This window comes from Sneathiella litorea, assembly GCF_009882915.1.
Lineage (GTDB): Bacteria > Pseudomonadota > Alphaproteobacteria > Sneathiellales > Sneathiellaceae > Sneathiella > Sneathiella litorea.
This window is the reverse complement of the sequence record NZ_WTUW01000001.1, coordinates 201-230,886: the sequence shown is the minus strand read 5'-3', so window position 1 is coordinate 230,886 and position 230,686 is coordinate 201. Positions and strand designations below refer to the sequence as shown.

The 230,686-nt window shown below is 50.5% G+C and carries 218 protein-coding genes, 2 tRNA genes and 3 riboswitches (1 of these 223 running past the window's edge); of the genes, 115 read left to right on the top strand and 105 right to left on the bottom strand.

Going from position 1 to position 230,686, the window contains the following annotated elements:
* A protein-coding gene (locus tag GQE98_RS01100) for a hypothetical protein (protein ID WP_161313710.1) crosses the window boundary here: on the top strand, positions 1–206 show its 3' end. 514 nt of this gene lie to the left of the window's left edge; the window shows 206 of its 720 coding nt (coding positions 515–720); the start codon falls outside the window, past its left edge; it ends in the stop codon at positions 204–206.
* Between the two features lie 15 nt (positions 207–221).
* Here GQE98_RS01100 and thrB read toward each other — a convergent pair whose 3' ends face one another.
* Positions 222–1,187, bottom strand: a complete 966-nt coding sequence (thrB, locus tag GQE98_RS01095; protein WP_161313709.1) for a homoserine kinase — start codon at positions 1,185–1,187, stop codon at positions 222–224.
* 3 nt (positions 1,188–1,190) lie between these two features.
* A complete protein-coding gene (gene ispH / locus GQE98_RS01090) occupies positions 1,191–2,150 on the bottom strand; it encodes a 4-hydroxy-3-methylbut-2-enyl diphosphate reductase (protein ID WP_161313708.1) in 960 nt (319 codons plus the stop codon).
* 141 nt (positions 2,151–2,291) lie between these two features.
* Here ispH and GQE98_RS18355 point away from each other — a divergent pair, with 141 nt between their 5' ends.
* The 6 genes from GQE98_RS18355 (at position 2,292) to gcvPB (ending at position 7,868) form a co-directional block, all read left to right on the top strand.
* A complete protein-coding gene (locus GQE98_RS18355; RefSeq protein WP_161313707.1) occupies positions 2,292–2,531 on the top strand; it encodes a CDGSH iron-sulfur domain-containing protein in 240 nt (79 codons plus the stop codon).
* A gap of 21 nt (positions 2,532–2,552) precedes the next feature.
* Positions 2,553–3,116, top strand: coding sequence for a hypothetical protein (locus GQE98_RS01080; protein WP_161313706.1), 564 nt, complete (start codon positions 2,553–2,555; stop codon positions 3,114–3,116).
* 68 nt (positions 3,117–3,184) lie between these two features.
* A riboswitch (glycine riboswitch) is annotated at positions 3,185–3,275 on the top strand.
* A 3-nt stretch (positions 3,276–3,278) separates the two neighbouring features.
* Positions 3,279–3,372: riboswitch (glycine riboswitch) on the top strand.
* Between the two features lie 62 nt (positions 3,373–3,434).
* Positions 3,435–4,544: a glycine cleavage system aminomethyltransferase GcvT gene (gene gcvT / locus GQE98_RS01075; protein ID WP_161313705.1), complete on the top strand. Its 1,110-nt coding sequence runs from the start codon at positions 3,435–3,437 to the stop codon at positions 4,542–4,544.
* A gap of 20 nt (positions 4,545–4,564) precedes the next feature.
* Entirely contained in the window at positions 4,565–4,942 is a 378-nt protein-coding gene (gene gcvH / locus GQE98_RS01070) for a glycine cleavage system protein GcvH (protein WP_161313704.1), read from the top strand.
* Positions 4,939–6,288 (top strand): aminomethyl-transferring glycine dehydrogenase subunit GcvPA, encoded by a 1,350-nt coding sequence (gcvPA, locus tag GQE98_RS01065; protein WP_161313703.1) that lies wholly within the window; start codon positions 4,939–4,941, stop codon positions 6,286–6,288. The genes gcvH and gcvPA overlap by 4 nt, the downstream gene beginning before the upstream one ends.
* Complete coding sequence (gcvPB, locus tag GQE98_RS01060) at positions 6,282–7,868, top strand: aminomethyl-transferring glycine dehydrogenase subunit GcvPB (protein WP_161313702.1); 1,587 nt, start codon at positions 6,282–6,284, stop codon at positions 7,866–7,868. The genes gcvPA and gcvPB overlap by 7 nt, the downstream gene beginning before the upstream one ends.
* 142 nt (positions 7,869–8,010) lie before the next feature.
* On the opposite strand, the gene GQE98_RS01055 is transcribed toward gcvPB, so the two are convergent.
* From GQE98_RS01055 to GQE98_RS01020, 8 genes are all read right to left on the bottom strand, one after another.
* Positions 8,011–8,496 (bottom strand): F0F1 ATP synthase subunit B family protein, encoded by a 486-nt coding sequence (locus GQE98_RS01055; protein ID WP_161313701.1) that lies wholly within the window; start codon positions 8,494–8,496, stop codon positions 8,011–8,013.
* Positions 8,496–8,987 carry a F0F1 ATP synthase subunit B family protein gene (locus GQE98_RS01050; RefSeq protein ID WP_161313700.1) on the bottom strand — a complete coding sequence of 164 codons (492 nt, stop codon included), beginning with the start codon at positions 8,985–8,987 and terminating at the stop codon, positions 8,496–8,498. The genes GQE98_RS01055 and GQE98_RS01050 overlap by 1 nt, the downstream gene beginning before the upstream one ends.
* 56 nt (positions 8,988–9,043) lie before the next feature.
* On the bottom strand, positions 9,044–9,268 hold the full coding sequence (locus tag GQE98_RS01045; protein ID WP_161313699.1) for a F0F1 ATP synthase subunit C: 225 nt from the start codon (positions 9,266–9,268) through the stop codon (positions 9,044–9,046).
* Between the two features lie 52 nt (positions 9,269–9,320).
* Positions 9,321–10,058 carry a F0F1 ATP synthase subunit A gene (locus GQE98_RS01040; RefSeq protein ID WP_161313698.1) on the bottom strand — a complete coding sequence of 246 codons (738 nt, stop codon included), beginning with the start codon at positions 10,056–10,058 and terminating at the stop codon, positions 9,321–9,323.
* Positions 10,059–10,121: 63 nt separating this feature from the next.
* The gene (locus tag GQE98_RS01035) at positions 10,122–10,439 is read right to left on the bottom strand and encodes an AtpZ/AtpI family protein (RefSeq protein WP_161313697.1); all 318 of its coding nucleotides are present in this window, start codon (positions 10,437–10,439) and stop codon (positions 10,122–10,124) included.
* A 161-nt stretch (positions 10,440–10,600) separates the two neighbouring features.
* On the bottom strand, positions 10,601–14,059 hold the full coding sequence (smc, locus tag GQE98_RS01030; protein ID WP_161313696.1) for a chromosome segregation protein SMC: 3,459 nt from the start codon (positions 14,057–14,059) through the stop codon (positions 10,601–10,603).
* A 22-nt stretch (positions 14,060–14,081) separates the two neighbouring features.
* The gene (locus GQE98_RS01025; protein ID WP_161313695.1) at positions 14,082–14,711 is read right to left on the bottom strand and encodes a DsbA family protein; all 630 of its coding nucleotides are present in this window, start codon (positions 14,709–14,711) and stop codon (positions 14,082–14,084) included.
* Positions 14,712–14,823: 112 nt separating this feature from the next.
* Positions 14,824–15,342, bottom strand: a complete 519-nt coding sequence (locus GQE98_RS01020; RefSeq protein ID WP_161313694.1) for a DciA family protein — start codon at positions 15,340–15,342, stop codon at positions 14,824–14,826.
* 82 nt (positions 15,343–15,424) lie between these two features.
* On the opposite strand from GQE98_RS01020, the gene mutY reads away from it, so the two are divergent.
* On the top strand, positions 15,425–16,510 hold the full coding sequence (gene mutY / locus GQE98_RS01015) for an A/G-specific adenine glycosylase (RefSeq protein ID WP_161313693.1): 1,086 nt from the start codon (positions 15,425–15,427) through the stop codon (positions 16,508–16,510).
* A gap of 12 nt (positions 16,511–16,522) precedes the next feature.
* On the opposite strand, the gene GQE98_RS01010 is transcribed toward mutY, so the two are convergent.
* The 4 genes from GQE98_RS01010 to GQE98_RS00995 all read right to left on the bottom strand — a co-directional run bounded on the left by GQE98_RS01010 (position 16,523) and on the right by GQE98_RS00995 (position 19,904).
* Entirely contained in the window at positions 16,523–16,939 is a 417-nt protein-coding gene (locus GQE98_RS01010) for an EF-hand domain-containing protein (protein ID WP_161314752.1), read from the bottom strand.
* 34 nt (positions 16,940–16,973) lie between these two features.
* Complete coding sequence (locus GQE98_RS01005; protein ID WP_161313692.1) at positions 16,974–18,059, bottom strand: site-specific DNA-methyltransferase; 1,086 nt, start codon at positions 18,057–18,059, stop codon at positions 16,974–16,976.
* Between the two features lie 106 nt (positions 18,060–18,165).
* Positions 18,166–18,783, bottom strand: coding sequence for a ribonuclease HII (locus GQE98_RS01000; RefSeq protein WP_161313691.1), 618 nt, complete (start codon positions 18,781–18,783; stop codon positions 18,166–18,168).
* A 26-nt stretch (positions 18,784–18,809) separates the two neighbouring features.
* A complete protein-coding gene (locus GQE98_RS00995; protein ID WP_161313690.1) occupies positions 18,810–19,904 on the bottom strand; it encodes a PA0069 family radical SAM protein in 1,095 nt (364 codons plus the stop codon).
* A gap of 118 nt (positions 19,905–20,022) precedes the next feature.
* Between GQE98_RS00995 and GQE98_RS00990 the strand changes: the two genes are divergently transcribed.
* Positions 20,023–20,688: a hypothetical protein gene (locus GQE98_RS00990; RefSeq protein WP_161313689.1), complete on the top strand. Its 666-nt coding sequence runs from the start codon at positions 20,023–20,025 to the stop codon at positions 20,686–20,688.
* Positions 20,689–20,788: 100 nt separating this feature from the next.
* Here GQE98_RS00990 and moaB read toward each other — a convergent pair whose 3' ends face one another.
* The 3 genes from moaB to GQE98_RS00975 form a co-directional block, all read right to left on the bottom strand.
* Positions 20,789–21,337: a molybdenum cofactor biosynthesis protein B gene (gene moaB / locus GQE98_RS00985; protein ID WP_161313688.1), complete on the bottom strand. Its 549-nt coding sequence runs from the start codon at positions 21,335–21,337 to the stop codon at positions 20,789–20,791.
* Entirely contained in the window at positions 21,324–23,069 is a 1,746-nt protein-coding gene (locus GQE98_RS00980) for a lytic transglycosylase domain-containing protein (RefSeq protein WP_161313687.1), read from the bottom strand. Before GQE98_RS00980 ends, moaB begins: the two co-directional genes overlap by 14 nt.
* Positions 23,070–23,161: 92 nt before the next feature.
* Entirely contained in the window at positions 23,162–23,971 is an 810-nt protein-coding gene (locus GQE98_RS00975) for a uracil-DNA glycosylase (RefSeq protein ID WP_161313686.1), read from the bottom strand.
* Positions 23,972–24,294: 323 nt separating this feature from the next.
* Between GQE98_RS00975 and GQE98_RS00970 the strand changes: the two genes are divergently transcribed.
* The 5 genes from GQE98_RS00970 (at position 24,295) to GQE98_RS00950 (ending at position 30,435) form a co-directional block, all read left to right on the top strand.
* Positions 24,295–25,944 (top strand): electron transfer flavoprotein-ubiquinone oxidoreductase, encoded by a 1,650-nt coding sequence (locus GQE98_RS00970; protein WP_161313685.1) that lies wholly within the window; start codon positions 24,295–24,297, stop codon positions 25,942–25,944.
* A 139-nt stretch (positions 25,945–26,083) separates the two neighbouring features.
* The gene (locus tag GQE98_RS18350; RefSeq protein ID WP_161313684.1) at positions 26,084–27,826 is read left to right on the top strand and encodes a tetratricopeptide repeat protein; all 1,743 of its coding nucleotides are present in this window, start codon (positions 26,084–26,086) and stop codon (positions 27,824–27,826) included.
* Positions 27,827–27,839: 13 nt separating this feature from the next.
* Positions 27,840–28,694, top strand: a complete 855-nt coding sequence (locus GQE98_RS00960) for a 4-(cytidine 5'-diphospho)-2-C-methyl-D-erythritol kinase (RefSeq protein ID WP_161313683.1) — start codon at positions 27,840–27,842, stop codon at positions 28,692–28,694.
* 83 nt (positions 28,695–28,777) lie between these two features.
* Positions 28,778–28,852, top strand: a tRNA-Gln gene (locus tag GQE98_RS00955).
* Positions 28,853–29,388: 536 nt separating this feature from the next.
* Positions 29,389–30,435 (top strand): TRAP transporter substrate-binding protein, encoded by a 1,047-nt coding sequence (locus GQE98_RS00950; RefSeq protein WP_161313682.1) that lies wholly within the window; start codon positions 29,389–29,391, stop codon positions 30,433–30,435.
* Between the two features lie 74 nt (positions 30,436–30,509).
* On the opposite strand, the gene GQE98_RS00945 is transcribed toward GQE98_RS00950, so the two are convergent.
* A complete protein-coding gene (locus GQE98_RS00945; protein ID WP_161313681.1) occupies positions 30,510–31,304 on the bottom strand; it encodes an IclR family transcriptional regulator in 795 nt (264 codons plus the stop codon).
* Positions 31,305–31,477: 173 nt separating this feature from the next.
* Between GQE98_RS00945 and GQE98_RS00940 the strand changes: the two genes are divergently transcribed.
* The 5 genes from GQE98_RS00940 (at position 31,478) to GQE98_RS00920 (ending at position 36,330) form a co-directional block, all read left to right on the top strand.
* Entirely contained in the window at positions 31,478–32,386 is a 909-nt protein-coding gene (locus GQE98_RS00940; RefSeq protein ID WP_161313680.1) for a CoA transferase subunit A, read from the top strand.
* Positions 32,376–33,182 carry a CoA-transferase subunit beta gene (locus GQE98_RS00935; RefSeq protein ID WP_161313679.1) on the top strand — a complete coding sequence of 269 codons (807 nt, stop codon included), beginning with the start codon at positions 32,376–32,378 and terminating at the stop codon, positions 33,180–33,182. Before GQE98_RS00940 ends, GQE98_RS00935 begins: the two co-directional genes overlap by 11 nt.
* Positions 33,182–34,393, top strand: a complete 1,212-nt coding sequence (locus GQE98_RS00930) for a CaiB/BaiF CoA transferase family protein (protein WP_161313678.1) — start codon at positions 33,182–33,184, stop codon at positions 34,391–34,393. Before GQE98_RS00935 ends, GQE98_RS00930 begins: the two co-directional genes overlap by 1 nt.
* Before the next feature lie 126 nt (positions 34,394–34,519).
* The gene (locus GQE98_RS00925) at positions 34,520–35,056 is read left to right on the top strand and encodes a TRAP transporter small permease (protein ID WP_161313677.1); all 537 of its coding nucleotides are present in this window, start codon (positions 34,520–34,522) and stop codon (positions 35,054–35,056) included.
* The gene (locus tag GQE98_RS00920; protein WP_161313676.1) at positions 35,053–36,330 is read left to right on the top strand and encodes a TRAP transporter large permease; all 1,278 of its coding nucleotides are present in this window, start codon (positions 35,053–35,055) and stop codon (positions 36,328–36,330) included. The genes GQE98_RS00925 and GQE98_RS00920 overlap by 4 nt, the downstream gene beginning before the upstream one ends.
* A gap of 338 nt (positions 36,331–36,668) precedes the next feature.
* Here the strand turns inward: GQE98_RS00920 and GQE98_RS00915 are convergent, their stop codons facing one another.
* Positions 36,669–37,304: a FecR family protein gene (locus GQE98_RS00915; RefSeq protein ID WP_161313675.1), complete on the bottom strand. Its 636-nt coding sequence runs from the start codon at positions 37,302–37,304 to the stop codon at positions 36,669–36,671.
* 162 nt (positions 37,305–37,466) lie between these two features.
* Positions 37,467–38,525, bottom strand: coding sequence for a carbohydrate kinase family protein (locus GQE98_RS00910; protein WP_161313674.1), 1,059 nt, complete (start codon positions 38,523–38,525; stop codon positions 37,467–37,469).
* Positions 38,526–39,042: 517 nt separating this feature from the next.
* Here GQE98_RS00910 and GQE98_RS00905 point away from each other — a divergent pair.
* The 3 genes from GQE98_RS00905 to GQE98_RS00895 all read left to right on the top strand — a co-directional run bounded on the left by GQE98_RS00905 (position 39,043) and on the right by GQE98_RS00895 (position 43,785).
* On the top strand, positions 39,043–40,929 hold the full coding sequence (locus GQE98_RS00905; protein ID WP_161313673.1) for an acyl-CoA synthetase: 1,887 nt from the start codon (positions 39,043–39,045) through the stop codon (positions 40,927–40,929).
* Positions 40,930–40,986: 57 nt separating this feature from the next.
* Positions 40,987–42,657, top strand: a complete 1,671-nt coding sequence (locus tag GQE98_RS00900; protein WP_161313672.1) for an acyl-CoA dehydrogenase family protein — start codon at positions 40,987–40,989, stop codon at positions 42,655–42,657.
* 150 nt (positions 42,658–42,807) lie between these two features.
* A complete protein-coding gene (locus tag GQE98_RS00895) occupies positions 42,808–43,785 on the top strand; it encodes an NAD(P)H-dependent flavin oxidoreductase (RefSeq protein WP_161313671.1) in 978 nt (325 codons plus the stop codon).
* Between the two features lie 44 nt (positions 43,786–43,829).
* Here GQE98_RS00895 and GQE98_RS00890 read toward each other — a convergent pair whose 3' ends face one another.
* Positions 43,830–44,612, bottom strand: coding sequence for an enoyl-CoA hydratase/isomerase family protein (locus tag GQE98_RS00890; RefSeq protein WP_161313670.1), 783 nt, complete (start codon positions 44,610–44,612; stop codon positions 43,830–43,832).
* A gap of 88 nt (positions 44,613–44,700) precedes the next feature.
* Here GQE98_RS00890 and GQE98_RS00885 point away from each other — a divergent pair, with 88 nt between their 5' ends.
* From GQE98_RS00885 to GQE98_RS00875, 3 genes are read left to right on the top strand one after another with little or no spacing between them, the layout of a single operon-like run.
* Complete coding sequence (locus tag GQE98_RS00885) at positions 44,701–45,210, top strand: nuclear transport factor 2 family protein (protein ID WP_161313669.1); 510 nt, start codon at positions 44,701–44,703, stop codon at positions 45,208–45,210.
* A 3-nt stretch (positions 45,211–45,213) separates the two neighbouring features.
* Positions 45,214–46,446 (top strand): MFS transporter, encoded by a 1,233-nt coding sequence (locus tag GQE98_RS00880; protein ID WP_161313668.1) that lies wholly within the window; start codon positions 45,214–45,216, stop codon positions 46,444–46,446.
* A 48-nt stretch (positions 46,447–46,494) separates the two neighbouring features.
* Entirely contained in the window at positions 46,495–46,956 is a 462-nt protein-coding gene (locus GQE98_RS00875; protein ID WP_161313667.1) for an FAS1-like dehydratase domain-containing protein, read from the top strand.
* Positions 46,957–47,037: 81 nt separating this feature from the next.
* Here GQE98_RS00875 and GQE98_RS00870 read toward each other — a convergent pair whose 3' ends face one another.
* Entirely contained in the window at positions 47,038–47,817 is a 780-nt protein-coding gene (locus tag GQE98_RS00870) for an SDR family NAD(P)-dependent oxidoreductase (protein ID WP_161313666.1), read from the bottom strand.
* Positions 47,818–47,847: 30 nt separating this feature from the next.
* Positions 47,848–48,582 (bottom strand): SDR family oxidoreductase, encoded by a 735-nt coding sequence (locus GQE98_RS00865; RefSeq protein WP_161313665.1) that lies wholly within the window; start codon positions 48,580–48,582, stop codon positions 47,848–47,850.
* A gap of 103 nt (positions 48,583–48,685) precedes the next feature.
* Here GQE98_RS00865 and GQE98_RS00860 point away from each other — a divergent pair, with 103 nt between their 5' ends.
* Complete coding sequence (locus GQE98_RS00860; protein ID WP_161313664.1) at positions 48,686–49,600, top strand: HAD-IIA family hydrolase; 915 nt, start codon at positions 48,686–48,688, stop codon at positions 49,598–49,600.
* A gap of 10 nt (positions 49,601–49,610) precedes the next feature.
* On the opposite strand, the gene GQE98_RS00855 is transcribed toward GQE98_RS00860, so the two are convergent.
* The 4 genes from GQE98_RS00855 to GQE98_RS00840 form a co-directional block, all read right to left on the bottom strand.
* Positions 49,611–50,198, bottom strand: a complete 588-nt coding sequence (locus GQE98_RS00855; RefSeq protein WP_246157137.1) for an HdeD family acid-resistance protein — start codon at positions 50,196–50,198, stop codon at positions 49,611–49,613.
* A 91-nt stretch (positions 50,199–50,289) separates the two neighbouring features.
* A complete protein-coding gene (locus tag GQE98_RS00850) occupies positions 50,290–52,608 on the bottom strand; it encodes a heavy metal translocating P-type ATPase (RefSeq protein ID WP_161313662.1) in 2,319 nt (772 codons plus the stop codon).
* 10 nt (positions 52,609–52,618) lie between these two features.
* Entirely contained in the window at positions 52,619–55,741 is a 3,123-nt protein-coding gene (locus tag GQE98_RS00845; protein WP_161313661.1) for an efflux RND transporter permease subunit, read from the bottom strand.
* Positions 55,741–56,871, bottom strand: coding sequence for an efflux RND transporter periplasmic adaptor subunit (locus GQE98_RS00840; protein WP_161313660.1), 1,131 nt, complete (start codon positions 56,869–56,871; stop codon positions 55,741–55,743). The genes GQE98_RS00845 and GQE98_RS00840 overlap by 1 nt, the downstream gene beginning before the upstream one ends.
* 522 nt (positions 56,872–57,393) lie before the next feature.
* Here GQE98_RS00840 and GQE98_RS00835 point away from each other — a divergent pair.
* Genes GQE98_RS00835 through GQE98_RS00820 form a run of 4 tightly spaced genes read left to right on the top strand, consistent with a single transcriptional unit; the run spans position 57,394 to position 61,247 of the window.
* The gene (locus tag GQE98_RS00835; protein ID WP_161314751.1) at positions 57,394–58,368 is read left to right on the top strand and encodes an ABC transporter permease subunit; all 975 of its coding nucleotides are present in this window, start codon (positions 57,394–57,396) and stop codon (positions 58,366–58,368) included.
* A 1-nt stretch (position 58,369) separates the two neighbouring features.
* Complete coding sequence (locus GQE98_RS00830) at positions 58,370–59,251, top strand: ABC transporter permease subunit (RefSeq protein ID WP_161313659.1); 882 nt, start codon at positions 58,370–58,372, stop codon at positions 59,249–59,251.
* Positions 59,251–60,243, top strand: a complete 993-nt coding sequence (locus GQE98_RS00825) for an ABC transporter ATP-binding protein (protein WP_161313658.1) — start codon at positions 59,251–59,253, stop codon at positions 60,241–60,243. The genes GQE98_RS00830 and GQE98_RS00825 overlap by 1 nt, the downstream gene beginning before the upstream one ends.
* A complete protein-coding gene (locus GQE98_RS00820; protein WP_161313657.1) occupies positions 60,240–61,247 on the top strand; it encodes an ABC transporter ATP-binding protein in 1,008 nt (335 codons plus the stop codon). Before GQE98_RS00825 ends, GQE98_RS00820 begins: the two co-directional genes overlap by 4 nt.
* Here the strand turns inward: GQE98_RS00820 and pgi are convergent.
* The 7 genes from pgi to GQE98_RS00785 all read right to left on the bottom strand — a co-directional run bounded on the left by pgi (position 61,212) and on the right by GQE98_RS00785 (position 71,966).
* Positions 61,212–62,837: a glucose-6-phosphate isomerase gene (pgi, locus tag GQE98_RS00815; RefSeq protein WP_161313656.1), complete on the bottom strand. Its 1,626-nt coding sequence runs from the start codon at positions 62,835–62,837 to the stop codon at positions 61,212–61,214. The genes GQE98_RS00820 and pgi overlap by 36 nt on opposite strands.
* 129 nt (positions 62,838–62,966) lie before the next feature.
* A complete protein-coding gene (gene dctP, locus GQE98_RS00810; RefSeq protein ID WP_161313655.1) occupies positions 62,967–63,956 on the bottom strand; it encodes a TRAP transporter substrate-binding protein DctP in 990 nt (329 codons plus the stop codon).
* Between the two features lie 114 nt (positions 63,957–64,070).
* Complete coding sequence (locus tag GQE98_RS00805; RefSeq protein WP_202526010.1) at positions 64,071–67,694, bottom strand: efflux RND transporter permease subunit; 3,624 nt, start codon at positions 67,692–67,694, stop codon at positions 64,071–64,073.
* Between the two features lie 34 nt (positions 67,695–67,728).
* Positions 67,729–68,859 carry an efflux RND transporter periplasmic adaptor subunit gene (locus tag GQE98_RS00800; RefSeq protein ID WP_161313654.1) on the bottom strand — a complete coding sequence of 377 codons (1,131 nt, stop codon included), beginning with the start codon at positions 68,857–68,859 and terminating at the stop codon, positions 67,729–67,731.
* Positions 68,860–70,197 carry a TolC family protein gene (locus tag GQE98_RS00795; RefSeq protein ID WP_161313653.1) on the bottom strand — a complete coding sequence of 446 codons (1,338 nt, stop codon included), beginning with the start codon at positions 70,195–70,197 and terminating at the stop codon, positions 68,860–68,862.
* 119 nt (positions 70,198–70,316) lie between these two features.
* Positions 70,317–70,688 carry a cupin domain-containing protein gene (locus GQE98_RS00790; RefSeq protein WP_161313652.1) on the bottom strand — a complete coding sequence of 124 codons (372 nt, stop codon included), beginning with the start codon at positions 70,686–70,688 and terminating at the stop codon, positions 70,317–70,319.
* Positions 70,689–70,718: 30 nt separating this feature from the next.
* Positions 70,719–71,966 carry an MFS transporter gene (locus GQE98_RS00785; protein ID WP_161313651.1) on the bottom strand — a complete coding sequence of 416 codons (1,248 nt, stop codon included), beginning with the start codon at positions 71,964–71,966 and terminating at the stop codon, positions 70,719–70,721.
* A 168-nt stretch (positions 71,967–72,134) separates the two neighbouring features.
* On the opposite strand from GQE98_RS00785, the gene GQE98_RS00780 reads away from it, so the two are divergent.
* From GQE98_RS00780 to putA, 7 genes are all read left to right on the top strand, one after another.
* The gene (locus GQE98_RS00780; protein WP_161313650.1) at positions 72,135–73,451 is read left to right on the top strand and encodes a mechanosensitive ion channel family protein; all 1,317 of its coding nucleotides are present in this window, start codon (positions 72,135–72,137) and stop codon (positions 73,449–73,451) included.
* A complete protein-coding gene (locus GQE98_RS00775) occupies positions 73,448–73,837 on the top strand; it encodes a nuclear transport factor 2 family protein (RefSeq protein WP_161313649.1) in 390 nt (129 codons plus the stop codon). The genes GQE98_RS00780 and GQE98_RS00775 overlap by 4 nt, the downstream gene beginning before the upstream one ends.
* 38 nt (positions 73,838–73,875) lie before the next feature.
* Positions 73,876–75,651 (top strand): SLC13 family permease, encoded by a 1,776-nt coding sequence (locus tag GQE98_RS00770; RefSeq protein WP_161313648.1) that lies wholly within the window; start codon positions 73,876–73,878, stop codon positions 75,649–75,651.
* Positions 75,652–75,709: 58 nt separating this feature from the next.
* Positions 75,710–76,492, top strand: a complete 783-nt coding sequence (locus GQE98_RS00765; protein WP_161313647.1) for a 3-hydroxybutyrate dehydrogenase — start codon at positions 75,710–75,712, stop codon at positions 76,490–76,492.
* Between the two features lie 16 nt (positions 76,493–76,508).
* Complete coding sequence (locus GQE98_RS00760; protein ID WP_161313646.1) at positions 76,509–77,381, top strand: pirin family protein; 873 nt, start codon at positions 76,509–76,511, stop codon at positions 77,379–77,381.
* Positions 77,382–77,523: 142 nt separating this feature from the next.
* The gene (locus tag GQE98_RS00755) at positions 77,524–79,071 is read left to right on the top strand and encodes an acyl-CoA carboxylase subunit beta (RefSeq protein ID WP_161313645.1); all 1,548 of its coding nucleotides are present in this window, start codon (positions 77,524–77,526) and stop codon (positions 79,069–79,071) included.
* A gap of 182 nt (positions 79,072–79,253) precedes the next feature.
* On the top strand, positions 79,254–82,955 hold the full coding sequence (gene putA / locus GQE98_RS00750) for a bifunctional proline dehydrogenase/L-glutamate gamma-semialdehyde dehydrogenase PutA (RefSeq protein WP_161313644.1): 3,702 nt from the start codon (positions 79,254–79,256) through the stop codon (positions 82,953–82,955).
* Here putA and GQE98_RS00745 read toward each other — a convergent pair.
* The 4 genes from GQE98_RS00745 to GQE98_RS00730 form a co-directional block, all read right to left on the bottom strand.
* Positions 82,952–84,166, bottom strand: coding sequence for a glycerophosphodiester phosphodiesterase family protein (locus tag GQE98_RS00745; protein WP_425501091.1), 1,215 nt, complete (start codon positions 84,164–84,166; stop codon positions 82,952–82,954). The genes putA and GQE98_RS00745 overlap by 4 nt on opposite strands.
* Before the next feature lie 123 nt (positions 84,167–84,289).
* Positions 84,290–85,141, bottom strand: a complete 852-nt coding sequence (locus GQE98_RS00740) for a DMT family transporter (protein WP_161313642.1) — start codon at positions 85,139–85,141, stop codon at positions 84,290–84,292.
* 64 nt (positions 85,142–85,205) lie between these two features.
* Positions 85,206–85,907: an urease accessory protein gene (locus tag GQE98_RS00735; protein ID WP_161313641.1), complete on the bottom strand. Its 702-nt coding sequence runs from the start codon at positions 85,905–85,907 to the stop codon at positions 85,206–85,208.
* Between the two features lie 181 nt (positions 85,908–86,088).
* Complete coding sequence (locus GQE98_RS00730) at positions 86,089–87,093, bottom strand: metal-dependent hydrolase (protein ID WP_161313640.1); 1,005 nt, start codon at positions 87,091–87,093, stop codon at positions 86,089–86,091.
* Between the two features lie 210 nt (positions 87,094–87,303).
* Between GQE98_RS00730 and GQE98_RS00725 the strand changes: the two genes are divergently transcribed.
* A complete protein-coding gene (locus GQE98_RS00725) occupies positions 87,304–88,188 on the top strand; it encodes a DMT family transporter (RefSeq protein WP_161313639.1) in 885 nt (294 codons plus the stop codon).
* On the opposite strand, the gene GQE98_RS00720 is transcribed toward GQE98_RS00725, so the two are convergent.
* Positions 88,185–88,667 (bottom strand): MarR family winged helix-turn-helix transcriptional regulator, encoded by a 483-nt coding sequence (locus GQE98_RS00720; protein WP_161313638.1) that lies wholly within the window; start codon positions 88,665–88,667, stop codon positions 88,185–88,187. The two genes, GQE98_RS00725 and GQE98_RS00720, sit on opposite strands and share 4 nt — an antisense overlap.
* A 286-nt stretch (positions 88,668–88,953) precedes the next feature.
* Here GQE98_RS00720 and GQE98_RS00715 point away from each other — a divergent pair, with 286 nt between their 5' ends.
* On the top strand, positions 88,954–90,129 hold the full coding sequence (locus GQE98_RS00715; protein WP_161313637.1) for an MFS transporter: 1,176 nt from the start codon (positions 88,954–88,956) through the stop codon (positions 90,127–90,129).
* Positions 90,130–90,131: 2 nt separating this feature from the next.
* Here GQE98_RS00715 and GQE98_RS00710 read toward each other — a convergent pair whose 3' ends face one another.
* Genes GQE98_RS00710 through GQE98_RS00700 form a run of 3 tightly spaced genes read right to left on the bottom strand, consistent with a single transcriptional unit; the run spans position 90,132 to position 93,874 of the window.
* Positions 90,132–91,529 carry a di-heme oxidoreductase family protein gene (locus GQE98_RS00710; protein WP_161313636.1) on the bottom strand — a complete coding sequence of 466 codons (1,398 nt, stop codon included), beginning with the start codon at positions 91,527–91,529 and terminating at the stop codon, positions 90,132–90,134.
* Between the two features lie 18 nt (positions 91,530–91,547).
* Positions 91,548–92,777: an imelysin family protein gene (locus GQE98_RS00705; RefSeq protein WP_161313635.1), complete on the bottom strand. Its 1,230-nt coding sequence runs from the start codon at positions 92,775–92,777 to the stop codon at positions 91,548–91,550.
* 14 nt (positions 92,778–92,791) lie between these two features.
* On the bottom strand, positions 92,792–93,874 hold the full coding sequence (locus GQE98_RS00700) for a hypothetical protein (protein WP_161313634.1): 1,083 nt from the start codon (positions 93,872–93,874) through the stop codon (positions 92,792–92,794).
* 253 nt (positions 93,875–94,127) lie between these two features.
* Between GQE98_RS00700 and GQE98_RS00695 the strand changes: the two genes are divergently transcribed.
* A complete protein-coding gene (locus GQE98_RS00695; RefSeq protein ID WP_202526009.1) occupies positions 94,128–95,933 on the top strand; it encodes an ABC transporter ATP-binding protein in 1,806 nt (601 codons plus the stop codon).
* A 13-nt stretch (positions 95,934–95,946) separates the two neighbouring features.
* On the opposite strand, the gene GQE98_RS00690 is transcribed toward GQE98_RS00695, so the two are convergent.
* Positions 95,947–96,897, bottom strand: a complete 951-nt coding sequence (locus tag GQE98_RS00690; RefSeq protein ID WP_161313633.1) for a glycosyltransferase family 9 protein — start codon at positions 96,895–96,897, stop codon at positions 95,947–95,949.
* A 283-nt stretch (positions 96,898–97,180) separates the two neighbouring features.
* On the opposite strand from GQE98_RS00690, the gene GQE98_RS00685 reads away from it, so the two are divergent.
* Both GQE98_RS00685 and GQE98_RS00680 read left to right on the top strand, forming a co-directional pair.
* Positions 97,181–97,579, top strand: coding sequence for a putative pterin-binding protein (locus GQE98_RS00685; RefSeq protein WP_161313632.1), 399 nt, complete (start codon positions 97,181–97,183; stop codon positions 97,577–97,579).
* Positions 97,580–97,647: 68 nt separating this feature from the next.
* A complete protein-coding gene (locus GQE98_RS00680; protein WP_161313631.1) occupies positions 97,648–98,247 on the top strand; it encodes a histidine phosphatase family protein in 600 nt (199 codons plus the stop codon).
* Positions 98,248–98,249: 2 nt separating this feature from the next.
* Here GQE98_RS00680 and cobT read toward each other — a convergent pair whose 3' ends face one another.
* Positions 98,250–99,269 carry a nicotinate-nucleotide--dimethylbenzimidazole phosphoribosyltransferase gene (gene cobT / locus GQE98_RS00675; protein WP_161313630.1) on the bottom strand — a complete coding sequence of 340 codons (1,020 nt, stop codon included), beginning with the start codon at positions 99,267–99,269 and terminating at the stop codon, positions 98,250–98,252.
* A 209-nt stretch (positions 99,270–99,478) separates the two neighbouring features.
* Here cobT and GQE98_RS00670 point away from each other — a divergent pair, with 209 nt between their 5' ends.
* The 3 genes from GQE98_RS00670 to GQE98_RS00660 all read left to right on the top strand — a co-directional run bounded on the left by GQE98_RS00670 (position 99,479) and on the right by GQE98_RS00660 (position 102,088).
* Complete coding sequence (locus tag GQE98_RS00670) at positions 99,479–100,012, top strand: redoxin domain-containing protein (RefSeq protein WP_161313629.1); 534 nt, start codon at positions 99,479–99,481, stop codon at positions 100,010–100,012.
* Between the two features lie 245 nt (positions 100,013–100,257).
* Entirely contained in the window at positions 100,258–100,776 is a 519-nt protein-coding gene (locus GQE98_RS18070; protein WP_161313628.1) for a cold-shock protein, read from the top strand.
* A gap of 121 nt (positions 100,777–100,897) precedes the next feature.
* A complete protein-coding gene (locus GQE98_RS00660; protein ID WP_161313627.1) occupies positions 100,898–102,088 on the top strand; it encodes a CaiB/BaiF CoA transferase family protein in 1,191 nt (396 codons plus the stop codon).
* Here GQE98_RS00660 and GQE98_RS00655 read toward each other — a convergent pair.
* Complete coding sequence (locus tag GQE98_RS00655; RefSeq protein ID WP_161313626.1) at positions 102,085–102,804, bottom strand: glutamine amidotransferase; 720 nt, start codon at positions 102,802–102,804, stop codon at positions 102,085–102,087. The genes GQE98_RS00660 and GQE98_RS00655 overlap by 4 nt on opposite strands.
* A gap of 131 nt (positions 102,805–102,935) precedes the next feature.
* Between GQE98_RS00655 and GQE98_RS00650 the strand changes: the two genes are divergently transcribed.
* Both GQE98_RS00650 and GQE98_RS00645 read left to right on the top strand, forming a co-directional pair.
* Positions 102,936–104,192 (top strand): PQQ-dependent sugar dehydrogenase, encoded by a 1,257-nt coding sequence (locus GQE98_RS00650; RefSeq protein WP_161313625.1) that lies wholly within the window; start codon positions 102,936–102,938, stop codon positions 104,190–104,192.
* Positions 104,193–104,325: 133 nt separating this feature from the next.
* Complete coding sequence (locus tag GQE98_RS00645) at positions 104,326–104,649, top strand: GcrA family cell cycle regulator (protein ID WP_161313624.1); 324 nt, start codon at positions 104,326–104,328, stop codon at positions 104,647–104,649.
* A 6-nt stretch (positions 104,650–104,655) separates the two neighbouring features.
* Here GQE98_RS00645 and GQE98_RS00640 read toward each other — a convergent pair whose 3' ends face one another.
* Positions 104,656–105,006, bottom strand: a complete 351-nt coding sequence (locus GQE98_RS00640; protein WP_161313623.1) for a DOPA 4,5-dioxygenase family protein — start codon at positions 105,004–105,006, stop codon at positions 104,656–104,658.
* Between the two features lie 127 nt (positions 105,007–105,133).
* Between GQE98_RS00640 and GQE98_RS00635 the strand changes: the two genes are divergently transcribed.
* The 6 genes from GQE98_RS00635 to GQE98_RS00610 all read left to right on the top strand — a co-directional run bounded on the left by GQE98_RS00635 (position 105,134) and on the right by GQE98_RS00610 (position 108,371).
* Positions 105,134–105,994 (top strand): enoyl-CoA hydratase-related protein, encoded by an 861-nt coding sequence (locus GQE98_RS00635; protein ID WP_161313622.1) that lies wholly within the window; start codon positions 105,134–105,136, stop codon positions 105,992–105,994.
* Between the two features lie 50 nt (positions 105,995–106,044).
* Positions 106,045–106,428 carry a hypothetical protein gene (locus GQE98_RS00630; RefSeq protein ID WP_161313621.1) on the top strand — a complete coding sequence of 128 codons (384 nt, stop codon included), beginning with the start codon at positions 106,045–106,047 and terminating at the stop codon, positions 106,426–106,428.
* A gap of 101 nt (positions 106,429–106,529) precedes the next feature.
* A complete protein-coding gene (locus GQE98_RS00625) occupies positions 106,530–106,817 on the top strand; it encodes a YggT family protein (protein ID WP_161313620.1) in 288 nt (95 codons plus the stop codon).
* Complete coding sequence (locus GQE98_RS00620) at positions 106,814–107,131, top strand: DUF167 family protein (RefSeq protein WP_161313619.1); 318 nt, start codon at positions 106,814–106,816, stop codon at positions 107,129–107,131. Before GQE98_RS00625 ends, GQE98_RS00620 begins: the two co-directional genes overlap by 4 nt.
* Positions 107,132–107,162: 31 nt before the next feature.
* Positions 107,163–108,047: a bifunctional methylenetetrahydrofolate dehydrogenase/methenyltetrahydrofolate cyclohydrolase FolD gene (gene folD / locus GQE98_RS00615; RefSeq protein ID WP_161313618.1), complete on the top strand. Its 885-nt coding sequence runs from the start codon at positions 107,163–107,165 to the stop codon at positions 108,045–108,047.
* A gap of 9 nt (positions 108,048–108,056) precedes the next feature.
* Positions 108,057–108,371, top strand: coding sequence for a hypothetical protein (locus tag GQE98_RS00610; RefSeq protein ID WP_161313617.1), 315 nt, complete (start codon positions 108,057–108,059; stop codon positions 108,369–108,371).
* On the opposite strand, the gene GQE98_RS00605 is transcribed toward GQE98_RS00610, so the two are convergent.
* From GQE98_RS00605 to GQE98_RS00595, 3 genes are all read right to left on the bottom strand, one after another.
* Positions 108,372–109,226: a DMT family transporter gene (locus GQE98_RS00605; protein WP_161313616.1), complete on the bottom strand. Its 855-nt coding sequence runs from the start codon at positions 109,224–109,226 to the stop codon at positions 108,372–108,374.
* 53 nt (positions 109,227–109,279) lie between these two features.
* A complete protein-coding gene (locus GQE98_RS00600) occupies positions 109,280–110,488 on the bottom strand; it encodes an argininosuccinate synthase (RefSeq protein WP_161313615.1) in 1,209 nt (402 codons plus the stop codon).
* A gap of 98 nt (positions 110,489–110,586) precedes the next feature.
* Positions 110,587–111,153, bottom strand: a complete 567-nt coding sequence (locus GQE98_RS00595) for a helix-turn-helix domain-containing protein (RefSeq protein ID WP_161313614.1) — start codon at positions 111,151–111,153, stop codon at positions 110,587–110,589.
* Between the two features lie 97 nt (positions 111,154–111,250).
* Between GQE98_RS00595 and GQE98_RS00590 the strand changes: the two genes are divergently transcribed.
* Together GQE98_RS00590 and GQE98_RS00585 are read left to right on the top strand one after the other, a co-directional pair.
* Entirely contained in the window at positions 111,251–112,423 is a 1,173-nt protein-coding gene (locus GQE98_RS00590) for a benzoate/H(+) symporter BenE family transporter (protein WP_161313613.1), read from the top strand.
* Between the two features lie 34 nt (positions 112,424–112,457).
* Positions 112,458–112,928 (top strand): GNAT family N-acetyltransferase, encoded by a 471-nt coding sequence (locus tag GQE98_RS00585; RefSeq protein WP_161313612.1) that lies wholly within the window; start codon positions 112,458–112,460, stop codon positions 112,926–112,928.
* Here GQE98_RS00585 and rlmN read toward each other — a convergent pair.
* Genes rlmN through GQE98_RS00570 form a run of 3 tightly spaced genes read right to left on the bottom strand, consistent with a single transcriptional unit; the run spans position 112,923 to position 115,296 of the window.
* The gene (gene rlmN / locus GQE98_RS00580) at positions 112,923–114,089 is read right to left on the bottom strand and encodes a dual-specificity RNA methyltransferase RlmN (protein WP_161313611.1); all 1,167 of its coding nucleotides are present in this window, start codon (positions 114,087–114,089) and stop codon (positions 112,923–112,925) included. The two genes, GQE98_RS00585 and rlmN, sit on opposite strands and share 6 nt — an antisense overlap.
* A 47-nt stretch (positions 114,090–114,136) precedes the next feature.
* A complete protein-coding gene (locus GQE98_RS00575) occupies positions 114,137–114,727 on the bottom strand; it encodes an invasion associated locus B family protein (RefSeq protein ID WP_161313610.1) in 591 nt (196 codons plus the stop codon).
* Positions 114,728–114,756: 29 nt separating this feature from the next.
* Positions 114,757–115,296 carry an RNA methyltransferase gene (locus GQE98_RS00570; RefSeq protein WP_161313609.1) on the bottom strand — a complete coding sequence of 180 codons (540 nt, stop codon included), beginning with the start codon at positions 115,294–115,296 and terminating at the stop codon, positions 114,757–114,759.
* Positions 115,297–115,368: 72 nt separating this feature from the next.
* Here GQE98_RS00570 and GQE98_RS00565 point away from each other — a divergent pair, with 72 nt between their 5' ends.
* From GQE98_RS00565 to GQE98_RS00545, 5 genes are all read left to right on the top strand, one after another.
* Complete coding sequence (locus tag GQE98_RS00565) at positions 115,369–116,397, top strand: asparaginase (protein ID WP_161313608.1); 1,029 nt, start codon at positions 115,369–115,371, stop codon at positions 116,395–116,397.
* An 83-nt stretch (positions 116,398–116,480) separates the two neighbouring features.
* A complete protein-coding gene (locus GQE98_RS00560; RefSeq protein WP_161313607.1) occupies positions 116,481–117,461 on the top strand; it encodes an NADPH:quinone oxidoreductase family protein in 981 nt (326 codons plus the stop codon).
* 6 nt (positions 117,462–117,467) lie between these two features.
* Positions 117,468–118,706 (top strand): class I SAM-dependent methyltransferase, encoded by a 1,239-nt coding sequence (locus GQE98_RS00555; protein ID WP_161313606.1) that lies wholly within the window; start codon positions 117,468–117,470, stop codon positions 118,704–118,706.
* Positions 118,707–118,856: 150 nt separating this feature from the next.
* On the top strand, positions 118,857–119,756 hold the full coding sequence (locus GQE98_RS00550; protein ID WP_161313605.1) for a DMT family transporter: 900 nt from the start codon (positions 118,857–118,859) through the stop codon (positions 119,754–119,756).
* Complete coding sequence (locus tag GQE98_RS00545) at positions 119,753–120,679, top strand: DMT family transporter (protein ID WP_161313604.1); 927 nt, start codon at positions 119,753–119,755, stop codon at positions 120,677–120,679. Before GQE98_RS00550 ends, GQE98_RS00545 begins: the two co-directional genes overlap by 4 nt.
* 8 nt (positions 120,680–120,687) lie before the next feature.
* On the opposite strand, the gene GQE98_RS00540 is transcribed toward GQE98_RS00545, so the two are convergent.
* The 3 genes from GQE98_RS00540 to GQE98_RS00530 all read right to left on the bottom strand — a co-directional run bounded on the left by GQE98_RS00540 (position 120,688) and on the right by GQE98_RS00530 (position 122,580).
* Entirely contained in the window at positions 120,688–121,329 is a 642-nt protein-coding gene (locus GQE98_RS00540) for a CoA transferase subunit B (RefSeq protein ID WP_161313603.1), read from the bottom strand.
* Positions 121,330–121,353: 24 nt separating this feature from the next.
* Complete coding sequence (locus GQE98_RS00535) at positions 121,354–122,070, bottom strand: CoA transferase subunit A (RefSeq protein WP_161313602.1); 717 nt, start codon at positions 122,068–122,070, stop codon at positions 121,354–121,356.
* Between the two features lie 129 nt (positions 122,071–122,199).
* On the bottom strand, positions 122,200–122,580 hold the full coding sequence (locus GQE98_RS00530) for a YkvA family protein (protein WP_161313601.1): 381 nt from the start codon (positions 122,578–122,580) through the stop codon (positions 122,200–122,202).
* Positions 122,581–122,701: 121 nt separating this feature from the next.
* Here GQE98_RS00530 and GQE98_RS00525 point away from each other — a divergent pair, with 121 nt between their 5' ends.
* Positions 122,702–123,463 (top strand): 3-hydroxyacyl-CoA dehydrogenase, encoded by a 762-nt coding sequence (locus GQE98_RS00525; RefSeq protein WP_161313600.1) that lies wholly within the window; start codon positions 122,702–122,704, stop codon positions 123,461–123,463.
* 1 nt (position 123,464) lies between these two features.
* Here the strand turns inward: GQE98_RS00525 and GQE98_RS00520 are convergent, their stop codons facing one another.
* Positions 123,465–123,755, bottom strand: a complete 291-nt coding sequence (locus GQE98_RS00520; RefSeq protein WP_161313599.1) for a 4a-hydroxytetrahydrobiopterin dehydratase — start codon at positions 123,753–123,755, stop codon at positions 123,465–123,467.
* A gap of 83 nt (positions 123,756–123,838) precedes the next feature.
* On the opposite strand from GQE98_RS00520, the gene GQE98_RS00515 reads away from it, so the two are divergent.
* Positions 123,839–124,726, top strand: coding sequence for a spermine/spermidine synthase domain-containing protein (locus tag GQE98_RS00515; protein WP_161313598.1), 888 nt, complete (start codon positions 123,839–123,841; stop codon positions 124,724–124,726).
* Between the two features lie 13 nt (positions 124,727–124,739).
* Entirely contained in the window at positions 124,740–125,357 is a 618-nt protein-coding gene (locus GQE98_RS00510; protein WP_161313597.1) for a class I SAM-dependent methyltransferase, read from the top strand.
* Here the strand turns inward: GQE98_RS00510 and thpR are convergent.
* Together thpR and GQE98_RS00500 are read right to left on the bottom strand one after the other, a co-directional pair.
* Positions 125,323–125,871 carry an RNA 2',3'-cyclic phosphodiesterase gene (thpR, locus tag GQE98_RS00505; RefSeq protein ID WP_161313596.1) on the bottom strand — a complete coding sequence of 183 codons (549 nt, stop codon included), beginning with the start codon at positions 125,869–125,871 and terminating at the stop codon, positions 125,323–125,325. The genes GQE98_RS00510 and thpR overlap by 35 nt on opposite strands.
* A gap of 30 nt (positions 125,872–125,901) precedes the next feature.
* Positions 125,902–126,528 carry an arylesterase gene (locus GQE98_RS00500; RefSeq protein WP_202526008.1) on the bottom strand — a complete coding sequence of 209 codons (627 nt, stop codon included), beginning with the start codon at positions 126,526–126,528 and terminating at the stop codon, positions 125,902–125,904.
* Between the two features lie 54 nt (positions 126,529–126,582).
* On the opposite strand from GQE98_RS00500, the gene GQE98_RS00495 reads away from it, so the two are divergent.
* A complete protein-coding gene (locus GQE98_RS00495) occupies positions 126,583–127,293 on the top strand; it encodes an ABC transporter ATP-binding protein (RefSeq protein WP_161313595.1) in 711 nt (236 codons plus the stop codon).
* Positions 127,286–129,832: an FtsX-like permease family protein gene (locus tag GQE98_RS00490; RefSeq protein ID WP_202526007.1), complete on the top strand. Its 2,547-nt coding sequence runs from the start codon at positions 127,286–127,288 to the stop codon at positions 129,830–129,832. Before GQE98_RS00495 ends, GQE98_RS00490 begins: the two co-directional genes overlap by 8 nt.
* A gap of 92 nt (positions 129,833–129,924) precedes the next feature.
* Here the strand turns inward: GQE98_RS00490 and GQE98_RS00485 are convergent, their stop codons facing one another.
* Entirely contained in the window at positions 129,925–130,155 is a 231-nt protein-coding gene (locus tag GQE98_RS00485; RefSeq protein ID WP_161313594.1) for an EF-hand domain-containing protein, read from the bottom strand.
* Positions 130,156–130,513: 358 nt separating this feature from the next.
* Here GQE98_RS00485 and GQE98_RS00480 point away from each other — a divergent pair, with 358 nt between their 5' ends.
* From GQE98_RS00480 to GQE98_RS00465, 4 genes are all read left to right on the top strand, one after another.
* Positions 130,514–131,221 carry a Bax inhibitor-1/YccA family protein gene (locus GQE98_RS00480; protein ID WP_161313593.1) on the top strand — a complete coding sequence of 236 codons (708 nt, stop codon included), beginning with the start codon at positions 130,514–130,516 and terminating at the stop codon, positions 131,219–131,221.
* A gap of 125 nt (positions 131,222–131,346) precedes the next feature.
* Positions 131,347–132,825, top strand: coding sequence for a M81 family metallopeptidase (locus tag GQE98_RS00475; protein ID WP_161313592.1), 1,479 nt, complete (start codon positions 131,347–131,349; stop codon positions 132,823–132,825).
* Between the two features lie 30 nt (positions 132,826–132,855).
* Positions 132,856–134,142, top strand: a complete 1,287-nt coding sequence (locus tag GQE98_RS00470; protein ID WP_161313591.1) for a tetratricopeptide repeat protein — start codon at positions 132,856–132,858, stop codon at positions 134,140–134,142.
* A gap of 26 nt (positions 134,143–134,168) precedes the next feature.
* The gene (locus GQE98_RS00465; RefSeq protein WP_161313590.1) at positions 134,169–134,675 is read left to right on the top strand and encodes an Mpo1 family 2-hydroxy fatty acid dioxygenase; all 507 of its coding nucleotides are present in this window, start codon (positions 134,169–134,171) and stop codon (positions 134,673–134,675) included.
* On the opposite strand, the gene GQE98_RS00460 is transcribed toward GQE98_RS00465, so the two are convergent.
* Both GQE98_RS00460 and GQE98_RS00455 read right to left on the bottom strand, forming a co-directional pair.
* Positions 134,665–135,171 carry a hypothetical protein gene (locus tag GQE98_RS00460; protein ID WP_161313589.1) on the bottom strand — a complete coding sequence of 169 codons (507 nt, stop codon included), beginning with the start codon at positions 135,169–135,171 and terminating at the stop codon, positions 134,665–134,667. The genes GQE98_RS00465 and GQE98_RS00460 overlap by 11 nt on opposite strands.
* 101 nt (positions 135,172–135,272) lie before the next feature.
* On the bottom strand, positions 135,273–135,653 hold the full coding sequence (locus tag GQE98_RS00455; RefSeq protein ID WP_161313588.1) for a DUF2794 domain-containing protein: 381 nt from the start codon (positions 135,651–135,653) through the stop codon (positions 135,273–135,275).
* Positions 135,654–135,798: 145 nt separating this feature from the next.
* On the opposite strand from GQE98_RS00455, the gene msrB reads away from it, so the two are divergent.
* The gene (msrB, locus tag GQE98_RS00450; protein WP_161313587.1) at positions 135,799–136,197 is read left to right on the top strand and encodes a peptide-methionine (R)-S-oxide reductase MsrB; all 399 of its coding nucleotides are present in this window, start codon (positions 135,799–135,801) and stop codon (positions 136,195–136,197) included.
* Between the two features lie 29 nt (positions 136,198–136,226).
* Positions 136,227–136,712, top strand: coding sequence for a cupin domain-containing protein (locus GQE98_RS00445; RefSeq protein WP_161313586.1), 486 nt, complete (start codon positions 136,227–136,229; stop codon positions 136,710–136,712).
* Here the strand turns inward: GQE98_RS00445 and GQE98_RS00440 are convergent.
* The 4 genes from GQE98_RS00440 to GQE98_RS00425 are packed head-to-tail and all read right to left on the bottom strand — an operon-like array spanning position 136,709 to position 140,516.
* Complete coding sequence (locus GQE98_RS00440) at positions 136,709–137,725, bottom strand: ABC transporter ATP-binding protein (protein WP_161313585.1); 1,017 nt, start codon at positions 137,723–137,725, stop codon at positions 136,709–136,711. The genes GQE98_RS00445 and GQE98_RS00440 overlap by 4 nt on opposite strands.
* The gene (locus GQE98_RS00435) at positions 137,722–138,717 is read right to left on the bottom strand and encodes an ABC transporter ATP-binding protein (RefSeq protein ID WP_161313584.1); all 996 of its coding nucleotides are present in this window, start codon (positions 138,715–138,717) and stop codon (positions 137,722–137,724) included. Before GQE98_RS00435 ends, GQE98_RS00440 begins: the two co-directional genes overlap by 4 nt.
* The gene (locus GQE98_RS00430; RefSeq protein ID WP_161313583.1) at positions 138,718–139,569 is read right to left on the bottom strand and encodes an ABC transporter permease; all 852 of its coding nucleotides are present in this window, start codon (positions 139,567–139,569) and stop codon (positions 138,718–138,720) included.
* Entirely contained in the window at positions 139,566–140,516 is a 951-nt protein-coding gene (locus GQE98_RS00425; RefSeq protein WP_161313582.1) for an ABC transporter permease, read from the bottom strand. Before GQE98_RS00425 ends, GQE98_RS00430 begins: the two co-directional genes overlap by 4 nt.
* Before the next feature lie 229 nt (positions 140,517–140,745).
* Between GQE98_RS00425 and GQE98_RS00420 the strand changes: the two genes are divergently transcribed.
* Positions 140,746–141,360 carry an SCO family protein gene (locus tag GQE98_RS00420; RefSeq protein WP_161313581.1) on the top strand — a complete coding sequence of 205 codons (615 nt, stop codon included), beginning with the start codon at positions 140,746–140,748 and terminating at the stop codon, positions 141,358–141,360.
* 14 nt (positions 141,361–141,374) lie between these two features.
* Positions 141,375–141,881 carry a copper chaperone PCu(A)C gene (locus GQE98_RS00415; protein WP_214646479.1) on the top strand — a complete coding sequence of 169 codons (507 nt, stop codon included), beginning with the start codon at positions 141,375–141,377 and terminating at the stop codon, positions 141,879–141,881.
* 55 nt (positions 141,882–141,936) lie between these two features.
* On the opposite strand, the gene GQE98_RS00410 is transcribed toward GQE98_RS00415, so the two are convergent.
* Positions 141,937–142,767, bottom strand: coding sequence for an HTD2 family dehydratase (locus tag GQE98_RS00410; RefSeq protein ID WP_161313579.1), 831 nt, complete (start codon positions 142,765–142,767; stop codon positions 141,937–141,939).
* 146 nt (positions 142,768–142,913) lie between these two features.
* On the opposite strand from GQE98_RS00410, the gene GQE98_RS00405 reads away from it, so the two are divergent.
* On the top strand, positions 142,914–143,816 hold the full coding sequence (locus GQE98_RS00405) for a CHAD domain-containing protein (protein ID WP_161313578.1): 903 nt from the start codon (positions 142,914–142,916) through the stop codon (positions 143,814–143,816).
* 6 nt (positions 143,817–143,822) lie between these two features.
* Here GQE98_RS00405 and GQE98_RS00400 read toward each other — a convergent pair whose 3' ends face one another.
* The 4 genes from GQE98_RS00400 to GQE98_RS00385 all read right to left on the bottom strand — a co-directional run bounded on the left by GQE98_RS00400 (position 143,823) and on the right by GQE98_RS00385 (position 148,619).
* A complete protein-coding gene (locus GQE98_RS00400; protein ID WP_161313577.1) occupies positions 143,823–144,626 on the bottom strand; it encodes a sterol desaturase family protein in 804 nt (267 codons plus the stop codon).
* A 130-nt stretch (positions 144,627–144,756) separates the two neighbouring features.
* Positions 144,757–145,302: an NAD(P)-binding domain-containing protein gene (locus tag GQE98_RS00395; protein WP_161313576.1), complete on the bottom strand. Its 546-nt coding sequence runs from the start codon at positions 145,300–145,302 to the stop codon at positions 144,757–144,759.
* Between the two features lie 71 nt (positions 145,303–145,373).
* Complete coding sequence (locus tag GQE98_RS00390; RefSeq protein ID WP_161313575.1) at positions 145,374–145,784, bottom strand: tellurite resistance TerB family protein; 411 nt, start codon at positions 145,782–145,784, stop codon at positions 145,374–145,376.
* 51 nt (positions 145,785–145,835) lie between these two features.
* Positions 145,836–148,619, bottom strand: coding sequence for an ATP-dependent DNA helicase (locus GQE98_RS00385; protein ID WP_161313574.1), 2,784 nt, complete (start codon positions 148,617–148,619; stop codon positions 145,836–145,838).
* Between the two features lie 104 nt (positions 148,620–148,723).
* Here GQE98_RS00385 and GQE98_RS00380 point away from each other — a divergent pair, with 104 nt between their 5' ends.
* On the top strand, positions 148,724–150,313 hold the full coding sequence (locus GQE98_RS00380) for a lysine--tRNA ligase (protein ID WP_161313573.1): 1,590 nt from the start codon (positions 148,724–148,726) through the stop codon (positions 150,311–150,313).
* Between the two features lie 15 nt (positions 150,314–150,328).
* Here GQE98_RS00380 and GQE98_RS00375 read toward each other — a convergent pair whose 3' ends face one another.
* The gene (locus GQE98_RS00375) at positions 150,329–151,174 is read right to left on the bottom strand and encodes a branched-chain amino acid aminotransferase (RefSeq protein WP_161313572.1); all 846 of its coding nucleotides are present in this window, start codon (positions 151,172–151,174) and stop codon (positions 150,329–150,331) included.
* A gap of 163 nt (positions 151,175–151,337) precedes the next feature.
* Between GQE98_RS00375 and GQE98_RS00370 the strand changes: the two genes are divergently transcribed.
* The gene (locus tag GQE98_RS00370) at positions 151,338–151,679 is read left to right on the top strand and encodes a DUF952 domain-containing protein (protein ID WP_161313571.1); all 342 of its coding nucleotides are present in this window, start codon (positions 151,338–151,340) and stop codon (positions 151,677–151,679) included.
* A gap of 6 nt (positions 151,680–151,685) precedes the next feature.
* Complete coding sequence (locus tag GQE98_RS00365) at positions 151,686–152,750, top strand: quinone-dependent dihydroorotate dehydrogenase (protein ID WP_202526006.1); 1,065 nt, start codon at positions 151,686–151,688, stop codon at positions 152,748–152,750.
* Between the two features lie 2 nt (positions 152,751–152,752).
* On the opposite strand, the gene GQE98_RS00360 is transcribed toward GQE98_RS00365, so the two are convergent.
* Entirely contained in the window at positions 152,753–153,304 is a 552-nt protein-coding gene (locus GQE98_RS00360) for a cupin domain-containing protein (RefSeq protein WP_161313569.1), read from the bottom strand.
* Between the two features lie 160 nt (positions 153,305–153,464).
* Here GQE98_RS00360 and aptA point away from each other — a divergent pair, with 160 nt between their 5' ends.
* Together aptA and GQE98_RS00350 are read left to right on the top strand one after the other, a co-directional pair.
* Positions 153,465–154,793, top strand: coding sequence for an omega-aminotransferase AptA (aptA, locus tag GQE98_RS00355; protein WP_161313568.1), 1,329 nt, complete (start codon positions 153,465–153,467; stop codon positions 154,791–154,793).
* A gap of 199 nt (positions 154,794–154,992) precedes the next feature.
* Positions 154,993–156,015 carry a Fe(3+) ABC transporter substrate-binding protein gene (locus GQE98_RS00350; RefSeq protein ID WP_161313567.1) on the top strand — a complete coding sequence of 341 codons (1,023 nt, stop codon included), beginning with the start codon at positions 154,993–154,995 and terminating at the stop codon, positions 156,013–156,015.
* Positions 156,016–156,080: 65 nt separating this feature from the next.
* Here the strand turns inward: GQE98_RS00350 and GQE98_RS00345 are convergent, their stop codons facing one another.
* From GQE98_RS00345 to GQE98_RS00325, 5 genes are all read right to left on the bottom strand, one after another.
* Positions 156,081–157,019: an alpha/beta hydrolase gene (locus GQE98_RS00345; RefSeq protein WP_161313566.1), complete on the bottom strand. Its 939-nt coding sequence runs from the start codon at positions 157,017–157,019 to the stop codon at positions 156,081–156,083.
* A 20-nt stretch (positions 157,020–157,039) separates the two neighbouring features.
* Positions 157,040–157,636 (bottom strand): DsbA family protein, encoded by a 597-nt coding sequence (locus GQE98_RS00340; RefSeq protein WP_161313565.1) that lies wholly within the window; start codon positions 157,634–157,636, stop codon positions 157,040–157,042.
* Positions 157,637–157,683: 47 nt separating this feature from the next.
* Complete coding sequence (locus tag GQE98_RS00335; protein WP_161313564.1) at positions 157,684–158,796, bottom strand: DUF2336 domain-containing protein; 1,113 nt, start codon at positions 158,794–158,796, stop codon at positions 157,684–157,686.
* Positions 158,797–158,887: 91 nt separating this feature from the next.
* A complete protein-coding gene (locus GQE98_RS00330; protein WP_161313563.1) occupies positions 158,888–160,222 on the bottom strand; it encodes a deoxyguanosinetriphosphate triphosphohydrolase in 1,335 nt (444 codons plus the stop codon).
* Positions 160,223–160,321: 99 nt separating this feature from the next.
* Positions 160,322–160,669 carry a hypothetical protein gene (locus GQE98_RS00325; RefSeq protein ID WP_161313562.1) on the bottom strand — a complete coding sequence of 116 codons (348 nt, stop codon included), beginning with the start codon at positions 160,667–160,669 and terminating at the stop codon, positions 160,322–160,324.
* Between the two features lie 116 nt (positions 160,670–160,785).
* Positions 160,786–160,931, top strand: a riboswitch (FMN riboswitch).
* Between the two features lie 89 nt (positions 160,932–161,020).
* Between GQE98_RS00325 and GQE98_RS00320 the strand changes: the two genes are divergently transcribed.
* Positions 161,021–161,533 carry a 6,7-dimethyl-8-ribityllumazine synthase gene (locus GQE98_RS00320; RefSeq protein WP_161313561.1) on the top strand — a complete coding sequence of 171 codons (513 nt, stop codon included), beginning with the start codon at positions 161,021–161,023 and terminating at the stop codon, positions 161,531–161,533.
* 1 nt (position 161,534) lies between these two features.
* On the opposite strand, the gene GQE98_RS00315 is transcribed toward GQE98_RS00320, so the two are convergent.
* From GQE98_RS00315 to dctP (GQE98_RS00290), 6 genes are all read right to left on the bottom strand, one after another.
* The gene (locus GQE98_RS00315) at positions 161,535–163,076 is read right to left on the bottom strand and encodes an AMP-binding protein (RefSeq protein WP_161313560.1); all 1,542 of its coding nucleotides are present in this window, start codon (positions 163,074–163,076) and stop codon (positions 161,535–161,537) included.
* A gap of 32 nt (positions 163,077–163,108) precedes the next feature.
* Positions 163,109–164,317, bottom strand: a complete 1,209-nt coding sequence (locus tag GQE98_RS00310; protein ID WP_161313559.1) for a CaiB/BaiF CoA transferase family protein — start codon at positions 164,315–164,317, stop codon at positions 163,109–163,111.
* Positions 164,318–164,346: 29 nt separating this feature from the next.
* Positions 164,347–165,513 (bottom strand): acyl-CoA dehydrogenase family protein, encoded by a 1,167-nt coding sequence (locus tag GQE98_RS00305; protein WP_161313558.1) that lies wholly within the window; start codon positions 165,511–165,513, stop codon positions 164,347–164,349.
* A gap of 56 nt (positions 165,514–165,569) precedes the next feature.
* The gene (locus GQE98_RS00300) at positions 165,570–166,877 is read right to left on the bottom strand and encodes a TRAP transporter large permease (protein WP_161313557.1); all 1,308 of its coding nucleotides are present in this window, start codon (positions 166,875–166,877) and stop codon (positions 165,570–165,572) included.
* Positions 166,877–167,422 carry a TRAP transporter small permease subunit gene (locus GQE98_RS00295; RefSeq protein ID WP_161313556.1) on the bottom strand — a complete coding sequence of 182 codons (546 nt, stop codon included), beginning with the start codon at positions 167,420–167,422 and terminating at the stop codon, positions 166,877–166,879. Before GQE98_RS00295 ends, GQE98_RS00300 begins: the two co-directional genes overlap by 1 nt.
* Positions 167,423–167,600: 178 nt before the next feature.
* Positions 167,601–168,647, bottom strand: coding sequence for a TRAP transporter substrate-binding protein DctP (gene dctP, locus GQE98_RS00290; RefSeq protein WP_161313555.1), 1,047 nt, complete (start codon positions 168,645–168,647; stop codon positions 167,601–167,603).
* Between the two features lie 248 nt (positions 168,648–168,895).
* On the opposite strand from dctP (GQE98_RS00290), the gene GQE98_RS00285 reads away from it, so the two are divergent.
* From GQE98_RS00285 to GQE98_RS00270, 4 genes are all read left to right on the top strand, one after another.
* Positions 168,896–169,651, top strand: coding sequence for a CbiX/SirB N-terminal domain-containing protein (locus GQE98_RS00285; RefSeq protein WP_161313554.1), 756 nt, complete (start codon positions 168,896–168,898; stop codon positions 169,649–169,651).
* Positions 169,652–169,802: 151 nt separating this feature from the next.
* Positions 169,803–170,285: a cold shock domain-containing protein gene (locus GQE98_RS18345; RefSeq protein WP_161313553.1), complete on the top strand. Its 483-nt coding sequence runs from the start codon at positions 169,803–169,805 to the stop codon at positions 170,283–170,285.
* Between the two features lie 16 nt (positions 170,286–170,301).
* A complete protein-coding gene (locus GQE98_RS00275; protein WP_161313552.1) occupies positions 170,302–170,520 on the top strand; it encodes a DUF3126 family protein in 219 nt (72 codons plus the stop codon).
* A gap of 178 nt (positions 170,521–170,698) precedes the next feature.
* Entirely contained in the window at positions 170,699–171,019 is a 321-nt protein-coding gene (locus tag GQE98_RS00270) for a hypothetical protein (protein WP_161313551.1), read from the top strand.
* Positions 171,020–171,035: 16 nt separating this feature from the next.
* On the opposite strand, the gene GQE98_RS00265 is transcribed toward GQE98_RS00270, so the two are convergent.
* Positions 171,036–171,965 (bottom strand): cation diffusion facilitator family transporter, encoded by a 930-nt coding sequence (locus GQE98_RS00265; protein WP_161313550.1) that lies wholly within the window; start codon positions 171,963–171,965, stop codon positions 171,036–171,038.
* 527 nt (positions 171,966–172,492) lie between these two features.
* Between GQE98_RS00265 and GQE98_RS00260 the strand changes: the two genes are divergently transcribed.
* The 3 genes from GQE98_RS00260 to GQE98_RS00250 all read left to right on the top strand — a co-directional run bounded on the left by GQE98_RS00260 (position 172,493) and on the right by GQE98_RS00250 (position 173,778).
* Entirely contained in the window at positions 172,493–173,365 is an 873-nt protein-coding gene (locus GQE98_RS00260; RefSeq protein WP_161313549.1) for an OmpA family protein, read from the top strand.
* Positions 173,366–173,434: 69 nt separating this feature from the next.
* Complete coding sequence (locus GQE98_RS00255) at positions 173,435–173,614, top strand: DUF3012 domain-containing protein (protein WP_161313548.1); 180 nt, start codon at positions 173,435–173,437, stop codon at positions 173,612–173,614.
* 87 nt (positions 173,615–173,701) lie between these two features.
* Positions 173,702–173,778, top strand: a tRNA-Arg gene (locus GQE98_RS00250).
* Positions 173,779–173,820: 42 nt separating this feature from the next.
* Here GQE98_RS00250 and GQE98_RS00245 read toward each other — a convergent pair.
* From GQE98_RS00245 to GQE98_RS00235, 3 genes are all read right to left on the bottom strand, one after another.
* On the bottom strand, positions 173,821–174,669 hold the full coding sequence (locus GQE98_RS00245) for a crotonase/enoyl-CoA hydratase family protein (protein ID WP_161313547.1): 849 nt from the start codon (positions 174,667–174,669) through the stop codon (positions 173,821–173,823).
* A gap of 434 nt (positions 174,670–175,103) precedes the next feature.
* Entirely contained in the window at positions 175,104–176,309 is a 1,206-nt protein-coding gene (locus GQE98_RS00240; protein ID WP_161313546.1) for an acetyl-CoA acetyltransferase, read from the bottom strand.
* A 2-nt stretch (positions 176,310–176,311) separates the two neighbouring features.
* Positions 176,312–177,781 (bottom strand): hydroxymethylglutaryl-CoA synthase family protein, encoded by a 1,470-nt coding sequence (locus tag GQE98_RS00235; protein ID WP_161313545.1) that lies wholly within the window; start codon positions 177,779–177,781, stop codon positions 176,312–176,314.
* 226 nt (positions 177,782–178,007) lie between these two features.
* Here GQE98_RS00235 and GQE98_RS00230 point away from each other — a divergent pair, with 226 nt between their 5' ends.
* Genes GQE98_RS00230 through GQE98_RS00215 form a run of 4 tightly spaced genes read left to right on the top strand, consistent with a single transcriptional unit; the run spans position 178,008 to position 184,548 of the window.
* Complete coding sequence (locus GQE98_RS00230) at positions 178,008–179,630, top strand: acyl-CoA carboxylase subunit beta (RefSeq protein ID WP_161313544.1); 1,623 nt, start codon at positions 178,008–178,010, stop codon at positions 179,628–179,630.
* 46 nt (positions 179,631–179,676) lie between these two features.
* A complete protein-coding gene (locus tag GQE98_RS00225; RefSeq protein ID WP_161313543.1) occupies positions 179,677–181,668 on the top strand; it encodes an acetyl/propionyl/methylcrotonyl-CoA carboxylase subunit alpha in 1,992 nt (663 codons plus the stop codon).
* A gap of 27 nt (positions 181,669–181,695) precedes the next feature.
* A complete protein-coding gene (locus GQE98_RS00220; RefSeq protein WP_161313542.1) occupies positions 181,696–182,490 on the top strand; it encodes a TIGR03084 family metal-binding protein in 795 nt (264 codons plus the stop codon).
* Between the two features lie 24 nt (positions 182,491–182,514).
* Entirely contained in the window at positions 182,515–184,548 is a 2,034-nt protein-coding gene (locus GQE98_RS00215; protein WP_161313541.1) for an NADPH-dependent 2,4-dienoyl-CoA reductase, read from the top strand.
* Here GQE98_RS00215 and GQE98_RS00210 read toward each other — a convergent pair.
* On the bottom strand, positions 184,545–185,690 hold the full coding sequence (locus tag GQE98_RS00210) for an acyl-CoA dehydrogenase family protein (RefSeq protein ID WP_161313540.1): 1,146 nt from the start codon (positions 185,688–185,690) through the stop codon (positions 184,545–184,547). The genes GQE98_RS00215 and GQE98_RS00210 overlap by 4 nt on opposite strands.
* 163 nt (positions 185,691–185,853) lie before the next feature.
* On the opposite strand from GQE98_RS00210, the gene GQE98_RS00205 reads away from it, so the two are divergent.
* The 8 genes from GQE98_RS00205 to GQE98_RS00170 all read left to right on the top strand — a co-directional run bounded on the left by GQE98_RS00205 (position 185,854) and on the right by GQE98_RS00170 (position 194,460).
* Complete coding sequence (locus GQE98_RS00205; RefSeq protein WP_161313539.1) at positions 185,854–186,498, top strand: TetR/AcrR family transcriptional regulator; 645 nt, start codon at positions 185,854–185,856, stop codon at positions 186,496–186,498.
* Between the two features lie 36 nt (positions 186,499–186,534).
* Positions 186,535–187,362, top strand: a complete 828-nt coding sequence (locus GQE98_RS00200; protein WP_161313538.1) for an enoyl-CoA hydratase/isomerase family protein — start codon at positions 186,535–186,537, stop codon at positions 187,360–187,362.
* A gap of 5 nt (positions 187,363–187,367) precedes the next feature.
* A complete protein-coding gene (locus GQE98_RS00195; protein ID WP_161313537.1) occupies positions 187,368–189,173 on the top strand; it encodes an acyclic terpene utilization AtuA family protein in 1,806 nt (601 codons plus the stop codon).
* A gap of 38 nt (positions 189,174–189,211) precedes the next feature.
* Positions 189,212–191,308 carry an acetate--CoA ligase family protein gene (locus GQE98_RS00190; RefSeq protein ID WP_161313536.1) on the top strand — a complete coding sequence of 699 codons (2,097 nt, stop codon included), beginning with the start codon at positions 189,212–189,214 and terminating at the stop codon, positions 191,306–191,308.
* Positions 191,308–192,513 (top strand): CaiB/BaiF CoA transferase family protein, encoded by a 1,206-nt coding sequence (locus tag GQE98_RS00185; RefSeq protein WP_161313535.1) that lies wholly within the window; start codon positions 191,308–191,310, stop codon positions 192,511–192,513. Before GQE98_RS00190 ends, GQE98_RS00185 begins: the two co-directional genes overlap by 1 nt.
* Before the next feature lie 47 nt (positions 192,514–192,560).
* The gene (locus tag GQE98_RS00180) at positions 192,561–193,196 is read left to right on the top strand and encodes a glutathione S-transferase family protein (protein WP_161313534.1); all 636 of its coding nucleotides are present in this window, start codon (positions 192,561–192,563) and stop codon (positions 193,194–193,196) included.
* A 20-nt stretch (positions 193,197–193,216) separates the two neighbouring features.
* Positions 193,217–193,879 (top strand): rhomboid family intramembrane serine protease, encoded by a 663-nt coding sequence (locus GQE98_RS18055; RefSeq protein WP_161313533.1) that lies wholly within the window; start codon positions 193,217–193,219, stop codon positions 193,877–193,879.
* 104 nt (positions 193,880–193,983) lie between these two features.
* The gene (locus tag GQE98_RS00170; RefSeq protein WP_161313532.1) at positions 193,984–194,460 is read left to right on the top strand and encodes a YHS domain-containing (seleno)protein; all 477 of its coding nucleotides are present in this window, start codon (positions 193,984–193,986) and stop codon (positions 194,458–194,460) included.
* 81 nt (positions 194,461–194,541) lie between these two features.
* Here the strand turns inward: GQE98_RS00170 and GQE98_RS00165 are convergent, their stop codons facing one another.
* From GQE98_RS00165 to GQE98_RS00150, 4 genes are all read right to left on the bottom strand, one after another.
* Entirely contained in the window at positions 194,542–195,036 is a 495-nt protein-coding gene (locus GQE98_RS00165) for a DUF934 domain-containing protein (RefSeq protein ID WP_161313531.1), read from the bottom strand.
* On the bottom strand, positions 195,029–196,684 hold the full coding sequence (locus tag GQE98_RS00160) for a nitrite/sulfite reductase (RefSeq protein ID WP_161313530.1): 1,656 nt from the start codon (positions 196,682–196,684) through the stop codon (positions 195,029–195,031). The genes GQE98_RS00165 and GQE98_RS00160 overlap by 8 nt, the downstream gene beginning before the upstream one ends.
* A gap of 16 nt (positions 196,685–196,700) precedes the next feature.
* Positions 196,701–197,015 (bottom strand): DUF2849 domain-containing protein, encoded by a 315-nt coding sequence (locus tag GQE98_RS00155; RefSeq protein WP_161313529.1) that lies wholly within the window; start codon positions 197,013–197,015, stop codon positions 196,701–196,703.
* Between the two features lie 155 nt (positions 197,016–197,170).
* A complete protein-coding gene (locus GQE98_RS00150; RefSeq protein ID WP_161313528.1) occupies positions 197,171–197,896 on the bottom strand; it encodes a phosphoadenylyl-sulfate reductase in 726 nt (241 codons plus the stop codon).
* A 171-nt stretch (positions 197,897–198,067) separates the two neighbouring features.
* Between GQE98_RS00150 and GQE98_RS00145 the strand changes: the two genes are divergently transcribed.
* On the top strand, positions 198,068–198,847 hold the full coding sequence (locus GQE98_RS00145; RefSeq protein WP_161313527.1) for a hypothetical protein: 780 nt from the start codon (positions 198,068–198,070) through the stop codon (positions 198,845–198,847).
* A 37-nt stretch (positions 198,848–198,884) separates the two neighbouring features.
* Positions 198,885–200,348: a M48 family metalloprotease gene (locus GQE98_RS00140; RefSeq protein WP_161313526.1), complete on the top strand. Its 1,464-nt coding sequence runs from the start codon at positions 198,885–198,887 to the stop codon at positions 200,346–200,348.
* A 12-nt stretch (positions 200,349–200,360) separates the two neighbouring features.
* Here the strand turns inward: GQE98_RS00140 and GQE98_RS00135 are convergent, their stop codons facing one another.
* From GQE98_RS00135 to secA, 5 genes are all read right to left on the bottom strand, one after another.
* The gene (locus GQE98_RS00135; RefSeq protein WP_202526005.1) at positions 200,361–201,080 is read right to left on the bottom strand and encodes a hypothetical protein; all 720 of its coding nucleotides are present in this window, start codon (positions 201,078–201,080) and stop codon (positions 200,361–200,363) included.
* Between the two features lie 219 nt (positions 201,081–201,299).
* The gene (locus GQE98_RS00130; protein ID WP_161313524.1) at positions 201,300–201,797 is read right to left on the bottom strand and encodes a CarD family transcriptional regulator; all 498 of its coding nucleotides are present in this window, start codon (positions 201,795–201,797) and stop codon (positions 201,300–201,302) included.
* 276 nt (positions 201,798–202,073) lie between these two features.
* Positions 202,074–202,412 (bottom strand): ferredoxin FdxA, encoded by a 339-nt coding sequence (gene fdxA / locus GQE98_RS00125; protein ID WP_161313523.1) that lies wholly within the window; start codon positions 202,410–202,412, stop codon positions 202,074–202,076.
* 116 nt (positions 202,413–202,528) lie between these two features.
* Positions 202,529–202,987 carry a tellurite resistance TerB family protein gene (locus tag GQE98_RS00120; protein ID WP_161313522.1) on the bottom strand — a complete coding sequence of 153 codons (459 nt, stop codon included), beginning with the start codon at positions 202,985–202,987 and terminating at the stop codon, positions 202,529–202,531.
* Positions 202,988–203,021: 34 nt separating this feature from the next.
* Positions 203,022–205,703, bottom strand: coding sequence for a preprotein translocase subunit SecA (gene secA / locus GQE98_RS00115; RefSeq protein ID WP_161313521.1), 2,682 nt, complete (start codon positions 205,701–205,703; stop codon positions 203,022–203,024).
* 326 nt (positions 205,704–206,029) lie between these two features.
* Here secA and GQE98_RS18040 point away from each other — a divergent pair, with 326 nt between their 5' ends.
* Complete coding sequence (locus GQE98_RS18040) at positions 206,030–206,983, top strand: peptidylprolyl isomerase (protein WP_161313520.1); 954 nt, start codon at positions 206,030–206,032, stop codon at positions 206,981–206,983.
* 78 nt (positions 206,984–207,061) lie between these two features.
* Here the strand turns inward: GQE98_RS18040 and GQE98_RS00105 are convergent, their stop codons facing one another.
* Positions 207,062–207,502, bottom strand: a complete 441-nt coding sequence (locus tag GQE98_RS00105; protein ID WP_161313519.1) for a DUF1178 family protein — start codon at positions 207,500–207,502, stop codon at positions 207,062–207,064.
* A 97-nt stretch (positions 207,503–207,599) separates the two neighbouring features.
* On the opposite strand from GQE98_RS00105, the gene GQE98_RS00100 reads away from it, so the two are divergent.
* Positions 207,600–208,109, top strand: coding sequence for a class I SAM-dependent methyltransferase (locus GQE98_RS00100; RefSeq protein ID WP_161313518.1), 510 nt, complete (start codon positions 207,600–207,602; stop codon positions 208,107–208,109).
* A gap of 5 nt (positions 208,110–208,114) precedes the next feature.
* Here the strand turns inward: GQE98_RS00100 and GQE98_RS00095 are convergent, their stop codons facing one another.
* The 3 genes from GQE98_RS00095 to GQE98_RS00085 are packed head-to-tail and all read right to left on the bottom strand — an operon-like array spanning position 208,115 to position 210,057.
* Entirely contained in the window at positions 208,115–208,969 is an 855-nt protein-coding gene (locus GQE98_RS00095) for a carbon-nitrogen hydrolase family protein (RefSeq protein WP_161313517.1), read from the bottom strand.
* 18 nt (positions 208,970–208,987) lie between these two features.
* Complete coding sequence (gene grxC / locus GQE98_RS00090) at positions 208,988–209,248, bottom strand: glutaredoxin 3 (protein WP_161313516.1); 261 nt, start codon at positions 209,246–209,248, stop codon at positions 208,988–208,990.
* A gap of 44 nt (positions 209,249–209,292) precedes the next feature.
* The gene (locus GQE98_RS00085; protein WP_161313515.1) at positions 209,293–210,057 is read right to left on the bottom strand and encodes a ComF family protein; all 765 of its coding nucleotides are present in this window, start codon (positions 210,055–210,057) and stop codon (positions 209,293–209,295) included.
* A 114-nt stretch (positions 210,058–210,171) separates the two neighbouring features.
* On the opposite strand from GQE98_RS00085, the gene GQE98_RS00080 reads away from it, so the two are divergent.
* Positions 210,172–211,068, top strand: coding sequence for a methyltransferase domain-containing protein (locus GQE98_RS00080; protein ID WP_161313514.1), 897 nt, complete (start codon positions 210,172–210,174; stop codon positions 211,066–211,068).
* Between the two features lie 122 nt (positions 211,069–211,190).
* Positions 211,191–211,601 carry a MarR family transcriptional regulator gene (locus GQE98_RS00075; RefSeq protein ID WP_161313513.1) on the top strand — a complete coding sequence of 137 codons (411 nt, stop codon included), beginning with the start codon at positions 211,191–211,193 and terminating at the stop codon, positions 211,599–211,601.
* A 207-nt stretch (positions 211,602–211,808) separates the two neighbouring features.
* Here GQE98_RS00075 and mutT read toward each other — a convergent pair whose 3' ends face one another.
* The 3 genes from mutT to ubiG all read right to left on the bottom strand — a co-directional run bounded on the left by mutT (position 211,809) and on the right by ubiG (position 214,293).
* Complete coding sequence (mutT, locus tag GQE98_RS00070) at positions 211,809–212,243, bottom strand: 8-oxo-dGTP diphosphatase MutT (RefSeq protein ID WP_214646478.1); 435 nt, start codon at positions 212,241–212,243, stop codon at positions 211,809–211,811.
* Positions 212,224–213,456 (bottom strand): bifunctional glutamate N-acetyltransferase/amino-acid acetyltransferase ArgJ, encoded by a 1,233-nt coding sequence (argJ, locus tag GQE98_RS00065; protein WP_161313511.1) that lies wholly within the window; start codon positions 213,454–213,456, stop codon positions 212,224–212,226. Before argJ ends, mutT begins: the two co-directional genes overlap by 20 nt.
* Before the next feature lie 75 nt (positions 213,457–213,531).
* On the bottom strand, positions 213,532–214,293 hold the full coding sequence (ubiG, locus tag GQE98_RS00060; RefSeq protein WP_161313510.1) for a bifunctional 2-polyprenyl-6-hydroxyphenol methylase/3-demethylubiquinol 3-O-methyltransferase UbiG: 762 nt from the start codon (positions 214,291–214,293) through the stop codon (positions 213,532–213,534).
* A gap of 180 nt (positions 214,294–214,473) precedes the next feature.
* On the opposite strand from ubiG, the gene GQE98_RS00055 reads away from it, so the two are divergent.
* From GQE98_RS00055 to clpB, 10 genes are all read left to right on the top strand, one after another.
* Complete coding sequence (locus tag GQE98_RS00055; protein WP_161313509.1) at positions 214,474–215,694, top strand: aspartate kinase; 1,221 nt, start codon at positions 214,474–214,476, stop codon at positions 215,692–215,694.
* A gap of 1 nt (position 215,695) precedes the next feature.
* Complete coding sequence (locus GQE98_RS00050; RefSeq protein WP_161313508.1) at positions 215,696–216,739, top strand: NAD(P)H-dependent flavin oxidoreductase; 1,044 nt, start codon at positions 215,696–215,698, stop codon at positions 216,737–216,739.
* The gene (gene ptsP / locus GQE98_RS00045; protein WP_161313507.1) at positions 216,740–219,004 is read left to right on the top strand and encodes a phosphoenolpyruvate--protein phosphotransferase; all 2,265 of its coding nucleotides are present in this window, start codon (positions 216,740–216,742) and stop codon (positions 219,002–219,004) included. It begins immediately after the preceding gene.
* A gap of 83 nt (positions 219,005–219,087) precedes the next feature.
* Complete coding sequence (locus GQE98_RS00040) at positions 219,088–220,491, top strand: helix-turn-helix domain-containing protein (protein WP_161313506.1); 1,404 nt, start codon at positions 219,088–219,090, stop codon at positions 220,489–220,491.
* Positions 220,492–220,617: 126 nt separating this feature from the next.
* Positions 220,618–221,763 (top strand): flavodoxin-dependent (E)-4-hydroxy-3-methylbut-2-enyl-diphosphate synthase, encoded by a 1,146-nt coding sequence (gene ispG, locus GQE98_RS00035; protein WP_161313505.1) that lies wholly within the window; start codon positions 220,618–220,620, stop codon positions 221,761–221,763.
* A 39-nt stretch (positions 221,764–221,802) separates the two neighbouring features.
* A complete protein-coding gene (gene hisS, locus GQE98_RS00030) occupies positions 221,803–223,047 on the top strand; it encodes a histidine--tRNA ligase (protein WP_161313504.1) in 1,245 nt (414 codons plus the stop codon).
* Between the two features lie 3 nt (positions 223,048–223,050).
* The gene (gene prfA, locus GQE98_RS00025) at positions 223,051–224,142 is read left to right on the top strand and encodes a peptide chain release factor 1 (protein WP_425501090.1); all 1,092 of its coding nucleotides are present in this window, start codon (positions 223,051–223,053) and stop codon (positions 224,140–224,142) included.
* A gap of 4 nt (positions 224,143–224,146) precedes the next feature.
* Positions 224,147–225,001 (top strand): peptide chain release factor N(5)-glutamine methyltransferase, encoded by an 855-nt coding sequence (gene prmC, locus GQE98_RS00020; protein ID WP_161313502.1) that lies wholly within the window; start codon positions 224,147–224,149, stop codon positions 224,999–225,001.
* Positions 225,002–225,247: 246 nt separating this feature from the next.
* Positions 225,248–225,883, top strand: coding sequence for a DUF4167 domain-containing protein (locus GQE98_RS00015; RefSeq protein ID WP_161313501.1), 636 nt, complete (start codon positions 225,248–225,250; stop codon positions 225,881–225,883).
* 249 nt (positions 225,884–226,132) lie between these two features.
* A complete protein-coding gene (gene clpB, locus GQE98_RS00010; RefSeq protein ID WP_161313500.1) occupies positions 226,133–228,721 on the top strand; it encodes an ATP-dependent chaperone ClpB in 2,589 nt (862 codons plus the stop codon).
* 75 nt (positions 228,722–228,796) lie between these two features.
* Here the strand turns inward: clpB and GQE98_RS00005 are convergent, their stop codons facing one another.
* Positions 228,797–230,251 (bottom strand): peptidoglycan DD-metalloendopeptidase family protein, encoded by a 1,455-nt coding sequence (locus tag GQE98_RS00005; RefSeq protein ID WP_161313499.1) that lies wholly within the window; start codon positions 230,249–230,251, stop codon positions 228,797–228,799.
* Between the last annotated feature and the right edge of the window lie 435 nt (positions 230,252–230,686).

Sequence of the window (230,686 nt, the reverse complement as noted above, 5' to 3'; positions counted from 1 at the left end):
AACGCATTTCCAAGGTTGTCACGACATTAAGTTTTGTCGATGAGCGGATCAGCAAGATGATTGATATTCTCGGTGGTGAAAATGAGCTTCAGGAATTCGAGATTGCCGAAATGCCACCGCAGTTTGATGAGGATGTGGAGTTGAGTGGACCTCGACCAGAAGGGCAGGAAATCTCGCAAGATGAAATCGATTCTCTGTTCGACTGATTTCAGCAGCGTTTCCTAGTCAAGCCCATACGCAGCGACATTTTTTACTGCCTGATGAAACTGCAACTTCTTTAAATACTCTAGCGGATCCTTGGGTTTGACGAGCGCGCCTTCAACCTGGTTGAGCCAGTCGTATAGACGGGTGAGGAGAAAGCGAACCGCCGCGCCGCGACAAAGCAAGGGTAAGAAGTCAAGTTCCTCCTTTGAGAAGTCCCGAACTTCGCGATAGCCATTTAACAACTTGCGGGCTTTAGTAATATTAAAGCTGCCGTCATTTTCGAAGCACCAGGCGTTGAGGCAGATCGCAAGGTCGTAGGCAAAAAAATCGTTGCAGGCAAAATAGTAATCGATTACGCCGCTAACCCTATCATTCAGGAAAAAGATGTTGTCGGGAAACAGGTCAGCATGAATAACGCCCCTTGGTAGAGCATCCGGCCAATGATTTTCCAGAAAACTAATTTCCGCCTCAACCTCCGGGAAAAGCTGCGCATTCATTCTGTCGTTATCGCTTTTCTGGCAGGCTATATAGAGGGGGCGCCAGTTTGATAAGGAGAGGGTGTTCATACGCTGCAAGGAATAGTCGCTGCCGATTGTATGAAGCTGGGCCAAAGCCTGCCCCAACAAAGCGCAATGCTGCGGCATAACGCGTTTGATCGATCGACCATCAAGAAATTCGATAATGGCTGCCGGGCGTCCGGCCACCTGCTTCAGGCTTTTCCCGTCTTTCGCCGCAATCGGCCTCGGTGACATAAAGCCGCCCGCCGCGAGATGCTCCATCAACCCAAGAAAAAAGGGTAGGTCCTCTGCCTTTACGCGCTTTTCGTAAAGAGTGAGGATGAAGTATCCGCTGTCGGTATGGAGTAGATAATTAGAGTTTTCAACACCTTCCGCGATGCCTTTGCAGGAGAGAGCCTGGCCAAGATTATACTGATCCAGAAACCGATCCAGATCATCATCCGAAATCTCTGTGTAAACGGCCATAAATTACTCCGCCACTTCAGGTTCAAGGATTTTGGGCATCTTGAAAACCACCTGCTCCTGATTGGTAACGATCTCTTCAACGGTGATGTCAAAACGTTGTAAGAAGGCGTCTACTACTTCCTCAACCAGCGTTTCAGGCGCGGACGCGCCAGCTGTAATTCCAATTGTATGTGCCTCTTTGAGGGTACTCCAGGGTATATCAGAGGCACGCTGTACAAGAGCTACTTTTTCACAACCTGCTTTTTCCGCAACCTCTACCAGCCGCATCGAATTCGAGGAATTTGGTGCCCCGATAACCAGCATTCCGTCGCACCGTTTCGCAAGAATTTTTACAGCCGCCTGTCGGTTCGTTGTCGCGTAACAGATATCTTCTTTTTTCGGTCCCTCAATGGCGGGAAACCGATTCTTCAAGATACCAACTATTTCCCTGGTTTCATCCACGGAAAGTGTCGTCTGGGTAAGGTACGCAAGGCTTTTCCCCGATTGTGTTGGAGTAAAGGCGCGGGCTTCCTCCGCCGTCTCAACGAGGGTAATCTGACCTTCGGCCAGTTGTCCCATAGTGCCGATAACTTCCGGATGACCGCGATGACCAATCAGGATTATCTCATGATTATCCCGTTCATGGCGTTCCGCTTCCCGATGCACCTTGCTGACTAGCGGGCAGGTGGCGTCGATATAAAACATCTTGCGGTTTTCCGCCTCGGCCGGGACTGACTTCGCGACGCCATGAGCTGAGAAAATTACCGGTACATCTTTGGGAATATCTGCCAGCTCGTCAACGAACACCGCCCCTTTTTTCTCGAGACTTTCAACGACAAAACGATTGTGCACGATTTCATGGCGAACATAGACCGGCGCACCATATTTTTCGAGAGCTCTCTCGACAATCTGGATAGCACGGTCTACGCCCGCGCAAAATCCACGCGGCGCCGCCAATAGCAATGTCCGTTTTGATTTATCCATAGTCAATTCCACGCTTGATTGGTTCATAGAATAGACATAGACATTTGTGAAAACTTGCTAAATCCGTCGGTCCATCCTAGATTTGCCGAACTCATACAACAGTTTCACGGGTAATGCCATATCTAGGCGAGGTAATTTCGAATGACGAAGGCGAAAGTTGCACAAAAATCCCCATATAAAGTGGCCGTCGAAGAAGGGAAGAAGTACGCTTGGTGTGCTTGTGGATTGAGCACTAAACAACCTTTCTGCGATGGATCCCACAAGATTACAGATATCCGGCCCGTCATTCATACAGCGTCAAAATCCGAAGACTTATATTTTTGTGGATGCAAGCAGACAGGCAGTGCGCCGCTGTGCGATGGCACTCATAATACTCTTTAACCCTTTTTCTACCGGTTCATTATGTCCTTTTTCAATCCCATTCAAACATATTTACGTGCCGGTATTCTGGCTGTCCCGCTACTGATTACATCTTGTAGCGGCAGTATTGATACAGATGTGTTTAGCTTTTTTGGCAAATCGGCGCCACCACTCCCCTGTCCGCAGGTAGAGGTTCTGCCTGGTGCCGAAACCATTACAATTTTCAGGGAGGGTGAGGGGCGTGATCTTGTCGATGTCAAGTTTGAAGGCATCATCGCGCCGTTCAGCGGGCAATGCCAGTATGTGGATGATGATACGGCTATTGTTGCTGAATTGATCCTGCGCATCGGAGCGACCAAGGGACCAGCCGCCACCAGCCAGACTGAAGAATTTCCTTTTTTCGTCGCGATTGCGGAAAGAACGGGCGAGATCATCGCAAAGAAAATATTCTATAGCCCTGTTGAAGTTGAGGAAGGTCGCCGCCGTGCTACGGTGCAGGAAGAGATCGAACAACGGATTCCATTGACAGGCCTCAAAACCGGCGGTGATTATGTCATAATTATCGGTTTCCAGCTAACTCGAGAGCAAATGGAATTGCAGAGCTAATTGTCGACGCAGGACCAATACTTGTTTGACTATTCTCAAATCGACATTATTATCGCGCAGATATTCAGTCGATCCCCGCGGGAGAGATGGTCGTTATAAGCCATCGCCGAAGGAGCAACCACCCCGGAAACTCTCAGGCAACCGGACCGCAGGGGGATGAAACTCTGGAAAGCAAATTGCGTATGTGATTTCACCGAAGGGGTAAGCGATATGGCCGTTGCCAGCATCGTCAATTCTCTCAGGTTATAGGACAGAGGGGGTCAATCCAGCGAGTTTTTGCTGGAGAATTTGGCTTTTGTCCGCAACCAGGGTTGTCCTATGAGTGAAAATACGTCGACGAAAAAAACCGTCCTTTATGATTTACATGTCGAGCTCGGCGCCAAGATGGTTCCGTTCGCGGGCTATGATATGCCGGTGCAATACCCGGAGGGCATCCTCAACGAACATTTGTATACCCGTTCTTCCGCCGGGCTTTTTGATGTCTCCCATATGGGGCAACTTGTCATTTCAGGCGAGAATCCAGCAGCAGCTATAGAGAAGCTGATTCCCGGTGATATTCAGGCCCTCTCCAATGGGGAGATGCGCTATAGCTTCCTCACCAATGAGCAGGGCGGTATTCTGGATGACCTTATCGTCACCCAGCGAGGGGAGGACCTGTTCGTTGTCGTCAATGCGGCTTGCAAGGAGCAGGATATTGCCTTGCTGACGAAAGGGCTTGCGGGCGCGGCGACAGTAACAGAGTTGACTGACCGGGCTCTTGTCGCTTTGCAGGGACCGAAGGCAGCAGCGGTCCTAACAAAATATGCGGCGGAAGTCGCCTCTATGCCTTTCATGGGGTACCGCGAAGTTGAGATTGATGGCGTTCCTTGCTTCGTGACGCGATCGGGATACACGGGGGAAGATGGTTTCGAAATTTCCATCCCGAATAGTCAGGCGGATGCGCTGTGTCGGAAGCTGTTAAACAATAGCGAGGTAAAGCCGATAGGGCTTGGTGCGCGTGATTCTCTTCGCCTTGAGGCTGGCCTCTGTCTGTATGGGCATGACCTCAATGAGAAGACGACGCCGATCTCAGCTGGCTTGATTTGGGCGATCAGCAAACGCCGTCGCGAAGAAGGCGGATTTCCTGGCGCTGACATTATTCAGGCCGAAATCGCTAATAAACCAGCGATGAAGCGTGTGGGAATCCTTCCTGAAGGCCGTGCGCCTGCGCGCGAGCATACAGAAATCACGGATGAAGCAGGAAATGTCATTGGTGAGATTACATCCGGGGGCTTTTCGCCAAGCCTGGGTGTTCCCATCGCGATGGGATATGTCCCGCTTGATTTTTCGACCATTGGTACAAAGATAAATCTGCTTGTCAGAGGTAAATCCCGCCCGGCAGTCGTGGCCAAAATGCCATTTGTCGAGCAACGCTATTATCGAGGTTAGTTTTCACTGGAGAGTAAAGAATGTCATATAAATTTACAGAAGATCATGAATGGGTGCTGCTCGAAGGAGAGGTGGCAACAATAGGTATCAGTGACTATGCCCAAGGGCAACTTGGTGACGTTGTGTATGTCGAAGTACCCACCATTGGCGACGAAATTACCAAGGGAGATGAATTGGCGGTCGTTGAAAGCGTGAAGGCAGCTTCTGAGGTCTATTCTCCTGTGAGCGGTGAAATCATCGATGTAAACAGCGAACTGGAAGGCGCCCCGACCAAGGTCAATGAGGACGCGATGGACAGCGGCTGGTTTGCCAAGATCAAGGTGAGCAATAGTTCGGATCTGGACGATCTGATGGACGAAGCTGCGTATAAGGCTTTTCTGCAAGGTCTCGACGAATGAGATATATGCCGCATACCGCTACGGAGCGGAAAGAAATGCTTGCGAGGGTCGGGGTTAAATCGATTGACGATTTGTTCGCCGATATACCGGAAGAAGCACGGCTCACGGATTTGCTTGACTTGCCATTGCATGAAAGCGAAATGGTGGTTGAGAAGAATTTTAGAACACTGGCCGCAAAAAACCTCTCTCCTTATTCCACGCCCTGCTTCCTTGGTGCCGGCGCGTATCAGCACCATGTACCTTCTGTTGCTGACCATATTATTCAACGATCTGAATTTCTAACGGCCTATACTCCGTATCAGCCAGAAATCAGCCAGGGCACCCTTCAGGCTCTTTTTGAGTTCCAGACGCAGGTGGCATTGATCACAGGGATGGAAGTTGCAAACGCGTCCATGTATGACGGGGCCACTTCGTGTGCGGAAGCTGTTTTGATGGCGTGCCGTGTGACCCGAAGAAAAAAGGCTGTTATTTCCGGCAATCTGCATCCCCATTATCGGGACGTAACCCGAACAACACTGCAGTTTACCGAGTTTGAGACAATCGATCTTCCGACCGCTGCTGCGGGAATAGAAAATTTTGACGACCATATCAACTCGGATATAGCTTGCGTCGTTGTTCAAAACCCTGATTTTTTCGGTCGAATCCAGGACCTGACCGCTCTCGCAGATAAATGTCACGAGGCAGGCGTGCTTCTTGTCGTCGTCGTGAACGAGGTGGTCTCGCTAGGTGCGATCAAATCCCCGGGTGAAATGGGGGCTGATATTGTTGCCGGAGAAGGCCAGTCAATCGGTGTGCCACTCTCCTACGGGGGGCCGTATGTTGGCCTTTTGGCGACACGGCAAAAGTTTGTTCGACAGATGCCAGGGCGGCTCTGCGGCCAAACTGTCGATCAGGATGGTAAACGAGGATTCGTCCTCACCCTGTCGACACGCGAGCAACATATCCGCCGCGAAAAGGCCACCAGCAATATTTGCACAAATGCCGGGCTTTGCTCTCTCGCGTTTACGATTCATATGAGCCTGCTGGGAGAGGCTGGATTTACGAAGTTGGCCTCTCTTAATCATTCGCAGGCCGTTACTCTTGCTGAGAAGTTGGAGGCAATTGACGGCGTCAGTCTTCTCAATGATACGTTTTTCAATGAGTTTACGCTCCGCTTGCCGGCGAATGCAGCGGAAATCGTAGAAAAACTTGCGACTAAAGGCGTTCTGGGCGGGGTGCCTGTATCTCGCTTAATCCCGAAAGAGCCGGATATGGCAAATTTGCTTCTTGTCGCCGCAACCGAGACTTGCTCGACCGCGGATATGGATGATTTTGTCGTTGCGCTGAAGGAGGTGCTTGGATGCTAAATAACAAAGGACGCCCCACACAGCCGACTGTTGATAGTAATGTAGATGACTCCCTTGAAACCTTTACAGGGAACAAGGGCTTGGAACTTGAAACACCACTTATTTTTGAGCAAGGCGTTCCGGGAAGAATCGGCGTCGATATGGCTGATCCAAAACCGGTCAAGAGTCGTCTTGGCGGATTGGAACGCAAGGAGAGTGTTGGTCTGCCCGATTTGTCAGAACCCCAGGTTCTCCGGCATTTCGTTCGATTGAGTCGTCAGAACTATGCGATTGACGCAGGCTTTTATCCGCTTGGATCCTGTACGATGAAACATAATCCGCGGATTAACGAGAAGGTCGCTCGTCTCGCGGGGTTAGGTGATCTGCATCCCATGCAGCCCACAAGCACCGTTCAGGGGGCGCTGGAGCTGATTGATGATCTTGCCCATTGGCTCAAGACCATCACCGGTATGCCGGCCGTTACAATGTCACCAGCAGCCGGCGCCCATGGGGAACTCTGTGGGGTGATGGCCATTCGGGCGGCCCATGAAGCGAATGGAGAGGTTCGGACGCGTATCCTTGTGCCGGAATCTGCACATGGTACAAATCCGGCGACGGCCGCCCTTTGCGGATACAAGGTTGAGGCGGTTCCTGCACGGGCGGATGGTCGTATGGACCTGGATGCCTTCGCGGAGAAACTTGGCCCAGATGTGGCGGGCGTTATGCTAACCAACCCCAATACATGTGGCCTGTTTGAAACGGATGTGAAGAGAATCGCTGATCTGGTGCATGAGATAGGCGGATACTTCTATTGTGATGGCGCCAATCTTAATGCCATTCTCGGGCGGGTCCGTCCGGGGGACCTTGGCGTCGATGCCATGCATATTAACCTGCATAAGACCTTTTCCACGCCTCATGGTGGCGGTGGCCCCGGCGCGGGCCCTGTGGTCTTCTCTGAAGGGCTGGCGGCATTTGCACCGGTACCCTACGTCATTCAGGGAGAGAATGGCTTCGAACTTGTTGAGCAGGTGGAGGGCGACGCGGCCCAAAGCTTTGGCCGAATGAAGGGGTTTCACGGGCAGATGGGGATGTTTATTCGGGCTCTGGCCTACATGCAAAGCCATGGCGCCGATGGATTGAGGCAAATTGCCGAAGATGCTGTCCTCAATGCCAACTATATTCGTGTCAGCCTTGATGACAAACTGCATTCATCCTTCGCGGGGATTTGCATGCATGAAGCCCTGTTTGATGACAGCACGCTGAAAGGTACGGGGGTTACGACACTCGATCTTGCAAAGGCAATGATTGATGAGGGGTTCCACCCTATGACCATGTATTTCCCGCTAGTGGTGCATGGAGCAATGCTTATCGAACCAACAGAGAGCGAATCCCGTCAGACCCTTGATCAGTTCATTGGTGCCATGCGGTATTTGTTGGACAAGGCGACTGCGGGGGAGACGGACTATTTCCTCAGCGCCCCTCATTTTTCTCCGAGGCGGAGGCTCGATGAGACCGGTGCGGCGCGTAATCCGGTCTTGCGCTGGATACCTGATGAATCAGCCGATGCGAATGAGAAAACTTCTGTATCAGCAGCATCATAGCCTCCCATTGACGGCTGCAAAACGAAGCCTCGCCAAGTTGGCGGGGCTTTTTTTATGTCATGCCCCTAAAACATAAAAAGTAGGGCACAAAAAAAGCCCCGGACAAAATCCGGGGCCTTTGTTCTAGTCGTGGACATAAGCTCTAGTTGAGCTGTGTTTCCAAACTTTTAATAGACTGATCAATCAAGGCGTCTGCCTTATCTTTTTTCAGTCCATCCTGCATTAGCTTTGTTGCGGCGGCGATTGCCACATCAACTGCGATACCCTGAACTTCCGCAATAGCTTTTTCCTCAGCCTGCCGGATCTTGATTTCTGCAAGCTCCTGACGCCGCATCAAGGTCGCTTCAAGCTCCTTAATGCTTTCCTTGCGGAGGATTTCTGCATCTTCCTTGGCTCGGGCAACGATGTCTTCCGCTGTTTGTAGAGCATCGTGCTGACGCCGCTGATAGTCCGCGAAGAGTGATTGTGCGTCTTCACGAAGCTTCTTGGCTTCCTCTAGCTCTGCATGGATCTTATCCGCACGAGCGTCTAGTTGCTTGGCAATGAGCGGCGGTACCTTGAAATAGACAAGGACACCAAGGAAACCCACAAAGGCAACAGCAACCCAAAAGGTAGGATCATGTAGCATCAGGCGTCTCCCTTCATGCTGGAAGCAACTGCTGCTTCCACGTCTTTCTCGGAAACATCGATGGCAACAAGCTTGGCCACTGCCGATTTCGCGGTATCCCCCGCAATTTCGCGCACATGGCTCAGAGCTGTTTCCTTGGCTTCACGAATGCTGGTTTCGGCAGCTTTTGCCTTCTTCGCCAGCTTTGCGTCCAGTTCAGCCTTGCTGGCGTCCTGTTCCTTGGTCATGGAAGCCTTCAATTCAGAGACTATACCATGAGCTTTGCTGCGTGCTTCAGCGAGAGCTTCTTCATAATCTGCCTTCGCCTTGTCCGCTTCTTCACTAAGCCGTTTTGCCTCTTCCAAATCCGAAGATATACGGTTCTGCCGATTTTCCAGAACATCTGAAATACCGGGAATCGCGACCTTCGCCATCAAAAAGTAAAGAACGACAAACGAAATCGCGAGCCATACAAGCTGCGGCGGGAAGTCTGCAATATTAAGTTGCGGCATACCGGCTCCTTAATCCAATCCTATCGACCTAAAATCTCAAAAGTGAGAAAGGTTGATTAACCGAACAGGATCAGGAATGCGATAACCAGCGCGAACAGCGCAACAGCTTCTGTCAGGGCAAAGCCGAGCAACACGTTACCGAAAACTTTCGGAGCAGCAGCCGGATTGCGCAGAGAGCCAGAAACGTATGATCCAAAGATATTTCCGATACCCACACCAACACCTGCAAGTGCGATAGTCGCAAGGCCAGCACCAATCATCTTTGCGGCTTCTAATTCCATAATATTCTTCCTTCTAAATCAAGAACAACCAATGTTGAAGATTAACTTATACTCAATGATGCAGGTGAAGCGCATCGTTAAGATAGAGGCATGACAGGATGGCAAACACATAGGCCTGCAAGAATGCGACCAGGAATTCCAAGCCTGTCAGAACAACAATAAACCCTAAGGGGAGCCAACCGAGAAAAATCCCGAGGCTGACAACAAATCCGCCAAACACTTTCAGCAGCGTATGCCCGGCCAACATATTGGCGAACAGACGAACAGAGAGGCTGATGGGGCGAACGAAATAAGAGATAACCTCAATCGGTACCAGAATAACCAAGAGCACAGCGGGCACGCCACTAGGTACAAAAAAGGTCAGGAACTTGAAGCCGTGCTTGAAAATACCGATAAGAGTCACGCCGACAAATACAAGCGCCGCCAAAGCGAAGGTAACAATGATCTGGCTGGTGACCGTGAAGGTATAGGGGATCATCCCGAGCAGGTTACAGAACAATACAAACATGAACAGAGTAAAGATGAACGGGAAATACTTGCGTCCTTCTGAACCCACATTGTCCTTGACCATATTGGCGATGAATTCATAGCTGATTTCAGCCATTGACTGCATGCGTCCCGGCACCAGGGCCCGTCCGCGCATGCTCCATGTCAGGAACAAGGTGATTGCGGCGATCGCGATGACCATGAACAGCGAAGCATTGGTAAAGGAGACATCGAGACCACCAACGTTCCATTCCACCAAGCGCTTGATCTCGAATTGTGCAAGAGGGCTATGTTCTGACGCCACGATGCTGTTCCCGTCGTTACTGTTTCAACTTGTTCCAAGGCATCCAACAGATCCGTCGGACGCCTATTCCTCAAACTCGCCGTTATTCATTCGACTGCCGACTTTTATAACGTTGTATAGACCAACAACGGCACCGACAATTAAAAATACCAGCATCAACCAAGGCTTTGTGTCCAACCATTTGTCGAGCAACCAGCCAAACCAGCCACAAACCAGCAATGCAGCAACCATCTCAACAGATAATCGCCATGCCCTGCCGGCAGAACTGTTTTTCTCCACTTTCAAGTCGCTGCGTTTCCAGGAGGCTTGTTCCTGCTTCTGCTGCGCCTTTTCAAGCCGAGCTCTAAATTCTTCTTTCGAGGGAGGTTTAGGCTTATTCATTCATGTCTCCGGATGGAAAGCAAAACGCTACCCATGAACCCCCATTGAAAGCGCGGGAAACATACGGTCTGCCCCCCTGAGTGTCAAGACCCTACAAGCGGCTTTTTCGCCACATTCATGAATGTTTATCACGACTGCTCAAAAGAGCAGGGCGCGCGCCCTTAGGCGGCGTTTTCAGTAATCTCCTTGGCTTGCTCCAGATCGACGGAAACAAGTTGTGAAATTCCCCTCTCTGCCATGGTGACGCCGAACAGTCGATCCATGCGGGCCATCGTGATCGGATGATGGGTTACCACCAGAAACCGCGTGTCGGAGTTTTGGGCAATACTATCTAAAAGATGGCAAAGACGCTCCACGTTGACATCATCAAGCGGAGCATCCACTTCGTCAAGGACGCAGATTGGTGCGGGGTTGGTCAGGAATACAGCGAACAGAAGCGCGACCGCGGTTAATGCCTGTTCCCCACCAGAAAGTAAGGACATTAACTGAAGCTTCTTACCGGGTGGGCTCGCCATAATTTCCAGACCTGCCGCCAACGGGTCATCAGATTCGGTTAACGTGAGATGCGCCTGACCACCACCAAATACCTGTTTAAAAAGATGCTGGAAGTGCTCGTCAACCTTGGTAAAGGCGGCAAGCAATCGTTCCCGACCCTCCCGATTTAATCCAGAAATACCCTGACGGAGACGGGCGATGGCCGCAAGAAGGTCCTCACGTTCTGTGGTCAGCGTCGATAATTGTTCTTCAACTTCCTCCGCCTCTAATTCCGCGCGAAGATTGACCGGGCCCATGTTATCACGTTCCCGCTTCAGCCTCTCCAGCTTGCGTTCACTCTCCTCAACCGATGGAATTTGTTCGTCTTCTTCAATGCCGCCCGCGGTTTTGATCTGCTCCGGTGTACATTCAAGTTTCTCGCGGATTTGTTCAGCGAGTCCTTTCAGCACCTCCGTCATATGTTCGACATCAGCCTGGTGCCGCACCCGTTCTTCACGGCAGGTGGCAAGCGCATCCTGACACTTTTTAAGCGCAGCATCACATTCCATCAGGATCGATTCGGCCTCGGCCAGTTTATCGCGTGCATTGTTTCGCCGTCCTTCGGCGAGGGCAATTTCATCCATCAGGTTGTTGCGTTTAGCCGCAATTTCTTCCGGTTTGTTCTCAATTTCGGTAAGCTCGTGCGCTGTGTCCTTAAACCGCATTTCCAACTGTACAAAATGGGCAGCCATATTTTTATTGCGGTCTATCCAGCTCAGGATTTCTTTATCTATGGCCGTCAGTCGATCGCGGCGGGAGGCTGCTTCCCGGGTTACGCGATCTGATTCGCTTCTAAGAACGGCAAGTTCGTCCCGCTTTTCATGGAGTTCGGTCCGAAGCGTCTCAACTTCAGTCTTACTTCCGTCCATATCGGGCAGTTGATTGAGTGTTCGCTGTTTTCCTGCGAGGTTTTCATCGAGCGATTCTCGCTCCGTGGTTAGCTCGGTTATGTTTTCCTTTAGGGACGCAAGCCGTGATTGCCGCGCGGCGTTCTCTCTTATTTCCTCCGCATGGACCGCCCGAAGCTTGGAAAGTTCCTGTTCCTGCTCACGGTGGCGACGACGGAGTTCCTTAACTTTTTCCGTGGCCCTGCCGAGCAACTCAGAGCAGCTATTCAGGTCGTTTGTTGTGTTTGCAAGAACAGCGCGTTTGGAAACAAGATCTTTCTCTATTTCTACAAGGCGGTTTCTTTGTTCAAGGCGGGCGGCGGCGGCAGTTTTGGCGCCGGCTTTGCGGGTAAAGCCGTCCCACCGCCAAAGGTCACCTTCAAGGCTGACCAATCGTTGGCCGGGCTTCAATTGGCGCTGTAACCCCGGGCCCTCATTCGCATCAACAATGGCAATTTGCGAAAGACGAGCCTGGAGGGCAGTGTGTCCTTTTACGAATTGATTGAGTGTTTTTACCTCGCCATTGAAGACTTGGGATACAGCCAATCCTTCCAATGTTTGCCAATAGGCCGCAGCCGCGTCATCAGCAGGGGCCTCCAACTCATCACCCAGCGCCGCACCCAGAGCGATTTCATACCCCTTTGCGACGGTCAGTTCCTCTATTATGCCGCGCCATTCCCCATCGTCGGTGCTTTCCAGAAGGTGCGACAGAGCGCGTTCTTCAGCTTCAAGCGCAGTGACGTCATGTTCCGCCAGCTTAACTTTATCTCTCGCTTCCCGCTCGGCTTCGTCAGCGGCCTGTCGTTGTATTTCCGCTTCATCGCATGCCGTGTTTAAATCATTAAGCGCTGCGATGTTGTCCTGCAAAGAGGTAGAAGTTCCTGCGTCGTCATCAGACCCAATTTTTTCTTCCAGTGAGGCTTTTTCTCTTTCAAGATCTATGAGCCTTGATTTTATTTTCTGAAGTTGCGCTGTCGCGGTTTCTATTTGCTGTACCAGACTATTTCGCTCCGCGAGTTCTGCGGCAACGGTCTCTGTCTTCTGGTCAAAGGCGCTTTGCATATCCTGAAGTGCGGACGCCCTTTCATTGACCTTTCCGAGAAGGGCTTCTGCAAGTGGACCCGCGTTGTCGGCTTCTTCCTTTAATGTAGCTTTCTCTGCTTCAAGGCGTGTAATCGCTTCTGCCGAATCCTTTTCAAGGTCCTTTTCGCGGATCATATCGTTTGATATCTGGTTTTTACGATCCTCAAGCTGCTTTTTGGTCCGCTTAGCTCGTTCTTCTTCTGCGTCCAGGTTTTCGCGGGCAACGGTCAGGCGATGGGCAGCTGAGGCAGCGGCAGCCTCGGCATCACGCAATGGTTTCAATGCTTCGTTGGCTCGCAAGGTTGCTGATTCGGCAGATGCCGCCTGACGAGTCAGCTCATTAACCGCCATGACAGCCTGTTCATACTTCTGGCGCGCCTCTGCCGCCTTTTCCTGAGCCTGCTGATGCTTACGGAAAAATAGTAAAGCTTCTGTCTTGCGAATATGGCCGGAGATATTGCGATAGCGGTTCGCCTGTCGGGCCTGTCTTTTCAGATTACCGAGTTGTACTTCGAGCTGTTCAATAACATCATCGACACGCTCCAGGTTGGTTTCCGCAGAGTTCAGGCGGAGCTCGGCCTCATGGCGTCGGGAATGCAGTCCAGAAATCCCGGCGGCTTCTTCAAGCAGATGCCGACGTTCCTTTGGCTTGGCATTAATCAGTGCACCAACCCGTCCCTGACTGACGATTGCCGTGGAATGGGCCCCGGTCGCGAGGTCCGCGAATAGAAGCTGGACGTCACGGGCCCGGGCCACCTTGCCATTGATCCGGTAATCTGATCCTGCTTCACGTCGTATACGGCGTGTGACGTCAAGTTCAGAGGACTCATTATAAGATGCCGGGGCCGTTCGTTCCTTATTATCAAGACCGAGTGTGACTTCCGCCGCATTTCGCGCTGAACGCGAGGTGGTGCCCGCAAAGATCACATCATCCATGGCGCCGCCGCGTAGATTACGCGCCGAAGTTTCGCCCATCACCCAAGTCAGGGCTTCGACAAGATTCGATTTACCACAGCCATTTGGACCAACAATCCCTGTGAGGCCGTCCTTTATCAGGAGTTCCGTCGGTTCAACGAATGATTTAAACCCCGACAGTCGTAAATGCGAAAACTTCACAGCCTCTCCATTACTTTATACTCTACGTCAATGTCTTCAGGTAGATGTCCAGCGCCTGGAAACTTCTATCGCGCTCGTATTTATCCCCCTGAATAAATAAAGTCGGCGTCGAATCGACACCAAATTGGGATGATCCAATCAAACTCTCGGACGCAATCGCATCCACCATCTCCTGATCGGTGAGACAATTCACAAATTCTTCGAGGGCCACGCCATTTTGTTCACCAAGCTCAATAAGCGCGAGGGCCGGATCTGCCTGTCGTGTCCAGTTACCCTGTTGTTCAAAAAGAACGTCGACCATTGAGAAAAACTTACTGTCATCACCGGCACATTCCGCGAGGATAGCTGCAATGAAAGCAAATCGGTCCAGCGGGAAATGGCGGTAAACGAATTTCACCTTACCCGTATCGATGTAGTTCTTTTTCAGATCGCCAAAGGTATATTTATGGAAGTTCGCGCAATGGCCGCAAGTCAGAGATGCATATTCAATAATAGTCGCAGGTGCCGTTGGAAAACCAAGGATACGGTCGCTTTGCAAAATCTGCGGCTTCGCGGCATGGGCCGCGCTCGGCGCAAATATTCCTGTGGCAGCGGCTGCTGCGAGGGGCAGGGTGCTTCCTAATGCTACAAAATGTCGCCGAGATATAGTCAATTTGCTATCTTTCCTACTACATGTGGTGCCAGTATAACTTTTCATTCTTTAATCCTCAAACGATTCCTGCGATCAATCACAACATAATAGGGAAATAAATATTTTATAGAGGTTAATCGGCCTCATCCGGGTCATCACGCTTTTGTGTCTTGTTTCGAGCATTCAGCATAGAGGTGGCTACACCTTCAAGGCGCTTCTTCAGTGCCGGTTCGGAAACATCAACTAGGACTTTTGTGATCCAATCCTTCTCTTGTTCTGTGAGGGGGCGGGGAGGTTCGGATTTCTTGGTTTTGGATTTTTGTACGGGGGCCTGAAACAATTGCAGGCGTGAAACCGCCCGGTATCCAAAGAAGCTGTTGATTCGTTCAATAAGCAAAGGCTCAAAATGCTGGAATTCCGGCGCCCACCCAGGTGCAACGCGGATACGAAGAGTTGCATCCTTGTTGCTTTGCCGTGAATAACTAAGCTTTTCCGGGCTTGAGAAATTGGCAAGGTTTGGGCCAACGATGGAGGACCAATGGGTCAGGATATCGGCTTGTGCAAACCCGCGCTTGACCAAGGCCGCCCTTGAGGATTTTCCTATCAGGCTGGCGATTGCGCGGGGTCCTGCATTCGCTTTTGTCTGTCTCACCTTGTTCCTTGTCTTTCCCTAAAGGTTTTTGGGAACTTCGCATTGCCTAGGGGCATAAACTTCGCCATAACTGACAGTTAATATGGTCCAACTAGCTTCATCACAAAAGTCTTTTTCCGCTGCGATCCTTAATTGGTATGATGCGCATGCCCGTAAGTTGCCATGGAGAAGTCCGCCGGGTATGCAGCCCGATCCCTATCACGTCTGGTTAAGCGAGATTATGTTGCAGCAGACAACGGTTGTAACGGTTGGTCCCTACTTTGAAAAATTCCTGAACCTTTGGCCGACTGTTCATGCTTTGGCTGCGGCATCTCTGGATGATGTCCTGACGGCCTGGGCCGGACTGGGGTATTATGCGCGAGCACGTAACCTTCATAAATGTGCGATCGCAGTATCGATTGAATTCGGTGGGCAGTTTCCGAAGGATCGGGACAACCTTCTCTCGCTCCCCGGCGTCGGACCTTATACAGCGGCTGCAATCTCGGCGATTGCATTTGATAAGCCAGAGGTCGTCGTCGACGGAAACATAGAGCGAATTGTCAGCCGTCTTTACCGCATAACGACGCCGCTTCCTGCCGCCAAGAAAGAGATAACAGAATTTGCGTCGAAAATTATGCCGCGCCGTCGTGCCGGGGACTATGCGCAGGCTCTTATGGATATTGGCGCAACAATATGCACACCGCGCACGCCAAATTGCGCAGCGTGCCCGGTGTCTCGTCACTGCGCAGCATTCGCTGCAGGAGATATGGCCCAGTTTCCTGTTAAGGCTCCCAAAAAAGTAAAGCCCACGCGGCGTGCTGTTGTTTTCTGGCTAGAGCGGTCTGACGGAGCTGTATTGTTGCGCCGCCGTGAAGAAAAGGGATTGCTTGGCGGAATGATGGAGTTCCCTTCGACCGATTGGGGAGAGGAGACGCTATCCATCGAGATGGCAATTATGCGACTTTTTCCAGCACATTTTCAGGCATTGGCAGGTCAAGCGGCGCAAAAATCTTTGGTGCGACATACGTTCACGCATTTTCATCTTGAATTACAGCCGGTCGTCACCTCTTTAGAGGCACCAGATGAAACAATCCTTCCCGGAGGCCAATGGGTAAAGCCGGAGGAATTTGGCAGTTATGCCCTGCCAACTCTGATGAACAAAGTTGCGCGTGCCGTGGCGAAAGGGTAGCGCGGGGGAATTTTAAAGGCCCGGCTTGACGAATTCTTCTTTCGACACTTTACCATCCATGTTTTTGTCAAGGGTATTGAACCGCGAAATGCCAGCGGCCTTGATTTCCTCCAATGTGACAATGGTGTCTCCATTAGTGTCCATCTCCCGATATTCATCCGGGACAGGAACCTCGGAATAGGAGGGAGCTGTGACAGAGCGCAGGTTTTCCGCCTGAACATATTCCTCATACTCAACTTTGCCGTCGGAATTGAGGTCGTATTCCTTGAACAGGCGTTCGCGATAAGCTTCGGTCTCAGCCTTGGAAATTGCGCCGTCCGCGTCCCGGTCAATGCCTAGAAAACGGGATTCTTCGTATGAAAATGCTGGATTACTTATTGTGACGGTAAGAGCGCCGCCCAGAATAATGGCTAAAGAAAGCTTGTTCATTGCGTCCCCTCCTTTTTAAGGGGCGCAATGCCCCTTAGTTCATTTCTGCGCGTACCTGTTGTCGCAGCACGTCGATAACGACGGATTTTCCCTCTACGTCAAAATGCCAGAAGGTCCAACCATTACAGCTACTGGCTCCTTGCAATTGGGCCCCAACCTTATGAATTGACCCCGTGACGTCAGAAGCTACGAGGCTGCCATCAGCACGTACCTTTGCTTTATACCGTTTTCGCTGATCAAACAAGATTTGTCCCGCTGACAGTAAGCCCCTTTCTACGACCGAGCCAAAAGGAACTCGGGCTTCCTGCCTTTTGCTGCGCGTAAACTCGAGATCATCTTCGGGGAGTTGACGGACCTTGCGAATACGTTCGAGGGCGACATTGATGTATTTTTCCTCTCGCTCGAGCCCTATAAAATGGCGACCGAGCTTTCGAGCGACGGCTCCGGTGGTGCCGGTGCCAAAAAAAGGATCCAGAATGACATCGCCAGGATTGGAGGCCGCCGTAAGGACGCGGTAGAGTAATGATTCCGGCTTTTGAGTGGTGTGGGCCTTTTCTCCCTCTACTTTTAACCGTTCCCCGCCGCTACAGATGGGTAAATGCCAATCGGAACGCATCTGCACATCATCATTCATGACTTTGAGCGCATCATAATTGAAGGTTAGGTTCTTCGCCTGAGGTCCCTTCGAGCACCAGATTAGCGTCTCATGTGCATTGGTAAAGCGGGTGCCACGGAAATTCGGCATCGGATTGGTCTTCCGCCAGATCACGTCATTCAGGATCCAGAAACCGAGGTCCTGCAAGCTGGCGCCAACACGGAAAATATTGTGATAGGAGCCTATGACCCAGAGGGTACCATTATCTTTTAGGACACGTTTTGCGGCGGCCAGCCAGCTTCGGGTGAAGCTGTCATATGCCTCAAAACTATCAAACTGGTCCCAGTGGTCTGTAACAGCATCGACAAAGCTGTCATCAGGGCGTCGCAACTCCCCAGACAGCTGCATGTTGTAGGGCGGATCCGCGAAGATCATATCTACGGAATTCTCAGGCAGACTGTTCATCAATTCGATGCAGTCACCTTTTAGAATCCGGTCAATCGGTAGTTTTTGTTTCTGTGTCATTCGAATTATTCTGCATTTTTCAATGTCAGTATAGTGATTCGCTCGATTCGCTACGTCAATATAATTTGTTGAATCAGTATGTTAGAGAATAATTCTAAACTTTCGCTTAATCATGGTTGAGAAGGGCGCGGATCGGCGCAAAACTTCGCCTATGTTGTGGTGTGACGCCAAATCCTATCAATCCCTTGCGGTGCTCTGCCGTTCCATAACCGGCGTTTTTCTCCCATCCATAGTGCGGAAATTTTTCTGCGAGGGCACACATTTTCCGATCTCGTGTCACTTTTGCCACTATAGAGGCGGCCGCTATGGAGAGTGAACGGCTATCTCCTTTGACAATCAGGCGTGTTGGCAGACCAAGTTTTGGGTCTTTATTGCCATCGACAAGGGCAACATCGGGTCTGTTCGGAAGGGCCGCGACAGCCCGGCGCATTGCAAGCAGACTCGCTTGTAGAATATTCAGTCTGTCAATCTCCTGAACGCTCGCTTCACCGATGCCGACTGTCGCAACATGATAAATGTCGTCGTAAAGTTTTTCGCGCCTGACTTTAGAGACTTTCTTGCTATCCTGAAGGCCGACCGGAATGTTCTCAGGGTCAAGAATGACAGCTGCGGCGACCACTGGTCCGGCAAACGGACCGCGGCCGACTTCATCGACGCCCGCAATACGTCCCGTTTCTTGTATTTCAAAAGAAAAATCTGGGAGGTTCGAATTATATGTACTCATACCTCTTCAATAACATGCGTCAGACACTAAAATAAATTCATTTGTCTCCTGTCACGTCCCGGTTTTTGGAAAAGATGGGTCGCAAGTTTATACTTACTGCTCTCAAACCCGAGTTGCCGGCACGCGAGACGAAATCTTTTATTTATAAGCGCCGCATAGGGGCCTGTTCCCACCATACGCTTTCCAAATTCTGCGTCATAATCTTTCCCTCCCCTGGTAGAGCGTACAAGTTTCATCACTTTCGCCGCTCGGTCCGGAAAGTTCTCCGAAAGCCAGTTTTCGAAAAGGTCAGCAACATCTCTTGGCAAACGTAGTAACAAATATATTGCACTTTCCGCCCCCTTATTCCGCGCATTCAGTAAAATCTGTTCCAGTTCATGGTCGTTAAGACCGGGAATAATGGGAGAAGCCTGCACCAGCGTTCGCACCCCCGCCTTGCTGAGTATCTCGATTGCCTTAAGGCGCTTATAGGGCGCGCTTGCTCTTGGTTCCATAACGCGTGCAAGCCTCTTGTCCAGAGTTGTTATGGATATCCCAACCGAAACGAGATTGACTTTTGCAAGAGGAGCCAGCAGATCCAGATCTCGCAAAACAAGGTCGGATTTCGTTGTTATTGTAAACGGGTGTCGGGCTTCGGCCAGCAGCTCAATAATATCCCGTGTTATTTTCAGCCTTTTTTCAATCGGCTGATACGGGTCTGTGTTCGTCCCCAAGGCAATGGGCTTGCACTGATACGCAGGGCGGGAAATTTCTGCGGCTAACAGCTCCACCGCATTGGGTTTGGCAAACAGCTTGGTTTCAAAATCAAGGCCAGCGGAGAGGTTCATGTATCCATGGCTTGGTCTGGCATAACAATAAATGCACCCATGTTCACAGCCCCGATACGCATTGATTGATTGATCAAATGGAAGGTCCGGTGACATATTCCGGCTAATAATGGACTTTGGCCGTTCCATTGTGACAGTCGTTTTTAAGGGTTCTCTGTCGTCCAGCTCAGCGGTTCCCCATCCATCGTCGACGAAGTCTCTTTTCGCTGTCTCAAACCGGCCATCCGGATTGACGGTTGCACCGCGCCCGCGCCTCCGGGTTTTATCAATTGGGATGATTGGAGTATCCTGCATATAGCTAGATTACCTAGCTTAAAAGAACAAAACAAGAACAATTAAAAGGAGGGGCGCGACGGATTTCGAAATCTCAGACGTTAAACAAATATGTCGGTCATGACGAAGGAGGAAGCAGATGCGAAAATTCGGTATTCTTTTACTCGGGACAATATTGTTGGGTAGCTTTTCCGTTGCACAAGCTGATTCATGGCACAGTAAAAAGTATTACGGCAAGCCTAAAGGAACAACGGGAGATGTCACGGCCGTTTATGGCAAGAGCTATGGTCATACGCCGAATATCGGGCGTGATATTACCTATGGCCGTCAAACTTCGAAGAAAAAATATGACTATAAGGCGCCGGCCAAGTCGAAACGCCAGGCACCGAAAGTCATTTATGTGAAGCCAAAATATAAACAAAACCACAAAACATATAATCAAAAATCGCATCGGCCGAAATACGTGTATGTAAAACCAGCCTATGTACCGCGATACTATGGCTATCACTCTTACCGCGGATATTATTGGCCTTTTATTAACACGCGTTTCGTTGTCAATTTGACGACACGCCAGATCGAACATCATCATCAGTCCATATATTTTGCACTGGATAGACCAGTTGGTCAGGTCACGAGTTGGCATGACAGTGGTCGTAGCGGGCGCATCGTCATTCTTCGGGATGGATATGACACTTATGGCAATCTTTGTAAGGAATACAGGCAAACAATAAACTACAGAGGCCGTGTTACCAGTAGTGTGGAAGTATCCTGTTTATCGAGAGAGGGATACTGGATTTCTAGTTAGTGCAAGCGCGGCGCGGCGAATTATTTGATACTCCTGCGGCCTTTATGGCTAAGCAGATTTTCTGTTGGTCAATCCTGCTGATCTATGCAGCCTGAAGGGGTCAACCTTTTGACCGCTTTTCATGTTCCTGGAGGCGATCGAACAGTTCAACGAAATTACAGGGCATAAATCTGTAATCGAGTTGATGAACAAGAATGTCGTCCCAAGCATCCTTCACCGCACCGGTAGATCCTGGCAGTGCGAACAGATAGGTGCCACGCGCGACCCCGGCGCTTGCCCGTGACTGAATGGTTGAAGTCCCGATTTTCTGGTAGCTGAGCATGCGAAAAAGCTCACCAAATCCCGGGATTTCCTTTTCATAAAGGCCAGAGAAGGCTTCAGGCGTCACGTCGCGGCCTGTCACGCCGGTTCCGCCGGTTGAGATGACGACATCGACATTCACATCATCGAGCCATTGTGTGACGACTTTCTGGATATCATCAATATCGTCATGAACGATTTGCCTATCGGCAAGCGCATGTCCTGCGGATTCAATCCTGTCCACAAGTGTCTGACCTGATTTATCCTCGGCAAGCCCCCGGCTGTCAGATACAGTAAGGACAGCAATACGCACAGGTATAAAGGGGCGGGATGTATCAATTCCGGGCATTATCGGCGATCTCCTTTTCCCAGTGATCCAGTGGTTGATACTCCGGCCATTCGCCGCGCGCAATTTGATCCAGCGCGGGTAGCTCCTGCCCCATACGATGACGGTAAATCCAGAAGTTTGTCAAAACTCTTTTGATAAAATTCCGGGTTTCCTTGCTTGGCATCGCTTCAATAAAGAAAAGCGGATCATCATTATACTTGGTTTCTGACTTCCATTTCTTCAAATTTCCAGGCCCCCCGTTATAGGCAGCTGTCAGGTTGAAGAGATTGGTGTCGACATCTTTATATCCCATTAGATAGGTCAGGTATTTCTGGCCCAATTCAAGGTTATATGCCGGATCAAAGAGTTTCTTGTTGTCCCGGTTTCGAAGGGACCGGTCGCCGGATAAATAGCTCGCGGTGGATGGCATGATCTGCATCAGGCCTTTCGCACCAGCGCCGCTTCGCGCGAGGGAGTAAAAGCCAGACTCCTGTCGCATAAATGCATATATTAATGCGCGGTCTACCTTGAAGCCGTTTTTCGGATGCCATTTCGGCATCGGGTAGATTGCAGCATCCCAGGGTTCATTTTCGTTTTCCCAAAGATAGAGCCCAATCCGCATCGCGACGGACGGCGCACCGATCTGCTCGGACAGTGCAAGCAAAAGCGGCGCAAGTTCGTCATTTGCGCTGGGAAAGGCGGCCCTGAGCTCTTGGGCAGCAAGATTATATTGACCGATTTCACTGAGAGCGACAGCACGTTTTGCTGAAGGAATCTTCATCAGCCAGGAAATCTGCTCTGAGTTCAAGGATGGTAAGTCCCAGCTGAAGGGCTTTTCGACGCCGAGTTGGCGCAACGCAAGAAGACCATAGAATGTGCGCGGCTGGCTCGCCGTCTGTTCAAGATACCGGTATGCTTTTTCGGGTGCGCCGAGCTTCAGATAGGCGCGGGAAGCCCACCAGTTTGCGGCCGTGTAGTTCCAGTCTGAAATCCGGCTGACTTCCGCCAATTTAGAGAAATGTTCGGCGGCTTTTTCAATCTTGCCCAGTCGCCAGGCAGAGAGGCCCGCAGTCCAGTCCGCGAGCGGTACATATTTACGTGAGTTTTTGAGGGCCGCTACGGCAAATTCTATCGCTTGTTCATCTCGTGCATGTAAAAAATAGCTCTTCGCAATTTTTTCCCGAAGCTGATCAAGCTCCACTTGATCGAGCAGCTTCCTGACTTTTTTCTGTCGAAGATACTTTGCCGCGTTGGTTGGTTGATCCCGATAGAGATACTGTTTGACCACACGCTTGGCGTGAGCGACATCATTGTGCGTTTGCGCAGATCTCTTGCGAGTACTTTTATAGGGACGCGAGAGGAAGACGGGCTGTCCGGGGCCGGTCCCTCCCAGATAACGGCCATAGAGTGGCTCTGTTAAAGGTTTCCACCCTTCCTGCCGTCGGCTTTTCGCCAGCTTGTAAAGTCGATGTGCGTTCGGATGGTCATAGTAAGCTTTCATCCAAAGATGAAGCTCTTCATAGCTGGCCCGGTACTTGTTAGGGTGCATATAACGCTGGAACCTGACATGGCCGAGAAGAATACTATCTGACAGGGCTTCTGTCAGTTGATCGGCCTTTTCCCATTGTCCCGCGTCCTGTAAGACGAATATCTTGCGATATCTTTCTGCATCAGCAGTTGAGAGCACAGTTGGGAGCGGGCCTGCAAGGGCCGGCAAGCTCGTAACCACGAGGGCGGATATCAACAGCGCCATCGACGCGATTAATCTGGAGAAATATTTCATAGACCAGACAACAAAAAATAAAATGTGATCTAACAGGGTAAATGCAACCCGTTAGGATAAGGTTATAGCGTGTCTTCCATTTCAGCTTTGAGACTGAGCAAGTCCGCCCAGGCAAATTTCTTTGATGCCGGTTGGTCAATCAAAAAGGCCGGATGAAAAATCGGCAGCATTCTTGCGCGAACGTCGTTAATTTGCAAATCATTCCAAGTGCCGCGTAGTTTGTTGATGCCCGTTTTTTGATTGAGGAGGTACCCTGCTGCTTCTCCGCAGGCCAGAATATAGGCGGGTTTGGCAAGCTCAATATGGCGCATTGCAAAGGGCAGACAAAGTGCGCGTTCTTCCTCTGTCGGCGCACGGCCACCCGGCGGGCGCCAGGGAATCGCACTGGCAAGATATACATCATGGCGTCCAAGGCCTATGGCAGACAGCATTTTATCGAGTAGCTGTCCTGTTGCCCCTGAGAAGGGAAGCCCGCTTCGATCTTCATCACTTGATGGCTGCCGGTCGATGATCATAAGTTTTGCACCGGGTGTTCCCTCGGCAAATACAGTATGGCTTGCCAACTTCTTAAGGGAGCAATAGTCAAAATTCTCCAACGATTGCTGCAATGTCTCGATAGTTTTGCAGCTTGCGGCAATCTCCATCGCTTTCTTAACGCCCTCTGCACGGGATGGAATTGGCACGGCCGTTGCAGCTGCTTGCTTGCGAGGTGATGTGGCGACAGTTCTTGGATGAACGGCAGCATCTGTGGGGGGCGCCGATTGTGTTGCCGCCTGTTCAAAGCGATTGAGAGGCTCTTCGCCAATTGCTTCCGTTACACCTGCGTCGAGATAAAAACGGAGCAGTGCCGCTATGTCGGGTTCTGATTGCATGCCCTATCATAACAGGCATTTTCAGCTTTCGAGAAGATAGCGATTGGAAGATTTTTTATCCCGAGGAAGGAATGCCGGAGAAACTTAAATGAGTTTGGGGCGGTATTGTCGCGACGTCTGATGGTATATAATCCGGGAGCTTCATTCAAAATGGCTGGAAACTGCCATAATCCCTTGTAATCGGGATTGACGCGAAATAAAAAAAATATAGTGTCGTGGATAAATATGCCGGGCTTGGGCGAATAGAGCGTTTTTGCACAGGACACCGGTTCAAGGATAGGAAACGGCTGTTAATCAGTCGGAAAAACAAGAAGAGGCATTTGATGGAACGCGAATCTATGGAGTTTGATGTTGTTATTGTCGGCGGCGGCCCGGCTGGGTTGTCAGCGGCAATAAAGTTGCGCCAACTCGCTGTTGAGGCTGGCATTGACATTTCCGTATGCGTTCTTGAAAAAGGGTCGGAAATTGGCGCTCATATCCTCTCGGGCAATGTGTTCGAGACCCGTGCGCTGGATGAACTTATTCCAGACTGGAAAGAAAAGGGCGCACCGCTCAATACGCCGGTTAAATCAGAAAAGTTCTTCTTTATGACTGAGTCGAGCGAGCTTCGCTTTCCGAACTTCCTGCTGCCGAAACAGTTGCACAATCACGGTAACTATATCATTAGCCTTGGGAACCTTTGTCGCTGGCTTGCGGAACAGGCAGAAGCGATGGAAGTCGAAGTTTATCCGGGCTTTGCCGCCGCAGAAGTGCTCTATCATGAAGATGGAAGTGTCAAGGGCGTTGCTACCGGGGATATGGGTGTTGGCCGTGACGGCGAGAAAAAAGGCTCCTTTGAACCAGGTATGGAGTTGCATGCAAAATACACCCTGTTTGCTGAAGGTGTGCGCGGATCATTAACGAAAACTCTTTTCGAGAAATTCAACCTTCGTGAAAATTGCGATCCACAGACCTTTGGCATTGGTATCAAGGAGCTGTGGGAACTGGATCCAGAGCAGCATAAGGAAGGACAGATCTTCCATAGCTTTGGCTGGCCGCTCGACCGTAATACCTATGGCGGCTCCTTCGTCTACCATCTGGAAAACAATCAGGCCTATGTTGGCTTCGTAGTCGCGCTTGACTATCAAAACCCGTATCTGTCGCCCTATGATGAATTTCAGAAATTCAAAACTCATCCGATGATGAAGGAAATGCTGAAGGGTGGCAAACGCATTTCTTATGGTGCGCGTGCCATTAACGAAGGCGGCTTTCAATCCGTGCCGGAACTGGTGTTCCCGGGCGGCGCATTGATTGGCTGTACAGCCGGCTTCCTGAACGTACCAAAGATCAAGGGATCCCATACCGCCATGAAGTCGGGCATGATGGCGGCGGAAGCCATTGTTGCCGAAATGAAGCTGAACGCGGAGGCGCCAGCCAAGGTACTGGACGCGTATCCGGCGCTTTACAAGGATTCCTGGGTTTATGACGAGCTTTACCGTGTCCGCAATAGCCGACCAGCCTTTAAATGGGGCTTGCTTGCCGGGACGATTTATACAGGGCTTGATCTTAAGATCCTGGGCGGCAAAACGCCTTGGACATTTAAGCATCATGACGATCATTCAGCGCTTAAAAAGGCGAAGGATTGTAAGAAAATTGATTATCCGAAATATGATGGCGTTTACACCTTCGACAAGCCGTCTTCGGTATTCCTCTCCAGCACCAACCATGAAGAGGATCAACCGGTTCATCTCACCTTGAAGGATGACAGTGTCCCCGTTGCCATAAACTATGCGGAGTATGCCGGGCCGGAACAGCGCTTCTGCCCCGCGGGTGTCTATGAGTTCCTGACAGACGATGACGGGTCTAATCCGCGCCTGCAAATCAATGCGCAGAATTGCGTTCATTGCAAAACCTGCGATATCAAGGACCCGACGCAGAATATAAATTGGGTCGTCCCCGAAGGTGGCGGTGGGCCAAACTATCCTAATATGTAAAAAGTTAGCTTGTAGCTCTGAAATTTGGTTTCATGCGGGTTCGGGACGCCCTACATACTGTATAAATGTAGCTTTCTCGGCGGACCACGCGCCGGGTCGAAAACGTAAAGGTAGATTGACTGATATGGCAGGCGCGGGCGTGAAGAAGTTTAAACTGGTCTTTGGTGGTATTATTCTGACTGCGGCGCTTGGTGCGTGTGCGGCAAACAGTGCGTCAAGCGAACGTCACTCCTTGCCGCTTTCTTTCCAGGACGCCGGCGGGACGACGGACGTTTTCCCATCGTCATATTTTGGCGAGTATCTAGCGGGCCGGGAGGCTTTGCGGGAACAGGATGCAACCGCCGCGCTTGGTTATTTTGAAGATGCCTTGCGCGACCAAGGTGATGACGATGTTTTGCTGGATATCGCGCTGCAGGCGGCCCTTTCCAAGGGGGATATAGAGCGCTCTAAGTCCCTGGCCTCCAAGCTGATTGAGCAGGATGTCAATAGTTCAAGTGCTTATCTTGTCTTGGCTATCGAGTCACTGAGTCAGAAGGACTTTTCCGCCGCTCGGGGTTATCTTGAGAAGACAGCAGACAATGGGTTTAATGTCTTGCTGAAACCTTTGCTTATGTCCTGGATAAAACTAGGGCAGGGGGACATAGATGGCGCGTTTTTGGAACTTGACGCGCTCGACAAATACAATGGCTTTGACGCGCTCAAACAATATCAGTCGGCTTTACTAAGCGATGTTTCTCAGGATCAGGCGCTAGCAGATCAACGCTATGAGACAGCACTGGCCGGGCCTTCTGGGCGGGCGGTTCGCCTCATTCAGGCTTATGGCGCCTATCTTGATCGGACTGGCAGACGGGATGATGTTGAGAAGCTCTTTGGAGACTATATTGAAAAATACCCGCTTAGCCCGACGATCCAGCTAGAGTTTGCCGCTCTGGAAAAGGGACAGTCACTCGAGCCAATTGTGAAAGATCCTGTTGAAGGTGCCGCGGAAGCCCTTTATAGCGCAGCCTCCATTATCGGTCAGGAGCGTGCAGTTGGTGTCGCCGCGACATATGTTTATTTTGCCTTAAAGCTAAAGCCGGAATTCCCCATGGCGCGGATGCTGCTTGCGGAAACTGCTGAGGATCGGAATAAATGGCAGGAAGCATTCGATCTTTACAGTGAGATTAACCCCAAGTCCGCATACGGAAAAAATGCCCAAATTCGTACCGCTTGGGTAACCTACAGGCTGGGGCGGGTCGCAGAAGCGAAAGAGCGGCTTGAGGCAGTCGCGGCGGAATATCCGGTTGATATCGAAGCGCTTGTTGTTCTCGCAGATGTCAGTCGGGACTCGAAAGACTGGAATGAGGCCGCGCGAAATTATGGCCGCGCAATTGACCGTCTCTCTGAAATTCTGGAAAGGCATTGGTCCCTCTTTTATGCGCGGGGCATAGCCTACGAGCAATCCAAACAGTGGCCGCTTGCCGAAGCTGATCTCCTGAAATCACTTGAACTTCAACCCGACCACCCTCAGGTTCTCAATTACCTTGCTTACTCATGGGTGGATCGAAATGAGAATCTGGACCAGGCGAAAGACATGTTGATCAAGGCAGTCTCTTTGCGGCCACGTGACGGCTATATTATCGACAGCCTCGGCTGGTTATACTACCGGCTCGGAGAATATGACGATGCAGTTGTACAGCTTGAAAAAGCGGTCTCGCTGGAAGCTGCCGATCCGACGATTACGGATCATCTTGCGGACGCTTACTGGCGGGTGGGTCGTCGGGAAGAGGCGCGTTATCAGTGGCAACGGGCGCTCTGGCTTGATCCTTCGGAAGATCAGATTCCCCTGATTCAGGAAAAACTGAAATCCGGCATCAAGGATGACATCAAAGCTCAGAAGTAGTTTAGTAGGTCGTATGATTACAGCCATTGCCCGCGCCAAGATTAATCTATTTCTCCATGTCACAGGCAAACAACCGGACGGGTATCATCTGCTTGAAAGTCTGGTGGTTTTTCCAGATGGAGGCGATGAAATAACGGTGAGTAAGAGCAAGGATCTCTCACTTGAAGTCATTGGTCCCTTTTCTCACGCGATTGGAAGTACGGATGAGAACCTTATCCTGAAAGCGGCTCAGTTGTTGAAATCAGAGAGCGGGACAGATCAGGGTGCGCACATAACTCTGGTAAAGAACTTGCCGGTCGCCGCTGGAATAGGGGGCGGATCCTCTGACGCGGCGATCACGCTGAAAACTCTTAACGGCTTGTGGGGTATTGATTTTTCTGATGACAAATTAAGTCAACTTGGGTTGACGCTTGGCGCAGATGTTCCAGCTTGCCTGTATGGGAAGCCTGCGATCATGTCAGGAATAGGGGAACAGTTAGCGAAAATTGATCATTTCCCAGAGTTTGATATTTTACTGGTTAATTCAGGATTAATGGTTTCAACCCGGGATGTCTTTTCCCGGCTGGAAATTTCCCGGCAGCCTTCAAGTGATTTTTGTTTTGAGGATATGACGCGCAATGAGCTATTTTCTGCGCTCGCGACCATGCGAAATGATTTGGAGGAGCCCGCCTGTCAAATTGCGCCTGTGGTTAAGTCAACACTTTCCGCGATAAGAGGCCAGAAAGAGTGTCGCCTCGCCCGGATGAGTGGCAGCGGTGCGACATGCTTCGGATTATTCGAGACAGAACGGGCCGCGCAGATGGCGAAAAATGCCATACAATCGCACCATCCTGATTGGTGGGTACAGACGATGGCCGTCGGACTCTAGGGGCGGACATTTCATCTTTTCCCTATTTTTTCAAATTTTGGCTTGAGCTTAGTCGGACCTTTGGATAGAAAGAGGCTCCTCATTGGGGTGTAGCCAAGCGGTAAGGCAGCGGGTTTTGATCCCGTCATGCGCAGGTTCGAATCCTGCCACCCCAGCCAGAACCTCATTTCACCTAGTCCAATATCATTTATAAATGATGATATATCGGTTTAAGGTCTCCTGTATTACCCTATAGGCTCTCTGACGCAAAAGGTATGTACCTAGACGTTAGGTTTAATTGCAGTAAATACTGGCGGTATAAATATTGTTTCGTCGACATGGAAAATCAGCTCGCGCATTTTTCTGGAAATAAAGTTGTTAAGGCTTATGACCGAGCGCAATTCTTCAATGACCAAAAAACCATGATGCAGGAATGGGCTGATTATATAGAGGGCGTCGCAGATTGAATTGTGCGCTCGTATTCTATTTAACCTGCACTAACCTGACAACAAAGCCCCCTTTATTATTCCAGCTATGTTGCCCATCAATCGGGCAAATAGATTGCAAGCCAGGTTGGAGGCTATAAGTCGTTTAGCTGGAAATTACCAAAATCGTTTCAAAATAAGAATGCCCGCAAAGAGTGGTAGACAAGATTATTGTGATATGTTGTACTGAGAGAACATTGTTCTGTATATAGAACATACGGAGGGAGAAAATGATAAAAAAGTTTAGGACTATCTCACGGCTGCTCGTCTTGGGCGCAGGGTTTCTCGGTTGCTTAGTCTCTTCTGTTGCAAATGCGGAAGATAAGGTTGTTTTGAAGGTGGCGGATATCTTTCCAACAACGCATTACATATTGCTAGAGGGAACACAAAAATGGATGGACAAGGCGGTTGAGCTGAGTGAGGGGCGTATTGAGTTTCAGTATTTTCCAGCGCAGCAGCTTGGTAAGGCCAAGGATATCATGAGCCTTACTAAATCTGGTGTTGCTGATGTGGGAGCTATTATTCCGGCATATGTACCTGAGAAACTGCCTTTGTCTGCGGCCGGTGAATTGCCGGGTATGTTTAATACTGCCTGTTCAGGCTCAAACGCTCTGGCAGAATTAACAGCGCCGGGTGGAATTCTTTACGAGCAGGAATTCAAGCCACAGGGGTTTCATGTTCTATATACCAATATGCTGGCGCCCTACACGGTTGTGACATCCGAAAAGGCGCTAAACTCTTACAAAGATCTTGCCGGTTTAAAGCTGTATGCGTCTGGTGATGCAAAGCATGAAACTCTAACAAAGCTTGGTGCAACGCCGATCCGGTTGAGCGGCCCTGAAATTTTTGAGGCGGTCGAACGTGGAACCTTGGATGGAGCTATGCTTGCCTATATTGGGCTGCCGCCTTATAGCTTGGATGAAGTGATGAAGTATGGTCTGACGGGGGTTAATTTTGGCAGTACAACCGTTACCTATGGCATGACGACCGAAAAGTGGAATTCGCTCGATTCTGAAATCCAAAAAGCATTAACAGATGCGGCGGCATATGCGAGTAACGCGCTTTGCAGCTACAGTGATAGTATGAATTCCAAAGCCCTGGAAGATCTGAAAAGTGGGGGTGCGCAAATTCATGTAATCGGAGGAGATGAGGCTGCGGCACTGAACAGGGAGCTGGAACCAGTTATCGAAAATTGGACGAAGGTTCTGGAAGAGCGGGGGAAACCCGCGAAAAAGGTCATAGAGCAGTACCGTGAAGCTGTGTCTAAACACGAATAATCGATTAATGGAGAACGGGCCGATAAGAATGCCTCGTTCTCCATCTTTTGGGGTTTGTGCAAAATCAAGCTAGTTTACTTGGGTGGTTTGCCGCCGATAGCGACTGTGATCTCATCTGACGTACTACGTAAAGCATTGCCAAAGTGTTCAAGTCGCCCTTCGCTTAATGTGGAGGTGGTTGCCGCGCATGCAATGACTCCAATAGGTTCGCCCATTACGTCGAAAATTGGGGCGGCAATAGCATCAATCCCCTCCAGATTTTCTCCATGTCCAACCGCATAGCCGCGCGCGCGAATTTTTTTAAGATCGTCAATAATTTCGGCGGGGTCGGTCATTGTTTTTGGCGTCAATGGAATGACCGAAACCGAATTGACGAGCTCCTCGGCTTCCCTGGAAGGTAAATAGGCTAGTAGGGCTCTTCCTGAAGCACTATGGGTGATCGGAATTCTTGTGCCTATTGATATAATAACACGCACGTCGTCTGCACAATCCTGTCTGTCGATTACCAATAGACGATTAAAATTGACACGTTGCTCCAGCACGACACTTAAGCCGGAATTCTCTACAAAATTCTGCAGATAGGGTCTGGCGACATGTATTAGGCTCAAGTCCTCAACAATAGTTCGAACAAATTCAAGAAAAATTGGGCCAAGCGAGTATTTTTTTGACTCTATGTCAAATAGTACGAAACCATGAAGCTGCAGGGTTTTTAGAATAGCATAACAATTACTTCTTGTTAGGCTTAGGTCTTTCGCTATTTCTGCCCCGGTCGCACGTTTATTGGCTTTCAAATAATGAAAAATTCTGATCGTACGTTCAACTGCCGGTACAGAATAACGTTTAGTATCATCAACATCTTTGTACGACATGCACTTCTCCAGTAAAGCCAAGAATACGCATAACTTCCACAAGCTGCTTGAGCAACAAAATTATCCATGGATTAGTTGACGGCTTTCTCAAGCAATGATAATTGTATTGTATATAGATCATAGTTCTATATAGAGAACAAAAAAGCCAGAAGAATTTGTCTTGGGAGAATTTTGTGGGCACTCGTACCAGTAAGTTAAGTTCAATTGATTTGGCGCTTGATGGGCTAGAAGATGGTCAAACTCTGATTATAGGGGGATCATTGTTTCACAATAAGCCGATGTTTCTTGTGAGAGAAATTATCCGGCGGCAGATAAAAGATCTGATCGTTGTTTCAGTTCCACAGGCATCCATAGATGTGGATTTACTTATTTCGGCGGGCTGCGTCGCGGAGGTGAGGGTTCCTTATATGGGATTTGAGTATCTGGGCCTGGCGCCTGGCTTTCGAAAAGCAGCCAGCGACGGAAAAATTCGGGTCTGGGAATGCGATGAAACGCATATTCTGGCTGCTCTCGAAGCATCTGCCAGAAAACTTCCCTCTGGTATCGCTAAGGCAGGTGTCGGAACCGATGTGCATCGACTGAATCCTGACCTGAAACTTGTTAAAGATCATATCTCCGGTGAGCCGTTGACGGCTGTAGCAGCATTGAAGCCGGATTTGGCAATCATGCATGCTGCCGCAGGCGATAAGTACGGGAACCTCCGGTATTCGGGCTATTCATTTGCGGATTTGATGGTAGCGGAGGCGACACGACAAGGGGGCGGTAAGGTTGTGGCCAGCGTTGATGAGGTAGTTCCTAATGCGAGTTTTACGAAGGATCCTTTCCGAACAAACATTTCGTGTATGTTGATCGACCACGTGATTGAGGCTCCTTATGGCGCCTATCCCTGCTCTTCTCACGGCAGCTATCAGTTCAACGAAGCGGCAATCGTCGAATATCTCAATGCTTCCAAAACTGAACAGGGGACGTTGGACTACATAGACGATCATGTCATGTCCGTACCAAGCCACGATGAATATCTAGATAAACACGTAAATTTACATTCGTTAATTGAAGCGAAGGCGAAAACCTATGTCGATTGAAAGTTCACCCGTAGCCTGGCCGGAATTGGCCGCATTTGTCTTGAGCAAGGAACTGGGGGATGGCGAGATAGGTTCACCTGGAGGAGCGCGTAGCGAAATACCGCTTGCTGCAGCGCGTCTAGCGCAGCTAACACATGCCCCCAACCTAATGATAATTACCAGTGCCGCCGGGTTTGTGGCAAACAGTGTGGGGAAGGCGCCCGCACCCCTGTTCCACTCTACTATGGACTATAGAAATATATATGCCGGAACCGAGACGGTGTTGAACTTTATGTCGGTCTTCAACACACCAAGAGATTGGTTTTTCGCTGGCGGTCTTCAAGTCGACAGCTTTGGCAATCTCAACATGACCGCAATTGGAGACATCAAGGCGCCTAAGTTGAAAGGACCCGGTGGAGCAGGCCTGTCTTACGCGAGCTCGGTTGCTCGGCGATATTTCATCTATATGCAACAGCATTCCAAACTATCGTTTGTGAACAAGCTCGATTACGTCACGGCGATGGGATATGGCAGCGGGCCGGGCGATCGCGAAGCGCTTGGTCTTGTTGGCGGAGGACCAGCACTTGTTTTCAGCCCAATGGCCGCAATGGATTTTTGTAACGTCACTAAACGTATGCGATTGCGATCGGTGCATCCAGGGCACACCGTGGAAGAAGTGCTGGACAATACCGGTGCCGAAATCATTGTTCCGGAAGACGTTCCGACAACAGCCTTGCCGGATGCAGAGACAATAGAAATATTGCGTACGAAAGTGGACCCCTCCGGTGTGTTACAGAACTTGAAGGGAGCGAGATAATGGCTGATGTAGCGCAACAACCACTTCAGGGAGTCAAGGTTCTTGATCTGGGCCGTGCGTTGGCGGGACCTCTTTGCTCATTGATGCTCGGCGATCTCGGTGCGGATATAATAAAAATTGAACCTCCCGGACTGGGGGACGACAGCCGCGCGTGGCCACCCTTCCAAAATGGGGAAAGTACCTATTTTGTGAGTGCCAATCGTAACAAAAGAAGCATTGTGCTGGACCTCGGGAAAGAAGAGGGGCGCGATGTCTTCCGGAAGATGGTTGCCTCCGCTGATGTCGTGGTCGAGAATTACCGGCATGGTGTGATGGATGGTTGGGGAATTGGCTATGAGGCACTTCGCGAGCTCAATCCCGCACTGATTTATTGTGCAATCACCGGATTTGGACGGTCGGGACCATATGCGACGAAACCGGCAACCGACATATATATGCAGGCGTTTGGTGGATTGATGAGTGTTACCGGAGAGGTTGATGGAGGACCCATTCGTACCGGTGTGAGTATTTGCGACTTGACGACCGGTATGTTCGCTTCCCTCGGGGTTACGGCTGCATTGCAGGCCCGTAATATAACCGGTACAGGACAGCTTGTTGATACTTCTTTGCTGGACGGCCAGGTTACTTACCTTTCCTATCTTCTGACTGCATTTGGCGCAACGAATGAAGTGCCTGTTAAGTCTGGATCAGGGCATCCAAGTGTTGTGCCCTATCAGGCATTTCAGGCTAGCGATGGCTGGGTATCTTTGGCCGCATTTAACGATCGTATATGGAGACGCGCGGCGATTGCCATGGAACTAGAGGATCTTGTTTCAAATCCGCTGTTTACCACGAATGTGGATAGAGTGAAAAATCGGGATACGTTAATTCCAATCCTGCAGGAACGCTTCCTTACCAAGTCTGTGCAGGAGTGGGTGAGCATTATGGAGAACAATGACGTCCCTCTCGCTCCTGTAAACACTGTAGAAGAAGTCATGAAGCATCCTCAGGTAATTCATCGGGAAATGGTACAGGAAATTGAGCATCCTACTGCGGGTAAGTTCTCCGTTTTTGGCTTTCCGATGAAATTTTCAGATACCCCCTGCGCCTACAGATATCCTCCTCCGGCATTGGGTCAGCACAGTGATGAGATACTCGGTGAGTTTGGTTATTCGGAGCAGGAGATCGCGGAACTAAGTGGCAAGTCTGTCATTTCTACCGCAAAAGAGTAAGTCTGAAACAATTGATGTGAAAAGAGTCAGCTATCGAGGTTAGGACTTGAGCAGACTATTTTGACCAAGAGAATGTCAAAAAATTAAAAACAAAGTTCTGCGGACTATCCCTGAAAAGGAAGCGATATGGGGCAACTGAATAATCTCTTCTATAATGTTGAGCGATGGTTGATGATCGGTGCTGCTGTCTGCCTGGTCACGATAATGGTTGTGATGGTGTCTGATGTAGTCATGCGTTATTTGTTTAATTCCCCAATTTCCTGGGCGTTTGAAGTTCTTACCAGATATTTGATGCTGGGATCCTTTTTCTTCGCGGTTTCGCATACGTTAGAAAAAAATGAGCATCTGTATGTCGAAATCTTTCATCGAATGATGCCGGTGCGTATCGGTCAGTTTTTGCTTGGTTTGGCCTACGCCTTTACCGCTGTTGTATTGGCGGGGGCCAGTTGGATGAGTTATCTGGTTGTACGGGAGAATTGGCTGAATAACGAATTCACGGCCGGTGGGATCAGTTGGCCACTGTGGACATCGACGATAATTATTTCCGTTGGTTTAACCCTACTTACCGCCAGAATGGGACTCGTTTCCATTATGCGGTTTTATGTGGCTTTTGGGGCGGATACAGATAACAAGATCTCCAGTCAACTGGGGGATTCGCAATGACAACGACGATTACCATTGCATTGCTTGTCATCCTGCTTGTTATCGGCTTGCCGGTTGCTTTTTCTCTGCTTCTGTCTGCTGCCGTCGGCTTGTTCCTGATCGGAGGACCAGGTTTAGTATTGGGTATTCTACAAACCACCCCTGGTACGGCTGTTTCAAGTTACGAACTCATCACGATCCCAATGTTTATTCTGATGGCTGAGTTCATGATTGTTAGCCGGGTCGCTGATGAAATGTTTGAGCTGATTGGCCGGTGGGTTCGTCGGTTGCCAGGCGGGCTTGCGATTGCAACGGCAATATCCGGCGCGGCGTTCGGGGCCGTTTCCGGTTCCAGTACCGCTGCGGCAGCGACATTATCTGCCAGTTCTGTACCTACAATGATCAAGCATGGCTACGACGCGCGGTTTGCGTCCGGTGTCGTTGCAATTTCAGGCACTCTTGCAATGCTCATTCCTCCCAGCATCGCTTTGATCCTCTATGGGTTGCTCAGTGGAGAGAGTATTGCGGTCTTGTTGATTGCCGGTATCGTTCCCGGCCTTATGGTCCTGACAGTGATTATCTTGACTGTTTTCACATTGATATGGATACGGCCATCTTGGGCACCAAAAGTGGAAGAGAAGTTTTCCAAGGAAAATCACTCCGTCGCGGCCCTTTTATTCTTACTACTTTTCCTGGTTGTCACCGGCGCCATCTATCTCGGTATTGCGACGCCAACCGAAGCCTCTGCTATAGGTGCGTTCGGGGCGCTTTTTATCGCGGTGGGAAGGGGGAACACTAATTTCGGGATGTTAAGGCAAGCTGTTTATCGCGCGTTGCGAACGACTGCGATGATCGGTGCAATTATCATAGGGGCGCAGGTATTTGGCTATTTTTTGACCATTACCCAGATCCCGAATCTGATCATTAGTCACATTGGCGGTCTGGATTTTCCTTCTTGGGTTATTTTGATCGGAATCATATGTATCTATCTCGTCCTTGGGATGTTTCTGGATCAAATCGCCATTCTCATCCTAACCGTTCCCATCATGCTCCCACTAATTGTCCATTTAGGTTATGATCCAGTGTGGTTTGGTGTGTTGATTGTTGTTTTGGCAGAAATAGGGCTGGTAACGCCTCCTGTTGGGATAAATGCCTTCGTTGTTTCCCGGTATACAAATGTACCTTTAGAGGACGTGTTTATCGGCGTAATCCCTCACATATTGGCGCATTTCGTGGTTATTTTGCTTCTCGTTTTGTTTCCTGCGCTGGTCCTTTGGCTGCCGAACACAATGTAAAGCCAGTCAGTTAGTTAGCGCTGCAACGTAAATAAGATGTAATTGTCACAGCCTCGAATAATAATTCGTCTCATTATTTGTATGCAGAGATAGTTGAAAGCTCAATGTTTGAGCTGTCAGGTATTAAGAAACCTGCCAACTCTCCTCCCTCCTATATCTCGCCCTATGTATGTATAATTCATGCTTCTCCAAGCTTAATCGCGGGCGCCGATAATCCCGATGTCGAAAGCGAACGCCGCATTGCATATCTTTAGGGCGACAGGGATTGGGGGCGCACTACTTTTTTTATGATCACCTGCAGGTATTTCTAGATCAGAGGAAGCGGAATTTTGCAGTCCCTATCTAAATGTAATGGTCGCAACTGCAGCCTGAGCGCGTGCTGCATCCCATACGGTAACCTCACCGGGAGTTTTATTGATACCATCGAGATTTACACCGGTTCCCGGGGTGCTGACAATCCGTCCCCCTTCGGCATTAAAGATGACAATCGTCCCTTCAAACAGATATATTCCATAAGTTCCCTGCAGAGGCCCTCCCCAAAAATCAGTGCCGCGCACTCCGATTGTTGCCGCGCTGCTTTTGATCTCCACCTGCTTGTTCTTCATTTCACTTATTTTGCCGGTGATAAAGCGGAAGGGACCCTGAAGCGCACCAATTATGGCCTTGCCTATGCTATTGTCCGGGTCATAGATATATTGATCAACTTCAATGCGCGCATTTTCGCCTATCAGGAGAGTTGTTCCATCCATAAACGTAATTTCTATGCGGGCCATATCCTCGGAGTTGATCTCGTCGTTCTCCATTATTATTGAGCCGACTTCCATTGGAATGGTCTTACCATCGCGCACTATGGTCGCATTACTTTGCAGGCGAGTAACTTCGCCGACTTCCGGGTTGGCAGCTATGCTGACGCCGGCTGAAGCAAGTTGAATTCCTATAACCAGCGAAAAAATCACAAACAAATTCTTAAACATACCGCTCTCCTAGAGTATAAAATCGAGCCATGAGGGGCGACCAGACCATAACGTGATATCAACTCATACGAAGCTATTACGTTAAAGGATCACATAGTCATAAAATATTCAGGCTGAGCAGAGGCAGCAAAAGGGGCTATAAAATTTTAGCCGCCTGTAGGGCTAAGCACAGACGGCAGCGTCTATCTCTGTTTTTTTAAGCAACCCTCCTTGCGTATCTGGCGCCGCAATTACAGAGAGGGCGTTTGCTGTCGCCGCCTTGAGGCATATATCGAGGTCTTTGTTAACGGCCGCATAGGCAGAAAAAGTTGTTGCGAACGCATCACCGGCGCCTGCTGTATTGCTTACTTCTGATTTGCCAGCGGGATGAAAGCGAATGCCGTCAGGCGTTCCTGCATAGGCCCCCTCGGCACCATTGGTGACAAGAACTATTTTGGGTCCGATTTTGCATACTTCCCGTATAAAACTTTCAAATGACCGTCCGCCCAGGCCCTTCTCTAAAAGTTCAGGGCCATCTCCACTTATTCTTTCAGACTGCGCCAGTTGACCCTTGGGCAAGAGTGTAAGAGCAAGCTGTTCAGCCTCGACGGCATTAATCGACAGTAAGTCGACATGGGATAACGCCTCGATAATGTCACCGGACCAATAGGTAATCTGGCGGATACCAGGGTTTGTCGCAACAAAGGCACCTGCTTCCTTTGCCAGGCGGGTAATTTTCGTAAGGCAGGCAGCGGAGTTGCCGGAGAGGCTGGCGATATACACAAGATTTCTGTTTTTAAAGAGATCCGGTTTAATCTCGTCATCACGGAGCGCAGTATTGGATCCTCGGTTCGTGAAGATGGTTGGGTTGCGAACATGGGACATGACCATAATCGCCTGGCCAGTCGGTAAGTTATCGTCCGTTATCATCAGCTCGGTATTGATTTTCTCCAATGCGAGTACGTCCCTAATTTTATCGCCCTCCAAGTCTTTGCCGATCCGAACGAGAGCGGTCGTCTGGTATCCAAGCCGCGCTAAAGCTACGGCTGAATTAGTCCCGCCTCCACCAACTGAAGACTTGATGGAGCTTACATCTATTTTCCGGCCTTCCTCGAGTAGTAGAAAAGACGACGTGGCGTTATGCATGGTCATCCGTTCGATATCCCGGTCATCGACCGAGGCAATAACATCAATAGTTGCCGATCCAATTGTAAGCGCGTTTAACCGGGAGAAATCTTTCATATTGCTTTTGAACCTGTTCCCTTATTGCCGATGTTCCGAGGGGTCTCTTATCAAGATAACCTGCATTGATAGCATAAACACCTTCGGGTGTAGCGGGCGAGCATAAAAACATGAGCCCCTATATTGTTTACATGTCCGGCCACTTCGGTACTGTTTTCAGTTGGAGCGTTAACGGCCAAAGAACTCCAAAGACGATATCACTCGGCGATCGTTAGTGGTCCTTGGATCTTAGCTCTAGCCGTGCCGTGCTGGAGAATTGGATGAGTGATTTCATCGATATGCAGCAGAGGCGAGATTGGGACATTTTGACCTCCATCTGCCAGGGAGGACGCTCGTGCATAATACAAGGATTGGGGAAAGGAGCAATTATTCTGCCGCGGGTTGGCAGGGGATTAAAGTCTGTTTAGCGCAATTACTGATTGTTTCCTGCGCTGTATCTGGCATCATGAACCTTAAAAGAAGGATGGATTAACGTCCTCAAAAGAAGAAGCAATGGTGAAATTATGGGAGGACAAGAATGGTGAAAACCATCAGTGAATTCAATTTGCCTTTCTTCAACCTAAAAGACGTGGAGAAATTTGAAGAAACACCGATTGAAAAATGGATGCCGTTTCAAAATGTCTATGACGCATTTTGTGCGGCGGTTGAGCAATATTCAGATAAACCGGCCTTGATTGCCCTACCGCCGGGAGACCCAATGGGTGAAAGTAAGGCAATCACCTATCGTGAATTGCTCGCCAAGGTCAATCAAACGGCTAATCTGTTTCTTTCCGCGGACCTCCATAAAGGCGAGACGGTAACCTATCTCATTCCGCTTTGTCCGCAGGCCTATTTCACTATGCTTGGCGCCGAAGCGGTTGGGATGGTCAATGCGGTTAATCCCCTGCTGGAGCCGGATCATATCCTCGGGATCGCCGAAGCGGCCAATGCCACAATTCTGATTGCGACGGGCCCGGCGTTAAGCCCTGAATTATGGGAGAAGGCGGCCTACGTCATTGAGCGAATGCCTAGCCTCAAAGCGGTTTATGTTCTTGGTGGCGGTGCAGAATGTGACGGCAAAAAGATATTCCCATATGATGAACTGATCGCCAAGCAGGATGCAAGTGGCATCAATGGCCCGCGCAATGACGCGCTGGATGACGTGGTCGGCTATTATCACACAGGGGGGACGACCGGCGTTCCAAAACTTGCGCCGCATACCAACAGAATGCAACTTTCCCAGGTTGCGATTAGCGCTTTCGGCCTCGGTTATTCAAACACGGATTGCCTGCTAGCCGGGTTGCCCATGTTTCATATCAGCGGATCAATCGTTGTCGGTCTTGTCCCCATGTTAAATGGCGCGACTTTGGTAATAGCAAGCCCGCAAGGGTTTCGTGATCCGCAGGTTATTGGCAATTACTGGAGGCTCGTCGAGAAATACGGCATCACGGTTCTTGGCGGCGTGCCAACAATGATGTCCGCGCTGCTGAACATTCCGGTGGGGGATGCCGATATCAGTACGCTCCGGGCGGGGCTCACTGGCGGGTCCGCGGCACCGATTGAGGTTTTGAAGGCGATTAGTGATCTTTCGGAAGTGCCGATGCTCGAAGGATACGGCATGACGGAGGTGACATCTTTCACAACAATGCAACCGCAACAGGGGGAGGCGCGGTTCGGGTCGGTCGGGCTGCGGTTGCCGTTTGTTGATATTGAGGCGGCCCATATTGATGAAGGCGGAAATATTGAGCGATTTGCCGAGCCCGATGAAATTGGGGAGATCATTATGAAAGGCGTCTGCGTCATGTCGGGCTATGTCCAGACAGCATATAATCAGACAACGTTCACGCGAGATGGCTGGTTTCGCTCTGGAGATCTCGGTCGAATTGATGCCGATGGATATATTTGGCTCACGGGTCGCGCGAAAGATATTATCATCAGGGGCGGCCATAATATTGATCCCTCCATCATAGAGGAGGCCCTGCACGAACATCCGGCTGTTGAGCTTGCTGCGGCAGTAGGCCGTCCAGATTCATATGCGGGCGAAATTCCTGTCGCGTATGTCCAGCTTAAGCCGGATATTAAGGTGACGATTGAGGAACTTAAGGATTTTGCGCGTGAGAGAATTCCGGAAAGAGCAGCTAATCCGGCAGACCTCACGATCATCGACGCGATGCCGCTCACTGGTGTTGGTAAAATTTTCAAGCCGGCCTTGCGTCACGATGCAGCGGAGAAGGTTTTCACAGCAGAACTTGAACCCCTCAAAGGCAGCGGAGTTTCAATCGTGGTTGGTGTTGATAACCATCCTGTGCATGGTAGTTTGGCGACGATTATAGTTTCTGGTGCAGATAAAGCGACGCTAGGGAACCAAATCGCTGAGCGGCTGGGATCGTATACACTTCGCCACGAAGTGGTTTGGCAAGAGTGATACTCCGCCCCATATAGAGAGGACAATCGCGCTTTTATAAGAAATAGGAGCACCATGATGACTATCCGTAGTCCGATTTCCAATCTGCCGACCCATGACGTGACTAATGTTCCGCCGATACTGGGGGATCAGGATCTCTATGGTAATGATCTGCCGTTGCAGGAAGGGTTGCTTCGGGAAGGGGCCGGATGGGCTGAACGGGAGATCATTGATTTTGCCTTTAAGGTAGGATCAGAAGAAACGCTTGAATGGGCCAATCAGGCCAACCGATATCCGCCGGAAATGAAAGCCTTCGACCGCAACGGTATGCGGATCAACCAGGTGACCTTTCATCCAGCCTACCATAGCCTGATGGATCTTGCGATTGCCAATGACGTGCCGAGCTTTGCATGGAACAACTCGCGGGCAGGAAATCATGTGGCTCATGGAGCGCTCTCCTATCTTCTCAACCAGATTGAGGGCGGCGTTCTTTGTCCGATGGCAATGAGCTACGCGGTATTACCGGCCCTTAAAGCAACGCCAGAAATTGCAGATGAATGGATACCCCGCTTGCTGGCGAAGGAATATGACCCACGCGATATCCCGGCAAGCGAAAAGAAAAGCATTACCATGGGTATGTTCATGACGGAGAAGCAGGGTGGGTCTGACGTGCGCGCCAATTCAACAAAGGCAATACCGGAAGGATCAGCCCGTGGTTCGGGCGCACCCTATATCCTGACCGGGCATAAGTTCTTTTGCTCGGCGCCCATGTCAGATGCCTTTCTCTCTCTTGCCTACACGGAGAATGGACTTAGCTGCTTTCTACTGCCTCGATGGCGTCCTGATGGTGCTCGCAATGGTTTGTATATTCAGCGCCTTAAAGACAAGCTTGGGAATAAATCGAATGCGTCCAGCGAAATGGAATTTGTCGACGCCTGGGGCTTGATGCTGGGGGAAGAGGGGCGAGGCGTACCTACAATCATCGAGATGGTGCAAGGAACACGCTACTATTGTGCGGTCGGTTCCGCGGCATTGATGCGCCAGGCGTTGACCCAGGCAATTCACCATGCGAGTTATCGCTCCGCCTTTCAGAAGAAGCTGATCCAGCAACCATTGATGCAGAATGTGCTTGCTGATCTCGCGTTGGAATCGGAGGCGGCGACGGCTCTTTTCTTGCGCCTTGGCCGCGCGATAGGTTCAGTAGAGACAGATACAGCGGAAGCGGCACTTGCGCGCCTCGGGACGGCGGTTGGGAAGTATTGGATTTGCAAGCGGACGCCAGGCTATGTTTATGAGGCGATGGAATGCCACGGAGGTCCCGGTTATATTGAAGAAAGTATTTTACCGAGATTGTATCGAGAAGCGCCGGTCAATAGTATCTGGGAGGGTTCTGGCAATGTCATTTGTCTCGATGTGTTGCGGACACTTTACAAAGATGCAAGCGCATTGCCTGCCTTTTTTGCGGAAATTGAGCAAGCTAAGGGTGGTAGTCGCCAGCTTGATAGCCATATTGCGCGTCTGAAGACGGAAGTTGCCGACACCCGCAACTTTGAGTCGCGCGCCCGGCGGATAACAGAAATGATGGCGCTCGCCTGGCAAGCTGCTTTGCTTGTCCAGCACGCGCCCGCTGCCGTGTCAGACGCCTTCTGCGCCTCGCGTCTGGGTGACTATTGGTCCGGCGCATATGGAACCTTGCCAGAGGGCACCGACTTCGATGCGATTCTAGTGCGCGCCGGAGCTCAAAAATAATTAATGCCAAAAAGAACAATTGATGATTGCCAATTGGGCAGGCAGGTCGTTAAATAATCGGTCACAAGGAAAGCTTTTTGCGACTGGCTGTTGCCGCGTGAGAGATCGCTTCCTATAAAGAACAAAAATAATAATTAACTGGAGGCATCCATGAAAACAAAAATAACCGAACTTTTTGGCATTGAACATCCGATCATCCAAGGTGGAATGCATTTTGTTGGTCTCGCCGAGCTTGCGTCGGCCGTGTCTAACGCGGGTGGTCTTGGTATTATCACGGGACTGACACAGAAAACTCCTGCCGACCTCGCGAATGAAATTGCGCGGTGCAAAGACATGACGGACAAGCCCTTTGGCGTCAACCTGACATTCCTGCCAACCTTTGCGGCGCCGCCTTATCCAGAATATATCGAGGCGATCGTCAAGGGTGGCGTCAAGATTGTTGAAACCGCAGGCCGTAGTCCGGAAGCCTATATGCCTGCGTTAAAGGACGCCGGTATCAAGGTTATTCATAAATGTACCTCGGTCAGACATTCATTAAAGGCCCAGAGGATTGGCTGTGACGCGGTCAGTGTTGACGGTTTCGAATGTGGCGGTCATCCAGGTGAAGATGATATTCCGAACATGATCCTGCTACCGCGCGCGGCGGAAGAGCTGGACATCCCGTTTGTCGCCTCAGGCGGCATAGGTAATGCGCAACAGCTTGTCGCCTCACTGGCGCTGGGCGCGGACGGCATCAATATGGGCACACGCTTCATGGTGACGAAAGAGGCACCCATTCATCAGAATGTTAAGGATACCATCATTGCCGCGTCAGAACTGGATACTCGGCTGATTATGCGCCCGCTTCGCAATACCGAACGTGTACTTGATAACCCCGCCGTCGAAAAGGTTCTCGAGATTGAACGCGAGAAGGGCGCGAATACCAAGATCGAGGATATTGTTGATCTGGTGGGCGGTGTCTATCCAAAGGTGATGCAGAAAGGTGATATGAATGCGGGGGCCTGGAGTTGCGGAATGGTTGCGGGCCTGATCCATGATAACCCGACCTGTAAGGAGTTGATTGACCGAATCATGACTGAGGCGGAAGCAATCATCAAAGGGCGCCTCAACAGCCTTACAGCGGCATAATCGAGCTTGAATTCAGGGCTGAAAGTTTACATGAATTTTCAGCCCTATTTCCCTGTCCAGACGGGTTTGCGCTTTTCAACGAAGGCACGGCGGGCTTCCTTGCTATCTTCCGACGCAAATGCAAGAGCAACTGCATCTAGGGCCGTACCCGGGACGGTTTTAAAGTCCATATTTTCCATGCGATAGATCAATTCACGTGCCGATTTCAGGCCGACAGGCGACATTTCCGCGACTTTTGATGCTAGTTTTCGGCTTTCTGATGTCAGGTCTTCTGGTGCAACAACGCGGGTAATCATACCCAGCCGCTCCGCTTCAATTGCGGAAATGGTATCGCCTGTATATATCAATTCCGCAGCTTTCATGCGGCCAATCAACCGCTGCAAAAACCAAACATGCATACCGGGAGGCGCCGCAAGATTGGGAACGCCGGGATAGCCGAATTTCGCATCCGACGAGGCAATGACCATATCGCAGGCGAAAGCGAGCGTGCAGGCCCCTTCCATGGCGTAACCATGTACTGATGCCATAATGGGTTTTGATAATGCACGAACCTTGTCAATCATCTCAACATAGAAGCGGGAGAGAAAGGCTTTCATTTCCGTTGGGCCGTAAGTATCCAGCAGCTTCAGGTCAACACCGCCAGACAATCCCTTGCCCCTGCCCGAAATAATTATGATTTTGACATCCGGGTTGGTATTCGCCAAATCGAGCGCCGCAAAATACTCCGACGTCATTTTTGGATTTATGACATTGGCCGGTGGGTTGTCGAGAATAATATCGGCAATTCCATCTTTCACGGTATAGTGGAGTAGGGAGAATTCGTTCATTTTTAATTCGCTTTTTTTCTTATTTTCTGGATTGAGCGTATATCATAAAGCATGCTGTAAATAGAATAACAATAAAAAGAGGCAAATAATGAATACGCCCGAATTTGGAGAGCTTCTAAACTGTTTTTCGAGTGCAGCTGAAGCCGGAGATGGAGAGGCCTTCGCCGCCTGCTTCACAGAGGACGGTATCTATCATGACTATGTCTATGGTGATCATCAGGGTCGGGCGGAAATAGCTCATATGATGACAGACATGTTTCATCGGGATGCAGGAGAGGACTATCGATGGGAAATGTTTGACCCCATATGCGATGGCAATCTCGCCTATGCCTGGTCGCTTTCCAGTTTCACATCGGCTGTGCCGGAATTTGCTGGAAAGCGGGTTGTGATCGATGGAATGAGTCGGTTTGAACTCAGGGATGGATTAATCTCCGACTATCGTGAATCCGTTAATGGTGGTGTCGCGATGGCGCAGCTTGGCGTAGAGCCGGAACGCCTCACGAAAATATGTGCGAAATGGGGAAGAATGCTCAACGAACAGCCAGCGACCAAGAAGTTCCTGGCTCGTTCAAAAGGTGCATGGAAAGACGGGTCTTAGGAGATGGAGGCGTCCGGCCGCAAGGGCGAGCCTGAAGGCAACAAGGGAATCGCAGCTGGCATTCCTTATGGCCCATTGACCCTGACTCTAGCCATGCAAACCTTGGCGACGATGGCGGCGTTTACGGCCCCTACGCTTGCACCGAAAATTGCTGAAGATCTTGGTGTGGACGGGCATCTTATCGGGTTCTTTGTCTCCACAGTATACGGTATCGGTATTTTCTCCGCGCTGCTCTCGCCTGACTTTATCCAGAAGTTCGGGGCAGTTCGGGTAGGACAGTTTGTTATGGTGGGTGTTGTCGCCATGCTTATCATTGCAGGCTCGGGCGGCTTTAGCGCGCTAGCGCTCTGCGCTTTTGTTCTTGGAGTTGGATATGGCGCGACAGCGCCTGTCTCAACCCATCTTCTGGTGCCGCGCACGAGGCCCAATGTTCTTAATCTCGTTTTTTCCATTCGGCAGATTGGAGTGCCCCTGGGAGGTGTGCTTGGGGCTTTGTTACTTCCTATGCTCGCTGTTAATTTTGGCTGGCGGATAGCTTTTTGGGCTCAGGTTCTCCCAGCCGTTCTGCTCCTTTTGTCGTTTCAGATCTATCGTAAGAGCTGGGACAAGGACAGAAACAAAGCGCATCGCTTATTCAAGGCCGAGCTTTGGCGACCGCTTTATCTCTTGCGTGACAGCAAACTGATGCGACTACTCGCTCTTGCAAGTTTTTCATATACAGGTATGCAACTTTGTTTTATCGGCTTTATGGCGTTGCATCTGACGAATAGAACGGGCCTTGATCTGGTCGCCGCAGGGCAGGTGCTGGCGCTTTACCAAATTTCCGGGGTTACCAGTCGTCCGCTTTGGGGGTGGCTGGCAGATCGTTATATTTCCTCTATCAGGTTACTTGGGTTGCTCGGGGTCGTCATGGCAGCCGCAGCAGTTGCCGCTGGACAGATATCAGACGGCTGGTCAATATGGCCTATTCTGTTAATTTCCATTGTCGCGGGCGCGACCGCAAGCGGATATACGGGTATTGCCTATGGTGCATTTGCTGCATATGGCGGAAAGTACAGAACCGAGGCGACAGCACTCGGTTCCGCGGCCATGTTTGCCGGTGTCCTGATCCTGCCCACTATTTTTAGCCTTATAGTTGGAAATCTTGCTGATTACTGGCAGGCTTACAGTTTGATGGCGGCAATCGTCTTCCTGAGTGGAATATGGCTGGTAGTGGCGAAAGCACCAGAAGATTAAAAACATTTTTAGTGATCATTCTCAAATAGCAATAATAAAGGAGAAGAGATGGAAACCGTTGGATTGGGCCTGCACTATGAGGAACTGCCACTCGGACGAAAATTCCAGACGATTGGTCGGACGGTGACAGAGGCTGATATAGTCAATTTCATCAACTGCACCGGCATGACCGAGGTTTTGTTTACGGATATGGAGTATTTGAACGAACATTCGGACATTCGTGGCCGGGTCGCGCCAGGTGCGCTTGCCTATACAATCGCGGAAGGCCTGCTCGTTCAATCAACCATGCAACATACGGGGTTGGCTTTTCTGAATATGGAGCTTGATGTGCGTGCGCCCGTTTTCGCTGGAGATACAATCCATGTGGAATGCGAAGTTATAGAGGCGCGCCTGACGAAGAAGGGAACACGCGGATTGGTCCGGACGCGAAACAATATTGTAAACCAGAGAGGTGAGGTCGTTATTGAGTACACTCCGCTTCGTATGATTAAATGCCGGGACGCGCACTGAGAGCAGGAGTGCACATAAATAACAGGGGCGGTAAACGAAGGGGCGTCTCCTCCCTTTACCGCAACCTGTCGCGCGCGCCTTTTATGCGTTTTTGATCGTCAAGCCGGCATCCACAGGTAACGCAACTCCGTTGATATAGGAGGCTGCGGGTAAAACCAGGCTCAGGGTTGCATGGGCGACTTCTTCGGGCTCTCCGTATCGCTTCAGCGGAATACGGCGACGGGAGAATATCTCCTTATGTTCATCCTTGATGCGAGCCGTAATGCCAGTGTGTATCGCGCCCGGGCAGATGCAATTAACCGTAATGCCGTATTTGGGCAGTTCCACGGCGAGGGAACGGGTGAGGCCGATAACTCCATGCTTTGCGGAGGTGTAGGGCGCAATCTCTGGTGTCGCACCAAGACCTTCAGTAGAGGCAATATTGACAATCCGGCCCGCGCCCGATGCTTTTAAATGAGGCAGGGCAGCCCGGACCATGCGTACATGTCCGGTTAAAAGGACATCCATATGTCGTTGCCAGTTCTCCTCGAACCCGTCATCCTCCACCGACATATGATGAGAGAAGCCAGCGTTGTTGATTAGAATATCAAGCGAACCAAAATGGCCCGCGATAGTCGTGACAACGGATTCAATCTGTTCCTTGTTCGCAACGTCTAGGACCCATCCTTCAGCGGAACCGCCTGCCTTGCGGATTTCATCGACGACCTTTTGAACGCCGTCTTCTGTAAGATCGGTGACGGCGACATTTGCCCCTTCATCAGCAAAAAGATGAGCGGTTGCACGACCCATGCCGCTTGCCGCACCTGTCACAAGAGCGGTTTTTCCGGCGATCGACCGGCTCAGCTTTGAAAGTTTCGCCATCCGTTTTTCCTTCTTTTCTAATCTGTAGAGTTAGAGAATGAGCCCGCCATCAACGACAATTGTCTGTCCAACAACATAACTGGCGAGTGGAGAGGCGAGATATAAGACGGCGCCCGCTATATCCTCGGGTGTGCCGAGGCGCCCTCGCGGAATTGTTGCGATCGCTGCTTCGCGGCGTTTCGTGTTATCAGTTGTTACCTTTGTTAGTTTCGTATCCACAAGTCCCGGGGCAACACCGTTAACCCGAACGCCGTCACCAGCCCAAGCTTGCCCCAAGGTTCGGGTCAAACCTATTGCACCGGTTTTCGACGCATTATACGCTGGGTTCCCCTTGGTCGCATGATAGCCGGCAGTGGAACTGATAATGACAAGGGAGCCGCTTGTTTGAGCAAGCATGTCGTGGAATTTCGATGCGCAGGCCATGAGGCTGTTGAGATTAGTATCGATGACCTTCAGCCAGCCCGGCATTTCAAACTCGCCGCGTCTATAGACGACTATACCCTGGGATAAAACCAGAATATCCAGCTTATTAAAGGGCGGCGTATAGTCGGCAATTGCTTGAAAATCGCTTACATCCATCTGATTGTAATGAAGTCCCGTTAGATTAGAACCTTCGGTGTCATCATAATCAGTGGCGCTGGCGCGGGTTCCCCAGACATGAACTTCAGCCCCCCGGTCTTTTAAAGCGTGAGCAATGCCGTTGCCTATTCCGCTGGATCCGCCTACAACAAGCGCAGTTTTTCCTGTGAATTCAAGATCGTTCACATGCCTCTCCCTTTTTCTTATTTTTATAAACAATACGGTTTAAGGTGGGCATAAGTAAAGATTAACTTCTTCTTAAATGGCATCTCGCAAGGGTTTTTAAAATATGTCGTTTCCAACCGTTACTGCGCCAGAAATTTTCGAACGTTATGAGGCGATCCGGCCTCGTCTTCCGACGGCGAAATTTCCAACAGCGAGTGTCGCAATTGAAAATCTTGAGGCCCTTGTTGACCAGATCGATATTTTCCTGCTCGATGCCTTCGGGGTGCTGAATGTGGGTGAGAGCGCGATACCAGGCGCGGCCTCAAGGCTTGAGACCTTCTCACGACTCGGGAAGCAGGTTTTCGTGCTGACCAATAGTGCAACTTATGATGCGGCCAATGCACTCAAGAAATACCGCGAGCTTGGTTTTGTCCTGACTAAGGAACAGGTGATTTCAAGTCGCGACGCAGCGATCGCCGCGCTCGCGGTTTATCCAGGAGACTATATATGGGGCGTTGCCGCGACATCCCAATCTGGACTTTCTGAGCTTCCCTGCACATTCCGGCTGCTTGGGGACAATCCAGATGGATTTGATGAGGTCGACGCGTTTTTGCTCCTGAGTTCAGCGCAGTGGACGGTAAAACAGCAAGAGCTCCTTCGGCAGTCTATTCAAAAGAACTCCCGACCGCTTGTCGTTGGTAACCCTGATCTGGTGGCCCCGCGGGAAGTTGGATTGTCATTGGAGCCCGGATATTTCGCACATGAAATTGCGGATCAAACAGGAATCTCACCGCAATTCTACGGTAAGCCATTCTCCGATGTTTTCGAACGGGCGCTAGAAGCGGTCGCAGCAAAAGGGATCGATCGACGCCGTATAGCGATGGTTGGTGATACGCTACATACCGATATACTTGGCGGCGCGGCTGCCGGGGTCCGCACGGTGCTGGTAACGGATCACGGATTTCTCAAGGGCATGGATATCCCGGGGCTCATCGCGCGTTCCGGAATTGTCCCCGATTTTATAGCAGCGACAACCTAACAGCCTTTTACTAGTCCGGCGCACCGTTGCGAACCGCGAGGGCCGTAAAGATTAGCGCCATTCCGGCAAAGAGCATATTGATGCCTACCAGCAAACCGATTGCCCAGCTTGCCGTATCTGGCCAGCCGCGCCAGATCAAATAGGCCAGAAATAGATCGACTACTCCGCTGACCAAGGTCCATGCCCAGCTGCGGATATGGGCCCGGAACTGCAGGGCCAGCAGGATAGAGAAAAACCCTTGAATTATGAAGAACGCCACCATGATCATGGTGAGAGTCAGAACGCCCTCAGTCGGCTTGAAAACCAGCAAGAGGCCCAGAACAACAGCAAGAACAGATGCCAACAGTGACCAAAGGGTGCCGGGCAGGCTACGTGATCGAAGCAAGGTCAAGGTCCGAACAATACCGCCGAATATAAATATCCATCCGATAAAGAGATCAATGGCCAGCGTTGCAACTTGCGGTACCAGGATTGCCGTCGCCCCAAGCAAACTAACCAATAGGCCCTGAAAAAGAAAAAGCTTCCAATGTTTGGCCAGCTCTGCGGCTATATTCTGTCTCATTTCTTCGAGCTTTGGCGGAATACTATCACTCATCATGGTCACCTCAAGCTACTGTCTTCAAAAATACTTCGCACTATAGGTACATATGAAGGCAAAACAAAAGGGAAAATCCCGCTACTTCACAATATTAGTTCAGCTTTATTGTGCGGAGCCGGAGCGCATTTGAAATGACGGAAACCGAGGACAGGCTCATCGCGGCGGCTGCAATCATTGGCGAAAGCAAAGTACCCGTGAATGGGTAGAGAATTCCCGCTGCAATCGGGATTCCCAGGCCGTTATAAGCAAACGCAAAGAACAGGTTTTGCTTTATATTTTGAAGTGTTCCAACGGCTAGCTTTCGGGCGCGAACAATGCCGTTGAGATCGCCTTTGACCAGTGTAATGCCGGCGCTTTCCATGGCGACATCGGCACCAGTGCCCATGGCGATGCCGACATCGGCCGCGGCCAATGCCGGGGCATCATTGACGCCATCTCCGGCCATTGCGATGTGATGGCCTTTTTCTCGAAGTTCCTCGATTAAAGTTTTTTTATTTTCCGGCAGTGCGTCGGCATGAATATCATCAATCCCGAGACGGGCGGCGACAGCCTTTGCCGTACGTTCATTGTCGCCCGTTGCCATGATTATCTTGATCCCAAGGTTGTGCAGGGCGTCGATTGCCTCCTGCGTTGTTTCCTTGACTGGGTCGGCAACTGCTACAATTCCCGCGAGTGCACCCTCACGTGTCACATACATCACCGTCTTGCCTTCATTTTGAAGATCCGCGGCTCTGGATTCGATTTCTGACATATCAAGCTTCTGCCGTTCCATCATGGCCCTGTTCCCAAGGGTCACCGTTTTCCCGTTAACGCGTCCTTCGACGCCCATACCGGTTACGGCATTGAAGTCAGATGCAGTGGGGATGTCGAGCCCACGTTCCTCTGCTCCCGATACGATTGCTTCAGCAAGCGGATGCTCCGATCCTTTTTCAAGCCCGGCAGCGATGGCGAGAAGGGCATTTTCATCCTGGTCATCGAGGCTGATGACGTCGGTAACCTTCGGGCGACCTTCCGTCAGGGTGCCGGTTTTATCAACCACCAGTATGTCAACGGCCGCGAAACGTTCCAACGCTTCCGCATCGCGTATGAGGACGCCCGCATTGGCGCCCCGCCCGGTTGCGGTCATGATTGACATAGGCGTCGCGAGACCAAGCGCGCAGGGGCAGGCGATAATTAGAACAGACACGGCGGCAACAATCGCGTGGATCACGGCAGGCGAGGGGCCGAAAAAGGACCAGATGATAAAAGCGATAACGGCGATGATGACGACGCCCGGAACAAACCAGCCCGCAACCCTGTCCGCTAATCCTTGTATGGGAGCGCGGGACCGCTGGGCAGAGGCGACCATCTCGACAATTTTCGAGAGCATGGTATCCGCACCAACGTGTTCGGCTTTCATGACCAGTGATCCGGTCGCATTTAGTGTACCACCCGTGAGTTTATCGCCTTCGTTCTTCTCAACGGGTACAGGTTCCCCGCTGATCATGCTCTCATCGACCGAGGAACGACCTTCCAACACGATTCCGTCGACCGGAATACTCTCTCCGGGGCGTACACGAAGCGTGTCTCCTTCAAGAATGTTTTCAAGCGGAACGTCATATTCAGATCCATCCGGGTTGATCCGACGTGCTGATTTAGGGGCGAGATCAAGAAGCGCCTTAATTGCGGAGCCGGTCTGCTCACGCGCACGGAGTTCCAGCACCTGTCCCAAAAAGACCAGTGCTATGATAACTGCGGCGGCCTCAAAATAAACCGGGACGACACCGTGATCAATTTGGAATGAGGCTGGAAAACTCGTTGGAAATAAAGTGGCCACGACGCTAAATCCATAGGCAGCGGCGACGCCAAGCATTATCAGGGTCCACATATTGGGGCTGCGGTTGATGATCGATGACCAGCCGCGCTTGAAAAAGGGAATGGCAGCCCAGAGGACAACCGGTGTCGCAAGCACAAGCTGGACCCATGTTGAGAGCTTCGCGTCAATCCATCTTTCAAACGGAAGGCCCACCATCTCACCCATTGTCAGGATCAGAAGCGGCAAGGCAAGTGCTGTACTCACCCAAAAGCGGCGTGTGAAGTCGACCAATTCTTCGTTTGGACCGTCGTCGGCGCTGGGGGCGCCCATCGGCTCCAGTGCCATGCCGCATTTCGGGCAATCGCCGGGGTGATCCTGAATGATTTCAGGATGCATCGGGCAGGTATATTCTGTCGCTTTAGCGGCTGTTTTTCGCCGTTTCTTATGGTTGCCGCTTACGTAAAAATACGGATCGGCGACAAACTTGTCGTGACATTTTTGAGAGCAGAAATGATATTTCTCATCATTATGGACATGGCTCGGCTTGCCTGAGTCAGGCATAACATTCATGCCACATACCGGATCAACAGCCGGTGTAGCGTTGACGTTAGTCATGGAAGCAGTCCTATCTTTCGGCTATGGGTATCCAGCCTGCTTTTTCTCTCAGCCACTGGAAAGCGACATATAACATGGGGATCAGCAGCATTCCAACCGTTGTCGCGGCCAGCATACCTGAAAACACAGGCACACCGAGAGCGACCATCGCTCCCGCTCCTGCGCCGGATGCGATAACCAGCGGTACCAGCCCCATAATGAAGGCGAAGCTGGTCATCATGACGGGGCGAAAACGCAAACGAGCGCCATCCGCTGCTGATTCCAGCAGAGGTTTGCCGATATTTCTTTGTTCAAGCGCAAAAGTGTTAATCAGGATTGCATTCTTCGCTGCCAACGCAATAAGGACCACGATGCCAATTTGCGCATACAGGTCAAAAGAAAGCCCAGCGATCCTTATCCCGGCAATGGCCCCGAAAACCGCAGCTATAACGGAAGTCAGAATTGCGAGCGGAATACTCCAGCTTTCATAAAGAGCAACCAGGAACAAGTAGGCGAAAACAAATGCAAGGCTGAGGACGAGTGGGGTTTTTCCTGCCGCTTCAACCTGTTGCAGGGCGAGGCCCGTCCATTCGAAGGCAAACCCACTTGGCAATTCACTTGCAGATATTTTCTCCATATCCGCCATTGCGACACCCAGTCCCGCCTCGGGCGTTGGATTGCCGAAGATCGAGGCCGATTCATAATTGTTGTACCGTGTGATTTGACGCGGGCCGCTGCCTAGGCGAGCCTCTGCAAAACTTGAAACGGGCACCATATCACCAGAGGAATTACGAACCTGGATGTCGTAAATATTTTCAATCTTGGATCGGTACTCCTCGCTGCCTTGAACATATACTGTCCAGGTTCGACCAAATAAATTGAAATCATTTACATAGTATCCACCCAACTGGCTTTGCAAGGCGTTGAATACGTCAGAAACTTCAATTCCCAGTGTCTTTGCCTTATCTCGGTCAAGGTCGAGGATGACTTGTGGTGTGTTTGCCTCGAATGTTGAAAAGGCGCTTGCAATATTGGCATCCTGATTTGCGGCAATAACTAGATTGCGAAGCACAGCGCCCATTTCGGACGGTTCTTGTCCTTGCAGTGCCTGAAGCATATATTGAAAACCGCCAGCATTTCCCAGTCCATCAATTGCGGGTGGGTTTAGTGGGATATAAACAGCTTCGGCGATACCGGCAAGTTTCGGCATGGCCCTTTGCAATACGGCCGTAGCACTTAGGTCTGGCGACGTCCGCTCTGCGTATGGTTTAAGATTTAAAAATACAACGCCTGCGTTGGAAGCGTTACTGAAGCTTAATAGATCGAGTCCAGCTACCTGTCCGATCATCTCTACTGCGGGATCTCCTTTGAGGGCTTCTACCGTTTGGTCCGCAACTTTCTGGGTCCGGTTGAAAGATGCGCCCGCTGGTAGTTGGAAGACTATCATGACATAGCCCTTGTCTTCTTGCGGAACAAAACCTGCCGGAGTTGAACTGATGCCATAGCCCGATAGAAGTCCGATGCCAATTACAACCACAATGGATATCGCGGATACCCGTACGAGCCTTTTAATTAGGCGCGCATAACCATCTCCAACGCGGTTGATAAATGCAGTGACGGGGCGCATGAAAACGACAGGCTTGCCTGGGCGCAAGAAAAGCGCGCAAAGAGCGGGGGCAAGAGTTAGCGCATTAATGGCGGAAATAACCATTGCGGCCGATATGGCGATCGCAAACTGGCGGAATAAAACGCCGGAAGAGCCGGGCAGTACGGCAACCGGAATGAACACTGCTAACAATACAAACGTAATGGCAATAATTGATCCGGCAATTTCCGTCATCGCTTTATGGGCAGCTTTGGCAGGGGAGAGATGGGGCTCTTCCTCCATCACGCGCTCAACATTCTCGACGACGATAATAGCATCATCGACGACAATACCGATGGCAAGGACCAGCGCTAGAAGGGAAATAATGTTCGCCGTATACCCAAACGCATAAATAACCCCGATGGCGCCGATAATGGCGACCGGCACCGCAAAGAGCGGAATAAGGGTGGCCCGAAAGCGTCCAAGAAAAACGAAAACCACAATTGCGACGAGAACAAATGCCTCAATCAGGGTCTCAACCACTTTGTAGATCATGTCATCAACAAACTCTGCACTGTCGACGAACTTTTCATAGGTCATGTTTGCTGGAAAACTTTCGGAAAGCTCCGCAATTTTTTCTTCCACGGCTTCTGCCGTGATAACAGCATTAGCACCGGGGGAAAGATAGATAGCGACGCCCGCAGCTTCGGCGCCATTTAGCTTGAGCATTTGCTGTGCGCTCTGGGCACCCAATTCAACGCGGGCAATATCTTTAATGCGGATAATAGACCCATCATCTTCTGCGCGTAAGATAATGTTGCCAAATTCCGCAACAGTCGAGAGCCTCCCCTTTGTGTTGACAGTCAACTGAAGGCTTTGTTCGTCAGAAATAGGAGGAGCCCCAAGTCGCCCGGCAGGCGCTTGAATATTCTGGGTTTGGATAGCTGTTATGATATCCTGGTTGGTAATCTTCAAATTCGACATCAGAGTCGGATTATCTATCCAAATCCGCATTGCGTATGAAGATGCTCCCAGAATCTCAGCATTGCCAACTCCAGGTATTCTCTTTAGTTGATCGATGACGTTAATGGTCAGGTAATTGCTGATAAAAAGCTGGTCGAGGCTTGCATTGTCAGAATAAAAACCGAACATTTGCAAAATCGAGTTGGACTGCTTCTGTACAGTTACGCCATCCCGCTGAACAGTATCTGGTAATGAGGAAAGAGCCTGACTTACCCGAGTTTGTGTATTTACAGTAGCGAGGTCGGGATTTGTTCCTACTTCGAACGAGACTGTCAGGGTATAACTGCCATCCGAATTGGACCCGGACGACATATAAATCATGTCGTCTACGCCATTGACCGCACTTTCAAGGGGCTGAGCGATCGAGTCTGCGACCACTCGTGAGTCTGCACCTGAATAGCTGGTGGTAACTTGGACAGTTGGTGGCGTGATATCCGGATACTGGGAAACCGGGATCACGAACATGGAAAGTATCCCCGCAAGAACAATAACGGCGGAGATCACCATTGCGAACTTCGGTCGACGAATAAAAAAATCAAAAAGCATCAGTTCCCCTCGCCTTGGCTAGCGAGTTGGGGGGCTACAGTAATTCCATTTCTTACTTTTTGCTGGCCCGCTGTAATGACGCGATCACCAAGCTTGAGGCCCTTGGTGACAATTAGGGAAAGACCCTGCTGGGCGCCGGTCGAAATACGTCTTACCTCAACCTTATTTTCAGCGTTGACTATCAGGACGTAAGGGCCTTGTTGATCCAGAAGGAGTGCATCCTGCGGAATGACAAGATATGACTGTGCCTCCTTGCTCTCAATAATGACGTTGACAAGTTGTTGATCGACAAGAAGCATTTCCGGATTTGGGAATTCAGCGCGCACTGTAATTGTATTCGTTGCTTTGTTGGCGCTTGGGTCAGCATAAATAATCCGCCCAAGTTTATCGTATATGGTTCCGTCAGGTAGTTTTAGTCTGACGTTGACATCAGAAGTATTAAGTCCGTTTTTGGTGACTTTAATAAACAGCCGGTCTGGCACAGGCCAGGCTACATGAATGGGGTCTTGCGCAACCAGAAGAGCCAATGGTTCACCGGATGAGCCGACCAGAGATCCTTTTGTTTCATTTGCTTTACCGATCCGCCCCGTAATCGGAGCCCGGATTTCTGTATATCCCAAGTCGATTTCAGTAAGGGATAGCTCCGCCTTACGAGCGGCTACATTGGCCTGTGCTTCTTCATATTTCGCTAAATCCTGATCGAGCTGTGCCTGTGAAACTGTCTTGCGGGCGACAAGCTGTTTAGACCTTTCATAGTCCAGTTTCGCGAGTTTAGCAGCGGCTTCGGCACTCGCAAGATTGGCTTGGGCCTGCGCCACATTCGCCTCATATATAGCTTTCTCTATCGTGAAAAGAAGATCCCCTTCCTGAACGGTGCTTCCCTCAACGAAGGCGACTTCCGCAAGATAACCTTCTATACGCGCATTTATTTGAACGCGTGCGGTGGCTTCGACCCGCCCAAAGAACACAGATTGATCAGTAATACTCTTTTCCTCAACCTTTGCCACCAGCACAGCTGGTGCAGAAGGCGTGCCGCCTGCTGCTGATTGTGCTGATGCTGTTTTTGCAATAGTGAGAAAGGGGAGTGTCGCCATGACGGCAATTAAAAGAGTACGGGATATAAGCCGCATATGGCCCCTCACAGATATTAAAAAAAAGAATGTCGAGGGGATTGTCTCACCTGCAGGCCAATCCGTAAACATTTTGGTGAAAAAGAGTTATGTAGTTGTGATAGCTGTCGCAGGCGCATAATTTTAATGTATGAAAGGCAGTATGCAGAAACTTCCTAAAATTGGTGTCGTCTCGGCCAGCTGCAACGAAGCGGGGCGTTCCTGAAAATTTCAACTCTACTGGGAACAGGCTTGTGCCAATGAGCGCTATCGCCCGCAGCGTATTTGCAACGCTAAGTCTGCTATATAAACATGGTGAACCAGCTTTGGTCCGTTGTCGAGGCGCCACTGGAGTTGAGTATAAAGGCGCCCTTTAACTCCTCTCGCTTTTGTCAATGCGCTGTCTTATCATACAACCTAAAGCTAAGAAACAAGCAATCCGCCCCTTACAATCTGGGGCCGATGCCACCGCCCGATGAGGTTTATACTAAGTACCATGGTGCAGTCGAAAATCGACATAAGGTGGGGGACCCGACCATGATCATGACGCTACTTATGCTCACTCGACGTTTGTTGCATGCCTTCCTGCTTATTCTGGCCGTGCTCGTCCTGAATTTCCTTCTGATCCATCTGGTGCCGGGGGATCTTGCGGAAATCATCGCAGGGAAGACGGGCGGCGCGACAGAAAAAATAATGACCGGCATCAAGAAGACCGACGGCCTCGACGAGCCGGTTTATGTTCAACTTGGGCTCTATTTAAAGAAGGCATCGCAGGGCGATTTAGGCCAATCCGTCTTTTACAATGTGCCCGTGCTCGAGCTTGTTTCAGGCCGGGCCGGTCCAACCATTCTATTAGTGGCGACGGCGCTCCTGTTCGCAATTTTTATGGGAACAATGCTGGGTGTTCTTGCCTCCCATAATTCCAATGGCATTCTAAGTGGCTTGGTCACAGTTGTCTCAGCTATCGGATACTCAGTGCCGGTATTCTGGGCGGGGATAATGTTGATTGTTCTGTTTGCCTGGGTTTATCCTTTATTTCCCATTTCTGATATGTATGACATCACGAAGAGCGGCGGATTTTTCGGTCGGGCAGTTGATATCCTCTATCATCTAGTATTGCCGGCTCTCACGCTAGGTTTTGTCTATCTTGCGCAATATGCCCGGTTGACCCGTGCCAGCATGTTGGAAGTTCTGGGCTCGGACTATATCCGGACGGCGCGGGGCAAGGGTGCCTCAGACATTCGGATTTATAGGCATCATGCGTTGCGCAATGCTGTATTGCCGGTGGTTACGATGACTGGAATACAATTTGGCAGCATCATTTCTGCCGCAGTTCTGGTGGAGACGGTTTTCAGGTGGCCGGGACTTGGCACACTCGCGCTTGAATCCATTCTTGTTCGGGATTATCCGACAGTTTTTGGTGTCCTTTTTTTTACGTCCTTGTTGGTAATCAGCGCAAAACTTATTACGGAATTAGTAAACTGGCTTGTTGATCCGCGGGTCCGGACAGGGGGATAAAGTGGCGGTAGTCGACAGTAGCAGGCAGGTTATTCAGAGCCAAAGCCCTTGGAGGGAGGTTGCTCGTGCCTTCCGGCAAAGCTGGGCAGGGGTGTGCGGCTTAGCCATTCTTATACTGGTTATTCTGTTTACATGTACCGGGCCCTTTTTCTATCCGGTTGACCCGTTCGAAATAGTCTGGGCGCCCCTGACCCCGCCGGGTACATTCATTCAGGCACCACTTGGCACGGATTTTCTCGGTCGGGACATTCTGGCAGGACTTGTCCACAGCGGTCCTGCTACATTGGTTGTAGGGCTGCTTGCCGGTATTATCACGGTTACGATCAGTTTACTGGTTGGCACTGTTGCGGGTTACTATGATGGCGTTATCGGTAAGATTTTGATGCGCGTCACGGAGTTTTTCCAAGTATTGCCCGCATTGGTGTTCGCTATGGTTCTCATCACCCTGTTTACTCCAACATTTTATAATGTCGCGCTCATTATTGGAATAGTTAGCTGGCCAACGATGGCCTGTCTGACACGTGCGGAGGTTTTACGAGTTCGCAAGCTGGAATATGTAATTGCGGCGCGGTCTATTGGCGCGGGAAACCGCTGGATTATATGGCGTGTGATCCTGCCAAATGCGCTGGCACCGTTGATTGTTGCGGCTACCCTGACCATTGGTTTTGCCATTCTGTTCGAATCCGGGCTTAGCTTTCTGGGCCTTGGCGATCCGAATGTATTAAGTTGGGGGCAGATGATCGGGGCAGGGCGTGAATATATGTTCGATGGATGGTGGGTTGTGACTTTGCCTGGGGGCATGATCTTCTTAACGGTACTGGGCTTCAGTCTTGTGGGGGATGGTCTGAATAGTGCCTTCAATCCAAAGCGGAGGGAGCGTTGATGACTACAATTCTTTCCATTCGGGACCTGATAGTTGATTTTAAGACCCGGGCAGGCAATGCGCGAATCCTCAACGAAATTTCTCTTGAGCTGAACAGCGGTGAAATTCTTGGCATTGTCGGGGAGCCCGGCTGCGGAAAGAGCATGACGGCTCTTTCTGTCATGGGGCTTGTGCCGAGTCCATCCGGTAAAATTATCAGCGGTTCCATTCTGCTGGAGGGGGAAGATCTAGTGCGGGCATCAACTACACGGATGCGTCAGATTCGTGGCGGTATTATCTCGATGATATTTCAGGAACAGGTGCATTCACTCAACCCGATGTATCGTGTGGGAGACCAGATCGCTGAATCTGTCCTTCTGCATGAAGACGTAACGAAAACGGACGCGTGGGAAAGAGCTTTGGAAATGTTGACGAAGGTTGGCATGCGGGAGCCAGAAATTTGGGCGCGGGCATATCCGCATGAGCTATCTCGCGGACTGCGTCTAAGAGTAGAAATTGCAATGGCGCTATCCTGTCGTCCCCGTATTCTTATTTTGGATGAACCGACGGCAGCTCTTGATGTTACGGTTCAGGCACAGATTTTTGATTTGTTGAAAGACCTTCAACGTGAAACCGGGACGGCCATTATCCTGATTACTGATGATATGGGCGCAATCTCCGAACTGGCGGACCGTGTTGCCGTTATGTGTGCAGGCAATATTATTGAAACTGGCACAACGGAGGATATTCTCTCAGATGCTCAGCATCCCTATACAAGAGGGTTGATCGCCTGTATTCCCCATCTTGAGACAGATCTATCGGAAAAGAGACTGTACTTAAGCGAGCTTAAAGAGGCTGTCCTGACTCCGGAAGAATTAGGTCAGGGATGTGCCTTTGCACCGCGCTGTCCCTATAATACGCTGGTATGTGAAGAAATACGTCCACCGATCAAATCTATCAAGGGGGTGCATTCCGTTGCCTGCCACAATATAAAATATGTGGTGGCGGTATGAGTGAAAACACTCTTCTGGAAGTCCAGGACCTAAAGGTCCATTTCGGCGGTAAAAAGCTGTTTCGTAAAGCGCAGATTGTTCATGCTGTTGATGGCGTTAGCTTTACAGTTCCAAAGGGAAAAGCCTTTGGTATCCTGGGGGAGAGTGGGGCCGGAAAAACCACAACAGCGCTTGCCGTTTTGCGGCTGGTCCCCCTTACGGATGGAACAGTAAGGATTGACGACGCAGAGTTCAGCGCCCTCCGAAAGAATGAGCTTCGCGAAGCCCGGCATAAAGTTCAAATAATATTTCAGGACCCCTATTCCTCTCTTAATCCGCATCGACGGATTGGCGATATTGTCCGCGAACCTCTTGATCTCATGGATATTGGTTTGGAAACAGACCGAGACCAAATGGTTCTTGACCTGTTCGTCCAGGTTGGTCTCCAGCCGGAACTAACACTGCTTTTCCCTCACCAAATTTCTGGCGGACAGAAGCAACAAGTCTGTCTAGCCCGGGCACTTGCAACTAAGCCAGCGCTGATTGTCTGCGATGAACCCGTTTCCGCGATCGATATATCGGTGCGGGCTCAAATCCTTAACCTGATGCGGAAATTGCAGGAAGATCTGGGTCTGACTTATTTATTCTTCAGCCGTGATCCTGGTGTCGTTCAGTACCTTTGCGATCACGTCGCGGTCATGTATCTCGGTCAGGTAGTTGAGCAGGCGGACCGCATCGCACTTTTCTCTAATCCTCAGCATCCTTATACCAAAGCTCTTCTAGCCGCGGTGCCGAAGGTGCGGCCGCAGGTCGGTAATGAAAAGAAGGTGCCGCTGGCGGGAGATCCGCCTAGTCCGATAAATCTGCCAATGGGATGTAGGTTTGCGGACCGTTGTCCGGTTGCGTTTGAAAAATGCTATCGCGTCGTACCTGAATTGAAGGATCGGGGAAACGGGCATATGGCATCATGCCATCTACTGGATAAAGGGTTAGTCACCGCGAAGCTGGGAAATGGTTTGGAGTAGACCCTGTGTCGAGCCGTCTTTATCTTCATAACCGGCATTTTTGCCGATCAGGGGCAGTAATGTGGCTGCGAGTTCCTTGCCGAGTTCTACGCCCCATTGATCGAAACTATTAACGCCCCATATAGCGCCTTCCACAAAAACCCGATGTTCGTATAGGGCAATGATACGCCCCAATGTGCGCGGTGTCAGCTTACGATAAATCAAGGTGGTGGAAGGGCGATTTCCCGGAAACACCTGATGGATTGCAAGATCGAGATCTTCCTGCGCTGCGCCTTGTGCCCTAAGTCTTTCGGTCGCTTCATCACGGTTACGCCCGCGCATCAATGCTTCTGACTGGGCCAGGCAATTGGCCAGTAAAAGCCGATGATGTTGCGGCAGGTTCTCTTCATGAGATTGCGCCGCCACGAGAAACTCACATGGGATGATCTGGCTGCCTTGATGGATAAGTTGATAAAAGGCATGTTGTCCGTTTGTGCCGGCCTCTCCCCAGACAACAGGTCCACTCTTCCGGGTAATAACGTCACCTGTAAGGGTGACACTTTTGCCATTACTTTCCATATCGAGTTGCTGCAAATACGCGGGCAGGCGGGCTAGCCTCTGATCGTAAGGGAGTACGGCGCGACTTTCATAGCCGCAGATATTATTGTGCCAGATGCCGACCAGGCCCAGCATCACAGGTATATTCTTATGCAGCGGTGCCGATCGGAAATGCTGATCCATATCGTGTCCGCCTTGGAGAAATTCGGCAAACCGTTCCTGGCCAATTGCAATCATTAAAGAAAGACCAATAGGCCCCCAGACGGAGTAGCGCCCGCCAACCCAGTCTCCAAAACTAAACACCATATCCGGCGCAATTCCGAATTCTGTGGTTTTATCAAGTGCTGTTGAAACCGCCGCAAAATGTTCTGTGGCCTTTTCCCCAATTCCTGCCGTCATCCATTTTTTTGCAGTCGCGGCATTGGTCATCGTCTCGATTGTCGTGAATGATTTCGAGGAGATGATAAATAGCGTCCGTCCTGGATCGAGCTGCTTTAGTAGATCAGAGATTTCAGCGCCATCGGCGTTGGAAACAAAATGCAGGCGGGGTCCGTCATGATAGGGTGCGAGGGCGGGCGTCGCCATGGCGGGCCCAAGATCGGATCCGCCAATGCCAATATTGACAACATCTGTAAATGCAGCACCATCATGGGCTGACGTTATCCCTGATCGAACGCCTTCTGCAAACGCAGCCATACTGGCCAGCGTCGCGTTGACCTCCGGCATAACATCCTTGTTTTCGACGAAAACCGGCTCGTTACTCCTGTTGCGAAGTGCAGTATGGAGAGCCGCGCGGTTTTCTGTTCGATTAACAGGCTCGCCGTTGAACATCGCGTCGCGCTTGTTTTCAAGATCTGTCGCACAGGCAAGCTCAAGCAACAGGGAACATGCTGTTTCATCCAAACTCGTTTTCGAAAAATCGAGCAGCATATCATCGAGGGTGATTGAAAAATTTTGGAACCGTTCGGGATCCCGGGCGAAGCGCTCGACGAGCGGAGTATCTTTTATCCTCTCGTAATATTCGGCCAGGCGCGACCAAATATCTTCATCCATCGCGTATCTCCCCAGTTACTTTCTCTAACTTGCCGACATGTAATAATAAGGCAAACTACTCCGCAGTTCGTTAAGGATTTCTCAAAATGTACTATATTTTTCTTTAAAAGGTTTCTTTTTAGCCGCGTTTTACATTTGATCGACCAACGTTATTAAATCAACTCCGTTACGTCCTGTAGTGGCAAGATACTTATTCTTAAATGCTGGCAGCATAATATCTTTCAGCACTTCAATTTCCGGCATTGTGGCAATATGGATTTGCATGTCCTCACCTTTCAGCAGGCCAGGTGCCGCGGCCGCTGAAATCTCGCTTGCTTCAATTGCCCAGATTTCAGCTTTTGCGCTGGCGTCTATAATAGCCTGACGGCTCTTCTCTGGTAATGCATTGTACCACTCGGTGTTTACATAACCGTTATAAAAAACAGTAAAAAGAGGCAGAATGGTTACGTGGTCCTGCACTTCATAATAGCGTTCGGATAAAGCGGAAGAAACATTTGTGAGGCCCGCATCTAATTCACCTTTTTCCAAGGCTTTATACGCGAGCCTATCGGGCATATCGACGGGTTTCGAGCCCAAGGCCTCAAGAGCTGTGTTAAAAATAGGACCCAAACCCTGTATCCTGATGCCCTTAAAATCGGATGGCTTGACCAAATGCCGATCCTTCGATGTGATGGTCGTCCGCCATGTCGTGAACAGCCAGGTTACGTTGGTTAAGCCCGTTTCTGCTATTCTTCGCTCCAGCACGGATGCGGCGGGTGAACCACTCCATTTTTTATGAATCTCGACATTGCGAAATGCAAATGGTTCGAGTGTGATATCCATCAGCGGAAGACTTTCCGTCCACTGAATATTGTTGGAGAAAGCACATTCCAGCTCACCTGCACGAACAGCTTCCGCATTTCTGGGCGCTTTTACCAGACTGTTTGCGCTATTAATTTGCACATCGATATCGTTTTCCGAAAGTGTCTCAATCTCTGCAGCCCATTGATCGATGACTTTAGCAATATGGTCGTTCGGCGGGAGTTGATGGCTGCAGCGCATGATTTCTGAAGCCTGCGGTATATTGGTTAGCGACGTCATCAAAAATAGCCAAATGGCGACGCCGAAAATTTTCTTCAACTTAATTTATCCCTTATTTATTCGTGAACGTTTTTTTTGGGGAGCAGTGAATATGGTCACCACATTTTTCCGCGGACTATAGTCTGAAAAGAGCTAATTTGTCATGCATTTGCTTTATGCCATTGCCTCGGAGGAACGCTCTTCCCATTTGATCACTTTCAGGTCAAGAACGAATATGGAATAAATTACCGGGACCAGGAGCAAAGTTGTGAATGTCGCAATGGTTAAGCCGCCGATCTGGGCGTAACAGAGCGGCTGCCAAAGAGGGCCACCATGGAGTGCAAGCGGGCCTAGTCCAAAAACGGTAGCGCCAACAGTAATCAAGACAGGACGGAGACGAACGATTCCCGCGTCGAGCAGAGCTTCGCGTAACGGTTCGCCCTTTTCATGCATTTCCTCGATAAAGTCAAAAAGCACTATGATATGGCTGACGATTACACCTACTAGGGCGACGATGCCGAGAAATGCCATAAATCCAAATGGGCTGTTGGTTACTGCAAGTGCGATGAGCGCCCCAATTATACCATAGGGAACGGCTGCCAGCACAACCAGTGGCTTGACCGCATTCTTGAACTGGAAAACGAGGGCGATGAAGATCAGGCTAATAGATATCGCCATAACCGTTGATAACTGTTGAAAGCCCTGTTTCGCATTGGCCTGCTCACCTGTGATCTCCATTGCAATACCTGGAGGGAGCTGCTTCTCGAAGGCGACGAGGTCATCATTGATGACGGACATTACTTCCGATGGAAGAACCCCCGCCAAGGGAAAGGCGCGCACATTGACGGTGCGGAAATGTTCTTCGCGGCGGATCCGTTCCGTGTGTAACTTATACTCGACCGTTGCGATCTGACCGAGCGGAACTTTGTTATTATTTGTTGTGGCAAATACATAGAGGTTTTCAAGATCGGAAAGCTGCGCCCGCTCTGAAGGTTTCAAAATTGAGACAACGGGAATATTTTTATCTCCGTGCTGCAATGTCGTGACTTGGTTCCCGTTCAGCCCAGCGGAGGAGGATGCCGCAATATTCTGATTGGTCACCCCGGCCAGAAATGCTCGATCAGGGTCAATTTCGATACGAAGGCGCAGGGATTCAGCACCCCAATCCTCACGTGGCCGCGATGCGTTCGGTGCGTTAGCGAGAATTTCAACAACTTCGCCCGCAAGTTTACGAAGAGTCGCAATTTCAGCCTCGGACTCCGGGCCTTGTGACTGGACGGCTGATTTCGCGGAAAGCCTGATTTCCAACGGATACGGAACGGGGTTTGTTTGCAATTGACGCACGTCGATTATCGCTGCCGGAATTCTGGAACTCAAAGCCTCCTGCAAATGTGGAATAAGCTCAGCCGTCAGATTCTTGTCATTCACGCGCATCACGAGCTGGGCATAATTGCGCTGGTGCAGTTGTGGCGTAACCGAGAACCAGAAGCGCGGTGCACCGCCCCCGATAAAGCTTGCAATAGATTGCAGAGGATCGCCCCCTGCTTCTGGCTCGAGACTGGCGCCAAATTGTGTTGCAACCTCCTTAATGACCCGCACTGCATCATCCACTACTTTCTGGGTTTCATGGATGGTTGCATTGTTGCGAAGCGTAACATCGGCATAAAACAGATACTGGACATCATCCGGAAAGAAAGACGTTTTCAAAGTCTTACTAAGCGGGATGATCAGGGCAAGAAAGGCAAAGGACGCAACCAATGCTTTCTTGCGGTGATTGATCAGGAAACTGCCTACTCGAAAATATAGCCCAGTGAAACCACGCTCCCGTCGCTCCTCTATCGTGGGCTCCGGCTTATGGCGAGGCCTCAGGAGGTAGTAGCCAAGAAAGGGAAGAAAGCTCATCGAGACAAGCCGTGAACAAACAAGTGCGGTCGTCATCACTATGGGCAAACTGTAGAGGAATTCTCCGGTATTGCCTGAGAGCAGAAGAAACGGCAGGTAGGCAACGACATTTGTGATGGTCGCGAACATAATAGCATGCGCAAGCTTGGTCGGCCCCAGCCAGGCCGCCAGGGTTCTGGGCTGGCCGCTGGCAAGACCGCGCTTAATTGCGTCGCCTGCCACGACCGGGTCATCGACAAGAAGGCCAAGCGCGATAATCAATGTTGCGATAGATACTTGCTGCAACTCAATACCCAGCATATCGATGATCCCAAATGTCATTGCCAATGTAATCGGGATTGACATCATCATTAGCAGGGCTGAACGCCATTCCCAAAAACCAAGAAAGGAAATGGCCACAACCAAAATGATGGCCTCGATCAACGCCGTCATAAACAGGTCTATATTTTCTGCAACTTGTGACGGCTGGTTTGAAATGCGCTCTATAACGAGGTCATCGGGGAGATGCGGACGAACCTCCTTCAGGACAGCCTCTACGGCTTCGCCAAACTTGCCAATCTGGCCGCCATCGCGCATCTGGATGGCCAGAGAGATGGCCTTGCCGTGTTTCCAGTTCCCTTCCTGATCTCGCCAGTTGTAGTAATTGAGAAATTCCGGCGGAGACTGATAGCCGGGGACCACCTCTCCGATATCCCGTAAATACACGGGAGCGCCGGAGGGGGATTTTGTAAAGGCAGTGCCACCAATTTGATCGGGGCTTGTATATTTGCCAACCGGTTCGACTAATACACTCGAACCGCTGGCATAAAACTCTCCGCCCGAAATATCACTGTTGCGCGCGCTGATCGCGCCAGAAACATCGCTTGGCGTTAGTCCATAGGACGCGAGAAGGTCTTGTGAATACTCTAGATAGATCCGTTCATCCACGGTGCCTGAAGTGTTTACAACGGTGACCAGCGGGATAGTCTGCAAATTACGAACGATCAGGTTGGTAAAGTCATCGAGTTCCCGATAGCTGTATTTGCCGCCGGGAGACGCCAGAAGGATATCGTTTGTTTTTACCGGATCATCAATGACAATTGCGGGCCAGGCATCCTCATGAAAAGTGACTTGGCCGAGCTTTTCTTGAAGAAAACCACTGAGTTCTGCCTTTAGATCCTCATCGGAGAGATTTGTCGAGAGATCAAGGCCTATAAAACCGGCACCTTTTAAGGAAATAATATCCGAGGACTTGCGGCTTTTGACAAGATACTCCTTGAACAAATCCATATTTCGGCTGGGTGCCGTAAGCGTAATGTCACGCGGCATTACAACGATCAGGGAGCGGCGGGTACTCGTTTCTGTGATTTCTTTCTCTCGGGCGTTCTTGATTGCTGTCTCAATATCCCTTGCGCGGAGGGAGATTTCCACTGCATTTTCTGTTGGGCTCGCAACAGTCAATAGGATTGCGGCCGTATCACCAAAACCATCATTGAATTGTATCGGCCCGGCACCCTCCGGCAGGCTCAGAGCTTTCAGGTTGAGGTCGATTTCGTTAAATGCCGCCTTTGTATCCTCGAGCGTTTCTTCCAACTGGATCTGGACAATGGAAAGGTTGGGTAGCGTCAGGGATTTAACAGCGAATTTGGTTGAGCTGACAGGATGCAACGTTGAGCTGAGGGCGATCTGCTGTTCGATCGGGCGGGTGACCAGCTGTTCAATTTTCGTGGCATCGGCGCCCGGCCAACTTGTGATAACGGAGGCAACACGAACACCGATGGCCGGATCCTTCGCCTTCGGCATGGAGAGATAGCCGTAAACTCCCCACATAAATACGGCGAGCAGTAATACCCATGAAATATGCCGGTTTTCGGTAAAATAACGCGCAGTATTATGGGTTTCCGTAATATCCTTCACCAGAAGAGCTCCCCCGTTCCATTATTGGCTATCATCACGGAATGACAGCCACTTGCTGCCCGTCCCTGAGGAAGGAGGCGCCATTAACAACAACTTGCGCCTTTGTATCAAGCCCGCCCAGCACTGTAATCTTGTTGCCACGTACATTGCCAAGCTCAACATCCGTCAACTTTGCAATCGTTTTATCGGCGTCTGATTGCAAAATGAAAACTGCATATCCTTTGGGGTCAGACACGGAGCGAACCACTGCAGAGAGTGGAACTAATGGCCTTTGTTGGGTATGTTCCCCTCCCTTCGGCAAATTGAGGGAAGCAATCATGCCGACCTTCAGGAGGTTTTCTTTGTTGTCGATGTCAACCTTGACGTCGAATACCCGGCTATTTGTATCGGCGGAGGGGGCGATTTCAGAAATCTTTCCAGTAAAGACTTTATCTGGATAGGCCTGAGTCACGAGGTTCTGTGTATCACCGATTTTGAGCGACTGGACGGTGTTATCTGGAACACCAAAAACTGCTTTTACCATTGTGGTATCAGCGATCACGAAGGCAACAGTTTGCGGGTTCGCGAGAGATCCAACATCCAGATTGCGCTGCAGAACAACACCATCCAATGGCGCGGTCAGGTCGAAATCATTTACGTTGTTACGGGCAATTTTCTGCGCAGCCTTGGCGTTTTCCATTTGCGCGACAGCGTTTTCATATTCCTGTTTTGCGCTGTCATAATCCGGGGCCGTCATGCTGCCGGATTTGAATAGCGTTGTCGCCCGATCATAATCTTGTTTGCCCTTGTTCAGGTTGGCCTGTGCGGCTGCCACCTGACTGTCGGCCTGAGAGAGGTTGTCGCGAATATCCTTGGAATCCACGGTTGCCAGGATATCGCCTTTCTTCACGGCATCGCCTGCCTGAATTGCACGTTCCTTACCGTCGCCATCCTTGACCTGCATCAGATCCGTAACATAACCCGTGACCTTGAAGGTGACATTGACTTGTGTGTTTGCCTCGATATTGGCGCTGTAACGGACATCCGCACTGCTGGTATCTTTAGATAGTATTTCAGCACGGACAGGCTGTAATGGCGCTGTTTCCGGGGTTTCCTCTGAATCGCAAGCCGTCAGGGTCGACAGGCCCATTGCCATACCGAATATAGCGATAAGTCGCAATGACATCTATTCTTCCCCCAATGCCTGCTCTAATGCGGCGCTGGCATTCCAAACGCCGAGCAGCGCCTGATGATAATTATCATTTGCCTGTTCTAGCTGGGCCTGTGCATCCAGCAGGTCACTCAGCAAAATGGACTTTTCCTTATACTGATTGAAACTCACGCGCAGTTGTTCCTCAGCTGCTTTTTTCGCCATTTGGGTGACCGGCACAAGGGATCTGGCTATTTCCAAATTGCGTATGCCCGCACTAACTTGTGCGCGGATTTGATCTTCATTATCGCGTAGTGAGTTTTGTGCCTGTTTCAGCGCAATAAGGGAGCCGGCGACGTTGCTTTCATTGCTCCCCCATGTGAAGAAATCCCACTTTGCGATGAAACCGACATAGAGGCTTTCATCCGGCAGAAGTGTCGTGTTTTGTGTGCGACCATAGCTCGCGACAAGATTCACCTCCGGGAGATATCCACTTTTCTGGATTTCAACTTCGGTTTCTGCGACTTCAACCTGAAGGCGCGCCTCCCGGGTTTCAGGTCTTTGTGCCAACGCCTGGTCTTCAGCCTGATCCGCATTGTAAACAAGTGACGGGTCGGCATTGATGGGACTCACCCGAAAAGAAGTTGCAATATCACGTCCCAGCAATGTGTTGAGCTGCTGTTTACTTGTCATGAGATCATTTTGCTGGGTTTGGAGCTGGTGACGGGCTGAGGCAAGCTGTGCCTCCCCGTTCAGGAGCTGATATTCAAGTTCTGCTTTTTGCGCGACATTATCCCGTAATATTCTGACAAGTTCTTCATTGAACTTGATGGAGGAACTGGTTGCCTCCATCGCGCTTCTGTCGCTCAGGATTTGGTAGTAAAGCTGTTTAACTTGTAGGGAGACGGATTGCTCTGTTTGCCGGGACTGTTGCCGGGCAATTTCCTTCTGTTTTTTAAGCTGGTCGATATTGAGACCAATTTCGTACAGGCCAACAAGCGGTTGTGTCGCGGTCAATGAATAATGCGTGGTAAAGCCATTCGTTGTATCAATAGAGACATTGCTGGAAGGAACCGGACTCCCGCTCACTGTTCCGAGAGATCCTTCCTCGAAGGTATATTCATTGTCGACAAAATTTTGCAGGCCGTGAACCTGGGCGCTCAGTTGCGGAAATTGTTTGGCTTCAATGGCCTTCTTCTCTTCTTCAACAACATCAACTTGCAGTTCAGCATTTTTAAGCTGCAAATTTTTCTCTTTGGCAATTTGTAGGGCGTCGCTAAGGGTCAATAAAGGAAGCTCTGCTGCCGACGGTGTCGCAGCGACAAGGCAACCGCCGAGCAAGATTGCTGTCAGTGCGGGAGTAAATTTCACCATAACAATCGTTTCCAACGAACCTTGATAGAGGGTGTTGAAAAACATAGCGTTTCAATGCAACCATGTCAAAACGATTGGTGTGCTATAATTTTTGTGCGGCCAGGTTTTTCCAACGTGAATTAGCCCTCAACTTCGAGGGTGTCAAAATCCGCAGGAAGGATAATCTCGATTAATTCCAGATCATCCGAATGCGCCAATTCCTGATGCTGGATTCCGGGCGGTTGATGGACACAGGAGCCGGCCTTCAAAGTGACTTCGCCTGTTCCTTCATACCAGAATTTAACCCACCCTTTGAGGACATAGACCATCTGGAATTCCAGCTTGTGAATATGTTTATCCCCTATCGCTTGCTTTCCTGGCACAGCACGGATGACATGAGCGCCGAAACGACCATCGGTTGCGTCCGAGATACCAAGATCGCGATACTCGAAAAAACCGCGAAGTCCGCTGGTAAATTCAGCGTCGTCGACATGGCTGACCGATAGTTTCATTTTCTCCTCCTCCAGGATGGATGCAGGACTTCAAGCACGAACTGGCCTGCTTTCGCGAGTCCGCCATAGCAGAAGCGCCATAATCCCCATATTCAGCATATTCCACGCAATGCCATTAATGAATGCGGCTTGATAGGAGCCGGTTAAATCATAGATTAGCCCTGAAATCCAACCACCTAGTGCCATGCCAACAACCGTCATCATAATGACCAGGCCGACACGCTCGCCCGCCTCTTTTGCCGGTAAGTATTCTCGGACAATAATAGCATAGCTTGGAACGATACCACCTTGTGACAATCCAAAAATCAGAGAAACGATATAAAGGGAGGCAAGACCATTAAATGGAATGTAAAGAAATAGTGCAAGGCACTGCAAGAAGGAGCCGAGCAGAACCGTTCTGACGCCACCGATACGGTCCGCGAGAAACCCTGATAACAGCCGACTGACAATGCCGCCAGCGAGCATAACCGCAAGCATCTCTGCACCCGCAGACACACCGAACCCGAGGTCCGCACAATAAGCGACAATATGTACCTGCGGCATTGACATTGCCACACAGCAACTTATTCCTGCGATACAGAGCAGTATTTGCAGGGCGCGGGGTGAAATATCTATACTGCGTTTATTGACGACAGGTTGGCCAGCAGAGGGCAATAGAGTTACTTCTTGGGCGGGGAGGCGCCGACGGAGTAGCAGCGCCATTGGCATCATCACGGCAATGGACGCGACGGCAATCAGCATATAGGCATCACGCCAGCCATCTGTGGCAATCACGTCTTTAAGAATGAGCGGCCAGAACGTCCCAGCAAGATAATTTCCACTCGCCGCGGCGGCGACAGCGATACCACGGTTGCGTTCAAACCAATGTGAAATATCGGCAATCAACGGGCCAAATGTGATTGCAGACCCGATTCCAATGAAGACACCCTGAAAAATGGCAAAGGTCCAAATATTCGTGGAGAGCGCACCGAGAATGAAACCCGTGCCAAGCATCATGGAGGCTACGATCATTGGCAAGACAATTCCAAACCGGTCAATCTGTCGGCCAAACAGAAAATTGCCAATGGCAAAACCAATCATAGTGGTTGTATAGGGAATCGACGCTTCTGAGCGGTCGATGCCGAATTCTTCCTGAACTGCGGGCAAAACGACAACAACTGCCCACATGCCCGCACTACCAATCAGGGAAATCAGAACTGAAAAGCAAAGCCGAGCCCATGAATAGCCGCTGTCGAGATACGGCGTGTCAGAATTATATTGTGAGTTAAAAAAGGACAAGCGACACGCCCTTTCCCGCTAATGAATGGTTATTGGTTTTTTTTCTTCAAAACTACTCTAGCATAGGCAACGGATTTTCTGCACCTCTTTTGATCGAATGATGCACGGCGATAAATCGCGTGACCGGATAGTTGTTTTATTTATCTTCAGTAGAGAGTAAGCTTGGAGATGATGGACGCGGAAAGAATACGAGAGTTTCTTGATCGGGGATGGGAGCAGGTAATCGCTCTCGGCTCGGATGTGAATATCCTGTCACAGCTTCTTGCTGTCGTTGGCGGTCTTGTTTTCGCCTATTTCACGCGCCGCCGGTTGCAGGTGGCTTTAACGAGTCTTAGAGGCCGTTTTCCCGATCGATCGCCTTTTGCCAAAACACTCGAGATATTAGCGGGATTATCTCTACCGCTGATATGGCTCGCAATCGAGTTCGCCATCCTTGCTATTTTTCAGGGTGTCGGCCCTCAGTCACATATAATCAGTGCTATCTGTTCCCTGCTGGTTGCCTGGGTCGTCATAAATGTCGTCACTAGCCTTGCGGAAAACAAAATCTGGGCCCGCCTGGTTGCCTTCTGCGCCTGGACGGTTGCGGCGCTCAATATTCTTGGACTGCTAACGCCAACCTTGGAATTTCTTGAGGATCTAGCGTTCAATCTCGGTGAAACGCGCATTTCGATGTTAGGTATCGCCAAGGCCCTGGTGGCCGGAATTATTGTCTTCTGGATAACTTTCGGCCTATCCCGCTTTTTGGAGGCACGGATCCATAAATCAAGGGCGTTGACCCCCGCAGTTCAGGTGTTGACAGCAAAGTTGGTGCGCGTTGGCCTGATTTCGATGGCTGTTCTGATTATTCTGTCCAATTCCGGTATCAATATTACGGCCTTTGCGGTTTTCAGTGGTGCGCTCGGTGTAGGTATCGGGTTCGGGCTGCAGAAAATAGTTTCCAACCTGATCAGCGGGATCATCCTGCTCCTTGACCGGAGCATCAAACCGGGCGATGTGATCGAGGTTGGCCAGACTTATGGACGGGTTAACACGATGGGCGCCCGATATGCCTCCGTTATCACTCGCGATGCCATGGAATTTCTGATCCCCAATGAAGACCTGATTACCCAGCAGGTCATCAACTGGTCCTACAGTTCAAAGAATGTACGATTGCGCGCGCCGATTGGGGTCTCATATGATACGGATATTCCAAAGGCTCTCAAGCTGATAGAGGGAGCGGCACAGGAAATCCCGCGCGTGTTGAGTAATCCGGCTCCTAAATGCCTGATGCGCGGCTTTGGCGACAGTGCTATTGATCTTGAACTCAGATTTTGGATCGCTGACCCTGAGGATGGTTGCCGGAACGTGACCAGCGAGGTTCTTGTGGGTGTCTGGGAGCTTTTCAAGAAGGAGGGGATTAATGTGCCCTTCCCACAGCGCGATATTCGTGTTGAAATGGTCAATCCTAATTCATCGGTTCCGTCGGATAAAGAGGATGGAAAATGATTAAAGATACCATTGCGGCATGGCATGACTGCATTAAAACACTCGATCCGGAATTACTCGAAGCACTCTTGCATGAGGACGCGACCTTTCACAGTCCCGTTGTCTTTACGCCACAAATTGGCAAGGGTATTACCGGCAAATATCTTTTGGCCGCCTTCCATGTCTTGAATGGTGATGATTTCAAATATGTGCGCGAGATCGTCGGGCCGACGGACGCTGTTCTGGAATTTACAACAACTATCGACGGTATTGTAATCAATGGTGTAGATCTTATTCAATGGGGCGAAGACGGCAGGATTACCGATTTTAAGGTTATGATCCGCCCCTTGAAGGCAATCAATCTTGTGCATCAGAAGATGGCGGAAACCCTTACACAATCAGCGTAACAAACTAGCATTCAACAGTGTAACTCTTCGGAAACATAATGACGACGGACCAAATTCTGCTTTTCTCGCTGTTCGCGATTGTCTTTGCCTTGCTGATATGGGGGCGCTGGCGGTATGACCTGATTGCCTTTGTGGCGCTTGTCACCGCATTGGTGTTGGGGCTGGTGCCGACGGAACTCGCATTTTCGGGTTTTGGCCATCCGGCAACGATAATCATTGCGCTGGTACTCGTTGTCTCGCGTGGTTTGGTGAATTCCGGTGCGGTTGATTTGATAACGCGGCGGCTTACGTCTCTTGACCTGAAACTCTCCAGCCATATTGCGGCGATGGGAGGCTTGGGTGCCCTATTTTCGGCATTCATGAATAATGTTGCGGCGCTTGCCATGTTGATGCCGGTCGATTTGCAGGCTGCGGCCAAGGCCAAACGTGCGCCTCGTATCACGCTGATGCCGCTTGCTTTTGCGACAATACTGGGCGGGTTGATTACGTTGATAGGTACACCGCCTAATATCATTATCGCCGCCTATCGGGAAGATGCGCTTGGTACACCTTTCTCGATGTTTGATTTTGCGCCCGTTGGACTTGTGTGCGCCATTGTCGGCATTGTTTTCATAATGGTGATTGGCTGGCGGCTTATTCCAGGCTCTCGTGATGCAAAGGCCCCGATGGTCGACCTGCTCGACCAGGAAGGGTATCTTGCTGAATTGCTGGTGTCGAAAGACTCGCCTGCGGTTGGAATGCTGGTACGGGAACTGGACAGCGCGGCTGACGATAGTGATGTCGCCGTGGTCGGGCTTGTTCGCAGCAACAAGCGCCTTGCAGGCCAGGCACGGAATGTGGAAATCCGGGCGGGTGACATTCTCGTAGTGGATGCAGGTGCGAAAGGTATTGATCAGTTCCGCGGCGCGATGAAGCTGCAGTTTGACGGCGAGAATCGCCATGAGAAAGCCGAATCCGGCGGCATGGTGTTGATGGAATATGTCGTGCCGCGCTATGCTCGCATTGAAGGACGGTCTGCTATATCTCTGCGTCTGCTTGTCCGTCATGGCGTAACGCTGCTTGGCGTCTCCCGCCAGGGCAGAAAATTCCGCGAGCGTGTTCGCAAACTCGATATAGAAGCAGGAGATATACTGCTTCTGCTTGGGCCGGTTGATCGTGTGCCTGATGCAGCGCAGTGGATGGGCGTGCTACCTTTGGCGGAGCGGGGATTGTCCGTTACTCAATATCGTCGTGCGGGGTTGGCTGCTGGCATTTTCGCGGCAGCAATTGCCGTGGCAAGTTTTGGCTGGCTCTATCTTGCCGTGGCGCTAGCCATTGTTGTGGCGGCTTACGTGGCGCTTGATATTGTCCCCATTCAGGAGGTTTATCAACATATTGAGTGGCCGGTTATTGTTCTTCTCGGCTCAATGATCCCACTCGGAGCAGCACTGGAAGAATCAGGCGGAACGGCGCTAATCGCCGGTGGTATCGTGGAGTTGACCTCGGGGTTTCATGTCGTTGTCGTTCTGACGGTTCTGATGGTCGTGATCATGACCCTTTCAGATGTGCTGAACAATACGGCAACGGCCGTTATTGGCGCGCCCGTCGCGGTTGATATCGCGAACCGGCTTGGCGCTAATCCGGACCCCTTTCTTATGGTGGTTGCCGTGGCGGCTTCCTGTGCCTTTCTTACCCCTATCGGTCACAAGAATAACACGTTGATTATGGGTCCGGGTGGCTATAAATTTGGAGATTATTGGCGCATGGGGCTGCCGCTTGAAATACTCGTTATCGCGGTGGCAATTCCGGCCATATTGTTTTTCTGGCCATTATAAGGCTTGAATACGTTCAGAAAATCTCATTCTAACTTCAATTTTTCGGAAAAGGTTTCAGATGTTAAAAGACAAGGTAGCGTTGATCACCGGCTCAACCTCTGGAATCGGGGAGGGATGTGCGAGAGCTCTTGCGAAAGAGGGATGTCATGTGGTGCTGAATGGGTTTGGTGACGCCGCGGAAATTGAAGTTTTGCGTCAGTCTCTCGAAAATGAATACGGCGTGACATGCCTCTATAGCCCAGCGGATATGACCAAGCCGGATGAGATCGCCGCGATGTTTGAGATGGCGGTTGAGGAATTTGAGGGCATTGATATTCTGGTTAACAATGCCGGGATCCAGTATGTCTCGCCGATTGCAGAATTCCCGACAGAGAAATGGGACGCAATTATTGCCATTAATCTCTCCTCTGCGTTTCACACAATGCATCACGCCATTCCGTTGATGACCAAGCGGGGGTGGGGCCGGATCGTTAATATGGCATCTGCCCATGCGTTGGTCGCGTCACCCAACAAAGGCGCCTATGTCGCCGCCAAGCATGGTATTGCCGGACTGACCAAGACGGCGGCACTGGAAGTTGCACGCGATAATATAACCGTCAATGCAATTTGTCCGGGCTATGTCTGGACGCCACTTGTGGAAAAGCAGATCCCGGATACAGCGCGTACACGGGGAATGTCCGAAGAGGAGGTGATCAATGATGTGATGCTTGCGGCGGCGGCAACAAAGAAATTTACAACTATTGAACAGGTGGCGGCCCTTGCCATTTTCCTTTGTAGCGATGCTGCTGAGAATATTACCGGGAGTCTGCAATCCATCGATGGTGGCTGGACCGCTCAATAAGAGGCCTCGAGTTTAAATGAGCACAGACAGCATTACTCTTCGCATTACCGGAAAGCCGAAAGATATAGGCGGATTTGAAGTGCGGCGTCTTTTGCCCGTTGCCCAATGCCGTTCCGTCGGCGCCTTTGTTTTTCTCGATCATATGGGGCCCGCCATTCTTGCGGCTGGTGAGGGGCTGGACGTCCAGCCTCACCCACATATTGGTCTCGCCACGGTTACATATCTTTATGAGGGATCTATCCTCCATCGTGATAGCCTCGGCTCAGTGCAGGAGATTTCTCCGGGTGATGTTAACCTGATGACGGCAGGACGTGGGATTGTCCATTCAGAACGCAGCAGTGAGGAAAGCCGGGCAACAGATCGATCCATTCAGGGTCTGCAGTTATGGGTGGCTCTTCCCAAGGAGCATGAAGACATGGCGCCCGCATTTTCTCACACGCCGAAATCTGCCCTACCTGAGCTAACAGGGGAGGGATGGCATGGGCGCCTTGTCGCAGGCAGCCTGTTCGGCGAAACCTCCCCCGTCTCAACGATGAACCGGTTCTTCTTCGCCGACATTCGTGCGGACGCAGGCGTTTCTATTCCTTTCACGCCTGATTATGAAGAGGCTGCTGTCTATGTTGTTGATGGGGAGCTCGATATCGATGGGGCGACATTGGAGGCAGGAACCCTTGCCGTACTGGAAAAGCATCCAACTGTCACCTTGACCTCCATGAAAGAGGCGGTTTTTGTGGTCCTGGGAGGGGACGCTCTTCCTGAGCCGCGCTTTATGTACTGGAACTTTGTCTCTACCAGTCAGGAAAAAATAGAGCGCGCGAAAAACGATTGGCGTGAACAATCCTTTGATAGTGTACCGGGCGATAATTCGTTTGTTCCGCTTCCGGAATGAGGCAAACAACTCTTTGATGTGCCGAAGCAGTTGACAGTATTCTCATAGAAAGGTTTGATGTTCGTGAGATAGTTAAAAGCGGCGCAAGAGTTAATTTCACGACGGCCCGCGTCCATAAATAATAATAAAAAGGGACATGCAAATGAGTTGGGAAGCAGAGATTGAAGAACTAAAGCGCCGTCAGGATCTCGCAAAAAAAATGGGCGGAAAGGAGAAGGTCGCGCGCCATGTGAACGCGGGTAAACTGACTGTTCGCGACCGGATCGAGAAAATTCTCGATGAAAGCTCTTTTGAAGAAGTTGGCTCCGTCACCGGCAAGGCCGAATATGACGTGGACGGTAAGCTCGTTGATATGCAACCGGCGAATCTGATAACCGGTCGGGGGCGTATTAATGGCCGCCGCGTGGTTGTCGCGGGCGATGACTTCACGGTGCGCGGCGGGGCGAATGATGCCGGCATTCGCGAAAAGCTGGTTCATGTGGAAGACATGGCAGGATCCCTGCGTTTGCCGCTGGTCCGTCTTGTCGACGGAACGGGCGGTGGCGGCTCGGTTAAGACGATTGAGACTGAAGGTCGCACCTATGTCCCGGCAGTCCGTGGCTGGCATACGGTGATCGAGAACCTCTCAAAAGTGCCTGTGGTTGCCCTTGCCCTCGGCTCGACTGCCGGGCTTGGCGCGGCGCGTGTAGCAGCAAGCCATTATTCTGTGATGGTCAAGGAAACCTCGCAAATGTTTGTCGCTGGCCCGCCGGTTGTGGCCAGAACCGGTGAGGTGCTTACCAAGAATGAGTTGGGCGGTTCTGAAATTCATACCCGCAATGGGGCCGTGGATGATGAAGCCGGATCCGAGGAAGAGGCATTTGAGCGGGCACGGCGGTTTCTGTCCTATCTCCCGCCATCCGTATTTGAATTACCCGAACGCGTTGAGACAGGAGATGATCCGAACCGTCGAGAGGATTGGCTGATCAATGCCATCCCGCGGGATTCGCGTAAAGTATATAAAATGCGCAAAATTGTCGAAGCTGTTGTCGATAACGGGAGTTTCTTTGAAATTGGCAAGAAGTGGGGCCGCTCTGTTATCACCGGTTTTGCTCGTCTTGACGGTTGGCCCGTCGCGGTATTGGCCAGTGATCCTTACCATTATGCCGGTGCCTGGACGGCTGATGCCGCGGATAAAGTCCTGCGCTTTGTTGATCTGGCCCAGACATTCCATCTGCCTGTAATGCATCTTGTCGATATTCCGGGCTTTCTTGTTGGACGGCAGGCTGAAGAGCAAGCAACGATCCGCCATGGTGTGAGGGCGATGGCCGCGATTGCTCAGGCAACAGTGCCGTGGTGCGCTATTCTTGTTCGCAAGACTTATGGCGTTGCGGGTGCAGCACATATGAACTCCGGACGGTTTAACCTCAGATATGCCTGGCCTTCTGGTGACTGGGGGTCCTTGCCAATCGCCGGAGGACTTGAAGCGGCCTATAAATCCGAGATTGAAGCTTCGGAGGACCCCAAGGCTAAACTAGATGAAATCGAGGAGCGGTTAAATCGCTTGAGGTCCCCATTCCGGACAGCGGAACGGTTCATGATCGAAGAAATTATCGATCCGCGCGATACTCGAAAACTGCTCTGTGATTTTGCGGAAATGGCGGCGCCGCTGCGGGAGGCTGGTGTCTCTAGCTTTAAAGTGCGGCCTTAAGTCGAGGTGGCAGTCTAATTTCCTATAAAAATGTACTTTATAAGGAAAATAGATAAGCGAAACGCATGATATCGCGATTTTGCGGAAAAATTTCTGCGTAGTTTGGTCACATAACCTTCGTGATTGAGTGTACCATGAGTGTTAATTTCACGCTCATTAACAACTCAAAGACGAGGCTCGCCATGGCTCAACTGAAATTGCCGCAACTTCGCGAAGATATCCGCGCGCATTACCTTACGGATGAAGCTGCGGCTGTTCATAAACTGATTGACGACCTCAATATTTCGGAGGATGCGCGCGGTCAAATCGTGGACAAGGCGGTGTTGTTGGTGGAAGAACTCCGCCGCGCCGACAATCCGGGCGTTATGGAAACCTTTCTTGGTGAATACGGTCTCACTACAGAGGAGGGTGTTGCCCTGATGTGTCTGGCTGAAGCCCTCCTGCGCGTACCAGACGAGATCACCATGGATGCGCTGATCAGTGACAAGATCGCACCTGCGGACTGGAGCAAGCATCTTGGCCATTCTGCCTCACCCTTGGTGAATGCCTCTACTTGGGGGCTGATGTTGACAGGAAAGGTGGTGCATCCCCTGGGCGATGGTACGCTGGATGTGGTGGGCCAACTAAGAAAATTGGTAAAACGTGTGGGGGAGCCGGTTATCCGCACGGCGGTAAGCCAATCGATGAAGGTACTAGGGCATCAGTTTGTGCTGGGCCGTAATATTAAAGAGGCGATGAGCCGCGCCCGTGGCATGGAGAAAAAGGGGTATTGCTATTCCTATGACATGCTGGGCGAGGCCGCGCGAACTGCGGAAGATGCGCAGCGCTATTTCATGGCCTATTCCAAGGCAATCTCCAGCATTTCAGAGCACAGCGTCAACTCTGATAGCCGGATGAACCCAGGCATTTCAGTGAAGCTTTCTGCCCTCCATCCGCGCTATGAATATACGCAGAAAAAACGGGTGCTTCACGAGTTGGTTCCCCGTTTGTCATCCCTCGTTTTTCAGGCCAAAAACGCGAATATGGGCTTTAATATTGATGCAGAAGAGGCAGACCGTCTCGATCTCTCCCTCGATATTATCGAAGCTGTATTGTCCAACCCTGATTTGAAGGGGTGGGATGGATTTGGCGTCGTGGTGCAGGCTTACGGCCCGCGCGCTACCTATGTTCTCGACTGGCTTTATGCGCTATCCAAAAAGCTGGACAGGAAGATCATGGTCCGATTGGTTAAGGGCGCCTATTGGGACACGGAGATCAAGCTTGCTCAGGTCATGGGGTATGAGGGTTACCCTGTTTTTACACGCAAGGCGGCAACAGATGTAAGCTACCTTGCCTGTGCAAAAAAGCTGCTCGCCATGACAGACTATATCTACCCGCAATTCGCAACCCATAATGCGCATTCAATCGCCGCTGTTCTGGAAATGGCGGAGGGAGTAGATAACTTCGAGTTTCAGCGACTCCACGGCATGGGGGAAGGGTTGCATAACCTGGTGATGGAGCACAACAAAAATCGCTGCCGAATATACGCGCCCGTCGGTGTTCATGAAGATCTGCTGGCTTATCTCGTTCGTCGGTTGTTGGAAAACGGTGCTAACAGTTCATTCGTAAATCAGGTTCTGGACGAGAAAGTACCGCCCCGGGATGTCGTCCGCGATCCGGTAGCCTCAATATTGAGATATTCAACAATAGAGAATGATAAAATTCCGAGCCCGGCGGCGCTTTACGGTAGCCGGCGACGCAATTCGGCAGGAATTAACTTCCCGAATCCGTTGATACTGACGGAGTTTGACGGCGCTCGAGATGCCTTCAGGAACGTGAAATGGCAGGCCACTCCCCTGATTGGCGGGGAGAGAACGGAAGGGCATGGCCGCAAAATCCATAACCCGTCGCAACTTTCGGATATTGTCGGTACCGTCATAGATGCCACGCCGGAAGATGTAAGTCGCGCTGTATCCATTGCGGTTGCCGAGACGGACAGTTGGCGAGATACGCCTGTCAATGAGCGGGCGGAAATGTTGGAGCGGGTTGCAGAGCTCTATGAAGAGAACCGCGTAGAGCTGATGGCGCTTCTTTCGCGCGAAGCGGGGAAATCTCTGATGGATGGTATCTCTGAAGTGCGGGAGGCAGCAGATTTTTGCCGGTATTATGCGTTGCGTGCGCGTGAGGACTCCAAAGAGGGAGACGTGGAAGGGCGCGGTCTTTTTATTTGCATTTCACCCTGGAATTTCCCGCTCGCTATTTTTACCGGGCAGATCACTGCTGCGTTGGCCGCAGGGAATACCGTGATTGCCAAACCGGCGGAACAAACGCCCTTGATTGCTGCGCGGGCCATTGAATTAATGCGGGAAGCCGGGATTCCCGGCAATGTTCTGCACCTCCTCCCGGGCGATGGCGCGACTGTTGGTGCGGAGTTGGTTTCGCACCCCGATATACAGGGCGTCTGCTTTACAGGCTCCACGGAAACCGCGCAACGTATCGCGCGGTCCATGGCGGAGAATGCGGATCCAGCGGCGCCGTTGATCGCGGAAACGGGCGGCTTGAATGCGATGATTGTTGATTCCAGTGCGCTGCCCGAACAGGCAGTTCGGGATATTATCGCCTCGGCCTTTCAATCCGCGGGGCAAAGATGTTCCGCACTTCGTGTCCTGTATGTACAGGAGGATGTCGCAGATAAAGTAATTTCCATGCTTGAAGGCGCGATGGCAGAGCTCAAGATCGGCAATCCCTGGGATATTTCGGTTGATGTGGGGCCTGTCATCGACACTGATGCAAAAAAAATGATTGAAGAACATTGCATGGAGCTGGAAAAGGCAGGCCGCTTGATAAAGAAATTACCTTTGCCAGCTGGTGCAAAGGCGGGGTGCTTTGCTTCTCCCGCCGCTTATCGTATTGACGGGATTGAAGAATTAAAGAAGGAGATATTCGGTCCGATTCTGCATATTGTTACGTTCAAGGCGGATGAAGTTAATAAGGTAGTCGAAAAGATAAATGGAACGGGCTACGGATTGACGCTTGGCCTGCATACCCGTGTCGACACCCGTGTCCAGGATGTTTGCGATCGGGCTCATGTTGGTAATCTGTATGTTAACCGCAATCAGATTGGAGCCGTAGTCGGCGTTCAACCGTTCGGCGGAGAGGGGCTGTCGGGAACCGGCCCTAAAGCCGGTGGGCCGCTATATCTTCATCGTTTCATGAAGAAGAAAGGGCAATTGGTTGTGCGGGCGAAGCAGCCCGTCGAATGCTCTGAAGAAGCTATGATTTCCGATAGAATGCGTGAGACTCTCGAACTATCGCACAGCGCGCAGGCTCATTGGGAACATTGGGAAAATCGTCGTTCCTTTCTTGAGAAAATTGCAACCGGCCTCCCTGATCATATTGGAAAGACCGTCACGGCGTCGCTTGCACAAGCAGGGAATTATGATCCAAGGCCCGTTGATCTTGTTGGTCCGACGGGAGAGAGCAATCGTCTCAGCCTGCATGGCCGTGGCATGATTATCTGTGCCGGAAGCGATGCCGTCAGGATGGCGACGGTAGCACTTCTGACCGGAAACAGCGTCCTGCTCGCTGGGGCTCAGGAGGGGGTGGATAGTTTGGTCAAGGCTTTCAATGGGGAAAAGAAGCTAAAGGGTCTTGTTGCCAGGCTAGAGGGGGAATTGACGCCTGCGCTCGTTGCATCCCTACCGTCCTTGAACGGGGTATCGCTCACAGCCGGGGAATATGATCTGCGCAGTTACCGGCAGGCAATTGCGGCGCGGGAGGGCGCGATCATCCCGCTGATCATAGGAGGAGATGATTGGGAATACTATGTTGCGGAGAGGGCGCTTTGTATTGATACGACTGCTTCTGGAGGCAATACCAAGCTTCTTGCCGCAAATGAGGCTTAATCAATTCCCATGCAATTCGCATAATAAGTGGTTGTCGCGGGCCAGTCAGAAAAGACGCCCACGGCACCCACGTCTTTCGCAAGCACATCCAGGACGGTCATTACATCGCCCTCATTGTTGATAGCATCTGTAACCGAACGATAGTACCATCCGCCACCATTTGTGAGGGAGCCGGAACGTTCGAGGGACCAGGCAATGATGTTCAGGCCAGCTTTTCTAGCTTCCTTCGCATATGCGGACGGGACAATCTTGCCGTTATCATCTAAGGCTAGCAGCATCCAGATTGGTGGCGCAATGTAACGCAGGCCTTTGTCGGCCAGGTCTTGCATGCTGGGTGAAAATGTATTCGGATCATCAGGATTTAGGGCGTTGCCGCGATAGCGGCTATCGAGGAAGGTGGCTTGCGCGCCGAATTCCGGTTCATTCTCGATCCAGTAGAGCACGTCATCCAGATTGAAGGATTGCGGAAAGACACGTTTTGGGTCAATCCCGGCTGCTTTATAATCGGCAATTAAAGATTTTGCATATTCCTGTTGGGTGAAATTTCCGTCATAGGGCATGGAAACATCGGCAGATTTAAGCTCCGGTATGAATTTGAGACCGAGGCTATCAATAAGCGCGATGCTCTCCTGATGTGTCATCAGGGTTCCCTTTGCGGCGTAAAGGTCAGTGCGCCAGTCAGCTGTTCCTTTTACATATTCGGGGATAGTCTTCGCTTCGTCATTTGCACCATCCATCTTGCCTTTTAAGGACTTGAACTCAGCAAGAGTGAGGTCAGAAGTACAGCATTTTGCCGACGCCTTTGTGCTACTTCCATCCGCAGGAGTAAATGGAACAGAACATTTTGCAGCCAGTTCCGGCCGGCTTAAAATATCGGTTGTGAGATGGAGGTCGCATTGAGAATGTCGGCAGACAAGCGCTTTGTCTTTTGTAAAAGTCGCGTCGCATTCAATGATGCCAGCGCCCATGCGTGCGGCAGCAAGGTAACCTTCTTTGGTATGTTCGGGGAATTGCAGGGACGCGCCACGATGAGCAATGGAAAAATCACTGACCTTGGAAGGTCCCGCTTTGCATTGGAGAAGTTTTTCTTTCAAGTCTCCGGCATCCATGTCGTCCACCAGAAAGAGCGGTCGTGGTCCCAGAGATACCGCCTCAGACGCTAGTGCCGCCTGCCCGACGTAATGGTGTACAAAGAACAGAAAGGTCAGCATAAAAATCGGTAAGGGCCGGCTCATGATTTTTTAGATCCCCACTTATGGCAATTGTTGGATTTGAGCTTAACGTTAACTACCGAAGCTGTGTATTCACTTTTATGACAGATACGAACTATTCACTTATCGACGTCGCCAGTTGACGATAATTGGCCCTGCAACTGCGCAGGCCAGCCCTGCAAGGAATAGGCTGGAGAGATGTTCATCCAGTATGAGAGCGCCAAAGGCCGCGGCCATTATTGGGGCAATAGGCACATAGATGGCAGCCTGAGACGGGGAGAGTTGTTGTAGGCCCCAGTTAAAGAGAAAGAGGCTGAAGGCAGCTGCAGGACCCGCGAGATACAGGATCCAAAGCCAGTCTTGCGTATCGTATCCCTTTATTACGCTTCCCAGTCCTTCGCTGTAGGCGACCGGGAAAATTACTATGGTCCCTGCACTCATTCCTATAATTGTGAGTAGCAGGACGGAGCGATGCTGCATCAGGCGGCCGGAAAAGGCGTTATAGGTTGCCCCGCAACAAACCGCCATGAAGAAGAGAATTTCTCCCATCCAACTGCTTGGTGCATTGTTCGATGAAAATGCTTTTTCACCAATGGCAAGGAACACGCCGACAATGGAAAGGGTCGCGGCAAAAAGTTTGATGCCGTTCAATGAATCCCGTCCAGCCATTGCTGCGATCAACATTGTCATGATCGGGATTAGGGCAAAGATGACAGCGCCACGGGAAGCAGGAATTTCCTTGAGGGCTGTGTTCACAAAGAGATGAAACAGTCCAAATTGGAGCATGCCGAGCAAGGCAACTATGATGAAAATCTTTAAGGGGGGCATAACAATCCTGCGCCGCCAAAGCAGCGGTAACAGCATCAGTGTTGCGATGCCATAGCGCAGAAACCCAAGGGATGCCGCGGCTTCCTCATCCGCCATAATGGCTCGTATGCCAACAAAGGAAAGACCAAGAAGAATCACGGCGAGCAATAAAGCTCCATGTGGTAGCAGGGTTGTGAGAGGCGAGGCTGTCTCTTTATTTGTTATGCTTTGATCAGGCAAGGCCAAGGCTATACATGGTGTAAAAACCAAGAGAAATTGTCGCGATGCCAATGATGAGCTGTAATCCGTTATGCGCCCATGTCATGGAAGCTGCGGAGTAGCGTAGTGGCACAGCAATGACAGCGGATAGGGCCGCCATACCGACAATAGAACCAATTCCAAACAAGATAATGTAAAATATTGCCGTTACTGAGTTTGTGATGGTTCCAGCGACGAGTAGAACTAAGGCTGCGGAGCCAGCCAGTCCATGCATGATCCCAACAGCAAGGACACGCGCGGTCAGCCCCTTATTGTGTTTATGGTCATGAGAAGACAGCGCGTGATTGCTTTCGCCGCGATGGGAATGGGCATGCAGATGGGCGCGGCTATCAGATGCATGTTTGTGGAAATGGAAATGAATCCGATCCCGGATCATCCTGCGGATTACATCGGCTCCCAGTAACACAAGCATAACCCCAACCGCAAATTCCAGCCAGTGAGCCAGTGCTGCTGGAATGGAACTATTCATCAAGACAACAACCGAACCAATGGCCATAAGGGATATGGTATGGCCAATGCCCCAAACGGCACCATGGAAAATTGTCTCACGAATGTTTTTGCTGCCCGACGCCAGGCTGGCAACGGCGGCCACATGATCCGCCTCAAGCGCATGGCGCATACCAATTAGAAACCCTAAGGTTAGCATAGAAAACATTGTGATATCCGTAAAAAGGAGGGATAAGCCGAAGACGTTGATAGCTATACTAGCTGGATCAACGTACCAATAAAGAGTAACTCCGGCACTTGCTATTCACCAGCGTTATTTTCCATATCGGGCATTGTTATGAGTGAAGAGGCACAGACTGGCAGAGGGAAAGTAGAGTTCCTTGACGATTTCAACTGTTGTCGCACCCTTTAAGCGTTTCGGCCATTTGAGAAAACATCTCATCGGCGCGATCCCTGTATGTGAGTTGAATTTGCTCCGGGGGGATAATGATCATGTTGTCCATCGGACCTTCTGCAAATTTAAAGGAAAATACGTAATTTGGGTAAAAACCCATGCGCAAATCCGTAATGGTCCGGGCCCCGTCTTTTTCACCGTAGGTGAAAAATCCATCCGTAAACCATTCAAGCCTTTTAACTGAGGGCGGGATTTCCGCAATACCAGACGGAATCTGCTGGCGGGGAACGGTAACAAGACTGCGGATGCCGCAATCGTTGAACAGACTGGTCAGGCCTGTCGCAATTCTATCCTCGGAAATGGCGGTGACTTGCCATACCAGGAGGTTAAAGGCGGTCGGCTGCACATGGATGCGCATATCCCGAAATTGCGGATCTGCACTGGCGCGACTGGAAATGATGGTGTTCCCCGTTAAGCCCACGGCAAGATAAGCACAGCCGAGTGCCAACATAATGCGGTTTGTGCGAAACCCGCCTCCGGGGCGGTTCCTCGCGAAAAAGATTGCTGAAATGCCAATCAGTAGAAGCAGGGTATAAACAGGATCGATAATGAAGACCGCGGGTAAGGCGACAGGCGGACCAATTTCCAATGGCCAGAAAATTTGCGTACCATAAGTTGTTAGGGAATCGAGCAGACTATGCGTGATTAACGCAAGCCAGACCGTAAGAAACAAGGTTTTCTTATGCTCCCAACTGGAGGGAACAATTTTGCCGACAACATAGGCGATAAATGGGGCGAGGGCGGTTTGTACAATCACCGAATGGCTGAAACCGCGATGATAGGTCATATTGTCGATGACGTCATCAAGTGGGACGAGGCTGTCAAGATCCGGTAAGGTGGCAACGATACCGCCAACCAGTAGTGATTTGGCACCAATGCGTGGTCCGAGTAATGCACCGGAAATACTGGCGCCTAATACAAACTGTGTTACTGAATCCATCTGGTTCCTGTTTCTTTGCGTAATATTTAGGAGTTCAGGCCCCGCGTTCAACTTCCGAATTGTTTTCCGGGAGCGAACCTGAGATATATACTATACACAGGTACGGATCGGCGTTCACGGTAGATCATAAAGGATTTACCCATAACTGTATCTTTTTTTCAGCCATTCTTTCCGTATATGGCTTTAACGTAAATAAAGAAAGCCTGCCTTATGTCTTTTCCTCACATTGTGATGGCTCTTGTGATTAGTGCGATATGGGGATTCTCATTTGTGGCTTCCAAGGCTGGCCTGGATCACTTTCCACCTCTCTTCTTTACGGCCCTTCGCTTTTTGCTTGTTGCCATTCTGCTATCGCCCTTCCTTAAAATCGTCAAGGGCCGCATGAAGGCGATTTTCTGGATTGCTATTACCGTTGGCGTCTTCCACTTTACCTTTCTTTATCTTGGGATTTTTGCCGCGGGTGGCATCACAGCCGTGGCGATTACAAGCCAGCTCATTGCGCCATTCTCGGTGATCATGGCTGTCGTCATATTGAAAGAGTCAATTGGATGGCGGCGTATCTTGGGGATTGTAATGGCATTTGGCGGAGTTATGGTTCTCGGGTTTGATCCGGTTATTTTTGATCAGCTTGAAGGCGTTGCGCTTGTAGCCGTTGCGGGCCTCTTTATGGCACTAGGCCTGATTCTGATGCGGCAAATCCAGAATGTCAGAACAATGTCCATGCAGGCCTGGATCGGTGCGATTTCCGCTTTGCCATTGTTGCTTCTTTCCTTTGCGCTGGAAAGCGGCCAAGTGGCCTCCGTTGTTACGATGGGATGGGAAGCGTTTGGTGCACTCGCCTTTGTCGTTATCGTGACCACAATTATTGCCCATGGTGGCTGGTACTATCTTATACAGCGTTATCCAATTGCCGCCCTGACGCCCTTCGGGCTATTGGCCCCAATATTCGGTGTTGCTTTTGGTGTTATTCTTTTTTCAGAGCCGATTACCCTGCGCTTTTTGCTCGGAGGCGCAATCACGCTTGTTGGCGTTGCGATAATCAATCTACGAACAGCAAAGAAGGCGCCCAACCTGGTAAATGAACCAGAGGTTTAATGATTTTCGTCGAGATAGATTTTCAACCTGTCTAGAAAGCCGAAGAAATCTTTTTTCTCCCATTCCCGCCATCCCTCAAACGTATCCGCGAAGGCAAGCTCCAGACGTTCTTTTGCCGCTGAATGGGCTTTCTTGCCGGCGTCAGTGAGGTAAAGGATTTTTGAGCGGCCGTCCGAGGGGTTATCTTCTGCTTTCAGGAAACCCTTTTTCAACAATTTAGCGATCGTCTTTGTGATGCCGGGCTGGGGTTGTTGCAATGCCGAGGCAATTCCCGAAACTGTTTTTCCATCCTCAGGCTGATAGATAAAATGATTGAGAAGAATAAACTGCGGCGGCGGTACGTCAGTCCCGTCAAGAAGTTGGCGCATTTTCGTATCCGTCAACTGGCTGATAATTCCGATCCAGTTGATAATTCGAAAGTCAGAAGAAGGAAGCTCTTCCTTCCGATCGTACTTTTCGTTATCTCGGTTTGCGCTCATACAACCACTATATCAGGCATTTAGTGAAGTGGGGAGTGGAAACGTCTGGTTGATAGTCCAAATTCATCACATTTTTACAGTTACACAGGCAATTGTGTATAAAAAGAGGCGCGAATCCAGCGCTTTTCTTAAGTTGGCTTAAGTCAGGCGGGAAATATAAACGCGCAATTGGCCCCTTTCTCATTAGAATCTTGTAAAAGGAAATTTGGGTCCCATACTGCCCCTTCGCCCTTGAGGCCGGATAGGGCATTATTAATTAAATGTCCATTTTGTGAGCGTTGAATTCATGGCTGAGGTTGATTACACAAGGCGTTCCGCGCACCTTCGCATGTCGCTATACTATATCGCTTTTTTCTCAGTGTATGGGATTGCAATTCCTTTGTGGCCTCGCTGGCTGGAGCACTATATCTCAGTTGAGTATGTTGGTGTTGTTATGGGAGCTGCATACTGGGCCAAGCTGATCTTCGTGCCTGTGACATCCTGGATAGCGGATGTGACGGGAAATCGCAGAAATATCCTGATTGCTCTGGCTCTTTTCCTCGTTACCACCTTGATTATTTTACCCAACGTTGAAGGGTGGCTTTTTTATGCGTTGATCTGGGGTGCGGCGGGAGCTGCGCTTTCCTCTGCGGTGCCACTCTCTGACGGTTTGACACTTCGCGCCCAACAAACCGTTGGTCTTGATTTTGGCAAAGCCCGTCTTTGGGGCTCAATGAGTTTTATTGCCTTTTCGTTGCTGGTTGGTTCTGCCGCGGATTATTTCGGCATAAATGCAATATATGTCGGAATGCTTTTGACGGCCGCTTTCTTGCTTTTGGCATCGTTGATGCTGCCCGCAATAAGAACCGAGCCTGATAAGGGAAAGTCCCCTTTTTTTAAGCCCCTTGTTTTGCCGAATTTCCCTCTTTTCGTGATAACGGTTTCCCTGCTGCTATCCACCCATGCGGGTCTTTACGGTTTTAGCGCAATCCATTGGGCGAACCTTGGTTATTCGAATGCGGAAATTACTCTCTTCTGGGTAATTGGCGTAGTCGCAGAGATAGGAATGTTTGCTATCTCGGGGCGTCTGATCGCCCGATTTGGTGCCACACCGATGATTGCGGTTTCCGCACTTGGCGGAATGGTCCGATGGGTGTTAATTGCCGTAAGTTCATCGCCAATTGTCCTGGGATTTGCGCAGACGCTACATGCGTTGACCTTTGCGCTCCTTTATATGTCCTTTATTGGCTATATCGGGAAAAGAGTGCCGCCAGCAATTTCAGCGTCCGCACAAGGCCTTTATGACAGTCTTGCCATGGGCATCTTCTTTGGCATTTTCACCATAGCCGCGGGCTGGTTGCATCAGCGTGACGGTTCCTACAGTTTCTTGTTTATGGCGTTTCTTTCAACCATCGGCCTTATTCTGGCGCTTGTTCTATGGCGCCAGGTGCGCCGTCACGACCGACTTGCAAGTAACTCATAGGTCTATAGTGAGTTAAGAAAGGCCAGCAATTGAGAACGTTCAGAGGCTCTCAGGTTTTTAAAGGCCTCCTGGCTTTTTTGTGCTTCTCCTCCATGCCAAAGAATTGCTTCTTCAATTGACCGGGCGCGGCCATCATGGAGGAAATTTGTATGTTTGTTAACTGCGGCAACCAGACCAATTCCCCAAAGCGGTGCAGTTCGCCACTCCCGGCCTGTCGCCGCGAAGTCTGGTCGTTCATCGGCAAGATCCTCTCCCATGTCATGCAGCAAGAGATCTGTGAACGGATGAATTGTCTGGTCTGACAGCAGCGTTAGGGTAGGGTGTGTTCCCGTCACGAAGGTCGAAACATGGCAAGAAGCACAGCCAATTTCCCGAAAAAGAGTCTCGCCCGCCAGAACATCTGGATTCTTGGCATGGCGACGTGACGGTACGGCAAGTACCTGGGTGTAAAGGGTCAGTTTTTCAAGAAATTCATCACTGATTTCAGGTGTATTGCCACCCGGCGCCTGATGACAGGCTACTTGTGCCTCTGGACAATTCTTGTCAGGGAAAAGAGTGGTTGTAAGACCAATATCCCCAGCTGCGGCCGAAGCGTTCTGGTGAAGCAGGGAAGCTGAATTTGATTTCCAGCCAAAGCGGCCAATACTCATCGCCTTCTCGCTTTGATCCCATACATGATTGAGACGGCCGGAAATGCCGTCACCATCGATATCGTCAGGATCCGCGAGAGCGTGCAAGTCTTCTTCCGATATAGCTTCCAGCAAGCCGAGGCCAATGACCGCGGGCGCAACCCGGGGAGAGATCATAGTGTCGGGGCCAAGCGGGCCAAAGTTGAGATCCATGAAATGATACTCAGGCCGGAGTAGTGTATAGGGGGTTCCGTCTGCGTATTGACCAGCAATCTTTGTGTTTTCGATGACCACCTTGCCCTCTGCGGGCACAGAGGGGATTGCACGATCATTCAGCTGATCACCATAGACGGGATGAGGGTTTGGGCCACCATGTTTATCCGTCCCGGGAATGCTCAGCCGGAACAGCATGGAGAGAAATTCGTCGCCCTTTTTTTCTGGCGGTTGGCCACGCCCGTCGCGTAAATGGCAACCTGAGCAGGAGACGCGGTTAAAGGTTGGGCCGAGCCCATCCAGTGTCTTGACTGATGCGGGCGCAATTACCCAGTTAGTGTTAAAGAGTTTGTTTCCGAAGAAAAAAATCCTCAATTGTTCACGGCTTATATTCGCGGCCGGAAGTGAAAAAGAGTTTTTACCCCGGGTCGGCTGCGTGGTGTCGCCGCCCGGGGAATCGGATATTGGTGCCTTGGTATCATAGCTGGCATTTACAGGCGTGGCCTGTAGTAAAAGCGATATTATTGCAGCCGCTATTATCCAAAGTTTCGGTGTCATAGGGGTTCAAAATCCTTCTTAACCGCCAGTTGGGACAATGACCTTGACCCCCAATAACTTGCCGATGTCCTTAATGACATCTGACTGTGCTTGCAGGGCGGCGATTACGGTTTCGGCTTCCGCACGGGCCTTGCTATTTTGTTCGGATGCCAGAATAGAGTCGAAAGGATAGTTGAGGGTCGAAATGGCTGCGTCCGTTTGGTTGAGCGCTGTGATCATCCGATTGTTGAGGTCCGGTGCCAGATCACCAATCAGATCATTCAGGCCGAGGCCATTCACGTTTCCATAGCTGCCGAAGTAGACATTGCGAATACCGCGCTGATCAAAAATGATGTCATTGAGCGTATTGTCGGAGAAGCAGGATTGTTCATCCTCCTGATCACCACTATCCAGGCCAGTTGCAATTCGTTCCAGGGCAAGTTCAAACTCGCTCAGCGTTGCGAGCGATGTGAGGATCCGGCCAAGTGCTTCGCGATCTGAGTATGCTTTGAATTTCGCGGCGTAGCTGTCCGGATTGCTGGCATCCCAGGCTGTCTTAAGCCAATCCAGGTCGGCAACCAGCATCTCGGTTATCGTCTGCAGATACAGCCTTCGCCGATCATTGTTGCCTTCACCCGCGGTAAAGTCTGTAACGGGGCGGTTCCCTGGTGACGTAGGGTTCATGTCCTGCCCCCAAAGCAGGAATTCGATGGCGTGGAAGCCCGTCGTCACATCGGCCTCATCCTCCACCTGATCCTTATCCCGGATGGAGTCGACCGTTATCTCAATCGAGGTATCGTTGATGATCCCGGCCTCTGGGTTTCCTTCGACATAGTCGATAAAGCCTTCATTAATGGGCCAGGCGTTTAATCTTCCTTCCGGACCTTCTTCACCTGTTTTCTCATCAACATAGTCAATGGGGCCTTCATAGAAACGAAATGCCTCTGTCTGCAGATAGCTTGTGCGGGCATTGATCCAGGCATTCCGTGCAGCATTCAGCGTATTATCCGAGGGGTTTTCTAATAGAGTTGCGATCGCAGACTGTAAATCCTGAGCATCGAGCAGGGATTGCTTGTAATTCTCCGCGACCAGTGCGGCATAGTTTGCGATGACCGGATAGGCATCATATTTTGGAATATATCCGGCGGCATCCTTATCGAGTGCATAGCTCGAGATGTTCCGGATAGGATCAGTTTGCGATGCATAAGTTGTGGAAGCAAGTGCTAGCGCAATACAGGAAATGCCAGCATAAAGGTTAATTTTTTTCATCGGATACCTCAGGTTTAAAAGTCAATTGCATAGGAAAGGAGGAGGCCGAGACCTTCGGAGTCGATATTGTCTTCTTCTGCGCTGCGCCAGGCTGCAGCGACGCCAAGACCCATATCAAAGACATAGCCCACAGTGAGATCGACAACGTGATCGTCCGTCATAACGCCACCGACTTCGGTGTCGCGAAGCTGATAGGTTGAGGAAGCAGCCCAGTTCTCATAGTTTAACGCCAGACCGGCGGTAAAATATTTCGCTGTGTCGTTGTCGATACCACCATAATTGTCGAAATAGACATACTCGGCCATAGGAGAGAGGGTTACATCCTCTCCTATATTGAAGGCATATTCCCCGCCAATTGCATAACCAAGCTGTCGGTCGTTGCCGTCTTCGCCTGCGCCAAGTGAGGAAAGACCAAGGTGATAACGAAATCCGGGAAGTTTCTGAAAATTACCATCGAGCGCGACCGCAAATGACGAGAAGTTTTCCGTGTTGCCGGCGCCGCCGTCAGAAAGGCGCAATGGCCCACGCTGTGTGCCGACAGAATTGCTCAGAAAGCTGGTATCCTGAAAGAATGTGCTGGCTGATATTGTATGTTCGCCCGCCGCCTCAAAATGAAAGCCGCCCCCGAAACCAATCATCTCCGCGAGTTCATAATCTTCATTGAGGTTGGTGCCGAAAATGCCCGGCGCGATATCCCACGCAATACCGAAATTGGGGGTGAATTTACCGGCATATGCGGAAACCGCCTCGCCATCGTAGTTAACGGTAATGATATTAAGATATCCACCTAAATCCTCAAACGCGCGGTCGCTGGTTGCATCTTCAACGGGTTCGAGTGTTGCTTCGAAATTTAATGAAAAGACTTCTGTGAAGGCAACATTTGTACCCAGAACAACAGTGGGGTAAAGGTCGTTAATTTCAGCATCCGGATCATCTGACTGATATGTCCAGTCATTCTCAACCTCGACGGAAAGCTCCCCTGTAATTTTCGGAAAGCTCTCCTCTTCGGCAGAGACAGGCAGGCTAAAGAGCATAAAAGGTAGGGCGGTCGTGAACACAAGGGTCAGCGTCGTCGGCCTTAAAGGGACGTGCAACATAAAAATTGTCTTTCTGATATTAAGTATGATTTTCATTCTCATCTATAGTCAATAATAAAAGTGATAATCATTAGCAATAAAAAACTGTGGAGAAATTCATTTAGCTGGCAGGATTAGAGAGCGCGGGGCAGAAACTGTTGTATCTAAGCCGGGTCTTTATCGCACGCTTGTAAAAATGGGCATTTTATCTATTCAGGAAACAGGGCTTGTGATACCTGTGAGGCAGTTTAGACAGGTGAAGCCGGAAAAAATATTGAGCCAACCAACACCCAAAATGCCAGACAAATCAGCGACTGTCGCCCTTTATGGTCGATTGTTGCGGGACTATGTCTCACTTTATAAAGGCCGGCTTTTCCTCGCGATTATCTTTATGATCGTGAGTGCCTTGACCGCAACGGCAACAGCTTTTGTAATGAAGCCAATCATTGATGAAGTGTTTTTCGATAAAAACTCCGACTTCGTTATCTACACCACACTTGCTGTAATTGGTATATTTGCCGCGCGCGGTTTTGCGACTTATGGTCAGACCATTGTAATGGACTGGGTGGGGACGCGCGTTGTTTCCGACATTCAGAAAAATCTTTTCAGGAAACTTGTGTTCGCGGATCTCGCCTGGTTTCACGACAATTCATCCGGCGAACTGATTTCCCGCTTTGTATTTGATACAAACTATCTGAAAACGGTGGCGACCCAGACTTTGGTGGTAATGACCAAGGACAGCCTGACGGCAATATTCCTGATTGCCTCACTCTTTTATTATGACTGGAAAATGGCGCTGGCTACATTGATAGCCCTGCCCCCCGGAGCGCTGGCAATCCGCCAACTTGGTAAACGATCCCGTAAGGCCTCTAACAAGGTGCTTGAACAGACCGCGGATTTCAGTTCATTCTTGGAGGAGAATTTTCAGGGTATTCGTGTGGTCAAGGCTTATGACCGCGAAACGCAGGCGGTCCAACAGGGCAATGAAGTGATTGAGGATCGTTTCCGTATCCAGTTCAAGGCGCTGCGAATAGAGGCATCGAGCGGACCTATCGTCGAAACATTAGCGGGCTTCTTGATCGCTGGCGTAATTTTTTATGGGGCCAGCAACGTTATCGATGGTCAGACGACGCCGGGTACTTTCTTCGCGTTCATTACGGCAATCATGCTTGCCTACCAACCCATCAAGAGCGTTGCAAAACTTTTCCCACGCATGCAAACGGGCCTTGCTGCCGTACAACGGATTTTTACACTGCTGGATGTTGATCATAAGGTGGTCGACAGTCCGGCGGCGACTCCTATTGAGTTTAAACGGGGAGATATAGAGTTCGACCATGTCAAATTTTCCTACAATCCTGATGAAGTTGTCCTGAAAGACATTTCACTTAAATTGGAGGCGGGAAAAAGGGTGGCGCTTGTGGGGCCTTCCGGGGGCGGGAAGTCCACTATTCTCAATCTAATCCCGAGATTCTATGATGTGGACGAAGGCAACATTCTGGTTGATGGACAGAATATCCGTGACGTCACCATGGCCTCGCTCCGACAGAAAATTGCGCTTGTAAGTCAGGATGTCTTTTTGTTTGATGATACAATTAAGGCAAATATCGCCTATGGCCGGGACGATGCAACCGACGCTGAGCTTATTGCCGCGGCGAAAGCGGCCGCGGTTCATGATTTCGTGACGGCACTTCCAAAGGGGTATGACACCATGGTTGGAAGTCATGGCGTCCGGCTCTCCGGCGGTCAGAAACAGAGAATTTCCATCGCGCGGGCCATGTTGAAGGATGCTCCCATCCTGCTACTGGATGAAGCGACCTCTGCATTGGATACCGAATCCGAGCGCAAAATTCAGTCGGCACTTAAACATCTGATGAAAGGGCGAACCTCCCTCGTGATTGCCCATCGCCTTTCGACTATTCTCGATGCAGATATAATAAATGTGGTAGTGGATGGTATGATTGTAGAAAGTGGCAGCCATGACGAGCTGTTGGAAAAAGAGGGCGTCTATGCGGATCTCTATAATCATCAATTTTCGTTCGACGGCGGGGTAACGCCTCCAGTAAGAACAAAGCCTGTTTAGCCATAAGCGTTTCTTAGCTGATCTTGCGATAGAATGTTTCTATTTCATCAAGCACATACTCAAGGGGGAGCGGCTCTTTCTCTTCGGAGTCTGCGGTTTTCGCTATTCTGGTAATCGGCGTACCGGGAGGGGTGCTTTTCAGGCATAAGGATTTTTCGCCCCAAGGGGCATAGACCGTGGGTTTGCCTATACCAAAAAGCGCAACAGTCGGAATCCCAACAGCCACAGCTGTATGCATCAGGCCAGAGTCGTTACCCACAAAAAGGGCGCATTGCGACAGGATCGTTGCAGCCTCCATTGGCGTGGTTTTTCCAACAAGGTCAATTACCTGCTCGCGAGGTAAAGCTTCCACCACAGGCATCGCCTGGGCCTCTTCTCCCGGAGCACCAAAAACCGCGACGCGCGCACCTTCAAGAACGCCACCTTGCGTCGTCAGTTTTCTAGCAAGCCAGAGATAGTTTTCATGGTGCCATTGTTTCTGGTAGAAATTGGCTGTTGGGGCGAGTGCCAGAATCTGTTTTCGCTCATTCTCCAGCCCCAACCACTTTTGACTTGCAGTGATTTGTTCAAGGTTTGGAGAAATGCGGGGGGGCAGGGGACTGTCCAGACCGATTAGTCTCGCATTGGCTACGGCTTTATGAATGTCATCCTGACCACCTCGCCATATGTGCCGGTGGCGGCCGGGAAGAAAGCCGAGGAGAGAGCCGCGAAAATCGACGATGCGATGCCAGAACACAGGCCCCAAGTTGAGCGCTACCTCGGGCCAGTGCAGGCTAAAGCGGCGTTTCTTAACGCTGATGACACGCTCTACGCCGGGGATACCCTCAAATATGCTTTTTGGGATATTGCCGCAAATAACAGTGACGGGGATATTTGGTTCTTTCTCAAGGAGGTAGTGCAACACTCCTGTCGTCAGGACCGCGTCTCCCAGCCGGTTTGAGGCGACGAATAATGTTCGCTTCATTAAAAAACCTTTGAACGAAATCTTTGGTATCGGCTACATATACGATAATTACGATCACCTCCATCATTATCGCTTCTGCGTCAGGATGAGGTGGATTTAAGCAGCTTTAATTGATCAAGGCCGCCATGCCAAGTGATCGAGAATTAACTGGAGTGAAACATTGACGACTTCTTGCACAGAGAAATACAGGCCTTTCAGGTATGGGCACTTTTTTGCTTTGGCCATAGTGACACTCATGTTCACATTTGGCGCGTCTCAAGCTCGTGCTGAGGAGCAGAGGCTGATGATTACTGGCGAAATCGAATCTCAACATGGCGCTATATATTTTAGTCCCGGTGATATGGCAGCCTCGACGCCAATCGACATCGTGACATCCAGTCCTTGGACGACGGGTAAGACGCGATTTCGGGGTACCCTATTACGGGATATTCTGGACAAAGTTGACGCGAAGGGGAGCGTCCTTAAAGCCATGGCCGTCGATGGCTATACCGTTGAAATTCCAATTTCAGATACTCAGGATTTTGACGTGATTATTGCTTATAAAATGGATGGAGAATGGCTGGAAGAAGGCGTTTATTCTCCCTTTTGGATCATTTATCCCTATGACACGGATAAGGAGCTTGCCCAGGAAAAATACTATGGCCGATCGATTTGGCAGCTTACCAAAATTACAGTGGAGTAAATGGCAATCTGGCGCATTGATCTTTTGATAACATGAAATGTGACTATTTAACGCGGGAATGGTGGTTAGTGCGTCACGCGCCTGTCAATGCTGGGAAAATCTATGGTCATCTGGATTTGTCCGCGGATTTTTCAGACGCAGCCAGGCTGGATCAGCTTGCAAGCCTGCTTCCAACCGACAGCGCTGTCATCACTAGCGATCTTGCGCGGTGCCGGGAAACAGCCCGTCATATTCTGAGAAAGCAGGGGAGAGCAGAGCACCCTATCCATGAACGTACCATGCTCAGGGAGCAAAATTTCGGGCAATGGGAAGGAAAAACGTATCAGGCCGTTGAGGCGATCGACCCGATCACTTATCAAGCCTTTTTTGATGATCCGGCCACTGGTACACCTGAGGGGGGAGAGAGCTTTGTTGATCTTATTCGTCGGATTCAAGGGGAAGTGGACGATTTACGTCACTTTGAGAAAGATCAGCATCTGATAGTTGTCACTCACGCAGGGGTAATCCGGGCAATCGTCGGATTGGCCCTCGGTATGGCGCCGGAAAGGATGCTTTCCCTCTCAATTGATCCGCTTTCCGTGACGCATTTAACACTATTCCAAAACGCCACTAAAACGAGTTGGCGCGTAAATTTCGTGAATGATATGAACCGCGTAAGACACCTATAACCCTAATCGGCTTTTTCTCCACTTATCCCCGCATCAGCGAAACTTGCCATGCCATTATGTGTAGCGACGGCGCCTTTGATGATCCCGAGTGCGAGAGCCGCGCCTGAACCTTCGCCTAACCGCATGCTAAGCGAGAGAAGAGGCTCCTTATCAATTGCCTTGAGTAATTTTCCATGACCGGGTTCAGCAGACACATGGGCCGCAATGCAATGATCAAGGGACTCTGGATTAGCTTTATAAAGAACGGCTGCAGCAGCAGTGGCAACAAAGCCATCGAGCAGAACGGGTATATGTTTCTGGCGTGCGGCGAGGATTGAACCAACCATGGCTGCAATTTCCCGGCCCCCAAGGCATTGGAGTATCTTGAGTGGATCATCAAGAATGTCCTTATGACGCAAAAGCCCGTCGTCGATTACCTTGGCTTTATGCTGAATGCCTTCACTGGAAACGCCAGTGCCAGGCCCCGCCCAGTCGGTGCCGCGGCCACCAAAGATAGCTGCCGAGAGGGCGGCCGCCACGGTTGTGTTCCCAATCCCCATCTCACCCACTACCAGGATATCGGTATTTTCATCGACCGCATTCCATCCCGTGGACAGTGCATTTGCGCACTCTGTCTCATCCATGGCAGGCGCTTTCGTAAAATCCTTGGTTGGATTGTCCAGTTCCAGAGAAGTAACAGAAAAGCTGGCGCCAAACGCGAGTGCAAGTTGATTAATCGCAGCCCCGCCACTTTCAAAATTACCGACCATTTGCAAAGTGACTTCCTGAGGGAAGGCAGAAATACCTTGATCGCAAACACCATGATTAGCCGCAAAAATGACCACTTGAGGGTGATCGTAGCTTGGAGGATGCTTCCCCTGCCAGCCGGATAACCAGATAGCGAGTGTTTCCAGCTGCCCGAGGGCGCCAGCAGGTTTTGTCAGGACGGCATCGCGCGCGCGCGCAGCGTCAGCAGAATTCTTATCTATCCTGGAAAGTTTGGAAATTGCTTTACGGAAATCACTGAGAGGACCGGCCATCATTAAAGAATGCCTATAATTGGAATAAGGTTGCAAAAGTAGGGTTATTGTAGGGATAGAGGTATTTTATGCAATCCATGGAACGACATAAATAATGAAATGTCGAGACCGGAAATTGCCCTTGTTTTCTGGTTATAAACCTCTAAATAATTGGAACGATTGTTCCATATATACTGATTTTTAAACATTTTCCCGCAGGAGGTTACCTAATAGTGACAAGCAATAAACTTATAGCAGGACAGAAGTTTCCGGAAATTACAGTGCCTATGGTCGCCGGCGGTACGATGACGCTTGGCGCAGGGGCGGCGGATACAGAAGATTGGCAACTCGTCGTTATATATCGGGGAAAACATTGCCCGATCTGTATGCGCTACCTGACACAGTTGGAAAGCCTTAAAGAGGAGTTTGAGGCTGCGGGCCTGAAGGTGGTTGCCATTTCCGGGGACGGTCATGAAAAAGCGGCGGCAGTTGCCGAGGAAAATGGGTTGAGCTTTCCTGTTGGCTATGATTTATCGATTGATCAAATGATGGCGTTAGGTCTTTATATTTCTGATCCGCGCTCCCCCAAAGAGACAGATCAGCCTTTCCCAGAGCCGGGTCTCTTTGTTGTTCGACCAGACAATGTTATCCAGATTATTGATATCTCGAATGCCCCGTTTGCCCGGCCGGAACTCGGCGCCATCTTGCGCGGCGTGAAGTTCATCCGGGAGAATGATTATCCAGTCCGGGGAACGCACGCCGGATAAAATCTGACAGCACCTATTCTGTTAATTCGCCTGTCTATCCTGATATCGGAGCTGTGGATGTGTTGATATGAACTATTGACACAAATCAATGCATCCACACCGGCTGAAATGTACTCATGGGAACATTCACCGCAACCCTTACCATAAATGCTTGGTGATACTGGTTCTGTGCAAAAAAAGGGTTGGATCGTTTTCTCACCGTCAGGTCGATAAGGCAACAGGTCGGTTGGGTATAGGTAGCCTCAATGCATGATTTAGAAGCATCGGACGAATTGCAGCTACGGCCTACTAAAGCCGTTAAATGCACAGTAAAATGGTTTAACACGACAAAAGGATTTGGCTTTGTCGCGCCCGTTCAGGGAACCGGTGATGCGTTCGTGCATATCTCAGTGCTTGAGCCACATAATCTTCAAGGGTTGCCTGAAGGGGCGTCAATTGTCTGTGATCTGGAGGTTGGAGACCGTGGATTGCAGGTTAAAAATATTGTTGAAATTGGACCTGCCCCGGTTCTCGAAAAAGAAAGCAGTTCCTGTCACTTTATTCTTGGAACCGTAAAGTTCTTTAATAGTCGTAAGGGCTTTGGTTTTGTCACTTCCGATGACGGTGGCCCCGATATATTCGTGCATATGAAAGCGCTTGAGAAATCAGGGCTTGGGGCCCTGAAAGAAGGGCAGCGTACCCGGCTTAAAGTATTGGATAGCGACAAAGGCCCGACAGCGGAAGGCGTTCAAATTCTGGCTGCTGAATTGCCGGACGCTGAATAAATTCAATCATTTTTGACTTTAAAACAATTGCTAAATGCGGCAATTAAGGGCACTCTTGCGAGCAAATTGGTAGGGTTAAACACCTGTAAAAGAATAACAAGAACGATCAGGAAGGAATGACATGTCAAATATTTTATCGGGAATTCGGGTGCTGGACTTTGGTCGCTATATCGCGGGCCCGTATTGTGCCACGGTATTATCAGACTTCGGCGCAGAGGTTATCCGGATTGAGAAACTGGCTGGCAGTGAAGACCGTTATGTAACGCCTCTCACGGAAGAGCAAACAGGTGACGGCGGTCTCTTTATGCAAATGGGACAGAATAAAAAAGGCATTACCCTTAATCCGATGAAGCCCGAAGGACGCGAAGTGGTCAAGCGTCTCGTAAAGACCGCTGATGTTGTGGTTGCCAATTTACCCATTGAAACACTGGAGGCGATGGGGCTTGACTATGAAAGCCTTAAAGCCATCAAGGAAGACATTATTCTGACGCATGGTTCTGCCTTTGGGGATGAGGGGCCTTATAAAAACCGTGTTGGATTTGACGGCCTCGGTCAGGCAATGTCGGGCGCAATGTATATGTCCGGCAGCGAGGGAGAACCACGGAAGCTTTATGGTCCCTATGTCGATTTTACGACGGCTCTCATGGGCGCAATCGGGACGATGGCGGCACTTCGACACCGCGATATGACGGGCGAAGGGCAGGTTATAAATACGTCCCTTTTTGGATCTTCCTTGCTGATAACCAGTGTTACACTGATGGAGCAGGCGATGCTTCAACTCAACCGGGTTGGAACAGCAAACCGCGCGCAAGGCGCTGGACCAGGCGACACCTTCAAGACAAAGGACGGGTGGGTTTTGGTGCAATCACTCGGTTGGCCTTTATTCGAGCGTTGGACAAAACTGATCGGGGAAGATCACTGGCTCAGTGATCCACGGTTTAAGACTGACCAGAGCCGGGGCGACAATAATGAGATTATCTCGGAACGCATGGCGAAATGGTGCGCGGAACGAACCACGAAAGAGGCCATAGCCGCAATGGATGAAGTTCGTCTTCCTTGTGGTCCTGTTATGTCACCCCAGGAAGTTCTAAATGATCCGCATCTTGCCGCTATGGGCTTGCTAACAGAGGTCGAGTATCCGGGATTTGATAAGAAAATCCCAGTTACCGAATTGCCGATCAAAATGTCGAAAACCGACACCAAGCTAAAGCGTCGGGCGCCGACTTTAGGTGAACATACGGACGAAATAATGGAAAGCCTCGGCTATTCAACTGAAGAGATTGCGGACTTGCGGTCCAAGCGAGCAATCTAGCTTCCAAATGCGGCCTGTCGCTGCGCAAGCGGCGGCAGCCAATGATCGAGGAAACTGTTGAGCCAGTTGCACATGTCGGCGTCATATTTACGCCGACCGTCCAGCTGCATCTCTCGTGATTGCGCCCCCGGGTCGTTCAGCATATGCGCCGCCTTTGTTGTCCATCGGCGGTTCATTGCTTCGGTTACTTCCGGATGAAACTGGATGCCATAAGCGTTTTTGCCGACCTGAAAGGCCTGATTTGGAAAGAAATCACCACAGGCAAGCAAGGTGGCTCCATCCGGGACGTCAAATCCTTCACGGTGCCATTGATATGCCATCATAGGTTTCTTGAAAAGAGAGCGGCCGTCTTCCGTCGGTGTCAGTTGGTAATAGCCAACTTCTCTTAATCCTTCCTTGTGTTCCGCAACACGCGCCCCCAACGCCCGCGCCATAATCTGGGCTCCTAGGCAGATACCAAGATACGGGGTTTCGCTTTTTAACAGAACGTCGATCAGCTTTGTTTCTTTGCGAATGAAATCCTCATGATCGTCATTGGCACTCATCGGACCACCAAAAATAACGGCGGCGGCATGACCGTCCATTGTCTTCGGTAGCGGTTGACCAATCGCGGGAATGCGTATGTCGAGATCAAATCCTCGAGTGCGAATGGCTTCACCTACGCGACCTGGATCAGAAGTTGCTTGATGGAGGACAAGAAGTACTTTTCGCGACATTATTGTAACAAAATCCTCGACATATTTAAGAAAGCGCCCCGCATTGTAGTTTAGCTTTCCTTATGCTTGAGACAAGACCATATCCCATTATTATCAGAAAATGGTTGTCAATTGATTATCGGAGAGAGGAAATGAAACGTAAAATGGTTGTTCTAAAATACCCGATGGCTTTGATAATTCTGTTGGCTGCTATCATACCGACCTCTCTTGTTCATGCTCAGGAAAGTGACGAAGTGGGGGCAATGATAACCATCCGTGCCGAGGACCTGCCAAAACCCTATGAGACACCAGTTGAGGCACTCAGTCCGCGGCAAGTAAGTACAAACAAAAAAGGGGAGCTCAATCTGCCTCCCGGTTTCAAGGTGAATCCCTTTCGGAGGGGGCTGACTCACGCGAGATGGCTTTACGCCCTGGACAATGGTGATGTGTTGCTGGCGGAGCCAAAGGGCGGCAAGATCACAATTTTACGAGATGTGGATGGTGATGGGAAGGCGGAATTGGCCAAGACTTTGGTTGATGATCTTGAAACGCCACACGGCATGGCTATCATCGGCGACTGGCTTTATATTGGGGAGGAAACCCAGGTCCGCCGTGTCCCCTTTAAGGTGGGTAACCTTGATGTATCGGGTCAACTGGAAGATGTAACTGAGCCTGGATCTCTTGGCGATGGGCATGGCCACTGGACACGCATTCTTCTGTATGATGAAAAGGACAACGCACTCTACATATCCGTAGGAAGTGCATCGAATGTTGGCATAGAGCCGTTGCCGCGGGCCAGCATTCAGAAACTCAATCTTGAGAACAAGCGGATGGAAACGGTTGCGACTGGGCTTCGCAATCCGGTTGGTATGGATTTCAACCCGGTAACCGGCGCGCTTTATACGGTCGTCAATGAGCGCGATGGTTATGGAGATGGCCTTGTGCCGGACTATCTAACGGAAGTGAAGCAGGGCGGATTTTATGGTTGGCCATACGCATATTCCGGCAAGATACCTGATCCTGACTATGCAGATAAGGCCCCGGAAATGGTTGAAAAATCAATCCTGCCTGATGTTTTGTTCCAGTCTCATTCCGCACCGCTCGGTCTCACCTTTTACAGAGCGGACCAATTCCCGGACGATTATAAAAACGATGCCTTCGTTGCCTTCCAAGGGTCCTGGAATGCCTCAAACCCTACGGGCTATAAAATAGTCCGGGTCCCATTTGAAAACGGATATCCTACAGGATCATATCAGAATTTCGCAACCGGGTTCCGTATTGAAGCGAATGATCCTGGCGCTGCAAAGGTCTGGGGACGGCCGGTTGGGCTTGCGGTAGCGGCAGACGGATCGCTCCTGATCGCTGACGCAGTCAGCCAGACGGTTTGGCGTATCTCCTATGCGCCATAAAGCCCTTAAACGGTTTATGTATAGACTCTGCCCGCTGTCGAGGATATATCAATGAGGCTTTGGCGGCGGCGCAACATTCACATATCAAGTGACCCGCTGATGATTTGAGGCAACTGCAACAAGAGATTATGGAATGAGTTGGACTGACGAACGTATTGAGACGCTGAAAAAGCTCTGGGGCTCAGGCAAAACAGCAGCTGAAATTGCCGAGGAGTTGGGGGATGTTACCCGCAACGCTGTCATCGGCAAGGCAAACCGCCTTGGTCTATCGTCCAAGTCAACGCCTGCGGCGGCAAAGCCGAAAAAGAAGGTCATTCCGGCGCATCGTGCCTGCCAATGGCCAATCGGTCATCCGGGTGAGGATAATTTCCACTTTTGCGGAGACGAAGCTGTGCCAAGCAAGCCCTATTGCCTGAAGCATTGTAATATGGCTTATCAGAACAAGGACAATAGCTAAACGCGCCTAGTTCGTTTGAAACATTTCCAGATTTAGAGTCAGCTTTTCTCCAAGCCAGAGTGCATGATCACGATGGTCTTCAAGGTCGTTGCCGGTTTCTGGGTGCACCAGGATATCGAGGCCCTGACGGTTTAGCATAAGCCAAGGTACGATTTTTTCGAATTCTCTTGTCGCAAATGCCACCTGATACATAGAAATCGGGTGTGGTCCAACCGGCTTGTCATGCCAGCGGCCTAGGGCAACGTCAAACATTGCTCCCAGTTGTTCGCGAACAGCCGCAGCGGCAGGTTTCGTTTCCGGACGAAAATAAATATGGGCGTGATACCCGGTTATTCCCCGATCCATGTCCTGAGGCATATCTATTTTCCTTCGAAAATTCACTGGTATTGTCTTGCTATTAATTGTTAACATAATCGCCTCACGTCCCTTTGTCATGACCGATCAGGGCGGACGCTATAAAAATATATAAACCGGAGGTAAACCCGTGTCCTATGAGCATATCCTTTATGATGTCGAAGATCAGATTCTGACCATTACCCTTAACCGCCCCGATAACCTGAATGCCTTCACCAGGATTATGCGCGATGAATTGATTGACGCCTTTGACAAGGCAGATAATGACGATGATGTCCGGGCAATTATTATCACGGGTGCGGGGCGTGCATTTTGCGCGGGGGCCGACCTTGGAAAAGGGGCAGAAACCTTTGATTACAAAGCGCGTGGCGAGGTAAACGACGGCGAGGTGCACCGTGATGGCGGTGGGCGGGTAACGCTGCGGATGTATCAGTCAAAGAAACCGATCATTGGCGCCATTAATGGTCCGGCCGTCGGTATTGGGGCGACGATGACGCTGCCTATGGACATCCGACTGGCGTCTGAGAAAGCTCGCATCGGTTTTGTCTTTTCACGCCGCGGCATTGTGATGGAAGCCTGCAGCAGCTGGTTCCTGCCGCGTCTGGTTGGCATATCGCAGGCTGCTGAATGGGTTTATTCAGGCCGTATTTTCCCGGCTGATGAGGCGAAGGAAGGTGGTCTTGTTAAGGCTGTTTATCCAGAGGATGAATTATTACCGGCCGCGCGCAGTCTCGCAAAAGAACTTGTCGCTGATTCCGCGCCCGTTTCCGTTGCGCTCTGCCGGCAGATGATGTGGCGGATGCTTGGCGCTGACCACCCGATGGAGGCGCACAAGATTGATAGCCGGGGCATTCAGATGATGGGCAAAAGCCCGGATGTGGCCGAAGGGATTACGTCCTTCCTGGAGAAAAGGCCCGCCAAATTCACCATGCGCCCATCAGCGGATATGCCGGACTATTATCCATGGTGGGAAGAGCCGGAGTTTAAATGAGCATATAGGCGTATGTATGAGCACTTTTAAAGTGCTTTAGAATTGAATTAATGCAAACAAAGAATGCCCCTTGGGGCATTCTTTGGGATCCGTCTAATATTAAGTCGATAGATATTATCGACCCGGCAATCTATTTTGAAACAACGACCATATACTCCAAGCTGCCGATAAATATTATAGCAGCGGAGACCTATGCAGGGACGCCGGATCAATCCGGTGAAGAGAAAAATACAACGCTGGAAAGCTTGTCGATTACGGGTGTAAAGCTGACAAAAGGGATCTCTCCCTTATCAACGAAAACTTCCATGACCCTGCCGGATATAGCGATAAATAATTTGGGAAATGATGGCGATGGTATGTCGCAGGCCGATGTTGTTCAGGCGGTTCTGACTGAAGTCGTCAATCAGTCAATGGAAGCAGCGTTACATTCTTGAATTAAGAAAGTGAATTTAGCTATAAGGCTACTTGTAGAGTGGTTGCGTTTTTCGGGCACAACGCCTAAATGTAGTATGGATTAAATCGAGCAGGTACATACATGACATCCTTACTTCTTCTGATTAGTGCGATTATCAATATTTTCATCTGGCTTTTGATTGCAAATGCGATCCTGAGTTGGCTTGTGGCGTTTAATGTCGTCAATACGAGCAACCAGTTCGTTTCCGCTGTGGGGAACTTTCTCTACCGGATTACGGAACCTCCCCTTCGGCCGATAAGAAAGGTCATCCCGACAATGGGCGGGCTGGATGTTTCGCCGGTTGTTTTGATACTCCTGTTGATTTTCCTCCGCAATCTTCTGTTTGAATATGCACCCATGATGATGTGACGCTGCCATTTCGACAACGCGGTGACGGCATCCTGCTCGATATTCGGCTGACACCGAATGCGGCCCACAACCGGATAGAGGATATATTTGTCGATGGGAATGGCCATTCTCGACTGAGGGTAAAAGTGACCGCTATCGCGGAAAAAGGGAAAGCTAACAACGCATTGGTCAAATTATTGTCGAAATCAATAAAATGCGGTCGCGGGAATATTGATATTGTCATAGGCGAGTTTGACAGGAACAAGACGTTATTGATCAAGGGCGATACGCCGGCACTGGAAAAAGAACTGAAATCTTGGCTTAGGAAGCTTTAACCGGGCATGATACCGGTGAGAGGATGATGTAATGACGGCAACAATAATCGACGGCAAGGCGTTCGCGGCCCAGGTGCGGGAAAAGTCGGGCAAGAAGGTTGCAACACTAAAGGCGGAGCACAATCTCACGCCAGGGCTTGCGGTTGTACTGGTCGGGGAAGATCCGGCCAGCCAGGTTTATGTTCGCAACAAGGGCAAGGCAACAGCAGAAGCCGGAATGAAATCCGAAGAAATTCGTCTGGAAATGACTGCAACGCAAGAGGAAGTGCTGGAAGTTGTTCATCGGCTCAACGCAGATCCGACTATTCACGGCATTCTAGTGCAGCTTCCGCTTCCCAAGCAGGTTGATGAGATGGCTGTACTGGACGCCATTGATCCTACGAAAGATGTGGATGGCTTTCATGTCATCAATACTGGCCGTCAGGCGGTTGGCCTACCCGCAATGGTACCCTGTACGCCGCTTGGTTGCCTAATGATGCTGAAAGATACGCACGGCGATCTCTCCGGAATGAATGCTGTTGTTGTTGGCCGATCGAATATTGTTGGTAAGCCAATGGCGAGCCTTCTTCTATCGGAGAATTGTACGGTGACCATCGCACATTCCCGTACTCGTGATTTGCCAACCGTATGCCGGGGGGCGGATATTTTGATTGCAGCGGTTGGTCGTCCCGAAATGATCCGGGGTGATTGGGTCAAACCAGGGGCAACGGTGATCGATGTTGGTATCAATCGTATCCCCAAGGAAGATGGCAAGACACGCCTGGTCGGCGATGTCTGCTTCTCCGAGGCGGTCGAGGTGGCCGGGGCAATTACACCGGTTCCGGGCGGCGTCGGCCCGATGACCATCGCCTGTCTGCTTGCCAATACAGTTACTGCGGCCTGCCGGCAGGCGGGTATCTCTGAACCGGAGGTTTGAACGCTTTTCGTGCGATATTCCCGCCAGCTTCTTGGACGCTTTTTTAAGCTTATCGCGATTGGCGCATTAGTAGGGATTGTCTTCAGTATTCTCTTTATTGCCCTGCCGATGGCAGGTGTATTGTTTATCTTAAGCACCTTAAATATTGGATGGACGTTACCATGGGTTCCGTCCGCGCCGTTAATTATGGCAATCGGTGCAATTGCGGGCGGTACTTTTGCGGCGGTGCTCTTTATAAAGGACCGCTATGTTCCCTATGTGGAAGAGGTTCCCGACTTCGAAGACGATGGTGGAGATAGCTCAAATGAGTTGGGTGACAAATAGCTAGGTCTGTTTGCGTTGTTCCGCTAGAAGGTTTGTCAGGTTTCCAGCAAAAATAACAACGGCGCCAACCAATACCCAAGGGTCAAATGCTTCCGCATACAAGAGGAACCCGACGACAGCAATAAGTGGCATTCGTAGGAAATCCATTGGAACCACCACCGTCGCATCTGCATTTTGAAACGCTTTTACAATGCAGAAATGGGCGGAGAGCGCTGTAATGCCGACAGCAATAAACCAAGGCATTGCCTGCCAGGTGGGGGGTTGCCAGTCGATCACTGATGGGATCATCGCCATGGGGAGCTGAATTACGGCCATATAGAAGAGAATGGCAAGCGCCGTCGTATCTCCCGAGAGCTTTTTCGTCAAAGTTGCGGTCATCGCGAAGCCGAATGCCCCGGCAAGGACAATCAAGGCGGGAGTTGTGATGGATACAAGGCCGGGCCGCAAAATGATCAAGATGCCCGCAAAGCCCATGGCAATTGCGAAAGCGCGGACCCAGGTGAGTTTTTCACCGAGCAGGATAGAAGCCAGTAACGCCGTCCATATTGGCGTTGTGAATTCTATCGCAAATACTTCTGCGAGCGAGATAACGGCAATGCCATAAAACCAGGCGGCCTGACCGGCGAAATGGAAGGTATTCCGAATAATTTGGAGGCCCAAATGCCTTGGAAAGATTTGGGCAAACCCACTGCGCCAAAGGATTAGCAGAACAATGAACAAACCGATCACACTACGATAAAACATAATCTGAAAGGTGCCATAGTCCGACGACAACTCCCTGCCGGCAACTGCGAGCGTTATAAACGACATCAATGCGCCGCCCATCCAGAATGCTGCCTTGATGATCGGCGGCATTTATTCTGTCTTTATTATTCGATTACTTCCTGTCGACATGGTCGCCCTCGAGGTCAAGATTTTTGTCGATGTAGTAGGCGGAGCCTCAGGGCATTGAGCTTGATAAAGCCTTCGGCGTCGCGCTGGTCATAGACAGTGTCTTCTTCGAAGGTAACATGTTCCATGGAATAGAGCGAGTAGGGACTCTTCCTGCCAACAACGCTCACGCGACCTTTATAAAGCTTGAGACGGACAGTCCCTGTTACTTTCTCCTGACTCTTGTCGATGAGTGCTTGCAGCATTTCGCGCTCCGGAGAGAACCAGAGGCCATTGTAGATCAACTCAGCATAGCGTGGCATGATGTCATCTTTCAGGTGCATGGCGCCTCGATCGAGGGTTATCTGCTCAATTCCGCGGTGTGCTTCGAGCATGATTGTCCCGCCTGGCGTCTCATAGATACCGCGCGACTTCATGCCAACAAAGCGCCCTTCCACCAGATCAAGACGTCCAATGCCGTTATCACCGGCAAGTTTGTTCAGCGCGGTCAGCAGTTCTGCCGGGCTCATCCGTTTGCCATCAATGGCGACTGGATCGCCTTTTTCGTAATCAATTTCGATATAAGTCGGGGTATCCGGGGCATCCTCCGGCGCTACAGTCCGGGAATAAACATATTCCCCGGCTTCTTCCCACGGATCCTCCAGCGCCTTGCCTTCCGCCGAGATATGGAGAAGGTTTGCATCGACTGAAAAGGGGGCTTCACCGCGCTTGTCTTTAGGGATCGGGATCTGGTTCTTTTCAGCGAATTCAATCAGTTTGGTCCGGGAGTTGAGGTCCCACTCCCGCCAGGGCGAAATCACCTTGATATCGGGATCGAGCGCGTAATAGCCAAGTTCAAAACGGACCTGATCATTTCCTTTACCGGTTGCGCCATGGGCCACTGCATCCGCGCCGACTTCTTTTGCAATCTCGATTTGCCGCTTCGAAATTAGCGGCCGCGCAATAGAGGTTCCAAGAAGATATTGCCCCTCGTAGACAGCGTTTGCCCTGAACATCGGGAAAACAAAATCACGAACAAACTCTTCACGGAGATCATCGATATAGATTTCCTTGATGCCCAGCAATTCAGCCTTGGCGCGCGCCGGTTCCAATTCTTCCCCCTGGCCTAGATCAGCTGTGAAGGTAACGACTTCGCAATTGTATGTCGTCTGCAGCCACTTCAGGATGACGGAGGTATCTAGACCGCCGGAATAGGCGAGGACGACTTTTTTGATTTCTTGGGACATGATTGGGGACCTCAATAGGGAATCTGATATTCAGGCAACATTGCAGCGCAAACTAGGGGAAAAACAAGGGCTTCGCAAGGGGCAGATTTCCGCAGCATTCACGTGCGGTATGGATAATGAATAACAGATAGGGTAACCGCCTTTTCATTGCCGCTATTGCGGTATCCGTGCGGGCTGTCACCGCGAAAGCGGATCGATTGTCCTTCTTTAAGCTGGTGCCAGGTATCATCCGCCAAAATTTCCATTTGTCCTGATATCACCGTAATATGTTCAATGACGCCGGGTTCGTGGGGTTCGGAAAGGCGTTCATAGCCCGGGTAGAAGGTCAGCTCCATGTAATCAAAACCAAAACGAGACTCGAAAGGGAAAAGTGGCGCAACAGCCATTCCTTTATCACCCGGCGTGTTGCGGAGTGCGTCTGCATCACGGATCAGGGTGTCCATTGCGACTTCAGGTATCGGTTCCATTAAGGATGAAACTGATACCTTGAACCCCGTCGCCAACTTCCAGAGGACCGCCGTTGTCGGGCTTGATTCGCCGCGTTCAATTTGTCCCAGCATTGCTTTGCTCACGCCGGTGGCAGCTGCTGCCGTATCCAGGCTCCAGGCACGATCTTTTCTGAGCCTTTTCAGGGTGATTGATAAATGGTCTTTCAGATCTTGCATAAGTTCACATTTTTCGCTTGAGCGCTATAGCGCACATCTGTTAGGGTGCGTTCGATTGTGCGTTATAGCGCATAACGGGCATGGGGGTATAGATCAAATGTTACGTTTTTTCTCGCCAAGCTATATTTCAGCCGGCTTTGTGGCTGTTCTAGTGGGCTATGCTGGGGCCGGTGCCATTGTTTTTCAGGCGGCAAATGCAGCAGGCGCGAGCCCGGCGGAGATAAGTTCATGGCTCTGGGCACTAGGGATCGGCATGGGGGTCAGCAGTATTGGCCTTACCTTCTATTACCGCCAGCCAATCCTGATCGCCTGGTCAACGCCTGGCGCGGCGCTTCTTGTCACAAGTCTGCCGGGCGTACCGATGAGTGAATCGATAGGGGCCTTCCTTTTTAGTTCCATCCTGCTCACACTTTGCGGTGTTACGGGGTTGTTCCAGAAAATCATGGCCTTCGTTCCACAGTCGCTTGCGTCTGCCTTGCTGGCCGCGGTTCTTCTGAAATTTGGCCTGGATGCATTTGTTGCACTTGAGAGCGATGTTCTTATGGTCGGAGTGATGGTGGTCGTTTACTTGCTGACAAAGCAGTTTCTGCCTCGCTATGTGATACCGCTGACCTTCCTTGTAGGGATTGTGATTGCTTTGATAGGTGGGACAATCTCTGCAATTGAAACGACTTTTACACTTACCCTGCCTGTCTTTGTTATGCCAAGCTTTGAGATCACGACCCTGATTGGTGTGGGCATTCCACTTTTTATTGTCACTATGGCTTCGCAGAATGTTCCGGGGATTGCAGCGCTCCGGGCGCATGGCTATGACGTGCCGGCTTCCCCTTTGATTGGATGGTCGGGTTTAACAGGAGTTATCCTCGCGCCTTTTGGTGGTTTTGCATTCAATCTTGCAGCGATTACCGCCGCTCTTTGTATGAGTCCTGAGGTGCATCCAGATCCGTCAAAACGCTATCCGGCTGTCATCTGGGCGTCCGTATTCTATTGTCTTGCCGGACTTTTTGGTGCGGCTATTGCGGCTCTTTTTATTGCTTTTCCAGCGGCGCTGGTTATGGCAATTGCCGGGCTTGCACTGCTTTCGACGATTGCCAATAGTCTGGAGGCCGCGCTAAAGGTTGAGGCGGAACGTGATGCAGCGATCCTGACTTTTGCTGTGACAGCTTCCGGCATGACATTACTTTCTATTGGTGCGCCTTTCTGGGGCCTTGTGATCGGGATGAGCGCCTATCTTTTTCGAAAGCGATTTACGACAGTCGGAAAAGGATGAAAAGGTTCGTGTATATGGACAGGTGGAACTATCAATGATCACTATTGCAGTAAGAGACGAGGATTTTCACGACTGGAAAGGTTTGTTGTCACTTCTGCATGAAGCCTTTGCTTATATGGACGCACGGATTGATCCGCCGTCGTCTCTCCATTTGTTAAACGAAGAAACAATTGCTCGAAAGGCGCAAGAGGAAACTCTATTGCTGATGCGTGACGATAATCAACTGATCGGCTGCTGTTTCCTGAAGGACATGGGCCAGAAGATGTATTTGGGCAAATTAGCAGTAAAACCGAGCCTTCAGAAATCAGGGGTTGGTCAACGCCTCCTCGATTACGCTATCGACTATTGTAGAGAGCTGGGCAAAGACATAATTGAGCTGCAGTCACGCGTTGAACTCACGGAAGTCCATAATTTCTTCCATCGTCGCGGGTTCAGGCAAACAGGCACAACGGCCCATGAAGGCTACGACCGACCTACCAGCCTCACCATGGAGCTTGAACTATAGGTTGGCAGTAGCCGCTTCTTCATTGCGTCGGGCGGAGGCGGGCACCTTCTTGCTTGCCGATTTGAGCTGCCCGCAGGCGGCCATGATGTCACGTCCGCGTGGCACTCGAATGGGAGAAGAGTAGCCCGCATCATTCACAATCTTTGCAAAGCGATGCATCGCGTTATTGCTGGAGCATTGATACTGCGTACCGGGCCAGGGGTTGAATGGAATCAAGTTGACCTTCGCCGGGATATCCTTCAGCAGACGGACAAGTTCCCGCGCGTCCGCTGGGCTATCATTAATACCATCCAGCATGACATACTCAAAAGTGATCCGGCGGGCGTTGTTGCTGCCCGGATATTCTTTGCAGGCCTGGAGCAATTCCTTGATTGGATACCGCTTGTTGATGGGCACCAGAATATCGCGCACTTCGTCATTTACTGCATGGAGCGAGATAGCAAGGTTGACGCCAAGCTCTTCACCGCATTGATGTATTTTTGGGACGACGCCGGAAGTTGAGAGTGTGATCCGCCGCTTCGAAAGGGAAATACCTTCACCGTCCATAATTATTTTAAGCGCCTTGGCGACGTTATCATAATTTAGGAGCGGCTCTCCCATGCCCATCATGACGATGTTGGAGATCATCCGATCGCCCTTCGGGCTCGGCCACTCGTTGATCGTATCGCGCGCGACCAGCATCTGGGAAATAATCTCGCCCGCTGTAAGGTTGCGTACAAGCTTCATGGTGCCCGTGTGACAGAAGCTGCAGGTGAGGGTGCAGCCAACCTGGCTTGAAACGCAAAGTGCGCCGCGGTCTTCCTCGGGGATATGTACCGATTCGACTTCCTGCCCATCCGGGAATTTTACCAGCCATTTGCGCGTACCATCAGTTGATTCCTGAAGTGACGTGATTTCTGGCCTGTCAGCGGTAAAACTTTCGGGCAGCCAGCCGCGCATCTCCTTGGAGATTGAGGTCATATCCTCAAATTTGCTGGCGCCGCGGTAATAAAGCCAGTGAAAAAGCTGGCGCGCCCTCATCCGGGCGGCTTTTTCATCAATACCAGCCTCAATCAGCGCAGCCGCGATCTCTTTTCGGTCGAGCCCGATCAGGCTTTTGCGAATGGCGAGCAATTCTGGCTGCCGGTCAACGGCATCTACATCAGGAATCAAATGATCCATAATTTCCACGTTTTCTTAAAAACCGGCTTATACGCCGGTCGGGTCAATTAAGTACAGCTTTTTCTAATCTGCTTGTAAGCGGCTGTGAAACCCTGCAGGGAATAGCTGTCTACAGTCAGCGTCCCGCGGCTGGAGGTTCCCTTGACAATCATTTTCGAACCACCGCGCATGGCACTTATCAGTTTTTCATCGCTTTCACCTTCAGGCACCCAGGCAACCTCGTTATTCGTTGCCAGCAGGAACTTACGATTGCCGATCAGAGCCTCAACCGTTGATTTGTCTTTAAATGGATAACCAGCAACGTGACTGACTTCTTCCTTGGATTTTGAAGCCGGGCGATAAGCAACCATTAAATATATATCGCCGCGTTTGACCCCCTGGGGTGTCGATTTCAGCGGACGCGAAAGCATATAACAAACTTTATTGTCATTTTCGACCCAGCTATAGGCAAGCCAATCTGTAAATGTGCCAAGTGCTCTAGGGTCTGATTGTTGCGCACTCGCGATCCCTGTTTGAAAAGTGATCGTGAAAACTGCGAAGAAAATACTTGCTATTAATCTATTCATAAACAGAGAATAACGCTTTGGGGTGTTCTTTTCCAGTCCCGGTGCTCTCAATTTTTCTACATTTTTGATCATCAACAAAACCTGTTTTTATTCGAATGCTTTTAATCTGTCTTGCGCCGCTTGATGGGAGTTCCCTGAACATGCGCTTTTAAGGGTTCTGGCGTCCCGAGTTCTCCCGCAGGGCGCCGGGCAAACCGTCCATGCGTAACGATCCTGTCATACATAACTATTGCTCCTGCGGTTGCAACATTCAGACAAAATTTTGTCGGAATTTTGATGAAATAATCACATTTTTCCTGCATTTCCGGGCTCAGGGAACCTCGTTCCCGCCCGAGCACATAAGCGGCACTCAATGGATGAAAAAAACTCGGGAGTTCCGTCGCTTCGTCCAACAGTTCAACGCCGACAATTTTGCAGCCCTTCGGTAATTGCATGCCGGCCAGGTCATCGTAATCATACCAGGGAATATTTTTAGGGGCGACCGAGGTATCCGAGCGGGCCTTGCGTACAGAATACTCTGCACCAATTGTGAACACAAAGCTCGCACCGAAGGCATTGGCTGTGCGGAAAAGATTGCCAGCATTCATGGGTTTGCTGATTCCTTCAACACCAATACCGAAGTAACCCCGGGAAATAGCCATAATTTTCTACTCTCCAAACCGGTTTCCTGATAAAAAAGATCCGGTCCCCAACAATGTAATATGGTTCAGAACATGATTAACCATTCCTCCAGTAAATCTGCAAGCCTTCCTTTCACGGTCGCGGTCTCTCGCGGTTCGATGGTGGAAAGTCATCATCTGGTTGCCGCAGCCATTTGTGATTCGACCGGCAGGATTTTACAAAGCTGGGGGAACGTTGAGAGTCCGGTTTATCTCCGGTCTGCAATCAAGCCTCTTCAGGCATTACCGTTGGTTGAGAGCGGTGCAGCCGATGCATTTGATGTAACCGAGAAAGAACTCTCTCTTGCCTGCGCGTCCCATAACGGCGAACCGATCCATGTGGAAGCTGTCACAAACTGGCTGAATAGAATTGGACTTGGGATTGAGGCTCTTGAATGTGGCTGTCATTGGCCGACCTATGATCCAGCAGCTCGTGCGCTAGCCGTATCTGGTCAGGAACCGTCGGCCGCTCATAATAACTGTTCGGGAAAACATTCGGGCTTTCTTTGTACGGCCGTTCATCTGAAGGAGACGACAACAGGGTACATTCACCGGGAGCATGCGGTGCAGCAACGCATCGTAAAGGTGCTGGAAGATTTTACCGATCTGGATTTGTCGAACGCGCCTGTCGGGATTGATGGTTGCTCTATACCAACGATCGCCATTCCGTTGCAAAACGCGGCGCTGGCGTTTGCGCGCTTTGCCGATCCATCTACATTGACGGTGGCGCGGGCCACTGCTTGCAAACGATTGCAAAAGGCAATCTCCAAATACCCGGAAATGATCGCCGGTTCCGACCGCCTATGTACGGCGTTGAATGGAGCGGCAGAGGGGCGGGTGGTTGCGAAAGTGGGAGCCGAAGGGGTTTATCTTGCGGCCCTTCCCGAGTCTGGAATTGGTGTTGCAATAAAAGCTCTCGATGGAACGACACGGGCAGCAGAGGTCGCACTCGGCGCAATCCTCGAGGATCTTGGTATTCTTGACGAACACGTTCACCGAGCAATTGACCCTTATGTGCGCCCGATACTTCGCAACCGCAATGATATCGTCGTTGGGGAGATCACGGCCGTTATTGATAGCTGAAGTATCTCGGTGATTGACCTTGGCTTTTAATCAAGGGTAAGTTTCCGCATCGCAATAACAAAAAAAGATATTTAGGAAAAAACATGAAAGCGCTTGTTTGCAAGGAATTTGGAGATCCGGATATTCTGGTGATGGAAGATGTGCCGGAACCTGAAATTAAAAAGGGAATGGTCAAGATAGCAGTGCATTCTGTCGGGCTTAATTTTCCGGACACCCTAATGATTGCCGGCAAATATCAGGTTAAACCCCCGTTTCCCTTCTCGCCGGGCATGGAATCCTCTGGTATCGTGACGGAGGTTGGCGAAGGCGTAACCAAAGTAGCAGTTGGCGATCGGGTAATGGCTAATCATGGCGTAGGCGGCTTTGCCGAATATGTGCTCGCGCCAGAAAATGGGACCTATAAAATTCCCGACAATATGCCCTTTGATGAAGCCGCTGGCTTCCCGGTCACTTACGGCACTACTTATCATGCACTTGTCGATCGCGGCGATTTAAAGCCGGGTGAAGTCTTACTGGTCCATGGTGCTGCTGGCGGTGTTGGCCTTAATGCAGTGGAGTTAGGTAAAGCACTGGGTGCAACAGTGATTGGCACCGTCGGTTCCGATGAAAAGATGGATATCGTCAAACAATATGGTGCGGAACATGTCATCAACTATTCAACAGAAAGCATACGCGACCGCGTCAAAGAATTGACGGACGGGAAAGGCGCCGACGTCATCTATGATCCTGTTGGTGGTGATGCGTTCGACCAGTCCATGCGCTGCATCAACTGGAATGGCCGTCTGCTGGTGATTGGCTTCGCGTCTGGCCGGATTGCTGAACTTAAAACCAATCTGGCGCTGCTCAAGGGCTGCTCTGTTGTCGGTGTTTTCTGGGGTGAGTTCGCTCGCCGCTACCCGGAGCAGAACCGCGCAAACTTCCAGGCGATGTTGGACATGGTGGAAAGCGGCAAGATCAAGCCGCATGTCTCCACGCATTTTCCACTGGAAAAAGGTGCCGATGCGATGAAAGCGTTGCTGTCTCGCAAAACGACGGGCAAGGTCATCATCACCGTCAAGGATTGATAGTCCATGGCAAAAGGGAAGGGGACGCGGGATCAGGCGGTTAAACGCCAATATGAGTCCCTTCCCTATCCACCGCGTGATCCAAGGGATGAGGCGGTGCGGCTGATCGAGGGAAGCCCGAGCCATCTTGACGAACTCAATCATTACGTTTTCGCTGGTAAGCGGGATTTTTCCCAGCCGTTTCGTGCGCTTGTTGCGGGGGGCGGGACTGGTGATGCTGCCATTATGCTGGCACAGCATCTCGCCGATAGAAGCGACGCGGGCCATGTCACCTATCTCGATTTGTCAAAGGCAAGCCGGAAAATAGCGGAGGCGCGAGCAACCGCGCGGGGGTTGGCGAATATAGACTTTATCACCGGCTCTCTACTCGACCTGCCGTCAATGAATCTGGCGCCCTTCGATTATATTGACTGTTGTGGTGTTCTCCATCATTTAGAGGAGCCGGCGGCCGGTCTTGCGGCGATTGCTGCATGTCTGGCAGACGATGGTGGAATGGGGCTCATGGTCTATGCGACACTTGGTCGAACGGGTGTCTACCCAATTCAGGATGCCTTGCGGACACTGACGGCAGGGGAGACCGTCAGTGCTCAGGTCAAGTATGCGAAAAACTTGCTTAAGGACCTCCCGTCCAGCAACTGGCTTAACAAGAATACAGCAATCGGAGATCATAAACTTGGCGAAGATGCCGCGCTTTATGATCTTCTTCTGCATCCGCGCGATCAAAGTTATCTGGTACCGGAATTAATTGACCTTCTATCTGAAGCCGGAATGGAGCTTGTCAGCTTTATCGAACCGGTGCGCTATGAGCCTGAACTTTACCTAAAGGACAAAGAACTTCGTAAGCGCGCCCGCAAACTAGATGAAGCCGCGCGGGCAACACTCGCTGAAAATCTTTCCGGTTCAATCAAGACGCATACATTTTACGCCCGAAAGGTGGGCGGGCCTGCGGCCGGAGCAGCAAAGTTCGATCCTGAGATGATACCAATTCTAAAAGATAATAATGGCGAGATGCTCGCGCGAACGCTTAATGCGCGATCGACCCTGACCGTGCATTTCGATAAAGAACCAATAGCACTCGATATTCCGGAAGGCGCTGCAGATTTTGTTCGCAGCGTTGATGGTCGTAAAAGCCTTCGAGCCATTCAATCAGAAATGTCGATGCCTTGGGCAAATTTCCGGACACGTTATGCTCCGGTATATAAAATGTTACAGGGATTAAATCTTCTTTGGCTCAAGTCGAGTTAAGTCTATATCCAGTCAAAATGCACAGCTGTTTTGCGTTTTTAGCTCTTTGCCTTTGCCGCCGGACAATTTATTCTGGTAACGATGGTATTATTACGTGTTCTGATTAAACCCTTTCTGAATTTCTCTCCGGTGTTACAGGCGGTGGGCTTAATGATAGCCGCTTGCCTTTTTTTCTCCTTGATGGCCGGGGTCATCCGTTACGTGTCAGATAGTGGCATGCATATTTTCCAGGTTGTATTTTTACGGAATGTGGCGGGCATTCTTTTCTTTCTTCCCTGGTTCTTCCAATCAGGCTTGGGCGTTTTAAAAACGAAACGCATCGGTGCCTTTGGACTGCGAAGTTTATTTGGCTTTGCTTCAATGTTGACCTGGTTCTACGCCGTGAGCCTATTGCCGCTTGCCGATGCGGTGGCACTTAATTTTACGGCCCCTATTTTCGGCACCATATTAGCGGTAGTGGTCCTGCATGAAGTTGTTGGTATCAGGCGTGGTGCGGCGATGATCGTTGGCTTTATCGGCGCAATGATTATTCTGCGGCCTGGTCTGACAGAATTAAGCATAGGGTCTTATTCCGCCATTTTTTCTGCAGTAGCAATGGCATGTTCGATGACGATGGTGAAACTCTTGTCGCGTTCGGAAAATACAGCAGCGATGGTCGCCCTGAACCAGATTCTGATTATACCAATGTCCCTTATCCCGGCGATTTTTGTATGGACAACGCCTACATTTGATCAGCTTGTAGCCATATTGATTATCGGGTTGCTGGCGACGGTGGGCCATCTGTGTTTTACAAAAGCATATACGCTCGCAGATGCCTCAATTGTCATGCCATTCGACTTTTTCCGGCTCATATTCTCGGCACTGATTGGATTCATCTTTTTCATGCAGGAGCCTGATCTTTTCACCTATATCGGTGCGGCAATTATTTTTGCGTCGTCAATCTACATTGCAATTCGGGAGGCCCGGGTGAGCAACGCAGATAAGGATGAGAAGAAGAAGGCGATACTGGCGCAAACAAAGGCGGAGAATCGGTCGGGACCTATCAGATGAGGCCATCTATACCGGGTGGTGCCTCCTTGCGTAATCTTTTTTCCAATATTCCCGCGAATGGCCAAGGCGCTCTCTGGATGTTACTGGGGGGATTTTTCTTTTCCTGTATGGGTGTCGGCATCAAGTTTCTGGGTGCCGAACTGGATAGTTTTCAAATTGCCTTCTTGCGCGCGCTGTTCGGCTTTATTGTCATTTTACCTTTCTCGCTTCGTCGCGGTTTCTCCGGCCTTAAAACGCATGTGCTCAGACTCCACATTGCCCGTGGGGTTGTCGGCATTTTAGGAATGCTTTCAATCTTCTATGCGATTACTCATTTGCCGCTCGCAGATGCTGTAGCGCTCACCTTTACGCGGCCTCTTTTTCTGATCCTTCTGGCGGTTCTGTTTCTCGGGGAGTTGATAAGATGGCGGCGCTGGACGGCAACTGCGGTAGGGTTCATCGGCGTGCTGGTCATGGTCCAGTCGCAGGCAGAGTTTGAAATGGCCTCACTGGTCGCGCTTTTCGGCGCACTGATGGTGGCGATGGTTTCTGTATTTCTGAAAAAACTGAGCGTGACCGAAGCGCCAACAACCATGATGTTCTATTTCGGTCTGATCTCCTCTTTTGTCTCGGCAATTCCAGCAGTTTTCGTCTGGGTGCAGCCAACTTTTATGGACCTTGGAATACTTGTCCTGTTGGCCTGTTTCGGTTCTGGTGCCAATTTTTGTGCGATCCGCGCTTTCTCGATCGGAGAAGCGACTGCCGTCGCACCCTTCGACTATACACGGCTTATATTTTCAGGATTTTTGGGTTTTATTGTGTTTGCCGAGGTGCCGACACTTGCCATGCTGATTGGCGCCTGTATCATTGTCGCCTCCAGCCTTTATATCATGCGCCGCGAAGCAGGCCTCGGCAAGAAAAAGCCCCTTGTAACAGAGAGTTAACGTCGCCCTTAAAGGGCGACGTCGAATTCAGCTTCTGTGGCCTCCTTGACATCGTCAAGCGTTACGCCGTCAGCAAGTTGGATGAGCTTCATATTTGTTTCCCCGTCTTTTTCAAACTTGAAAACTGCCATATCGGTAATCACCATATCAACGACACCTTTACCGGTTAATGGAAGATTACAGGTTTTGAGGAGTTTCGGCTCACCTTTCGCTGTATGTTCCATCACGATGATCACTTTTTTCACACCAGCAACCAGATCCATGGCGCCGCCCATGCCCTTGACCATCTTGCCCGGGATCATCCAGTTGGCCAAATCGCCATTCTGTGCGACTTGCATGGCACCAAGTATGGAAAGATTGATATGCCCGCCGCGGATCATGGCAAAGCTATCCGCATTTGAAAAATAACTGGTAGTCGGCAATTCAGTCACCGTCTGCTTACCCGCATTGATGAGGTCAGCATCTTCCTCTCCTTCATAGGGGAAGGGGCCCATGCCGAGCATGCCATTCTCGCTTTGCAGCTGAATTTCCATACCCTCTGGAATATAGTTTGACACCAGTGTTGGAATTCCGATGCCGAGATTGACGTAGAAACCGTCCTGAAGTTCCTGTGCGGCGCGTTGCGCCATTTGTTCTCTTGTCCAAGCCATGTGTAAGTCCTCTACTTCTCTCGATCAGGCAACCTGGTTGCGGGTGCGGGTCGTTCGCTGTTCAATATGTTTCACCGGATTAGGGACATGCACAATTCGTTGTACATAGACGCCTGGAACAACAATATGGTCCGGGTCAATTTCGCCTGGCTCAACCAGATGCTCAACCTCAGCAACAGTAATCCGTCCTGCCGTCGCCATCATTGGATTGAAATTGCGGGCGGTTTTACGGAACACGAGGTTTCCTTCCTTGTCCGCCATATAGGCATGGACGAGGGCAACATCTGCCGTAAGGCCCCGCTCCATCACATAATCTTCCCCGTCAAAATTTTTGACTTCCTTGCCTTCGGCAACGAGTGTTCCAACACCGGTTTTAGTGTAGAATGCCGGAATGCCAGCTCCACCCGCACGAATCTGTTCCGAGAGGGTGCCTTGCGGCGTAAAAACCACTTCCAGATCGCCATTCAGATACTGTTCGGCGAACATCTTGTTCTCACCGACGTAGGACGAAACCATTGTTGAAATCTGCTTGCTTTCCAACAGCACGCCGAGGCCAATACCGTCAACGCCTGCATTGTTGGATATGACAGTGAGGCCTTTAACGCCAGCGACCTTCACAGCTTCAATCAGGGTTTCCGGTATCCCGCAAAGGCCAAATCCGCCAGACATCAGCGTCATGCCGTTCGTTAGTATGCCGTCCAACGCAGCCGTGGCGTCGGCGTAAATCTTCCTGTCACTCATTCCAAGTTCCTTATCAAACGGATATTAGTTTCGTCGAATAGGGAAGTTTTATAACAAAAATCCTATTGCTACGCACAATTTTTTAAAAATGAACTTATTTCTAATAAGGCTGGCAGGAAAATTTTGGCTTTATTCCACGGAGTTGGGTTCTTTTTCAAGGAAAACGCGCGCTTTTTCACGATGGTCCTCTTTGACATATTTCTTGACTGTCGCCATCGCTGCCATCAGGACACTGGCGTCATCCGTAAAGCCAATACCGGCGAGAAAATCAGGGATCACGTCTGCAGGCATAATAAAATATGCGAGAGCGCCAAAAAGAACTGCCTTTACGAACGCGGGGCTTTTACTATCAACCGCACAATAGAAGCTGGCTGTAACATCATCGGCAAATGGGATTTTGCCAAAGTTACGGCGGAGCTTTTGGCCAAACTCCCGCATAACCAGGCGTTTGTCACTTTCAAGCTTGGCCTCATCAAAGGCAGAGATATCATCGTCATCAAGTTTAGGCATACATATGATATGTAGTTTTCCAAGCCACTTTGCAAGAAGGCCGTTCTTCACAATTCAGATTCAACAGTATAAGGAGTGGTATCAAATTCAGGATCATCCCTAAAAAAACTGGAGAACATAAATGGATATTTCCGAAAAAACTGCAATTGTCACGGGCGGCGCCTCCGGACTTGGCGAAGCTACGGCCAGAATGTTGGCCGCAGCGGGGGCAAAGGTGGCAATTTTCGATATGAATTCCGAGTTGGCGGAAAAGGTCGCGAGCGATATTGGCGGCGTGGCCTGTACCACTAATGTTGCCGATGACGCATCGGTGGAGGCGGCCTTTGACAAAGCACGCAATGTGCATGGTCCCGCCCGTATCCTGGTTAATTGCGCTGGCATTGGCCCAGCGGCAAAAACCTTTTCCAGTAAGGGGATGCATCCACTTGATAAGTTCCAGCAAGTCATTGCTGTCAACCTGATTGGCACGTTCAATTGTATTCGCCGGGCTTCTGCTGATATGGCGACCCTTGAGCCCATGGAAAGCGGGGAGCGGGGCGTTTGCATCAACACCGCGTCCGTTGCCGCATATGATGGGCAGATTGGGCAGGCGGCCTATTCTGCCTCCAAGGGCGGAATTGTCGGCATGACGTTACCGATTGCACGGGATCTCGCATCCCTTGGTGTCCGCGTCGTGACGATCGCTCCCGGATTATTTGAAACACCCCTCCTAAAAAGCCTGCCGGAAGATGTACAGGCAGCCCTTGGGGCCTCCGTTCCTTTCCCAAGCCGTCTTGGTCGTCCGTCTGAATATGCCAAGCTTGCCCGGCAGATCATGGAGAATCAGATGCTAAACGGAGAGGTCATTCGGCTTGACGGGGCAATCCGTATGGCTCCGAAATAAGTTAGCCGGCGATTTTATTCATAAAAGTCGCAAGTTCGACATCCTTGCTGCTCAGGCCGTTGACGTCATGGGTGGCAAGGGTCACTTCTAGCCGGTTATAGACATTAAACCATTCCGGATGATGATCCATTTTCTCGGCCTTCAGGGCCACCCGGGTCATAAAGGCAAATGCCTGATTGAAATTTGCAAACTTGAAGGATTTCTGGATCGCCTCGCGTCCGTCAACGGTCACCCAACCATCGAGCTTCAGCAGGGCATCTTCAATTTCTTTCGCACTTAATCTAACAGTCATGGATATTCTCCTGTCATCAGGTTATGACCCTTGGTAACTATGTTGATGCTGATGATGGATGTCCAGAGCGAGAAAAAAGATTGATGACAAAGATTAGCGAGTTAAGCCGGAACTGGTGGCATGAGGAAACGGAAGGAATTGCGTTCACCCATGCGCTCGATATGACGCTGTTGCATTCCGAGCAAAGCCCATTCCAGAAAATTGAGATTTACGAGCATCCCATTTTCGGTCGGGTCCTCACGTTGGATGATCTGGTACAGGCCTCCCATGCGGATGAGTTCATGTATCATGAAATGGCGGTGCATGTGCCGCTTCTGGGCCGAAAACGCGATCAGGCAGAGGTTCTGATCGTCGGTGGTGGAGACGGAGGTATCCTGCGTGAAGTATTACGTCATGAATTTGTAACCCGCGTTGTCATGGTGGAGATTGATCGACGGGTTGTTGAATTATCGCAGGAATTTCTCGCCATTAATGGTGATTATGAGGACACTCGGGTCGAGCTCATCATCGGTGATGCGGCAGACTATATGCGCAAGGCGCGCGCCGGCGGCGACAGGTTTGATCTGATCATCCTTGACTTAAGCGAGCCTGTCGGACCATCCGCCAGCGTATTTACGCGTGGCTTTTGCGAGGACTTTTCTGCTTGTATCAAGGAGGACGGGGTGGTTCTCGATAGCGATAGCATTTTCGTCGGCAAGGATCGCGCATATTTCCTTCAGGAGCTTTGCGGGGACAAGGATCAGAATCTTGTCTCGATCATGCAGCATGATAAGCTGCTGCCCCATGTCGCGGCTTACCGCTCCATCGTGCAGCTTTATCCCGCGGCGGAATTTGGCTTCTTCCTGTATAGCAAAGACGGCCATGACTATTCCAAACCGATGAAATCTCTGACGGGCCGGCATTATAACGCAGACCTTCATCGGGCGGCTTTTGCATTGCCGACCTGGTGGCATGAGAATCTTGGTTTTTGAGGGCGTCGGGTGAATGGTGGATACACCTCTCACAGTGGATTTTGTCTCTGGCGCCGTCGATTATCGGCGACGTCATGGCGGCGGTCGGGGGCAGGCTTTGCCAAAGGCGCTTGGGTTTCGTCCGGGTATAACGCCGGATATTGTCGATGCAACCGCGGGCCTTGGGCGCGATGCATTTCTACTTGCGTCCCTTGGGGCAAATGTGACGTTGATTGAGCGAAATGATGTCGTTCATCACTTACTGGAAGAGGCAATGACGCGGGCCAGAGCGACCAGTGAAGTCCATGCTGACATAATTCAGCGTATGACCCTGATAAAAGGTGACGCGAGAGATATCCTGCTGGAACTCAAGCCTGAAACAGTGCTCATTGACCCGATGCATCCGCCTCGGGATAAATCTGCGCTGGTTAAAAACGAGATGAGGCAACTACGTGAAATCGTCGGGATAGATCCCGATTGTGATGAGTTAATGCGGGCTGCACTTGGAGTGGCGTCGAAGCGGGTTGTTCTGAAATGGCCCCGCCGGGCCAAGGAAATTGCAGAACTTCCGAAACCTTCCCATCAGATTGTTGGAAAATCTACGCGATACGATGTCTTTATGATGACACCGGCGAAAACAGGTCAAAGCTGACTTCTTCCTGGTAGATTGCGCTTGAGGAGGAGAGGTGACTGGAGAAAAGCGTAAAACTGGTTACTGGTAATGTTTCTGTTTTAAACAACGCATGATCGGTCAGAAAGTTGCGGACCCGCTCATACGGTGAATTATGGACACGGGCAAGTGTGATATGCGGTCGAAAACGCCGATCATCGACAGTTGCGCCAACAGATTCAATCGCGGTTACAATTTTCTGATGCAGGAGATTTATTGCTGCTGTCGCACGCACGCCCGCCCATAAAATACGCGGCCTCTTATTGCTGCCAAATACTCCGACGCCTTCAATATCGATATCAAAGGCAGGATATTTAATCCTCCCGAGTGCCAGCGTGATATCCATCATCATCGGACTTTGTACTTCGCCGATGAAAGCGAGAGTGACATGAGAATTCTCTGCGGCGATCCATCTGGCATCCGGTATGCCGCCCCGCAATGTTCCAACGCGTTCCTTTACCTCCTCCGGCAAGGGGATAGCAACAAAAAGACGCATGTATATTCTCCTTTTTACAGGATTTCGGGTTTAGCTCTTTTGTTCGATGAACGCGGTTACATAGGGTAGCATTTTGCCAATAATTACCTTTACGCCTTCAGCATTCGGATGGATATAATCATCCTGATTCAACGCCGGGTCAGCGGCAACGCCTTCCAGGAAAAAGGGGTAGTAGCTGGTTTTGTACTGGCTGGCAAGATCCGGGAAAATTTTATCGAAATCGCGCGCATACTCAGATCCCATATTGGGCGGAGCCCGCATGCCTGCCAGCAGAATTGGGATGTTCTTTTGCTGTAGTACTTCGATAATCCGGCTTAGATTACGCCGCGTTTCCAAGGGCTCTATCCCTCTCAGCGCGTCATTTGCGCCAAGCTCAAGAATAACATAGTCCGCGCCGTCTCCGATGGCCCAGTCAAGCCTTTGCAGGCCACCGGCGGTAGTATCACCGGATACACCAGCATTTTCTATTTCAACCTTGTACCCTTTTTCCTGCAGAGCAATTTCAAGCTGTGTGACGAAATCTTCACCTGCCGGCAGGCCATATCCCGCGGTCAGGCTATCTCCGATTGCGACAATACGCTGTGTTTCGTTGGCCTGTGCGTAGAAAGTTGTAAAAAGTACCGCAAATATCAGCGCTAAAATATTGAATTTCATCATATACCCGCCATATCCCATTAATTAGCGCCTATTGTCTTTTGTACTGGAGTTACTTTGTCTCGAGAACCCATCATCAACCTATCAGACATTCACCTAACACTTAAGTCCGATGCCGGTCCCGTCAATATCTTACGTGGTATAGATTTGACAGTACAACAAGGGGAGACGATTGGAATTGTTGGTCCCTCGGGTTCCGGTAAATCGACATTGATGTCCATAATGGCGGGTCTTGAGCATCCGACATCCGGATCTGTCCAAATTGCTGGTGAGCATCTCGAAAACCTTGGTGAGGATGCCCTCGCACGGTTTCGCCGGGCTAATATTGGCATTGTGTTCCAGTCGTTTCATCTGATCCCGACGATGACGGCGTTGGAAAATGTGGCTATTCCGTTGGAACTGGCCGGTGAAAAAGAGGCGTTTTCAGTCGCGGCATCCAGGCTGGAAGCCGTGGGTCTGGCAGATCGCGCAACCCATTATCCGGCGCAACTTTCCGGCGGGGAACAGCAACGGGTGGCCCTTGCCCGCGCCCTTTCCACAAGTCCCAAGATCCTGCTCGCTGACGAACCGACTGGAAATCTTGACGGAAAAACGGGGGATATAATTGTGGACCTCATGTTCCAGCTGCACGAGCGAGAAGGAACAACAATGGTGTTGATTACGCATGACGACGCGTTGGCCCGCAAATGTACACATCAGATTCACCTTGAAGATGGTCGCGTCGTTTCAAGGGAAAATATTCAGGAAGAGGCGCTGACCGGTGAGTAAGGGGAAAAGTCCTGAATCATTTGCGCTTGCCATTAAGTTTGCCAGGCGGGATTTACGCGGTAGCTTGAAAGGCTTCCGCATTTTTCTTGCCTGCCTCGTGTTGGGTGTCGCAGCTATCGCTGGCGTGGGAACGCTTTCCAGTTCCATCACCGAGGGATTGCGGGCAAATGGTCAAGTTATTCTCGGTGGTGATATTGATATCCGCCTGACACATCGCGCAGTCGATGACGAGGAACACGGTTGGATCAGGGATCAGGGGCGTACCTCCGAAGTACAGACACTGCGCGCCATGGTCCGCGATTTGGCCAGTGACAGGCGGACTCTCTCGGAGCTAAAGGCAGTAGACAACGCTTATCCTTTGTTTGGTTCCCTGACCATGAAGACGGATTCAGGTGCGGAGAATCCTGAGGCTCGGCTTGAGAAAAAGGATGGGCGTTACGGTGCGCTTATTGAACAGGGATTAAGTGATCGTCTTGAAATTCCGCTCGGTGGTCAGATAAGGATTGGTGAGCTTGATTTCGAGGTCCGTGGGATTATCCAATCGGAACCCGACAAAGCATCACAAGGGATGGCCTTGGGGCCCCGCACAATTATCTCCTCTGTTGCTTTGCGTGAGACGGGTCTAATTCAGCCAGGTAGCCTTATTCGGTATCATTATCGTATCGCTCTCAACTCTGGAAGAACAGTGGCTGATTTTTATGAAGAGGCGAGTGCCGCGTTTCCTGATGCCGGGTGGCGGATACGGGATGCCTCGAATGGAGCGCCAGGCATTAAGCGCTTTGTTGAGCGAGTAGCCCTTTTTCTTACATTGGTCGGGCTTACGGCGCTGGTCGTGGGCGGTGTTGGCGTCGGCAATGCGGTTCGGGCGTATCTCGAGGGGAAGATATCGACAATTGCAACACTGAAATGCCTTGGTGCCAGCAGCAGTTTCATCTTCCGGGTTCATTATTTGCAAGTGCTCATTCTTGCTATTGGCGGTTCGTTAATCGGCCTGATTCTGGGGGTAGGCGGCTCAGTATTTGCCGCTCAGTTTCTTGCCAGCACATTGCCGGTTCCGCCGGAAATCAACATCACGATTGGACCGCTACTTCTTGCGACGGCTTATGGGTTGTTGACAGCGACATTGTTTACAATCTGGCCTTTGGCCCGGGCGCGCGAAACGCCGGCGGCAGCCCTTTTCCGTGACATAGTTTCTGCGCATAAACGTCCCCGTCCTTTTTATCTTGCAACACTTGGGCTTTGTTTCGCTGTTCTGGTTGCCCTCGCCATATTGACCAGTCGGGAAACCTGGTTTGCTTTTGTCTTCGTTATTTCCATTGTCTGTATATTCGCCATCCTGATTCTGGTCGGTCATGGCGTTCAATTTGCGGCGCGGTGCGTTCCTCGATCGAGTATTCCATCCTTACGTCTTGCAATTGCCAACCTCCACCGTCCCGGAGCGGCGACAAACAGTGTCATTCTCTCGATGGGGCTCGGGCTGACTCTTTTCGTTACAGTTGCCTTGATCGAGGGAAATCTTACCCGCCAGGTACAGGAACAACTGCCGGAGAAGGCCCCGGCCTTTTTCTTTATCGATATTCAGTCCAATCAGCTGGATGACTTTGTGGCCACGGCTGAAGCGGTTAGCGATGTCAGCGAGGTGAATCATGTTCCCAATATGCGAGGACGAATTACGCAAGTGGCTGGTGTCCCCTCAGAGCAGGTGACAGTCGCGCCTGAAGCAAAATGGGCATTGCGCGGTGATCGTGGGATCACTTACGCCGCAACACCGCCGGAGGGTGCGATGATCGTTGCCGGTAGCTGGTGGCCAGAGGATTACGCGGGACCACCCTTGGTTAGCATGGATCGCGAGATTGCAGAAGGGATGGGGCTGGTTCTTGGGGATACGCTAACCGTTAATGTCATGGGACGTGAGATTGAGGCGGAAATTGCCAATTTTCGGGAAATAGACTGGACAACGATGGCGATCAATTTCGTTCTTGTTTTTGACACCCATAGCCTGCAGGGAGCACCACATTCCCATCTTGCCACCGCGCGCGCGGACGGGGAGGGGGAAAACCAGCTTTTCACTGCAATCACTAACAAGTTTGCCAACATATCCGTGATCCGTATGAAGGAGGCGCTCCAGACGGTTAGCCGTATTCTTGAGCAACTTTCCTCTGCGGTATCGGCTATTTCCTCGATTACCTTGGTGACCGGCGTGCTCGTCCTTGCGGGGGCCTTCGCGGCCGGGCATCGAAAACGGGTTTATGACGCTGTAATTCTTAAAGTGCTTGGGGCGACGCGAAAGGACATCTTCATCACCTTTCTCCTGGAGTATGCCTTGCTGGGTCTGATCACCTCGGTCATTGCCGCCGCGACGGGCTGGTTCGCGGCCTATATGGTCATCACGGATATACTGGAAGCGAAATGGATTAACCTGCCCTTTACGATCATCGCGACAATCCTGATCAGTGTTCTTGTAACATTGTTGTTTGGGTTGCTGGGGTCCTGGCGGGCTCTCGGAGAGAAGGTCGCTCCCGTCTTGAGGTCAGACTGAGCAAGTAAGAGTAAAAAATAAGGCCGCCAAAGGAAAGGAGCTCCTCTGGCGGCCTCATTTTGATGAATTAAACCCGCGACGGGCTCAGCAAATTAGCTTTTCGTAGCCGCGGTGTATTCTTCCATCGACAGCTCGCCGCTTTTATCAAGGTCGACAGATGCGAACTGTTCCTTGCTGGTGTCAGGCATAACAACGATAAGCTCCTCATAGGAAACCGAACCATTCCCATCCGTATCAATTGTTTTGAAATCAGGCGCTGCTGCCAACGCCGGTGCAGCTGCAAGAAGCGTGAGCGTGGCAGTGGATATAAGCAGTTTCTTCATAATAATCTCCATTCAATAAATATTGGACGGTTCGGCACCGTACCATCGGTGCATGCCCGCCGAACAATCAAAGGACCGTAAACTAATGAAATCGGTCAATCGATGTTCTGAGGGGAAGATTGGCCTGCTATTGTGGCGGCATAATGCTGCGAATTAGACCAGTTAAAGGAAAAATTTGGGCAATGTGCGCCAGAACGGTCCAGAACCATTTAACATGGATATGATTTATGAGTTGTTTCTTATGAGTTTTTAACTAATTTGCCCTAATGCTCTATTATAACGTCGATTTTCCTTGAAAATCACAGGCAAAAATACAATATCAGGAAGCAGGATTACATACCTTCAGGGGAACTAGTAGATGGCAACAGACTTTTCAAAATTTGGTACAGCAAGAACAGGCGCTCAAGATCAGGCCGTTCTTGATGAGGGCCTGCGCAGCTATATGCTGAAGGTCTATAATTATATGGCATCCGGCCTTGCCTTGAGTGGCATTACGGCCGCACTGACGGCTTCAACGCCGGCAATTTACAATGCTGTTTTCGGCACGCCGTTGCAGTGGGTTGTGATGCTGGCTCCGCTTGGCCTGTTGTTCGCCATGTCACGGACGAGCGCGAGTACAACGAAAATCCTCTACTGGATCATGGTTGCGACATTCGGTGTGTCGATTTCCTATATTTTCCAGATCTATACAGCTGAAAGCATCGTACGGGTCTTCTTTATAACCTCGGCTACCTTTGGGTCAGCCAGCCTTTATGGTTATGTAACGAAGCGCGACCTGACGGGGATGGGCAGCTTCCTTTTCATGGGGCTGATCGGTATCATCATCGCGTCGGTGGTGAATATCTTCCTTGAATCCACGATGATGCATTTCGTAGTGTCCGTTTTGGGTGTGCTGATCTTTACCGGTCTTACTGCATTCGATACACAGCGGATCAAGTCCGAATACTATCATGGCCATAGTCAGGAAGTGATGGAGAAGGGCGCGGTTATGGGCGCGGTTTCCATGTACCTGAATTTCCTGAACCTTTTCATGATGCTGTTGAGCCTGCTTGGCAATCGCGAATAAAGCAAAATAAAAGCGACAATGAAAACCCGGCCTTGTGCCGGGTTTTTTGTTGTGCGCGGGACGCAAGCTGATAAACTTGTTTGCCTGCAAACAGCTTTCAAGCCCAAAGATAGAAGGATTGTCTGATGCGCATTCTCATTGCGATGATGAAACATGAAACTAATACCTTTTCACCGATTGTCGCCGACTGGAAAAGATTTCAGGACTGGGGGGCCCATATTGGTGAAGACGCGTTGAAGGCTTATGAAGGCACCGGCATGCCTTTTGGGGCATATGTGGAGCTTGCACGCGCCGCAGGGGCAGAGATTGTGACGCCTGTCGCAGCCGAGGCAATGCCAGCGGGCCCCGTGACAGAAGATGCCTATAATCATATGGTTGAACCCATACTGGACGCGGTACGAGGCGGCGTGGATGCGGCTATGCTGGATCTGCATGGGGCAATGGTTGCTGTTCATACGGATGACGGCGAAGGAACGCTCCTTGAGAAAATCCGGCAAATAGATCCGGATCTACCAATTGCTGTCACGCTTGACCTTCATTGTAACCTGACGGCCAAAATGGTGGAGAATTGTACGGCGCTCATTGGATACAAGACATACCCTCACGTCGATATGTATGAGGTCGGTAAACAGATTGGCCAGGTGTTACTCGAATCCATGGCTGGCAAAATCAATCCGGTCATGTCCTGGGGGAATGCTCCACTCTTAAGCCAGACACTTCGTCAGGGCACGGATGAGGAGCCGATGGCAACCCTTGTCCGGATGTGCAAGGAAGCAGAGAAAGAACCCGGCGTATTGGCCGCAACAGCTTTTGGTGGATTCGCGCTTGCCGATATGCGTGATGCGGGTAACTCGGTAATCGTGGTGACCGATGGTGATCAGGCAAAGGCAGATGAGGTGCGTGATCGTATCCTTGCAAAGGCTTGGCAGCTTAAAGAGGATTTTATCTATCAACATACACCGCTTGAAGAGCAGGTTGCCAAAGCCAAGAGCATGACCGATGGCCCGATCCTTTTATTGGATCATGCTGATAACTGCGGTTCAGGTGGAACGCAGGATGTGATGACTGTGATCGAGGAGGTATTAAAGCAGGGCCTCGAGGATGTGGCGGTTGCGGCCGTCTGGGATCCGTCTGCTGTTCAAGAAATGCAGAAAGCAGGGGTCGGCAACACAATCACTCTGAAACTCGGCGGTAAAACGGACATGCCGTCCATAGGAGAAGTGGGCGAGCCACTCAAACTCACCGGGACAGTCAAAACTCTCACAAACGGAGAGTGGATTGTTCGGGGGCCGATGTATACGGGTGTGAAGGTCTTTATGGGGCCAACGGCCGTGCTGGACACAGGCAATATGGAGATTGTCATTGTGTCCAATCATCATGAGCCTTGGGATGTGGGGGTGTTCACTTCGGTTGGAATCCAGCCTGAGTATAAGCGCTATCTTATCCTGAAAAGCCGCATTCATTACCGCGCTGGTTTTGCGCCTATAGGCAAGGGTACGTTAACATTGGATGGCAAGGGCGTCACCACATCCGATAATAACCTCTTGCAGTATGAAAAGGTCCGCCGGCCAGTTTATCCGCTTGATCTGTTGAATGAGGCCTAGCCAATGCGCGAGGATATGTTCGGAAATCAGGTGAGCACGCAGTCTGATCAGACAATCGATGCGATTAACCGGTTCATGGACAGCTTTATCGGCTTTGGGACGGATTTCGCCCCTATTTTTGATGCCGCCGACAATGATCCGGATTGTGCCATCGCCGCCGCCTATGCGGCTATGCTAGGCATTTTCATGGAAACGCCAGAAGGTCGTGAAATTGCCGGGAAATATTACGCTCAGGCAAAATCCGCGCTCAGCAAGGCGACAGACCGTGAAAGGTTGTTTACGGCAGCAGTATTCGACCTTTGTGACCAGGAAGTCGGAAACCTGTTGAAGAAACTGCGCGAACTGGTCACTGATCATCCGGGCGATCTCTTTGCTGCAAAATTCGGACAGAATTCCTATTTCAATATTGGTGATGACGAGGCCATGCTCTGGATCGCTGATTCTGTTTTTGATCGCCATAAAGCTTGTGCATATGTCCATGGAATGCGTGCCTTCGGTCGCGAGCAGTCGAGCATGCTGGAGCTTGCGGAGGAAGATGGGCGAAAAGCGACCGAGATGCAGCGGAAGGAACCTTGGGCCCACCATGCGGTAGCGCATGTCATGTTGACTCAGGGGCGCCATGACGAAGGCATCAAATGGATGCAGGACCTCTCTAATGAGTGGGAGGATCGTAACAGTTTTATGTTTACCCATAACTGGTGGCATCAGGCGCTCTTTTACCTGGAGCAGGAGGATTTCGAGACACCGCTTAAATTGTATGATGAGAAAGTCTGGGGGGTCGATAAGACCTATAGCCTCGATCAGGTGAATGCAATTTCGCTGCTTTGGCGCCTCGAGCAGCTTGGCGTTAACGTCGGTAATCGGTGGCAGGATATCAGCGATCATGTGGCGGCGCGCAGCATGATCAATGACCAACCTTTCTATGATATGCATTATGGCTACGCCCTTGCGAGGGGAGGGAAAAGGGACGCGTTGGAACGATTGATGTCGGGACTTGAAGAAATGGCGCGTGTGGCGCCTGAGATTACCCGGAAATCATGGGCTGATGTAGCACTGCCTTCAACCCGTGGGTTCATAGCGATTGCAGAAGGTAATTACCATGATGCTGTTCGCTGGCTCTCCAAGGCAAGGCCGCGCTATCAGGAAATTGGCGGTAGTCATGCACAGCGCGACTTGTTTGAGCTTGCCTGGCTCACCAGCCTTCTAAACGCCGGGAATTATGACGAAGCCCTGCCGGTACTTGAAGCACGCGTAAATTTCCGTCAAGATGTTCCCATGGATGCTCGGTTGTTGGCACGGGCGAAGAGCCGCCACTAAAAAAGGTGCGACATTGGGAGGGGACCATGGTCAGGCCGCAAATTGCGCAAAAGGGCGGGAACCGCCGTATTTTCGCTTTGCTTAACGAATATGGCGCGAGCCATCAGAACGGTACCAATAAGCTGATCCACTGGATTGCAGTTCCAGTCATTGTCTGGACGATTGTTGCGCTTCTCTGGATCATCCCTGTGCCTGAAAGCTTAAACAGTGTTCCCTATCTGAACTGGGCGACAATTGCCTTGTTGCTGACCATTATTTATTACGCGGTCTTATCCTGGACATTGGCAATTGGGATGGCATTGTTTGCCCTGCTTTGCATTGGTGTGGTCCAGCTTTATATGAGCGCACCACCGTTTAGCCTAGCGCTCTGGCAATTTGCTATTGGCGCTTTCGTGATAGCCTGGATTTTTCAGTTCATCGGACACAAGATCGAGGGCAAGAAACCCTCGTTCTTTAAGGATGTGCAATTTTTATTGATCGGGCCCGCCTGGCTGATAAGTTTCCTTTATCGCAAGCTGAATATTAAGATTTAGTCGAGCTCTCAACAACCAGTTTATAGTCCGGGGTTGTGTTGAGTGGGCAGGAGTAGAGATACTCACCTTCTTTTAACTCCACTTCATAATCCAGTGTTGTGCCGGTATCGAGGCCACCGCCGGAAACACTGGTCTTGTTGAGTTTGTGTAACGGGTTTGCCCAGTTGTAATCCTTCTCGCGTACCCAGAACCCAAGCGAATAGGGTACATTCTTGTTCGTCACGCGGAAAATATACTTACCGGGCTTGAGAGTCAGCACCTCGGCGTTAGCCAGGCGTTCTGCGCCGGTTTTTGCGTTTATTTCTTCGCAATCCGCCTGTTCGGATGATGTATATCCGTGATCAATGCCATTTTCGGATTCGACAAACTGACAGGCAGTCTGGGTTAGATTTATGATTGTCACATCTTCAGAAGCGGCAAGCGAAATGGTTGCAAAAAGAGGGGAAAACATCATTGCCGTCAAAGCGGATAAAAGAAGGGAGAAAGTCCATTGCATGATTTTGGTCCGTTTCCTGTAGAAGGTTTCCGTTAGGACCTAAATTTCAATAAAATTGCAGAATATTCAAATCAAAGGGCTTCACCCTTGCGTGAACGGCGTCAGTCGCCGTCGATTGCTTGAAATCGCCTGCTATCAAAGACTTTCAAGACCTGCGCCAGAGTCTTGCCCCGTTTCAGAATGCGGCCATTCTGGCTGAGTACAGCATAGGCGCCTTGCTTTGCGGCCAAGCGGGGTTCTTTGTATATTTTAAACAAAGGATGGTCGGCTGTGCGGTGGAAAATGGCGAATATACAGGCATTTTTAGTCTCGCCAATAGCATAGTCGCGCCATTCAGACTTGGCAACCATACGGCCGTATACCTGTAATATCTGACTGAGCTCGTTTCGATTGAAAAAAACGTTCTGTATTTGCGTCCCCGATCTCGCATTTTTGGCAGATCGGGCCGAGTAGTGATCGTCGAAGCTTACAACCTCGCTCATTTTATCTCCTGCTTGACTTGGGTATTATTGTCGACCAACTGTATTAATTCGTCAAGTATTGAGAATTTTCCCATGCAGCCATATCTCTTATATGTGGTGGAGCCGGACACAGGTCAATGGGGCTACAAGATAGAGGAAATGTGTAATGACTGAGAAAATAGAAAAGAGTGAAGCAGAATGGCGCGCCCAGCTGACGGAAGAACAATTTAATGTTGCCCGGAAAAAGGGCACGGAACGCGCCTTCACCGGTAAATATAATGACAATAAGGAAAATGGCACATACTATTGTGTCTGCTGTGGTGAGCCGCTTTTCTCTTCCAAAACCAAGTTTGATTCGGGCACGGGCTGGCCGAGCTTCTGGAAGCCACTTGAAAATGCGAAAGTCGAAGAAGTTATGGATCGCAGCTTTTTTATGCGCCGAACAGAGGTTATCTGCGGGAAATGTGATGGACATCTTGGCCATGTCTTCCCAGATGGGCCGGAGCCAACGGGACTCCGTTATTGCCTGAATTCAGCGGCCCTCGATTTTAAGAAAGAAGAATAGCGGTGTTTAAGTTGTAGGAAATTTGAGTGATGGATAAGCAAAAATCAGCGGGCAGTATTTCAGTCACGGCAATTGATGTGGCTCCACGGGTTAAACCATCAAATTATCCTGAACCCTTTGCCAGCCGCGTAAAGGGACGTGAGAAACGTCAACTTGGCGATATTTTCGGCATCAATAACTTTGGCGTTAATCTGACAAAACTCTTTCCTGGTAGTGAATCTGCTCTCCTTCACCGCCATAGTAAACAGGATGAGTTTATTTATATCCTGGAGGGCGCGCCGACACTTATTGCCGACAACGAGGAAATTCTCATGGCGCCCGGCGATTGTGCTGGTTTTCCCGCGGCTGGATTTGCACATCAACTTGTCAACCGAACAGAAAAGGTTGTTGTTTATCTTGAGATTGGAGACCGTACTCCTGGTGACGAGGGCAGCTATCCCAAGGATGATTTGAAAGCGTCACTGGGCCCGGACGGCAACTGGCAGTTCACGCATAAGGATGGAACCTCCTATTAAAGCGTTGCCGATTTGGCTTTTTGCATCACTTCATCGGAAAAATGACAGGCCGCTAGATGGGCTTCGCCAACAGAGTTCAACGGTGGCTTGACCTTGTGGCAAATATCTTTCGCCATGGGACAGCGATCCTGAAAGGCACAGCCCATACGTCTTTCCGTCTGCCCTGTGACATTGCCCTCGAGCTTAATACGCTCCCGTTTTCGGCCGGAACCGGGTTTTGGTACCGCATCAAGCAGGATACGTGTGTACGGATGGGCAGGGGTGCTGAACAAATCCGCTGTCTGTCCCTTTTCGACAATTTCTCCCAGATACATGACCGCCACCTCGTCACATAGATATTCAACAACGGCGAGATCATGGCTGATAAACATATAGGTGACGCCAAACTCGTCCTGTAGATCCTTTAGAAGATTCAGAACCTGAGCCTGGACCGAGACATCAAGTGCGGAGACGGGTTCGTCCGCGACGATGAGTTCTGGATGGGTGATCAATGCGCGTGCAATGGCAATTCGCTGACGCTGACCGCCGGAAAATTCGTGAGGATATTTACTTACGTCCTGTGGCTTCAAGCCAACAGATTGGAGTACTGTACTAACCCGGCTTTCGCGTTCGGCCTTTGAAATGGCACCAAGTGCGGCAAGGGGTTCGGCGACAATCCGGCCCACATTGTGATGCGGATCAAGAGAGCCGTATGGGTCCTGAAAAACCATCTGGAAATGCCGACGGAGCGGGCGAAGTTGATCGAAGCTGAGGCCGATGACTTCTTTCCCTAATATTTTTACTGAACCGGAATCAGTGTCTTCCAGCGCCATGACATTGCGTGCGAGCGTGGACTTGCCACAACCGCTCTCCCCAACGATGCCAAAGCTTTTTCCTTTCTGGATTTCGAAGGTAACGCCATTCAGTGCATAAACGTGGCCAGGCTCAGCAAACAGGCTTTCCCGCGGCAGACGATAATGGCGCACCAGGTCGTGAACCTCCAGAACCGGAACGGGGTGGCTCTCTGTGGTCATGAGAACAACTCCTCTGTTTTACGGTCGCGCGCTTCATCCAGATGGTGACAGGCAACGAAATGTTTCGACTTTACCTCTACAACAGGCGGCGGGGTATTTTGGCAAACCTCCGTTGCAAGGGGGCACCGGTCCGTGAAAGTACATCCCATTGGCATGCTGATCAGGTCCGGCACGGTCCCGGGAATGGTTACAAGGCGCCTGTTTTTCGCCCGCCCAAGTTTAGGCATCGCGGCAAAAAGCCCTTGCGTATAGGGATGGATCAATTCATCAAATATCTGCTCGGTCTTGCCTGTTTCCACCGCGGCGCCGCCATACATGACCAGTATGTTATCAGTATTTTCTGAAATAACGCCCAGGTCGTGGGAAATCAGAATAAGGGACATCCCTTCTTCACGAACGAGTGTCTGGATGAGGTCAAGGATTTGGTCCTGAATTGTGACATCCAATGCGGTAGTTGGTTCATCCGCGATCAGAACATCGGGCTGGCAGGAAAGGGCGATCGCAATCATGACACGCTGGCGCTGCCCGCCGGAGAGTTGATGCGGATAATTGTCAAACCGGGCTTGAGGGTTGGGAATGCCCACCCGATCAAGAAGGCGAAGGGTCTCGACCTTTGCGTCACTCTCCGACATATTCCTGTGTAGGCGCAAAGGTTCCATGATTTGGTTCCCAACCGTATGAACCGGATTGAGGGAGGTCATGGGTTCCTGAAAAATCATGGCCAGCCGATTGCCGCGGATTTGGCACATTTCCTGATCGTCTTTTTCAAGGAGATTTTGCCCATCGAGCTTGATCTGTCCCTCGGTCTTGCTCCGTTCCGGCAAAAGCCCCATCAATGCTAATGCGGCCATGGATTTGCCACATCCACTCTCGCCAACAATGCCCAGTGTCTCCCCCTTTTCCAGTCGGAAACTCAGGTTGCGAACAGCACGGGCTGGTCCTTTATTAGTTTCAAGAATAACGGACAGGTTGTTGATGTTAAGCAAACTCATTTAGCGTTTCCTCGACAATCTGGGGTCCAGGACATCCCGCAATCCATCGCCGAGCAGATTAAGACCGAAAACGGCGATCGCAATGGCTAGGCCGGGGTATACAGCCTGCATCGGATCAAGAAACATCAAGGTTTGTGCTTCGTTCAGCATGCGTCCCCAAGAGGGCTCAGGAGGCTGTGTCCCCAAGCCAAGATACGATAACGCTGCCTCCGCCAGAATCGCAATTGCAAACAGGATCGTTGCCTGCACGATGATTATAGACAGGATGTTGGGCAGGACATGTTCAAACGTGATGCGAAAACGTCCTTTCCCTGATGCGCGTGCGGCCATTACGAATTCCCGTGTCCATATTGAATTGGCTGTACCGCGGGTAAGTCTCGCAAAAACCGGAATATTATAAAGCCCGATGGCGAGGATTGAATTCACACCACCCGGCCCGAGGATAGCCGTGAGCATAATTGCCGACAGGATGGCCGGGAATGCGAATGAAAAGTCCGAAAGCCGCATGATGATTTCTTCTGTCCAGCCACGTTTCGCGGCCGCGAGAAGCCCGAGACTCACGCCGATGGAAAGTCCTATCGAGACGGCCACGACTGCCACGACGATCGAGTTCTGTGTCCCGGTCATCAACATGGACGCGATATCACGTCCGAACTGGTCTGTTCCCAACCAATGTGCGGCGGACGGTGGCAGGAAGCGGTTTGTGATGGTGATATCATAAGCAGACCCGGGGGTCCAAAAGAGAGAGATTGCCGCACAAACTAGTAAGAATGCCGTCATCAGCCCACCTACCATGAAGCTACGGCTGCGCAGACATCGGCTGAAAAAGGTGAGGGACTGATCTTCACTCATATATCATGCGCCTTAAGTCTTGGATCTATGACCGCATAAAGAATATCTACAGCAAAATTCACCACGATTATCATGGTAGCCAGCAACAGCACGACATTTTCAACTACAATTGTATCGCGGTTGTTAATCGCTTTCAGGACGAGCGAGCCAAGTCCGGGAATATGGAATACATTTTCGACCACAACGGTACCCGTGAGGAGCGCTGCGAACTGAATACCCGTAACCGTCAGGACGGGGATCAATGCATTCCGCAAAACATGCCGCCACAGCGTTGCGCGTTGACTCAATCCCTTGGCGCGGGCAGTACGAACATAGTCCTCGCGGAATACCTCTAAAACGGAGGAGCGCGTGATCCGGGCCAAAATGGCACCGACGACTGTTGCGAGCGCAAGGGAAGGTAACAACAAAGCCTTGAGGCATACCCATATGCCATCCTTCCATCCCGGGAATCCTCCAGCCGGTAGCCAGCGCAGCTCAATCGCGAACAGCATTATCAGGAGGATGGCGAGCCAAAAGTTCGGGATTGAAATACCAAGCTGGCTGATGCCCATGAGAGTGATATCTCCCGCCTTGTTATGGTTGGCGGCTGCATAAAGCCCTACGACAAGTGCAAAAATGATACTGAGAAAAATGGACATCACTGCGAGCGGAATAGTGATCAGAAGGGCGCCTTCCACCAGCTCCCAGACCGGAACCTTATAGGCGTAACTATTGCCTAGTTCCCCTTGTAAAATTCCGGTAATCCAGCCCCAGTAGCGCAAGAGGGGTGGTCGGTCGAGTCCCAGTTCTTTAGTTAGAGCAAGAACGGCTTCATCGGACGCATCGACGCCCAATATCACCAGGGCAGGATCGCCCGGCAGAATTTCCATGACGAGAAAAATAACGATTGACGCGCCAATTAGCGTCGCAATCAACGTCAATACTCGCTTCGCTATAAAAACGCTCATATAATTACTTGGTGCCAAAAATTAAGCGCGGGCAGAGAAAAAATTATTCGCGCACGAACAGGTTATCTCCAGAAATAAAAAGGGTCAATCGCCTAAACTAAAAAGTATGACATGCCCTGCGTTAGAATGACGCATAATGCCATTTAAGCTTGAGATCGCTACTTGGACGAATTATGCATGGTTTGGAAATCCTAAAGGTTGATCGACAACTAGAAAAACTCGAAGTCATATGAACAAAATTTTTTCAGTTTTAATAGCTTTTTTCCTGCTAATCAGTGCCGCAGCAATTGGGCTTTGGATAACCGATAGTTTGCCGGGCATAGGCCAGGAAAAATCCGGGGGTTCTTCCGTTGTTGTCGGGGTCCCGCAAATAGGCGGATCCTTCTCACTCGTTAATCATAGCGGTGAGACAGTCACTGACGAGGACTTCAAGGGCAAGTTTCTTCTGATCTTTTTTGGCTTCACGAATTGTCCCGATGTTTGTCCAACTGAAATGCAGACAATTTCTCTCGCTATGGAAGAACTCGGCGATGACGCAGATGAAGTAGTGCCCGCATTTATCACCGTCGATCCTGAGCGTGACACGCCCGAAATCATGGCTGAATTTGTGTCAGCCTTTCATCCGTCACTTGTCGGATTAACGGGCGAGGTGGCCGATATCAAGGACGTCGTGAAGAAATACCGTGTCTATGCGCAGAAGCAGGACAATGATGATCCTGATTATTATCTCGTGGATCATACCTCTTTCACATATCTGATGGGGCGTGATGGGGAATTGATTACGGTTTTTTCCTTCGGTACGCCGCCGGAGGAAATGGCATCCAAAATAAAAGAGCAGTTATAAGCTGATAAGGAATTATGATGAAATATCTGAAGTATATACCATTTGCCCTGCTAATCGGGGTGTTGGTCCTCAACGCGGAATCCGATAAGTTCCTTTCATACGCCGCTGAAAAGAATAAAATGTCAGTGACGGAGGCCTGGTCCCGTGCGCGGGCTGCAAATGCAACCGTTGGCGGGGCGTATATGACTCTCCACAATATGGGAGGGGAGGAGGATCGTCTTGTCGCGGCCTCAAGCCCCATTGCAGATCATGTCGAAATTCATAACAGCACCATGAAAGATGGTGTCATGAAAATGATGAAGACCGATGATTTGCTTGTTCCTTCAGGTGAGACGGTTATGCTGAAACCGGGCGGGTACCACGTTATGCTTATGGGCCTTAAAAAGCCCCTCGCTATGGGGACTGAATTTCCGGTGACACTGAAGTTCGCACAGGCAGGCGAAATTACTGTTACTGTTCATGTGAAGGAAGCGGGCGCAATGAACATGAAAAAGCATGACCACATGCACAAAAGTGACTAACGCTTGAAGTCAGTTCGTACTTTTTAAAAGGGGCCGCATTTGCGGCCCCTTTTGCTTAGAAATCCGCTGTCGCCATAACCGCAAGCTCGCCTGCTGGTCCCCGGACCCAGACGTTGCACTTGTCCGCGTGTTCTGGTTTACCATCCAGGGTAAATGACGCTGTATCAAAAATTGGGTTGAAATTGCGAAAGCTGAATTTCCGAAGCGGTCGCCCCTCCATTTTGCTGGTCGCAAGGCGCATTAGCAAGGTTCCAAGTAGAGGACCATGCACGACAAGGCCGGGATAGCCTTCCTCTTTCAGGCAGTAATCAAGGTCATAATGAATACGATGCCCGTTAAAGGTAAGTGCTGAATAGCGGAACAGCAGAACCGGGTCAGGTGTGATCGTCTCTTCCCATATGCCGTCGGAGGGCGCCAATTGCATATCTTTTTTACCGCCGCTGGTCTGGCCAGCTGCTTCCCGATAGACAATATCATGCTCTTCTGTGAGGCATAACCCGGTCTCATTCATTACACGATGCTCGACCGTAACAAAAACCAGTGCGCCTGTCCGGCCCTGCTTTTGCGTTACACTTTTAATCGTGGATATTTTTTCGGCGGTGTCACCCGCATGAAGTGGTGCATGAAACTCAAGCCTCCCTCCGGCCCACATGCGGCGAGGCAAATCCACCGGAGGCAGGAAGTCACCGGTAATCGGATGACCGTCAGGACCGATTCGTGATTGCCGTTCGGTCGGCAGAAAATACATCCAATGTCCGCCTGGGGGAACGATGTCGGACGCGGGACCCTCTTCGTCCATGATGGCGGAAAATCCGTTGAGCGCGTGTTGATGTATAATTTCTTGCTGGGAAATCTGATTGCCAATCCAATTGTCTAGTTTTTTCATTTGTTTTTATCTCTTGGTTGCTTTTCCTGTCATGATTTGAATAGCATATGAGTGTCGTCGTCGGGGCAATTTTTTTTAACCAGTGAGCCAGAATGCCAGCCAAGTTAAAAGTCCGTAAATTATCCGATATAGATCTAAAGGGAAGTATGGATGTTGAGACTGCAGCGAAGGCTATTTTTCGCGGTTGCGCCTTTCACCTGACAGAAAATTTTCGCCAGTTTAAGGAAGAAGGGGACCCGACGGCATTGATGCAGATCCGTATTGGAGTGCGCCGTATGCGCGTTGCGCTTCATATCTTCCGTTCGATTATCCCAAAGGATACCCGCACAAAATTTAACCGGGAATATCGCTACTTCGGAAATTTGCTTGGGGATGCCCGGAATATGGACGTTTTCCTGGATAGTATTCTCATGCCCGATATAAAGACCAAGGATTTCAGGAATGTGTCCAAAGAGCTTCTGCGGCTAGGTGAGGAATTCCGTGCCGAAGAATATGACATCATTATTCATGAAATATCAGGCGGGCATTTTGAGAGGCTATCCAAATCTTTCGATGAATGGTTGCAGGGGAACTGGTTGGCGAAGCTGGGCCGTTCGGGGCGTAAAATCATGACAGGCCCAATTGCGCCTTTCTCTCTCAACGCAATAGAAGAGGCGGGGATTGAGCTGTTGAATCGAGGGGCAGATGTGGAAAACCTATCCGCCAATGAACTGCATGATCTACGCAAATATATAAAGCGTTCCCGCTATCATCTACGGTTTTTCTCATCACTGTTTCGCAAAGAGAAAATTGATGAAGGATATGATTTTCTGGTTCAGATGCAGGATTATCTTGGCCATATAAATGATGTTAAGGAAGGAATGATCATACTTGGTCAGTTAAGCGCGGCAGTGCGCGCAGATTATTTTGCGGAGACATTACGGTTTAACGCGAGGGTTTATAGCGACGCCAGCAAGGAAGTAGAGCACAATCTGAGAGAATTTCTTAGGCTTTGGCGAAAATTTGAAGACTTCACTGTCGATAAGAAGGATTTGCGCTGCATCACTTGACGCCGGTTATCTCTCACCAAATGGAAGCCTCAGCATCCAGAAAATGCTTTGTTTCCGGTGCTGCTGATATTCCTGGAGGCCGATGGTCATCTTGTCATGACCAGCGGAGGGTTGGGGTTTATATGTCCCGAAAATATAATCCCACCAGGGCAGGTTAAAACCATAATTGCTGTTATGTTCGTCCCGTATCACCGAATGGTGAACGCGGTGCATGTCCGGTGTGACAATAAATTTTCGTGCAATTCTATCAATTCCTTCCGGTAATCCTGCATTGGCGTGGTTGAACATGGCCACTGAACTTAACAGGATCTCGAATATGATTACCGAGACCACCGGAGGCCCCAGCAACAAGACCACCAGTAGCTTGATGAGCATAGAGAGACAAATCTCTACCGGATGGAAGCGGGCACCTGTGGAAACATCATAATCAACATCCGCGTGATGCATTTTATGAAAACGCCAGAGAAAGCTAAAGCGATGAAAGATTACATGCTGCCAGTAAATAACGAGGTCCTGGAAGATAACGGCAATCACAATGGATAGGGCGATTGGCAAGTCCAAAAGGTTGAGGATGCCCCAGCCATTATCTGCGGCTGTGGCGGCCAGTCCCACGGCAAGGATGGGGAACAACACCCGCAAAAGAAGTGTGTTCAGAAAGGTGACGCCGAAATTATTCAGCCATCGCCATAGCGTCGATACGCTGGGCGGGCGTTTCGGCGCGAAAACCTGCCATAGACCAATTGTGCCAAGCGTCCCGAGAAAAAAGCTCAATCGGATTATTGGTTCATGGCTCGCGATATAATCAAGCATAAGTCTGTCAGAATCTCCTGCAATCTTCTGACAAAATAGGGTGTGCAGGTTGAAATAACCATGCAAATCATCGACATGGCGAAAAAGTGAAGAGCCGTGAGAGCACTAATCCTTTCCTAGACCGGAAGGTCTAACTCGTTGGCGCCGCCATCTGTCCGGCGCCCACACCACCCATATGTTTTATATCGCGGGCAATTTCCTTCAAAAGCGGAAGGGCACGATCCAGATCCTCCTCACGGCCGCCGACGCGGATGCTGAGCCGACCGTCTGTTGCGTCCTGCTCGCTGCCAATCGCGGGCGCATCCAGCCAATGAGCTCCTTTTTCCTCAACTAACTTCGCATAATTCTGGGTCGCATCCGGGGAGGTTTGGCCAAGGTCAACCACCAAGGCACCGCTTGCCAAATTGGAGAGCAAGCCGTCCGGTCCATTCAGAAACGCATCAATTAGTGCCTGTTTGGATAACAACAGGAATATGATGCCATCCTTAACCTGGTCATTCACTTCATTTGGCGCTTTGTATATATTAACAGCATCACGCGCCATTTTGTAACGCAATGCCGGAGAGCGACTCGTTGCATGAACATTCGCACCGCACGCCTTTAACCGGCGCAATACTGGACGACCGACATCGCCAAGACCCAGAAACCCGACGGAAACCCCTGTTAGACTAGCCATAATTATAATCCCCTTTATTAGTTAAAGGTGATTATTATCGGATGGCGATCATTTGGCAAATGTTTGTTGGTTTAGACGCGTGCGTACCGGACAGCTGAACCACGCTCAATGGCGGCGGCGGTAAGGCGGTCAATATCAAGGCCGTGACGCAGCATTTCGAGCATTCGGAGTTCTTCCTGGCTCAACTGTCCATCAGAAACGGCAACGTCACAGGCGAGGGCATAAGCTGTGTCATAGATCTTTTTAGGCAGAACAGCCCGGATCTTACCAACAATCTCCTCCAGCTTCTGGTCCCCATTCAGCATGTCCACGCAGGTTGCCGCATCATCGGGAAGGTGGTCTTCTTCATAGTCCGCAAATACAGGAAGCGTGCGCACTATTCCACCAATTGTAAATAATTCCCGATCCGTCATTTCGCGATCTGCTGCGGATACAATTACCATGGTCGAAATAAGGGCAGTGTGAAGGTTAAGCGTCGTCATACGACTGTATCTCCGGTCTAAAATAAAACAATTACCCACAGAATATGAGGTTCAATCCTTATTATCCAATGATATTTTCTTTAATCCCTGTTCTTTTTCAGAGATAAAATTCCGGGTTAGCGCAATAGCATCTTTCAATCCCAGCCTTTGAATTTCAACTTCAGGCGGAAAGGCGGATGCCAGGCGGGACGGCATCATGCTGTCGAGCATCACGAAAACGCCAAAATCATTTTCCCGCCGCAATAGCCGACCATAGGCCTGCTTTAATTTGAGGCGGGTCAGTTTATCGTCATATTTACTGCCGCCGAAGGCTTTCTTTCGGGCCTTGTGTTTGATATCGGGACGAGGCCAGGGGAGACGATCGAAAACAAGAAGGCGCAAGGCTCGACCAGGTACATCTACGCCATCACGGACCGCATCGGTGCCGAGCAGGATCGAGTTTTCTTCTTCCCGGAAAATATCGACCAGGGTTGATGTGTCCAATGCATCCTGATGCTGGGCATAGAGATCAAAGCCGGCGGCGGCGAGTGGTCCTTTTATATTTTCATGTACCGCTCGTAACCGCCAGATAGCAGTAAAAAGACCAAGAGCCCCGCCACCGCTGGCCAGGAATAATTCCCTGTAGGCGGCGGAAACTTCTTTCATATGATCTCGCCGGACATCCGTGACGACAATGACCCGGGTTTGCTCTGCGAAATCAAAGGGGGAGGCAAAATGCGACCGCATTGGCGGGAGAACCATATTATGGGCGCCAGTACGCATATCTGCCGCCTGCCAACTATCTTCTCCATCATGATTGTCGCGCAATGTTGCAGATGTGATCACTGCGCCATGTGCCTTTTTCAGTATGGTCTCTGCAAAAGGCACAGTTGGATCAACATAGCTTCTGTAGTAACCAAGATCGATTTCACGGCCGCCAATACGCTCAATCGCAAACCAGTCAACAAATCCATCTGGGGTGAGGCTTTCCAGTTCTTTTAGCATTGTGCGCCATGGCGCAACGTTCATGGTGACACGCCGTGTAATGCCCTGTACGGCAGCGTCTATACGGTGTCTGGTCGCGCTATCCAGCTCTTCCGCCTCCTCATCCAGGCGAACGAGAAGGATTTTACCAAGTGTCGTCATTGGTGCCGCAAGACCGGCCAGAGCCTTATCCAGTTTATCGGCAGCTTTGGCCAGTTCCGGTAGGATGTCACCAATTGTGCATTCGATTGAGTAGGGGCTGTCCGGTTGATGACATCTTGCGAGAACCTGACTGCGAATAAGGCTCAGAAATTCTTCCATCGGCCCGTTTGGAGCGCCATCACGCACACGAGTAAGCCAGCCTTCAGTAGGTAGCTTGCGAGCCGCCCGCATTGCCTTTTGCAGGGCTTCAGCTCCCTTTTCGTCATCTCCAATGAGATCTCCGATACGGTTTTCCAAACCGCGCATCCTGCTTTTTCGACCCGCATCACTACCCGCAATCCAACGACGGAGCTCGGCTGTTTCCAGTCCTGTTAGATGGGCGGAGAAGGCGCTATCCGCGGCGTCAAACAGATGGTGCCCTTCGTCAAATACATAGCGTTTGGGAAGGTTAGGGTCGTCAGGTCGCGTCGCGCCATTAATCATGACCAATGCATGGTTGGCGATGACAATATCTGCCTTTCGCGCCTTACGGCTCGATTTCTCGATAAAGCATTTTCGATAATGGGGGCAGGCGGAATAGATACATTCACCCCGACGGTCGGCAAGTTTCATTATGCGGGATCGGCCCTCTAGTCCCGGCAGCCAGCTTGGAAAATCGCCCCCGACCATATCGCCATCACGTGTTGCAGATATCCATCTCGCGACGAGGCCAAGCACGATCTGCTCTGACCGTGCAGCGGCGCCGCCTTGTAATGCTTCTTCAAAATTGAGAAGGCAAAGATAGTTTTCCCTGCCTTTTCGAATGACTGCTTTTTCCGCTTTTTCCTCTGGATTTTGGTAGAGACGGTTCAGTTCATCATCGATCTGTCGCTGGAGGTTTTTCGTATAGGTCGAAATCCAGACCGCTGCGCCATTCTTTTCTGCCCAAAGGCTCGCCGGGGCGATATATCCGAGAGTTTTGCCGGTGCCAGTGCCTGCCTCGGCAAGAACGAGCTTAGGAGCCTCCGCCTGATCACGGGGAGTAAAGGCATGGGAAGTGAGCGCGCTGAAGTCCGCCTGCTGGGGCCTGGTCTCAGACTTACTCCCTAACATTTCCTTCAATCTTTCCCGGGCTTCGATTTCGCTGACGGCAATATCATCAGGGGGAGGCTCTGGTGCATAGTCAGCCCATTCGGCCAGATTACGCCAAGCGTCAAGTCCACCGAAACGGTCGCGACTTCCAGGGTGACCAAGTGCAGCAAGAACAGCGGGAGCCCAGTTCCACCCAGCTTGCCCCATCGTCATGGCAATAACCGAAGCTTCCATTCTTTTTTTATCACTTAAACTGGTTAAATACCTTAAAATAGAATGTGCGGCGTCAAACAATAGGAGGGTCTGCCCTTCTGTGTCTGGCGTGGCTTCCAGATTCAGCGCCTGTGCAACCCCGCGGACCGTGGGCAGGCATTGTTGTGCAGGAAAGGCAAAGGCGAATAGTTCCAGAAGGTCGAATGCTGGAAAAGGGTGGATGCCCAGACGCCGCGCAATGTTAAGGCGGTGGACGAGTAAGGGAGGTTGTTTGACAACCCTGATTGCGGCTTCCTCAAAGCTGGTTTGGCTAATTTCACCGTCTGACGTCAGCCAGTATCCGCCATTACCGCCGAGCACCAGAACAGGCGTGTCAGGTAATTTGATCTCTCCAGTATTCAGGCTGTTGTTGCTTTTTTCTGTCATTTTTCCCAGTTGCGCGCAAAATTGTCTTGCGATCGTTGACGCCATCCTATTGTGCGCTTACATTCCGCGCTTTCTACTCATCCATTCTTCCAATGAGGATTATAATGTCATCGGACGCGGAAATTGCACTATCCAGCAACTCCTGGGCTTTTGTCGAGGCAAAAAAACTCGTGGATCGCTACGCAAAGAACGCGCCTGAAAAAGGCTACGTCCTGTTTGAGACAGGTTACGGGCCGTCCGGACTTCCTCATATTGGCACTTTTGGGGAGGTGGCAAGAACCTCCATGGTGCGTCATGCCTTTACCATTTTGTCTGACATCCCAACTCGATTGATCGCCTTTTCTGATGATATGGATGGGCTTCGTAAAGTACCTGACAATGTTCCCAACCAGGAACTGCTGGCAGCTAACCTTAACAAACCGCTGACGCAGGTACCGGACCCGTTCGGGACGCATAACAGTTTTGGAGAGCATAATAATGCTCGCCTGCAAGTCTTTCTTGATCAGTTCGGGTTTGACTATGAATTCCGTTCCTCAACCGAATGCTATAAATCAGGCCAGTTTGATGAGAGCTTGCTGCTGGTCCTGAAGCATTACGACGCCATAATCAACGTGATCCTGCCAACACTGGGGCCAGAAAGGCGCGCGACATATTCACCCTTTCTCCCTGTTTGTCCTCGCACAGGTGTTGTTCTGCAAGTGCCAATAATTGCACGGGACGAAGAAGCCGGTACTGTCACCTATAAGGATCTGGAAACAGATGAAGATGTGACTGTTTCCGTTACCGGTGGGCATTGCAAGCTGCAATGGAAAGTCGACTGGGCGATGCGCTGGCATGCTCTGGATGTTGATTATGAAATGGCAGGTAAGGACCTTATCGACAGCGTGACACTTTCAAGCAAGATTGTCCGGATTATGGGCAAGCGCCCACCTGAAGGATTTAACTACGAGCTTTTCCTTGACCAGGACGGGAAGAAAATATCCAAATCCAAGGGCAACGGCATAACGATCGACGAATGGCTGAAATATGCCTCGCCGGAAAGCCTGTCATTGTACATGTACCAGAACCCCAAGAAGGCCAAACGATTGCATTTTGATGTAATCCCCAAAGCCGTCGATGAATATTTCACATTTCTGGATAAATTTCCGACGCAGGAAGCGAAACAGCAATTCGCAAATCCAGTCTGGCATATCCATGCCGGCCATCCGCCGAGCGAAGGCCTACCGATTACATTTGGTATTTTGCTGAACCTGGCAGCAGTTGTGAATGCGCATGAGGCTTCGGTCCTATGGGGTTTTATCTCCCGCTATGTGGATGGTGCTACGCCCGAGACGAACCCCGAACTCGACAAGCTCGTCAGTTATGCGATTGCTTACTATCATGATTTCGTCAAGCCGACGAAAAAGTATCGCCTGCCATCGGATAAGGAACGCAGGGCGCTTGAGCAGCTTGTTGCGTTGTTAAAGGAACTGCCCGACGGAGCAGAGGCGTCGGATATCCAGAATGAGGTATTCAAGGTCGGCAATGATAACGAATTTGAAAACCTGCGGGACTGGTTCAAGGCGCTATACGAAACCCTGCTCGGACAATCGCAGGGCCCACGGATGGGATCCTTTATCGCCCTTTATGGCGTCAAGGAAACCATTATACTAATTGAGCGCGTATTGGCGGGTGAGGATCTGGGGGCGGAGTAATCTGCCCTCCTACACCTAGAAAAGCTGACTTTCGCGGGCAAAATCCATATACATCTTGCGCAGTTTTTTGGCCACGGGTCCGGGCTGCAGTTCGCGATCTTCAATTCGGGTAACAGGCATGATCTTGCCAAAATTACCGCTGTTGAAAATCTCATCCGCATTCATGACGTCATCGCGTGACATGAATGTTTCCTGAACTTCAATCCCCGCTGCCTTTGCCAGGATTTTAACCCGTTCCCGCGTAATGCCGGCAAGGAAACAGCCGGTCGCAGCAGGTGTAAAGGCAACGCCATCTTTTACTGTCCAGATGTTCGAGGTTGCAAATTCGGCAACATTGTCATTGGCGTCCATCAGGATCGCGTTGTCAAATCCGGCCTTGCGCGCCGCCGCGATAGCACGACCTGAATTGGGATAAAGGCAGGAGGCCTTGGCATCTGTCGGCGCCATGTCCCGCGCGGGGCGTCTTTCCGCCGCAAAATGAGCGGAAAAACCGCTGGCATCTGGCATAGGGCTGTCATAAACAGCGAGAATAAACTCCGCACTATCCGGTTCCGGGTCGATAAATCCGCCACGAGCGAAATACATTGGGCGGATATAAAGTTCCGATTCCTTGGGGAGTTTCCGTGCCGCCTGCTTGCAGAGGTCAATCACCTCTGCCGTTTCCATGGTTGGTTCAAACCCGAGGGCTTTTGCCGAGCGGGCCAGTCGGGCGCAATGTTTATCCAGGTCCGGGGCCATGCCCTGAAAAGACCGTGCACCATCAAAAACAGTTGAGGCCATCCAGAATGAGTGATCCATCGGGCCGGTTACCCGCGGACTTTCATCATACCAATCACCATTATAGAAAAAGACACCTGCCATCGTGGGCCATCCATTTTAATCATATGATTTGAAACCTCTATCAGATAATACTTGGCACAGGCAAGCTTTGCGCCGGTAACATCGATCACAGATGTTTGTTTTTCCTTCTCAAAAGTTTAGTCATCCTGTAGGTATGCGGCATGTTCGATAAAGAGAATGACGCATGACGATAATTTATCATATGGCGGATAAGGCTGACTGGCAGGAAGCTGTCTCATCTGGTGCTTATGAAGGAACCGCGGCTGATAAGGCGGACGGTTTTATACATTTTTCGAGCCGAGAAACAGTTGTTGGAAGTGCGGCTAAGCATCGAATGGGCGTTAGTAATCTGGTGCTGATATCAGTTGACGCAAATGTTCTGGGAAGCGCCCTGAAATGGGAGAAGGCGCGCGGTGGAATTTTGTTTCCGCATCTTTATGGGCCGCTTGATCCTGTGTTGGTCAAAAGCGTGACAGATCTGCCGCTCGGTCCTGACAACCTGCATATTTTCCCAGAGCTGGAATAAGAAGTGGTGAGTATCTACGACATTGCACGACCGTTGCTTTTCATGTTTGACGCGGAGAAGGCGCATAACCTGTCGCTCCTGGCCTTGAAAAGCGGAATGCTCCCCCGCATCGACAATATATTCGATCCAATTCTTTCCTCTGAGGTTTTTGGGCTTCATTTCCTTAATCCTATTGGACTTGCGGCTGGATATGACAAGAATGCAGAGGTAATTTCTGCACTCTCTGGCCTAGGCTTCGGGTTTGTGGAAGCGGGAAGCATCACGCCTAAGCCCCAACCCGGCAATCCCAAGCCCCGAATATTCCGCCTTACGCAGGACGAGGCAGTCATCAATCGACTCGGTTTTAATAACCAGGGACTGGAAACAGCGGCGCGGAATTTTGATAAGCGGCCAATGGGTCTCGTTGTCGGCGCCAATCTGGGCGCGAACAAGGACAGCACGGACCGGATCGCGGATTATGTAATTGGGATGGAGAAGCTAGCGCCGCGCGCAAGCTATGTTACTGTCAATATTTCTTCTCCAAATACCCCAGGTCTCCGGGCTCTCCAGGGAAGGGCAGAGCTTGAGGATCTACTTGGTCGTGTAGTTGAAAAACGCCAGAGCATGATTGATACAGGAGAGGCATTCTTTCCCATCCTTCTCAAAATTGCTCCGGACCTGACAGACACGGACAAGGCGGATATTGCAGCGTCTGTTCTTGAGCATGACATCGATGGGTTGATCATCAGCAATACAACAATCACCCGCGCAAATAGTCTCCAGGATCCGCAACAAACCGAAACAGGTGGTTTGAGCGGCCAGCCACTGAAAAATATCTCACTTGGCGTATTGAAGGAAATGTATCAGGCAACGCAGGGCAACGTTCCTCTTGTCGGTGTCGGTGGCATTCAAGACGCAGAGGATGCATATACGCGAATACGGGCAGGGGCCTCTCTTCTGCAGCTCTATACCGCCATGGTTTATAAGGGGCCGTATGTTGCTGCGGAAATCGCGAAGGAACTCGCGGAAATGCTGCGTAAAGATAATTTTGCGAATATTAAAGATGCAGTTGGTGTCGATACACCCCTTTGAAGTTAGAAACTTGGGGGAGTACAGGCTGTTACAACAACGACCTCTTCCTCTCCAACTGCACGAAAGCGGTGCGGACGGTGGCTTTCAAAATAATAGGCATCACCCGCCTTCAGAATTTTTTTATCCGCGCCGACGGTCACCTCTAATTTACCCTTAACGATAACGCCAGCTTCCTCACCCTGATGGGAAAGCATGTTACGGCCGGTGTCCGCGCCCGGCGCATAAACCTCATGCAATACCTGTAAAGCTTTTCCGGTCAAATCTCGCCCGACTTGCCGGTAGGATATTTTCCCGTCCGAGATTTCGGTTAGCTCTTGCCGATCAAAGAATATCTTGGAGCGTGGCGAAAAATCATTGGCGAAGAAATCCGACAGGCCGATCGGGAATCCATCCAGTACCTTCTTAAGGGAGCCCACGGCCGGGCTTGTCCGGTTTTGCTCAATCATTGAAATAGTTCCATTGGTTACGCCGGCCCGTTTTGCGAGTTCACGCTGTGAAAAGCCATGCTGCACCCGCAAACTTCTCAGCCTTGCGCCGAGATCAAACTCTGCCATGTTTAGCTCCGAAATGATTCGATATGATGTTTAGAATTTTAAACATAAACATCATAATGTGAACCTAAAAACCTCAGAAACGAAGGGGTTATTTTTTGACTTGTGTAAATAAATGCTCGGTTTAGGGTGAGAGAAACCTATTTTCCGGGAGTGTTACAAAATGTCTGATGCCGCTGCTACAAGTCCAAATAACCTTGATGCCTTCTGGATGCCCTTTACGGCGAACCGGCAGTTCAAGTCGAACCCACGTATGCTCGTCAGTGCAAAGGGTATGTATTATAAGAATGCCGAAGGCCAGTCGATCCTGGATGGTACGTCCGGCTTGTGGTGCTGTAATGCGGGGCATGGAGATCCGCGTATTGTCAATGCGGTCAGCCAGCAGATTGCAGAAATGGACTACGCGCCAGCCTTCCAGATGGGGCATCCAAAAATATTTGAACTCGCCGCACGCGTGACCGGGATGTTCCCAAGCGGCCTCGACCATATGTTCTTTACTAATTCCGGTTCGGAGTCTGTGGATACAGCCCTTAAAATCGCATTGGCGTATCATCGGGCCCGGGGAGATGGGGCGCGGACCCGCCTGATCGGGCGGGAGCGAGGATATCATGGTACTGGATTTGGCGGTATATCCGTAGGCGGAATTGTCGCTAACCGGCGGACATTCGGTACAATGCTTGCCGGCGTGGATCATCTTCCGCATACACACCTGCCTGAAAAGAATGCGTTCTCCCGAGGCCAGCCAGAGCATGGCGCGGAACTTGCGGATGAGCTTGAGCGGTTGGTTACCTTGCATGATGCGTCCACCATTGCCGCAGTTATTGTCGAGCCGGTTGCAGGCTCCACCGGTGTTATTCTGCCTCCTAAGGGGTATCTTGAGCGGCTTCGGGAAATCTGTGACAAGCATGGTATCCTGCTGATCTTCGATGAGGTTATAACGGGCTTTGGACGGCTAGGTTCACCCTTTGCGACAGAATTCTTCGGCGTCAAGCCAGACCTTGTTACATTGGCGAAAGGCCTGACCAGCGGAACAATTCCAATGGGAGGTGTTGTTTGTTCCAAGGGAATTTATGATGCCTTCATGACCGGCCCGGACAATATGATTGAGCTTTTCCACGGTTATACCTATTCCGGTCATCCAGTTGCAGCGGCCGCCGCTCTCGCGACGCTTGATTGTTACAAGGAAGACGGGCTTTTTGAACGTGCAAACGAAATTGCTCCGTATTGGGAAGATGCCCTGCATTCGCTCAAAGACGTCCCACATGTCATTGACCTGCGCAATCTTGGCTTGATTGGAGCTATTGAACTGGAGCCAATTCCCGGTAAGCCGACGGCGCGCGCGTTTGAAGCGTTCCTTAAGTGTTATGAGAAAGGTTTGATGATCCGCACGACAGGCGACATCATTGCGTTATCGCCGCCGCTGATTGTTGAAAAGAGCCATATAGACCAGATTTTTGATACGTTGCGTACTGTCTTGAAAGAGGTGGCTTGATAATCTGGGCGTGGTCTTTCGTTCACAAAAGCTGATTTGAACTTAAGGTTCGATAAACGGAGGCGGTTTCGTCTCCGTTTTTTTGTGTGATGCAGATTTCAATGATAATGAAAGTCATAATGACTTGCAAATCAATCAAATCCAGTTTAAAACACCGGCATAAATTGAGAATAGTTTGCATTATCAAAGAGGATCCAATATGCGCTTAAAATTTGCTGCGCCCCTTGCTTTGGCGGCTGTCGCATTGACGTCTATCGCGACGCCTGCACTTTCCGAAGAGGTAAATCTGTACTCTACACGTCAGGAGAGCCTGATCCGGCCTATTCTCGATGAATTCGAGAAAGATACAGGTATCAAGGTCAATGTCGTGTTTGCTAAATCAGGCATGCTGGAACGGCTAAAATCCGAGGGAATGAATAGCCCGGCTGATGCGGTTCTAACCGTTGATATCAGCCGGATTGCAGCACATGAGAAAGCGGGTGTTCTGCAACCAATTGAATCGGAAAAGTTAAACGCTAATATTCCGTCCCATTATCGCGATCCAAATGGGGAGTGGTACGGACTATCTGCAAGAAGCCGAGTGTTGTTTTATTCGAAAGATCGGGTAAAACCTTCCGAGCTTTCGACATATGAAGATCTGGCAGATCCAAAATGGAAGGGCCGTATCTGTGTTCGGTCTTCCAGCAACGCCTATAACCAGTCCTTGCTCGCATCAATCGTTGTGCATGATGGTGTGGAAGCTGCGGAAAAATGGGCACAAGGGATTAGGGACAATCTCGCTCGTAAACCGCAAGGTGGCGATCGGGATCAGATCAAAGCGGTTGCTGCCGGTGAATGTGATATCGCTATCGCCAATACCTATTACTACGGCGCAATGCAAAATTCCGATGATGCGACACAGATAGAGGCGACAGAAAAGGTCGCTCTCTTTTGGCCAAATCAGGACGGACGTGGTGCGCATTTCAATATTTCCGGCGCGGCTGTTACCAAAGCGGCGAAGAACAAGGATGCGGCTATCAAGCTGATTGAATATCTCTCAGATACCAAGGCACAGGAATTCTATGCCTCCACTAACTACGAGTTTCCGGTGAAGCCCGGCGTAAAGTTGGATGAAACAGTCGAAAGCTGGGGGGAATACAAGGCGGATGAAGTTGGTCTGGATAAGGTTGCGGACGCGCAAGCCGAGGCGGTTATGATTTTTGATCGCGTTGGTTGGCGTTAAAGTTCATCGCGGTGAAATAGAAAAAGGGGCCATTTGGCCCCTTTTTTTGTGCGGGTAATGAAATGCTATCTTGAAAAGGCGTCGCGGAGGGCGACGACACCTTCATTGACGCAATCCGTAGCCTTGTCAATAACACCGCCGAGATTGATGAAGCCATGGAGCATTCCTTCATAGTGGGTGTGCCTGGCCTCGCTTCCCTCCTCGTTCATGCGGTTCGCATAGGCGATCGCCTCATCCTGCAGGGGATCAAAACCGGCGGTCTGAATAAGCGCTGGTGGTAGTCCGGCAAGGCTGTCGGCAAGTATGGGGGAGGCGCGCCAATCCTTTTTATCTTCTTCCCGCTGCAGGTAATGACGCTGAAAATATTCCATCAGGGACCGTGTCAGGAAATATCCTTCCGAAAATTTTTCATGGGAAGGCGTTGTCATTTCCATTTGGGTCGCGGGATAGATCAGCCATTGGAACTTAGGCAGATAGGTTTTTGCTTCACGTGCCATCAAGGAAACGACGGCAGAAAGGTTCCCGCCTGCGCTATCGCCGCCCACGGCAATCTTATTTGGGTCACCGTTGTACTTGGCGATATTATCGACCGTCCAGTTGAAGGCGGCGACAGAATCCTGAACAGCGGCAGGGAAGGGAGCTTCCGGGCCCATCCGATAGTCTACGGACACGACCACAAACGGGCCAGAATTGGCAATCAACCGGCACAGGCTATCATGTGTATTTCGGCTGCCAATGACCCATCCACCACCATGATAATAGACAAGAACCGGTAACGGGGCCGTCATACCGACCGGATGATAAATACGGATCGGTATATCGCCAAGCGGTCCCGGAATATCGACATCAACCGTCTTACCGATATCCACATCCTTGAACGTCAAGGTCAATGCTCTCTCTTCGTAGGCTGCTTTGGACTCGGCCGGCGTCAATTCATCAAGCGGGGGCATGCCCTTCTCTTCAGCAATATCAAGGACCCATTTTGCCTGTGGATCTAAAGCCATTCCCTGTCTCCTTTTTAGATCTATTTCTTAAGGGCTTTTTCAACAAAATCTAGGCGATCCTGGCCCCAGAATAGTTCCTCATCGATGATGAATGTCGGGGCTCCAAACACGCCCCGTTCAATCGCTTCGTCCGTGTTCTTTTCATAAAGCGATATGATTTCAGGGGCCTGGCTTTCTTTCAGGAGTTTTTCGCCGTCAAATCCGGCCCGGTTGGCAACTTCGATAGCCGTAGCTTCGTCGGCGATATTGCCTTCCTCAATCCAGACAAGGCGTAAGAATAGACCTGTCAGGTCCAGAGCATCGCCCCCCGCATTTGACGCGGCAGTTACCATTTGTGCCGCGATTTGGTCTGAAGCGGGAAAATACTTTGGGTGAATATTAATTGGAATATCGTGCTCTTCGCGCCAACGAGCAAGTTCCATCAGTCGGTAGTTTTGCCGTTGCGCGCTCCGTTTGGAGAGCGGAAGGCCGCCAGTTTCCTTAAAAATCTTGCCGTAGTTAACAGGGATAACATTAACCTTAGCGTCATTTTCGCGCGCTATCTTGAGGAACCGCTCATGTCCAAGACAGGCCCAGGGGGAAACGAGTGTCAGATAATAATCGATTGATTTTGTCACAAGGCTATTCCGTTGTTTGTTATTTTCGGTTGCCGTGAGTTTAAGGGTCAATTGAGGCGGTTGGGAAGCAATTTTTCCATCAAATCTTCTAAGGACATGCCATCATCCCATCCGTAGGTCGCTGAGATGCGGTCAATCATGCGCTGGCGGAAATTATCCAGATCGGCGCGAGGATGATAATGGGTAGCTTTGCGAGTCTCCTCCATGGCTGTTCGGAAGGCGCTGTAAAGATATGGTGATAGTTCTGCACGGTCATACAAGCGCTGAAAGCCAAGGTAACCACGTCCGGAAGTCAGTGAGATCACGCGCTTTTTGGAAATTCCGGAGGCCTGGCCAAGCGCGGCCGCAAAGAAAGAAGTATTACCTGTGATCAAAAGGCGCAGCATTAATGTTGCTGTCAGGCGTCCTTCCCTCTCAAGAGCAATAGATTTCTTTCTCTGTTCATGATCGGTCATCCGTGTGTCCAGCTTTTTTGCAAGGACCTTTTCGCGTGCATTCAGAATTTTGCGGACGGACGTTGATTCTGAAACGGGGTTTCTGTCGATGAGTATCTGCTTATATTCTTCTGAAATGAAATCGAACAGCCGCGAGATGGTTTCCGCAGGCAGGAACGGCCTGTGGACCATAAGTTCCTGTATAGGATCGATGTCGCCAAAACGTCCAAGGATATGATCATAGGCCATTTTTCCAATAATTGCCGTCTCGTTTCGCAGGCAGGCCTTGATTGCAGAATAACATCCAGTTTCGGCAATACAGGCGGACGATTTCACCCCAAGATGTGGACGGGCGGCAATAGCAGTTTGTATCCTGTTACTGGCGTTTTGTAAGATTGACCAAAGATCTTCATCCGTGAGAATAGGCGAGTGGCTGACGATCGGCAGGGATATCTCATCAACATCCATTGCGAGCTTTATCGCAATTTCTCTTGATAAAAACTCACATTCTTTGACCGCCTCAGCGATGGCCTGGCGTACTGTCATATCAAGGTCATTGACGAAGTAGTGGATTATGGCTTCGGTGAGTTCCAGATCCTCTTGTCCGAGGTCTTGCGCAACAAATCCCTCTGCCGCCTTGCGTGCTGTGTTGACACGTATCGGCGGAGGCATTTTGGCGAACATTTCGGCGATACGCTCGCCGTAAAGTGTGGAATCAACCAACATGGACGTCATGAGCCTGAAATCTAAAAGAATAAAATTAGAAGATTCAGGTTAATAGGGAGTTACTGTTGGCTGAAATTCAAGGGAAATGGGGCTAAACGATGCCTCTAATGTCACGAAATTGTCGTACAGCGAAAGAATCGGTCATGCCTGAGACAAAATCTGTAATGCCCAGAAGCCACTCATATCGCCCATGTAGATGCTCCTTTCCAGCAGGAAACAGGGTCATCAGGACTGATGATCTAGGGTTCATGGATGTACCATCCCGATTAAATTTCTCCCAATCGAGGTTGGCATCATAGAACGCGTCAAGCAAGGTCGTCAGGATTTCTGATCCGCTCAGCTCTGCCTGGATCCTTTCAGGATGGCGGTATATTTCGCGCTGGCAAAGCGCATAAATTTCATCAAATAGCTTTGCCCGCCTTGAATGATGCAGTAGATCCCCTTTAAAGGTTCCAGCGAGGATATCTCCTTCGCAATCCCGGAAAATATCCGATACTTCTCCAATTAAACGACCAATGCATTTTGCGCGGAGGTAGGAAATCCTTTCTGACGGGTCATCGACTTCAGTGTAGCGTTTCGGGGCGCTGCCAAGAATACGAATCATCAAATCCTCGGTTTCTGCATATTGCAGGCGACCAAGTTTATAGCCGTCTTCAATATCGACAACGCTGTAACAGATATCATCCGCAGCCTCTACAAGATAAGCCAGAGGGTGGCGACACCAATAGTCTTCACCGCCCCGTTGAAGAAGACCAAGTTCATTGGCGATCTCTCGAAAATCCTCGCGTTCTGACTGCATTACGCCAAATTTTTTGCCGGCACTGTCATCTGGCGAAGGCGTCGCTATGTTGGATGTCCGCGGATATTTCATGAAGGTGCCTAACGTGGCGTAAGTAAGCCGTAATCCTCCTGAATCCCGCCAGTTCTGAAGTTTCGTCAGAACACGAAAACCTTGCGCGTTTCCTTCAAACATTTCCAGGTCGCGGTTCTCTGCTTGCGTTAATCCTTCTGCACGTTCTGCGGCGCCATGCCCGTTTTTAAACCAATGCCGGATAATCTCCTCGCCAAAATGCCCGAAGGGAGGATTACCAATATCGTGAGCGAGACAAGCGGCCGAAACAATATGGCCGAAGTCCGCCGGGCTGTATTCGCTACCTTTCAGATGGCGATCAATTATGACCTGTCCAGCATTCGCCCCAAGTGATCGGCCAACGGAGGCGACTTCCATGGAATGGGTGAGGCGTGTTCGAACATAATCGCTCTCCGCCAGCGTATGAACCTGCGTCTTGTCCTGCAGGCGCCGGAAGGCGGAAGAGAACACAATGCGGTCCTGATCTTTGTGGAAGGGACTGCGGGAAGCAATGACCGGATCTTTATGATCCTGCCCATAGCGCCTTGTCGAAAGAAGTTTGTTCCAGTCCATCATGAGGTTAAATTACTTTATAACTACTTACTATTGAGTGAATATCTGTCTCGATCGCAACAATATCAACTATTTATATATGACCCAGTCCGGTAAATTTTATTAATCCCATCCGGGATAGGTGAGAATGAGGTTACCCAGCAGTTCGCGATTATTCCGGTCCATCGATTGTATAACACGCGGAAGACTGCCAAGGCCCTCCTGAAAGAGGTCATCGGCCATCCCCCCGTTCCAGAGTGCGATAAGTGTCATCAGCATCCGCCGTTGAGCATGTGAGAGTTTAAGACCGCCGCTGTCCGCAAGGTCACGCCTGATTTCGTCAACATTGGGTATGAGATCGTAATGGCTGGTTGCATCTTCAATCGGTCCAGGCGTGGCAACGAAGTAACGCTCCAGCTGATTATAGCGAATGGAATTCTTTAAAAATTCGGTAAAAGCTTGTTCGTCCAAAATATCCTCTTTGATCCGCGGGCACAGTTTCGCTCAAACGTAAAGTAAATGCCTTTTCTTGCAAATGGTGAAAACATCACTAAAATAAGGGGCAATATTCCCTCCTCATATTGAGGGAATGTTCTCAGGGCAGGGTGAAAGTCCCTACCGGCGGTAAAGAGCAGGTTTCTGTTCAAGCCCGCGAGCGCCCGTTTCGACGGGGACAGCAGATTCGGTGTAAATCCGAAGCCGACGGTAATAGTCCGGATGGAAGAGAACAGGAAAAGAATGGTCAAGCAGAACCGAGCTTGGCCTTTCTACATTCCTATTTGCCTTGGGTTTTTGTCAACTTGAATACACAAGGCCCATAAAATGAAAATCAAAAACACTAAAACTGACAATAAAACCCCGGACATTCGTAAAAGCGTAAATCGTATCGCCATTATTCAGGCGAATTGGCATAAGGATATTGTTCATGAGGCGAGCAAGTCCTTCATCGCTGAATTGGTCGGCTACGGATATAGCGCGGATGCCTTTGATATCCATGATGTTCCGGGTAGCCTCGAGATACCGTTAATGGCGAAAAAGTTATCTGAAACCGGGCGCTATGATCTTATTATGGCGACGGGGCTGATCGTCGATGGCGGTATCTATCGCCATGACTTCGTTTCCCGGACCGTGCTGGATGCCATGATGCAGGTCCAGCTAGATAGTGGGGTTCCCATTCTATCGGTTGTGCTGACGCCGCATCATTTTCAGGAAACAGAGGCCCATATGAAATTCTTCAAGGAGCACTTTGTCATCAAGGGTCAGGAAGCAGCTAATGCCTGCCATCAGACACTTGAAAATATGCTCGGGCTGAAGGAACTAAAACTGGCGTCGTAACTTAAACGATCCGGGATTTGTTCTTTCCCCAATATTTGTCTTTGAGAAGCCTTTTATAGAGTTTTCCCGTCGGATGACGGGGAAGCTCTGCTTCAAAGTCGACGGATCTTGGGCATTTAATGTGGCTGATGTTGCTGCGGCAGAAATCGATCAACTCGGCCTCCAGATCATCCGACGCGAGTTTCATGTCGAGAGGCTGAATAACAGCTTTAACTTCCTCGCCAAACTCTTCATTTGGGACGCCAATCACGGCGGCGTCGTAAACTTTGGGATGGGTCAGGAGTAAATCCTCGATTTCCTGCGGATAGATGTTCACGCCACCGGAAATGATCATATAAGTCTGCCGGTCGGTGAGATAAAGGAACCCATCTTCATCTAGATAGCCAACATCCCCAAGCGTACTCCAGCCTTTATCGTTAAAGCTTTCTGCAGTCCTTTCCGGGTCATTGTGATAGGTAAATTTCCGCCCGTCTGAAAAGTAAATGGCGCCGGTTTCCCCTGCGGGAAGTTCATTCCCTTCTTCATCGACGATATGTGCGATGCCGGTCAACGCACGGCCCACTGTACCCGGATGCGTCAGCCATTCCTGCGGCGTGACGGCGCAATATCCGTTCCCCTCTGTTCCCGCATAGTATTCATGCAAAATGGGGCCCCACCACTCCATCATCTGATGTTTTACTTTTTCGGGGCAGGGGGCCGCAGCATGGATCGCGACCTGCAGCGAACTGACATCATACTTGTTACGCACTTCTTCGGGCAATTTTAACATTCGGACGAACATGGTTGGCACAAGCTGGGAATGCGTAATCTTATATTTTTCTACAAGGCGGAGATACTCCTCCGCATCGAAATGCTCCATGATAATACAGGTGGCGCCAAAACGCTGTGTCCGCATGTTGTAGCGAAGCGGAGCCGCGTGATAGAGGGGAGCAGGGGAGAGGTATATTGTATTCTCTGTAACATGATACTGGTTTTTCAGCATGCTATAGAGATTATCCGGAGTTCCGACCGGATCGCCAATTTCGGTTGGCTTTATCCCTTTCGGCCGACCTGTCGTACCAGATGAATAAAGCATATCAGACCCTTCGCATTCATCTGGTAGAGGGGCTTTGGGATAGGCTCCGATAACTTCTTCAAAAGACTGATAGCCGGGAAGGGCGCCATCGATCATCAGGCGTTCTTCAACATTTGGCATGCGTTCCAGCAGTTGTCCGGCAAGTTCCGATTTGTAATTAGAGGTGATAAAGACACGGGCGCCGCAATCATTAATAATATAGGCAGCCTCGTCCGCAGTAAGGCGGGAACTGATAGCTGTATAGTACAGTCCGGCCCGCTGTGCCGCCCAGCAAATTTCATAGAACCGTGGGCTATTCTCGAGTAGAAAGGCAATATGGTCGCCAACCTTCAGGCCCTTGTCACGAAAATACTGGGCACCCTGGTTAGACCGTTCGTCGAGCTGTTTGTAGGTGATCGTTTCGCCGCTGCCAGCCATAATGATCGCTGGCTTCTCAGGCGTTTTCTTCGCAAACTCATGTATATGCATAGCCAGTTTTTCTCGTTATTATGGGCCGTATATTAGGCTTTCGAACACAGAACACCGGAAGATATCAGCCTGTCAATTTCCGCCTCTGACATTCCGATTTCCTGCAGGATTTCCTGATTGTGCTCACCGTGGCGTGGAGCATGGCGACGTATATTCCCCGGAGAAGCTGAAAATTCAGTGTGAATTCCGGGATATACCAATTTTCCTTCAGAAGGATGGTCCATCGTCTGCCAGAAATTCACTGCCTGAAGATGCTCATCCTCGAGCAAATCTTCGGGGCTGTTTATTGGAACTGCGGGAATATTTGCAGCATCCAGGTCATTCAGCCATTCCTCGGATGTTCGGGTAGCGACGATCTCGCTTAGCACCTCATATAGGACATCGATATTATCAAGCCGAGCTTCGATATTGCAAAATCTCGGATCTTCCATCAGTTCCGGGCGGCCAGCCATATCGAAGAATGCCCGCCAATGCTTGTCCACGTAAGGCAGGACGCCAATCATCCCGTTCTTTGTTTTGTAGGGGTGGCGATTGGGCGAGATTGCGCGTGGATAACCGACAGGGCCTAACGGTGGGTCGAAGCTTCCGCCATAGAGATGTTCCAACATATGGAATTGCACCATCGTCTCGAACATTGGTATTTTTACTTCCTGACCTTCGCCCGTTCGCTCCCTGTGGAATAGGGCCATAGTGACTGAATATACCGCCGTGAGAGCCGTCGCTTTATCTGCAATCACGGTCGGCATATATCCGGGCCGCCCCATCAATTTTGATTGCGTAGATGCGAGACCGCTGACCCCCTGGATCATGTCGTCGTAAGCTGGCTTGTTCGCATAAGGCCCATCCTGTCCGAAGCCATATGCGCCGCAATAAATGATGTTTGGATTAACTGATTTAATATCTTCGTAGGTGAGCCGAAGTCGCTTGATCGCAGAGGGGCGCATGTTGTGAAGGAGCACATCGACCGTCTCTATGAGTTTTAGAAAGGTCTCTCGTCCTTCTGGCGATTTCAGGTCAATGCCGAGCGCCCGCTTATTACGATTAGCATTGAGATAGACAGCTGCCATGCCCGGAGAACGACGCGGACCAAGATCTCGCGTCGTGTCACCTTCTGGCCCTTCTATCTTGATTACGTCGGCGCCCATATCCCCCATTATCTGTGCGGCATATGGTCCCAGCAGAACTGACGTAAGGTCGGCAATTCGTATCCCTGCGAGAGGTCCGTCTTTGGTTTTACTCATAATGATTCCTGCACTTTAGGCAGCTTCTTTTAGTAGGATTTAGGCATACCGAGCGCTTTTTCGGCGACGTAGCAAAGCACCAATTGAGGGCTAACCGGCGCGATCCGGCAGATCATCACTTCACGCATCAGTCGTTCGACCGTGAATTCCTTGGCATAGCCCATGCCGCCATGGGTCATAACCGCCTGGGTGCAGGCCTTGAATCCCGCTTCACCACCGAGATACTTGGCGGCGTTTGCATAAACTCCGGCCTCAAGTCCGGCGTCGTAGTTTGACGCCGCTTTCATGGCCATCAGATAGGCGGCCTCCAACTCCATCCAGTTTTCAGCGAGCGGATGTTGAATAGACTGATTCATGCCGATAGGACGACCGAAAACTTCTCTCTCCCGGGCATATTTTGACGCACGCGAAAGGGCATTCATGCCAAGACCGATAGCTTCCATGCCGACAAGAACGCGTTCTGGATTCAGGCTGTGCAGGAGATAATAAAATCCCTTACCTTCCTCACCGATTAGGTCTTCTTCCGGAACTGGTAGATTGTCGATAAAAACCTCGTTGGAATCGACAGCTTTACGGCCCATTTTATCAATAATACGGACATCCATGTGGTCGCGGTTCATGTCTGTATAAAAGATGGACAGACCATCGGTCGCCTTCGCACACTTTTCTTTTGGTGTCGTGCGGGCCAGCAACAAGATCTTGTCTGCCTCTTGACCTGTGGTCGTCCAAATCTTACGGCCGTTTACAAGATATCCGTCTGACGTCTTCTCGGCCCGGGTTTCAAGCGCTGTAGTATTCAGGCCCGCGTTGGGTTCTGTTACACCAAAACAGGTTTTTACTTCTCCCTTGATGAGTGAGGGGAGCCAGCGATTTTTCTGATCTTCATTCCCAAAAACAACGATCGGATGGGGGCCGAAAATATTGATATGAATTGCCGAGGCAGCGGACATGCCACCCGAGGACTTAGCCACCGTATGCATCATCAATGCGGCCTCGACAACGCCCAGTCCGGCACCGCCGAATTCTTCCGGCATGGTAATGCCGAGCCACCCAGCCTCTGCCATCGCTGCGTGAAAATCGAAAGGGAACTCGCCCGTGCGGTCCCTTTCACGCCAGTAACTATCATCGAAGCGAGCACAGAGAGCCGCGACATTTTCTACAATGGCGTGCTGCTCTTCGGTGAGAGTGAAATCCATTTACCTACTCCTTGTTTTTTTTGGTTTTGGCAGGAAGCCGGAATTAATTTTATATATCAGTTTAACATGGTTTGCGGCAGCCAGGTAATTAGCCATGGAAAGGCAATGAACATGGCAATCGTTAAGACGTCGGCAATAAAGAAAGGGCCGATACCACGGAAAACATCCGAAAGCGGTATATCCGGTCTGACACCATTGACGACATAGCAATTGAGGCCGATCGGTGGCGTAATCAGGCAAATTTCTACCATTTTCACCACGATAATACCAAACCAGATTGGATCATACCCAAGTCCGATCACTGCCGGGTAGACGACAGGAAGCGTCAAAAGCAACATCCCGATCGCATCCATGAACATGCCGAGAATGGCATAACCACAAAGAATCAGAACAATGATCAGGGTTGGAGGTAGCGGCAAGCCAAGGATCCATTCCGCAAATGCTTCGGGCAATCCAGAAAAGCCGAGAAACCGAACAAAAACCAGCACGCCCCAGATGATCGAGAAGATCATGACTGTAAGCTTGGCAGTTTCAAACAGTGCGTCTTTTAATTCCTTGGTCCGCATGCCGTGAAAAAAGGCAAGGATGAGAACAACAAACGCGCCAAGGGCGCCGGCTTCTGTTGGTGTCGCCCAGCCACCATAAATAGCGCTAAAGATAATGCCGATAACGGCAACAATTGGGAGTGTGCCCGGCAAGGATTTCATTCGCTGGCCAAAGGTAAACCCGCGAATAGGAGGGCCAAGCTTGGGATTAACTGTCGCCCGCCCCATAATAATCAGCGCATAAATTAAAGCTGAAACTATTCCCGGAATAAAACCGGCCAGTAGGAGCGCACCGACAGATTGTTCTACAATAATGGCATAGATTACCAAGATGGCACTTGGAGGGATCAGGGAGGCAAGCGTACCACCCGCCGCGACCACACCAGCAGCAAGCCTCCGGTCATAACCGTTGGCCAGCATTTCCGGAATCGCGACACGGCTGAAAACGGCGGCAGTTGCTGTACTGGCGCCAGAAACGGCAGCAAATCCGGCAGCAGCGAAAACAGTCGAAACGGCAAGCCCCCCCGGCACCCAGCCTATCCATTTTTTCGCGGCATCAAACGCGGCTGTTGTGATGCCAGCGTGGAACGCCAGGAAGCCGATAAGGATGAACATTGGCAACACACTTAAAGAATAAAGTGTGGATTTCGAATGGGGAATTGTCCCAACAATACCCGTACCAGCACTCCAGCCGATAATTGATACAATGCCTAGCATGCCAACGACTGTTGCGGCGATGTATACCCGAACGCCTAAAAACACCATGACGATCAAGGCGCCCATGCCGATGAGGCCCGAGAGGAGAGGATCTATCTCCATCACTTTTTACCCTTTTTTATATAGGTTTCGTCGAACTTTGCTTCTTTAGCGGCTTCCTCGCCGAGAGCATCTTCGATTTCGTGGCGCGCAATTTCAGTGACATCTTCAATCACTGGAACGGCAATAATTTCAGCATTCGGATTTACTAAAAGGCGGAGAAATCCGATGAGTTGTATTGTAAACCGAATCCATAATACCCCGAATGCTAACGGAATGGCGAGTTTGGCTGGCCAGATAGGGAGCCCGATATCGATTGTTGAATCGCCCAGTTCATACGCCCTTAAAAAGTGCAACCAGCTATTTTCGATTAGAATCGAAATAACAATAATTCCAATCAGTGTTGCCAGCGCTTCAAAAAAATAAAGAGGGCGGGCGCTTAGCTTGGACATGAGCAGGTCCATCCGCACATGTCCGCCAAGTCGCTGACAATAGGCTATTCCGAAAAAGGCAAAAATAACCATGCTTTGTTCGATATAGTCGATATAACCGGGAATCGGTATATTGAGGAGTTTCCGGCTGAATACCTGAGTAACGCCAATAAGCATTACAAAAAATATCGCAATAGCAGAAAATCCGTTCAGGAAATTTTCGAGTTTGGAATATCCACGATCAAATGCGGCTAATGCCGATCCGGACGCCGAACCCTCTGGAGAATTTGATGATGTCATGTATTTTTCTTTTATGGAAAGAGGGTCTGGCAGGCCAGACCCTCAATCTGAAAGATTAATTACCGGCAGCTTCTTTAGAAGTCTTCATGATCAACTCAAATAGTTCATCACCAGGGAAGCCATCAGCATTCATTTTCGCGATCCATTCATCCCAAACCGGCTTTGCACCGACTTCACGGAATTTCGCAATTTCTTCGTCCGTATAAGTGATCGGCTGCATTCCCTTTTCTTTCATAATGGGGAAGTTTTTCTTATCGGCAGCCTCATATGCAGCATAAAGAGCCTCATATGCAGATGGTTTGGCATCCAGAAGGAGCTGTTGATACTGCGGAGGAAGTTTATCATATGCTGTATTACTGACAATAACCGGACAGTTGTTCGCCCCAGGGGACATATTCGCGGTATACCAATCTCCGATATCCGTTAGCCGATATGCGACGTGAGCGTAAGTGAAGGGAAAGGATGCCGCATCAATTGTACCACGTTCCAGTGAGGTATAAACCTCCGGTGCGGGGACAGTGGTCGGGACAGCGCCAAGCTTTTTCATGGCTTCGCCAATTCCGCCCAGTGCACGGACGCGCATGCCGTCCCAGTCTTCCAGTTTAAGCGGCGGTTCACCGACACCAGTAAATTCATACTGTGGCAAAAGTGAGCTCATCAGCAATTTAGCATCCCAGCGGGCCAGGTCCTTTACCACTGCGGGGTGAGCATAATAGGCTTCATGAACCGCGGACTGCACCTTCAGGTTTGGAAATGGCAGAAACGGCAGATCAAGTCCCGACAAAGTAGGATTTTTGGCCGGATGATATGCAGAGCAAAACATCATCATCTGGAAGGCGCCAAGCTTGATCCCATCGAGGTTTTCTCTCACTTTGGAAAGTGCTTCACCATAATGAATCTTGATTTTGAACTTTCCATCGGTCCGTTCTGCGACATAGTCCCGGATTGTTTCGGCACTTGAGGTAAACGCTCTTTGTTTCCCCCAAGTTGACAGATTCCAAGATACGTTAGGACCATCTACGATTTCGGCTGCGGATACACTGAACGTCATCATTGATGCAGCAGAGATCGCCGCAATTGACATGACTGTACGTTTTATCATTTTCTTGTCTTCCTCCCATTGGGTACTGTTTATTTAATCGTGGCTTTATTATATCGCTTACCACTTGATGAAAAGCATTATCACATATTTCAACGCTTGCGGACCACAAAAATTTAAATACCAATGTTCCTGTGTCTGTTAAAGGGGATATGCTTGATATTTTTTCCGGCTTTGCCTGAAAAATTGTAAATACGTGATCATGTTACTAGCTGAAACAATAACTACATATTCCTGACATTGAGTCCTAAATGCCGCCTACACGTCCTTCTGTTATGATAGTTGCTCACGGCTCCAGCGTTTCTGAAGATGCGCAGGATGCCGCGAGGCAACATGCACTGACACTACAGCAAAGTAACCGCTATGGGCGGGTCGATATTTGTTTCCTTGTCCGTGGGCATACGCCGCCGTATTTGCCGAGTGGGGAAATTTTCCTCCTGCCTTTTTTTATGAGCAACGGATATTTCGTGACACAGCGTATTCCAGAACTATTTGAATTGGAGGAGGGATATCGGATTGAGCCTGAGCGCAAGGTTTTATTATGTGATGCCCTTGGGATTGATCCAGAGTTGGCTGGAATAATCTCCACCATGGCCGGGGATGTGTGCCATGAACAAGGTTATTCGCCTTCTGGCATTCACCTTGTTTTAGTTGCGCATGGTTCGGAAAAATCCACGGCCTCAGCAGAGGCAACCTTTCTCCAGCAGCAAGCTGTCGATAGAAGAGGTGAGTTCGCAAAGGTTTCATCTACATTTCTTAATCAATCCCCACATTTGGAAGAATGGCTTTGTGAGCAACCTGAGAAGGGGCCCCCTATTGTGCTGATTGGACTTTTTGCAGCAGATGGCCCACATGCGAGCGAAGACGTGCCAGGGGCGATTTCGACGTGGCGGCATCGGACGGGAAGCAAGTTGCCAGTCCATTACGCGGGGGCAATCGGCACGCGCCCGGAAATTGTAAGATTAATCCAGCAAAGTATTTCAAGATGTGCCGCTAAATTCAGGTAAATTGAATGATCAAGCAGATGTTTTGCAAAAGCTTGTAAATATCTCTGCAGACAGTTGCGGCTTGATCTGATAAAAAGCACGGAAAGAATTGAGCATTGCCCCTATATTGTGGAATGCACTTGTTAGTTTTAGATAATGAGGTCCTTAAAGGATGAATGATCGTAAGCCGTCCAAGCCCGTCCGTAAGAATATATCGGCGACTGTAAAATTTTTCGATGAAGCCAAGGGTTTTGGCTTCGTCTCGCCCGCTGATGGGTCACCCGACGCCTTTGTCCATATTTCGGTTTTGCAAAATACATCCTATCAAGAACTGAGGGAGGGTATGCAGATCAATTGCGACCTTGCAGACGGTGATCGCGGTCAGCAAGTTGTTGCAATCCATGAACCTGAAGAGGAAGAAGAGGTTGTCGTTGGTGCCGACATTGAGATAACCGGCGTGGTGAGCACCTACGTGCCCGAGCATAAATATGGCTTTGTGACACCTGACGGTGGCGGAGAGGATGTCTTTATCCATATCAGTATGTTGGAACGCTCCGAAGTGAATCCGGAAGATATCCAACTCAATACCAAGGTGAAATGTGTTGTCCGGCCGGGTGTTAAAGGCCCGATTGCTGACTCGCTGGAAATATTATAAGAATCGCGGGGCAATTATGACCAGAACTGAAACATTGCGGGTACAGCGGTACCTCCGTGAAAAATTTGGTAATGAAGATTTTGTCGTCAAGGAACGGCGACCCTCCGACGGAACGGCGGAAGTGTTGTTGGGTGACGAATTTATCGGCGTTGTCTATCGGGATGAGGATGAAGGTGAAGTCTCATTCGCCTTTCATATGACTATACTCGATATGGATTTACCTCCGACGTCATAAGCTAATCGAACTGTCACCAGTTAGGAATCCAGTTGCCCCTATGGACAACTGGATTTTTTATTTATTAACCATGTGCCCTTAAAATGATTGAATGCGAATAGGGTGTAGAATATTCATTGCGGCGTTGTCCGTGCTGATACATTTATCAGCAATCCCTGCGTCTGCCAGAAATCAGGACATGCTCCAGCTGGAGTTCGTTGGCGACCCGGGAGTCTCGTTTTCAGGAGATTGCCGTATTTCATCGGGGAAAATGCCGGAAAAACGCTATCGTATTCAGGGCAAGACGCCTGCCAAATACTGGCTCCCCGGTGATGCCGTTCGGTGCAGCCTTGAGAAATCCAGCTTGGCAAGCCGTCTTATCGCAAAAATAACGCGCAACAATGTGATTGAATTCCAGCAGGCGAGCATGCCGCCGCTGCGCTGGCTCACTATTTCAAGCTCAGGCCCTTGGGGGGCGGCTAAAGGGAATGCCAGCGCCGCTCGCCCTCTATGGCAATAAGTCTGTTTAACTATCCTTAATCTTGCGGGCAGTTGTCATGCTCTAGCTGTAAGGTGGCATGATCGATGTCAAACTCAGAAAGCAGGAAGGCATTAATCTCGCGCAGCATGGTTTCAAGATCAGCGGACGGCCTGACCTGCACATGCATGGTCACAATCGGTTTTTCCGCAGTAAGTGACCAGGCGTGCATATGATGGACATCGATTATGTCCGGTAGATACGCGATCAGTTTATCCCGGATCAGCGCCATATCCAGATTCTCGGGCGTTCCCTCCAAAAGGATGTGGCCGGCGCGCCGAACAAGTCCATAGGCACTCTTGAGGATGATAAGGGCAACCAGCACGGACAGGATCGGGTCTGCTGCCATCCAACCCGTCAGCAAGATTATCAAGGCGGCAATAATGGCGGCGATGGAGCCGAGCAAGTCACCCATGACATGCAATAGTGCGCCTTGCATATTGACATTATGCCGGTCACCGTGATGAAGAAGCAGGAACCCGAGAATATTAATGGCCAACCCACCACAAGCAACGACCAGCATCATACCGCCTAGAACTTCGCCGGGCTGCATCAGGCGCCCAATCGCTTCGAAAATGATCCAGCCAGCAATGAAGAACAGAGTCAGCCCATTGGTAAAGGCCGCGAGAATCTGAAATCGATGATAGCCGTAGGAGCGCTTTGTATCCGCGGGTTTAGACGCAAGACGAAAAGCAAACCAGGCGAGGGCGAGGGCGGCGGTATCAGACAGCATATGCCCTGAATCTGCCAGCAAGGCGAGGGAGCCGGAAAGCAATCCGCCAATTGCTTGCAAAATCATATACCCGCCGGTCAGGCACATGACCCAAAAGATCCGCCGTTCGCTATCTTGGGTTACTTTCGGTACATGATCGTGTGAATGGTCATGTTCTGTGCCATCATTATCGGCATGCGAATGGGATGATATCATTAAACTTGCCGTTCTAGAAGGAATTGCGTCGACTTCGGCGGGCTTCTTTCAGGTGTTTTCGATAAAATTCAAAGGTAAGGATGTAATACCCCGCAATGAGGGTCAAGCTTTGTTCATATCGGTAGTAATGACAGACGCTGTCGCCAATTGCGACTGGGCGGTGGTTCGAAATGCCCTTAATAATAGTGTGTTATATTCTTTGTTGTTGATTAGGGGCTTGTTCTGTTCATCCATACATTAAGGTGACTATTTTTTGTGCAAAGGGCTGGATAGTCAAGAAATGGTAAGGAATATATCATAAATATGTACGTTGAAATCATAATTATGGTCGTTAGTTGCCGTATTTCAGACAATTTTACTGCCTAGCTTTCTTTAAGTAATTGCAAAATAATAGTTGAAAAGGCACACAAATAGCTTATTTCAGCCTAAAGATGGTAATAGTCATTGTTTGCTGCTTTGCAACGTACTAGAATTAATGATCTCTGGTGTAGAACCATTGCACCATAAAAATGGTTGAGGGGAAAAATATGAAAAATACGATTAGATTCGCAATTGTTGGCGCCGCATCGTTAGTGCTGGCGGCTTGTGGCGGAAAACTGGAGCAGGCGGAACGATTGAGTCCGAGCGGCTCTGAGTTCCAGCAGGCGCTATACACAGGTTATATTGAACTGGCAAAGTCCGAATATAACGAAGGCGACTATGTCGATTCAGACCGCTTTGCCGAAAAAGCCATGGCGGCAACACGCGGGGAACAGGTTGATCCCTATCATCCAGAAGAATGGCGTCTTCCTGCCGACAGAGCGCCAGTTCTGTTGGGTGCGCGGGAACGCTTGATGGAAGTTCTTGGCGCCGGTGCAGCTGACAAATTACCGATGCAGGCTGCTAAAGCTCAAACCAGCTTTGATTGCTGGGTTCAGGAACAGGAAGAAAACCGGCAGCCGAAAGATATTGCAGCTTGCCGCGATTCCTTCGTCCTGGCGATGGAAGAGATTGAAGCTGCCATGGTGAGTGTTGTGGTTGTTGAAGAAAAAGTCGTTGTCGTGGAAAAAGCCCCGATGATGGAAGCTAAATCCTTCGAAGTGAATTTCGACTTTGATTCCTCTACGCCGCTGCCAGGTTCTGCCGAAGAAATCAAGGCTGCCGCGGAATACATGAAGGAATTCAAGGATCCGAAAGTTACGATCGCTGGTTATACCGATACAGTGGGTAGCGTAGCCTACAACGATAAGCTAGGCGAACGTCGTGCCGAAGCCGTTGCCTTCACGGGTATGGATATGGGTATGGAGCCGAAGCGGATTATCATGCGCTCTTACGGTAAGAAGGACCTGAAGGTTCAGACTGCTGATGGCGTTAAGAACGCGGCAAACCGCCGTGTGGTAATTACCGTCGAAGGCAAGTAATCTTGACGATTTAAGGGACGGGGCGCGTAAATGCGCCTCGTCCTTTTTTTGTATCTTAAGAGGATAATTATGTTTAAAAAAATAATCAGCCTTACGCTCCTGTCTCTTTTTACTTTGGGACTCGCCGCCTGCGATCCTGAAGTTGGGAGTAAGGAATGGTGCGATGGAATGAAAGAAAAGCCAAAGGGAGATTGGAGCGCTAATGAAGCGGCTGATTTCGCCAAAAATTGCGTTCTGGTATCAGAATAGCGTGACCGAAAAGCTGGAGGAATTACGTCGGTTGTTCCTCCATATTTTTCTGGCGCAAAAAAAAGCTCTCTGCTAAACCCGGGTTACGGTCCCGTAGCTCATCAGGATAGAGCGCAAGATTCCTAATCTTGAGGTAACAGGTTCGAGTCCTGTCGGGATCACCACACACCACAAGCGTCCTCAATAAAATTTACAGTTTCCGCCCGTTACCCAATATTCTTCCGTATGGGCGGCAGATCGACGAAGTCGCCAGCTCGTTTTTCCGCATTGGCTTTCATTGCCTCAAAAATCTCGTCCCGTTGCAGCATGCTGGCATTCCAGATGGCAATATAATCGAGACTGTCTTCTATTGAGTGATCCCGCGAATAATTCATCATCCGTTTGCAGCCCATAATCGCGAGCGGGGCCTTGCTGGCGATTTCCGCCGCCATACTCATGACTGCCGCCAGCAGTGCTTCCTGGCTTTCATAGACAGCATTAAACAGACCTGCTGATTTCGCTTCATCTGCCGGCATCCGGCGGCCCGTGTAGGCTAGCTCCCGCGCGAGGCCATCGGCAATCAGCTTGGTAATCCGGGGAAAGGTGCCAACATCGGCCGTCATGCCAATGTTTGTCTCGAAAATAGTGATAAACGCGTCTTCAGTGGCATAACGCATGTCACAGGCAGTAATAAAGTCGACGCCACCGCCAATACAGCCACCCTGTATGGCGGCCAGTACCGGCAAACGGCAGTTCTGCAATGCCGTGAAGGTTTGCTGCATATTTTTGACAGCGCTATAGAACTCTGCCCCGGCGCGAATTTCCGCCGCCTTCTTTTCTTTTGGATCTGCAATGTCTGGCTTTACGAAGGAGGTCACATCCAGCCCGGAAGAGAAATGCGGTCCGGTTGAGGAGATGACGATTACCCTTGCCTTCGCATTCTCATCAATATCACGGACAATTTCCGGGAGCTCGGTCCAAAAAGCGGGAATCATGCTGTTACGCTTTTCCGGGCGATTAAGAATGATATGGGCGATCTGATTTTCGATTTGAACGTCGAAGCAGCTATAGGTCAAGGTAAGGTGTCCCTTCCAAAATTGAGGAGTTTATTATTTTGTTCCATCTTACGGTCATATGGAAGAGGTATCAAACCCCTTCACTCGCTATATGACGCCGGGGCCTTATGTAAAACTGCAAAAAGCTGCGTGAATGAGACAGGGGAAAACAAGTATTTTTCAGTAAGACGGGCTGTCCCGTAATATAGAAAAAGTACCAGGGAGGGAGTATGAGTTAGCGTTCTTGCCCAGAATTCTACAACTATGTTCGAAACTATCTGCGGCAGGGGAGGGCATGACGATCGAGGCGATTCCCTCTAACAAAATCATTTTGGTAATATTTGTATCCGATACTTTTATTTCTCCTTTAAATTAGTGAAATTAGGCCAAAAAAAACCCAACCGCGCAAGGCGGTTGGGTTAATGTAGCTAATTTTTTTCTTAGCGTTCCTGAGGTCAGGCGCCCTCTTTTCCAACAATCGTTATCGAGCAGACGTTCTGATGAGGGAAGCCGCCAAGGTTGTGAGTCATACCAAAGACCGGCTCATCCTGACGCTGCCGTTCACCGGCGCGCCCCTGCATCTGCAGATACATCTCATAGATCATGCGAAGGCCGGATGCGCCAATCGGATGGCCGAAGCATTTTAGCCCGCCGTCGATCTGGCAAGGAATCTTGCCATCCGCATCATAGAAACCATTCATTACGTCGTTGACGGCATTGCCCTCCTCAGAAATGAACAGGTCTTCCATGGTAACAAACTCCGTAATGGAGAAGCAGTCATGGACCTCAAACAGGCTGATCTGGTCGCGGGGTTTGGAGATACCCGCTTCCTTGTAGGCGCGATTGGCCGCGGCACGGGTTGTCACGAAATGACTGCCATCCCAAGAGTTATGCTGAGCTTCAGTGCCGTTAGACGCTGATAGCTGCATAGCCTTGACGGTGACGAGGTCCTTTTTGCCGAGAGATTTCGCAATCTCCGGCGTTGTAACAATTGCGCAGGCCGACCCATCACTCACACCGCAACAGTCAAACAGACCAAGTGGTTCTGCAATCATTGGGGCATTCATGACCTTTTCTTCGTTGATCTTATTCCGCAAATGCGCTTTTGGATTACGTGATCCGTTATCATGGCTCTTGACGGAAATATGCGCCATGGCGCGTTTCATATCGTCCTTGTTGACACCATGCTTCGCGGAATAAGCCGAGGCCAACTGCGCAAAAGAACCGGGAGCCGACGCATTCGCCCAGAAGAGGTCATTGACGGAGCCGCGGTTACGTTGCGGCAGGCCGCCATACCCCGTATCCTTCAATTTCTCGACACCAAGGGCGAGAGCGATATCACAGGCACCTGAAGCAACAGCGTAAACGGCGCCGCGAAAGGCTTCCGACCCACTGGCGCAATAGTTTTCGACCCGTGTGACCGGAATGTTGGGAAGCCGTAGCGCCATGGAAAGCGGTACAGCGGATTTTCCCACATGTTCTTCCTCAATGCCGGTGCCGAACCAGGCTGCGTCAATCGAGCTCTTCTCGATTCCCGCGTCTGCCAGCGCCTCAACATAGGCCTCGATCATCAGGTCTTCCGCATTATCGTTCCAGCGTTCGCCAAATCGTGAACAACCCATACCCAAAATAGCAACTTTATCTTTAATCCCTGCAGCCATTTTTATTCTCCTTTATTTGAAGCGTCCGCGGGGGTCGCTTTCCAGAAATAACGCCTGAACCCGCGCTTGTTGTCATAGTCCTTGACCCTGAACATCATTCGCATGGGCATTCCTACCTTGATATCTGTTTCAGGCGAGATATCGGTAAAGTCACTCATCAAGCGACCGCCTTCCTCGAACTGGATCATGCCATAGTAAGCGGGCGGATCCGGGGAATAGGTGAGCCTGTCCGCGGTAAAGGAATTCACTTTGGAAATTCTCTCCGCGAAGGAGTAATCCTCTTGCGTACCAATTTCGCCGCAATTTTCATTGACGCACATATTGGACTTCGGGAATTGTGCCGTACCGCATTTTGAGCACTTACCGCCGATCATGGCCTGTGTCATACCCTTGTTGCGGTAAAGGGTCGTTAGGCCTGTTTTCTTGTCAGTTTCCGCACGAATGCCACGCTCGAGATTTATGAGATCATGAAACGCCAGAAACTTGTTGTAATTCGTTTCCGCATAACGACGAGCAAGGTACCCTGAAACACCTTTTCGCGGTGGCAAGGATTTGATTTCCTCCGTGACTTCGAACAGAAGTGCATCACTGCCTTGGCCAAAGCTTGCGACAAGAATCTTATCGCCCGGCTTGCTGTTTTCCAGGGCATGAGCCAGCATAACCATGGAATGGGCGGTTCCGGTTTCACCGCAATTGGCCTGAAGGTTGTCGGCGACGGCACTTTCGGGCAGGCCAATTTTCTTGGCGAGCATTGCCGCGACACCGCGTGCCGCTACCGGAAAGCAGAAGGTGGTAATATCCTCTGCTGCAACGCCTGACTTCGAGAGTAAAGCCTCGACAGCGGCGGGGACAATTTTGAGGTATCCTTCATCCCGGATCCAGCGTTCTTCCCAGCTATAATCATAAGCTTCACCTTCACCGCGAAAGTGATCAACAAAGTCAACGGCTTCCGTATGGCTGCCAAGAAGCCGGGCGATTACCTTGCCCTGACCGACCAGAAAGGCGGCGGCGCCATCCCCGGAGGTCAGTTCAAGCGGGCTTGCCGCCTTTGTTGAGCGTTTCTCGGCCGTTGTATAGAGAATAGGGCCGCTGCCCCCTTTGGCGACTTGCAATGCCGTAGCCAATCCAGCACTTCCTGCCCGTTGGGAGGAGGCGAAATCCAGTGTTTGCAGGCTGCTGTTTAAGTTAAGTGCATCAGCAACGATGCCTGCATTCTGCCGATCCATGAACGGAAAGCTGGTTGAGGCCATATAGACGGCGGAGATCTGTTCACGATCAAGCTCTGTCAGGCAATCCCGTGCCGCTTCAACGGCCATGGTGACGCTGTCTTCATCCCAGTTTGCCATGGCCCGTTCGCCCTTGGCGAGGCCCTTTAACCCTGGATTAAACCAAGTGTGGGCGTTGGCGATTTCACTGCGTTGCAATCGGCTTTGTGGGATGTATCCCCCGTAGGCCAATATTCCTACTTCCATTTGGAAAGGCTCCTTTTTATTATTTCTTAGTGCCATTTATGTTTTACAGGGAACAACGCGTCAAAACTTCTGAAACGTTAATCCCTGCACATCGTCACTTTAAAACGACTGTCTGTGTAACGCCAGAAAATTAAATAGTGCTCAAAATTCGGAGCGCTTTTTTTCTTAACGGTGCAAACTTTCCTGTGTTATCACTAAAGAAAAAAATAAAAATCGGGAGTTCCGAATGGCCATTTTCTCTTCCAAGATCGTCACTTCCTCTGACAGTTTTGCAACCAACCGACAGGAAATGTTATCACTTGTCGATGAATTGCATGCGCTGAAGGATCGGGCAAAGCAATTATCCGAGCGCCGCCGTGCCAGGTTTGAGGAACGTGGTCAGCTTACTCCGCGAGAGCGGCTGGTTCGGCTTCTAGATCCTGGAATGCCGTTTCTGGAATTGTTTGGTCTTGCCAATTACATGGTTGATACGACTGATCGGGACAAAAGCATTCCGGGCGCGAGTTCGCTGGTTGGTATCGGCTTTATCAATGGCGTAAGATGCATGATCTGCGCAAGCGATAGTGGCATAAACGCCGGTGCGATGACCCAGAAAACTGGGGAGAAGCTTCGTAAATGCCAGGATATTGCAATAGACAAGAAACTCCCTTTTGTACATCTGGTCGAGAGTGCGGGGGCTAACCTTCTCAAATATCAGGTTGAGGCATGGGCGTATGGCGGCGGCGGTTTCCAGCGGCTTGCAAAATTGAGTGCGGCCGGCATTCCCACCTTCGTTGTGTTGCACGGGCCTTCAACCGCAGGCGGGGCGTATTTTCCCGGCATGAGTGATTATGTTATTGGCGTCAAAGGTCGGGGGCGGGCATCACTAGGCGGTGCCGCATTGGTGCGCGCGGCGACGGGTGAAATATCAGATGATGAGGAGCTTGCAGGATCGGAAATGCACGCGACAACCACGGGCCTCGTCGAATACCTTGCCGAAGATGATGCTCATGGCCTGATGATTGCGCGGGATATTATTGGCCGGCTTGGCTGGAACGATAGATGCCCGAAACCGGAAGTGAAAAGCTATGACGAGCCGCTTTTTGATCCAGAGGAAATTGCCGGTGTAGTGCCGGTGGACTACCGAAAGCCCTATGATGTGCGTGAGGTCGTTGCCCGGCTTGTTGATGGCTCCGATTTTGAGGAATTCAAGCCGCGTTATGGCTCAACGCTCGTCTGTTTGCAGGCGAGCATCTTCGGGCAAGCCTGTGGTATTGTCGGAAATAACGGTCCAATCGATCCGGACGGCGCCGCCAAGGGCGGGCAATTCTTCCAACTGTGCGATCAGGCAGATATCCCTCTTATTTTCCTCAATAATATTACTGGCTATATGGTGGGTAAGGAGTATGAGCATAAGGGCATGATCAAGCATGGGTCGAAAATGATCCAGGCGGTCTCCAATGTCCGGGTGCCAAAGATTACGCTCTATATCGGAGCGAGTTTCGGGGCAGGTAACTACGGTATGGCGGGCCTTGCCTATGAACCAGATTTTCTGTTCGCTTGGCCAAATGCAAAGACGGGCGTGATGGGCGGAGAGCAGGCGGCCCTTACCATGGATCAGGTGGCCCGAAGCGGCGCTGAACGAAAAGGTATTCCTGTCGATGAAGTGGCGTTGGAGGCCCAGAAGAAACGCCTGATTGATCATTTTGATAGTCAGGCAGACGCTTTTTATACTTCCGGACGGCTTCTCGACCAAGGGGTTATCGACCCGCGTGATAGCCGAAAGGTCATTGGTTTTGCGCTTCAAACTTGTTGGGAGGCACGAAATCGCACCCTGCAACCAAACAGCTTCGGCGTTGGCCGACTCTAATCTCCGGTAATCAATAAAAATGATAAAGAACAGGTAGGTCCGGAAAATGAGAAAATTTAACTCTATATTGATCGCCAATCGGGGCGAAATCGCCGTCAGGGTTATAAAAACGGCGCAAAGTCTTGGGTATCGCACGATTGCCGTCTATTCGGAGGCAGATACATCTGCCCTGCATGTGCGCATGGCAGATGAGGCGGTCTTGATCGGAGCCGCGCCGGTGCAGCAGTCATATCTTGATATGGCGAAGATTCTTGCGGCTGCAAAGGAAACAGGGGCGGAAGCTATCCACCCAGGGTATGGGTTCCTTTCGGAAAACGCGGATTTTGCACGTGCTTGTGAGGACGCGGGGATCGTCTTTATCGGTCCTTCTGCCGACGCAATTGACCTGATGGGGAACAAAGCAGCAGCCAAGCGGCGGATGATCGCCGCCAACGTGCCCTGTGTACCCGGGTATGAGGATAAGGACCAGTCCGATGAGACTCTGATCGCGGCAGCAAGGGAAATTGGCTTCCCGATCATGGTGAAGGCGGCCGCAGGTGGCGGTGGACGTGGCATGCGTCTCGTGCATGAGGAGAAAACCCTCGCCGATGCGATTGCTTCCGCACGGTCGGAGGCGCAAAATGCGTTTGGCTCTGATGAGTTAATCCTTGAAAAGGCGATTGTCGAACCCCGGCATGTGGAGGTTCAGGTCTTCGCGGACAGTTTCGGTAATGTGGTTCATTTGGGTGAGCGCGATTGTTCTGTCCAGCGGCGTCATCAAAAAGTGGTCGAGGAAGCGCCATGTCCCGTCATGACGCCGGAGCTGCGCGAGAAAATGGGCGAGGCAGCAGTAGAGGCGGCCCGCAGCATCAATTATCGCGGTGCTGGCACGGTTGAATTCTTGCTTGATGCGGAAAATAACTTCTATTTCCTGGAAATGAACACGCGACTGCAGGTAGAGCATCCAGTGACTGAAATGGTGACGGGGCTTGATCTTGTCGCGTTACAAATAAAAGTGTCAGAGGGCGAACCTCTCGGGATCGAGCAGCAGGAGGTGAAACTGCAGGGGCACGCCATCGAAGTGCGGCTCTATGCTGAAGATACAGCGCAGGATTTCCTGCCCTGTACAGGTCAGATTACGACTTGGCAGGCAGCGGAAGGGGATGGTGTTCGCTTTGATGTCGGGGTTGATTCAGGGCAAGAGATCTCACCCTTCTACGACCCGATGATTGCGAAGGTGATCGCCTATGGAGAGAGCCGTGAGGTGGCTCGTCACCGCCTGATTGAGGCGTTGAAAAATACGGTTATTTTTGGCCTCACAACAAATCGCGGCTTTCTCATCGATATCCTGAATGAGGAGGTCTTTGCAAGAGGGGAGGCGACGACTGCCTTCATTGGGGATTTGTTCGATGGTGATCGACTGGTTGCAAAAACCCCAAATCTGTCAGAAATGGCAATGGCAGCTGTTCTTCTCTATCAGGTCGAACGGGACCGGGCCAAAGCTTCGGCCGTATTCGTAAGTGACAAGCTGATAGATTGGTCGAGCGGAGGCGAATTGCTGACCCGCTATGTCTTCGCGAGCGGAGACGAGAAAGTCGATGTAACTGTGTCGCCAAAGCGGAATGGCGGTTATAATGTCATGGTTGGCGAGACTGAGCTGTTTCTGGAGGTGAAGGAACGCAATGGAAACAAAGCGCAACTCACCGTCGATGGCAACCGTAAGCGTGTCCATTATGAATCAATGTCTGATGGCGTTCTTGAACTCACCGATGTTGGTAAAACCCTACGTTTTACTAATGAGATTGCTTTTCCTCTATCGGCTACGGCAGCCGCAGGCAATGGTCAGGTGACGGCGCCGATGCATGGAACATTGCTGGAAGTTTTTGTGAAAGCCGGCGATACAGTCGAGGTTGGCGCGCGGCTAGCCGTATTGGAAGCCATGAAGATGCAGCATGATATTTTGGCGGAAGTTTCCGGTGTTGTTCAGAATGTTATTGCGACAGCGGCCAGCCAGGTATCAGTTGACGATCTACTATTTGAAATCGAAGCGCCGGAATAACGCGTAAACGGGAAGGAAGAATAAGCTATGCTAAAAGAGGCCCATGATTTCAGGGATGAAAGCGAAGCGCTTTATAGCCTCATTGAACCGCTTGAAGATGCGGATTACGACCGTGTGACCCTGTTTCGCGACTGGACGATTAATGACGTCCTGCAGCATCTGCATTTCTTCAACTACGTCGCAGACCTGACACTAACGGATGAGGAAGCGTTCAAGCGGGTCTATGGAGAGCTTTCTGAGCTGCGTGAATCATCCGGCTCGCTCGTGGATGCGACGGACAAGATGCTGGATGGTTTGAAGGGTGTGGCTCTGCGGGATGCCTGGCGGGATTACTACCTTGAAATGGCAGATCGGTTCTATGCCGCCGATCCAAAGCAGCGCTTGCTTTGGGTTGGGCCAACCATGAGTGCACGATCCAGTATTTCCGCCCGTCTGATGGAAACCTGGTCTCATGCGCAAGAGATCTATGATTTGCTGGGCGTCCAGCGAGAAAACAGGGACCTGATCAAAAGCATCGCCGTAATGGGCATGAATACCTTTGGGTGGACTTTCATCAATCGTAAGGAAGAGGTGCCAAAACCGGTTCCACATGTTCGTTTGACGGCACCTTCCGGCGATATCTGGGAATGGAACCCGGAAAATAAAACGAATCATATTGAGGGAAACGCCGAGGAGTTCTGCCAGGTCGTGACGCAGACCCGGAATATTGCCGATACAGACCTGAAGGTTACGGGTGAGATTGCGACGCGCTGGATGTCGGTTGCACAGTGTTTTGCAGGGCCGGCGCGCAACCCACCTGCTCCCGGAACACGCCACGCCTGAACTTAAGGAACTAAGGACACGAAAATGACGGTTCATCAGAAATATCCAAATCTTTTCTCGCCGCTTGACCTTGGCTTCACGACGATCAAGAACCGGGCACTTATGGGTTCCATGCATACCGGGCTGGAGGAACTTGAGGGCGGGTTTGAGCGGATGGCTGCCTATTTCGCGGAGCGCGCACGCGGTGGCGTCGGGATGATCATTACCGGTGGCATTTCACCAAACCTTGAGGGCGGAGCGGGGGCAAAGCTTTCCAATGAGGAAGAGGTGGAGGAACACCGACTCGTCACGGACGCCGTACATCAGGCTGATCGGCACGTAAAAATATGCATGCAGATCCTGCATATGGGCCCACTCGCCCGTAATAATAACCCTGTCGCACCTTCGGCTGTCAGGTCCCGTATTGCAAGAAAGACACCGCACGAGCTCGACACAGATGGAGTTGAGAAGCAAATTTCCGACATCGTAAACTGCGCGGTTTGTGCCCAGAAGGCAGGTTATGATGGCGTCGAAGTAATTGGTTCCGCTGGATATCTCCTGAGTACGTTTCTTGTCGAGAAAACTAATCTACGGACCGATGAATGGGGCGGTTCCTTTGAAAATCGGATGCGCTTTCCCGTCGAAGTCATGCGTCGGGTTCGGGAGGCTGTAGGGCCAGAATTTATTCTAATTTTCAGGATTGCCGCAATGGATATGTTGCAGGGCGGAATGTCCTGGGAAGAAGTGGTAAAGCTTGCCAAGAAAATCGAGGAGGTGGGTGTCAATATCATGAGTACCCATTTCACATGGCATGAATCCGCCGTTCCGACGATCGCGACCATGGTTCCTCGCGCAGCCTTTACCCAGGTGACTGGCCGTCTTCGCAAAGAGCTCGATATTCCGCTGATAACTAGTAACCGCATTAACATGCCGGACGTCGCGGAAGAGGTGCTGGCGCGGGGAGATGCGGATATTGTCTCGATGGCGCGTCCGATGCTCGCGGATTCGGATCTGGTCAAGAAAGCCTTCGAAGGGCGCGAGGATGAGATCAATACCTGCATCGCCTGTAATCAGGCCTGCCTCGATCATACATTCAATGGAATGGAAGTGAGTTGTCTCGTTAATCCGCGAGCCTGTCATGAGACGGAACTGAATTATGAAAAGGTGGAAGCGCCGAAACGCATTGCTGTCGTAGGGGCGGGGCCTGCTGGTCTTGCCTATGCAACAGTTGCGGCGGAACGCGGCCACTCTGTTACGCTCTATGATGCGGCATCGGAAATAGGCGGTCAGTTCAACCTTGCAAAGCGAATTCCGGGCAAGGAAGAGTTTCATGAGACGATCCGGTACTTCAATCGCATGATCGAAAAGCGGGGAATAGAACTGAAGCTCAATACGCGCGTGGATGCGGACATGCTATCGGCGGAAGACTATGACAAGGTTGTTGTCGCGACAGGTATTTCGCCGCGTGTTCCTGATATTGAAGGGGTCGATCATCCAAAAGCGGTCACCTATATAGATGTAATCACCGGGAAAAAACCTGTCGGAAAGAAGGTTGCCATTATGGGGGCGGGCGGCATTGGCTTTGACGTCGCAGAGAAGATTACCCATGAAGGAATGTCTTCCGCGCTTGATGTTGATATCTTCGCAAGGGAATGGGGGATCGATTTCAAGAACCATCCACGTGGAGGCGTGACCGGCGTCGAACCCGTTGTCGCGAGAGCGGATCGGGAAGTGACCTTACTGCAAAGGAAAACCTCTCCTGTCGGGCGCGGGCTTGGCAAGACGACCGGTTGGACCCACCGTATCACCCTTGCCCGCCGCGACGTAAAAATGATCAACGGCGTTGAATATCTGAAGATCGACGATCAGGGCCTGCATCTCCGTATAAATGACCAATATGAGATAATGGAGGTTGATACGGTGATTATCTGCGCAGGACAGCTGCCGCTGCGAGACCTATACGACCAACTTATTACAAAAGGGGTCGATGCAGAACTGGTCGGTGGCGCGTTCGAGGCCATGGAGCTGGATGCAAAACGCGCCATTAACCAGGCAAGCTATCTCGCCGCTGCTGTTTAATCCGGGGAAATGCCCATCAATTTGGTGATGACCTTCAGCATGACTTCATCGGCACCACCGCCGATGGACGTCAGGCGGAAGTCGCGGAATTTGCGGGAAATGGAGGATTCCCACATATATCCCTGACCGCCCCAATATTGCAGGCAGCTGTCCATGACTTCCCGCTGTAACCTTCCAACTTTCAGTTTCGCCATGGAGGCAAGCTTGGTGACGTCCTCACCAGCCACATAGCGTTCCACTGCATGGTAGGTCAGTGCACGCAAAGCTTCGACTTCCGTCTGCAGCTCGGCCAGCCGATAGTTCACGACCTGATTGTCAAGAATTGCCTTGCCGAAGGCTTTTCGCTCCCGTGTATATTCAATTGTCTCGTTAATCGCTTCTTCCATCACGCGTGGGCCGCGGGCTGCGGCAAATAGTCGTTCCTCCTGAAACTGCTGCATCTGGTATATGAAACCGCGCCCTTCTTCGCCAATCCGGTTGCGCTGGGGCACGCGGACGTCATCAAAGAAAAGCTGCGCCGTGTCGGAGGACATCATGCCAATCTTGCGGAGCTTGTGCTTGGTGATTCCGGGGCTATCCATGGGAACAATGATCAGGGTCTTGTTCTTGTGCACCGGACCATCCCCCGTATTCGCCAGAAGACAGACCCAGTCCGCCTGTAAAGCATTGGTGATATACATCTTGGAGCCGTTGATCACATAGTCATCGCCATCCTTTGTGGCGGTTGTTTTGAGACTTGCAACATCTGATCCGGCCGCGGCCTCGGTTACGCCGATGCAACCAACCATGTCGCCTGCGATAGCGGGAGCAAGGAAGTCTCGTCTGAGTTCATCAGAACCATATCGGGCGATAGCTGGGGTCGACATATTAGTCTGTACGCCGATCGCCATTGCGACACCACCGCAGGCAATATAGCCCAGTGCTTCGGAGGCGACCGCCTCATAGGAATAGTCAAGTCCGCTTCCGCCGAACTCCTCAGGCTTGCTGATCCCGAGAAACCCCATATTCCCCATTTTCTTGAAAAGCTCATGGGCCGGGAATTGTTCTGCTTCCTCCCACTCGTCCACATGCGGATTTATCTCCGCCTCGATAAACTTCTTTAAACTTTCGGAAAGCTCCCGGTGTTCCTGAGTAAACAGCATGATTTGCCCCGCTTCTTATTCTCCGTATCCTATCGGATATCCGGCCCCATAAGGGATTGTTTTTCTGTTCTTCATACACTAACATTCATGAATGAATGTTACAATTGATTGTTAGGCGGCGTCAGTTAAATCCGATTACACATAGTGCGGCGACTGTCCGTTTATGTTCCAGGGAGATGTTTTTGGTGTGATTGCGCCGGATAAAAGTGGAAAACGACGGCGACAGGAGGAACGGCGCGCGGAAACCCGCCAACGGCTTGTTGATGCAACAATAATGTTGCTGCATGAAAAGGGAGCGGGGCAGCTTACCATGGCGGATGTCGCCCGCGAAGCAGGGTTGACGCGCGGGGCCATTCAGTATCATTTCGATAACCCTAAATCCCTGCTGGTTGCCAGTATCGAGGAAATAGCAAATCGTTTAAGTTGGCATCTGGATGCATCGGGGCTTATCAGTTTGCCACTTAATGAGCGGATTGATCGAATTGTCGATGATTACTGGGAAGGGTTTCGTGGCTTCAATTACGCAGCCTTTATCGAAATTGCCGTACGCGGACGACAGGATCCGGACTTTCAAGAAGCAATCACGTCGACCCTGGAAGAACTGGAACATAAAAGGGCAGATGTCTGGCAGGCTGTTTTTGCGGATACCGGCCGAAGCCGAGAAGAAGTTCTTTCTTGGCGGCATATGCTACTCGTTACACTTCGCGGTCTTGCACTGACAAACATGATTGCTGGAGGAAACGAAAAAGTTTCGCTGCAAATTGATCAATTTAAGGCTATGTTTAGAAGATACCTGACCGAAAAATAAGCGGCAGGCGATGCAATAAGAAGAAAGAAAAAATAAATGCATAAACTACCAGAGTGTGAGTTTTTAAAGCTTGAAGTGGTAGGGCCTCGCCTTAACCTGAGTTTCAATCGGCCTGATCAGAGAAATGCGATCAACAGCCAAATGGGCGCTGAGTTCGCCGCCGTGGTCGATTGGTTGGAAACAACTCCCGATGTCCGTGTTGTGGTGCTTCGCGGGGAAGGGGGGCATTTCTGCGCCGGTGGAGATATTAAAGAGCGACGTAACATGGCTGAGGATATCGTGACGCCAGACAGCGACCCGATTATGGAACGGAACCGCGCCGCCGGAATGGCATTCCTGAAATTCGAGCGTTTACCTCAGACAACGATAGCCGTTGTGGAAGGGTCAGCATTCGGTGGCGGTATGGGGTATGCCTGTCTCGCTGATATTACAATAGTCGCAGAGGGTGCGAGGATGGGTATGCCGGAAACGGCACTGGGCGTTGCTCCGGCGCAGATCGCACCTTACGTCGTAAAACGGATTGGTTTGACTCGCGCCCGCCAGCTTGCGCTCACCGGGGAGCGCTTCGATGGCATAAAAGCCTTTGAGTACGGTATCGCGCAATATCTTTGTGCAGACGCAGAAATTGACGGCACACTCGAAGATGTCGTTTCCCGTGTACTCCATTGTGGTCCCATGGCGAATGCGGCAACCAAGGCAATCATGCTAAAGGTCGGAACGCTCCCTGAAGAGGAGATGATCAGCTTTTCCGCTCAGAAATTTTCTGAGTTGAACCGAAGTATCGAGGGCAAGGAAGGCCAGTCAGCTTTTGCGGAAAAGCGGAAACCCGCCTGGCAAACGGCTGGTGATAAAGAGGAGGGATGACGGACATGGCTAATCCAAGAACTGTCCGCATTGGCGGTGCATCGGGATATTGGGGCGACTCCCAGGACGCACCGCGCCAACTCGTCATGAAAGGTGATCTGGATTATCTGGTGTTTGATTATCTGGCTGAAGTCACCATGTCGATTCTTGTCCGAGCGAAGGAAAAATCGCCAGATCTAGGATATGCGCGGGATTTTGTAGATCTTGCCATGAAGCCGCTTCTTCACGAAATCAAGGCACGTGGTATCAAGGTTATTGCGAATGCTGGTGGAGTCAATGTATCGGCCTGTGCCGCTGCCCTTGCAAAAATAGCGCAAGATGCTGGTGTTGATCTAAAGATCGGTATCGTTGAAGGTGATAATCTTACGGATGATATTGAGAGTTTACGCGCTGAGGGGAAGCGGGAAATGTTTTCCGGTGCGCCAATGCCTGAAGGTATGATCAGTGCCAATGCCTATCTTGGCGCCTTTCCGATTGCCGCGGCCCTTGATCAAGGCGCGGATGTCGTCATTACCGGACGTTGCGTCGATAGCGCGGTTACTCTGGGGCCGCTAATACACGAGTTTGGCTGGACAGTTGACGACTATGACAAGCTCGCTTCCGGCACGCTCGCCGGACATATTCTTGAATGTGGGGCACAGGCAACAGGGGGCAACTTCACGGACTGGCGTGATACAGTCGATGGCTGGGATGATATGGGCTATCCAATAGCCGTTTGTCGGGAGGATGGAACATTTTCTATTACCAAGCCAGAGGGCACCGGCGGCCTTGTTTCCCGACTGACGGTGGGAGAGCAGATTCTCTATGAGATCGGCGATCCTGAAGCCTATATCATGCCCGATGTGATTTGTGATTTTTCCGGGGTTACCCTGATCGAGACAGGGAAAGACTGGCTGGAAATCGCAGGTGTTAAAGGCCGCCCGCCAACGGCAACTTATAAAGTATCCGGCACCTACAAGGATGGATATCGCGCGACCGCAATGACCGTTGTCACCGGGTTTGACGCGGCGGAAAAGGGGCAGGCCTTTGCCAATGCCTTGCTCAAGCGGACGCGCCGTCTTTTTGTCGAACGTAATCTCGGCGATTATCGCGATACGGCTGTGCATATTATCGGTGCGCAAACCCTATGGGGGAAGAATGCAGATGAACATGCAGCCCTCGCCCGAGAGATCATTACGCAAATAGACGTCCGGCATGATGAACGGGCGGCATTGGAGCTTTTCTCCAAGGAAACGACAGGTGTCGGTCTTTCCATGACCACGGGGCGCACCTCTGCCGGAGCAGCAGGTCGACCCAAGATTACGCCGGTTGTTGCACAATTCGCATTTCAGATCGACAAGGCGAGAATTCAGCCAAAAGTATTTATAGATAATAAACCGGTTAAATATGAAATAAAGGTTCCCGGTGAATATTCAAAATTCCCAGAAATACGCCATACCGCTCCGGATGCACCTATGAAATCGACGTCTGACACAATGATCGAAGTTCCCTTGGTTGAATTGGCCGCGGCACGCAGCGGGGATAAAGGTAACAATGCAAATGTCGGCGTCATTGCCCGCAAGCCTGATTACCTCCCCTGGATCAAGCAGAGCGCAACTGAAGATGCTGTAAAGAGATATTTCGGTCATGTTGTGGAGGGCGAGGTTATGCGGTTTGATTTACCGGGTATGAATGCGGTGAATTTTCTGCTAACGAATTGTCTGGGCGGCGGTGGGACTTCCACCCTTCATCTCGATAATCTGGCAAAGACATATGCTCAACAACTTCTGGCATTACCAATTAAAGTACCGGCCGATTTGGTGAAAAGCTAAAACTACAAACTAGTCCTAGGGATAAAAAGGAAACAAGAATGACCCATCCACTTGAGCCCATGTTGCGGCCACAGTCTGTGGCAATTATCGGTGCTTCTAATACTCCTTCCAGGATTGGTGGTCGACCGATAAATGCAATGAAGAATGCGGGGTATAAAGGCGAAATTTACCCGGTTAATCCAAACTATGAGACAATCCAGGGGTTGCCTGCATATGCGAGCATCAAAGATGTCCCGAAGGGAGTTGACTGCGCTATAATCGCGGTTGCGGCAAATGTGGCGGTGCAGACCTTGCGTGACTGTGCGGATCAAGGCGTAAAAAGTGCGGTCATGTTTACATCGGGCTTTGCCGAACAGAGTGACGATGGTGCCCGCGCGCAGCGTGAGATTACGGATATTGCCAAAGAAAGCGGTATGAAGATTATCGGACCTAACTGCCTTGGTGTCTTTAACATCAGTGCGGGTTGGTATGGAACGTTCAGTAATGCTCCGGCGGCGTCACTTCTTCCACCGGGGCCGATCGGGATTGTCAGCCAGAGCGGGGCATACGGGGCGCATGTGTTCACTGTTTCTCAGCTTCGAGGGGTTGGATCCAACTACTGGGTGACGACGGGCAATGAATCCGATGTCGATGTTGCCGAGGTAATTGAGTATTACGCCCAAAATCCGGAAGTGAAGGTTATTCTTGCTTATGCTGAGGGTATGAAGAACGCAGACCGTGTCTGCCGGGCGCTTGAAATGGCACGGGATGCGGAAAAACCCGTAATTTTTATGAAGGTTGGGAAAACCGATGCGGGAGCGGCAGCCGCAGCCTCTCATACGGCATCGCTCGCGGGTGCAGATGCGGTTTATGACGCACTCTTCAAGCAATATGGCGTGTACCGCGCGGAAACGACCGAAGAATTCGTAGATATCGCCTACGCGTGTCAGTTCGGAAAATACCCGAAGGGGCGCAAGATCGATTTGCAGACGATTTCCGGCGGAGTTGGTGTTCAAATGGCGGATGCCTCGGTGAAGTATGGCCTGGATGTTGCCCCGCTTCCCATGGCAACGCAGAAGAAATTGAAGGAACTGATTCCGTTTGCCGGTGTTAACAACCCGGTTGATTTCACGGCGCAGGCCTTGAACGATCCAAAGTTGATGGAGGCAAATATCGAGATGACGATCGAAGAAGCGGATTTCGATAGTCATATTGTTTATGTTGCCGGGGTGCCGGCATCGCCTTTTACCCGCGATGCTTGCCGGGAGATTTTCTCCAACATTCGCAAGAAGTACCCCGATGAGGTGATGATGATGAGCCTTATCGGGCCGCAAGATATTGTGGAGCCATTTGAAAAGCTGAATATGCCGTGTTTCGAAGATCCGTCACTTACCGTTCGGGCGATGGCGGCGTTAACCCATTTTGGAGAAGTGTTCGCACGTGGCCGGCCGGATAGCCCGCCAAAACTTTCCGCTGATGTTCTGCCCGCACCAACTGAGCCGATCGCGGAACATGAGGCGAAGAAAGTGCTGAAAAGCATTGGCGTCCCTGTAACTCGCGAAGAGTTGGTTCAATCCGCGGAAGATGCCGTCAAGGTCTGGCATGGCATTGGAGGGGCTGTCGTCATGAAGATTGCCTCGCCGGATATTCTCCATAAGACGGAAATTGGCGGCGTACTTCTCAAGCTCAATTCCGAAAAGGAAGTCGCAGAAGGATACGAGACGCTAATTGAGCGAGCCAAAAAGGCCAAGCCGGATGCGAAAATTGAGGGTGTCATTGTTGCTGAAATGGTCTCCGGGGGTGTTGAGACGGTAATGGGCGTTGTGTGCGACCCTGTCTTCGGGCCTGCAGTGATGTTCGGTCTTGGAGGCGTATTCGTGGAAGTGCTGAAGGACGTAACGTTCCGTTTGGCACCTTTCGGTGTGGATGAGGCCCATCGTATGATTGATGAAATACAGGGTCGCGCCATGCTGGACGGTGTGCGTGGGGCGCCACCATCTGATTTGAATGCGCTGGCGGAAGCTCTATCACGGCTCTCCGTTTACGCCGCTGATAACGCAGATAAAATTGAAACGATCGATGTTAATCCCTTCATCGTTCTACCAGAAGGGGCTGTCGCAGTTGATGCCCTTATTGTTCCAAAAGGTAAAGTATAATGAGAGCTTATGAAGGATTAAAGGTCGTCGATTTCACGCAAGTATTGGCGGGCCCAATCAGTACCCAGATGTTTTCACTTCTGGGGGCTGATGTCATCAAGATTGAAGCACCGGTAAAAGGTGATCAGCTTCGCACAGCACTTTCGGATGCGGAAATGGTCGCCAAGCGCCTCTCTCCCGCCTTTCTGACAGCAAATCTGAACAAGCGCAGTCTGGCCATTGACTTGAAATCTAAAGAGGGGCGTGAGATTGCCTATCGGTTGATTGAAGATGCGGATGTTGTTGTCGAGAATTTTCGGCCGGGTGTCGCCAAAAAGCTGGGGATCGACTATGAAAGTGTCAAAAAACAAAAACCTGAGATCGTCTATTGTTCGATCAGCGGATATGGCCAGCAAGGGCCACGAAGCTCTGACAAAGCCTATGATTCCGCCATTCAGGCCGCAGCGGGGCTGTTCACTCTTAATGGCAGTGAAGAGACGGGACCCTTACGTATTGGCATAATGGTGATCGATATGTTTACCGGCGTTAATGCTGCTTTCGCCATCTCGTCCGCGCTTCATCGCAAGGAAAAGACAGGTAAAGGGCAATATGTTGACGTCGCTATGTATGACAGCGCCATGTTGCTGGCCGCATCTCAGATGGCTGACTTTATGGTGCGTGGGAATGTTCCGCCACTGATCGGAAATGCCTCGCCGACGCGTCAGCCCAGTGCCGGTGTATTTGAAACGAAAGACGGAATTGTACTGATCGCGACAGTTACACTTGATCATAACATCGCCGTGCTGAAAGCTGCGGGAATGGAACATATGCTGGAAGATCCGCGCTTTGCCACTTTCGAGGCGCGGCAGGAGAATTTGCAGGAAGGGCTGAAGATCGTTGGCGAGGCGATGAAAACCAAAACAACGGCCGAATGGGTGGAAATCATGAGCAATGTCGGGGTTGTCGTTCAGGCGGTTCGTACATTGGCAGAAGCAACATCCGATCCGCAGCTGGAACATCGGGGTATCGTGGTTAGGGGAGAGAACATCAGCGGATTCGATCAGGCATTACGTCTTGTTGGTGCGCCGTTTGTTGCAAATGAAGACGGTCCGAAGAAAGAGGCATCGTCACCTGGTAAGGTAGGCCAACACACGGAAGAAATTTTGCGTGAATTAGGGTACTCTGACAGTGATATCGCAAATATCGTTGCACCCAATGATACCTGAAGCCCGGTCTGCGCAGGTTTATTTAACGACTTAAAGGATAGCTGATCATGATTACGGTTCACCACCTCAATGACTCCCGGTCCCAACGGATATTATGGCTTCTGGAAGAACTAGGCGTTGATTATGAGGTGGTGCGGTATGAACGTGATGCGACGACTCGCCTTGCACCGGACATATTGAAACAAATCCATCCGCTCGGCAAATCTCCCGTGCTGAAGGATGGGGATCTGAAACTTCATGAATCAGGAGCGATTACCGACTATCTGATACGGACTTATGGAGCGGGGAAACTCTCCCCGGAACCGGGTAGTTTGAATTATGAATCATATGTCGAATGGCTACATTATGCGGAAGGCTCCGCTATGTTACCGCTACTCCTCAGACTGTATACGAGTAGGCTTGGTGATGCTGCAGCCCCACTGATGCCGCGGATTGACAGTGAAACGGAGAACCATTTTGCCTTTATGAATAGCGAAATGACAGGCAGGGAGTATTTTGTAGGCTCCAATCTGACCGGCGCGGATATAATGATGTCCTTCCCGCTTGAGGCAGCACGGGCGCGGGGTATCCTTAAATCCTATCCAGCACTTTCCGCGTTTGTTGAACGCATTCAGGCGCGCCCAGCATATTTAAGGGCTCTTGATAAAGGTGGGCATTACTCTTATGGTCCGGCAGAAACTTGATATAACTAGGCTGGATTTGCGTGACGAATGAACCCCAGGACCGGGAACCGGTCTTTAATGTGCCGCCTGCAACTGTCTATCTGGTTGTTGCTATTATAGGTGTGCATCTGCTGCTCACGGTGACAACTCCCGAGACACTTAACTGGGTTTACAACAGTTTTTCATTCCGCCCGGCGATAATATCTGCCCTCCTTGACCAGCCATCTGTCGATGGCCTGTTGCATATCCTCATCACCCTCAATAGCCATATGTTTTTGCATCATGATTGGGGCCATATGGCTCTGAACACCGGGATGCTGCTTGCCTTCGGGTCGATGACGGAACGACGGTTTGGGGCGGTGCGCTTCCTAATCCTTTATTTTCTGTCTGGCTGGTTCGGGGCATTCGTAGAATATTTCGTGGCCGATCCTAATGCGGATATTGTTCTTTATGGTGCATCCGGTGCTGTGTTCGGTGCCATGGGGGCAACAATGATTGTCCTTTTGCCGCGTTATCGGATGCGGGGCGTTTTTACCATGATAGCCGTTTTGCTTGGTTTGAATCTACTCATTGGCGCAACACCACTTGGGTCCCTTTTGGTTGGTCCTGGGGCTGGAATTGCCTGGATTGCGCATATTGCTGGATTTTCCATGGGGCTTCTCATTGCCATAATTTACTCTGGAGCACGCAGTTCTTTCCGCTAAAGGTAACGACATTGTTATTGAATGTGGCTGGCAGGAGCGCCGAATTTCATTACTTTAACTTCGCGAAGAAGGTTTTTTTCTTCAGTTAAGGGAGGATATTCGAGATGATAACTCGTTTGATAAATCTTCATGGCGTGGCAATTGCTTTTTTTGTTGCAGTGTTCTCTTTCTCAACGATACAGACGGCTGCCGCAGAGAAGCTATATTACAGCACATTTTTTGGAACGGCAGTTGAAGGCTATGACGTTGTTGCCTATTTCACGGAAGGAAAGCCGGTAGAAGGGAGCAAAGACCATAGCGTCGAATGGAAGGGTGTGGACTGGTACTTTGCAAGTGACGAGCATAAAGACATGTTTGAGGCCAACCCGGAAAAATACGCGCCCCAGTATGGTGGTTATTGCGCCTGGGCTGTGAGCCAGGGATATACAGCCTCAACGGTTCCGGAGGCATGGAAAATTGTCGACGGAAAACTCTACCTCAACTATTCAAAGGGTGTCCAAAGAACGTGGGAAGAAGATGTTCCCGGTCATATCAAGTTGGCGGACAACAACTGGCCAGGTATCTCCAAGGACCTCAAATGAAAAAGCACCTGGCTGCGGGGGAGCGAGAACCAGGTGCTTTCAAAAGAAGCCATATTGCACGGCTTTCTTATTCTTAACTGTTTATTTCTGGCGCCGCCAAAGAGGAAGTTCCTCATCACTTGCGGGTTGATATGTGACGGTCATTTCGTCAAAGGCTCTAAGTGAATGCGAGGCATTCTGGTCATCGCGCAACTCAAACCCGTTTATTCCGCAGCGCTGCATATAGAAAAGCTGATCATAAAGAACGTCACCCGTTGCCCGGATTTCGCCCTTGAAACCGTAGCGTTCACGAAGAAGACGGGCCTGAGTGAAAGCCCGTCCGTCGGCCATTTTCGGAAACTCCAGAACAACCAAATCCAGCCGGTCAAGATCGTCCTTGATAATCGCAGGATCGTCCGTGTTGCGGAGCGCGACACCTAGCCGGCCGTTTCGCGTGAGTAATGTTTCGCGGGCATTCAGCCATTCTTCTATGGGTACATAGATGTCGCCTGTCGGCAGGGAGTCGCCATCCTCCAAACCTGTAAACGGCATCCATTCATTGCTGTCGACCTTGCGATCCTTGATATAGTTATCCATAGAGCCGCTCCTTGAAGAAGGCCTGACCAAGACGTCGGTAGGTCATCAGGAAAGTCTCCTCTGGATCCTCTCGATTTTCAAGATAAACCGACAGGACCTTCTCAACAGCATCAACAATTTCATCCGCCTCAAAAGCCGGACCGATAATCTTACCAATGGCGGCGTCCTCACGGGCGCTCCCGCCGAGGGTCAGCTGGTAGACTTCTGTCCCCTTCTTGTTGACGCCAAGGATGCCTATGTTGGCAACATGATGATGCCCGCAGGCATTAATGCAGCCCGATATATTAATACTGACATCGCCAAGATCGTTGATGAAGTCATAATTATCGAAACGCTCCGTGATCGCTTGCGATATCGGAATAGAGCGAGCTGTTGCAAGGGCGCAGTAATCCAATCCGGGGCAGGAGATGATGTCCGTTACGTGGTTATAGTTGGGCGTGGCAAGATCAAGCGCCTTCAGTTCCTCCCAAAGTGCAGGCAAGTCTTGCAGCTTCACGTCCGATAGAACCAAATTCTGTCTATGCGTCGTCCGAATCTGACTAAGACTGTATTTATCTGCAAGGTCGGCGATGGCATCCATCTGATCAGCGGTTACATCCCCGGGAGGCTGATGCGCGGTTTTGAGTGAAAGGTATACGATGCGATAGCCAGATTGTTTATGCAGCTCGATATTTTTATCGACCCAGCGGGCAAAGTCCGTATTGCTGAGAAGAAGGTTTTCAAACTCGGTATCGTTGTCCGGTAAGAGTTCATAATCAGGATCCTTGAAGAAGCCTTTGACCCAGGCAAAATCCTCGTCTTTCAGATAAAGACCACCTGCCTTGATTTTTTCCCATTCAGCCTCTACAAGCTCCCGAAATTTATCTTCGCCTGTTTCATGCACCAAAATTTTAATACGAGCTTTATAAATATTATCCCGCCGGCCCAGCGTATTATAAACACGCAGGATCGCTTCAAGATAAGTGAGCATATCTTCTTTTGGAAGGAATGACCGGATTACCTTGCCAATCATGGGGGTCCGGCCAAGACCACCCCCGACATAAACCTCAAACCCGTTCTCGCCCGATGTCTCATTTTTAATCAAACGAAGACCAATATCATGAACGGCAACAGCGGCGCGGTCCTGTGTGGCTCCGCTAACAGCTATTTTAAACTTTCGGGGCAGAAAATTGAACTCTGGGTGGAAGGTCGACCACTGTCTGATCAGCTCGCAATAGGGGCGGGGATCCTCAAGTTCATCACGGGCGACACTCGCGAGAGGGTCTGATGTTGTGTTGCGAATGCAATTTCCGCTGGTCTGAATAGCATGCATCTCAACCTTCGCAAGATCATCCAGAATGTCCGGTACATCTTCCAGTTTTGGCCAGTTGTACTGAATATTCTGACGTGTGCTGAAATGGCCATAGCCCTTATCGTATTTACGGGCAATATGCGCCAGAGTCCGCATTTGGTCAGACGATAGTAGCCCATAGGGTATGGCGACCCGCAACATATAGGCATGGAGCTGGAGGTAAAGGCCATTCCGTAGCCTTTGATGCTTAAACTCCTCTTCCGACAGCTCTCCCTTCAGGCGGCGCGCGACCTGCCCTCGGAATTGTGCTACTCGCTCCAGCAAGAGCTGCTGGTCCTGATCAGAATATTGATACATGGTATAAACCCTGCGTTTATGCAGCCTTGCGGCTAACTCGTATATTTTCCTGTGGTAGCTCAATCGTAGGCCCCGTGGCGCGGATTTGCTCCCGCTTTGTTGCCGCGATAATACCGCTATCCGTTTTGATAACGTCAATCGCGTAGGGCGCAACAACGATGTTGTCTTGCTCAGATTGTTCTGCAGCTTTCTTTAAGGCTTCAAGTGAGTCGTCAATGGCTGCCGTTGCCTGGTGAATATCAGTTGTCCAAGACGGAAGATTGTTATCAAGGGTCAGGTATGCGACCAGACCTTCTTTCAGCAGGGACGCTGTGTAAACCTGCAATGCCATTTTTACTCTCCTTATCAAAAGTTCATCATTCAAGCGCGCATGAGCCTAAAGTTATGTTATCACTGAATTTAGATATTAATTTTAAAATCTCAACTAAAATGTTAATTAAAATTATATAACAAAAATAAAGTGTAAAAAATTGAGTGTATATTTGGTCATCGGGCCTGGTGTATGCCGCATTCAATTTTGCCCTTGCCGGCCCAGCGGCCGGAACGGGGATCAGCACCTTCGGCGACACGACTGGTGCAAGGCATGCAGCCAATAGACTTGAACCCATCCGCTACGAGCGGGTGAGGGGGCAGATTTTTTGCAAAAAATGCCTGCTTGATGTCTTCGCCTGACCAGTCGGCAAGAGGATTGATCTTAACGAAATTCGAATCTGCCTCAATCACTGAAAGCGAAGTACGTGTTTCCGCCTGGAATTGCTTACGCCCGGTAATCCAGGCTTTAAATCCTAGATTTCCCATTTCATTCAATATGTTATCAAGAGGTTGCACTTTCCGGATATGGCAGCATTTATCGGGATCCTCATTGAACAACATATCTTCGGGGTCAAGCCTGAGTAAAACACCGTCGTCGGGTCGGACGATGCGCACATCTTCAAGGCCGACATGGTCAGTAAGGGTTTTCTGGTATCGGAGGGTTTCCCCGAACAGCCGGCGTGTATCAAGGAAGATAACTGGAATTGTGGGATCTACCTGTGCAACCATATCCAGAAGTACAGCAGATTCTGCTCCAAATGAAGACGACAACATGATTTGCCCACGAAGTTCTTGATGGACAACCGCGTCGAGTAGCTCGAGGCCGGAAAGATGTCCGTATAGTCCTCGGAGCCGGGCTGCCTCTGATTCGGCGCAATATTGGTTTGTAGAAATGGTCATCTTCTATCCCATCAAATATGTCTTTAAAGATATCTATGTGGTTATAGTATAAATATCAACTTAAAATGTGAAAAAATAAAACTACATTTAATTAGTGTAAAATATTTACAGGGCTTAATAATATGATTGATCCCATGTGTTAATTTTTCCAAACTGGCACGAGGAGGCGTAATGCGGTTTTTGGTTTTCTTGATAGGAATGACTTGCTTCGGGGCTGTTTCCATAGCCTGTGCCGATTCAGATCTGCAAATCCATGTGGCTGAAAAGATCGAGAGGAATCTTATTGTTACAGCCGATGATATGAGTGTCGCCCTCTATGGTGTGCGGCTTATGGACGAGGAATGGAACCCTCAACTTTATCGGAGCGTGCAGGAATACCTCAGGGCTTCATTGGAGCCGACGTCATTCAAACTCGACCTGACGGCATTTCAACAGACCGGTGCAGGTCAAAATCGCTATGGTGATCTGCAGGGGAAAATATTACTGGCAGATGGCAGATGGCTGCAGGAGCAGCTTATTTTCCAAGGGTATGGCTTATGGAGCGGGGCGCCTAGTTACCCTCCCGCTCTTAAAGAGCGCCTTATTCAAGCAGAAAAAAGTGCGGCGCTTGAAAAACTGGGTCTATGGCGCCATTTTGAAATTATCAACGCTAATGAACCTGCCGAGCAGTTTTGGCACGGCCAATTCATCGTAGCAAAAGGTGTCGTACAGGAAGTCTACCGTCGCGCCAGCGTCACTTACTTGAACTTTGGTGAGGACTGGCGGGACGATTTTACAGCTGCCATACCGTCACGTTCACGGAAAAAATTTGAGCAGGACGGCTGGAAACTGGAAGATCTAAAGAACAGAACAGTTACCGTAAGGGGACTGGTACGCTTTTACAATGGACCCTATTTGGAGCTGGATTTTCCGGAGCAGCTGGAAATTAGCGAGGCGGAAGATAAGGGGTAGGATTCATATGCGGTTCAACATTTCGGACGGACAATAGATGCGGTTGAAGCTTTTTCTCATTCCAGTAATCTTGATCGGCGTATTGCCAATTAGCAAATTTGCCCATGCGGATTTGATGGATAATTTCTTTTCTATTTTTGAGCCGAGCAAAGAAAGAGAAATTGGCGCCCAGCAGCATTCACAGATCGTTGCGCAATATGGCGGCGAGTATATGAAGGAAGGTCTGAATGATTATATCCTTGATATTGGACTGCGACTTGCCTTTGTCTCCGAGATGAGCGATCTGCCATGGCGATTCACGATCCTGAATTCACCTGTGGTAAACGCATTTGCCCTGCCGGGAGGTTACGTCTATATCACCCGCGGGCTGCTGACTCTTGCCAATAATGAGGCTGAAGTTGCGGGTGTGCTCGCGCATGAAATCGGCCATGTCACTGCTCGACATGGGGCAGCCCGTCAGTCCCGGGCGACCGGAATTGGCCTGCTTGGTGTCATTGCGGGTGTTCTTACAGGTAGCTCAGCAGTTCAACAATTAGGACAGCAGCTCGGAGGGCTCTATGTTGCGGATTATTCCCGCGATCAGGAATATGAGGCAGATCAGCTCGGCGTAAAATATCTGGGCCTTGCCGGATATCCGCGTGACGCGATGGCGGGTTTCCTGGAGCGGATGGAGGCCCAGACCAAATATATGGTGGCATTGACCGGCAACTCTGGCGGCGGCAGTTTTGATTTTTTCGCGTCCCACCCCCAAACAGAAGATCGGATAGGGCGCGCTGCGGCAACGGCAAACGCGAACGCCGATGATCTTGATCGGGAATATGGTCGAAGTCGCTATCTCGGTGCGATTGACGGCATGCTTTACGGCGACGACCCGAAAGAAGGAATCATCAAGGGGCGTGAATTCCTTCATCCAGAATTGCGGTTCAAGTTTTCGGCTCCGAAAGAGTTTCAACTCATTAATTCTGCACGTGCTGTCTATGCGGTTGATGGCAAGGGAAGCCAGATGGTCTTTGACCTTGGAATGAAAAGTAATTCCGGACAATCCATGGCGGACTATCTAAGTCGTGTATGGCTCGCCAAGATAGAGGTGCCGTCCGTCTCCATAACAGAAGTGGGGGACGCGCCGGCCGCGGTAACACGGACTGTGCTTGACCGAAACGGACAGAAAGTTTTCCTGACCGCGGCTGTGATTGACTTTGGCGGCAACCGGGTGGCCCGCTTTGCTTATCAGACGACTAATTCAGATAGCGCATTACAGACCCGTTTCACCGAGAGCTTTAGCAGCTTTCGCCCTATGGATGCGGCTGAGGCCGCGGCAATTAAACCAATTCAGGTTAAAATTGAGATGGTTTCGGGGAATAGTGAGTTTAGCTCAATTCTTGCCAATATGGCGGATGTTACGAAAGACAAAAAAGCGCTTTTCGTTCTTCTTAACCCATCATTTGAAAATGGTGTGCCGTCCGTTGGTCAATCATATAAAAACTTACAGGAAGGAAATTAAGAGGGCGCTTGGTTAAGTCGTTATACTGACCTGGTCGACAATTTTTCCGTCGAGATTAAAACAAGCGGTCTCCAATGTGCCGCCGAAGCCACTTCCGCCATCCAGGGTGACAGTGTAGGGGGTCTCTGTGACGCCCTCATGGCGTTTCTCAAAACCGCGAATGACACGCTGAAAACCGTAGTATGGGGCTTTGATGTCATCGAACTTGTTATTCCCCCACCAGAAGCTGTCATTCTGCTCAATCACGGGGAGGGCAGGATCCAATCCGGCATGCACAAAGAGTAACTCGCCATTTTCTGTATACGCTGCGCGACGGAGAGCAATAAAGATATCGTTGTGCCCAGGATATGAGCGAATTTTCTCGCGGAGACGGTTGGTCCACTTAGCCATGGCGAGGATACCTTCGCGAATATACTTTCGAACTTCGTCCGGGGATTCACCATAAGCTGCCAGTGAATGGCCGACGTCATTGGCCACCATCCAGTCGAGGACATCAGCCGGTTGCGGGGCAAGCTGAAGCTGCAGGAGGCTGCGCCAGATTTCTTCCTGCGCGCCGCGAAGATAGACAATATCTTCCGGGATCATTCCGGGAAGACAAAGCCGATTGATTCGAAAGGACAAAAGTTCATCGAGAACCTCCTTTATTTTCGAACCGCGCCCGAGATAGTTTCCAAGGTATACAATCCTGTCACCATGCTCCCAACGCCCGGAAATCTTGTCATGCAGGGCCATGAGGGCATCCGCCTCCCCGTGGATTGACGCAACAGCCCATACCCGTCTAGTTGCGGTTAAACACCCGAATTTTTCTTTATATTTATTAGGCTTCATAGTTGCTCACAATGAAACCTCTGGTGAGGCTTGGCAAGTCCCACAAAGAAATTTGCGTTAAATTTATACAAAAAAAGCCCGGAAATACTTCCGGGCTTGGTTTGGCTTTTAAGTTACCGAAGTTCAGGCGGCTTTTAACACCTTCTGTACTTTCTCAGTAGCAGCATCAGCTTCAATTTGCTCAACCACGGCAAGTTCACGCGAAAGCCGCACAAGGGCAGCTTCATAAATCTGGCGTTCGCTATAAGACTGATCAGGTTGATCATCATTACGATGTAGATCCCGAACAACCTCGGCAATTTGTACAGGGTCGCCGGAGTTGATTTTCGCTTCATATTCCTGAGCGCGGCGGCTCCACATTGTGCGTTTTATGCGCGCACGGCCCTTAAGTGTATCCAATGCACTCTTCATCTTCTTTGGCGTTGACAAGGGGCGCATCCCAACATTCTTGGCTTGTTTTACCGGAACGCGGAGCGTCATTTTTTCATGGGCGAAATCGACGACATAGAGCGTCAGCGCCATTCCAGAAATTTCCTGCTCCTCGATACTGATAACCTGTCCAACGCCGTGGGTCGGATAAACCACATGATCGAGCGGTGCAAAATCCATTTCTTTAGTCATTTAAGTCCTTCTCATCAACCGCGGGAATTCGCAAATTTTTGCATTACTGCAAAAAAAAACAGCTACATATAAAGCGCTGCAGAAACTCAATTTAAACGTCAAAAATAGGCCACGTCACATTGAGTGCAAATAGAGATAACCGCCATTCACACATAACCACTGCTATAACAAACCTAACGTATGATAGGCATCATAGCACAAATTTGGGTGAAATGCTAATATTGTTGTATAAATCGTGAAGGTCTTGCGATTGTCAAGATGGCAGCGAACGCGCCCTTACACCTGGCCCCCAGGCTTCGGACTAAATTCCTCAGGGTATTTGTTAGGTTTGCCATCCCATTCTTCGGAGTCGGCCGGAGCCTCACCTTTTTGGGTAATATTCGGCCATGTTTCCGAATATTCCCGGTTAAGCTCCAAAAATTTTTCAGCGGCTTCTTCCGTATCGGGAAGGATGGCTTCAGCAGGGCATTCAGGCTCGCACACACCGCAATCAATACATTCATCAGGATGTATCACCAGCATGTTTTCGCCTTCATAAAAGCAGTCGACCGGACAGACCTCCACGCAGTCCATGAATTTGCAACGGATGCAATTTTCGGTAACAACGTAGGTCATGTTTCGTCTCCAGCCAGTTCGTCAAAGCAACAACAATACGATATCAATCGTCCTACTTTACGGATTATCGCTAATAACAAGGAAAAACAACCTTAAAATTAATGGACCGCAAAAAATCAGCCTTCATTAATACCGAGTCGGGCCATTACTCTTTTACGGGCATCACCGCGATCGCGATCATTAACATAAATAAGGCCCGCCACTCGGCGGACCAGATTAGCTTCGAATTTGCTCAAGACGCCATCGGCATAGGCTATTTCCCAAAGCATCTCAATCATCTGTACGCGCGTTTCAACCGGAAAGCTGTCCTTGACGGTCCGGGTAAAATAGAAGAGTTGTTCTGTTTCCGCCTGTGCTTTTTCCGCCTCCTGAACCAGTTCCCGTGCATCATCTTTCGAGATGCTGTAGTGACGGACCAGCACGTCGACAATCGCTTCGCGTTCCACATCCTGGTAATCGTCATCTGACAATGCCGCTTCGATCAACAACGCAGCTGTCGCGATATGCGCCTGATCCTGCGTTGCCGGCTCGTCAGTGCACTCGTTCGAAAGCAGGGATTTTAGGAAAGCAATCATGATTAACTCTGAAATATATTTTTCGGCCGGCGTTTTAAACGCGCCCGTGACATTGCTTGAATTTCTTGCCGGATCCACATGGACAGGGGGCATTACGTCGAACTTTGCCCCAGTTTTCCATGTTATTTCCTTCCGGGTCCAGCTTCGCCGCCTCAAACTCATTCTCACCAGTTACAGGGTCAATATGGGTCTCGGTCATTTCCTGCTCATCCGGTTCCGGCCGCCGCAGTTGCTCGGCCGGGTTTTGAAGTTCGACATGAGAGAGATAGGTCGTAACAGTTTCACGCAGCTGGTTCAGCATAAGCTCGAACATGTTGAACGCTTCGCTCTTGTACTCGTTAAGCGGATCTTTCTGGGCATAGGCCCGAAGAGAAACGCCCTGACGAAGCTGGTCAAGCTGAAGAAGATGATCTTTCCATGCCTGGTCGAGGATTTGCAATAAGACACTCTTCTCGACCATACGCATGACTTCCGGGCCGTAACGGACGGCTTTTTCTGCCATTTTGCGCTTTGCCGCATCTTTCAGGCGGTCGCGAATTTCCTCATCGGCGATTCCCTCTTCCGCAGCCCATTCATCTATGGGCAGGTCCAGAGCAAGCGTTTGTTGGCTGGCAAGCTTAAGTCCTTCCACATCCCATTGTTCCGGATATGCTTTTGGCGGGATATGCGTATCAACGAGGGTATCAATCACCTCTTCCTGCATGGTGGAGACAGTCTCCGAGACATCCTGCGTATCCATCAATTCAATGCGCTGTTCATAAATAACCTTGCGCTGGTCATTCATCACATCATCAAATTTCAAAAGATTCTTGCGTATCTCGTAGTTTCGGGCTTCGACCTTCTGCTGGGCTTTCTCCAGGGCCTTGTTAATCCAGGGATGCATAATAGCCTCGCCATCTTCAAGCCCCAGCTTGCGCAACATGCCATCCATACGCTCAGAGCCGAAAATACGCATCAGATCGTCCTGCAAAGAGAGGAAGAATCGTGATGTGCCCGGATCACCCTGCCGGCCGGCCCGGCCCCGAAGCTGGTTATCAATACGACGGGATTCGTGCCGTTCCGTTCCGATGACGAAAAGACCACCTGCGTCGAGAACCTGATTGCGTTGCTCTTGTATCTCCGCCTTCAATTGAGCTGTGATATTGGCGATTTCTGCTTCATCAACGACATCAACGGTTTTGGCCGCAATCATCATTTCTTCATTGCCGCCAAGTTTGATGTCTGTTCCACGCCCGGCCATGTTGGTTGCAATGGTGACGGCACCGATACGCCCTGCCTGACTGATGATTTCAGCTTCCTGCTCATGATAGCGGGCGTTCAGGACCTTATGAGGAATTTTCTTTTTATTGAGAAGATCTGAAAGCATCTCAGACTTCTCGATGGAGACGGTGCCCACTAGAACCGGTTGGCCCCGACTTACACACTCTTCAATCGTCGTAACGATAGCATCGTATTTTTCCTCGACCGTACGGTAAACTTCATCATCCGCATCAATACGGGACACAGGAACGTTGGTTGGGATTTCGATAACCTCAAGACCGTAGATTTCCTGAAATTCATCTGCTTCTGTCGCAGCTGTTCCCGTCATACCGGAGAGCTTGTTGTAGAGACGGAAGTAATTCTGGAAGGTAATCGATGCCAGAGTTTGGTTCTCCGGCTGAATTGTTACCTTCTCTCTGGCTTCCAGGGCCTGATGCAGCCCTTCCGAGAAACGACGGCCTTCCATCATTCGCCCGGTAAATTCGTCAATGATAATGACCTTGTCATCCTTGACGATATAATCCTTGTCCTTTTCGAACAGCTTATGCGCGCGGAGAGCCTGATTCAGGTGGTGAACAATCGTGACATTCTCGACGTCATATAGGTTATCGCCTTTGAGGAGTCCGGCCTCTTCCAGCACTTTCTCAATATTTTCCGTACCGTCTTCGGAAAAGCCGACTGTCTTGGTTTTTTCATCCACCTCGAAGTCGTCATCTTTCAGATTTGGGATAAGCGCATCTATAGCCAGGTAGAGTTCAGATGAATCTTCTGCAGGTCCGGAAATAATAAGAGGCGTACGAGCCTCATCAATCAGGATACTGTCAACTTCGTCGACAATCGCATAATTAAATCCGCGCTGAACAATTGCGGATTTTTCGAATTTCATGTTATCGCGGAGGTAATCGAACCCGAATTCGTTGTTCGTTCCATAGGTAATGTCTGCTGCGTAAGCGGCGCGTCGCCCTTCGTCATCGATACCGTGAACGATACAGCCCACGGAAAGGCCGAGTTTGGCAAAGACCTGTCCCATCCATTCGGAGTCACGACTCGCGAGATAGTCATTTACCGTGACCACATGCACGCCCTTGCCGGGCAACGCATTAAGATAAGCGGGCAGGGTAGAGACTAGTGTTTTTCCTTCACCGGTTTTCATTTCCGTGATCTTGCCCTGATGAAGGACAATGCCGCCAAGAAGCTGAACATCATAATGCCGCTCACCGAGGGCGCGCCACGCGGCCTCCCGGACACAAGCGAAAGCTTCAGGCAAGAGATCATCTAACTTGGTACCTGCCGCTAGGCGTTCTCTGAATTCCTGCGTCTTCGCCATCAGTTCGGCGTCGCTCAATGGCTTGATCTTGTCTTCAAACGCGTTGATTTCGTCAACTTTGGTTCGAACGACCTTAAGAGCCCTGTCATTCGGTGATCCGAAAAACTTTTTGGCAATAGAACCGAACATATCTGACTAAACTCCAGTCATGGGTTGCTTTTTCTAGATACGCAATTTCGCGCAGGAATAATCCAATAATAGCTTCTTCATTGAGGGAAAAACTATTTCTAGGACTATGGTGACAGATAAGCGGCTAGCGCAGTCATGTCAATCTATCCGGCACGGGAGAAGCAAAAACGGGCGAATTTTATGTCAAAAATATGGAAAAAAGACTACTGGAAGGATGAAAGGTTGTTCTGGTGTGAAATATTACTATATTCGCTTGAACTCTTGACGCGCGGGAAGGCCGGGTTGGCTTTTTCAACTACGCATATACGGATTGGGACTCTAATATTATGAAATCACTACATTATTTTTCACTGGCTCTGGTTGGTGCGCTCTGTCTTGCCATCGGCTACTATGTGGGGACGCAGGACGGATCCTTGACAGATATGAATTCGGTCGTTTCCGAGGATGTAGTGAAGGAAACCGGAGAAAGTACCGCAGTTGTGGAAGGCGAAGTTCTTGCGACAGTGAATGGAAAAGAAATCACCGACTCAGATATCCAGACACTTTATGCATCGTTGCCCCCGCAGTATCGTCAGGCGCCATTTGAGTTCATCAAAGACCAGCTTTTGCAGCAGCTTATCAGCATGGAAGTTATTTCCCAGGCCGCTCAAACAGAAAATATGGCAGATCGTAAAGAATTTCAGGATCGTTTGAATACGGTTCGCACGCAGTTAATGCAGGAATTCTATATCAAGACCAAGATGGATGAGTTGGTGACAGAAGAACTTCTGAAAGAAGAGTATGAGAAGAGTGTCGCCGACTTTAAACCTGAAGAAGAGCTCCACGCACGGCATATTTTGCTCAAGACTGAACAGGAAGCAAATGATGTTATTAAATTGCTAGACGACGGCGGTGATTTCGAGGAGCTTGCGAAGGAATACTCTACTGGTCCATCCGGCCCTAATGGAGGTGATCTCGGCTATTTTACAAAAGGAAGCATGGTCCCGGAATTTTCTACGGCAGCCTTCGACATGAATGTCGGCGATTATAGCAAGACTCCTGTGAAAACACAGTTCGGCTACCATGTCATCAAGGCTGAAGATAAGCGCAACACAGAAGCGCCATCCTTTGAGGAAAAAGAGGCGGAACTGCGCGCTCAGGTCAGCAGTTCAGTTATTGACACGTTGCTTGAAGAATTGAAGGCTGATGCCTCTATCGTCCTGATGACGCCTGCTGAAGATGAGAAGGCAGAAGACGCAAATAAAGAAAATGCCGACGATGAAAAAGCTAAAACGGAATAGCGGTTTATAGAGCTATTCAAAATAGATTAAGAAGGCCCGGGATTCCCGGGCCTTTTTCTTTTTGATATGTTGCGGGCTTTAGGCGTCTGTTGTGGGTAACCAGGGAACTTCGGCAATATCAACGCCTTCTTCTCGAAGTTCATTACTTTCCTCAGGAGTTGCTTCCCCGTAAATGCCGCGACGCTCGATTTCGCCATAATGTATTTTGCGGGCTTCTTCCGCAAACCGGGGGCCGACATAATCACAATTTTCTTCCACGGTTTTACGAATCTCACGAAGCGCAATCATAGCCGCGGCCGCATTTTCGGCCTCTTTATTGGCTATTTCATCGCGGCGAGGCGCAGTATTCCTACCTTTGCGCGGAACCGCAGGCGCCATCGGGGCCTTTTCGACACTTGTTGATCCGCAAACAACGCATACGACATCGCCAACGCTAGCCTGCTCATCATAAGTGGCGCTGTTTTTGAACCATGCTTCAAACACATGGGCATTTTCGCATTTAAGACCGTATTTAATCATTTGCAGAGTTTATTATGTTTACAAAAGTTCTATCATCCTAAGAAATAATCTTTTTCCTGTTAAACACAAGCCCTCGTTAGTTTGAAAAGGGAGTTTCATGCGCCCCATATCACCGTGGATCGAAAAATATGCACCGCAGATTCCAGATGATAAATCGGTTCTGGATATAGCCTGCGGTGGTGGTCGACATAGCCTATACCTGCTTGATCTCGGGCACAATGTAACGGCAGTGGATATAGATACATCTCTTATCGCGGCCTATCAGGGGCGGGCAGGGCTTTCCATAGTTCAGGCGGACCTGGAGAAGGGAGGCTGGCCTTTCCCCGTGGGAGCGTTCTCCGGCATCCTTGTAGTCAATTATCTCTGGCGACCGTTGTTTGCGGACATTGTCACATCGTTGGCTCCAGGAGGCATCCTGCTGTACGACACATTCGCGCAAGGCAACGAGAAGTATGGCCGCCCGAAAAACCCGGATTTTCTACTCGCACCAGAAGAGCTTATCGACAGTTTTGGTGGCGAGCTTGACGTGATAGATTTTTTTGAAGGGGATATCGAAATTCCGACACTCGCCAGCCGTCAATCTATTGCCGCAAGAAAGCCGCTTTAGAAGAACTATTCTGCTGCATTCGCCACGGATTCCGGCGCCTGAACGGTAAAGTCCCTGATATTTTTCAGGTTGGGAATCTGCTGGCGCCGCCTGGCAATATCCGCCATGTCAATCTTTGCAGTGATGAAACCCGGCTCTTCCCCTGCCTCCGCCAGAATTTTACCCCATGGATCAATGATTAGCGAATGACCATAGGTGCGTCTTTTCTCTGTGTGCTGGCCGCATTGGGCCGGGGCGATAACAAAAGCGCCATTCTCAATCGCCCGGGCGCGGAGCAGTATATGCCAGTGGGCCTGACCCGTTGTTGCCGTAAAGGCCGCAGGTACTGTAAAAACGCCGGCACCGGCAAGCGCAAGCTTCTGGTATAGATGGGCAAAACGAACATCATAGCACACCGACATTCCAACCGTTCCCCAGGAGGTTTCAACCAGATGTGCCGCGTCGCCAGGCGCATAGGCACGGCTTTCCTTGTGAGCTTCGCCATTATCCAGTTCGACGTCGAACATGTGGATCTTATCATACTGAGCGCCAATTTGTCCGTCTGGACGGATCAGAAATGAACGATTGGCCAGTCGATCATCATCTGGTTTCTTGATCACAAGCGAGCCAGCCAGAATCCACTTTCCCGTTTCCTCGGCGAGGGAACGGAAAGCTTTGAGGGTAATGTCCTCCTCCTGTAACTGCGCCTTGGCGCGTGCTTCCACCTTGTTAGGTTCCAGCATGTTGGTCACCTCAGGTGTCGCAATGAAATCGGCTCCGGCCTTTGCCGCTTCCCGAATCAACGACGTCGCGGTACTTAGGTTTTCCTGAACGTTGCCCGTGCTCGTTAATTGTACGCAAGCCGCCGTAAAAGATGACATTCTATTCTCCTTCCAGGATCAGCGAATCCCAAGAATCTGATCAAGTTTCCCATTCGCGTCCAGCATGTGGATATAATCACTATCACCGATATGGTCGCCATCAATGAAAATTTGAGGAACGGTATGTGCACCATCGGCGCGCCGCGTCATTTCCTGACGCAGGTCGCCTGCCACAGTAACATCTATTTCCTTGTAGTTTACACCTTTGCTCTTGAGCAGCTTTTTAGCGCGGGAGCAGAAGGGGCAAAACATTGTTGTATAAATTTCTACATTTTTCATGGCTTACTTCTTTACGTCAATTATCTGGTACTGGCCTGACAGTATTATATAGCGGTGTTTGTTGCTCGAACAACCCGACTAAAGGTGAGGACATCAACTTTTAAAGCTCCTCCCTTCAGCAGGCTTTTACTGCAGGCATTAACAGTTGCGCCAGTTGTCAGAACATCGTCAATCAGCAATATTCTTGCCCCTTCCAACAAGGCTTCTCGTGCTGGATTAACCTTGAAAACTCCCTGCACATTCCGATGGCGGGCTTTCGCGCTTAACCCTCCTTGTGTTCGTGTTGGGCGTGTCCTTATGACAAGATCGTGCACTGCTGGTTTACGCGCAAGTCTCGCAACCTCCTTAGCAAGGAGAGCGGACTGATTGAAGCGTCGTTTGATCAATCTTCTGTGATGTAGCGGAACGGGGCAGATAAAGTCACAATCACCGATCAGATCCACACCCGCACGGTGCATCCAGTTTGCAAAGGTCGGCGCCCGATTGGTCTGATCCGAATGTTTATATCCGAGAATCATATTGCGGCTCGACTCGTCATATTTAAGAACGGCACGTGCTCTTGAAAAGACGGGGGGGCGTTTCAGGCAGGCTGCACAAATCAATCCATCGCCAGCATCATACTCAAATGGAAAACCGCACATTTCGCAAAACGGTGCCGAAATATAAGTCATCTCGGGCCAGCATTGAGCACAGAGATTGCCAGGGGTATCAATTGGTTCAGCGCAATTGACGCAACCCGGTGGAAAGATCGCGTCCAGGGCCGTTTTTTGTATCTGCGCTAACAATCTGGTCGTGTCGGATATGCTCATTTAGGGGAGAATATACGGAAAAGACAATCGAATCCAAATCATTAAAAAGAACATTAAGTGTTAATGTTAGTCTGGGTAATTGTTTCCATCCCATGAAGATGCCATAAAAGCCGAATGAGAAAAATAACGTCGTTACTTCCTCCAGAACAGGTAATTTTTGACCGAAAGCTTGTTGCCAATCACCGAAATCGGGCCGCTAGGCTTGATTGGCCGCGGCATCGATTTCTTTTTGATGAAATCGCGGGGCGGCTGGCCGAACGGCTTCTTGATATCAATCATTCTTTCAGTCTTGCACTGGATCTGGGTGGCCGGGATGGCATGTTTGGTGAAAAGCTATTAGCCATGAAGAAGGTTGACCGTGTAATCAGAACGGACCTTTCTGCGGAAATGCTGGATAAGGCAACAGAACCATCCGTTGTGGCCGATGAGGAATTTCTTCCGTTTAAGGAAAATTCTTTTGATCTGGTCGGCAGCGTTCTCGGCCTTCATTGGACAAATGATCTTCCCGGCGCGCTTTCTCAGATTGCAAAATCGCTCAAACCAAATGGACTGTTTTTGGGGGCGCTTTTTGGCATTGATAGTCTTCAGGAGTTGAAAGCGTGCCTGATCGAGGCGGAATCGGAAATAAAAGGTGGGGTTAGCCCGCGCATTTCTCCTTTTACCGAGGTTCGCGATGCCGGTGCATTGCTCCAGCGCGCTGGGTTGGCGCTTCCGGTCACCGATGTAGACGTCATCACCCTAAAATATGAACATCCATTTGCCCTAATGCAGGAGTTGCGGGGGATGGGGGAAACAAATGCACTCATCGAGCGGCAGAAACATTTTACGCAACGCCGTATTCTGCTACGCGCAGCAGAGCTTTATATAGAGAATTATGCTGACGCGGATGGTCGTGTCCCCGCGACTTTCCAGGTTATCTATATGTCGGGATGGGCGCCCCATGAAAGCCAGCAAAAGCCGATTGCCCGAGGCAGCGGTAAAGTAAATCTGCGAGACTATCTGGAAAAATAGTATTCTTTCGCGCTTACGTGAAAGTAAAAATATTTCTTCGTTAAATGGTTGCGGGCTGCATGCATTTCAGCCGATAGTACCCCTATCGTCAATTCAACGCTTGATCGCGAGTATTATGTAAAATGCGTAAAATTGAAGAAATCCTGAACGGGCGTGATATGAACGCGCAAGAGTACAGGATTATTAATCACTTCTGGACTGAAGTTCGCGTTATTCGAGGAAGGCGGGATCCTAGTCAGACTAAAAATCGCTACCTTGTGGGGTTAGCGCTTAGTTATCGTCGCATGAGTCAGCGGGAGATTGATCTGGAAACACTGGCGTCTCTTACAGGCCTTGGCAGGTCGAGCCTGCAAAAAACCCTTCGGAACATGGCCAAGGATAAGCTTGTTAAGCTGGAGAGGGATCCAGAAGACCTGCGACGTACTTTGGTAAAGCCGACCCAGTATTATCTTGACCAGTCCCTCAATATGTATGAAGAAACCCGCGCTCTCATTGAGGTAACCGCACAACAATTGAAAGCTGCTAAGGATTAATGTGACCACTAGTAGCAATAAAAACAGTTGCCATGGCAAGTGTTTTCGTTTGTAATTTCTAATGTACCCTAGAAGAAATCATGGCGCTTGGTGCCTGCCCTGATTTCTAGCTCATTTAATTGAGAATTGGGTAGCTTAGGTCGGCTTTTGGATGAGGAGAAAGTCCAAATGCCGACCTTTTTGATTTATGCGGCATATCTTCCATCATTACAATAAATCACGAAGCATGGCGACCAAGGGAATATCTGCAGGTGGCATTTCAAAATCTACGAGCCGGTTGGCGCGCACCCATTTGAGTGTCTGGCCCTCCACGGGGCGAGGTATTCCTTTCCAGCGACGACAAACATACAGCGGCATCAGCAGATGAAACTTTTCGTAGATATGGCTGGCGAACGTAAACGGCGCGAGGCAGGCTTCGGTTACATCGATAGCAAGCTCTTCCTTTAACTCACGGATAAGTGCTGTCTCCGGCGTTTCTCCGGCTTCGATCTTGCCGCCCGGAAATTCCCAGAGGCCGGCCATGCTCTTGCCCTCAGGTCGTTGGGCGATCAGGACCCGGTTCTCGTCATCGACAAGGGCAACGGCTGCGACAAGCACTGTAGTTCGTAATGACATCTCGTTTTTAACTTCGGTAATCGGCATTGATCTCAATATATCCATGGGTAAGGTCACAGGTCCAGGCGAAGGCGCTTCCATTACCGACTGCAACATCAACCTCTAGCTCGATTTCCTGCCCCTTCATGTGCGGCGTAACCGCTGTCTCCTGATATGAGGGTGCGCGAGAGCCGTTTTCGGCGATCAGAACGCCGCCAATCTTGAGGTTCATCTTATCGCGATTCGCTTTTTCACCAGATTTCCCAACAGCCATAATAACCCGGCCCCAGTTTGCGTCTTCGCCGGCGATGGCGGTTTTCACAAGCGGGGAATTGGCAATAGCGAGCGCAATTGTTTTCGCGGCGGAATCACTCTCTGCACCTGTGACCTTGACCGTAATAAATTTGCTGGCCCCTTCACCATCCCTCGCAACCTGCTGTGCGAGATCGGTCATGACCTCAAGTAAGGCTTTTTTGAAATTAGCAAGGCTCTCACCAGATGCGTCCACAGGAGGTCCATTCTCCGCACGGCCAGTTGCAAACAGCAAAACGCTATCACTCGTCGATGTGTCAGAATCAACGGTTACGCAGTTAAAGCTTTTCTCATTCGCTTCGCTCAGCATTTGCTGAAGTACGTCGGCGGGAATAGCGGCGTCCGTATAGAGGAAAGCGAGCATCGTTGCCATATCTGGAGCAATCATGCCGGACCCCTTTGCGAATCCAGCAATCATGACTTCTTTCTCACCTATCTTTGCGGTCGCGGCTGCACCTTTGGCAAAAGTATCGGTGGTTAGAATACAATTAGCTGCCGATTTGCCGCCATCAATCGAAAGGTCTTCTGCAAGGCGGGGAAGCAGGTTGGTAATTTTCTCAGTTGGGACGGGCTCGCCGATTACACCCGTCGAGGCGATATAGATATGCTCCGGCGGCGCATTTAACAATTGCGCTGCAGCGGTGGCTGTATCCTCCACGGTTTTCAAGCCGGCGGCACCGGTGAAAACATTCGCTATCCCGGCATTGACAACGAGTCCCCGCGCAATGCCGATGGACAGGATTTTGCGGTCCCAGTCAACCGGAGCGCCGGGCATTGTGTTTTTGGTAAATACACCAGCAACCGTAGTTCCAGGTGCAAACTCTGCCAACATGACATCATCACGGCCTTTGTAGCGCATCCCGGAATTGCCGCAAGCAAATCGGACGCCTGCAATTTCTGGAAGATCAGGAAAAGTCGCAGGCGCAAGTGGAGATTTTTTTAACGTCATGGCGGATCTCTTTGTTAAACAAACCATCCCATTACGGCAAAGGCCTGCTGTTGGTCAATTCTGATTTAACTGGGATTATTCAGGCTTGATCGCTGCGAGCAAATAATTGACGCTTAGATCCTTGCTCAAATGCCAGCGGTTTTCGAGAGGATTATAGGTGGCGCCAGAGATATCCCGAACAGTGAGGCCATTGCCGCGAACAAGCCGGGCAACTTCCGAGGGCTTCAAGAATTTCTTCCAGCTGTGAGTTCCCTTCGGTAGCCAGCGCAGGACATATTCCGCACCGACTATTGCAAAGGCGAAGCTTTTAGCCGTCCGATTTAAGGTGGCGATAAACATAACGCCGCCTGGTTTGAGAAGATTTGCGCAGGCTTCAACAAACCCTTCGATATCGGCGACATGCTCAATGACTTCCATATTCAGGATCACATCAAATTGTTCTCCAGCGACGGCGAGGTCTTCGGCCGTTGTATATCTATAGTCAATTTCCAATCCGGATTTTTCCGCGTGCAGTTTCGCAATCTGGATATTTTTCTCAGATGCGTCCGCAGCAACAACGTCTGCCCCAAGGCGCGCCATCGGCTCGGAGAGCAATCCGCCGCCGCAGCCAATATCAAGGACCCGTAGTCCCTTAAAGGGTTTCAACTTGACCACAGCGTCGTCTGTTTGCAATCCGAAATGATCGATAACGGTGTCGCGGATATAACCAATCCGAATCGGATTGAACTTGTGAAGTGGTTTGAACTTCCCGTTCTCATCCCACCATTCATCCGCCATCGCTGCAAAATTGGCGATTTCACCGGGATCCACTGATTTCGACTTGGCTGTCTTGTTCATAATTACCTCGTCGCAATATGCCTTAATAAAAGTTGTTGTTGTGCAATAAAAATCATCGCGGTGCTTGCCCCACACCCTCTCTTAAGTATAAGTATACGCTCCTTTAAGACCAAAGGGTATTTGTGACTTTTAGATAATATTTGAACCCTCGCGGTGAGCGGGGGGAGAGGTAATGCGGCCATGGCGCGGCTGGTAATGAAATTTGGCGGTACATCTGTTGGCACGGTAGAGCGGATTAAGAATGTAGCGCGCAAGGTTAAACGGGAAGTAGACGCTGGCCATGAAGTTGCGGTCGTTGTTTCGGCAATGTCCGGGGAAACTAATCGCCTGGTCGATCTCGTCTCTGATATGTCTAGCCTGCATGATGCGCGTGAGTATGACGTTGTCGTCTCAAGCGGAGAACAGGTAACGACCGGGCTTTTGTCACTTGCGCTCCAGGATCTCGGGGTATCGGCACGATCATGGCTCGGCTGGCAAGTTCCCATTAAAACGAGCGCCGTGCACAGCGCGGCTCGTATTGAACAAATTGATTGTAGCGAGATCAGTAAACGGTTCGCAGAAAAGCAGGTTGCGGTTTGTGCGGGTTTCCAAGGTATCGGTTCAGATAACAGGATAACCACCCTGGGCCGAGGCGGTTCCGATACGTCTGCGGTGGCCTTGGCGGCCGCATTAGAGGCTGATCGATGTGATATCTACACGGATGTGGATGGTATTTATACCGCTGATCCGCGGATCGCGACAAAGGCCGCAAAACTTGATAAAATTACATATGAGGAAATGCTTGAACTGGCGTCCTTGGGCGCGAAGGTCCTGCAAACGCGATCTGTTGAGATGGCGATGAAACATCGGGTTAAGCTGCAGGTCCTTTCCAGCTTCGAAGACTTGCCGGGAACATTGGTTGTAGATGAGGAAGATATTGTGGAACATCAGGTTGTAAGCGGCGTTACCTATACCCGCGATGAAGCCAAGGTGACGTTACAACAGGTCGCGGACCGGCCGGGTGTGGCCGCGCTTGTCTTTGGCGCACTGGCGGATGCGAACGTAAATGTGGATATGATTGTCCAGAACGTTTCGGAAGACGGCAAGGCAACGGACCTGACCTTTACGGTTGGCCAAAAAGAAATTACACAGGCGTTAAGCGTCCTTGATAAACTCAAGGGAGAGGTTGCCTGCAAGGCGATTGTTCCGGATTCTGATGTCGTCAAGGTGTCGATCGTTGGTATGGGCATGCGCAGCCATGCAGGTGTGGCTAAGACCATGTTTGCGGCGTTGGCGGAGAAAGGGATCAACATACAGGTTATTTCCACATCCGAAATCAAGGTAAGTGTGCTGCTGGCTGAGGAATATACAGAACTTGCGGTGAGAACTTTGCATACCGCCTTTGGACTGGATGCGGCGTAATATGGGGGATCTCGTAATAAACGCCGCGCCAAACCTGCAAACCGCTTGGAAGCGCGGATGCGAGTTCCTTGGAACCAAATACGCCATACTTGGGGGCGCAATGTCCTGGGTATCGGAGCGCAATCTTGTGGCCGCGATTTCAAACGCTGGAGGCTTCGGTGTCATTGCTTGTGGTGCAATGACCCCAGACCTGTTGGAGACGGAGATCAAGGCAACGCAGGAGCTGACTAATAAGCCTTTCGGCGTTAATTTAATCACCATGCATCCGGATCTGGATAAGCTGATTGATGTTTGCTTGTCCCTGAACGTTAGTCATGTGGTTCTCGCCGGCGGTGTGCCCACTAAGGAGACAATTCTCAAAATCAAGGAAGGGGGCGCGAAAACGGTTTGTTTTACCCCTACCTTTGCACTTGGGAAAAAGCTCATTCGTACGGGCGCGGATGCGCTGGTAATCGAGGGAATGGAGGCGGGTGGTCATATCGGACCCGTTTCGACAAGCGTTCTGGCGCAGGAAATCCTCCCCAATATTACGGATGTCCCCGTTTTTGTCGCAGGGGGTATCGGGCGCGGAGAAGCGATTGCCACATATCTGAGAATGGGAGCGTCGGGCTGTCAGCTTGGCACCCGTTTCGTCTGTGCGCATGAATCTATTGCTCATCCGGACTTCAAGAAGGCATTTATGCGTGCGAATGCTCGTGATGCGGTAACGACTGTGCAAGTCGATCCCATGTTTCCTGTTATCCCTGTCCGGGCCCTTAACAATGAGGGAGGCAAGAAATTTATCGAAACACAGCATGAGGTGATCGCGAAATATAGAGCCGGAGAAATGGACCTCGAAACGGCCCAACTTGCTATCGAGCATTTCTGGGCAGGGGCTCTTCGCCGTGCTGTTATTGACGGTGATGTTGAATATGGTTCTGTCATGGCCGGCCAGAGTGTGGGCATGGTCAAGAAAGAACAATCAATCGAGGAGATTATGGAAGAACTCGTGAGCCAGGCACGGGAATCTTTCGAAAATTATGGAGACCAAAGGGACGGGTCATAAATGAGCGGTCTGGGGATCAGTGCGCCGAGATTGCTGCTTCGCAAGCTCCACCAGGTTATGGCGGGGCATGGCGATGCGGAACAGCGCCTGAACGAGATCGTCAGACTGATCGCTGGCAACATGATTGCCGAAGTATGTTCTTGTTATCTGCGTCGGGCGGGAGATGTCTTAGAGCTCTACGCGACCGAAGGCCTGAAGAAAAACTCTGTTCATAAGACGCGGTTGCGGTTTGGTGAAGGGCTTGTCGGCGATATCGCTGCCCATGCGCGTCCTCTTAATCTTTCGGATGCGCAGTCACACCCGCAATTTGCCTATCGACCGGAAACCGGGGAAGAGGAATATCATTCCCTTCTTGGTACACCGATTTTGCGTGGCGGCCGCCTTATTGGCGTTCTGGTTGTCCAAAATAGAACCCGACGCACCTATACTGAAGAGGAGGTCGAGGCGCTACAGACGGTTGCTATGGTGGTGGCAGAACTCGTCAGCTCCGAGCAGATGGTGTCGGCGACGGAGTTCTCGGATACAGCCGGTAATGCGACCTTACCTCATCATATCAACGGACGCATACTGGCAGAGGGATTGGGCGCAGGAACTGCGTTGTTACATGAACCGCGAATTGAGGTCGTACATGCGATTTCGAACAATCGCGCTAAAGAGCTGGCCCGCTTAAATTCGGCTGTTAATTCACTGCAAAGCGCCGTTGAAAAACTCCTGGTCGCGACGAACACGCTTTTTAAGGATGAATCAAAGGAAATTTTTGAAGCCTACAAAATGTTTGCCCATGACAAGGGGTGGCTGAAAAAATTACAGGACGCGGTTAACACGGGATTGACAGCAGAGGCCGCGATCAAGCGCGTTCAGGATGATACTCGCGCTCGTATGAAGGAGATCACAGACCCTTATCTGCGAGAGCGGTTGTCAGAGCTCGATGACCTCGCCAATCGGCTTTATCTCCACCTTGATGGACGCTCGCAAATTGATCGACGAAATCTTGAGAAGGATACGGTCGTGGTTGCGCGGAATATGGGAGCCGCCGAACTTCTGGATTACGACCGTCGGCATCTAAAAGCTGTCGTGTTGGTGGAAGGCACAAGGTCCAGCCATGTCGCCATCGTTGCGCGTGCTCTTGGTGTGCCAGTTGTTGGCCAGTGCGCGGATGTGCTCGACGCTGTGGAACAGGGAGAACTGATCCTTGTTGACGCCGAGCATGGCCAGGTATTCCTGCGCCCCGGCGAGGATGTTCAACAAGCATTCTCCCGAAGCCTGCGCCAACGTGCGCAGCGGCAGGCAAAGTACGCTGCACTGCGGGACAAACCAAATATATCCAAGGATGGTGTACCGCTAAGCCTGAATGTAAATGCCGGGCTGCTTATCGATATCGACCATTTTCCGGAATTAGGTGCCGATGGAATAGGTCTTTTTCGAACTGAACTGCAATTTATGGTTCGTTCCCAGATGCCAAAAATTGACGAACAAACGCAGCTTTATTCGCGTGTTCTCGATAAAATGAATGGGAAGCCGGTTATTTTTCGAACGCTTGATATCGGCGGTGATAAATTTTTGCCCTATCTAAAAACAAAACGGGAAGAAAATCCGGCACTTGGCTGGCGTGCCATTCGAATTGGGCTTGATCGTCCGGCATTGCTGCGCAGCCAACTTAGGGCTTTGGTTCAGGCGGCTGCGGGCCGCGAATTGTCGTTGATGTTCCCGATGATAGCAGAAGTGACGGAGTTTTTGGAAGCCAAGGCAATCCTGAATAAAGAAGTGGAACGGGCATCGCAAAAGAAAGCGGGTCCACCTAAAAAAGTAAATGTCGGTACAATGATAGAGGTTCCCTCAATCGTATGGCAATTGCCGCACTTACTAAAAGAAGTCGATTTTATTTCTGTCGGGTCAAATGACCTGATGCAGTTTTTCTTCGCCGTTGATCGGGGCAATCCGAAAATAAGTGATCGCTATGATACGTTAAGCCCAAGTTTGTTAATGCTTTTGCGTAATATTGCGGACCATTGCGAACAGGCGGGAAAACCCTTCTCTATCTGCGGCGATATTGCGGGAAGACCTTTAGAGGCGATGGCTTTGCTTGGTCTGGGGTATCGGAATTTTTCGATGTCTTCTGAAACCTTAGGTCGGGTCAAGGAGATGGCACTTAGCACTAATATTGGAAAGCTGGAAAATTTTGTCCGAGGCCTTTGCCAGTCTCGGGATCATTCGGTGCGCGATCAACTACGCGCATTCGCTCGGGATCATTCGATTATAATATAGATTTTGAACTTTCCTTATTTTTGCCGATAATGGCGATTAAGCTGTTGAGACAAGTTAAATAGCGGTAATTTTGGCGTTCCATTATGACGAGAGACAGCAACCGACGAAATGTCGTGAAACAACCTAACCTGTTTAGCAGAAATGCGGCCAAGGAGAATAGGTTGTCGTTCAAGGCGACAGACGAGAATATTGATTTGGCAGAAGAAAGCCCGTTTACTGTGGGGGCTCAATTGCGTGCGGCCCGCGAAGCAAAAGGCCTTTCGCTGCATCAGGTTGCAGATATCTTGCGTCTGAAGGCAAGCCAGGTCCATGCGCTGGAAGAGGGTAATTTTAGCAGTCTGCCAGGGCAGACATTTGTTACCGGATTTTTACGCTCCTATGCGAATTTGCTGGATCTTGACGCGGTTGCAATTGTCGAGTTGTACAAGCACGAAGAGGGGGGCGGTTTACACGTGCCCTCTCTTGCATTTCCTGAACCAACTTCAGGTGGACGTATTCCAGGCGCGGGCATTCTTCTTGGAACATTTGTCGTGGCTCTGGTCTTGCTCGCCGGATGGTTCCTGTATCAGGAAAGTGAAAGTATTGATTTTGAACGGGTTGCTGAATTGCCAGAACATCTGGCAAGCAAAGTCCGGGATTTGGAGGATTTTGGATCCGAAAACACTCCGGATGCCCGTGGTCTAGACAATGGCGTGCAAGGCCCGCAAAATATAACAGAAATACCACTTCAAACTTCGATAGAGCCCCCTGAAATTAAAGTTGGGGAAAATACTGACCTCGAAACTTTAAAGGAAGATGTCGCGGCAAGTAATCCAGACGAGGTGACGACCCAAGTAGAAGTGGCGAGCGATACGCTGGAAGGAAGCAACCCTCAAGTCACAGAACCGATTGCGAGTCGTGAGTCAGAAGGAACTGCGGTTGCGTCTTCCGATAGCAGTGAAGCCCTAACAGCTAGTGAGACAGCCGAAGCGACGATAAATGAAGGGGCTTCTATCGCTGCCGACACGTCACAAGCGGCTTCGCCCGATGAAACGCAGATCGCAACTGTTGCGGAGACAACTGAAGAGGAAGCGGCGGTGCCACCGGTATCCGAGCCGCCTGCAGAATCCGTCGGGGCCTATCCACAGGATACGCTGGCGAGCGCGTCCGTCGACCAATTAGAGTCAACCGAGGCGCCGGAAAGCCCTTTGCCTCGCACGTTCGGTGTTGAAAATGCGGATGTCCGGGTCGTGCTTCGTGCGACAGCGGAAAGCTGGGTAGAGGTCAAGGCTGCGGACCAAAAACCCGTGTTGTCCAGGGTGCTAAAACCGGGTGATGTTTATATGGCACCAAATTCACCAGACCTCTTGCTAACGACCGGTAATGCAGGTGGTCTTGAGATTCGGGTTGACGGGAAAGAAATCAGGTCTCTTGGTGGTACCGGCACAATTTTGCGCGGTGTCCCGCTCCTTGCGGAAAGCCTGCTTGAGAATAACGGATTACAATAGCCGCGAATCCTCTTTCTGGATACTGTCGACTAATTGTAGCGCTTGTAATTTCTGTGAATTACAGCCATTTTAGGCGAAATTCAGGGCTACGGCTCTTTTTGACGCAAATATATAAAGTATGACCCCATGAGCATCAGACCCTATCGAGATATTATCCGCCGAAAATCACGCCAGATTAATGTTGGTGATGTGGCCGTTGGCGGCGATGCGCCAATAACCGTGCAGTCGATGACCAATACTTTGACGTCGGACGCCAAGGCTACTATTGCGCAAATTCAGGCGCTGGAAGAAGCCGGCGCGGATATGGTTCGGGTTTCGTGCCCCGATGAGGCGAGCACGGCGGCGCTGAAAGAAATAATTCGTGAAACCCGCGTACCCATTATTGCGGATATCCATTTCCACCATAAACGCGGTATCGAGGCTGCCGAGGCCGGCGCCGCTTGCCTGCGGATCAATCCAGGAAATATCGGTTCTGCTGATCGGGTTCGTGATGTCGTTAAGGCCGCTGTGGATAATAATTGTTCCATGCGGATCGGGGTTAATGCCGGAAGTCTTGAGCGGGAACTTCTGGAGAAATATGGCGAACCCTGTCCAGAGGCAATGGTAGAATCAGCTTTGAACCATGCCCGGATCCTCGAAGATAATGACTTCTTTAATTTTAAGATTAGCGTGAAGGCCTCAGATGTTTTCCTGTCTGTGGCGGCTTATCAAGGGCTGGCCGAGGCTTGCGATTACCCGCTGCATCTCGGTATAACAGAGGCTGGCGGGTTGTCTTCGGGAACGGTAAAATCCTCGATCGGTCTTGGCATGCTGCTTTGGTCCGGCATCGGCGATACAATCCGGGTTTCTCTATCCGCCGACCCTGTCGAGGAAATCAAGGCGGGTTATGAAATCCTGAAAAGTCTCGGTCTGCGACGTCGTGGTGTAACCATTATTTCCTGCCCGTCCTGCGCGCGACAGGCGTTTCCCGTGATCAAGACGGTTGAACGGCTCGAAGAACGGCTGGCCCATATTCAAACACCGCTCACTCTTTCGATCATTGGCTGCGTTGTTAATGGCCCGGGGGAGGCGCGGGAGACCGACATCGGTCTTACGGGCGGCGGTAAAGACAATCATATGGTTTACTTGAGCGGTCTCACGGATCATAAGGTAGCCACAGGGGATATGGTTGATCATATTGTTGAGCTAGTTGAAGCGAAGGCGGCTGAACTAGAAGCGCTGAATGCCAGCGATGAGGCGACGGAAGCCCAAGTTAGCAAACAAATTGCCTGATCCCACCTTTAGAGATTTTTACTAAACGGAGATAAAGACGTGTCACTACCTCAGCCAGTCCGCGGCACCCATGACCTGTTGCCCGAGGATTATTTGCGCCATGCCCATGTGCGGGAGACAGCCCGCGAGATGGCATCGCGTTTTGGGTATGCGGAGATGGCGACGCCGATTTTTGAGTTTACCGAGGTTTTCGCGCGAACCATGGGGGAAAGCTCTGATGTGGTATCGAAGGAGATGTATTCTTTCGAAAGCCGAAGCGGGGAAAGCATGACGCTGCGCCCGGAGTATACTGCCGGGATCTGCCGCGCCTTTATCAGTAACGGCCTGCAACAGAATGTCCCCTTCAAGGCATTCGCGGCGGGTCCGATGTTCCGGTATGAGCGCCCGCAAAAAGGTCGGCAAAGACAGTTCCATCAGATTGATGTGGAGTGCATTGGCGCCGCGGAGGCGAAGGCAGACATAGAGGTGATCGCCGTTGGTGCCTCGATCCTTCACAAGCTGGGTGTGCTTGAACATTGTACTCTCGAGATCAATACTCTTGGTGATCAGGAAAGCCGCGAGGCTTATCGTGCAGCGCTCGTCGACTATTTTAGTGACCACAAGTCCAGCCTTTCCAAGGATAGTCTTGACCGGTTGGGGCGCAACCCGCTTCGTATTCTTGACAGCAAGGATAAGGGTGATCGGATACTTGTTGAAAATGCCCCGCTGTTTACCGATTACCTCAACAGCTTTTCGAGTGAATTCTTTGCGGAGGTACTCGATGGGTTATCGCTTCTTGGTATCAATTATGAACTGAATCGGCGCCTGGTGCGTGGGCTTGACTACTACACGCATACTGCTTTTGAATTCGTGACAACGGCACTTGGTGCCCAAGGTGCGGTGATTGCCGGCGGTCGCTATGATGGACTAATCGAAATGCTTGGCGGAAAACCAACGCCAGGAATTGGTTGGGCAGGAGGAATTGAGCGCCTCGCTATGCTGATGGATGATGTCCCGATCGCCGAGCGCCCCATTGCGATTGTACCAGTGGGGGAGACCGCGGAGGCATTCACGGCGAAACTCGCTTATCAACTCAGGCAGGAAGGGCTAAACATTGAAATGGCCTTCAAAGGTAATGTTGGCAAACGCATGAAACGGGCGAACAAGCTAAACGCTCGTGCTGCCGTCCTAATTGGCGAAGATGAACTCGCTCGTAATGTTTGTAGTCTCCGCGATCTCGATCAGGGAGAACAGAGCGAAATACCTCTCTCTGAACTTTCAGCTGCGCTTGGCGCTCTCGGTTAAGGTCTGGAAATGCTTCCTCAAGAAAAGCTCAAAATGATTCAAGCCCGCTCCGAGGAATTGGAAGCGGCGATGTCTGGTGAAATGGGGGAAGTTGCGCCGGAGGATTTCGTGCGCATGAGCCGCGAGTATTCCGATATCAAGCCGCTGGTCGAGGCAATCCAGAAATATCAGTCTGCCCGCGCAGAGTTAAGCGATCTGGAGGAAATGCTTGAGAGCGACGACACCGACGCGGAAATGAAAGAGATGGCGGAGCTGGAAATAGAAGAGATCAAGCCGCGTCTTCCTGATCTTGAGCATTCCATCAAACTTCAGTTGCTGCCAAAGGATGATGCGGACGAGAAGAATGCAATCCTTGAAATCCGTGCGGGTACAGGTGGGGATGAGGCGGCGCTTTTTGCCGGCGACCTTTATCGGATGTATCAGCGCTATTCGGAAACAGAAGGCTGGAAATGTGAAACAATGTCCTTTTCAGAATCCGATCTTGGCGGAGTAAAGGAAGTTATTGTCAAGGTAACCGGGCGGAATGTCTTCGCTAATCTTAAGTTTGAATCCGGTGTCCATCGGGTGCAAAGGGTACCGGAAACGGAAACCGGCGGCCGTATCCATACATCGGCAGCGACTGTTGCCGTGCTGCCAGAAGCGGAAGAAGTGGACGTGCAGATCGCTGAAAATGATATCCGTGTTGATATTTTCCGGGCATCTGGCCCTGGCGGTCAGTCAGTGAACACAACAGACTCCGCCGTGCGGATTACGCATATTCCAACTGGAATTGTTGTGCAACAGCAGGACGAAAAGTCCCAGCACAAGAACAAGGCCAAGGCGATGAGCGTATTGCGCTCTCGTATTTATGAAGCACAACGTGCGGCACTAGCCGCGGAACGATCTGCAGAGAGAAAGGGCCAGGTTGGCTCTGGCGATCGATCAGAGCGTATCCGGACCTATAACTTCCCACAAGGGCGGGTTACAGATCATCGTATCAATCTCACACTTTATAAACTTGATAAGGTGTTAGCGGGAGAGGCTCTTGGCGAAATTATTGAAGCCTTGATTGCGGAAGACCAGGCGGCGATGTTGGCAGAAATTGAAGGCGGCTAAGCAAATGACAGGCTCACTCCGGTATCTGGTATCGGAAGCTGGTAAAACTCTGGCGCAGGCTGATGTTGCTAATGCTAGGCGCGAGTCCGCCCTGCTCCTTTCCTATGTTCTTAACGAAGATATAGGGTATTTGCATCGGGAACCGGATCGCGTTCTGAGCAAGGATGAGCGCCAGAGATTTGAAACGCTCATTACGCGTCGCGCCGCGCGAGAGCCACTCTCGCATCTCACCGGACATCGGGAATTCTGGAGTCTTGATTTTCTGGTAAACGCAAACGTTCTTGATCCGCGCGCCGATAGTGAAACATTGATTGATATTGTGTTGGCGGCGCAAAAAAGGGGCTTCAACCCAAGTCGTATACTTGATCTTGGAACGGGTAGTGGGTGTCTGCTGCTAACACTTTTAAGCGAGATTCCGACGGCGACAGGTGTTGGGGTTGATGTTAGCGATGTCGCCCTTAAAATTGCCCGAGAAAATGCAAATCGGTTAGGATTGAAGACGCGGGTAGACTTTCAACGAGGTAATTGGGAAATAGATCTTGGAGAAAAATTTGATCTTGTGATCAGCAATCCGCCGTATATCCCATCAGGCGATATAAAAGATCTCCAGCCAGAGGTTCGCGATTTTGAACCGCGTCTTGCATTAGACGGAGGAGCGGATGGACTTGATTGCTACCGTGACATTATTTCCAATATCCGGAATGTTTTACGTCCAGGCGGATTGTTAGTATTTGAAGTTGGCATAGACCAGGCTAAAGATGTTGGACAGCTAATGCATGATTCTGGGTTCACATCGGTACAATTTCATAAGGATATTGCGGCTATTGAGCGATGTATATCGGCTTTTCTTCGTGATTAGCGTGCTTTTTTGAAAAAAAGGTTGGATTATTACGCGAACAGATTGTAGGGTTTCTACAGATCATATGTGAAGAACAAGACCTAATCATAAGGTCCATGATCACTATTTAATTCAAATTCTGGCCTAAGCTTCTGGATAATAGGAACCTTGGTAGTGCACGAGCGGGTTTTATGCAGGTGCCCGAATTGAATTGATTTTACACTAAAGCGAAATTTTAAACTCTAGATTGGCGGAATCATTGCAATTATGCGAGTAAGTAGTAACAGACGTCCTCGTGGTGGGCGGACGAATTCTGGTGGAGGTCGACCCGGATCAGGTAACAATCGTCGGCAGAATAGTGGCAATAGAAATTACGACAGCAATGGTCCCGACGGCAAAATCCGGGGAACGGCCAACCAGGTTTATGATAAGTATGTAGCTCTTGGAACGGATGCTCAAACATCGGGAGACCGTGTTGCGGCGGAGAGTTATTTCCAGCATGCAGAGCATTATTTCAGAATTATCGCAGCGAATACGGTCGTGCCTAAAGAAAAACAGCCGTCTGAAACGCCAGATAATACTCCGGTAGTTTCGGAGGGTGAAAATGAGGGGCAGCCGCAAAGTAAATCGAGAAATCGAAATAGTGATGATCAGGTTTCCAAGAGTGAGGGAAAAGACGTAACGGAGAGTGAAAACAAGGTTGTCGATCTGGCTAAGACTGAGCAACCTGTTATTGAAACCTCTGACGTGAGTGATGAGGCAAAACCTGCAGATGCGTCTGGTGTTGATGAAGAAGAGGCAAAACCGAAACGCAAGGTGAGCCGTACACGAACCCTTCGGCGCCGAACATCCAGCCGGAATGTCAGTGAAAAAGATAGCGAAGAAGTAAACTCAACTGAATAAGGTTATTTGGGGCTTTTTGTTACAAGGCCTGAGAGAAACCAAAAAAGGAGACCCGATATGGTCTCCTTTTTGCGTTCTAGGGGCCATTATGAACGTTGAATGATCCTGATTTCAAACTTGAAATCAACCAGAGATCGCCCACATATAAATCAATGATGAAGCCGTTGGCGGGCTTGAAAAATGGTTGCCTTTAAGGGACCATCATAAAGGTTGCGCAAGGAAACAACGGTCTATGTGTCGAGGACGAGCATGGATATAGAAAAATATACAGACCGGTCGAAAGGATTTATCCAATCGGCCCAATCATTGGCGTTACGTGAAAATCACCAAAGGCTGACGCCGGAACATCTCCTAAAAGTACTTCTGGATGACAAGGAAGGACTGGCTAGCGGATTGATCGCCAAAGCAGGCGGCGATGCGAATATCGCCCGTCAGGGCATTGAAGCGGCTATGGCCAAGCTGCCGCAGGTCACGGGAAGTGGCGCGGGCCAGATCAATTTGACGCCGGAGCTTGCACGTGTTTTCGCCTCTGCTGAGAAATTAGCGGATAAGGCGGGAGACAGTTACGTAACGGCGGAACGGCTTCTCCTTGCGCTCGCGCTGGAAAAAGGAACGGAATCCGCAAAAATCCTGAGCAGCGCGAATGTCACGCCCAATAACCTGAACGAGGCGATTAATGACTTGCGCAAAGGCCGGACGGCTGATTCCAGCGGAGCGGAAGCAAGTTATGATGCGCTGAATAAATATGCCCGAGACCTGACCGAAGCGGCGAAGAAAGGCAAGCTTGATCCGGTCATCGGCCGAGATGAAGAAATTCGCCGGACCATTCAGGTCCTCTCACGTCGGACCAAGAACAATCCGGTCCTGATCGGAGAGCCGGGCGTTGGTAAGACTGCCATTATTGAAGGCTTGGCACGCCGGATCGTCAATGGCGACGTGCCGGAAAGCCTGAAAGAAAAGAAGTTGATGAGCCTCGATCTGGGACAATTGATCGCTGGCGCCAAATACCGCGGGGAATTTGAGGAACGCTTGAAAGCGGTCCTGTCTGAAATTTCCGCTACTGGCGGGGAAATCATTCTCTTCATTGACGAATTGCACACACTTGTTGGCGCTGGAGCGGCGGAAGGCTCGATGGATGCGTCCAACCTTCTGAAACCTGCGTTGGCTCGCGGTGAACTCCATTGTGTTGGCGCAACCACGCTTGATGAGTATCGGAAATATATCGAAAAGGATGCGGCGCTGGCGCGTCGGTTCCAGTCGGTCTTTGTGTCCGAACCAACGGTTGAGGATACGATCTCTATCCTGCGTGGTCTCAAGGAGAAATATGAAGTCCATCACGGCGTTCAGATTTCCGACAACGCTCTTGTCGCCTCCGCGACCTTATCAAACCGATACATTACTGACCGTTTCCTGCCTGACAAAGCAATCGATTTAATGGATGAGGCGGCTAGCCGTCGCCGCATGGAAGTGGATAGTAAGCCAGAGGAAGTCGATGAGCTGGACCGCAAGATCCTGCAAATGAAGATTGAGGCATCCGCGCTGGAAAAGGAGTCCGACAAACCGTCAAAGGAGCGGCTTGAGAAGCTGAAAAAAGAACTGGTCGAGCTTGAGAAACAATCTGCTGACCTCACCGAAAGCTGGCAGATGGAGAAAGAAAAGCTCAACCGCGCGCAGAGCGTGAAAGAGCAACTTGACGCCGCCCGCAATGAACTCGCGAATGTTCAGCGGCAGGGCAACCTGCAGCGCGCAGGCGAGCTTGTCTATGGGGTTATACCGGAGCTTGAAAAGCAGCTTGAAGAGGCCGAAGAGGCAGAAGGTTCCTCCATTGTGCGCGATAGCGTCAAGGAAGAGGACATTGCGGGGGTCGTCTCCCGCTGGACGGGAATCCCTGTCGACAAGATGCTCTCGGGCGAGCGAGAGAAACTGCTGAATATGGAGACCGAACTGCGCAAACGTGTCGTCGGGCAGGAAGAAGCGCTTGTCGCGGTCTCCAATGCGGTTCGTCGCTCTCGGGCCGGACTTCAGGATCCGAACCAGCCGATAGGTTCCTTTCTGTTCCTCGGGCCGACCGGCGTTGGTAAGACAGAATTGACCAAGGCCTTAGCTGGGTTCCTGTTCGATGATGAGCATGCGCTGCTCCGAGTTGATATGTCCGAATATATGGAGAAGCACAGTGTTGCACGCCTGATCGGCGCCCCTCCTGGGTATGTTGGCTATGATCAAGGTGGTGTCATTACGGAGGCCGTTCGTCGCCGACCTTATCAGGTTATCCTGTTTGACGAGGTTGAGAAGGCGCATCCGGATGTCTTCAACATCCTTTTGCAGGTTCTGGATGATGGCCGCTTAACGGACGGGCAGGGGCGAACGGTGGATTTCAAGAATACACTTATCGTTCTGACTTCCAACCTCGGTAGCGAGCATATGTCCAGTGGTGATGACCTAGATGACGAACTGGTCCGTCACAACGTAATGGAAACGGTTCGGACATCTTTCCGGCCGGAGTTCTTGAACCGGTTGGATGAGCAGATCATATTCCATCGTCTGAGCCGCGATAATATGAACGCCATTGTCGATATCCAACTCGGCCATCTGCAGAAACTTCTGGCTGATCGAAGAATTGAACTTGATCTTGACCCGACAGCTTACGAGTGGATTGCCAACCGGGGCTATGACCCGATCTACGGTGCCCGGCCTTTAAAACGGGTGATTCAGCGGTATCTTCAGAATCCGTTGGCATCGCAGATATTGGAGGGCAACATCTCGGACGGCGCGAAGGTGAAAGTTAGCGCCGGAGAAGATGGGCTCCTGATTAACGACGTATTGGCTGACGCAGCATAAGGTCATATGGGATAGGAAAAAAGAAAGCGGCTACCTCTCGGCAGCCGCTTTTTTCGTTACAGGCTTATGTGCGGGTTAATTGGCCTTCACGCTTGCAAGTTGGGTTTCCAGTTCAACGCTGGCAACTTCCTTCTGTATTTGGTCTTTATGGCTATTGAAAGCCGAGAGCATCTTTCCGCCGAGTTTCCGTCCTGCAGGCAACTTGACCGATAGCGGGTTAATCTGTCGGCCGCCTTTATGTACTTCGTAATGCAGATGAGGGCCGGTGGAGCGGCCGGTCGTGCCGACATAGCCGATGGTTTGCCCCTGCTTGACGCGGGCTCCCTTGCGGATGCCTTTCGCGAATTTGCGCATATGAGCATAGGCAGTTTTGAATTCACTGTTATGGCGGATGCGGACGTAGTTGCCATATCCACCGTTGCGTGCCGCGAATTCAACGATGCCGTTACCGGCCGCCATGATTGGCGTTCCACTGCGGGCCCCAAAATCGACGCCGCGGTGCATTTTGGTATAGCCGAGTGTCGGATGCTTGCGTTTTCCAAACCCCGAGGTCAGGCGAGCACCATCAATCGGTGTCCGCATCAGCGTCTTTTTAACGCTTCGGCCTTTGTCATCATAATAGTCGGTGAAACCATCATCATCTGTCTTGAAACGATAGACGGATAGCTCTTTTCCGCTCAAGGTCATGGTCGCCCAGAGGATGGAGCCCTCTTTTAGAAAGTTACCATTCTCGTCGGAGAACCGCTCGAAATAAACCTCGAAGCTGTCACCGGGTTGAATTTCGCGCTGGAAATCGACGTCATAGCTGAAAATTCGGATCAGGTCGACGATGGTCTTGGTTGGAATGCCTGCCTGCGCCGCAGACAGAAAGAGGGAGCTTTGAATTGCTCCACCCGCCCTGATCATTTTCCGATCGAGTTCCAGAACTGTTTCCTGGGCGGTAAAACCTTCGCCAGGTGTGCGGACGGCCGCCAATTGCCGATCAACATCTTCTTTCAGGGAAACCCGGATAAGGCTTGGGGGCGCGTCATCATTCTCGTTCGCCCCGTCAGTACCAAAATAAAGCGTGACATCCTGCCCGATTTTTAGGCTGCGCGGGTCAAAAATTTCATTGAGTGCTGTTATAGCTTCATGACTTTCCGCGCGGTCAGCGCCGGCGCGTGTCAAAACCTTTATAAGGGTATCACCCTTACTGACGGAGACCGTTTTCGTTAATTCATTGAGGTTTTGCGCCGCCGGGGCGACATAAGCAGCAATAGCGACTTCCGGGCTATTCTTGTGAATTTCAGTCGTCTCGGTTGTTTCTTGCCCGTTTGCTTCCGCTGTGACAGTTTCCTCACGAACTACAGCAAGCGTCTCCGCTCCCTGTTCTGTGTGGCTTATTTGAGCGGACTTTTCAATAGAATCCGGCAAAAGGGCCGTTACCAACAAGGCACCTGCTGCCCCCCCGGCTATCATTGTCAAAACAGGTGTCAGCAAGGACTTGCCGAATAAACCCGATTGGCTATTTGATCTCGTTTTCTTCAGCACTCGTTGGACCACCCGCTGTAATGTGTTGATTCAGAAGCTATTAACCATATTAACGCGACAAAAGATGCTGCCAGAGTGAAATTTTGTCAAGTATTCCTCAATTTTTCCTTAAGTTGGTCAAACCCCTTGTATCGATGGTGATCAAGGGGGCGATTCAAGCAACAGACATTCCCTTGGTCTGTGCCCCTCTTACCTTGATCTTTGTGTTGGCATAACAGGCTTGCTCCGACGTTCCGGAAGAGCAGTTTGTATGGGAAGTTTGCGGCATAATCATGACCTNGTCAAAAAAGATTCAAATTAGTCGTTGACGTGGTTGGATGATGGTCCTATAAACCGCGTCACGCCGACGGGGCGGGTCTGGTTTGAGGGTTCGGATTTGAGCTTTTAGATTAAGATTTGTCTGGTTGGTTTTTTTGTCTGGATTTGTATTTGGAC

Excerpts from the sequence above, each read along its gene's own strand:
- thrB (WP_161313709.1), bottom strand. The coding sequence starts at position 1,187 with ATGGCCGTTTACACAGAGATTTCGGATGATGATCTGGATCGGTTTCTG.
- ispH (WP_161313708.1), bottom strand. The coding sequence starts at position 2,150 with ATGGATAAATCAAAACGGACATTGCTATTGGCGGCGCCGCGTGGATTT.
- GQE98_RS18355 (WP_161313707.1), top strand. The coding sequence starts at position 2,292 with ATGACGAAGGCGAAAGTTGCACAAAAATCCCCATATAAAGTGGCCGTC.
- GQE98_RS01080 (WP_161313706.1), top strand. The coding sequence starts at position 2,553 with ATGTCCTTTTTCAATCCCATTCAAACATATTTACGTGCCGGTATTCTG.
- gcvT (WP_161313705.1), top strand. The coding sequence starts at position 3,435 with ATGAGTGAAAATACGTCGACGAAAAAAACCGTCCTTTATGATTTACAT.
- gcvH (WP_161313704.1), top strand. The coding sequence starts at position 4,565 with ATGTCATATAAATTTACAGAAGATCATGAATGGGTGCTGCTCGAAGGA.
- gcvPA (WP_161313703.1), top strand. The coding sequence starts at position 4,939 with ATGAGATATATGCCGCATACCGCTACGGAGCGGAAAGAAATGCTTGCG.
- gcvPB (WP_161313702.1), top strand. The coding sequence starts at position 6,282 with ATGCTAAATAACAAAGGACGCCCCACACAGCCGACTGTTGATAGTAAT.
- GQE98_RS01055 (WP_161313701.1), bottom strand. The coding sequence starts at position 8,496 with ATGCTACATGATCCTACCTTTTGGGTTGCTGTTGCCTTTGTGGGTTTC.
- GQE98_RS01050 (WP_161313700.1), bottom strand. The coding sequence starts at position 8,987 with ATGCCGCAACTTAATATTGCAGACTTCCCGCCGCAGCTTGTATGGCTC.
- GQE98_RS01045 (WP_161313699.1), bottom strand. The coding sequence starts at position 9,268 with ATGGAATTAGAAGCCGCAAAGATGATTGGTGCTGGCCTTGCGACTATC.
- GQE98_RS01035 (WP_161313697.1), bottom strand. The coding sequence starts at position 10,439 with ATGAATAAGCCTAAACCTCCCTCGAAAGAAGAATTTAGAGCTCGGCTT.
- mutY (WP_161313693.1), top strand. The coding sequence starts at position 15,425 with ATGGTCCAACTAGCTTCATCACAAAAGTCTTTTTCCGCTGCGATCCTT.
- GQE98_RS01010 (WP_161314752.1), bottom strand. The coding sequence starts at position 16,939 with ATGAACAAGCTTTCTTTAGCCATTATTCTGGGCGGCGCTCTTACCGTC.
- GQE98_RS01005 (WP_161313692.1), bottom strand. The coding sequence starts at position 18,059 with ATGACACAGAAACAAAAACTACCGATTGACCGGATTCTAAAAGGTGAC.
- GQE98_RS01000 (WP_161313691.1), bottom strand. The coding sequence starts at position 18,783 with ATGAGTACATATAATTCGAACCTCCCAGATTTTTCTTTTGAAATACAA.
- GQE98_RS00995 (WP_161313690.1), bottom strand. The coding sequence starts at position 19,904 with ATGCAGGATACTCCAATCATCCCAATTGATAAAACCCGGAGGCGCGGG.
- GQE98_RS00990 (WP_161313689.1), top strand. The coding sequence starts at position 20,023 with ATGCGAAAATTCGGTATTCTTTTACTCGGGACAATATTGTTGGGTAGC.
- moaB (WP_161313688.1), bottom strand. The coding sequence starts at position 21,337 with ATGCCCGGAATTGATACATCCCGCCCCTTTATACCTGTGCGTATTGCT.
- GQE98_RS00980 (WP_161313687.1), bottom strand. The coding sequence starts at position 23,069 with ATGGCGCTGTTGATATCCGCCCTCGTGGTTACGAGCTTGCCGGCCCTT.
- GQE98_RS00975 (WP_161313686.1), bottom strand. The coding sequence starts at position 23,971 with ATGCAATCAGAACCCGACATAGCGGCACTGCTCCGTTTTTATCTCGAC.
- GQE98_RS00970 (WP_161313685.1), top strand. The coding sequence starts at position 24,295 with ATGGAACGCGAATCTATGGAGTTTGATGTTGTTATTGTCGGCGGCGGC.
- GQE98_RS00960 (WP_161313683.1), top strand. The coding sequence starts at position 27,840 with ATGATTACAGCCATTGCCCGCGCCAAGATTAATCTATTTCTCCATGTC.
- GQE98_RS00950 (WP_161313682.1), top strand. The coding sequence starts at position 29,389 with ATGATAAAAAAGTTTAGGACTATCTCACGGCTGCTCGTCTTGGGCGCA.
- GQE98_RS00945 (WP_161313681.1), bottom strand. The coding sequence starts at position 31,304 with ATGTCGTACAAAGATGTTGATGATACTAAACGTTATTCTGTACCGGCA.
- GQE98_RS00935 (WP_161313679.1), top strand. The coding sequence starts at position 32,376 with ATGTCGATTGAAAGTTCACCCGTAGCCTGGCCGGAATTGGCCGCATTT.
- GQE98_RS00930 (WP_161313678.1), top strand. The coding sequence starts at position 33,182 with ATGGCTGATGTAGCGCAACAACCACTTCAGGGAGTCAAGGTTCTTGAT.
- GQE98_RS00925 (WP_161313677.1), top strand. The coding sequence starts at position 34,520 with ATGGGGCAACTGAATAATCTCTTCTATAATGTTGAGCGATGGTTGATG.
- GQE98_RS00920 (WP_161313676.1), top strand. The coding sequence starts at position 35,053 with ATGACAACGACGATTACCATTGCATTGCTTGTCATCCTGCTTGTTATC.
- GQE98_RS00915 (WP_161313675.1), bottom strand. The coding sequence starts at position 37,304 with ATGTTTAAGAATTTGTTTGTGATTTTTTCGCTGGTTATAGGAATTCAA.
- GQE98_RS00910 (WP_161313674.1), bottom strand. The coding sequence starts at position 38,525 with ATGAAAGATTTCTCCCGGTTAAACGCGCTTACAATTGGATCGGCAACT.
- GQE98_RS00905 (WP_161313673.1), top strand. The coding sequence starts at position 39,043 with ATGGTGAAAACCATCAGTGAATTCAATTTGCCTTTCTTCAACCTAAAA.
- GQE98_RS00900 (WP_161313672.1), top strand. The coding sequence starts at position 40,987 with ATGACTATCCGTAGTCCGATTTCCAATCTGCCGACCCATGACGTGACT.
- GQE98_RS00895 (WP_161313671.1), top strand. The coding sequence starts at position 42,808 with ATGAAAACAAAAATAACCGAACTTTTTGGCATTGAACATCCGATCATC.
- GQE98_RS00890 (WP_161313670.1), bottom strand. The coding sequence starts at position 44,612 with ATGAACGAATTCTCCCTACTCCACTATACCGTGAAAGATGGAATTGCC.
- GQE98_RS00885 (WP_161313669.1), top strand. The coding sequence starts at position 44,701 with ATGAATACGCCCGAATTTGGAGAGCTTCTAAACTGTTTTTCGAGTGCA.
- GQE98_RS00880 (WP_161313668.1), top strand. The coding sequence starts at position 45,214 with ATGGAGGCGTCCGGCCGCAAGGGCGAGCCTGAAGGCAACAAGGGAATC.
- GQE98_RS00875 (WP_161313667.1), top strand. The coding sequence starts at position 46,495 with ATGGAAACCGTTGGATTGGGCCTGCACTATGAGGAACTGCCACTCGGA.
- GQE98_RS00870 (WP_161313666.1), bottom strand. The coding sequence starts at position 47,817 with ATGGCGAAACTTTCAAAGCTGAGCCGGTCGATCGCCGGAAAAACCGCT.
- GQE98_RS00860 (WP_161313664.1), top strand. The coding sequence starts at position 48,686 with ATGTCGTTTCCAACCGTTACTGCGCCAGAAATTTTCGAACGTTATGAG.
- GQE98_RS00855 (WP_246157137.1), bottom strand. The coding sequence starts at position 50,198 with ATGATGAGTGATAGTATTCCGCCAAAGCTCGAAGAAATGAGACAGAAT.
- GQE98_RS00850 (WP_161313662.1), bottom strand. The coding sequence starts at position 52,608 with ATGACTAACGTCAACGCTACACCGGCTGTTGATCCGGTATGTGGCATG.
- GQE98_RS00845 (WP_161313661.1), bottom strand. The coding sequence starts at position 55,741 with ATGCTTTTTGATTTTTTTATTCGTCGACCGAAGTTCGCAATGGTGATC.
- GQE98_RS00840 (WP_161313660.1), bottom strand. The coding sequence starts at position 56,871 with ATGCGGCTTATATCCCGTACTCTTTTAATTGCCGTCATGGCGACACTC.
- GQE98_RS00835 (WP_161314751.1), top strand. The coding sequence starts at position 57,394 with ATGACGCTACTTATGCTCACTCGACGTTTGTTGCATGCCTTCCTGCTT.
- GQE98_RS00825 (WP_161313658.1), top strand. The coding sequence starts at position 59,251 with ATGACTACAATTCTTTCCATTCGGGACCTGATAGTTGATTTTAAGACC.
- GQE98_RS00820 (WP_161313657.1), top strand. The coding sequence starts at position 60,240 with ATGAGTGAAAACACTCTTCTGGAAGTCCAGGACCTAAAGGTCCATTTC.
- pgi (WP_161313656.1), bottom strand. The coding sequence starts at position 62,837 with ATGGATGAAGATATTTGGTCGCGCCTGGCCGAATATTACGAGAGGATA.
- GQE98_RS00800 (WP_161313654.1), bottom strand. The coding sequence starts at position 68,859 with ATGTCATTGCGACTTATCGCTATATTCGGTATGGCAATGGGCCTGTCG.
- GQE98_RS00795 (WP_161313653.1), bottom strand. The coding sequence starts at position 70,197 with ATGGTGAAATTTACTCCCGCACTGACAGCAATCTTGCTCGGCGGTTGC.
- GQE98_RS00790 (WP_161313652.1), bottom strand. The coding sequence starts at position 70,688 with ATGAAACTATCGGTCAGCCATGTCGACGACGCTGAATTTACCAGCGGA.
- GQE98_RS00780 (WP_161313650.1), top strand. The coding sequence starts at position 72,135 with ATGATGGACGCGGAAAGAATACGAGAGTTTCTTGATCGGGGATGGGAG.
- GQE98_RS00775 (WP_161313649.1), top strand. The coding sequence starts at position 73,448 with ATGATTAAAGATACCATTGCGGCATGGCATGACTGCATTAAAACACTC.
- GQE98_RS00770 (WP_161313648.1), top strand. The coding sequence starts at position 73,876 with ATGACGACGGACCAAATTCTGCTTTTCTCGCTGTTCGCGATTGTCTTT.
- GQE98_RS00765 (WP_161313647.1), top strand. The coding sequence starts at position 75,710 with ATGTTAAAAGACAAGGTAGCGTTGATCACCGGCTCAACCTCTGGAATC.
- GQE98_RS00760 (WP_161313646.1), top strand. The coding sequence starts at position 76,509 with ATGAGCACAGACAGCATTACTCTTCGCATTACCGGAAAGCCGAAAGAT.
- GQE98_RS00755 (WP_161313645.1), top strand. The coding sequence starts at position 77,524 with ATGAGTTGGGAAGCAGAGATTGAAGAACTAAAGCGCCGTCAGGATCTC.
- putA (WP_161313644.1), top strand. The coding sequence starts at position 79,254 with ATGGCTCAACTGAAATTGCCGCAACTTCGCGAAGATATCCGCGCGCAT.
- GQE98_RS00745 (WP_425501091.1), bottom strand. The coding sequence starts at position 84,166 with ATGCTGACCTTTCTGTTCTTTGTACACCATTACGTCGGGCAGGCGGCA.
- GQE98_RS00735 (WP_161313641.1), bottom strand. The coding sequence starts at position 85,907 with ATGTTTTCTATGCTAACCTTAGGGTTTCTAATTGGTATGCGCCATGCG.
- GQE98_RS00730 (WP_161313640.1), bottom strand. The coding sequence starts at position 87,093 with ATGGATTCAGTAACACAGTTTGTATTAGGCGCCAGTATTTCCGGTGCA.
- GQE98_RS00725 (WP_161313639.1), top strand. The coding sequence starts at position 87,304 with ATGTCTTTTCCTCACATTGTGATGGCTCTTGTGATTAGTGCGATATGG.
- GQE98_RS00720 (WP_161313638.1), bottom strand. The coding sequence starts at position 88,667 with ATGAGCGCAAACCGAGATAACGAAAAGTACGATCGGAAGGAAGAGCTT.
- GQE98_RS00715 (WP_161313637.1), top strand. The coding sequence starts at position 88,954 with ATGGCTGAGGTTGATTACACAAGGCGTTCCGCGCACCTTCGCATGTCG.
- GQE98_RS00710 (WP_161313636.1), bottom strand. The coding sequence starts at position 91,529 with ATGACACCGAAACTTTGGATAATAGCGGCTGCAATAATATCGCTTTTA.
- GQE98_RS00705 (WP_161313635.1), bottom strand. The coding sequence starts at position 92,777 with ATGAAAAAAATTAACCTTTATGCTGGCATTTCCTGTATTGCGCTAGCA.
- GQE98_RS00700 (WP_161313634.1), bottom strand. The coding sequence starts at position 93,874 with ATGTTGCACGTCCCTTTAAGGCCGACGACGCTGACCCTTGTGTTCACG.
- GQE98_RS00690 (WP_161313633.1), bottom strand. The coding sequence starts at position 96,897 with ATGAAGCGAACATTATTCGTCGCCTCAAACCGGCTGGGAGACGCGGTC.
- GQE98_RS00685 (WP_161313632.1), top strand. The coding sequence starts at position 97,181 with ATGATTACTGGCGAAATCGAATCTCAACATGGCGCTATATATTTTAGT.
- cobT (WP_161313630.1), bottom strand. The coding sequence starts at position 99,269 with ATGATGGCCGGTCCTCTCAGTGATTTCCGTAAAGCAATTTCCAAACTT.
- GQE98_RS18070 (WP_161313628.1), top strand. The coding sequence starts at position 100,258 with ATGCATGATTTAGAAGCATCGGACGAATTGCAGCTACGGCCTACTAAA.
- GQE98_RS00660 (WP_161313627.1), top strand. The coding sequence starts at position 100,898 with ATGTCAAATATTTTATCGGGAATTCGGGTGCTGGACTTTGGTCGCTAT.
- GQE98_RS00655 (WP_161313626.1), bottom strand. The coding sequence starts at position 102,804 with ATGTCGCGAAAAGTACTTCTTGTCCTCCATCAAGCAACTTCTGATCCA.
- GQE98_RS00650 (WP_161313625.1), top strand. The coding sequence starts at position 102,936 with ATGAAACGTAAAATGGTTGTTCTAAAATACCCGATGGCTTTGATAATT.
- GQE98_RS00645 (WP_161313624.1), top strand. The coding sequence starts at position 104,326 with ATGAGTTGGACTGACGAACGTATTGAGACGCTGAAAAAGCTCTGGGGC.
- GQE98_RS00640 (WP_161313623.1), bottom strand. The coding sequence starts at position 105,006 with ATGCCTCAGGACATGGATCGGGGAATAACCGGGTATCACGCCCATATT.
- GQE98_RS00630 (WP_161313621.1), top strand. The coding sequence starts at position 106,045 with ATGCAAACAAAGAATGCCCCTTGGGGCATTCTTTGGGATCCGTCTAAT.
- GQE98_RS00625 (WP_161313620.1), top strand. The coding sequence starts at position 106,530 with ATGACATCCTTACTTCTTCTGATTAGTGCGATTATCAATATTTTCATC.
- folD (WP_161313618.1), top strand. The coding sequence starts at position 107,163 with ATGACGGCAACAATAATCGACGGCAAGGCGTTCGCGGCCCAGGTGCGG.
- GQE98_RS00605 (WP_161313616.1), bottom strand. The coding sequence starts at position 109,226 with ATGCCGCCGATCATCAAGGCAGCATTCTGGATGGGCGGCGCATTGATG.
- GQE98_RS00600 (WP_161313615.1), bottom strand. The coding sequence starts at position 110,488 with ATGTCCCAAGAAATCAAAAAAGTCGTCCTCGCCTATTCCGGCGGTCTA.
- GQE98_RS00595 (WP_161313614.1), bottom strand. The coding sequence starts at position 111,153 with ATGCAAGATCTGAAAGACCATTTATCAATCACCCTGAAAAGGCTCAGA.
- GQE98_RS00590 (WP_161313613.1), top strand. The coding sequence starts at position 111,251 with ATGTTACGTTTTTTCTCGCCAAGCTATATTTCAGCCGGCTTTGTGGCT.
- GQE98_RS00585 (WP_161313612.1), top strand. The coding sequence starts at position 112,458 with ATGATCACTATTGCAGTAAGAGACGAGGATTTTCACGACTGGAAAGGT.
- rlmN (WP_161313611.1), bottom strand. The coding sequence starts at position 114,089 with ATGGATCATTTGATTCCTGATGTAGATGCCGTTGACCGGCAGCCAGAA.
- GQE98_RS00575 (WP_161313610.1), bottom strand. The coding sequence starts at position 114,727 with ATGATCAAAAATGTAGAAAAATTGAGAGCACCGGGACTGGAAAAGAAC.
- GQE98_RS00570 (WP_161313609.1), bottom strand. The coding sequence starts at position 115,296 with ATGGCTATTTCCCGGGGTTACTTCGGTATTGGTGTTGAAGGAATCAGC.
- GQE98_RS00565 (WP_161313608.1), top strand. The coding sequence starts at position 115,369 with ATGATTAACCATTCCTCCAGTAAATCTGCAAGCCTTCCTTTCACGGTC.
- GQE98_RS00560 (WP_161313607.1), top strand. The coding sequence starts at position 116,481 with ATGAAAGCGCTTGTTTGCAAGGAATTTGGAGATCCGGATATTCTGGTG.
- GQE98_RS00555 (WP_161313606.1), top strand. The coding sequence starts at position 117,468 with ATGGCAAAAGGGAAGGGGACGCGGGATCAGGCGGTTAAACGCCAATAT.
- GQE98_RS00550 (WP_161313605.1), top strand. The coding sequence starts at position 118,857 with ATGATAGCCGCTTGCCTTTTTTTCTCCTTGATGGCCGGGGTCATCCGT.
- GQE98_RS00545 (WP_161313604.1), top strand. The coding sequence starts at position 119,753 with ATGAGGCCATCTATACCGGGTGGTGCCTCCTTGCGTAATCTTTTTTCC.
- GQE98_RS00540 (WP_161313603.1), bottom strand. The coding sequence starts at position 121,329 with ATGGCTTGGACAAGAGAACAAATGGCGCAACGCGCCGCACAGGAACTT.
- GQE98_RS00535 (WP_161313602.1), bottom strand. The coding sequence starts at position 122,070 with ATGAGTGACAGGAAGATTTACGCCGACGCCACGGCTGCGTTGGACGGC.
- GQE98_RS00530 (WP_161313601.1), bottom strand. The coding sequence starts at position 122,580 with ATGCCTAAACTTGATGACGATGATATCTCTGCCTTTGATGAGGCCAAG.
- GQE98_RS00525 (WP_161313600.1), top strand. The coding sequence starts at position 122,702 with ATGGATATTTCCGAAAAAACTGCAATTGTCACGGGCGGCGCCTCCGGA.
- GQE98_RS00520 (WP_161313599.1), bottom strand. The coding sequence starts at position 123,755 with ATGACTGTTAGATTAAGTGCGAAAGAAATTGAAGATGCCCTGCTGAAG.
- GQE98_RS00515 (WP_161313598.1), top strand. The coding sequence starts at position 123,839 with ATGACAAAGATTAGCGAGTTAAGCCGGAACTGGTGGCATGAGGAAACG.
- GQE98_RS00510 (WP_161313597.1), top strand. The coding sequence starts at position 124,740 with ATGGTGGATACACCTCTCACAGTGGATTTTGTCTCTGGCGCCGTCGAT.
- thpR (WP_161313596.1), bottom strand. The coding sequence starts at position 125,871 with ATGCGTCTTTTTGTTGCTATCCCCTTGCCGGAGGAGGTAAAGGAACGC.
- GQE98_RS00500 (WP_202526008.1), bottom strand. The coding sequence starts at position 126,528 with ATGATGAAATTCAATATTTTAGCGCTGATATTTGCGGTACTTTTTACA.
- GQE98_RS00485 (WP_161313594.1), bottom strand. The coding sequence starts at position 130,155 with ATGAAGAAACTGCTTATATCCACTGCCACGCTCACGCTTCTTGCAGCT.
- GQE98_RS00480 (WP_161313593.1), top strand. The coding sequence starts at position 130,514 with ATGGCAACAGACTTTTCAAAATTTGGTACAGCAAGAACAGGCGCTCAA.
- GQE98_RS00475 (WP_161313592.1), top strand. The coding sequence starts at position 131,347 with ATGCGCATTCTCATTGCGATGATGAAACATGAAACTAATACCTTTTCA.
- GQE98_RS00465 (WP_161313590.1), top strand. The coding sequence starts at position 134,169 with ATGGTCAGGCCGCAAATTGCGCAAAAGGGCGGGAACCGCCGTATTTTC.
- GQE98_RS00460 (WP_161313589.1), bottom strand. The coding sequence starts at position 135,171 with ATGCAATGGACTTTCTCCCTTCTTTTATCCGCTTTGACGGCAATGATG.
- GQE98_RS00455 (WP_161313588.1), bottom strand. The coding sequence starts at position 135,653 with ATGAGCGAGGTTGTAAGCTTCGACGATCACTACTCGGCCCGATCTGCC.
- msrB (WP_161313587.1), top strand. The coding sequence starts at position 135,799 with ATGACTGAGAAAATAGAAAAGAGTGAAGCAGAATGGCGCGCCCAGCTG.
- GQE98_RS00445 (WP_161313586.1), top strand. The coding sequence starts at position 136,227 with ATGGATAAGCAAAAATCAGCGGGCAGTATTTCAGTCACGGCAATTGAT.
- GQE98_RS00440 (WP_161313585.1), bottom strand. The coding sequence starts at position 137,725 with ATGACCACAGAGAGCCACCCCGTTCCGGTTCTGGAGGTTCACGACCTG.
- GQE98_RS00435 (WP_161313584.1), bottom strand. The coding sequence starts at position 138,717 with ATGAGTTTGCTTAACATCAACAACCTGTCCGTTATTCTTGAAACTAAT.
- GQE98_RS00430 (WP_161313583.1), bottom strand. The coding sequence starts at position 139,569 with ATGAGTGAAGATCAGTCCCTCACCTTTTTCAGCCGATGTCTGCGCAGC.
- GQE98_RS00425 (WP_161313582.1), bottom strand. The coding sequence starts at position 140,516 with ATGAGCGTTTTTATAGCGAAGCGAGTATTGACGTTGATTGCGACGCTA.
- GQE98_RS00420 (WP_161313581.1), top strand. The coding sequence starts at position 140,746 with ATGAACAAAATTTTTTCAGTTTTAATAGCTTTTTTCCTGCTAATCAGT.
- GQE98_RS00415 (WP_214646479.1), top strand. The coding sequence starts at position 141,375 with ATGATGAAATATCTGAAGTATATACCATTTGCCCTGCTAATCGGGGTG.
- GQE98_RS00410 (WP_161313579.1), bottom strand. The coding sequence starts at position 142,767 with ATGAAAAAACTAGACAATTGGATTGGCAATCAGATTTCCCAGCAAGAA.
- GQE98_RS00405 (WP_161313578.1), top strand. The coding sequence starts at position 142,914 with ATGGATGTTGAGACTGCAGCGAAGGCTATTTTTCGCGGTTGCGCCTTT.
- GQE98_RS00400 (WP_161313577.1), bottom strand. The coding sequence starts at position 144,626 with ATGCTTGATTATATCGCGAGCCATGAACCAATAATCCGATTGAGCTTT.
- GQE98_RS00395 (WP_161313576.1), bottom strand. The coding sequence starts at position 145,302 with ATGGCTAGTCTAACAGGGGTTTCCGTCGGGTTTCTGGGTCTTGGCGAT.
- GQE98_RS00390 (WP_161313575.1), bottom strand. The coding sequence starts at position 145,784 with ATGACGACGCTTAACCTTCACACTGCCCTTATTTCGACCATGGTAATT.
- GQE98_RS00385 (WP_161313574.1), bottom strand. The coding sequence starts at position 148,619 with ATGACAGAAAAAAGCAACAACAGCCTGAATACTGGAGAGATCAAATTA.
- GQE98_RS00380 (WP_161313573.1), top strand. The coding sequence starts at position 148,724 with ATGTCATCGGACGCGGAAATTGCACTATCCAGCAACTCCTGGGCTTTT.
- GQE98_RS00375 (WP_161313572.1), bottom strand. The coding sequence starts at position 151,174 with ATGGCAGGTGTCTTTTTCTATAATGGTGATTGGTATGATGAAAGTCCG.
- GQE98_RS00370 (WP_161313571.1), top strand. The coding sequence starts at position 151,338 with ATGACGATAATTTATCATATGGCGGATAAGGCTGACTGGCAGGAAGCT.
- GQE98_RS00360 (WP_161313569.1), bottom strand. The coding sequence starts at position 153,304 with ATGGCAGAGTTTGATCTCGGCGCAAGGCTGAGAAGTTTGCGGGTGCAG.
- aptA (WP_161313568.1), top strand. The coding sequence starts at position 153,465 with ATGTCTGATGCCGCTGCTACAAGTCCAAATAACCTTGATGCCTTCTGG.
- GQE98_RS00350 (WP_161313567.1), top strand. The coding sequence starts at position 154,993 with ATGCGCTTAAAATTTGCTGCGCCCCTTGCTTTGGCGGCTGTCGCATTG.
- GQE98_RS00345 (WP_161313566.1), bottom strand. The coding sequence starts at position 157,019 with ATGGCTTTAGATCCACAGGCAAAATGGGTCCTTGATATTGCTGAAGAG.
- GQE98_RS00335 (WP_161313564.1), bottom strand. The coding sequence starts at position 158,796 with ATGTTGGTTGATTCCACACTTTACGGCGAGCGTATCGCCGAAATGTTC.
- GQE98_RS00330 (WP_161313563.1), bottom strand. The coding sequence starts at position 160,222 with ATGATGGACTGGAACAAACTTCTTTCGACAAGGCGCTATGGGCAGGAT.
- GQE98_RS00320 (WP_161313561.1), top strand. The coding sequence starts at position 161,021 with ATGAAAATCAAAAACACTAAAACTGACAATAAAACCCCGGACATTCGT.
- GQE98_RS00315 (WP_161313560.1), bottom strand. The coding sequence starts at position 163,076 with ATGCATATACATGAGTTTGCGAAGAAAACGCCTGAGAAGCCAGCGATC.
- GQE98_RS00310 (WP_161313559.1), bottom strand. The coding sequence starts at position 164,317 with ATGAGTAAAACCAAAGACGGACCTCTCGCAGGGATACGAATTGCCGAC.
- GQE98_RS00305 (WP_161313558.1), bottom strand. The coding sequence starts at position 165,513 with ATGGATTTCACTCTCACCGAAGAGCAGCACGCCATTGTAGAAAATGTC.
- GQE98_RS00300 (WP_161313557.1), bottom strand. The coding sequence starts at position 166,877 with ATGGAGATAGATCCTCTCCTCTCGGGCCTCATCGGCATGGGCGCCTTG.
- GQE98_RS00295 (WP_161313556.1), bottom strand. The coding sequence starts at position 167,422 with ATGCTTATTGGCGTTACTCAGGTATTCAGCCGGAAACTCCTCAATATA.
- dctP (WP_161313555.1), bottom strand. The coding sequence starts at position 168,647 with ATGATAAAACGTACAGTCATGTCAATTGCGGCGATCTCTGCTGCATCA.
- GQE98_RS00285 (WP_161313554.1), top strand. The coding sequence starts at position 168,896 with ATGCCGCCTACACGTCCTTCTGTTATGATAGTTGCTCACGGCTCCAGC.
- GQE98_RS18345 (WP_161313553.1), top strand. The coding sequence starts at position 169,803 with ATGAATGATCGTAAGCCGTCCAAGCCCGTCCGTAAGAATATATCGGCG.
- GQE98_RS00275 (WP_161313552.1), top strand. The coding sequence starts at position 170,302 with ATGACCAGAACTGAAACATTGCGGGTACAGCGGTACCTCCGTGAAAAA.
- GQE98_RS00270 (WP_161313551.1), top strand. The coding sequence starts at position 170,699 with ATGCTCCAGCTGGAGTTCGTTGGCGACCCGGGAGTCTCGTTTTCAGGA.
- GQE98_RS00265 (WP_161313550.1), bottom strand. The coding sequence starts at position 171,965 with ATGATATCATCCCATTCGCATGCCGATAATGATGGCACAGAACATGAC.
- GQE98_RS00260 (WP_161313549.1), top strand. The coding sequence starts at position 172,493 with ATGAAAAATACGATTAGATTCGCAATTGTTGGCGCCGCATCGTTAGTG.
- GQE98_RS00255 (WP_161313548.1), top strand. The coding sequence starts at position 173,435 with ATGTTTAAAAAAATAATCAGCCTTACGCTCCTGTCTCTTTTTACTTTG.
- GQE98_RS00240 (WP_161313546.1), bottom strand. The coding sequence starts at position 176,309 with ATGGCTGCAGGGATTAAAGATAAAGTTGCTATTTTGGGTATGGGTTGT.
- GQE98_RS00235 (WP_161313545.1), bottom strand. The coding sequence starts at position 177,781 with ATGGAAGTAGGAATATTGGCCTACGGGGGATACATCCCACAAAGCCGA.
- GQE98_RS00230 (WP_161313544.1), top strand. The coding sequence starts at position 178,008 with ATGGCCATTTTCTCTTCCAAGATCGTCACTTCCTCTGACAGTTTTGCA.
- GQE98_RS00225 (WP_161313543.1), top strand. The coding sequence starts at position 179,677 with ATGAGAAAATTTAACTCTATATTGATCGCCAATCGGGGCGAAATCGCC.
- GQE98_RS00220 (WP_161313542.1), top strand. The coding sequence starts at position 181,696 with ATGCTAAAAGAGGCCCATGATTTCAGGGATGAAAGCGAAGCGCTTTAT.
- GQE98_RS00215 (WP_161313541.1), top strand. The coding sequence starts at position 182,515 with ATGACGGTTCATCAGAAATATCCAAATCTTTTCTCGCCGCTTGACCTT.
- GQE98_RS00210 (WP_161313540.1), bottom strand. The coding sequence starts at position 185,690 with ATGCTGTTTACTCAGGAACACCGGGAGCTTTCCGAAAGTTTAAAGAAG.
- GQE98_RS00205 (WP_161313539.1), top strand. The coding sequence starts at position 185,854 with ATGTTCCAGGGAGATGTTTTTGGTGTGATTGCGCCGGATAAAAGTGGA.
- GQE98_RS00200 (WP_161313538.1), top strand. The coding sequence starts at position 186,535 with ATGCATAAACTACCAGAGTGTGAGTTTTTAAAGCTTGAAGTGGTAGGG.
- GQE98_RS00195 (WP_161313537.1), top strand. The coding sequence starts at position 187,368 with ATGGCTAATCCAAGAACTGTCCGCATTGGCGGTGCATCGGGATATTGG.
- GQE98_RS00190 (WP_161313536.1), top strand. The coding sequence starts at position 189,212 with ATGACCCATCCACTTGAGCCCATGTTGCGGCCACAGTCTGTGGCAATT.
- GQE98_RS00185 (WP_161313535.1), top strand. The coding sequence starts at position 191,308 with ATGAGAGCTTATGAAGGATTAAAGGTCGTCGATTTCACGCAAGTATTG.
- GQE98_RS00180 (WP_161313534.1), top strand. The coding sequence starts at position 192,561 with ATGATTACGGTTCACCACCTCAATGACTCCCGGTCCCAACGGATATTA.
- GQE98_RS00170 (WP_161313532.1), top strand. The coding sequence starts at position 193,984 with ATGATAACTCGTTTGATAAATCTTCATGGCGTGGCAATTGCTTTTTTT.
- GQE98_RS00165 (WP_161313531.1), bottom strand. The coding sequence starts at position 195,036 with ATGGATAACTATATCAAGGATCGCAAGGTCGACAGCAATGAATGGATG.
- GQE98_RS00160 (WP_161313530.1), bottom strand. The coding sequence starts at position 196,684 with ATGTATCAATATTCTGATCAGGACCAGCAGCTCTTGCTGGAGCGAGTA.
- GQE98_RS00155 (WP_161313529.1), bottom strand. The coding sequence starts at position 197,015 with ATGGCATTGCAGGTTTACACAGCGTCCCTGCTGAAAGAAGGTCTGGTC.
- GQE98_RS00150 (WP_161313528.1), bottom strand. The coding sequence starts at position 197,896 with ATGACCATTTCTACAAACCAATATTGCGCCGAATCAGAGGCAGCCCGG.
- GQE98_RS00145 (WP_161313527.1), top strand. The coding sequence starts at position 198,068 with ATGCGGTTTTTGGTTTTCTTGATAGGAATGACTTGCTTCGGGGCTGTT.
- GQE98_RS00140 (WP_161313526.1), top strand. The coding sequence starts at position 198,885 with ATGCGGTTGAAGCTTTTTCTCATTCCAGTAATCTTGATCGGCGTATTG.
- GQE98_RS00135 (WP_202526005.1), bottom strand. The coding sequence starts at position 201,080 with ATGGCCCTGCATGACAAGATTTCCGGGCGTTGGGAGCATGGTGACAGG.
- GQE98_RS00130 (WP_161313524.1), bottom strand. The coding sequence starts at position 201,797 with ATGACTAAAGAAATGGATTTTGCACCGCTCGATCATGTGGTTTATCCG.
- fdxA (WP_161313523.1), bottom strand. The coding sequence starts at position 202,412 with ATGACCTACGTTGTTACCGAAAATTGCATCCGTTGCAAATTCATGGAC.
- GQE98_RS00120 (WP_161313522.1), bottom strand. The coding sequence starts at position 202,987 with ATGATTGCTTTCCTAAAATCCCTGCTTTCGAACGAGTGCACTGACGAG.
- secA (WP_161313521.1), bottom strand. The coding sequence starts at position 205,703 with ATGTTCGGTTCTATTGCCAAAAAGTTTTTCGGATCACCGAATGACAGG.
- GQE98_RS18040 (WP_161313520.1), top strand. The coding sequence starts at position 206,030 with ATGAAATCACTACATTATTTTTCACTGGCTCTGGTTGGTGCGCTCTGT.
- GQE98_RS00105 (WP_161313519.1), bottom strand. The coding sequence starts at position 207,502 with ATGATTAAATACGGTCTTAAATGCGAAAATGCCCATGTGTTTGAAGCA.
- GQE98_RS00100 (WP_161313518.1), top strand. The coding sequence starts at position 207,600 with ATGCGCCCCATATCACCGTGGATCGAAAAATATGCACCGCAGATTCCA.
- GQE98_RS00095 (WP_161313517.1), bottom strand. The coding sequence starts at position 208,969 with ATGTCATCTTTTACGGCGGCTTGCGTACAATTAACGAGCACGGGCAAC.
- grxC (WP_161313516.1), bottom strand. The coding sequence starts at position 209,248 with ATGAAAAATGTAGAAATTTATACAACAATGTTTTGCCCCTTCTGCTCC.
- GQE98_RS00085 (WP_161313515.1), bottom strand. The coding sequence starts at position 210,057 with ATGAGCATATCCGACACGACCAGATTGTTAGCGCAGATACAAAAAACG.
- GQE98_RS00080 (WP_161313514.1), top strand. The coding sequence starts at position 210,172 with ATGAGAAAAATAACGTCGTTACTTCCTCCAGAACAGGTAATTTTTGAC.
- GQE98_RS00075 (WP_161313513.1), top strand. The coding sequence starts at position 211,191 with ATGCGTAAAATTGAAGAAATCCTGAACGGGCGTGATATGAACGCGCAA.
- mutT (WP_214646478.1), bottom strand. The coding sequence starts at position 212,243 with ATGCCGATTACCGAAGTTAAAAACGAGATGTCATTACGAACTACAGTG.
- argJ (WP_161313511.1), bottom strand. The coding sequence starts at position 213,456 with ATGACGTTAAAAAAATCTCCACTTGCGCCTGCGACTTTTCCTGATCTT.
- ubiG (WP_161313510.1), bottom strand. The coding sequence starts at position 214,293 with ATGAACAAGACAGCCAAGTCGAAATCAGTGGATCCCGGTGAAATCGCC.
- GQE98_RS00055 (WP_161313509.1), top strand. The coding sequence starts at position 214,474 with ATGGCGCGGCTGGTAATGAAATTTGGCGGTACATCTGTTGGCACGGTA.
- GQE98_RS00050 (WP_161313508.1), top strand. The coding sequence starts at position 215,696 with ATGGGGGATCTCGTAATAAACGCCGCGCCAAACCTGCAAACCGCTTGG.
- ptsP (WP_161313507.1), top strand. The coding sequence starts at position 216,740 with ATGAGCGGTCTGGGGATCAGTGCGCCGAGATTGCTGCTTCGCAAGCTC.
- GQE98_RS00040 (WP_161313506.1), top strand. The coding sequence starts at position 219,088 with ATGACGAGAGACAGCAACCGACGAAATGTCGTGAAACAACCTAACCTG.
- ispG (WP_161313505.1), top strand. The coding sequence starts at position 220,618 with ATGAGCATCAGACCCTATCGAGATATTATCCGCCGAAAATCACGCCAG.
- prmC (WP_161313502.1), top strand. The coding sequence starts at position 224,147 with ATGACAGGCTCACTCCGGTATCTGGTATCGGAAGCTGGTAAAACTCTG.
- GQE98_RS00015 (WP_161313501.1), top strand. The coding sequence starts at position 225,248 with ATGCGAGTAAGTAGTAACAGACGTCCTCGTGGTGGGCGGACGAATTCT.
- clpB (WP_161313500.1), top strand. The coding sequence starts at position 226,133 with ATGGATATAGAAAAATATACAGACCGGTCGAAAGGATTTATCCAATCG.